This window comes from Pseudomonas abyssi (genome assembly GCF_002307495.1).
Classification (GTDB): Bacteria; Pseudomonadota; Gammaproteobacteria; order Pseudomonadales; family Pseudomonadaceae; genus Halopseudomonas; species Halopseudomonas abyssi.
This window is the reverse complement of record NZ_NTMR01000010.1, coordinates 56167-285990: the sequence shown is the minus strand read 5'-3', so window position 1 is coordinate 285990 and position 229824 is coordinate 56167. Positions and strand designations below refer to the sequence as shown.

200 protein-coding genes, 2 tRNA genes and 1 pseudogene (2 of these 203 cut by a window edge) are annotated in these 229824 nt (G+C 62.9%); 117 read left to right on the top strand and 86 right to left on the bottom strand.

Translation table 11 applies throughout. From position 1 onward, the window contains the following. The 10 genes from CNQ84_RS09090 to CNQ84_RS09045 all read left to right on the top strand — a co-directional run. On the top strand, positions 1-1008 hold the 3' portion of the coding sequence (locus CNQ84_RS09090) for a fatty acid desaturase family protein (RefSeq protein WP_096004565.1). It extends 18 nt beyond the left edge of the window; 1008 of the gene's 1026 nt are visible here — the last part of the coding sequence; its start codon lies beyond the left edge, outside the window; its stop codon occupies positions 1006-1008. Between the two features lie 2 nt (positions 1009-1010). After that, positions 1011-1796 carry an SDR family NAD(P)-dependent oxidoreductase gene (locus CNQ84_RS09085; RefSeq protein WP_096004564.1) on the top strand — a complete coding sequence of 262 codons (786 nt, stop codon included), beginning with the start codon at positions 1011-1013 and terminating at the stop codon, positions 1794-1796. Continuing rightward, entirely contained in the window at positions 1796-2551 is a 756-nt protein-coding gene (locus CNQ84_RS09080) for an SDR family NAD(P)-dependent oxidoreductase (protein WP_096004563.1), read from the top strand. The genes CNQ84_RS09085 and CNQ84_RS09080 overlap by 1 nt, the downstream gene beginning before the upstream one ends. Positions 2552-2582: 31 nt before the next feature. Next, complete coding sequence (locus tag CNQ84_RS09075; protein WP_096004562.1) at positions 2583-3353, top strand: creatininase; 771 nt, start codon at positions 2583-2585, stop codon at positions 3351-3353. A gap of 1 nt (position 3354) precedes the next feature. Next, positions 3355-4002, top strand: coding sequence for a cysteine hydrolase family protein (locus tag CNQ84_RS09070; protein ID WP_096004561.1), 648 nt, complete (start codon positions 3355-3357; stop codon positions 4000-4002). Continuing rightward, complete coding sequence (locus CNQ84_RS09065) at positions 3999-4781, top strand: N-acyl homoserine lactonase family protein (RefSeq protein WP_096004560.1); 783 nt, start codon at positions 3999-4001, stop codon at positions 4779-4781. Before CNQ84_RS09070 ends, CNQ84_RS09065 begins: the two co-directional genes overlap by 4 nt. After that, on the top strand, positions 4778-5536 hold the full coding sequence (locus tag CNQ84_RS09060) for a hypothetical protein (RefSeq protein ID WP_096004559.1): 759 nt from the start codon (positions 4778-4780) through the stop codon (positions 5534-5536). The genes CNQ84_RS09065 and CNQ84_RS09060 overlap by 4 nt, the downstream gene beginning before the upstream one ends. Beyond that, on the top strand, positions 5533-6375 hold the full coding sequence (locus tag CNQ84_RS09055) for an ABC transporter permease (RefSeq protein WP_096004558.1): 843 nt from the start codon (positions 5533-5535) through the stop codon (positions 6373-6375). Before CNQ84_RS09060 ends, CNQ84_RS09055 begins: the two co-directional genes overlap by 4 nt. A gap of 4 nt (positions 6376-6379) precedes the next feature. Continuing rightward, a complete protein-coding gene (locus CNQ84_RS09050) occupies positions 6380-7222 on the top strand; it encodes an ABC transporter ATP-binding protein (protein WP_096004557.1) in 843 nt (280 codons plus the stop codon). 107 nt (positions 7223-7329) lie between these two features. Beyond that, positions 7330-7653, top strand: a complete 324-nt coding sequence (locus CNQ84_RS09045; RefSeq protein WP_096004556.1) for a hypothetical protein — start codon at positions 7330-7332, stop codon at positions 7651-7653. 28 nt (positions 7654-7681) lie between these two features. On the opposite strand, the gene CNQ84_RS09040 is transcribed toward CNQ84_RS09045, so the two are convergent. Genes CNQ84_RS09040 through lptM form a run of 6 tightly spaced genes read right to left on the bottom strand, consistent with a single transcriptional unit; the run spans position 7682 to position 12224 of the window. Then, positions 7682-8392 carry an HAD family hydrolase gene (locus CNQ84_RS09040; protein WP_096004555.1) on the bottom strand — a complete coding sequence of 237 codons (711 nt, stop codon included), beginning with the start codon at positions 8390-8392 and terminating at the stop codon, positions 7682-7684. Then, the gene (xerC, locus tag CNQ84_RS09035) at positions 8389-9312 is read right to left on the bottom strand and encodes a tyrosine recombinase XerC (RefSeq protein WP_096004554.1); all 924 of its coding nucleotides are present in this window, start codon (positions 9310-9312) and stop codon (positions 8389-8391) included. The genes CNQ84_RS09040 and xerC overlap by 4 nt, the downstream gene beginning before the upstream one ends. Beyond that, a complete protein-coding gene (locus CNQ84_RS09030) occupies positions 9296-9997 on the bottom strand; it encodes a DUF484 family protein (RefSeq protein ID WP_096004553.1) in 702 nt (233 codons plus the stop codon). Before CNQ84_RS09030 ends, xerC begins: the two co-directional genes overlap by 17 nt. Then, complete coding sequence (dapF, locus tag CNQ84_RS09025; RefSeq protein WP_096004552.1) at positions 9994-10824, bottom strand: diaminopimelate epimerase; 831 nt, start codon at positions 10822-10824, stop codon at positions 9994-9996. The genes CNQ84_RS09030 and dapF overlap by 4 nt, the downstream gene beginning before the upstream one ends. A 1-nt stretch (position 10825) precedes the next feature. Then, positions 10826-12079 carry a diaminopimelate decarboxylase gene (lysA, locus tag CNQ84_RS09020; protein WP_096004551.1) on the bottom strand — a complete coding sequence of 418 codons (1254 nt, stop codon included), beginning with the start codon at positions 12077-12079 and terminating at the stop codon, positions 10826-10828. 7 nt (positions 12080-12086) lie between these two features. Beyond that, positions 12087-12224 (bottom strand): LPS translocon maturation chaperone LptM, encoded by a 138-nt coding sequence (gene lptM / locus CNQ84_RS09015; RefSeq protein ID WP_096004550.1) that lies wholly within the window; start codon positions 12222-12224, stop codon positions 12087-12089. A gap of 131 nt (positions 12225-12355) precedes the next feature. Here lptM and cyaY point away from each other — a divergent pair, with 131 nt between their 5' ends. Continuing rightward, complete coding sequence (gene cyaY / locus CNQ84_RS09010) at positions 12356-12691, top strand: iron donor protein CyaY (RefSeq protein WP_165771259.1); 336 nt, start codon at positions 12356-12358, stop codon at positions 12689-12691. Further along, entirely contained in the window at positions 12688-12870 is a 183-nt protein-coding gene (locus CNQ84_RS09005) for a DUF1289 domain-containing protein (RefSeq protein WP_096004548.1), read from the top strand. The genes cyaY and CNQ84_RS09005 overlap by 4 nt, the downstream gene beginning before the upstream one ends. Before the next feature lie 2 nt (positions 12871-12872). On the opposite strand, the gene CNQ84_RS09000 is transcribed toward CNQ84_RS09005, so the two are convergent. Together CNQ84_RS09000 and CNQ84_RS08995 are read right to left on the bottom strand one after the other, a co-directional pair. After that, complete coding sequence (locus CNQ84_RS09000) at positions 12873-15713, bottom strand: class I adenylate cyclase (RefSeq protein ID WP_096004547.1); 2841 nt, start codon at positions 15711-15713, stop codon at positions 12873-12875. An 8-nt stretch (positions 15714-15721) separates the two neighbouring features. Continuing rightward, positions 15722-15964, bottom strand: coding sequence for a TIGR02647 family protein (locus tag CNQ84_RS08995; protein ID WP_096004546.1), 243 nt, complete (start codon positions 15962-15964; stop codon positions 15722-15724). Between the two features lie 150 nt (positions 15965-16114). On the opposite strand from CNQ84_RS08995, the gene CNQ84_RS08990 reads away from it, so the two are divergent. Together CNQ84_RS08990 and CNQ84_RS08985 are read left to right on the top strand one after the other, a co-directional pair. Then, the gene (locus CNQ84_RS08990) at positions 16115-16774 is read left to right on the top strand and encodes a glutathione S-transferase family protein (protein ID WP_096004545.1); all 660 of its coding nucleotides are present in this window, start codon (positions 16115-16117) and stop codon (positions 16772-16774) included. A gap of 723 nt (positions 16775-17497) precedes the next feature. Continuing rightward, the gene (locus tag CNQ84_RS08985; protein WP_096004544.1) at positions 17498-18505 is read left to right on the top strand and encodes an adenosine deaminase; all 1008 of its coding nucleotides are present in this window, start codon (positions 17498-17500) and stop codon (positions 18503-18505) included. A gap of 39 nt (positions 18506-18544) precedes the next feature. Here the strand turns inward: CNQ84_RS08985 and CNQ84_RS08980 are convergent, their stop codons facing one another. From CNQ84_RS08980 to CNQ84_RS08970, 3 genes are all read right to left on the bottom strand, one after another. Continuing rightward, on the bottom strand, positions 18545-20452 hold the full coding sequence (locus CNQ84_RS08980) for a beta-ketoacyl synthase (protein ID WP_096004543.1): 1908 nt from the start codon (positions 20450-20452) through the stop codon (positions 18545-18547). A 170-nt stretch (positions 20453-20622) separates the two neighbouring features. Further along, complete coding sequence (locus CNQ84_RS08975; protein ID WP_096004542.1) at positions 20623-21378, bottom strand: substrate-binding periplasmic protein; 756 nt, start codon at positions 21376-21378, stop codon at positions 20623-20625. Between the two features lie 74 nt (positions 21379-21452). Next, the gene (locus tag CNQ84_RS08970; protein ID WP_096004541.1) at positions 21453-21827 is read right to left on the bottom strand and encodes a cupin domain-containing protein; all 375 of its coding nucleotides are present in this window, start codon (positions 21825-21827) and stop codon (positions 21453-21455) included. Between the two features lie 195 nt (positions 21828-22022). On the opposite strand from CNQ84_RS08970, the gene CNQ84_RS08965 reads away from it, so the two are divergent. Together CNQ84_RS08965 and CNQ84_RS08960 are read left to right on the top strand one after the other, a co-directional pair. Then, the gene (locus CNQ84_RS08965; protein WP_096004540.1) at positions 22023-23522 is read left to right on the top strand and encodes an aldehyde dehydrogenase; all 1500 of its coding nucleotides are present in this window, start codon (positions 22023-22025) and stop codon (positions 23520-23522) included. Positions 23523-23721: 199 nt separating this feature from the next. Then, positions 23722-24870, top strand: a complete 1149-nt coding sequence (locus tag CNQ84_RS08960) for an MFS transporter (RefSeq protein WP_096004539.1) — start codon at positions 23722-23724, stop codon at positions 24868-24870. An 8-nt stretch (positions 24871-24878) separates the two neighbouring features. On the opposite strand, the gene CNQ84_RS08955 is transcribed toward CNQ84_RS08960, so the two are convergent. Beyond that, on the bottom strand, positions 24879-26954 hold the full coding sequence (locus tag CNQ84_RS08955; RefSeq protein WP_165771258.1) for a TonB-dependent receptor family protein: 2076 nt from the start codon (positions 26952-26954) through the stop codon (positions 24879-24881). Positions 26955-27380: 426 nt separating this feature from the next. Between CNQ84_RS08955 and CNQ84_RS08950 the strand changes: the two genes are divergently transcribed. The 3 genes from CNQ84_RS08950 to gabT all read left to right on the top strand — a co-directional run bounded on the left by CNQ84_RS08950 (position 27381) and on the right by gabT (position 30800). Then, complete coding sequence (locus tag CNQ84_RS08950; protein WP_083725503.1) at positions 27381-27848, top strand: MarR family winged helix-turn-helix transcriptional regulator; 468 nt, start codon at positions 27381-27383, stop codon at positions 27846-27848. A gap of 160 nt (positions 27849-28008) precedes the next feature. Beyond that, positions 28009-29469 (top strand): NADP-dependent succinate-semialdehyde dehydrogenase, encoded by a 1461-nt coding sequence (gabD, locus tag CNQ84_RS08945; protein WP_096004537.1) that lies wholly within the window; start codon positions 28009-28011, stop codon positions 29467-29469. A 56-nt stretch (positions 29470-29525) separates the two neighbouring features. Next, positions 29526-30800 (top strand): 4-aminobutyrate--2-oxoglutarate transaminase, encoded by a 1275-nt coding sequence (gabT, locus tag CNQ84_RS08940; RefSeq protein ID WP_096004536.1) that lies wholly within the window; start codon positions 29526-29528, stop codon positions 30798-30800. Between the two features lie 20 nt (positions 30801-30820). On the opposite strand, the gene CNQ84_RS08935 is transcribed toward gabT, so the two are convergent. Both CNQ84_RS08935 and CNQ84_RS08930 read right to left on the bottom strand, forming a co-directional pair. Beyond that, positions 30821-32233 carry a phospholipase D-like domain-containing protein gene (locus CNQ84_RS08935; RefSeq protein ID WP_096004535.1) on the bottom strand — a complete coding sequence of 471 codons (1413 nt, stop codon included), beginning with the start codon at positions 32231-32233 and terminating at the stop codon, positions 30821-30823. 108 nt (positions 32234-32341) lie between these two features. Next, positions 32342-32701, bottom strand: a complete 360-nt coding sequence (locus tag CNQ84_RS08930; RefSeq protein WP_096004534.1) for a DUF805 domain-containing protein — start codon at positions 32699-32701, stop codon at positions 32342-32344. Between the two features lie 205 nt (positions 32702-32906). On the opposite strand from CNQ84_RS08930, the gene CNQ84_RS08925 reads away from it, so the two are divergent. Genes CNQ84_RS08925 through CNQ84_RS08915 form a run of 3 tightly spaced genes read left to right on the top strand, consistent with a single transcriptional unit; the run spans position 32907 to position 36050 of the window. Further along, the gene (locus CNQ84_RS08925; protein WP_133065885.1) at positions 32907-35474 is read left to right on the top strand and encodes an intermembrane phospholipid transport YdbH family protein; all 2568 of its coding nucleotides are present in this window, start codon (positions 32907-32909) and stop codon (positions 35472-35474) included. A 12-nt stretch (positions 35475-35486) separates the two neighbouring features. Beyond that, positions 35487-35678: a YnbE family lipoprotein gene (locus tag CNQ84_RS08920; RefSeq protein WP_065335720.1), complete on the top strand. Its 192-nt coding sequence runs from the start codon at positions 35487-35489 to the stop codon at positions 35676-35678. Positions 35679-35699: 21 nt separating this feature from the next. Further along, positions 35700-36050, top strand: a complete 351-nt coding sequence (locus tag CNQ84_RS08915; RefSeq protein ID WP_096004532.1) for a YdbL family probable chaperone protein — start codon at positions 35700-35702, stop codon at positions 36048-36050. Here CNQ84_RS08915 and CNQ84_RS08910 read toward each other — a convergent pair. From CNQ84_RS08910 to CNQ84_RS08895, 4 genes are all read right to left on the bottom strand, one after another. Beyond that, positions 36025-36669, bottom strand: coding sequence for a DUF3047 domain-containing protein (locus CNQ84_RS08910; RefSeq protein ID WP_096004531.1), 645 nt, complete (start codon positions 36667-36669; stop codon positions 36025-36027). The genes CNQ84_RS08915 and CNQ84_RS08910 overlap by 26 nt on opposite strands. 53 nt (positions 36670-36722) lie before the next feature. Beyond that, positions 36723-37703 carry a lipase secretion chaperone gene (locus tag CNQ84_RS08905; protein WP_096004530.1) on the bottom strand — a complete coding sequence of 327 codons (981 nt, stop codon included), beginning with the start codon at positions 37701-37703 and terminating at the stop codon, positions 36723-36725. Positions 37704-37765: 62 nt separating this feature from the next. Further along, positions 37766-38716, bottom strand: coding sequence for a triacylglycerol lipase (locus CNQ84_RS08900; protein WP_096004529.1), 951 nt, complete (start codon positions 38714-38716; stop codon positions 37766-37768). 240 nt (positions 38717-38956) lie between these two features. Then, complete coding sequence (locus tag CNQ84_RS08895) at positions 38957-40045, bottom strand: transporter substrate-binding domain-containing protein (protein WP_096004528.1); 1089 nt, start codon at positions 40043-40045, stop codon at positions 38957-38959. Between the two features lie 174 nt (positions 40046-40219). On the opposite strand from CNQ84_RS08895, the gene CNQ84_RS08890 reads away from it, so the two are divergent. Continuing rightward, positions 40220-40687 (top strand): NfeD family protein, encoded by a 468-nt coding sequence (locus tag CNQ84_RS08890; protein ID WP_096004527.1) that lies wholly within the window; start codon positions 40220-40222, stop codon positions 40685-40687. A gap of 32 nt (positions 40688-40719) precedes the next feature. Next, positions 40720-41640, top strand: coding sequence for an SPFH domain-containing protein (locus CNQ84_RS08885; RefSeq protein WP_096004526.1), 921 nt, complete (start codon positions 40720-40722; stop codon positions 41638-41640). A gap of 104 nt (positions 41641-41744) precedes the next feature. On the opposite strand, the gene CNQ84_RS20655 is transcribed toward CNQ84_RS08885, so the two are convergent. The 5 genes and pseudogenes from CNQ84_RS20655 to CNQ84_RS21085 all read right to left on the bottom strand — a co-directional run. After that, positions 41745-42548, bottom strand: coding sequence for a hypothetical protein (locus tag CNQ84_RS20655; protein WP_217350076.1), 804 nt, complete (start codon positions 42546-42548; stop codon positions 41745-41747). Between the two features lie 51 nt (positions 42549-42599). Beyond that, positions 42600-45719 (bottom strand): efflux RND transporter permease subunit, encoded by a 3120-nt coding sequence (locus CNQ84_RS08870; protein WP_096004525.1) that lies wholly within the window; start codon positions 45717-45719, stop codon positions 42600-42602. Then, positions 45716-46960, bottom strand: a complete 1245-nt coding sequence (locus CNQ84_RS08865; RefSeq protein WP_096004524.1) for an efflux RND transporter periplasmic adaptor subunit — start codon at positions 46958-46960, stop codon at positions 45716-45718. The genes CNQ84_RS08870 and CNQ84_RS08865 overlap by 4 nt, the downstream gene beginning before the upstream one ends. Before the next feature lie 114 nt (positions 46961-47074). Beyond that, positions 47075-47455 (bottom strand): CZB domain-containing protein, encoded by a 381-nt coding sequence (locus tag CNQ84_RS21090; protein WP_425439956.1) that lies wholly within the window; start codon positions 47453-47455, stop codon positions 47075-47077. Positions 47456-47494: 39 nt separating this feature from the next. Further along, a pseudogene (locus CNQ84_RS21085) lies at positions 47495-47923 on the bottom strand (methyl-accepting chemotaxis protein); the annotation flags it as partial. Positions 47924-48453: 530 nt separating this feature from the next. Between CNQ84_RS21085 and CNQ84_RS08855 the strand changes: the two are divergent. Further along, positions 48454-50160 (top strand): long-chain-fatty-acid--CoA ligase, encoded by a 1707-nt coding sequence (locus CNQ84_RS08855; protein WP_096004522.1) that lies wholly within the window; start codon positions 48454-48456, stop codon positions 50158-50160. Positions 50161-50186: 26 nt separating this feature from the next. Here the strand turns inward: CNQ84_RS08855 and CNQ84_RS08850 are convergent, their stop codons facing one another. Continuing rightward, on the bottom strand, positions 50187-51809 hold the full coding sequence (locus tag CNQ84_RS08850) for a methyl-accepting chemotaxis protein (protein WP_096004521.1): 1623 nt from the start codon (positions 51807-51809) through the stop codon (positions 50187-50189). A gap of 207 nt (positions 51810-52016) precedes the next feature. Between CNQ84_RS08850 and CNQ84_RS08845 the strand changes: the two genes are divergently transcribed. Both CNQ84_RS08845 and CNQ84_RS08840 read left to right on the top strand, forming a co-directional pair. Continuing rightward, positions 52017-52988, top strand: a complete 972-nt coding sequence (locus CNQ84_RS08845) for a calcium/sodium antiporter (RefSeq protein WP_096004520.1) — start codon at positions 52017-52019, stop codon at positions 52986-52988. A 97-nt stretch (positions 52989-53085) separates the two neighbouring features. Next, the gene (locus tag CNQ84_RS08840) at positions 53086-53799 is read left to right on the top strand and encodes a VC0807 family protein (protein ID WP_096004519.1); all 714 of its coding nucleotides are present in this window, start codon (positions 53086-53088) and stop codon (positions 53797-53799) included. A gap of 224 nt (positions 53800-54023) precedes the next feature. On the opposite strand, the gene CNQ84_RS08835 is transcribed toward CNQ84_RS08840, so the two are convergent. From CNQ84_RS08835 to CNQ84_RS08785, 11 genes are all read right to left on the bottom strand, one after another. After that, complete coding sequence (locus CNQ84_RS08835) at positions 54024-55157, bottom strand: aminotransferase class V-fold PLP-dependent enzyme (RefSeq protein ID WP_096004518.1); 1134 nt, start codon at positions 55155-55157, stop codon at positions 54024-54026. Between the two features lie 344 nt (positions 55158-55501). After that, positions 55502-56005, bottom strand: coding sequence for a DUF4334 domain-containing protein (locus CNQ84_RS08830; protein WP_096004517.1), 504 nt, complete (start codon positions 56003-56005; stop codon positions 55502-55504). 40 nt (positions 56006-56045) lie between these two features. Beyond that, positions 56046-56636 carry a TetR/AcrR family transcriptional regulator gene (locus tag CNQ84_RS08825; protein WP_165771257.1) on the bottom strand — a complete coding sequence of 197 codons (591 nt, stop codon included), beginning with the start codon at positions 56634-56636 and terminating at the stop codon, positions 56046-56048. A gap of 229 nt (positions 56637-56865) precedes the next feature. After that, complete coding sequence (locus CNQ84_RS08820; RefSeq protein ID WP_096004515.1) at positions 56866-57732, bottom strand: ABC transporter permease subunit; 867 nt, start codon at positions 57730-57732, stop codon at positions 56866-56868. Then, a complete protein-coding gene (locus CNQ84_RS08815) occupies positions 57729-58628 on the bottom strand; it encodes an ABC transporter permease subunit (RefSeq protein WP_096004514.1) in 900 nt (299 codons plus the stop codon). Before CNQ84_RS08815 ends, CNQ84_RS08820 begins: the two co-directional genes overlap by 4 nt. Further along, positions 58625-59761 (bottom strand): ABC transporter ATP-binding protein, encoded by a 1137-nt coding sequence (locus CNQ84_RS08810; protein WP_096004513.1) that lies wholly within the window; start codon positions 59759-59761, stop codon positions 58625-58627. The genes CNQ84_RS08815 and CNQ84_RS08810 overlap by 4 nt, the downstream gene beginning before the upstream one ends. Positions 59762-59892: 131 nt before the next feature. Further along, positions 59893-60984, bottom strand: coding sequence for a polyamine ABC transporter substrate-binding protein (locus CNQ84_RS08805; RefSeq protein WP_217350079.1), 1092 nt, complete (start codon positions 60982-60984; stop codon positions 59893-59895). A gap of 114 nt (positions 60985-61098) precedes the next feature. Beyond that, a complete protein-coding gene (locus CNQ84_RS08800) occupies positions 61099-62193 on the bottom strand; it encodes an extracellular solute-binding protein (RefSeq protein ID WP_096004579.1) in 1095 nt (364 codons plus the stop codon). A 112-nt stretch (positions 62194-62305) separates the two neighbouring features. Beyond that, positions 62306-63670, bottom strand: a complete 1365-nt coding sequence (locus CNQ84_RS08795; protein ID WP_096004511.1) for an aspartate aminotransferase family protein — start codon at positions 63668-63670, stop codon at positions 62306-62308. A gap of 60 nt (positions 63671-63730) precedes the next feature. Next, positions 63731-65077 (bottom strand): glutamine synthetase family protein, encoded by a 1347-nt coding sequence (locus CNQ84_RS08790; RefSeq protein WP_096004578.1) that lies wholly within the window; start codon positions 65075-65077, stop codon positions 63731-63733. 7 nt (positions 65078-65084) lie between these two features. Next, positions 65085-65840, bottom strand: a complete 756-nt coding sequence (locus CNQ84_RS08785) for a gamma-glutamyl-gamma-aminobutyrate hydrolase family protein (RefSeq protein WP_217350078.1) — start codon at positions 65838-65840, stop codon at positions 65085-65087. 285 nt (positions 65841-66125) lie between these two features. Between CNQ84_RS08785 and CNQ84_RS08780 the strand changes: the two genes are divergently transcribed. The 7 genes from CNQ84_RS08780 (at position 66126) to CNQ84_RS08750 (ending at position 73887) form a co-directional block, all read left to right on the top strand. Beyond that, positions 66126-67547, top strand: coding sequence for a glutamine synthetase family protein (locus CNQ84_RS08780; RefSeq protein WP_096004509.1), 1422 nt, complete (start codon positions 66126-66128; stop codon positions 67545-67547). Positions 67548-67614: 67 nt separating this feature from the next. Then, the gene (locus CNQ84_RS08775) at positions 67615-68877 is read left to right on the top strand and encodes an NAD(P)/FAD-dependent oxidoreductase (RefSeq protein WP_096004508.1); all 1263 of its coding nucleotides are present in this window, start codon (positions 67615-67617) and stop codon (positions 68875-68877) included. A gap of 10 nt (positions 68878-68887) precedes the next feature. Next, complete coding sequence (locus CNQ84_RS08770; protein ID WP_118131307.1) at positions 68888-69514, top strand: TetR/AcrR family transcriptional regulator; 627 nt, start codon at positions 68888-68890, stop codon at positions 69512-69514. Between the two features lies 1 nt (position 69515). After that, entirely contained in the window at positions 69516-70295 is a 780-nt protein-coding gene (locus tag CNQ84_RS08765) for a M90 family metallopeptidase (RefSeq protein ID WP_217350074.1), read from the top strand. 118 nt (positions 70296-70413) lie between these two features. Further along, a complete protein-coding gene (aguB, locus tag CNQ84_RS08760; protein WP_096004506.1) occupies positions 70414-71292 on the top strand; it encodes an N-carbamoylputrescine amidase in 879 nt (292 codons plus the stop codon). A 4-nt stretch (positions 71293-71296) separates the two neighbouring features. Further along, positions 71297-72394 (top strand): agmatine deiminase, encoded by a 1098-nt coding sequence (gene aguA, locus CNQ84_RS08755; RefSeq protein ID WP_096004505.1) that lies wholly within the window; start codon positions 71297-71299, stop codon positions 72392-72394. Positions 72395-72537: 143 nt separating this feature from the next. Further along, a complete protein-coding gene (locus CNQ84_RS08750; RefSeq protein WP_096004504.1) occupies positions 72538-73887 on the top strand; it encodes a hypothetical protein in 1350 nt (449 codons plus the stop codon). 96 nt (positions 73888-73983) lie between these two features. Here the strand turns inward: CNQ84_RS08750 and argH are convergent, their stop codons facing one another. Continuing rightward, the gene (argH, locus tag CNQ84_RS08745) at positions 73984-75378 is read right to left on the bottom strand and encodes an argininosuccinate lyase (RefSeq protein WP_096004503.1); all 1395 of its coding nucleotides are present in this window, start codon (positions 75376-75378) and stop codon (positions 73984-73986) included. Positions 75379-75465: 87 nt separating this feature from the next. Between argH and CNQ84_RS08740 the strand changes: the two genes are divergently transcribed. The 6 genes from CNQ84_RS08740 (at position 75466) to CNQ84_RS08715 (ending at position 81459) form a co-directional block, all read left to right on the top strand. Further along, positions 75466-76569 (top strand): sensor histidine kinase, encoded by a 1104-nt coding sequence (locus tag CNQ84_RS08740; protein ID WP_096004502.1) that lies wholly within the window; start codon positions 75466-75468, stop codon positions 76567-76569. After that, entirely contained in the window at positions 76550-77305 is a 756-nt protein-coding gene (locus CNQ84_RS08735) for a LytR/AlgR family response regulator transcription factor (protein WP_096004501.1), read from the top strand. Before CNQ84_RS08740 ends, CNQ84_RS08735 begins: the two co-directional genes overlap by 20 nt. Positions 77306-77383: 78 nt before the next feature. Further along, a complete protein-coding gene (hemC, locus tag CNQ84_RS08730; protein WP_096004500.1) occupies positions 77384-78319 on the top strand; it encodes a hydroxymethylbilane synthase in 936 nt (311 codons plus the stop codon). Continuing rightward, positions 78316-79068: a uroporphyrinogen-III synthase gene (locus CNQ84_RS08725; RefSeq protein ID WP_096004499.1), complete on the top strand. Its 753-nt coding sequence runs from the start codon at positions 78316-78318 to the stop codon at positions 79066-79068. The genes hemC and CNQ84_RS08725 overlap by 4 nt, the downstream gene beginning before the upstream one ends. A gap of 14 nt (positions 79069-79082) precedes the next feature. Continuing rightward, positions 79083-80237, top strand: a complete 1155-nt coding sequence (locus CNQ84_RS08720; RefSeq protein ID WP_165771256.1) for a uroporphyrinogen-III C-methyltransferase — start codon at positions 79083-79085, stop codon at positions 80235-80237. Continuing rightward, positions 80230-81459, top strand: coding sequence for a heme biosynthesis HemY N-terminal domain-containing protein (locus tag CNQ84_RS08715; RefSeq protein WP_096004497.1), 1230 nt, complete (start codon positions 80230-80232; stop codon positions 81457-81459). The genes CNQ84_RS08720 and CNQ84_RS08715 overlap by 8 nt, the downstream gene beginning before the upstream one ends. 9 nt (positions 81460-81468) lie before the next feature. On the opposite strand, the gene CNQ84_RS08710 is transcribed toward CNQ84_RS08715, so the two are convergent. From CNQ84_RS08710 to trxA, 5 genes are all read right to left on the bottom strand, one after another. After that, a complete protein-coding gene (locus CNQ84_RS08710; RefSeq protein WP_096004496.1) occupies positions 81469-82170 on the bottom strand; it encodes a substrate-binding periplasmic protein in 702 nt (233 codons plus the stop codon). Between the two features lie 99 nt (positions 82171-82269). Next, on the bottom strand, positions 82270-83241 hold the full coding sequence (locus CNQ84_RS08705; protein WP_096004495.1) for a 2Fe-2S iron-sulfur cluster-binding protein: 972 nt from the start codon (positions 83239-83241) through the stop codon (positions 82270-82272). Beyond that, positions 83242-84708, bottom strand: a complete 1467-nt coding sequence (ubiD, locus tag CNQ84_RS08700; protein WP_096004494.1) for a 4-hydroxy-3-polyprenylbenzoate decarboxylase — start codon at positions 84706-84708, stop codon at positions 83242-83244. A 173-nt stretch (positions 84709-84881) separates the two neighbouring features. Next, positions 84882-86147, bottom strand: coding sequence for a transcription termination factor Rho (gene rho, locus CNQ84_RS08695; protein WP_083728235.1), 1266 nt, complete (start codon positions 86145-86147; stop codon positions 84882-84884). A gap of 212 nt (positions 86148-86359) precedes the next feature. Further along, entirely contained in the window at positions 86360-86686 is a 327-nt protein-coding gene (gene trxA, locus CNQ84_RS08690) for a thioredoxin TrxA (RefSeq protein ID WP_083728234.1), read from the bottom strand. A gap of 250 nt (positions 86687-86936) precedes the next feature. On the opposite strand from trxA, the gene ppx reads away from it, so the two are divergent. Next, on the top strand, positions 86937-88442 hold the full coding sequence (gene ppx / locus CNQ84_RS08685; protein WP_096004493.1) for an exopolyphosphatase: 1506 nt from the start codon (positions 86937-86939) through the stop codon (positions 88440-88442). Here ppx and ppk1 read toward each other — a convergent pair. From ppk1 to CNQ84_RS08670, 3 genes are read right to left on the bottom strand one after another with little or no spacing between them, the layout of a single operon-like run. Next, positions 88421-90634 carry a polyphosphate kinase 1 gene (gene ppk1, locus CNQ84_RS08680; protein ID WP_096004492.1) on the bottom strand — a complete coding sequence of 738 codons (2214 nt, stop codon included), beginning with the start codon at positions 90632-90634 and terminating at the stop codon, positions 88421-88423. The genes ppx and ppk1 overlap by 22 nt on opposite strands. A gap of 16 nt (positions 90635-90650) precedes the next feature. Continuing rightward, positions 90651-91664, bottom strand: coding sequence for a porphobilinogen synthase (hemB, locus tag CNQ84_RS08675; protein ID WP_096004491.1), 1014 nt, complete (start codon positions 91662-91664; stop codon positions 90651-90653). Positions 91665-91712: 48 nt separating this feature from the next. Then, positions 91713-92945: a GGDEF domain-containing protein gene (locus tag CNQ84_RS08670; protein WP_165771255.1), complete on the bottom strand. Its 1233-nt coding sequence runs from the start codon at positions 92943-92945 to the stop codon at positions 91713-91715. Between CNQ84_RS08670 and CNQ84_RS08665 the strand changes: the two genes are divergently transcribed. Beyond that, entirely contained in the window at positions 92944-93765 is an 822-nt protein-coding gene (locus CNQ84_RS08665; RefSeq protein ID WP_165771254.1) for a DUF6436 domain-containing protein, read from the top strand. The genes CNQ84_RS08670 and CNQ84_RS08665 overlap by 2 nt on opposite strands. Beyond that, positions 93731-95239 (top strand): methyl-accepting chemotaxis protein, encoded by a 1509-nt coding sequence (locus CNQ84_RS08660; protein WP_096004488.1) that lies wholly within the window; start codon positions 93731-93733, stop codon positions 95237-95239. Before CNQ84_RS08665 ends, CNQ84_RS08660 begins: the two co-directional genes overlap by 35 nt. A 4-nt stretch (positions 95240-95243) precedes the next feature. Here CNQ84_RS08660 and CNQ84_RS08655 read toward each other — a convergent pair whose 3' ends face one another. Next, a complete protein-coding gene (locus tag CNQ84_RS08655; RefSeq protein WP_096004487.1) occupies positions 95244-95690 on the bottom strand; it encodes a YaiI/YqxD family protein in 447 nt (148 codons plus the stop codon). A 13-nt stretch (positions 95691-95703) separates the two neighbouring features. Continuing rightward, positions 95704-97617, bottom strand: a complete 1914-nt coding sequence (locus CNQ84_RS08650) for an ATP-binding cassette domain-containing protein (RefSeq protein WP_096004486.1) — start codon at positions 97615-97617, stop codon at positions 95704-95706. A gap of 41 nt (positions 97618-97658) precedes the next feature. Between CNQ84_RS08650 and CNQ84_RS08645 the strand changes: the two genes are divergently transcribed. Beyond that, positions 97659-98117 carry a TIGR02444 family protein gene (locus CNQ84_RS08645; RefSeq protein WP_096004485.1) on the top strand — a complete coding sequence of 153 codons (459 nt, stop codon included), beginning with the start codon at positions 97659-97661 and terminating at the stop codon, positions 98115-98117. On the opposite strand, the gene CNQ84_RS08640 is transcribed toward CNQ84_RS08645, so the two are convergent. The 6 genes from CNQ84_RS08640 to CNQ84_RS08615 all read right to left on the bottom strand — a co-directional run bounded on the left by CNQ84_RS08640 (position 98104) and on the right by CNQ84_RS08615 (position 101083). Continuing rightward, positions 98104-98613 (bottom strand): hypothetical protein, encoded by a 510-nt coding sequence (locus tag CNQ84_RS08640; protein ID WP_096004484.1) that lies wholly within the window; start codon positions 98611-98613, stop codon positions 98104-98106. The two genes, CNQ84_RS08645 and CNQ84_RS08640, sit on opposite strands and share 14 nt — an antisense overlap. Before the next feature lie 25 nt (positions 98614-98638). Further along, positions 98639-99112, bottom strand: coding sequence for a sigma D regulator (rsd, locus tag CNQ84_RS08635; RefSeq protein ID WP_096004483.1), 474 nt, complete (start codon positions 99110-99112; stop codon positions 98639-98641). A gap of 109 nt (positions 99113-99221) precedes the next feature. Beyond that, positions 99222-99731, bottom strand: coding sequence for a disulfide bond formation protein B (locus CNQ84_RS08630; RefSeq protein WP_096004482.1), 510 nt, complete (start codon positions 99729-99731; stop codon positions 99222-99224). A 131-nt stretch (positions 99732-99862) separates the two neighbouring features. Continuing rightward, a complete protein-coding gene (gene secB / locus CNQ84_RS08625) occupies positions 99863-100351 on the bottom strand; it encodes a protein-export chaperone SecB (protein ID WP_096004481.1) in 489 nt (162 codons plus the stop codon). A gap of 50 nt (positions 100352-100401) precedes the next feature. Continuing rightward, entirely contained in the window at positions 100402-100659 is a 258-nt protein-coding gene (grxC, locus tag CNQ84_RS08620; protein ID WP_096004480.1) for a glutaredoxin 3, read from the bottom strand. A 1-nt stretch (position 100660) separates the two neighbouring features. Further along, the gene (locus CNQ84_RS08615) at positions 100661-101083 is read right to left on the bottom strand and encodes a rhodanese-like domain-containing protein (protein ID WP_096004479.1); all 423 of its coding nucleotides are present in this window, start codon (positions 101081-101083) and stop codon (positions 100661-100663) included. 472 nt (positions 101084-101555) lie between these two features. On the opposite strand from CNQ84_RS08615, the gene gpmI reads away from it, so the two are divergent. Genes gpmI through CNQ84_RS08595 form a run of 4 tightly spaced genes read left to right on the top strand, consistent with a single transcriptional unit; the run spans position 101556 to position 106574 of the window. Then, the gene (gene gpmI, locus CNQ84_RS08610) at positions 101556-103094 is read left to right on the top strand and encodes a 2,3-bisphosphoglycerate-independent phosphoglycerate mutase (protein WP_096004478.1); all 1539 of its coding nucleotides are present in this window, start codon (positions 101556-101558) and stop codon (positions 103092-103094) included. Between the two features lie 6 nt (positions 103095-103100). After that, positions 103101-104285: a murein hydrolase activator EnvC family protein gene (locus CNQ84_RS08605; RefSeq protein WP_245841300.1), complete on the top strand. Its 1185-nt coding sequence runs from the start codon at positions 103101-103103 to the stop codon at positions 104283-104285. Positions 104286-104334: 49 nt separating this feature from the next. Continuing rightward, a complete protein-coding gene (locus tag CNQ84_RS08600; protein WP_096004477.1) occupies positions 104335-105621 on the top strand; it encodes a S41 family peptidase in 1287 nt (428 codons plus the stop codon). Further along, positions 105618-106574, top strand: a complete 957-nt coding sequence (locus tag CNQ84_RS08595; protein WP_245841298.1) for a divergent polysaccharide deacetylase family protein — start codon at positions 105618-105620, stop codon at positions 106572-106574. The genes CNQ84_RS08600 and CNQ84_RS08595 overlap by 4 nt, the downstream gene beginning before the upstream one ends. A gap of 448 nt (positions 106575-107022) precedes the next feature. Here CNQ84_RS08595 and hisF read toward each other — a convergent pair whose 3' ends face one another. The 4 genes from hisF to hisB form a co-directional block, all read right to left on the bottom strand. Continuing rightward, complete coding sequence (gene hisF / locus CNQ84_RS08590; protein WP_096004476.1) at positions 107023-107796, bottom strand: imidazole glycerol phosphate synthase subunit HisF; 774 nt, start codon at positions 107794-107796, stop codon at positions 107023-107025. A gap of 81 nt (positions 107797-107877) precedes the next feature. Then, on the bottom strand, positions 107878-108627 hold the full coding sequence (gene hisA, locus CNQ84_RS08585) for a 1-(5-phosphoribosyl)-5-[(5-phosphoribosylamino)methylideneamino]imidazole-4-carboxamide isomerase (RefSeq protein ID WP_096004475.1): 750 nt from the start codon (positions 108625-108627) through the stop codon (positions 107878-107880). 95 nt (positions 108628-108722) lie between these two features. Continuing rightward, on the bottom strand, positions 108723-109367 hold the full coding sequence (gene hisH / locus CNQ84_RS08580; RefSeq protein ID WP_096004474.1) for an imidazole glycerol phosphate synthase subunit HisH: 645 nt from the start codon (positions 109365-109367) through the stop codon (positions 108723-108725). Between the two features lie 3 nt (positions 109368-109370). Further along, positions 109371-109964 carry an imidazoleglycerol-phosphate dehydratase HisB gene (gene hisB, locus CNQ84_RS08575; RefSeq protein ID WP_088276175.1) on the bottom strand — a complete coding sequence of 198 codons (594 nt, stop codon included), beginning with the start codon at positions 109962-109964 and terminating at the stop codon, positions 109371-109373. 138 nt (positions 109965-110102) lie between these two features. On the opposite strand from hisB, the gene CNQ84_RS08570 reads away from it, so the two are divergent. From CNQ84_RS08570 to CNQ84_RS08510, 13 genes are all read left to right on the top strand, one after another. Next, positions 110103-111206 (top strand): NAD(P)/FAD-dependent oxidoreductase, encoded by a 1104-nt coding sequence (locus CNQ84_RS08570; RefSeq protein ID WP_096004473.1) that lies wholly within the window; start codon positions 110103-110105, stop codon positions 111204-111206. Positions 111207-111296: 90 nt separating this feature from the next. Further along, positions 111297-113468, top strand: coding sequence for an AsmA family protein (locus CNQ84_RS08565; protein ID WP_165771253.1), 2172 nt, complete (start codon positions 111297-111299; stop codon positions 113466-113468). Beyond that, positions 113465-114529, top strand: coding sequence for an A/G-specific adenine glycosylase (gene mutY, locus CNQ84_RS08560; protein WP_096004471.1), 1065 nt, complete (start codon positions 113465-113467; stop codon positions 114527-114529). The genes CNQ84_RS08565 and mutY overlap by 4 nt, the downstream gene beginning before the upstream one ends. A 4-nt stretch (positions 114530-114533) precedes the next feature. After that, positions 114534-114806 carry an oxidative damage protection protein gene (locus CNQ84_RS08555; protein WP_083728207.1) on the top strand — a complete coding sequence of 91 codons (273 nt, stop codon included), beginning with the start codon at positions 114534-114536 and terminating at the stop codon, positions 114804-114806. An 87-nt stretch (positions 114807-114893) separates the two neighbouring features. After that, a tRNA-Phe gene (locus tag CNQ84_RS08550) sits at positions 114894-114969 on the top strand. A gap of 216 nt (positions 114970-115185) precedes the next feature. Continuing rightward, complete coding sequence (locus tag CNQ84_RS08545; protein ID WP_133065883.1) at positions 115186-115914, top strand: hypothetical protein; 729 nt, start codon at positions 115186-115188, stop codon at positions 115912-115914. A 17-nt stretch (positions 115915-115931) separates the two neighbouring features. Then, a complete protein-coding gene (locus CNQ84_RS08540; protein ID WP_245841296.1) occupies positions 115932-116987 on the top strand; it encodes a linear amide C-N hydrolase in 1056 nt (351 codons plus the stop codon). Between the two features lie 256 nt (positions 116988-117243). Further along, complete coding sequence (locus CNQ84_RS08535; RefSeq protein ID WP_096004468.1) at positions 117244-118011, top strand: ABC transporter ATP-binding protein; 768 nt, start codon at positions 117244-117246, stop codon at positions 118009-118011. Positions 118012-118022: 11 nt separating this feature from the next. Continuing rightward, positions 118023-118772 carry an ABC transporter substrate-binding protein gene (locus CNQ84_RS08530; RefSeq protein ID WP_096004467.1) on the top strand — a complete coding sequence of 250 codons (750 nt, stop codon included), beginning with the start codon at positions 118023-118025 and terminating at the stop codon, positions 118770-118772. A gap of 42 nt (positions 118773-118814) precedes the next feature. Then, positions 118815-119507 carry an ABC transporter permease gene (locus CNQ84_RS08525; RefSeq protein ID WP_096004466.1) on the top strand — a complete coding sequence of 231 codons (693 nt, stop codon included), beginning with the start codon at positions 118815-118817 and terminating at the stop codon, positions 119505-119507. Further along, positions 119504-120208: an ABC transporter permease gene (locus CNQ84_RS08520; RefSeq protein WP_096004465.1), complete on the top strand. Its 705-nt coding sequence runs from the start codon at positions 119504-119506 to the stop codon at positions 120206-120208. The genes CNQ84_RS08525 and CNQ84_RS08520 overlap by 4 nt, the downstream gene beginning before the upstream one ends. A 9-nt stretch (positions 120209-120217) precedes the next feature. Beyond that, on the top strand, positions 120218-121429 hold the full coding sequence (locus CNQ84_RS08515; protein ID WP_096004464.1) for a methyltransferase: 1212 nt from the start codon (positions 120218-120220) through the stop codon (positions 121427-121429). A gap of 415 nt (positions 121430-121844) precedes the next feature. Then, a tRNA-Thr gene (locus tag CNQ84_RS08510) sits at positions 121845-121920 on the top strand. 271 nt (positions 121921-122191) lie between these two features. On the opposite strand, the gene CNQ84_RS08505 is transcribed toward CNQ84_RS08510, so the two are convergent. The 12 genes from CNQ84_RS08505 to CNQ84_RS08450 all read right to left on the bottom strand — a co-directional run bounded on the left by CNQ84_RS08505 (position 122192) and on the right by CNQ84_RS08450 (position 141388). Then, positions 122192-122917 carry a M48 family metallopeptidase gene (locus tag CNQ84_RS08505; RefSeq protein ID WP_096004463.1) on the bottom strand — a complete coding sequence of 242 codons (726 nt, stop codon included), beginning with the start codon at positions 122915-122917 and terminating at the stop codon, positions 122192-122194. Beyond that, positions 122917-126006, bottom strand: a complete 3090-nt coding sequence (locus CNQ84_RS08500) for a type I restriction endonuclease subunit R (protein WP_096004462.1) — start codon at positions 126004-126006, stop codon at positions 122917-122919. Before CNQ84_RS08500 ends, CNQ84_RS08505 begins: the two co-directional genes overlap by 1 nt. Beyond that, positions 126003-126911: a nucleotidyl transferase AbiEii/AbiGii toxin family protein gene (locus tag CNQ84_RS08495; protein ID WP_245841295.1), complete on the bottom strand. Its 909-nt coding sequence runs from the start codon at positions 126909-126911 to the stop codon at positions 126003-126005. The genes CNQ84_RS08500 and CNQ84_RS08495 overlap by 4 nt, the downstream gene beginning before the upstream one ends. A gap of 45 nt (positions 126912-126956) precedes the next feature. Continuing rightward, complete coding sequence (locus CNQ84_RS08490; protein ID WP_096004460.1) at positions 126957-127787, bottom strand: type IV toxin-antitoxin system AbiEi family antitoxin domain-containing protein; 831 nt, start codon at positions 127785-127787, stop codon at positions 126957-126959. 377 nt (positions 127788-128164) lie between these two features. Continuing rightward, positions 128165-129454: a restriction endonuclease subunit S gene (locus tag CNQ84_RS08485; RefSeq protein WP_096004459.1), complete on the bottom strand. Its 1290-nt coding sequence runs from the start codon at positions 129452-129454 to the stop codon at positions 128165-128167. Beyond that, the gene (locus tag CNQ84_RS08480) at positions 129447-131198 is read right to left on the bottom strand and encodes a type I restriction-modification system subunit M (protein ID WP_096004458.1); all 1752 of its coding nucleotides are present in this window, start codon (positions 131196-131198) and stop codon (positions 129447-129449) included. The genes CNQ84_RS08485 and CNQ84_RS08480 overlap by 8 nt, the downstream gene beginning before the upstream one ends. A gap of 178 nt (positions 131199-131376) precedes the next feature. Next, a complete protein-coding gene (locus CNQ84_RS08475) occupies positions 131377-133077 on the bottom strand; it encodes an ABC transporter ATP-binding protein/permease (protein ID WP_096004457.1) in 1701 nt (566 codons plus the stop codon). Beyond that, on the bottom strand, positions 133074-135863 hold the full coding sequence (locus CNQ84_RS08470) for a M16 family metallopeptidase (protein WP_096004456.1): 2790 nt from the start codon (positions 135861-135863) through the stop codon (positions 133074-133076). The genes CNQ84_RS08475 and CNQ84_RS08470 overlap by 4 nt, the downstream gene beginning before the upstream one ends. A gap of 18 nt (positions 135864-135881) precedes the next feature. After that, complete coding sequence (locus tag CNQ84_RS08465) at positions 135882-138743, bottom strand: TonB-dependent receptor (RefSeq protein ID WP_096004455.1); 2862 nt, start codon at positions 138741-138743, stop codon at positions 135882-135884. 102 nt (positions 138744-138845) lie between these two features. After that, on the bottom strand, positions 138846-139787 hold the full coding sequence (locus CNQ84_RS08460) for a FecR family protein (RefSeq protein ID WP_133065882.1): 942 nt from the start codon (positions 139785-139787) through the stop codon (positions 138846-138848). Between the two features lie 90 nt (positions 139788-139877). Beyond that, on the bottom strand, positions 139878-140369 hold the full coding sequence (locus CNQ84_RS08455) for a sigma-70 family RNA polymerase sigma factor (protein WP_096004453.1): 492 nt from the start codon (positions 140367-140369) through the stop codon (positions 139878-139880). A gap of 83 nt (positions 140370-140452) precedes the next feature. Further along, positions 140453-141388: an alpha/beta hydrolase gene (locus CNQ84_RS08450; RefSeq protein ID WP_096004452.1), complete on the bottom strand. Its 936-nt coding sequence runs from the start codon at positions 141386-141388 to the stop codon at positions 140453-140455. 206 nt (positions 141389-141594) lie between these two features. Between CNQ84_RS08450 and ppnN the strand changes: the two genes are divergently transcribed. Beyond that, on the top strand, positions 141595-142968 hold the full coding sequence (gene ppnN / locus CNQ84_RS08445; RefSeq protein ID WP_096004451.1) for a nucleotide 5'-monophosphate nucleosidase PpnN: 1374 nt from the start codon (positions 141595-141597) through the stop codon (positions 142966-142968). Between the two features lie 300 nt (positions 142969-143268). On the opposite strand, the gene rutF is transcribed toward ppnN, so the two are convergent. From rutF to rutA, 6 genes are read right to left on the bottom strand one after another with little or no spacing between them, the layout of a single operon-like run. Then, positions 143269-143781: an NADH-dependent FMN reductase RutF gene (gene rutF / locus CNQ84_RS08440; RefSeq protein ID WP_096004450.1), complete on the bottom strand. Its 513-nt coding sequence runs from the start codon at positions 143779-143781 to the stop codon at positions 143269-143271. 11 nt (positions 143782-143792) lie between these two features. Further along, positions 143793-144386 carry a malonic semialdehyde reductase gene (locus CNQ84_RS08435; RefSeq protein WP_096004449.1) on the bottom strand — a complete coding sequence of 198 codons (594 nt, stop codon included), beginning with the start codon at positions 144384-144386 and terminating at the stop codon, positions 143793-143795. A 12-nt stretch (positions 144387-144398) separates the two neighbouring features. Further along, on the bottom strand, positions 144399-145202 hold the full coding sequence (gene rutD / locus CNQ84_RS08430; protein WP_096004448.1) for a pyrimidine utilization protein D: 804 nt from the start codon (positions 145200-145202) through the stop codon (positions 144399-144401). Between the two features lie 13 nt (positions 145203-145215). Then, complete coding sequence (gene rutC / locus CNQ84_RS08425) at positions 145216-145599, bottom strand: pyrimidine utilization protein C (protein ID WP_096004447.1); 384 nt, start codon at positions 145597-145599, stop codon at positions 145216-145218. Further along, on the bottom strand, positions 145596-146348 hold the full coding sequence (rutB, locus tag CNQ84_RS08420) for a pyrimidine utilization protein B (RefSeq protein ID WP_096004446.1): 753 nt from the start codon (positions 146346-146348) through the stop codon (positions 145596-145598). The genes rutC and rutB overlap by 4 nt, the downstream gene beginning before the upstream one ends. After that, the gene (gene rutA, locus CNQ84_RS08415; protein WP_096004445.1) at positions 146348-147436 is read right to left on the bottom strand and encodes a pyrimidine utilization protein A; all 1089 of its coding nucleotides are present in this window, start codon (positions 147434-147436) and stop codon (positions 146348-146350) included. Before rutA ends, rutB begins: the two co-directional genes overlap by 1 nt. A 237-nt stretch (positions 147437-147673) precedes the next feature. Between rutA and rutR the strand changes: the two genes are divergently transcribed. The 8 genes from rutR to CNQ84_RS08375 all read left to right on the top strand — a co-directional run bounded on the left by rutR (position 147674) and on the right by CNQ84_RS08375 (position 155638). After that, entirely contained in the window at positions 147674-148402 is a 729-nt protein-coding gene (rutR, locus tag CNQ84_RS08410) for an HTH-type transcriptional regulator RutR (protein ID WP_096004444.1), read from the top strand. A gap of 242 nt (positions 148403-148644) precedes the next feature. Then, positions 148645-149652: an isopenicillin N synthase family dioxygenase gene (locus CNQ84_RS08405; protein WP_096004443.1), complete on the top strand. Its 1008-nt coding sequence runs from the start codon at positions 148645-148647 to the stop codon at positions 149650-149652. 1 nt (position 149653) lies between these two features. Next, positions 149654-150040: a VOC family protein gene (locus CNQ84_RS08400; protein WP_096004442.1), complete on the top strand. Its 387-nt coding sequence runs from the start codon at positions 149654-149656 to the stop codon at positions 150038-150040. A 33-nt stretch (positions 150041-150073) separates the two neighbouring features. Continuing rightward, the gene (locus CNQ84_RS08395) at positions 150074-151165 is read left to right on the top strand and encodes a BMP family ABC transporter substrate-binding protein (protein WP_096004441.1); all 1092 of its coding nucleotides are present in this window, start codon (positions 150074-150076) and stop codon (positions 151163-151165) included. Further along, positions 151162-152679 carry an ABC transporter ATP-binding protein gene (locus CNQ84_RS08390; protein ID WP_096004440.1) on the top strand — a complete coding sequence of 506 codons (1518 nt, stop codon included), beginning with the start codon at positions 151162-151164 and terminating at the stop codon, positions 152677-152679. Before CNQ84_RS08395 ends, CNQ84_RS08390 begins: the two co-directional genes overlap by 4 nt. Further along, positions 152672-153766, top strand: a complete 1095-nt coding sequence (locus CNQ84_RS08385; protein ID WP_096004439.1) for an ABC transporter permease — start codon at positions 152672-152674, stop codon at positions 153764-153766. The genes CNQ84_RS08390 and CNQ84_RS08385 overlap by 8 nt, the downstream gene beginning before the upstream one ends. Further along, the gene (locus CNQ84_RS08380) at positions 153766-154695 is read left to right on the top strand and encodes an ABC transporter permease (RefSeq protein WP_096004438.1); all 930 of its coding nucleotides are present in this window, start codon (positions 153766-153768) and stop codon (positions 154693-154695) included. The genes CNQ84_RS08385 and CNQ84_RS08380 overlap by 1 nt, the downstream gene beginning before the upstream one ends. A 166-nt stretch (positions 154696-154861) precedes the next feature. Then, the gene (locus CNQ84_RS08375; RefSeq protein WP_096004437.1) at positions 154862-155638 is read left to right on the top strand and encodes an SDR family NAD(P)-dependent oxidoreductase; all 777 of its coding nucleotides are present in this window, start codon (positions 154862-154864) and stop codon (positions 155636-155638) included. On the opposite strand, the gene CNQ84_RS08370 is transcribed toward CNQ84_RS08375, so the two are convergent. Together CNQ84_RS08370 and CNQ84_RS08365 are read right to left on the bottom strand one after the other, a co-directional pair. Then, a complete protein-coding gene (locus CNQ84_RS08370) occupies positions 155617-156561 on the bottom strand; it encodes an alpha/beta hydrolase fold domain-containing protein (protein WP_096004436.1) in 945 nt (314 codons plus the stop codon). The two genes, CNQ84_RS08375 and CNQ84_RS08370, sit on opposite strands and share 22 nt — an antisense overlap. After that, a complete protein-coding gene (locus tag CNQ84_RS08365; protein WP_096004435.1) occupies positions 156545-158029 on the bottom strand; it encodes a flavin-containing monooxygenase in 1485 nt (494 codons plus the stop codon). Before CNQ84_RS08365 ends, CNQ84_RS08370 begins: the two co-directional genes overlap by 17 nt. A 93-nt stretch (positions 158030-158122) precedes the next feature. On the opposite strand from CNQ84_RS08365, the gene CNQ84_RS08360 reads away from it, so the two are divergent. From CNQ84_RS08360 to CNQ84_RS08350, 3 genes are all read left to right on the top strand, one after another. Further along, on the top strand, positions 158123-159157 hold the full coding sequence (locus tag CNQ84_RS08360; protein ID WP_096004434.1) for an AraC family transcriptional regulator: 1035 nt from the start codon (positions 158123-158125) through the stop codon (positions 159155-159157). A gap of 130 nt (positions 159158-159287) precedes the next feature. Continuing rightward, on the top strand, positions 159288-160466 hold the full coding sequence (locus tag CNQ84_RS08355) for an acyl-CoA dehydrogenase family protein (protein WP_096004574.1): 1179 nt from the start codon (positions 159288-159290) through the stop codon (positions 160464-160466). A gap of 12 nt (positions 160467-160478) precedes the next feature. Then, positions 160479-161621: an acyl-CoA dehydrogenase family protein gene (locus tag CNQ84_RS08350; RefSeq protein WP_096004433.1), complete on the top strand. Its 1143-nt coding sequence runs from the start codon at positions 160479-160481 to the stop codon at positions 161619-161621. Between the two features lie 372 nt (positions 161622-161993). Here the strand turns inward: CNQ84_RS08350 and CNQ84_RS08345 are convergent, their stop codons facing one another. Continuing rightward, entirely contained in the window at positions 161994-162770 is a 777-nt protein-coding gene (locus CNQ84_RS08345) for an outer membrane protein OmpK (RefSeq protein WP_096004432.1), read from the bottom strand. Between the two features lie 208 nt (positions 162771-162978). Between CNQ84_RS08345 and CNQ84_RS08340 the strand changes: the two genes are divergently transcribed. The 7 genes from CNQ84_RS08340 to cydC all read left to right on the top strand — a co-directional run bounded on the left by CNQ84_RS08340 (position 162979) and on the right by cydC (position 170391). Then, complete coding sequence (locus tag CNQ84_RS08340; RefSeq protein WP_096004431.1) at positions 162979-163338, top strand: CidA/LrgA family protein; 360 nt, start codon at positions 162979-162981, stop codon at positions 163336-163338. Further along, positions 163335-164063 carry an LrgB family protein gene (locus tag CNQ84_RS08335; protein ID WP_096004430.1) on the top strand — a complete coding sequence of 243 codons (729 nt, stop codon included), beginning with the start codon at positions 163335-163337 and terminating at the stop codon, positions 164061-164063. Before CNQ84_RS08340 ends, CNQ84_RS08335 begins: the two co-directional genes overlap by 4 nt. Positions 164064-164237: 174 nt before the next feature. Then, positions 164238-165794, top strand: coding sequence for a cytochrome ubiquinol oxidase subunit I (locus CNQ84_RS08330; RefSeq protein WP_165771252.1), 1557 nt, complete (start codon positions 164238-164240; stop codon positions 165792-165794). Next, positions 165794-166933 (top strand): cytochrome d ubiquinol oxidase subunit II, encoded by a 1140-nt coding sequence (gene cydB / locus CNQ84_RS08325; RefSeq protein ID WP_165771262.1) that lies wholly within the window; start codon positions 165794-165796, stop codon positions 166931-166933. The genes CNQ84_RS08330 and cydB overlap by 1 nt, the downstream gene beginning before the upstream one ends. 15 nt (positions 166934-166948) lie before the next feature. Continuing rightward, entirely contained in the window at positions 166949-167062 is a 114-nt protein-coding gene (gene cydX / locus CNQ84_RS08320) for a cytochrome bd-I oxidase subunit CydX (RefSeq protein ID WP_096004427.1), read from the top strand. After that, complete coding sequence (cydD, locus tag CNQ84_RS08315; protein WP_217350077.1) at positions 167049-168764, top strand: thiol reductant ABC exporter subunit CydD; 1716 nt, start codon at positions 167049-167051, stop codon at positions 168762-168764. Before cydX ends, cydD begins: the two co-directional genes overlap by 14 nt. Next, the gene (gene cydC, locus CNQ84_RS08310) at positions 168757-170391 is read left to right on the top strand and encodes a thiol reductant ABC exporter subunit CydC (RefSeq protein ID WP_096004425.1); all 1635 of its coding nucleotides are present in this window, start codon (positions 168757-168759) and stop codon (positions 170389-170391) included. Before cydD ends, cydC begins: the two co-directional genes overlap by 8 nt. Here cydC and CNQ84_RS08305 read toward each other — a convergent pair whose 3' ends face one another. Together CNQ84_RS08305 and CNQ84_RS08300 are read right to left on the bottom strand one after the other, a co-directional pair. Further along, positions 170392-173676 carry a carboxyl transferase domain-containing protein gene (locus CNQ84_RS08305; RefSeq protein WP_096004424.1) on the bottom strand — a complete coding sequence of 1095 codons (3285 nt, stop codon included), beginning with the start codon at positions 173674-173676 and terminating at the stop codon, positions 170392-170394. Between the two features lie 3 nt (positions 173677-173679). Further along, positions 173680-175380, bottom strand: coding sequence for an AMP-binding protein (locus tag CNQ84_RS08300; protein ID WP_096004423.1), 1701 nt, complete (start codon positions 175378-175380; stop codon positions 173680-173682). A gap of 154 nt (positions 175381-175534) precedes the next feature. On the opposite strand from CNQ84_RS08300, the gene CNQ84_RS08295 reads away from it, so the two are divergent. Beyond that, a complete protein-coding gene (locus CNQ84_RS08295) occupies positions 175535-176482 on the top strand; it encodes a LysR family transcriptional regulator (protein ID WP_096004422.1) in 948 nt (315 codons plus the stop codon). Here the strand turns inward: CNQ84_RS08295 and CNQ84_RS08290 are convergent. Next, the gene (locus CNQ84_RS08290) at positions 176440-178836 is read right to left on the bottom strand and encodes a penicillin-binding protein 1A (protein ID WP_096004421.1); all 2397 of its coding nucleotides are present in this window, start codon (positions 178834-178836) and stop codon (positions 176440-176442) included. The two genes, CNQ84_RS08295 and CNQ84_RS08290, sit on opposite strands and share 43 nt — an antisense overlap. A gap of 184 nt (positions 178837-179020) precedes the next feature. Here CNQ84_RS08290 and CNQ84_RS08285 point away from each other — a divergent pair, with 184 nt between their 5' ends. The 13 genes from CNQ84_RS08285 to CNQ84_RS08225 all read left to right on the top strand — a co-directional run bounded on the left by CNQ84_RS08285 (position 179021) and on the right by CNQ84_RS08225 (position 196839). Beyond that, positions 179021-180085 (top strand): pilus assembly protein PilM, encoded by a 1065-nt coding sequence (locus CNQ84_RS08285; RefSeq protein WP_096004420.1) that lies wholly within the window; start codon positions 179021-179023, stop codon positions 180083-180085. Continuing rightward, entirely contained in the window at positions 180085-180663 is a 579-nt protein-coding gene (locus tag CNQ84_RS08280; RefSeq protein ID WP_096004419.1) for a PilN domain-containing protein, read from the top strand. Before CNQ84_RS08285 ends, CNQ84_RS08280 begins: the two co-directional genes overlap by 1 nt. Beyond that, entirely contained in the window at positions 180660-181289 is a 630-nt protein-coding gene (locus CNQ84_RS08275) for a type IV pilus inner membrane component PilO (RefSeq protein ID WP_096004418.1), read from the top strand. Before CNQ84_RS08280 ends, CNQ84_RS08275 begins: the two co-directional genes overlap by 4 nt. Further along, positions 181286-181816, top strand: a complete 531-nt coding sequence (pilP, locus tag CNQ84_RS08270; RefSeq protein WP_096004417.1) for a type 4a pilus biogenesis lipoprotein PilP — start codon at positions 181286-181288, stop codon at positions 181814-181816. Before CNQ84_RS08275 ends, pilP begins: the two co-directional genes overlap by 4 nt. 56 nt (positions 181817-181872) lie before the next feature. Next, positions 181873-184011, top strand: coding sequence for a type IV pilus secretin PilQ (locus tag CNQ84_RS08265; RefSeq protein ID WP_096004573.1), 2139 nt, complete (start codon positions 181873-181875; stop codon positions 184009-184011). A 5-nt stretch (positions 184012-184016) separates the two neighbouring features. Beyond that, positions 184017-184526: a shikimate kinase AroK gene (gene aroK / locus CNQ84_RS08260; RefSeq protein WP_096004416.1), complete on the top strand. Its 510-nt coding sequence runs from the start codon at positions 184017-184019 to the stop codon at positions 184524-184526. Positions 184527-184596: 70 nt separating this feature from the next. Next, entirely contained in the window at positions 184597-185676 is a 1080-nt protein-coding gene (gene aroB, locus CNQ84_RS08255; protein WP_096004415.1) for a 3-dehydroquinate synthase, read from the top strand. Continuing rightward, a complete protein-coding gene (locus tag CNQ84_RS08250; RefSeq protein WP_096004414.1) occupies positions 185673-187229 on the top strand; it encodes an SPOR domain-containing protein in 1557 nt (518 codons plus the stop codon). Before aroB ends, CNQ84_RS08250 begins: the two co-directional genes overlap by 4 nt. A gap of 259 nt (positions 187230-187488) precedes the next feature. Then, positions 187489-191940: a glutamate synthase large subunit gene (gltB, locus tag CNQ84_RS08245; RefSeq protein WP_096004413.1), complete on the top strand. Its 4452-nt coding sequence runs from the start codon at positions 187489-187491 to the stop codon at positions 191938-191940. A 93-nt stretch (positions 191941-192033) separates the two neighbouring features. Further along, positions 192034-193452 (top strand): FAD-dependent oxidoreductase, encoded by a 1419-nt coding sequence (locus tag CNQ84_RS08240; RefSeq protein WP_096004412.1) that lies wholly within the window; start codon positions 192034-192036, stop codon positions 193450-193452. Positions 193453-193577: 125 nt separating this feature from the next. Next, positions 193578-194660 carry a uroporphyrinogen decarboxylase gene (hemE, locus tag CNQ84_RS08235; protein ID WP_096004411.1) on the top strand — a complete coding sequence of 361 codons (1083 nt, stop codon included), beginning with the start codon at positions 193578-193580 and terminating at the stop codon, positions 194658-194660. 56 nt (positions 194661-194716) lie between these two features. Continuing rightward, entirely contained in the window at positions 194717-195487 is a 771-nt protein-coding gene (locus CNQ84_RS08230) for a ParA family protein (RefSeq protein WP_096004410.1), read from the top strand. Positions 195488-195564: 77 nt separating this feature from the next. Continuing rightward, positions 195565-196839 (top strand): bifunctional O-acetylhomoserine aminocarboxypropyltransferase/cysteine synthase, encoded by a 1275-nt coding sequence (locus CNQ84_RS08225; protein WP_096004409.1) that lies wholly within the window; start codon positions 195565-195567, stop codon positions 196837-196839. Between the two features lie 207 nt (positions 196840-197046). On the opposite strand, the gene CNQ84_RS08220 is transcribed toward CNQ84_RS08225, so the two are convergent. Continuing rightward, positions 197047-198834 (bottom strand): SLC13 family permease, encoded by a 1788-nt coding sequence (locus tag CNQ84_RS08220; protein ID WP_096004408.1) that lies wholly within the window; start codon positions 198832-198834, stop codon positions 197047-197049. A 130-nt stretch (positions 198835-198964) separates the two neighbouring features. Then, positions 198965-200389, bottom strand: a complete 1425-nt coding sequence (gene selO / locus CNQ84_RS08215; protein WP_096004407.1) for a protein adenylyltransferase SelO — start codon at positions 200387-200389, stop codon at positions 198965-198967. 197 nt (positions 200390-200586) lie between these two features. Here selO and CNQ84_RS08210 point away from each other — a divergent pair, with 197 nt between their 5' ends. From CNQ84_RS08210 to CNQ84_RS08200, 3 genes are all read left to right on the top strand, one after another. Continuing rightward, positions 200587-202377 carry an acyl-CoA dehydrogenase C-terminal domain-containing protein gene (locus CNQ84_RS08210; protein ID WP_096004406.1) on the top strand — a complete coding sequence of 597 codons (1791 nt, stop codon included), beginning with the start codon at positions 200587-200589 and terminating at the stop codon, positions 202375-202377. Between the two features lie 228 nt (positions 202378-202605). Further along, the gene (locus CNQ84_RS08205) at positions 202606-204384 is read left to right on the top strand and encodes an acyl-CoA dehydrogenase C-terminal domain-containing protein (RefSeq protein ID WP_096004405.1); all 1779 of its coding nucleotides are present in this window, start codon (positions 202606-202608) and stop codon (positions 204382-204384) included. A 150-nt stretch (positions 204385-204534) separates the two neighbouring features. Next, a complete protein-coding gene (locus tag CNQ84_RS08200) occupies positions 204535-205545 on the top strand; it encodes a class 1 fructose-bisphosphatase (RefSeq protein WP_096004404.1) in 1011 nt (336 codons plus the stop codon). A gap of 314 nt (positions 205546-205859) precedes the next feature. Here CNQ84_RS08200 and CNQ84_RS08195 read toward each other — a convergent pair whose 3' ends face one another. Both CNQ84_RS08195 and CNQ84_RS08190 read right to left on the bottom strand, forming a co-directional pair. Continuing rightward, complete coding sequence (locus tag CNQ84_RS08195) at positions 205860-206633, bottom strand: 2-keto-4-pentenoate hydratase (protein ID WP_065335729.1); 774 nt, start codon at positions 206631-206633, stop codon at positions 205860-205862. After that, a complete protein-coding gene (locus CNQ84_RS08190) occupies positions 206630-207538 on the bottom strand; it encodes a TauD/TfdA dioxygenase family protein (protein ID WP_096004403.1) in 909 nt (302 codons plus the stop codon). The genes CNQ84_RS08195 and CNQ84_RS08190 overlap by 4 nt, the downstream gene beginning before the upstream one ends. 125 nt (positions 207539-207663) lie before the next feature. Between CNQ84_RS08190 and CNQ84_RS08185 the strand changes: the two genes are divergently transcribed. Then, positions 207664-208734 (top strand): AraC family transcriptional regulator, encoded by a 1071-nt coding sequence (locus CNQ84_RS08185; RefSeq protein ID WP_096004402.1) that lies wholly within the window; start codon positions 207664-207666, stop codon positions 208732-208734. Positions 208735-208842: 108 nt separating this feature from the next. Continuing rightward, the gene (locus CNQ84_RS08180; protein WP_096004401.1) at positions 208843-209181 is read left to right on the top strand and encodes a YegP family protein; all 339 of its coding nucleotides are present in this window, start codon (positions 208843-208845) and stop codon (positions 209179-209181) included. Positions 209182-209231: 50 nt separating this feature from the next. On the opposite strand, the gene CNQ84_RS08175 is transcribed toward CNQ84_RS08180, so the two are convergent. Beyond that, a complete protein-coding gene (locus CNQ84_RS08175) occupies positions 209232-211451 on the bottom strand; it encodes a TonB-dependent siderophore receptor (RefSeq protein WP_096004400.1) in 2220 nt (739 codons plus the stop codon). A gap of 206 nt (positions 211452-211657) precedes the next feature. On the opposite strand from CNQ84_RS08175, the gene CNQ84_RS08170 reads away from it, so the two are divergent. The 10 genes from CNQ84_RS08170 to CNQ84_RS08125 all read left to right on the top strand — a co-directional run bounded on the left by CNQ84_RS08170 (position 211658) and on the right by CNQ84_RS08125 (position 220930). Further along, entirely contained in the window at positions 211658-212623 is a 966-nt protein-coding gene (locus tag CNQ84_RS08170; RefSeq protein WP_096004399.1) for a helix-turn-helix transcriptional regulator, read from the top strand. Between the two features lie 215 nt (positions 212624-212838). Continuing rightward, on the top strand, positions 212839-214833 hold the full coding sequence (locus CNQ84_RS08165) for a TonB-dependent receptor (RefSeq protein WP_096004398.1): 1995 nt from the start codon (positions 212839-212841) through the stop codon (positions 214831-214833). 24 nt (positions 214834-214857) lie between these two features. Continuing rightward, positions 214858-215568 carry a DUF4198 domain-containing protein gene (locus tag CNQ84_RS08160; protein WP_096004397.1) on the top strand — a complete coding sequence of 237 codons (711 nt, stop codon included), beginning with the start codon at positions 214858-214860 and terminating at the stop codon, positions 215566-215568. Next, a complete protein-coding gene (locus CNQ84_RS08155; protein ID WP_096004396.1) occupies positions 215555-216043 on the top strand; it encodes a hypothetical protein in 489 nt (162 codons plus the stop codon). Before CNQ84_RS08160 ends, CNQ84_RS08155 begins: the two co-directional genes overlap by 14 nt. Beyond that, positions 216043-216657, top strand: a complete 615-nt coding sequence (gene cbiM, locus CNQ84_RS08150; RefSeq protein ID WP_096004395.1) for a cobalt transporter CbiM — start codon at positions 216043-216045, stop codon at positions 216655-216657. The genes CNQ84_RS08155 and cbiM overlap by 1 nt, the downstream gene beginning before the upstream one ends. Beyond that, positions 216654-217313 carry an energy-coupling factor transporter transmembrane component T family protein gene (locus tag CNQ84_RS08145; RefSeq protein WP_096004394.1) on the top strand — a complete coding sequence of 220 codons (660 nt, stop codon included), beginning with the start codon at positions 216654-216656 and terminating at the stop codon, positions 217311-217313. Before cbiM ends, CNQ84_RS08145 begins: the two co-directional genes overlap by 4 nt. Then, a complete protein-coding gene (locus CNQ84_RS08140; protein WP_096004393.1) occupies positions 217310-217942 on the top strand; it encodes an energy-coupling factor ABC transporter ATP-binding protein in 633 nt (210 codons plus the stop codon). The genes CNQ84_RS08145 and CNQ84_RS08140 overlap by 4 nt, the downstream gene beginning before the upstream one ends. 7 nt (positions 217943-217949) lie before the next feature. Beyond that, positions 217950-218423 (top strand): nickel-responsive transcriptional regulator NikR, encoded by a 474-nt coding sequence (gene nikR / locus CNQ84_RS08135; protein WP_096004392.1) that lies wholly within the window; start codon positions 217950-217952, stop codon positions 218421-218423. Positions 218424-218478: 55 nt separating this feature from the next. After that, positions 218479-219954: an AMP nucleosidase gene (gene amn / locus CNQ84_RS08130; RefSeq protein WP_096004391.1), complete on the top strand. Its 1476-nt coding sequence runs from the start codon at positions 218479-218481 to the stop codon at positions 219952-219954. A gap of 70 nt (positions 219955-220024) precedes the next feature. Beyond that, positions 220025-220930, top strand: coding sequence for an SdiA-regulated domain-containing protein (locus CNQ84_RS08125; RefSeq protein WP_096004390.1), 906 nt, complete (start codon positions 220025-220027; stop codon positions 220928-220930). Here the strand turns inward: CNQ84_RS08125 and CNQ84_RS08120 are convergent. Next, positions 220927-222234 carry a serine hydrolase domain-containing protein gene (locus CNQ84_RS08120; protein ID WP_096004389.1) on the bottom strand — a complete coding sequence of 436 codons (1308 nt, stop codon included), beginning with the start codon at positions 222232-222234 and terminating at the stop codon, positions 220927-220929. The genes CNQ84_RS08125 and CNQ84_RS08120 overlap by 4 nt on opposite strands. A gap of 89 nt (positions 222235-222323) precedes the next feature. Here CNQ84_RS08120 and CNQ84_RS08115 point away from each other — a divergent pair, with 89 nt between their 5' ends. The 8 genes from CNQ84_RS08115 to CNQ84_RS08080 all read left to right on the top strand — a co-directional run. Then, complete coding sequence (locus CNQ84_RS08115; RefSeq protein ID WP_096004388.1) at positions 222324-223286, top strand: LysR family transcriptional regulator; 963 nt, start codon at positions 222324-222326, stop codon at positions 223284-223286. A 214-nt stretch (positions 223287-223500) separates the two neighbouring features. Continuing rightward, positions 223501-223962, top strand: a complete 462-nt coding sequence (locus CNQ84_RS08110; RefSeq protein ID WP_096004387.1) for a (2Fe-2S)-binding protein — start codon at positions 223501-223503, stop codon at positions 223960-223962. Then, positions 223959-226151, top strand: coding sequence for a xanthine dehydrogenase family protein molybdopterin-binding subunit (locus CNQ84_RS08105; RefSeq protein ID WP_096004386.1), 2193 nt, complete (start codon positions 223959-223961; stop codon positions 226149-226151). Before CNQ84_RS08110 ends, CNQ84_RS08105 begins: the two co-directional genes overlap by 4 nt. Before the next feature lie 3 nt (positions 226152-226154). Then, positions 226155-227381, top strand: a complete 1227-nt coding sequence (locus tag CNQ84_RS08100) for a cytochrome c (RefSeq protein ID WP_096004385.1) — start codon at positions 226155-226157, stop codon at positions 227379-227381. A gap of 19 nt (positions 227382-227400) precedes the next feature. Next, positions 227401-228549, top strand: coding sequence for an XdhC family protein (locus CNQ84_RS08095; protein ID WP_096004384.1), 1149 nt, complete (start codon positions 227401-227403; stop codon positions 228547-228549). Further along, positions 228550-228843: a putative quinol monooxygenase gene (locus CNQ84_RS08090; protein ID WP_096004383.1), complete on the top strand. Its 294-nt coding sequence runs from the start codon at positions 228550-228552 to the stop codon at positions 228841-228843. It begins immediately after the preceding gene. A gap of 8 nt (positions 228844-228851) precedes the next feature. Beyond that, positions 228852-229427 (top strand): nucleotidyltransferase family protein, encoded by a 576-nt coding sequence (locus CNQ84_RS08085; RefSeq protein WP_245841294.1) that lies wholly within the window; start codon positions 228852-228854, stop codon positions 229425-229427. A gap of 17 nt (positions 229428-229444) precedes the next feature. After that, positions 229445-229824, top strand: the 5' portion of a protein-coding gene (locus tag CNQ84_RS08080; protein WP_096004381.1) for a nucleoside 2-deoxyribosyltransferase. Its footprint extends 106 nt past the window's final position; 380 of the gene's 486 nt are visible here — the first part of the coding sequence; the start codon lies at positions 229445-229447; its stop codon lies beyond the right edge, outside the window.

Genomic DNA, 229824 nt, shown 5'->3' with positions numbered 1-229824 from the left:
CTTTATCGTTATGCCGATGGCCGGGTCTGGAACAGCCTGGCGATTGGTTACAGCGTCGGCGGCTATCTGGTTGGCCTTGGCCTGCTGCTGACGCCGTTCTGGCTGGCCAAGCTGGGCGGGCTGCTGTTGCTGGCGCACGCGATGATCATCGGCGCCTACCTGATTCACGAATTTGCCCATGGCACTATTTTCAGCAAGCCTGCGCACAACGCGCTGGCCGGCGAGGTGTTCAGCTGGATGACCGGCGGCTGCTACGCCGACTTTCAGGATCTGCGCCGCAAGCACATGCGTCATCACGTCGACCGTGCCGACGTCATCACCTTCGACAGCAAGGTGTTTATCAACAGCCTGCCGAGCTGGGTACGCAAACTGATTCTGGCCCTTGAGTGGGCGTATATCCCGGCGGTGGAGCTGATCATGCACTTCTATGTGGTGCTGCTGCCGTTTATCAGCAAGAGCGAGAAACACCGTGCCCGTCGCGGCAAGGTGCTGACCGTACTGCTGATTCGCGCGGCCCTGTTTGCCGTGCTCGGCTGGCTTTCGTTCAGCGCGCTGGTGCTCTACTGCGTTGCCTGGCTGATCATGGTCACCGTGCTGCGTTTTGCCGATGCCTATCAGCACACGTATGACGCCTTCGCCGTGCTGGAGGAAGACGGCAAGATCCCGGCCGACAAGCTGCGTGACCGCGCTTACGAGCAGCTCAACACCTTCAGCAATGTGGTGTCGCTGCGCTGGCCGTCGCTCAACCTGCTGCTGCTCAACTTTGCCTACCACAACGCCCACCACGAGAAGCCGGTGGCGCCCTGGTATCGCCTGCCCAAGTTGCACGAAGAGCTGTACGGCGACGCTTACCGCCAGGTGGTGCCGATGAGTGAACTGCTCAGCAGCTTCCACCGTCATCGCGTGCGCCGCGTGTTGAGCGATGACTACGGCGTGTTTGTCGATGGCCCCAAACGTGCCGAGAACTTCTACGGTGCGGTGGGCGTGTCCTTCCTGACGGCGGTGTGAGCATGCAGACACTGGATTATCAGGGCCGCACTGTGGTGATTACCGGCGCCGCCAGTGGCATCGGTCTGGGCCTGGCGCAGGCCTTTGCCGAACAGGGCGCGCGGCTGGAGCTGGTCGACCGCAATGCCCAGGCGCTGGCCGCGACGGTTGAGCAGCTTGCAGTGCTGACGCAGGTGCACGGCCGGGTGCTGGACCTGAACGATGACGCAGCGGTGGCCGACTACGCCAGTCAGCTGGGCCGGCGTCAGTCGCAGGTGGATGTGCTGATCAACAACGCCGGCATGGAACAGCCGACGCCGTTGCAGGATGCCGCCGCCGATGCCAATCGGCGCTGGCAGATGCAGCTCGATAACAACGTGGTGTCGATGCTGCGCCTCACTCGCGCGCTGCTGCCACTGCTCGGCAAGGGCAGCAGCGTGATCAATCAGTCGTCGATCTGGGGGCTGAGCGCGGTGGCCGGGTTTTCCGCCTATGTCGCCAGCAAGCACGCAGTGATCGGTTTGACCCGTTCATTGGCGTGGGAGCTGGGCGCGCAGGGTATTCGCGTCAACGCGGTTTGCCCCGGCTGGGTCGGCACCGACGCGGCCATGGCGTCCCTGCGCAACATGGCCCAGGGCAGCGGCCGCAGCGAGGCAGAGGAGCTGGAACACATCCTCGCCGCGCAGGCGATTCCCGAACTGCTTACCCCGGCCGATCTGGCCGGTACTTTTCTGTTTCTCGGCGCGCCGGCCTCGGCCGCCATTACCGGGCAGGCCATTGTGGTCAGTCGCGGGGAGGTCATGCATTGATGTTGAAGGTTGATTTGTCGGGCCAGCGCATTCTGGTCACCGGCGCCGCGACCGGCATCGGCCGCGCCTGTGCGCTGATGCTCGCAGGCCAGGGCGCGGAGGTCTGGATCAACCACCTGGGCCAGGCCGGTGCCAGCGCTGATCTGGTTGAGCAGATTCGCACGGCCGGTGGCCAGGCGGTGGCGATTGAGGCGGATGTCAGCGACCCGGACGCGGTCGAGGAAATGTTCGCCTGCATCACCGCCACCGGCCCGCTGCACGGCCTGGTCAACAACGCTGGGATTATTCAGGAGCAGTCCTTTCTGGACACCTCGGAAGAGGATTGGCGACGGATCATGGCGGTCGATCTGGATGGCGTCTATCGCTGCTGCCGCTGCGCGCTGGAAAGCATGAGCGGCGCGGGCCGTGGCGCCATCGTCAATATCGCCTCCGAGCTGGGTCAGCTGGGGCGCGAAAACTACGTGGCCTACTGCACCGCCAAGGCGGGTGTGATTGGTATGACCAAGGCGTTGGCGCGCGAGTTTGCGCCGCAGATTCGCATCAACGCGGTGGCCCCCGGCCCGGTGGAAACCGCCATGGTGTCGCTGGAGCACATGAGCGAGGAGTGGATTGCCAAGGAGCTGGCCATCCCGGCGGCGCGCCTTGGTCAGCCCGAAGAGATTGCGGCAGCGGTGTGCTTTTTGTTGTCGCCGGCGGCGAGCTTTTTCACCGGACAGACGCTGGGCGCCAATGGTGGTGCCTGGATGGGTAGCTGAGCGCTGCCCTGCCACTTCAAGAGGAATGCCCATGACAAGCGTACATATGGATCAGATCAGCTGGGTCGAATACCAGCAGCGTGTTGAACAGGGCGCCGTGGTGTTTCTGCCCTGCGGCGCGACCGAGCAGCACGGGCCGCATTTGCCGCTGGGCACCGATGCGTTGCTGTCGACCGCGCTGAGCGCCGATGTGGCGGCGCAGATTGGCGGCATCGTCGCCCCGGCGCTGGCCTACGGCTACAAGTCGCAGCCCAAGTGCGGCGGTGGCCAGCATTTTTGCGGTACCACCAGTCTCGATGGCGCGACCCTGATTGCGCTGGTGCAGGACGCGGTACGCGAGTTTGCCCGCCACGGCGTCAAGCGTCTGGTGCTGGTGCTGGGTCACTACGAGAACACCTGGTTTGTCACCGAGGGTATTCAGCTGGCGCTGCGTGAGCTCGGGCCAGGCTGCGAGCTGGAAGTCATGCGTCTGGAGCACTGGGACTTCTGCCGTGAAGAAACGCTGGAAGATATCTTCCCCGACGGCTTCCCAGGCTTTGCGCTGGAGCACGCGGCGGTGATCGAAACCTCGCTGATGCTGCATTACCTGCCGCATCTGGTCAGCCTCGACAAAATTCCCAACGACCCGCCGGCGGACTTTCCGCCCTATGACATGTATCCGACCCGCACCGAGTGGGTCCCGCCGTCCGGGGTGCTGTCTTCGGCGCTGGGCTCGACCGCCGAGAAGGGCGCGCGCATGGCGGACGACATCGCCACCGGCATCACCGCCGCCGTACGCCACGAATTCAAGCTGGAGGCCTGAGATGCTGCCGCTGCTGCCATCGCGTACTGCCCTGCTGCTGATCGACATGCAGCGCGACTTCTGCGCCCCCGGTGGTTATGCCGATCAGGCCGGGCTGGATATCCAGTGCCTGCGCGCGCCGATCCCGGCCCAGCAGCGCCTGCTGGCTGCGGCGCGGGCGGCGGGCCTGCTGGTGGTGCACACCCGTGAAGGGCACCGCACGGATTTGTCTGACCTGCCTGAGTGGAAGCGCATCCGCGCCGAGCGCAGTGGCGCGCCGATTGGTGCAGCAGGCCCGCTGGGGCGCTTGCTGGTGCGTGGTGAGTACGGCCATGACCTGATCGACGAACTGCAGCCGCAGATTGGTGAGCCGGTGATCGACAAGCCCGGCTACTGCGCCTTTGCCGCCACCGACCTAGAACTGATCCTGCGCACGCGCGGCATCGAGACACTGATCATCACTGGGGTGACCACCGAGGTGTGCGTCAGCTCTACCTTGCGCAGCGCCATCGATCGCGGCTTCAACTGCCTGACCGTGAGTGACGCCTGCGCCTCCGCGCACCCCGAGCTGCATGCGGCGGCGCTGGCGATGATCAACGTGGAAGGCGGCATCTTTGGCGAGGTGTGCGACAGCGCAGCGCTGCTCAGCGCCCTGCGGGAGGCGGCATGACCCAGGTACAGAAACTCTGGCCGCTGCTGACCGCGACGCACCATTACGACAAGTCGATCTCGACCCGTGGCCGTGGCCACGGCGTACAGATCGAGGCGCCGATTCTGGCCTTTCTGATCGAGACCAGACAGGGCCGGGTGCTGTTCGACGTCGGCTGCGACTACAACAAGCTGAGCGATCCAACGCTGCGCGCCCGCTGGTACGACCCGGTGGCGTTTCCCATGGGGCCGCCGCAGATGAGCGAAGAGCAGCGACTGGAAGCGCATCTGGCCAAGCTCGGGCTGACCTGCAACGACATCGACATGGTGTTTCTCAGCCACCTGCACTTTGATCACGCCGGCGGCCTGTGCGACGTCTGCGGCGCCGAAGTGCATGTGCACGAAGACGAACTGCACGCCGCCCGTGAACCGGCCGATGACGCCTACTTCGCCGATGACTTTGCCGGCAATGTGCGCTGGCGCCTGCAGCAGGATGAGTACGACCTGCTGCCGGGGCTGCGGGCGATCAACACGCCGGGTCATACCGCCGGGCACATGTCATTGATGATCGAGCTGCCAACCGGTGCGCCGGTGATTCTCACCGGTGATGCCGCCGATTTGACTGAAAACCTTGATGACGAAATTGCCCCCGGCCTGTGCTGGCGCGACCGCGAGGACATGGCGCTGGACAGCATTCGCAAGCTCAAGCGCATCGCCACTGAGACCGGTGCAGACCTCTGGCCGAACCACGACATGGCGTTCTGGCGCACCCTCAAACGCTTCCCGGAGTACCACGCATGAAAGCCGTTCCAGAGGCTTATCACGGTGTTTGGCAGCGCACCCTGCTGCGGATGTCGGACGGCACCGAAGACACAACCACCCGCGTGTTCTGGCTGCAGAGCGCGCATCTGCACGCGGACCTGCGCATCCCTGATCCTGCGCCAAAGCTGCCGCATGAGCGCGCAGCCCAGGCGGGCTTTGCCGGGCTGACCGAAGCCAGCCTTGGCCGCTGCCAGTGGCACCGCATCATCGATTTTCATCCCGACAGCGGCACCGATATCGGCAACATGCAGTTTGTCAGCAGTGAAGAGGTACACGAGACCGCGCTCGACGACAGCTACTTGGAAATCTGGCAGCGGCTGCCAGCGTCGCGTGGCCCGGTCGCCGAGTTATGGCTGCAGAGCGCTGGTGGCTCCGGCCGCCAGGCCTGTTTGCTGCGCGCTGGTGATTACTTCTTCTTTGCCGCTGACCGCCCGGAGCGCTTGGCGCCGGGCCGCTCCCTGCTCACTTATCTGCAGCACGAGAACGCGGGCAATGCCGAACATCTGCTCGGGTGTGAGCTGACCTTTGGCCGTATCAGCGGTGCCGAGCGGCCTTGGCAGACTCTGTTCAGCACCTTGCCGGCGGCCAGCGGCAGTCTGTTTTCCGTCCCTGCCGACGCGGCGCACTGGGACGCCTTGCCGGTCGCCTGGCTGGGTGTTCACGCCCCCGAACATGGCTGGCGTCCGGCGCCCTTACCTAGTTTGCAGCCCCTGACCGAGGAGACACTGGTATGAATGCACCAGCCCCCGTACCTGAAAGCCGCGCGGCTGAGGCCACGCGCAAGCCGCGCTCGCGCTGGTGGGCCGTGCGCGGCAACCTGTCGCCCCGCACCAGCGCTCTATTGACGGCCTTTGGCCTGTCAGCGCCCTTTTTCATCTGGTGGCTGTATAGCGCCCTTGGCCTCAACGATCCGCTGTTCATGCCGGGCCCCGGCGCGGTGCTGGAGCGCGTGGTCAGCTGGTGGCAGGAAGAGGGCCTGTGGGATGACATCTGGATTAGCGTCTACCGGGTGATGGCGGGCTTTGTGCTGTCGGCAATGATTGCCCTGCCGCTGGGGCTGTACCTGGGCACCTACAAGCCGGTGCAGGCGACGCTGGAGCCGCTGATCGACTTTATCCGTTACATGCCAGCGGTTGCCTTTATTCCGCTGGTCATGCTCTGGGTAGGGATTGGCGAGGGCTCGAAGATCCTGATCATCTTTATCGGCACCTTCTTTCAGATGGTGCTGATGGCGGCCGAAGACATTCGCCGGGTGCCGATGGCGCAGATCGAAGCGGCGCAGACCATGGGCGCCTCGCGCAGCGAGATTATCCGTCTGGTGGTGTTGCCCTCGGCGCGCCCGGCGCTGCTCGACACCTTGCGCATTACCTGCGGCTGGGCCTGGACCTATCTGGTAGTGGCCGAACTGGTGGCCTCCAACTCGGGGTTGGGCTACGCCATCCTGCGCGCCCAGCGCTACATGCACACCGACAAGATTTTCGCCGGCATCCTGCTGATCGGCCTCATCGGTCTGTTGACCGACCAGGCGTTCCGCTGGCTCGGTCGCCGCGCCTTCCACTGGCAGAAGAGGTAAGCTCATGGATCAGTCCTGCATCAGCATTCGCAACGTGGGCAAGCAGTTTGCTGCCCGCAACCAGACCATCGAGGCGCTGCGTGACGTCAACCTTGAGGTAGAGCCTAACGAGTTCATTACCTTTGTCGGCGCCTCCGGCTGTGGCAAGTCGACCCTGCTGCGCATTATGGCCGGGCTGGAAACCCACAGCAGCGGCGACATTCAGCTGCGCGGCGAGCCGATTGACGGCCCCGGCGTTGACCGCGCCATGGTGTTTCAGCACTACAGTCTCTACCCCTGGCTGACGGTGACCGAGAACATCAAGTTCTGCCGCCAGCTGAAGGTCATCTCTGACTCGGTACACAGCCAGTCTGACGTGGAAGCCGCCAGCGGCCGGGCCGATGCGCTGCTTAATCTGATGGGCTTGAAGAACTTTGCCGGCGCCTACCCCAGCCAGCTTTCCGGCGGCATGCAGCAGCGCGTCGCGATTGCCCGGGCGTTGATGCCACGGCCGGACTTTCTGCTGATGGATGAGCCGTTCGGCGCGTTGGACGCGCAGACCCGTGAGGTGATGCATGACCTGATCCTGCACGTGCACCGGCTGGAGAAGAGCACCATCTTGTTTGTCACCCACGACGTGGAAGAGGCGATCTACCTGGGTACCCGCATTGTGCTGATGGCGCCGCGCCCCGGCCGGATCGACAGTATCTACGAGGTGCCGCTGCCCAAGGTGCGGCATCAGGACATGAAGCTGGAGCCGGAATTTATCGCCTTGAAACGCGAGATTCTGACTCGCATCCGCGAAACCTCCGGGCTGCAGACCGACCTGGATCAACTGGCGCGTTTGAGTGAAGGGGCCGGGTTGTGATCCGGCTCTAGGGCAGGCGGTACAGGCGAAAAAAATTTTCTCCGGAGACTAGCCAAATCCCCTCGATGAACTATATATAGCCTGTTTTCCACTGTGAGGATTCAGGCATGAGTGATGATCTGGACGACGATCTGGATGGGATGGACGATTCCGAGGTCGACGATCAGGACGATGTGACAGACGGCAGCGACGATGTTGATGACGGCGATGATGGTGCCGATGTCAGCAGCAAGTCGCGCAAGAAGAAGGCCGCAGCCAGCGATGACTTCGAAGGTGCTTCGATGGAAGCCAAGGAGCGTGAGCGGGAAATGCTGGCCCGTCAGATCGAAGAGTTCATGGCGCGCGGTGGCAAGGTGCAGCAGATCGACGACAACGTGGTCTCCGATCCGCCGAAAAAGCCTGAAAACAAGTACGGCAGCCGCCCGATCTGATTGAATCGGGCCTTGCCGCCGTGCCCGTTCAGCGTTTGGCGTAACGCTGGTAGCGGTTCAGCCAGGGCGGAATCTCGCTCAGGCAGCGCACCTCGCCATGGGCCCGTTGCTGGCCCGTCCAGGCATTGCCCTGTGGGTTAAACCACAGGGTATGCATGCCCACATCCAGGGCCCCCTGGATGTCGTCCCCCGGATGATCTCCGATATGCAGGGCCTGCTGCGGCTCGACCCCGGCGTTGTCGAGCGCCGCCAGGAAGGGTGCCGGGTCCGGCTTGCTGATACCCACCTCATCCGCTGACACGATGATGCTGAAATAGCGATCCAGCCCCAGCCGGCGTACGTCGGCGTTGCCGTTGGAAATGCAGGCCAGCCGGTATTGCTGCGACAGCAGCTGCAGCACCAGCTCCATATGCGGGAAGTACTCCAGCCGATGTCGAGCATCAATGAACACCTCGAAACCGGCGCGTGCCAGCCGTTGGGCTTCGTCTGCCGGGTATCCCGCCTTGCGCAGACCCAGTTCCAGTACCGCGATGCGCAGTGGCGTCACCCGGTGGCGCAGGTCGGGGTCGCCATCCAGCACCTCGGCCAGCAGGGCCTTGCGTGCGTCCAGATCGCGCGCGGCGGCGTAGTCCGGCGCCTGTTTGGCGAGCCAGTCGGCCAGCACCCGCTCGGCGTTGGCCACCACCGATTCGGTTTCCCACAGGGTGTTGTCGAGGTCAAAGGTCACCAGCTGAATCATTTGTCTGCCTTGCGTTTGGCTCTGGGGTGGGCCTGATCATACACCTGGGCCAGGTGCTGGAAATCAAGGTGAGTGTAAATCTGCGTGGTACTTATGTCCGCGTGGCCCAGCAGCTCCTGGACCGCCCGCAGGTCGCCGGAAGACTCCAGCATGTGGCTGGCGAACGAATGCCGCAGCATGTGCGGATGCAGGTGCTGGCCGATGCGCTCCACGCCATGCCGACGCAGGCGCAGCTGAATGGCGCGCGGAGTCAGCGCGCTGCCGCGCTGACTGACGAACAGCGGCTGTGCTGCCTGGTCGCTGGCTGGGCGCACACTAAGCCAGTCCTGCAGGGCGCGGCGCGCCATGCGGCCGACGGGCAAGACGCGGGTCTTGTTGCCTTTGCCGGTCACCCTGACCTCGCCCTGCTGCAGGTCGAGGTCGGCGATGTCCAGGCCGGCCAGTTCGGACAGCCGCAGGCCGGAAGAGTAGAACAGCTCCAGCATGGCCTGGTCGCGGCGGCCGAGCCAGTCGTCCTCGCCCGGGCTGTCGAGCAGCTGGGCGGCCAGGTCGGCATCCAGCGTGCGCGGCAGGGGGCGTGCGGCCTTGGGGGCGCGCAGATCCAGCGCGGGGTTTTGCTGTGCACGCCCCTCGCGCTGCAAAAAGCGGTAGAAGCTGCGGATGGCGCTGAGCAGGCGTTGCAGGCTGCGGGGGGCCAGACCCTGCTGGTGTTGGCTGGCGATAAAGTGGCGCAGGTGCTGGGTGTCCAGCCGGTCCCAGCCCGGCAGCTCGCGCGCGGCGCGGTGCTGATCCAGACTTATCAGGTCGTGGCGGTAGGCCTCCAGCGTGCGCGGCGACAGCCTGCGCTCGATGCGCAGGTGGTCGAGGAACGCACTGATGTCAGGGTCGGCGATGCCGGCCGGCTCAGGCGTGGTTTTCATCGGCCAGGGGGCGTTGGCGCAACAGCACGCGGGCCAGCGCGTCGGCGACGTAGCCAAGGAACAGGGTGCCGGTGGCGCTGCGGTATTGCTGGGCGTCTTCGCTGCCCAGTGCGAGCACGCCGTGCAATCCCTGGTAGCGGATGGGCGCCAGCGCGGTGGATGCGACCTGCTCACCGTGCTCGCCGAACAGGAAGTTCAGCTCCGCCGGCCGCAGCGCGCCGGCCACTGGTTTGTCGCTGTCGAGCAGGTGACCGATGGCTTCCTTGGCGGCGGCGTGGGTAACGCAATGGGCGTTGCTGTAGCGGTCCGCTTCGGTAAACAGGATCAGGCTGACAAAGGGCACCTGAAAGTCGGTGCGCAGGCTGTCTTCCAGTGTCGCCACGACTTGATCCGGGCTCTGCGCCTCGAGCATGCCGAGAATCAGCCGGCGGCTCTTGTCGAACAGCCGGTCATTTTCCCGCGCGGTGTCCATCAGCTGGTTCAGGCGGTGGCGCACGTCGATGTTGCGTTCGCGCAGCAGTTTGACCTGCCGCTCGACCAGCGACACCGCGTGACCTGCTTCATGGGGCACGATCAGGTCGGCCAGCAGCTCGTCGTGCTCGACAAAGAAGGCCGGGTGGCGTTGCAGAAACTCTACGACGCGGGCGGCTTCCAGTTCGTCAGGATGGGGCGGTTGCTCTTTCATACGCGAATCTGTCCCTCGTAGACCCGGGTGGCCGGACCGGTCATCAGCACGGGCTGGCCTGGGCCGCCCCACTCGATCTGCAGACGGCCGCCGGGCAGGTCGATCTGTACGGGTGAGTCCAGCAGGCCGAGACGGATCCCGGCGACGGCAGCGGCGCAGGCGCCGGTACCGCAGGCCTGGGTTTCACCCACGCCGCGCTCGTACACGCGCAGCCGGGCGTGCTGGCGGTCGACCACCTGCATAAAGCCGGCGTTGACCTTGCGCGGGAAGCGCGGGTGCGCCTCGATCAGCGCGCCCAGGCGCTCCAGCGTGCCGTCCTGCACATCGGGCACCAGGGTGACGCAGTGCGGGTTGCCCATGGAGACGGCGGCTACCTGCAGGGTTTCTCCGGCCACTTCAAGTGTGTAGTCGATGGCTTCGGCGTCGGCCTGGAAGGGCACCTCGGCGGGCACAAAGCGCGGCGCGCCCATGTCCACCGTGACCTGGCGGTCACGGTTGATGCGCAGCACGATAGGGCCGCCGGCGGTTTCGACGTGAATTTCCTGCTTGGCGGTCAGGCGCTTGTCCTGCACAAAGCGCGCAAAGCAACGTGCGCCGTTGCCGCATTGCTCCACCTCACTGCCGTCGGCATTGAAGATGCGATAGCGAAAGTCGGCATCGGGCGTGGTCGGTGGCTCGACCAGCAATAGCTGATCGAAGCCAACGCCGGTGTGGCGGTCGGCCCACTGACGAATCTGCCGCGCTGACAGCTGGGCGTGCTGGGTCACCAGGTCGATGACCATAAAGTCGTTGCCCAGCCCGTGCATCTTGGTAAATCGCAGCAGCATCTCAGGCCTCGGGCAGCAAGGATTCGCCGGCCAGCAGCTCACTGACGGTTTCGCGGCGACGCACCAGGTGGGTCGTGTCGCCGTCGACCAGCACTTCAGCCGCCCGCGGACGGGTGTTGTAGTTCGAACTCATGACAAAACCATAGGCACCAGCGGAACGCACGGCCAGCAAGTCGCCTTCGGCGAGCGCCAGTTCGCGGTCCTTGCCGAGGAAATCACCGGTCTCACAGACCGGGCCCACCAGGTCCCAGGTGTCCACAGCCACGTCGCTGCGCGGCTTGACCGCGTCGATACCCATCCAGGCGCTGTACAGGGCCGGGCGGATCAGGTCGTTCATGGCGCCGTCGATGATGGCGAAGTTCTTGTGCTCGGTCGGCTTGAGCAGGTTGACGCGGGTCAGCAGCACGCCGGCGTTGGCGACAATGGAGCGGCCCGGTTCAAACACCAGCGTCAGGTTGCGACCGGCCAGCGCCTCACGCACCTTAGCCAGATAGGTACCGGGGCTTGGTGGCGTTTCGTCGCGGTAGGTCACACCCAGACCGCCGCCCAGATCCAGATGGCGAATGGTGATGCCGTCGGCGGCCAGGCTGTCGATCAGTTGCAGCAGGCGGTCAAGCGCGTCGATGAAGGGCGTGTCGTCGGTCAGCTGGGAGCCGATGTGGCAGTCCACACCGCAGATGTCGATATGGCTCAGCTCGGCGGCGCGGCGATAGACGGCCGGCGCTTGGGCGATATCGATACCGAATTTGTTTTCCTTCAGGCCGGTGGAGATGTACGGGTGGGTCTTGGCATCCACATCCGGATTTACGCGCAGGGAGATCGGCGCCTTGATGTCCAGCTCGGCGGCAACCTGCTGCAGGCGCTCCAGCTCGGCCGCAGACTCGACGTTGAAGCAGTGAATGCCGACTTCCAGCGCGCGGCGCATCTCGGCGGCGGTCTTGCCCAGGCCCGAGAAGACGATGCGCGAGGGCTCGCCACCGGCGGCCAGTACGCGCTCCAGCTCACCGCCGGAGACGATGTCGAAGCCGGCGCCACGGCGGGCCAGCAGGTTCAGCACGCCCAGGTTGGAGTTGGCCTTGACGGCAAAGCACACCAGGTGGGGCACACCGTCCAGCGCGCTGTCCCAGGCGTCATAGGCCTGCTCGATGGCGGCGCGGGAATAGACGAAACAGGGTGTATCGTATTGTTCGGCAATCGACGACAGGGCAACGCCTTCGGCGTGCAGCTCGCCGTTGCGGTATTCAAACGCGGTCATTGGGGCATCACTTCTGGGTCGATTGCTCGGCGTTCTCGGTCTGGGCAGGCGCGCTGGCCGTGTCCTCGGGGATATACAGGGGGCCTTTCTGCCCGCAGCCGGTCAGAACCAGCAACGTGAACAGGGCCGCAGCGAATGGCTTCATGTTGAAATCCTTACAGGTAGAATACCCGGCAGTATACCCAGCCACCCGGTCCGACGCATTAGCCAGCGACCCGGCGGCCAGAAAACGGCGCGCAGACGCCAGAGTCAGATGAGAGACAGACAATGCAGGACATGAGCGAAGCAAGCTTTCACCAGGCGGTAGACCGCGTACAGGACCTGATCGAGCACGCCCTGGATGATGGCGACCTGGATCTGGAGATGGAGCATATTGACGGCTCACTGGTGCTGATCCTGCCCGAGGGGCAGCGGCTGGCCGTTGGTCGTCAGCCGGCTTCGCGCGAGCTGTGGCTGGCAACGCCGGAACGTACCCTGCACTTCAACTTCGATGCAGAGCAGGGCTGGTTGCACGACAGTGGCGAGGGCACGCTGGGCGAGGTGCTGGCCGCTGTGCTGGAAGATATCAGCGGCGAGGAACTGGAGCTGGATATCGACGCGGACTCGCTGTGACTCCGCGCGGCAGCCAGCCTTCGCCCTGCGTACGCAAATGCTGCCTGGACGGCGAGGTGTGTCTGGGCTGTGGCCGGCTGTTGAGTGAAATCATCGAATGGGCTGGCGCCTGCGACCGACGCCAGCGCGATATCATCGAAGCCGCTGCCAGGCGGCAAGCGCTGCGTCGCCGCAGCTGATCTCAGCCCAGCGCCTGCATGGCGTCATTCAAGGCGCTTTCCAGCTGCTGGCGGTAACGCAGGTACTGCACGGTCTGCATGCGCCCGCCCGGGTCCACCGCCGAGAGGTCCAGGTCGGTGATATAGCAGGGATAGGGCTCGCGGTCGCGACGGCGGCTGAGGATATGTTGCGCCACCTCGGTGTACAGCCGGGGGCCATATTCCAGCTCGGAAAATTCGCGATGGTCGCAAAAGATGGTCACCCGCAGGCGCCGCCCGGCGCCGGGTTCGGCAATTGCCTGCACGGCGTAGATGTCGGCATCCAGGCCGCCGCGCGGCAGCGCGCGCTGCTCCAGCCGCAGCGGATGACCGTCCTGGGCGGGCAGGATGCTGTGCAGCTCGGGCTCGCCTTCGTCGATGCTGCGAGCCAGACTTTCACCCGCCTGGCGGCGTAGCTGAATGCTGCGCAGAAAGCGTAACAGCGGCAGCAGCAGGGTTTGTTCGTCGCGATAGCCCTGCTGGCTGGTCCAGAGCGCGCCGCGCTCATCCAGCAGACTGATCTCGGCCTGCCAGTTGGCGCGCAGGCGGTAGAACAGCTGGACGCGGCCCGGTTGGTCCTGTTGCAGAATCAGCGCCAGATCCTGCCCCTGCAGGGCATAGTCGTCGAGCACCAGGCGCTGATGGCGTGGACGCGAGCGCCCCAGGTAGCGCAGCAGCTGGTCGCGGTCTTCCAGTGCCTGCATGCCGATCTGCTCGTCCTGCCACTCAAGCACTCTGAACGCGCTCTGCAGCTGCAGCATGAAGCGCGCCGGCGGTGTTCCCAGCAGGTGCTGGGCCGCGCTGCCGAACAGCCGCTCGACCCGCTCGGCGATGGCGCTGGCGCGGTTGCGGCAGAAGCAGCGTACCGCCAGCTCGGGCAGGCGCTGGTGCTCACGACCGCCATTGAGATAGTCGCGCAGTGCCTGCATGCAGGCTTCTTCGCCTTCGTACTGGGTGACCAGCAGCTCGTTCCAGCTGTTCAGCGTGACCAGGTCGATACGCTGGATCAGATTGTCCCGCAGGCCGGAGTAGCCAAGGGCGTCGGTGTGGCTGCTGATCAGGTGCAGGTTTTTCTGGCTGCTGCCGGGCAGCGGGTCCAGGCCGACGTTGACCAGCAGCAGCACGCGACAGGGCTCGCTGGCGCGTGACAGGGCAATCTCGGTCAGTGCCGGCAGCGGCAGCGGGAACTGCTGCTGCAGACTCTGCACCAGGCTGCTCAGCTCGTACTCGCTGAGCGCGCTGTCGCCGGGGTGCAGGACAAAGCGCGTGGCGCTGTCGATCAGCCCGTTGCGGTGTCCCCAGGCGAGCAGCTCCAGCAGGTTGAGGCTGCGCTTGAGCGCCTGGTGATCGCTCAGTTCGATGGCACTGAGGCCGTCGCGGTACAGGCTCCAGCTGGGCGGGTTGTCGTCGGTGCCTGCACTCCAGGCCAGCGTCAGCAGTGCTTCGCTGAGGTCCGGGCTGATGCCCGGGTTGATAAACTCGATCTTGCCGGCCTTGCGCTCGAACGCGGCGTAGAGGCGCCGGCCCAGCAGCGACAGGTCGCGGGCGCTGACCGCGTTGATCACCCCTTGGCTGCGGCCAAACTGCGATAGCAGCCGATAGCTGTGGGTCAGCTCGTTGACCAGTTGGCGACGCTCGGTCGCCACTTCGCGAATGCGCCACTGGCGGCGGTCATCCATTTGCTGCAGCTGGCGCGTGCCCCAGTGCCATTCGCGCACCAGCCGTTCCATCATTTGCCGCTTCCAGTCCAGCACCCCGCTGCGCCGACTCAGACGGACGTTGGCCTTGATATACAGACAGCGGCGGATCAGTTCCAGGCGTTCGTTCTCCTGCCGACTGAGCAGGTAGCGCTCCAGTCGGCGGTAGAGCATGACGTAGGGGTCCAGCTCATCCTCGTCCGGCTTGCCGGCAAATACCGCCTGCTTGAAGTCCAGGCTCAGGCAGCGCACGCGCGGGTGCTCGCTGGAGTAGACCTCGGTCAGCAGCAGCTTGAGCACCGACTTGTAGGGCGACTCGATGCCCTTGAACAGCTGCCACAGGCCCGCGCCGACAAACTCGCCGGCGGGGATGGCCGCAACGTGGCCCAGATCAAGATAGTCATCAGCGCGGATAAAGCGCTTGCTGATCAATTGGTGAGTGTAATCGCGGTAGCGCGCCTCTTCGTAGACCGGCACCAGCCACCACAGGGGAAAGCGGCCGCCCAGGCGGATGGCGGTGCGGTAAAACTCGTCCAGCAGCAGGTAGTGCTGGGTGCTGCCGCAGTCCTCGATACCTAGCGGATTGTCGCGCTCGCCCTGGGCGAAGCTGGCCGGGTTGATCAGGTGAAAGTGAACTTCGCTGTTTTGACCGGCGGCCCACTCGCTGATCAGCTGGCACTTGCGATCCAGCTCTTCGATCTGCCGGCTATCCAGCTCGGGGGCATGGCAGACCCAGATATCCAGATCGCTCTGCTCGGACTGGCCGATGGTGCCGCCGCTGCCCATCAGATACAGGCCATGAATTTGGCCACTGAAACCGGCAGGGTGGCGGCGGTACTGAAAGCTGCGGGTCAGGCTCTGGGCGATCTGCAGGCGGCTGCTGTCCGGCTCAAAGCCGTGCAGGCCGCAGGGTGTCTCGCGTGAAACAAAGCCGGGCAGCAGTGGATAGTTGACGTCGAACAGCAGCGGCAGCAGTTGCAGCACGTTGTACTGACGGCTTGGCAGTGCCTGCAGCACCCTGCGCAGGCGTGTGGCGTTGACCGCCATAAAGCGTTTGCGCAGGGTGTTCAGGGTCTTGCGGTCAATGCCCTCGTCAATCCGTGGCTGAATTTCACCGTGCTGCTGCATGGCGCGCTTCAGGACCTCGGCGTGCGCAGGATAGTGAGCAGGGTCTGAGCATGCTCGGCGGCGTCCAGGCCCAGGCTGGTCAGATAGCCGCCGTCGGGTTGGGTCGTCAGCCCCTTGGCGAACAGGCGCTCGGACGCCGCGACGGTGGCGGGGTCGGCTTCGTGACTGTGGATTTTCAGGCCTTCCTGGGAGTTGCCCAGGTTGAACTGGCAGAGCAGGTTGATTTCGGCTATTTCATCGGGTGTCAGCATTGATGGTGCCTCTTGTCGGGTGTGCAGTTCAGTCTAGCCGGGCGTCATTGTCGGCGCATTCAGGGGCCTGATGACGCTGGAGAATTATCGCCTGAGCGGTTACAACTCAGCCTATGCCCTCCCGTCCGCCTAACAATGGAGAACAACAGGATGATCAGACTACACGGCTTCGCAGCAAGCAACTACTTCAACATGGCCAAGCTGGCGCTGCTGGAAAAGGGTGTCGAGTTTGAGGTCGTCAACGTGCACGGCAGTCAGGACCCCGACTTCCTGGCCAAGAGCCCGCGCGGCAAGGTACCGGTGCTGGAAACCGCACAGGGTTTTCTCAACGAAACCAACGTCATCCTCGAATATATCGAAGAGACCCAGGGCGGCAAGTCGCTGCTGCCGAGCGATCCGTATGAGCGTGGCGTGGTGCGTGCGCTGACCAAGGAAATCGAGCTGTATATCGAGCTGCCGGCGCGCTCCTGCTTTATGGAGGTGTTCTTTGGCGGCAAGGTAGACCAGGCGATCAAGGACAAGGCGCGGGTCGAGCTGCTGGCCGGCGTGGCAACCCTGGCGCGACATGGCCGCTTTGCGCCCTATGTGGCAGGCAATGAAATGACCATCGCCGATATTTTCCTGCTGTACAGCTTTGACCTGGCCTCCACGGTGGCGCAGAAGCTGTTCGACATTGACCTCAAGGCGGAACTGCCGCAGGCGGCTGCGTTGCTGGAGCTGCTGGCGCAAAACCCCAACGTGCAGAAAGTGGCCGCCGACCGCGATGCTGAAATGGCTGCGTTTATGGCGGCGATTCGGGCTCGTAAGTAAGTTGGGGCGCGCCAAGCGGCCAACATCGGTTCGCCTTTTTTGCCATTGAGATGATGTTGAGCGCGCCTTTCGCCTTTTACGGCGAGCCAAGGGGGGCTGCTTGCCCAGCCCCCCAAGGGCAGTAATAGCCAATTCCACACGCCCTCTGCGAGTGCTCAAGCATGCAGATACAAGGCGCGATGAGCAGCCAATAGTGGTTCTATTGGCAAGCAGCGCAACGCAGCAGATACATGCTTGAGCGCCCGCCCTTCGGGGCGTTCAGGCCGGGATGCACTCTGTGTTGTGATTTCTCGACAGGTCTAGACATGCCTTCGAAACCACGCCTTGATTGCATCCCGGCCTGAACGCCAGAGAGCATGTGGAGTTGACTATTACTGCCCCTGAATCCCCCGGGGCACCCGACTACGCGGCCCTTCGGGTTCGCTGCGTTGCTCGGTTGGACGGGGGTGGCCGGCGAGGTAGTCATAAAACTCGGCTCTTCGAGCCTCAGACATCCTATGACTCTTTTTCTCGTCAGCCCTGCGCTACTCGCCCGCGTAAACGGGACGAACCCAGTGTGCACACTCCACCTGCCGAGCATTCGGCAAGTTGCCACGCTGCCATCTTTTGTCGCCTTAATCGGGCGCCTGCGAAGCGCCTTATTTGAGGACAGCAAACCCGCGCTTGGCATATCCTTTGCTGCATGAACTGCACGTTCGTGCAGCAGGATTCCAGGAGTTGCCTATGTCCTTCCCCGATACCGATTTTCTCCGTGCGCTGCCCAAGGCCGAGCTGCATATGCACCTTGAGGGCAGCCTCGAGCCCGAGCTGATGTTTGCCCTGGCCGAGCGCAACGGCATCACCTTGCCCTACGCCGATGTTCAGGCGCTGCGCGGCGCCTACGAGTTCGGCAACCTGCAGGAATTTCTCGATCTCTATTATCAGGGCGCTGATGCGCTGCGCACCGAGCAGGATTTCTATGATCTGACCTGGGCCTACCTGCAGCGCTGCGCGGCGGATGGTGTGGTACACGTCGAGCCCTTCTTTGATCCGCAGACGCACACGGTACGCGGCATTCCTATCGCGCTGCAGCTGGCCGGCATCTCCCGTGCGTTGGCTGACGGGCAGGCCCAGCTGGGTATCAGCTCACGGTTGATTCTCAGTTTTCTGCGGCATCTAAGCGAAGAGGACGCCATTGCCACGCTGCAAGAGGCGCTGCCGCTGCGCGAGCACTTTGTGGCTGTTGGATTGGACAGCTCCGAGCAGGGCAATCCGCCGGACAAGTTCGAGCGGGTGTTTGCCATGGCGCGCGAGGCCGGTTTTGCGTGCGTTGCCCACGCCGGCGAAGAGGGCCCCGCCGAGTACATCGAGCAGGCGCTGGATCTGCTCAAGGTGATGCGTATTGATCACGGTGTGCGCTGCGTTGAAAGCCCGGCGCTGGTGCAGCGACTGATTGCCGAGCAGATGCCGCTGACGGTGTGCCCGCTGTCGAACACGCGCCTGAAGGTGTTTGCCGACATGGCCGAGCACAACATCCTTGAGCTGCTCGGACAGGGCGTGAAGGTTACCATCAACTCGGATGATCCGGCCTACTTTGGCGGTTACCTGCTGGCCAACTTCGAGGCCGTGCGCGATGCGCTGAGCATGACCCGCGAGCAGGCTGTCGCGCTGGCGCGCAATAGCATCACGGCGAGTCTGCTGAGTGAAGCCGAGCAGGCCACGTGGCTGGCGAAACTGGCCGAAGCGGCCTGAGGCGGGAGCGGGGCACGGCAGGCCGTGCCCCGCGGTCAATCAGTCCAGCATGTCCTTGAAGCGCTCATCGGTGCGGAAGGTCAGCGCCTTGTTGAAGCCGGGCACCTGAATCTGCGCATCGCTGATCTGGATCGCGGACTCGTCGATCATGTTCTGACCGAAGTTGTAGATGATATCCAGCTGGCCCTTGAGCGCGCGCTGGTTGTAGGCCTCGGCCGCAGCGCGGGTCTGTTCGCGGCGCTGCTGCCAGGCCTCGAATGCCTCGGCGCCGTAGCGTTTTTTCAGCATCCGTTCGACGATCGTCGGGGCGATCACCACGGCACTGGCGTTGTTGCCGCCAAAGCCCTTGGAGTTGATAAAGCCCACTTCCAGCGGCAGTGCGCTGCGGTCGACATCGCGCGTGCTGATCAGCAGGCGCTGCTGGTGCACGTCATCGGCGACCTGGTCGATGGTCTTGATGCCCGGGATGATCTGGTACTTGAAGCTGCCCAGGGTCGCCACCAATTGGTCGGCGCTGGCGCTGGCCAGTGAGTGACCGACGTAGGCCTTGACCGCCGCGATGGGCCAGCTCTGGATGCCGAAGGCTTCGGCCACGCGGTCGAGGATCTCCGATTCGGTGACCCGGTTGGCTGGTGTGCTGGAGCCGTGCGCGTGGACAAAACTGCGTTGCTGCACGGCCTGCGGGCCAACAATCTGCATGGCGCTGTGCACGGCCTTGGCCATGGTCAGGTAGTTGCCGGGGCCAGGCGCTGAAATCGACTTCTTGAAGCCGTCGGCGTTGATGAACACATCCGGCACCGCGCCGTGGATATCGGCGCCCAGTTCCATCGCCAGGGCGTCGTCCATCAGCACGAAGAACTGGCCGGACTCGGCCAGGGTAAAGCCGCAGTTGGCGCTGAACGGGCGGCTGGCGCGGCGGAAATCAACCTCGTCTTCGCTGCTGATCTGGCGCAGGCCGTCTTCGGTCGCCAGTGCGCCCATGGCGCCGTAACCCTCGATGCACTCCTGGGTAATCGGCGCTTCCCCGTTGCCGACCAGTACCACGCGGGCGCGGCCGCTGGTGATCATGTCGCTGCCTTTCTGCAGGTTGTAGAGGAAGCTGGCGCAGGCGCCGGTGATGGCGCCGGTGGTGCCGACGCTGCCGAGAATATACGCATTGATAAAGTCGGCCGGCATGCTGTTGAGGCCCAGTGCCAGCTGCTTGGCGCTGACCCGGCCGCCTTTCAGACGCGACTGCATGAGACCGCCGAAGCTGTTTTCATCCAGCTGGCTCATGGCGCTGCTGGCGAATACGGCGACTTCGTCGGGCTCCACGGCATTGGCGATGGTCTGCCAATCGATACCGACCGAGCGCAGGGCGTCGGTGGCGGCGACGATGGTCAGCTGCAGGCCGCGTGGGTGGAAACGCGAGGCGTAGAGTTCGCCCGGCTCCAGGCCGCTAGGCAGCTGCCCGGCGGATTTAACCGGCAGGGCGCGAAAGCTGTCGACCTTGAGATCGCAACCATCGTACACGGTGACCATCACGTCACTGTCGTTCAGCGGCTCGACTGCCCAGTCGCTCGGCAGTGGCTCGGGCAGCTGCTTGGCGAGGGTGATGAAGGAGAACGGCTTGCCTGCTTCGCCGGTCACGGTCAGGTTCTTCTGCCAGTGCGCCGCATCGACATCCAGATAGCGCTTTTCAATGCGTCGTACCAGGGTGCTGTCGAGCACCTGCTGGCCGAAGCGCTGCTCAACCTCGGCGGCGCTGAGCGGTTGCTCGTCGGCGTCCAGATACTGATCGCCCTCGACTCGCACCAGCTTCATCAGGACGGCCAGCCCGACGAGTGTCTGCTGGCGCTCGGCAGCAGGCAGAGACTCGATCACCATGCGGCGGAAACCATGGTGGAATGAGCTGCGGCCGGCGGCGTTGTAGCCGCCAAAGCCGACGATGACCGGTAAACGCGACATCAGGCTGAACTCCTCGCTGGGCCCGGGCCTGCGGGTTAGCAGGCAGGTTGGCGATCAGATGTTGCCAACGGGGCTGGGGTTTGTTGGTTGGGATGTCATTGCTGACGAGAAATGTAACCGCCTGGTCACGTTTAGACCAATGTGTTTTTTGTAATCAGGCCCCTGCGCGCCTAGGGCGAATAGGCTGTTGTTGCCAGAACGCGCTGCACTTCGCCGCGTTGCTCCAGGGCGCTGAAAGCCGCATCCAGGCGCTGCAGCAGTGCCTGGCCGTCAGGGAAGGCGCGGGAGACAAACAGGTAGACGGGGATCTGTACCAGCGGGTCACTGGTGATACTGTTGTCGGGCAGATTCTCCAGCAGGCCGCGCATGGGGTCGGCATAGTCGATCAGGTAGTGCGCGCGATCATGCAGCAGCATCTGCAGGCCGCTGGAGTGGCTTGCCGCGTGGGCAACGCGGGCGCCCGACGCCGGCGACATCAGCTGCTGGGCCAGCGCGCCGTAGGTGTAGCCACTGATCAGGATCACGCTCTTGCCGGCCAGCTCGGCGGGCTGGCGAACCTGAGGCTGCTGCGGTTTGCGATAGATGTTCAGCTCGACGGTGAAGATGGGGGCACTGCCGCGCAGGCTGGTGCGGGCCATCTCCGGATGCCCGGCGCCGCCCATCGACACCGCCGTCTCACCCCGCTCCAGGCGCTGATACAGCCGCGCAGCCGGATAGCCACGAACAACGTGGGGTTGCTCTGCCTCGGCGAACAGCGCAGCTACCAGCTCCAGTACCGGGCCGCTGGGCTCGTTGCGTTCATCGATCTGAAAGTACGGCGGAAAGTCCGCCAGGGCGAACTCCACCGGCGCGGCTTCCTGCGCGTACGCCGTATGCGTTGCTGCCAACATCAGCAGCAGGCCGGCAAGAGTCTGAAAATGTTGCACCGCAGTGCCCCGTCCTTGACTGTCTCGCCCCCACGCTAGGCGTTTACCGACGGCGGGTCAAACCTGAGCTGCCTTCAGCGTGCCTGATCGGCGCCCGGCTCGTAGATCACATAGACCTTGCGGGTGCGCTGACGTACCTCCCAACTGCCGCTGAAACCGGCGGGGATGACGAAACGGTCACCGGCGCGCAGCAGCCGGGTGTTGCCGTCGGCATCATGGAGCACGGACTCGCCCTCCAGAATTTCGCAGTACTCGTGTTCGCTGTAGCTGACGGTCCAGTGCCCTGGCTCTGCCTCCCAGATACCCGTACTGAATTGTCCGTCGGGGCTGCTGTAGTGATTCCGCACGTTTTGCGCGGGGTCGCCGCTGATGATCTTGGCGTCGTCGGGGCGGTAGTGCTCGGCCGGCGTGTCGGCGTTGGCGAAATCGATGATGCTGGCGATAGTCATGGAAGACTCCGAGGTTGGAGGGGCAATGATGCTTGGATTCTATGTCAAAAAAAACAAACGTAAAGCAACCTTTGCCGCCTTGTTGAGGCGCTCATCTGCCAGTTTGTCAAAAATATTGAAATATTGTCGTCGCCTGATTACTGTTGCCTGCATTGTCCCGCGCGCCCCAAGCGGCGCCCTCGTCAGGAGCAGAACATGAGCAAGGCAGTCAGTCGGCAGGATTGGGAGCAACGCGCGGCGGCGTTGCAGGTTCAGGGGCAGGCCTATATCGGCGGACAGTATCAGCCGGCGGCCAGCGGTGAGACGTTCGAGTGCGTCTCGCCCATCGACGGCCGCGTGCTGGCGCAGATCGCCAGTTGCGATCAGGCCGACGCCGACCAGGCGGTCGCCAGTGCACGCGCCACCTTTGACAGTGGCGTCTGGTCGCGCAGTGCGCCAGCCAAGCGCAAACGCATCCTGCAACGCTTTGCCGACCTGATCGATGCCCACTGCGAGGAGCTGGCACTGCTGGAGACGCTGGACATGGGCAAGCCGATTGGCGACTCGCTGGCGGTGGATATTCCCGGCGCGGCGCGCTCGATTCGCTGGTGCGCCGAGGCGATCGACAAGATTTACGATGAGGTCGCGCCTACGGCGCACGACGAGCTGGGTCTGGTGACCCGCGAGCCGGTGGGGGTGGTCGCCGCTATCGTGCCCTGGAACTTCCCGCTGCTGATGGCCAGCTGGAAACTGGGCCCGGCGCTGGCCAGCGGCAACTCGGTGATTCTCAAACCGTCGGAAAAGTCGCCGCTGACCGCGATCCGCATTGCTGCACTGGCGCTGGAAGCCGGCCTGCCAGCAGGTGTGCTGAACGTGTTGCCCGGCTACGGACACACTGTGGGCAAGGCGCTGGCTTTGCACATGGATGTCGATACGCTGGTGTTTACCGGCTCGACCCGCGTTGCCAAGCAGCTGATGATCTATGCCGGTGAATCGAATATGAAGCGCGTGTGGCTGGAGGCCGGCGGCAAGAGCCCGAACGTGGTCTTTGCCGACGCGCCGGACCTGGACGCCGCCGCTGAGGCGGCGGCCAGCGCCATCGCCTTCAACCAGGGTGAGGTCTGTACCGCCGGTTCGCGCCTGCTGGTCGAGGAGTCGATTCGCGAAGCGTTTGTTGGCAAGGTGGTCGAGGCGCTCAAGCGCAGCTGGGCACCGGGCCACCCGCTGGACCCGACTACCAGTGTGGGGGCGCTAGTCGATACCACCCAGATCGACACCGTGCTGCGCTACATCGAAGCGGGTCACGCCGACGGCGCCACCCTGAAGCTGGGTGGCAAGCGGGTGATGGAAGAGACCGGTGGCCTGTTTGTCGAGCCGACCGTATTCGACGGCGTGACCAACAGCATGCGTATTGCCCGCGAGGAAATCTTCGGGCCGGTGCTCTCGGTCATCGGCTTCAGCAGTTTTGACGAAGCCATGCAGATCGCCAACGACACCATCTACGGTCTGGCCGCCGCGGTCTGGACCAGTGATCTGTCCAAGGCCCACCGCGCCGCCCGTACCCTGCGCGCCGGCAGTGTCTGGGTCAACCAATATGACGGCGGCGATATGACCGCGCCCTTTGGTGGCTTCAAGCAGTCCGGTAACGGCCGCGACAAGTCGCTGCACGCCTTCGACAAGTACACCGAGCTGAAGGCGACGTGGATCAAGCTCTAAGCAGCTGCAAGCGGCAAGCTTCAAGCTGCAAGCAAAACCCGCGTAGCATCGAGCTGCGCGGTTTGCCTCGCAGTCTTGCATAGTAAAAAACGAAACAATCGTTGACGGCCCCGCCGCGCAACTCATCCTTTTGCAAGCTTGCAGCTTGCAGCTTGCAGCTTGCAGGGGGCGGCCATCCGCCTTGCAGCTTGAGACCCTTATGAACTGGAAAACCTACACCGTTGTCACCTCCGCGGTGGTGATCGTGGGGCTGGCGTTGGGGGTGACTCTGCCGCTGGTGTCGCTGCGCCTGCACGAATGGGGTTACAGCACTTTCGCCATTGGCGTCATGGCCGGCATGCCTGCGGTCGGTATCGTGCTGGGCTCGCGCATGAGCAGCCGTCTGGCTGGCCGGCTTGGCTCGGAGAACACCCTGCGGCTGGTGATGGCCTGCAGCGCGGTGTCGGTGGCGCTGCTGGCGGTCTGGCCAAGCTACCCGGTGTGGCTGCTGCTGCGGCTGGTGTTGGGCATTTCGCTGACCGTCACCTTTATTCTTGGCGAAAGCTGGATCAATCAGATTGTGCCGGATCGCCTGCGCGGGCGGCTGGTGGCGGTATACGGCAGCGGTTTTGCCCTCAGCCAACTGTGCGGGCCGCTGCTGCTGGGCTTTATCGGCACCGAGGCGGACAGCGGTTTCTGGCTGGCGACCGGGCTGCTGGTGTTCGGTAGCCTGATGCTGCTGACCGTCTCGGGCGCGCCGGTCGTAGACGCCGCCGCGGCAGACGGCCGGGGGCTGCGCACCTTCGTCCGGCAGTTGCCGGCGATTGCCTGGGCGATGGTGCTGTTTGCCGGGTTTGAGACCATGACCCTGACGCTGCTGCCGGTCTATCTGATTCGCGAAGGCTTTGCCCAGCAGCTGGCGCTGATCATGGTGAGCGCTGTGGTGGTCGGGGATGCCGTGCTGCAGGTGCCGGTGGGCGCGCTGGCGGACCGCATCTCGCGCACCGCGCTGTTCAAGTTCTGCGGGCTGGTGCTGTTGCTCAGCAGTCTGGCGCTGCCATTCGTGTTGCATACGGTTCTGATCTGGCCGGTACTGGTGCTGTTCGGCGCGAGCGCCGGCGCGCTTTATACCCTGTCGATCATTCTGGTTGGCCAACGTTATCGCGACGACGAGCTGGTGCGGGCCAATGCGCACATCGCCATGCTCTGGGGGCTTGGTTGCTTGCTCGGGCCGATGCTGACCGGTGCGGTCAGCGAATGGATGACCGGCCATGCGCTGCCGATCATGATGGCGATAGCTGCGCTGGTCTTTGTGCTGCTGGCGCGCAGGCCCGGTGCCTTTGACGCGGTCACGGTCGACCGCGCCTGACGGGCCCGCTACGGCCAGCGGTATTGCACCGCAACGCCGAGCAGCCAGTTTCGCTCCGGCGCGGGTTCGTAGTAGCGGGCACCGGCGCCGTTGACGATCAGCGAGCCGATGTATTCGCGGTCGGTCAGGTTGTCGATGCGGACGAACGGTTCCAGCTGCCAGTTGCCGAATTGCTGGCGATAGCTGGCGCGCCAGTTGAAGGCGGCGTAACCGGGGGCGTCTGCGCTGTTGGTGTCGTTGGCGTAGCGCTGGCTGAGGCTCTGCATTTCCAGTGCCGTGCTGAAACCGTCGGTTGGTTGCCAGGCCAGTTCCGCATACAGACTGTGACGCGGCACACCCGGCAGGCGATTGCCGGCCAGGTCCTCGCCGTTGCTGTTGCGGTAGCGGTCAAAACGCGCGTCCAGCCAGGTGTAGGCCAGATAGCCGGTCAGATTGCCCGCCAGCTGCTGCTGGATGCTCAGCTCGATGCCCTGACGCGTCGACTTGGCGGCGTTGGCATAGGTGGAGCGGTCGGTGTTCAGTTGCGGCTCAGCGGTAACGATTTCATCATCGACGCGGGTGTAAAACACGGCGACGTCGACCTGGGTCCGTGCCCGGCGCAGCTTGAAGCCCAGCTCTGCGTTGTTGGCCTTGCTGGGCTGCAGGTCGAAGTTCAGGCCGCTGCCGCTCGGGCGGTAGGCCAGTTCCTGTGCGGTTGGGGTTTCGAAGCCTTGGCCAATCGCGCCGTAGAGGCTGATCTCCGGCGTCCACTGATAACTCAGGCCCAGCGCCGGGCTGGTCTGGTCGTAGCGCACCGAGCCGCTGTCATCCTGGCCGTCGATGAAATAGCTGTCGTCAGAATCGAACTTGACCTTGCTGTAGCGCGCACCGGCGGTCAGGCTCCAGCGTGGGGCCAGCTGCCAGGTGCTGATCAGGTAAGCTTCGCGGCTTTCGACGCGGTTGAATTCGTCGCGCTGCAGGCTGCCCTTGCGGCCGAACTGGTTGGCGAAGCCCTTGCGGTCTTCACCCTGATAATCCCAGCTCAGGCCCGCAGCCAGCGTTACCGGCAGCTTGAACAGTTCGGTGTCGCGCTGCCAGCCGACTTCGCTGCCGCCAAAGCGACGGTCCAGCTCGATCACGCCGCCGCCGGAATACAGCGAGTTGCCAGTGAAGGCGAGAAACTGCTGCACGTCGCGTTCGCCACCGTAGACCATCACCGTGATCTCATCGTCGTTGGCCAGGCGGCGCCGGTAGTTCAGCCCCAGTTGTTGATGGCGGATGCTCTTGCGGGTGTCGAATCGCTCGGCCTGCGCGACCGGCTGCTGGCGGTCGGCGCGCAGCGCGTCGGCCGTTAGCCCGAGCGGGTCCTGGGTATCTGGCTGATCCAGCGCATTGAACAGAAGGGTCAGGCTGGACGTATCGTCGATGTCCCAGCCCAGCCGCAGGTTGGCCATATCTCGGCGGGTGTCGCTGTGATCGCGGTAGCCGTCGGTTTCCAGACGCGAGAGGTTGGCGGCGACGTTGAGGTTGCCGTGCTGGCCGCCGTACTTGAGGCGCGAGCGCCAGAGGCCGTCGCTGCCAATGGCGCTGCGGCTTTCCAGCGTCGGAAAGTAGCTTCCTTCGCTGCTGAAGCCCTGAATGATGCCGCCGGACGCGTTGCCGTAAAGGCTGCTGAGTGGCCCGCGCAGGACCTCGATGCGGTAGAGGTTGTCCAGATCGAACAGCCCCGGCTGACCCTGGCCGTCAGGCATGGTCAGGGGGATGCCGTCCTGCAGCAGGCGGACACCGCGTACGCCGAATTGGGCTCGGGCACCAAACCCGCGGGACGATATCTGCACGTCCTGTGCGTAGTTCTGGCGATTGAGCGCAAGCAGACCCGGGACCCGCTGCAGTGACTCGGACAGGTTGGCACCCAGGTGGGTTGCTGGCTGCTGGTCGAGAAACAGCGTGCTGCGGGCTAGCGGCAGACTCAGCTCATGGGCGTCGTCGCTGGCACCAAGCACCGTCTGGGTCGGGAGCTGGATGGGTGCGGCCGGCGTGGCCGTGGCGGCCAGCAGCGCCAGGGGCAGCAGGCACAGGTGCGGGCGTAGCGTCGGTCGGGTCATCAAAGCCTTTTCCTGTTGTAAGTATTGTAGAGGCATTGGCCATGCGGCGTTGTCGGTCGCGAGTGTGGAAGCGATTTCCCTCATGCTCGGTCGAAAATAGGCTTGGGCAGGCGAGTCAACGAAAGGGTAACAGGCCTCGCGGACCGGGCGGCAGGCATCCCTTGGTCGTAAAAGCCTCGTTCCAAGGGACCCCCGGCAGTGTGCCTGAAGTTGTCCTGGGCTGCAGGATCATTGCTGGCAGAAATGCCGGCTTATGAAATATTGTTTTGATGTGGAAGTAATTTTGCTGTAGGCTGGCGACCATTGTCTGGCTGTTCTATCTGGCCTTGCAGTGTGGTTTGAAGGTTGCCAGCTGTTTTTTCGGCGACTTCTAGTTATTGCTGTAATTTTCGCCCGGATGATCCTGGCGGTCGGGAGTACCCAAGCATGCATATGATGCACGATCTCTATCTGGCGCTGCGCCGTTTGCAGCGCGCCAGCGAAATTCACGCCAAGCGCGTGGGGCGCCATAGTGGGCTGACCCCTATCCAGCTGCTGATTCTACACAGCATCAAGGCTACAGGCGAAAGTACCTTGGGTGATCTGGCGCGGCAGGTCAGTGTATCCCAGGCAACCCTGAGCACCATCATTGATCGTCTGGAAAGTCGCGATTTGCTGCACCGGGTGCGCAGCACCAGCGACAAGCGCAAGGTGCATCTGGCCCTGACCGAGAAGGGGCTGGCCGCCATTCAGGCCGAGCCTGCGCTGCTGCCGGCCGCGTTTCTTGAGCGTTTTGGGCAGTTGGCTGACTGGGAGCAACTGATGCTGCTGGCCAGTCTGCAGCGGGTTGCCGGGCTGCTGGAAGCAGGCCAGCAGGTACGCCCTGAGCTCTTCGAAGGCGAATCCGCCGCCTGACCCTCCACGCCCGCCGTTCGTGCGGGCGTTTCCATTTCAAGTTTTTTCTCCTCCGGGTATTGCCTGGCGTCAGACGCGCGCTTAGCATGTTTGAAATATCAAACATGGCTGTTCTAAATGTGTTACGACAGCCGGAACACCCTACTAGAGGACTCTTCAGATGGAGCTGCACTGCCCTGACCTGTTTCGCCAGCAAGCCTTTGTCGCCGGTCACTGGTGCGAGGCCGACAAGGGCGCGCGCACCGATATCGCCAATCCGGCAAGCCATGAGCGCCTCGGGAGCGTCCCGAACATGGGTGCGGACGAAACCCGCCGTGCTATTGAGGCGGCACGTGTCGCCCAGCAGCAGTGGCGTCAGCGCACCGCCAAGGAGCGCGCCCAGGTGCTGCGCAAATGGTTTGAGCTGATGATGCAGCACCAGGAAGACCTGGCCCGCATCATGACCGCCGAGCAGGGCAAGCCGCTGATCGAGGCACGGGGCGAGATCGCTTACGCCGCTTCTTTCCTGGAGTGGTTTGGCGAAGAAGCCAAACGGGTCTACGGCGATGTCATTCCCGGCCATCAGGCGGACAAGCGCATTCTGGTGCAGAAAGAGCCGGTTGGTGTCACGGCCGCCATCACCCCGTGGAATTTCCCCGCTGCGATGATCACCCGCAAGGCCGGGCCGGCACTGGCTGCCGGTTGTGCCATGGTGCTCAAGCCGGCGCCGCAAACGCCGTTCTCGGCGCTGGCGCTGGCCCATCTGGCCGAGCAGGCCGGCTTGCCGGCGGGGTTGTTCAGCGTGGTCACCGCCGATGTTGATCGCTCCCGCGAAGTGGGCGACGAGTTGTGCAGCAACCCGGTGGTGCGCAAACTCTCCTTTACCGGCTCCACTGGTGTTGGCATCAAGCTGATGGAGCAGTGCGCTCCGACCCTCAAAAAGCTGTCGCTGGAACTGGGCGGTAACGCGCCCTTTATCGTGTTTGACGATGCCGACCTGGACGCCGCGGTCGAGGGCGCCATGATCTCCAAATACCGCAACGCCGGTCAGACCTGCGTCTGCGCCAACCGGATCTACGTGCAGGATTCTGTCTACGACGCCTTCGCTGCCAAGCTGGCCGCCGCGGTTGCCAAGCTCAAGGTGGGTGACGGCACCGAGGCCGGGGTAACCACCGGGCCGCTGATTGACGCCCGCGCGGTCGAGAAGGTGCAGCGCCACCTCAAGGACGCGATCAACAAGGGCGCCAAGGTTGTGGCTGGCGGCAAGCCGCACGAACTGGGCGGCTTCTTCTTCGAGCCGACCATTCTCACCGGCGTCGACAGCAGCATGGCGGTTGCCCGCGAAGAAACCTTCGGCCCGTTGGCGCCGCTGTTCCGCTTCAGCGATGAGGCCGATGTGGTGCATCAGGCCAACGATACCGAATTCGGTCTGGCGGCCTATTTCTACGCTCGCGATCTGAGCCGCGTGTTCCGCGTCGCTGAAGCACTGGAGTACGGCATGGTCGGTATCAATACCGGCCTGATTTCCAATGAGGTGGCGCCCTTTGGCGGCATGAAGTCCTCGGGCCTGGGCCGCGAAGGCTCCAAATACGGTATCGAAGAGTACGTCGAGATCAAGTACCTCTGTCTGGGCGGTATCTGAGTCGTAGCAACCCGATGGGGAGCAGTCGGCTCCCCTCCTATTTCCGCGAGGCGGTTATGAGCAAGACCAACGAGTCCCTGATGCAGCGGCGGCACAATGCTGTCGCCCGTGGTGTAAGCCAGATTCATCCGATTGCCGTGCAGCGCGCCGAGAACGCGACCGTCTGGGACGTGGAAGGGCGACAGTACATCGACTTTGCCGGCGGGATCGCGGTACTCAACACCGGCCACCGTCACCCCAAGGTGATGGACGCGGTGCGCCGTCAGCTGGAGCAGTTCACCCACACCTGTTTTCAGGTGCTGGCGTATGAGCCCTACATTGCCCTGTGCGAGCGGCTGAACGAGATGGTGCCCGGTGACTTTGCCAAGAAGACGCTGTTGGTGACCACAGGCTCCGAAGCGCTGGAAAATGCGGTCAAGATTGCCCGCGCGGCGACCGGCCGTGCCGGGGTGATCGCCTTCACCGGTGCCTATCACGGCCGCACCATGATGACCCTGTCGATGACCGGCAAGGTGGCGCCGTACTCTGCCGGCATGGGCTTGATGCCCGGTGGCGTCTACCGCGCGCAGTATCCCTGCCCGTTGCATGGCGTCAGCGATGACGATGCCATCGCCAGCATCGAACGTATCTTCAAGAACGATGCACAGCCGCAGGACATTGCGGCCATCGTCATCGAACCGGTGCAGGGCGAGGGCGGTTTTTATGTCGCCAGCCCGGCCTTCATGCAGCGCCTGCGCGCGCTATGCGATCAGCACGGGATTTTGCTGGTGGCCGATGAAGTGCAGACCGGAGCCGGTCGTACCGGCACTTTCTTCGCCATGGAGCAGATGGGGGTGGCGGCAGACCTGACCACCTTTGCCAAGTCGATTGCCGGCGGTTTTCCGGTCGCGGGCGTTTGTGGTCGTGCCGAGGCGGTCGATAGCATTGCGCCGGGCGGCCTGGGCGGTACCTATGCCGGTAGCCCGCTGGCCTGTGCCGCCGCGCTGGCGGTGATCGAGGTATTCGAGGAGGAGAACCTGCTGGCGCGCAGCCGTACCGTAGGTGAGATTCTCACGGGCCGCCTGCAGCAGCTGGCGACGGACGACAAGCGCATCGGTGATGTTCGCGGTCTGGGCGCAATGGTGGCCTGTGAGCTGTTCACCGCCGACGGCAAACCGGATGCGGAGCTGACCGCACGTATTGTCGGCGCGGCGCGGGACAAGGGCCTGATCCTGCTGTCCTGCGGCCAGTACGGCAACGTGATTCGTATCCTGGTGCCGTTGACCGCCACTGACGTTGAGCTTAACGCGGGCATGGACATTATCGCCCAGTGCTTCGCTGAGCAGCGCTAGGCACGCGCGGCGGCGGGCGCTCAGAAGGTCGAGAGCCCGCTGGCCTCCATGAACCGGTAGACCAGATAGCGCCAACGGCTGTGATCTGCAAAGTCTGCGTAGGGCAGGCTGTAGATGGCACCGTTGGCGTTCTGCCATTCACGCTCGAAGTCTTCTCGCTGGCTGCGGATCTGCGGATCGTCGCGCAGGCTGATCAGGCGTACGCTGGTTTCCAGGTTCAGGTCGTGCAGGTTGCGGCGGGTGAAGTTGGCCGAGCCGGCGATCAGCTCGGCGCTGCCGTCTCGGCGCTCCAGACGAATCCACTTGCGATGGCATTGTTCACCTTCGGTCGCGCACCAGCGCACCGGAATGCCTGCCTGGTGCAGATCCCAGGCCGCCTGACGGTTGGGAATGCCGTTCTTCTCCCGGCCAAAGGCGTCGCGGTTGGGGTCCAGTATCACGCGCAGCGTCGCGCCGCGCTGGTGGGCGGCAATCAGCGCTTCGATGACGGGCCGCGAAGACAGGTAGAACATCTCCAGATCCAGCCTGTCGCCGGCTTGCGCGGAGCCGATCAGTTGCAGCAGCCCCTGTTCGATGGCGCCCTCGGTTAACACCTGCAGCTGTGGCGGCGCGCTGCTGGACACCGCTGGTGCGGCAGGCCAGTCGGCGGCCAGGGGGTAGCCGGAGAGCAGCGCGATCGCGCGTTCTGTCTGCAGCAGGTCGAGCGCCGCTGCGCCGCTGAACTGCACCGCGCTGTTGTCGTGGCGGCTGCTGGCGTCATGCGGATTCATTGAGGTCACCAACCCGGTCCATTCACCGTCACGGCCAACGATCAGCGTCTTGCGGTGATTGGCGCGGAAGTTCAGCAGGTGCAGATAGCTGCGCAGCGTGACCTTGCCGTCGCCGACCGGGTTGGGCAGCCAGCCGCCCTCGGTGTTGTTGCCCAGGTAGCGGCAACACAGACTCCAGATGCCGGTCCAGGTCGGGTTGGACGCAGGCAACTGACTCAGATCGGTCATCACCACGGCTACCCCGGCGCCGCGCAGGGCCCGCAAATGGCGCGATTCGACGCCCCCATAAAGAGTGTTGAACGGATCGGTGATCAGCACTACGGGCATCTGCGGCTGGCGCTGCCGGGCGGCGATCAGTGCCGCTGTCAGTTGGTCTGACAGCGGGCGGTAGCTGTCCTCACCAGCGAAGTCGTTGAACAGGAACATGTCCACCACAACCAGCTCATTGGCACTGTCGATCAGTTCGAGGACGCGGTCCATGATCTGTTGCTGAATGTGCTCTTGGCCCTGGCTGTCGCGCCAGGTCTGGTCGAATAGCAGTTCGACATCGATGGCAGGGCGCAGCGGGGTGGCGGTGGATAGCTCTTCGGGCATCTGCTGACAGCCGAACAGGCTGACCAGGAGCAGGGACGTCAGCAGCTGGCGGAAACAGGATAGGGACATGAAGGCAGGTCTGTTGCGGAGTTAGATGCAGCGTGCCCCAAGCGGGGCCGCCAATGCAAACCGCAACGCACCGGCCCGGCGCAGGGCGCTCCGGGCCGGTGCAGAGATTCAGGCAGGTTGGGCGTCAGCCAGTTTAGGGTTAGGGCCAAAGCGGTTGTCGCCGGCGTCCCCTTCGATGCACAGGAAGATCAGCAGGATGATGCTACCGACAAAGGGCACCAGGCTGATCAGAATCCACCAGCCACTGCGGTTGGTGTCGTGCAGGCGACGGATGCACACGGCAATCGACGGCAGCAAAACGGCCAGAGAATACAGCGGCACCAGCAGCATGATGCCGAGGATGCCATCAATCACGCCGCAGATGATGGAGGCCAGGATGTTGAACAGAATAAACATCCAGTATTCCTTGCGACGGGCACGGCCCTGAAACTCGACATACTTCTTCAATACAGCGGTATACCATTCCATGCGGTTTCCTTTCTTTGGGAATGTGGAGCTAAAAGGGGATTGGTAACGCGCGGGGGTACGGTGAACCGCTCCCTGGTTGTGACAGTCAATCCCTGTAGCGGCCATGGCCGCCCGCGGTATTTAAGCCGCCATGCCGGAGTCGGGTCAACCGCCTGGCGCCGGCGGAGTGCTAACCTGTGAGCGGTTTGACACCTTTGGGGGGCGCATGCGCCGGCGTGGTTCGATACTGTTGCTGATTTTTCTGCTGCTGACGCTGGGGGTGTTGCTGGTGCGGCTGTGGGGGCTGCAGCAGTTGCACGCAGCGAGTGTTCAGCAACTGGATTGGCAGGGGCTGCGTTGGCGTGATGCTGCGCTGCAGGTCGATGAATTGCATTTGCAGATGCAGGACGGGCTGCGTTTGACGGTGCAGCAGGCGCGTCTGCAGCCAGGCTGGCGCGGCGGCCCGCGACTGCGGATGCTGCAGGCCAACAGCCTGCAGTTGCACCTGCCGGCCGCGCAAGGCACTAGCCAGAGCGGTGGACTGGACCCCCTGCTGCTGCTCGGTGACGAACAATTCTGGCGTCAGCTGGCCAACTGGGCGCCGGATAGCGCGCGCGTCGGGCAGATCAACGCCAGCCTTCCCTGCCGAGATCAGCGCTGTCAGCTGGCGGGTGCCTGGCAGCTGCAGCGCACGGAGCAGGCCGATGGGCTGGCGCTGTCGAGCGCATTGCGACTCGACCTGGACGGCCAGCAGCTTGATGTTCAGCCGCAGCTGCATCTGGATGCCGAGCGGGTGGAGCTGCAAGCTGACCTGCAGATCGATCAGGCGACCGCCGCCCGGTTGAGCAGTCAGTGGCGCGGCGGGCAGCACTGGCAAGGCAGCCTGCACATGCCGGACTGGCCGCAGACTCCCTGGCTGTTTGGCTACCTGGGGCGCTGGATGGCGCTGGGTGCGCTGCCGATCGAACAGATACCGGCTGCCGCCCAGCTGCAGCTGGATTGGCAGCTGGACGCGGCGCGCGTGCCGGAGTCGCTGCATGACTGGCTGGCGGGCGATGTGCAGCTGCAGGGACGGCTAGCGCTGCCGGAGCCTTGGGCAGTCGATCAGGTGGGTGAGGTGAGTGGCGAGCTGAGCGTGCAACTGCAGGGCGCAGCGGGCGACTGGCAGCTGACCCAGAGCAGCCTGCAGGCACGCTTGCAGGCGCTGGCGTTACCCGCTTTGCACGATGTGCCGGCGGCGCTGCGGCCACAGCAACTGGAGCTGCAACTGAGCCCGCTGGCAGGGCAACGCCTGCAGCCGGACGCCTTGCTGCAGGCTGATCTGCTGGTCGAGGCCGCGTTGCCAAAAGACGCCTCCGTGACGCTGGCTGGCCTGGTGTCCGCGCCGCTGAATCGTCAGTGGCAGCTCGCCAGCGACGCCCTGCAGCTGAGTCTGCAGGCGCCCCTGCTGGATCTGCCCGCGCTGCGCGCCCGGGGCGTCAGTGGTCGCTGGCTTGTGCGTCTGCAGGCTGACGCCGCAGCCCTGCAAGCGGCGCTGGTGGAGCCCGGGATGTTGCGCTGGCAGCAGTTGCAACTGGCGGATGCCGGGCTTGGGCTGCGTGATGCCAGCCTGGTGCAACCGGCGTTGCAGCTGACCTTGCCGCTGACGGGCGACGCAGCGCTCACTGCCTCGGGTCGCCTGGACGGCAGCCTGGCGGCCCTTGAGCATCCGCAGCTGAAGGCGCAGCGCTGGGAATTGAGTGGCGACTGGCGCTGGCAGCAGACGCAACTGAACTGGCGCGGCAAGGTGAACAACGCTGCCGGGCTGGCGTTGGCCCACGACGCCAGCTGGCCGGCGGGTGGCGACTGGCGCCTGAGCGGTGAGCTGGCGCCGCTGTTCATGCGCGCCGGCAACCCGCTGGCAGACACCCTGGCCGGCTGGCCGGAACTGCTGGGGTTTGCCAGCGGGCAGGTCAGCGGCAGTCTGCAGGCCAGTGGCGGGCGCCAGCTGCGGGTGCGCAGCGATCTGACCTTGAGCGGTATCAAGGGGATTTATGACCGCACGGCTTTCAGCGGGCTGGACAGTCCGCTGAAGCTGCAGCTGGAGGGCGAGCAACTGACACTGAGTGTGCCGTCATTGCAACTGGCCCAGGCCAACCCGGGCATTGAGCTGGGGCCCTTGCGCGGGCAGTTGACCTACCACGCCGCGCTGGCACAGCCGGCCAATGGTCGCCTTGAGGTCAACGAGTTGCGCACCGGGCTGCTGGGCGGTGAGGTGCGGGTGCGGCCGACAACCGTGGACCTGGCTGAGCCCGAGCAGCGCGCTGAACTGCAACTGCAGGGGCTGGAACTGGGTCGGCTGTTCGAAGTCTATCCGACAGAGGGGCTCAGCGGCGGCGGCACCCTGGATGGGCGGTTGCCCGTGCTGCTGCGCGACGGGCAGCTGCTGATCGACGAGGGCGCAGTTGCCGCGCGTGAACCGGGTGGCGTGCTGCGCTACCGCTCGGACAAATTGCAGCGCCTGGCCGCAGCCAACCCGAGCATGCGCGAGCTGGCCGGAGTGCTGGAGGACTTTCACTATACTGTCCTCAGCTCCCAGGTAGACTATGGCGAGAATGGCAATATGATCCTTGGATTGCGCCTGCAGGGCAGCAATCCCGACTTTCAGCAGGGGCGGCAGGTCAATCTGAATGTCACCCTGGAAGAGAACATTCCGGCCTTGCTGGCCAGCCTGCAATTGAGCGGCAAGGTCAGCGAGATCATTCAACAGCGGGTTCAGCAGCACCTGATCAAGCAGCGTGCTCAGCAACCCTGACAAGGAGCGCCCATGTACAGGCGAGGGCTGACAATCGTGTTTCTGGCCGGCCTGCTGTCGGCCTGCGCCGGACCGACGGTGCAACTGGCGGCGCCCAGCGAGCCGATCAATATCAACCTGAACGTCAAGATCGAGCACGAGATCTACGTCAAGGTCGATCGCGAGCTGGATGACATTTTCGACGAATCCAGTGGCCTGTTCTAAGCCCGTTGCGAAAGGATACCCATGATGCGTAAAACGACTTATCTGATCTGTGGCCTGCTGGTCCTGCTGCTGGGTAGCGGCGCGGCGCTGGCCATGAGCCTTAATGAAGCCATGTCCGCATTGCCTGCGGCCAAATCTGCTGGCCAGCTGGGCGAGCAGCCCAACGGTTATCTGGGGGTGGTGAGCAACGGTGGCAACGCCGCTGAGATCGCCCGGCAGATCAACGCTGCGCGCAAGGCCGAATATCAAAAGGTGGCGCGCGATAACGGCGTGGCGCTGAATGACGTCGAGCTGATTGCCGGCCAGAAGGCCATTGATCGCACGCCCGCCGGCCAGTACGTCCAGGTCAACGGCCAGTGGACGAAGAAGTAGCCGGCAACCATTCGATACTGCCGTACCAGCCGCTGACCGACTGACCACTGTTGTCGCAGTCGGTCATGATGGCCAGCCCATCTATCTGATCCAGCGTCTGCCCGTGCAGGCGCTGGAAATCCTCTCTGACATTACGTTCCAGCACCACTTTGCCCTGCGGCACCCCGCTACTGACCGCCAGCATCTGCGCGTTGGCGGTATAGGCGTTGGGCCAGTGGCTACCCACCGGCTGACTGGATGACCAGACGTAATTCACCGCCAGGGTGCGCCAGGGCAACAGCCCGCCGTCTTTCACGACATACAGACGCACCGGGTAGTCATCGCCCTCGCGGCTGCGTTCGTTGAGGCCGCTGAAGGGTTGGCTGATGGCCCAGCTCCAGCGCAGCACCGGCGTCTGGCGCAGGTCAATCTGCTGTTCGAGGTAGCGCGCGCTGGCCTGGCGGTCGCTGCAGTCGGCGCGGAGCAGGGGGCTGCCGTCCAAAGGGTCGAGCTGGTAGCGGGTCGCTGCGGCAAAGCTGCGCTCTGGCCACTGGAGGATATCGGCCGGGCTGTAGTGTTGGGCGTGGCACAGGCCGACACCGGGCAGGCAGGTCAGCATGAGCAGTAGTGGTCGACGCATGAGCAGGTCCGCTGGCAGGGGCACTCCAGTATGGTACCCCAGCGCGGTGCTGGTCAGTCGCTCAGGGCACTGACTCGCAGTTGCTCGGTGCGGTCGAAGCGCGCGTCGAGCAATGCCTGTACGGCGCGCTCGCGGTCGCTGTCGGCCAGACCGGACTGGCTGAGGATGGCATCACGTTCTCGGCGATAGTCGTCCAGCCGCTGCTGCCATTGCGCGCGCTGCACATCCAGCGCTTCCAGCCGGGCGGTGGCCTCGGGGCCGACCATGTCCATGCGCAGCTCACGCACCGCCGCCGGGTCGGCACCGGCTTCACGCAGCGCCTGGGTCTGCTGGCGCAGGTCCTGATGAATTTGCGGTACCAGCAGCGCCTGCATGGCTTCGGGCAGGCTTTCGCGCAAGGCCTCGATGTCCTGCGCCTTTTCCGCTTCGCTTAACGCCGGGTTGTGCAGGATGCTCAGGCGCTCCAGGGTGAAGCGGTTGTAGCTCTCCTCGGCGGCAAAGAAGGCCTGGTGTTCGGCCGGGTTGAAGAGGTCGGCGCGCAGGCGTTCAACCGCGTCCTGACGAGCCCACAAGCTGTCGATGTCGGCCGCGGCAGGAAAGTCCTGCTCAAGCGCGACCAGCGCCCGCTGATAGTCGAGGTAGCGCTGGAACAGGTCCAGTGCCTGGCTGCGCGCTGGATCATCCAGGCTGTCACGGATCAGTGCCTGTACCTGGGCGACGATCTGCTTATGTTGCTGTTCGCCAGCAGTGCTCAGGTAGTAGTCGAACAGGTGCCGCAACTGATCGCTGATCAAGAGATTGCCGTCGGCGTCGGTCTGCAGCCGGCCATCCACCTCGGTGCCGCGCAGTGAGGCGGCCTGGGGCACGGTGCTGGAGGTCGGCTGCGGGCTGTGCAGCAGGCTGGCCGGTGCTGCCTGCTCGTTGCTGGGCGCGGTGCCAGCAACCGTAGGGGCATCAGGGGCGTCGGGGCGGGTCAACTGCCAGCCTAGCAACAGGGCGGCGGCCAGCAGAGGAAGGTAGACAAGGGCTTTCATCGAATACTCACGCGAGATGAAAAGGAAAACAGCAGGGCCGCCAGCGTGGCGGCCCTGTCGGGTCACAGACCGGCGTTCTTCAGGCGGTTGGCCTGCTGCCGATACACGGTGACCGGGTCGGTTTCGAACAGGCTGGTCAGGCCCAGGGTCTGGTTGACCTCGTCCAGGTGGTTCATGCGGTAGTTGTCGCGGATCACCATACCCAGGTGCGAGCTGCAACGTCCGACCAGACCGTCGTTGGCTTCGCCGCCGAAGGTCAGCGAGGAGGCGCCCATCAGCAGGTCTGAGACGTCCAGAACATTGGTCAGCGGGCTGGTGCCGCTCCAGGAGTAGTAGCGCACACCGTTGACCTGGTAAGCCCCTTCGCCACAGGCGCTGGTCGGAATACCCTGCGGGAACTTGGCATTGAAGCGCGCTGCGCCTTCGCTGTTAAGTGATTCCAGCGAGCCCAGTGAGTTCTGCGGGGTGTTTGAGCTGCTGCCGGAGAGGAAGTTGATCAGCGCGCCCAAGCCGTTGACGATCCCCGCCAGCAGGGCTTCACCCGATGAGCCCTCGGGGATCTGTCGGAGGAAGTCGGCGGTGGCCGAGCCCTTGTGCGGCGCGCCGACGCTGGTGACCGAAGCAACCAGATCGGGGCGCAGCGCAGCAACGTAGCGCACGGTTGGGCCGCCGTGGCTGTGGCCGATCAGGTTGACCTTGCCCTTGCCGCTGATGGCGACGATCTCTTCCACCTGTTCGAGCAGTTGTTCACCGCGCGCTTCGGAGGTGTCGAGCTGGCTGACTTCGGTGATGTAGACGGTAGCGCCATCCTTGCGCAGGGCGCTGGGGATGCCGTACCAGTAGTCGACGCCGAGGATGCTGTCGAAGCCGAGCATGCCGTGGCTCAGGACGATGGGATACTTGGTCTTGGTGTACTGCGACGATGAGCTGAACCAGAACGCATTGGCCTGGGTGCTCACGCCCAGCGCGGCGATCAGGCCGCAGGCGACACTGAGTCGGGTTTTACGCGACATGACGAAACTCCTGTTTGTTGTGCTTGTTTTTGTATCGTCTTGAGGCACTTTTGTTAGTGCCTGGCCGCTGAGCATAGTCAGCGCCTGCGCCGGAAAGTAGTGACTGATCGACAGAACAGCGCCGCCAGCGTGACGGCGGAGAAATGACCGGCGAGTCATTGGCTCTGCAACGCCACTATTCAAGCGGATTATCCGATGAACGGAAATTCAGACTATGGCGCTCCGGCAAAGAAGCCCGGTTTACGGCGCCTCGCCCAGGTAGGCACGCTGGATCAGACGCCATTCAGGCGACTCGGTCAGGCGCAGGATGGCTTCGTTGACCTCGTCGCGCAGCGGGCTGCCGGTTGGCAGTGCCAGGGCATACAGCTGCTGATCGAAAACGCCGGGTAGCAGGTCCAGTCGGTCTTTGCCCAACTGCTGGTTGCGGTACTGCAGCAGCGGGCGGTCATAGACCACGGCATCGCTGTCACCGGCGCTGACCGCCTGCATGGCGCTGTGCAGATCGGGGTAGGTGTTGCTGAGGATGCGCTGCTCCTGCAGATACTGGGCGCTGGCGGTGCCGTCGATGGTGGCCACGGTATTGCCGGGCAGATCCTGCGGGCCGCTGATCTGATATTGCAGGTTGCTGACGGTCAGCGAACTGGTGATGGCGGCGGTAAAACTGGCAACCATGATCAGCCCGGCAAACATCCACACCAGTGCTAGCAGGCGGCCGGCGAGGGTGATGGGGGCCTTGTCGCCATAGCCGACGGTGGTCATGGTCACGGCGGCCCACCAGAAACCGGCGCCGATACCCTCGGCGTTGCTGCCGCCAAACTGCTCTGTATTACGGCGTCGCTCCAGCAGCCAGAGCAGAAAGCCAGCCCCCAGCAGCAGCAACGCAAGGGCGCCAATCACGCTGAGAAACCCCCAACTGAACAACGCCTTGAGGCTCTGCAGCAACCCTTGCCTGGGGGAGTGGGGCACACCGATGGATAGTCCGGTCTGGTAGAAGGGGTGGCTGAAGTCGAAGGCCGCTTCGCGCTCGGCGGTCATGGTCAGCGCGCCGACGACGACATCGACCTCGCCTTGCTCGACGGCATTCAGCAACTCGGAGAACGGCATCACCTGCCACTCGAAGGTCCAGCCCTGACGCTCGGCGATGGCGCGCCACAGATCGATGCTGATGCCTTCCCAGTCGCCATTGCCGTCGGCGATGACGAAGGGGGGCACCTCGGTGATGCCGACGCGCAGCGGCGTGCTGTCAGAGGTGCTGGTTTGGGCATGGACGAGCGGGGTGGCGCACAGCAGCAGGCAGACGATTAGGCGGGTGCAGGCGGCAAGGGACATGGCAAACTCCTTTTTGATCCTGTCTGCAGGGTAACAAACTGAGCATCCTGTGCCAGCGCGGGATCGACTTACGTACAGACCAGCGATTTGCCGCAGGCGCAGACCAGGCCCTTCTGGTAGGCTGCTGGCTCTGACCCTAACATCCAACCTACGGAGGCCCGACAGGGACAGTTGATGTTGACTGGATATCTCGAAAGTTATGCGTTCTGGCTATTGCTGGGGCTGGCGTTGCTGCTGTCGGAGTTTTTCTTCCCTGGTCTGATTGCGGTGTTTTTTGGTCTGGGTGCTTTGCTGGTCGGTGCCTTGACGCTGGTTGGGCTGGTTGAAGGACTGGCCTGGCAGGTGCTGCTGTTCTCGTTGTTCAGCGTGGGCACGCTCTGGTTGCTACGCCGTCGCTTTCAGCGCTGGCTGCGCGGGGGCGAGTCCGATCTGGCCCTGCGCGACCCTGACGATGCCGGATTGCTGGGCATGCGCGTCAGCGTGCTGACCGACTTTGTCGACGGTGTCGGCGATGTGCAGCTCAACGGCGCAAAGTGGGACGCCGAGTCGAGCGAGCCGCTCATGCAGGGTGACACCGCCTGGGTGGTGAGCCACTCCGGTATTGTCCTGCAGGTGAGTGCAACACGGCCCGCCGCCAACTGAATCCTTCCCATCTACTCTACGGAACTCTTTACATGGAAATTGCTACCATTCTGTCCCTTGGTTTTCTGGCGCTGGTCATCGTTGCTCTGGCCAAGACCGCACGTATCGTGCCGCAGCGTTCGGCTTTTATCGTTGAGCGACTGGGTAAGTACGCAAAAACCCTGGACGCGGGTTTTCACATTCTTATCCCCTTTGTTGATCGCGTTGCCTACAAGCACACCCTGAAAGAAGAGGCGATCGACGTACCCAGCCAGGCCTGTGTCACTCGCGACAACATTCAGGTGGTGGTCGATGGCGTGCTCTACCTGCAGGTGGTCGATCCCAAGCTGGCCAGCTATGGCATCAACGACTACCGCTATGCCTCCATGCAGCTGGCACAGACCACCCTGCGTTCGGTGGTCGGCAAGATCGATCTGGACAAGACCTTCGAAGAACGTGAAACCATCAACGTGCAGGTGGTTGAAGCGCTGGACGAGGCGGCCAAGCCCTGGGGTGTGAAGGTGCTGCGCTATGAAATCGCCGATATCGAGCTGCCGGCTACCATCCTCGATGCGCTGGAGAAGCAGATGCGCGCCGAGCGGGAGCGCCGCGCGGTCGTCGCCCAGTCCGAAGGCGAGCGTGAAGCCAAGATCAATGTCTCCGAAGGCCAGAAGCAGGAAACCATCAACCTGTCGGAAGCCGACAAGCAGCGCCAGATCAACGAAGCCGAAGGTAAGGCGCGCGAGATCGAACTGATCGCCACCGCAACCGCAGAAGGTCTGCGCCGCGTTGCCGAGGCCATCAACACCCAGGGTGGCCAGGAAGCGGTATCGCTGCGGGTGGCCGAGCAGTACGTGAAAGAGTTCGGCAAACTCGCACAGACCAACAACACCATGATCCTGCCGGCAGAACTGAGCAACATCGGCTCGGCCGTCGCCGCGATCACCAAGACGCTGGAAACGGCTCGGAAATAAGCGGCAAGCAGCAAGCAGCAAGCTACAAGCTACAAGCTACAAGCTACAAGTTTGAAGCCTGAAGCTGGAAGAGAAAACCGTGCGGCGTGAGTCGTGCGGTTTTTTTAACATCTAGCTGGCGTAGATGCTTGACTCTGCAAGACTGGCATCCCGCACACTGCTCCAGCCTCCAGCCTCCAGCCTCCAGCCTCCAGCCTCCAGCCTCCAGCCTCCAGCCTCCAGCCTCCAGCCTCCAGCCTCCAGCCTCCAGCCTCCAGCCTCCAGCCTCCAGCCTCCAGCCTCCAGCCTCCAGCCTCCAGCCTCCAGCCTCCAGCCTCCAGCCTCCAGCCTCCAGCCTCCAGCCTCCAGCCTCCAGCCTCCAGCCTCCAGCCTCCAGCCTCCAGCCTCCAGCCTCCAGCCTCCAGCCTCCAGCCTCCAGCCTCCAGCCTCCAGCCTCCAGCCTCCAGCCTCCAGCCTCCAGCCTCCAGCCTCCAGCCTCCAGCCTCCAGCCTCCAGCCTCCAGCCTCCAGCCTCCAGCCTCCAGCCTCCAGCCTCCAGCCTCCAGCCTCCAGCCTCCAGCCTCCAGCCTCCAGCCTCCAGCCTCCAGCCTCCAGCCTCCAGCCTCCAGCCTCCAGCCTCCAGCCTCCAGCCTCCAGCCTCCAGCCTCCAGCCTCCAGCCTCCAGCCTCCAGCCTCCAGCCTCCAGCCTCCAGCCTCCAGCCTCCAGCCTCCAGCCTCCAGCCTCCAGCCTCCAGCCTCCAGCCTCCAGCCTCCAGCCTCCAGCCTCCAGCCTCCAGCCTCCAGCCTCCAGCCTCCAGCCTCCAGCCTCCAGCCTCCAGCCTCCAGCCTCCAGCCTCCAGCCTCCAGCCTCCAGCCTCCAGCCTCCAGCCTCCAGCCTCCAGCCTCCAGCTCCAAAACAAAACCCGGCACCAGGGCCGGGTTGCTTGCAGCTTGCCGCTTGAGGCTTGCAGCTGACGGCCGTCAGGCCGTCCCGCCCGCTCTACGCTCCTTCCACCCCTCCAGCATCGACAGCAGCGCCGGCACCACCAGCAACACCAGCAGGGTCGAGAAGCCGAGACCGAAGGCAATCGAGGTGGCCATCGGGATCAGGAACTGCGCCTGCAGGGACGTTTCGAACAGCAGCGGCAGCAGGCCGCCGATGGTGGTCAGGGAGGTCAGCATGACCGCCCGCAGACGCTGCACCACCGCTTCGTTCAGGGCGTCGTTGACGGCCAGTCCACGCTGGCGTTGCTCCTGATAGAAGCTCACCAGGATGATCGAGTTGTTGACCACGATACCGGACAGACCAAACAGCCCGAACAGCGACAGAATGGTCAGGTTCAGCCCCATCACCCAGTGACCGAGCAGGGCGCCGACCAGCGCCAGCGGAATCACCGACATGACAATCAGTGGCGTACTCCAGGACGAGAACACCCAGACGAGTACCGCGTACATCAGCAGCAGCCCGATGATCAGCCCGTCGCGCATGTCGGCGAGGGTTTCCTGCTGGTCGACCGAGCGTCCTTCGAAGCTGTAGCGCACGTTGTAGCGGCTGGCCAGCGCGGGCAGCTCTTGTGCGGCGGCTTTGAGCACGACGCCTGCGGTGGTCTGGCCGCTGTCGATGTCGGCGGTGACGTCGGTAGCCAACTGGGCATCGGCATGACGCAGCGCCGAGAAGCCCTGATTACTGGTGAAGGTCACCACCTGACGCAGCGGCACGAAGCGGCCGTCATCCAGGCGAATGTTCAGATTACCCAGGCTGGCGAGGCTTTCACGCTCGGCACGGGGCAGCTGTACCCGTACTTCGATTTCATCGCGCTTGTCCTGGTAGATCTGCGCCAGGCGGCCATCGTAGGCCGCACGCAACTGGTTGCCGACGCTCTCGATGCTGAGCCCCAGCGCCTGGCCATAGGGCGTCAGGCTGTAGACCAGCTGCTCGCGCCCCCAGGTCATGTCGTCATCGGTGCTGACCACCCCTTCGATGCCGGCGAGAATGACCGACAGCGCGTCTGCGGCTTCCTTGAGCTGCTGCGGTTCGGACCCGGTCAGGCGAATATCGACGTCCTTGCCGGGCGGGCCGCTCTGCTGCTCGGTGATGTTGATGCGCTCTATGCCCGGCGGTGGCTGGATGCGCCGTTGCCACTCGCGGATAAACGCTTTGTTGCGCACGTCGCGGTGGTCCGGCGAGACCAGCTCCACCATCATCGAACCCAGGTTGTCGCCCTGACGGGCGACCCCGTTGTCTCCCAGCACTTCGCCTTCGCGGGTCAAGGCGGTGAGGATCAGCTCGCCCCCCAGCGCCTGCTCGGTGTCGCTCAGGCTCTGTTCCAGCTCCCGCATGAAACTGACCATGCTGGCGCGGGGGGTGCCGGCGACGAAGCTGACGTTGGCATACAGCACCTGCGGCTCGGGCGTGGGGAAGAAGCTGAAGCCGATGCGCCCGCTGCTGAGCAGGCCGACGGTGATCACCACACTGACCAGGGCGCAGGCCAGCGTGGTGCCGCGATTGGCCAGCGCCGCCTGGGACAGGCGGCGAAACTGGCCATCACGAAAGCGATTGAAACTGCGGTCGAAGCGCGCGCGGATGCTATCGAGGCGGTTGCCGACGGCCGCCAGGCGTCCGGTGCGGGGCTTGCCGGGTCGGAAGGCTTCACGCAGGTGATGCGGCAGCACGACGAAGCACTCCAGCAGCGAGGCAATCAGCACGCAGATCATCACCGTGGGGATGTCGCCCAGAATATTGCCGAAGATGCCGCCGACCATCAGCAGCGGCATAAAGGCGGCGATGGTGGTCAGTGAGGAGGCCACGACCGGCCAGAGCATACGTTTGGCCGCCCCCTCCGAGGCGCGCTCGGACGCCTCGCCATTGCGGTGGTGGGCGTCGGCGTCCTCGCCGACCACAATGGCGTCGTCGACGATCACCCCCAGCGCCATGATCAGGGCGAACAGCGAAATCATATTAATCGATCCGCCAATGACCCAGAACACTGCCATGGCGGCGAGGAAGGCGGTCGGAATACCCACCGCGACCCACAGCGCCACCCGTGCAGGCAGAAACAGATACAGCAGAATCAGCACCAGCACCAGACCGCTCAAACCGTTGTTCACCAGCAGGCGGATACGGTCGTCAATCAGCTGCCAGGCCTGGTCATAGGCATGAATCTGCAATTGCGGCGGCAGGGTGGGGCGGATGTCTTGCAGCCAGTCGTTGAGGATCTTGGCCGACTCCAGGGAGTCGCCGTCTTCGCTGCGCTCGAGCTGCAGCTCCACCGCAGGATAGCCGTCGTAACGCAGCAGCACCTGATTGCGGCGTGGCTCCTGGCGGATATCGGCAATATCGCCGAGGCGCAGGTGGCTATCGCCTTCAGGTTGCAGGGCAATGCTGCCGAAGGCCTGCGGGTCGCGACGTTGCTCGATGGCGCGCAGCTCACGGGCTGAGTCCTGCTCACCGGCCTGGCCGGCGGGCAGATCGCGCGATTCGGCGTTGATGCGAGTGGCCAACTGGTCTAGCGACATGCCCAGACGGCGAAGCTCGGCATTGGGTACTTCGATGCTGATCTGCTGCTCGGGCACGCCGTTGATGACGATGCGGTCCACACCGTGGTTGAGCAGGTCATCTTCCATGCGGTTGGCGATGCTGCGCAGTTCGTGCGGTTCGAACGGCCCGTACAGCAGCAGGTTGGCAATCGGGTCGTAGCGGGCAACCCGGACGACCTCGGGTTTCTCGGCGGCGGCGGGCAGGTTGCGGAACTCGTCGACCTGTTGTCGCGCGTCGTCCAGGGCGACAATCGGATCAGTGCCCTCGCGGAATTCCAGGGTGATGCTGGATACGCCCTGGGCGGAGGTCGACGTCATGGTCTTGAGGTTCTGCAGGCTGCGCAGTCGCTGCTCCAGCGGGATGGTGATGGCCTGCTCGACGTCCTCGGCAGCGGCCCCGTTCCAGATCACTTGTACGGTGACGAAGTCGAGTGCGAAGGTCGGAAAGAACTGGATGTTCATGCGTGACAGGCCGATCACACCGCCCATCAGCATGATCAGCATCAGCAGGTTGGCAGCAACCTTGTGACGAACAAAAAAGCCCAGCGGCCCGGTGCTGCTCATTCCTCCGACTCCGCCGCGGGGTCACCGGTATCGACCCGCAGCCCTGACATGGCATTGGGCAGGTGGGTGGTGACGATCTGCATGCCGCTTTGCAGCGCTTGCGAACGTACCAGCACTCGGCTGTTGCCCTGTTCATCCAGCGTCTCGCCGACACGCTCAACGGCAATCGCCTGCAGACGACTGTCGTTGACCGTGTAGATGGTGTTGTTGCCATACAGTGCGCTGTACGGCAACGCGACACTGTCATTGCGGCTTGGACGGGCGACGCTGACGGCCATCAGGTTGCCCAGGCGCAGGTCGGCACGCGGGTTGTTGACGCGGAATAGCGCCTCGATACCACTGGCGTCGGCCTGGCCGGCAATGCGGGTCAGCGTCAGCTGCAGCGGTGGCTGCACATCCAGGCTGCGGGCTTCGAGCTGCTGGCCTTCGCCGAGGGCGTTGATAAAGTCCTGGCTGTGTACCTGGGGCACCAGTGCGCGCAATTCCATGCCCTCTAGCGGGTAAAAGTCGAGCAGGGCAGCGTTGGCGTTGACTTGATCACCCACGGCAACCTGAACGCTGCCGATTACGCCGTCGAAAGGGGCGATGAAGCGGCTGCGCTCGGCGTCGCGCCGGGTGCTGTCGAGGGCTGCTTCGGCGCGCTCCACGCGCGCCTCCAGAGCGGCCAGCCGGGAAGGGTAGGCGGTCAGGCTGCGCTGGCGGTTGGCGACCGTGAGCGCGGCGCGATCAAGCACGTCCTGGGCGTTGTCCAGCTCGACGGCGGGCACCATCTGGCGCTCGACCAGTTGCTCCATGCGCTCCAGCGCCTTGCGTGCGTTGTCCTCGAGCCGTCGTTCCATGCGCAGCGCCTGGCGATCTGCGTCGTTGGCGAGTTTTTCGCTCTCCAGCTGGGCCTTGGCATCAGCCAGCTCGGCGCGAGCCTGGGCAATGCGTGGCTGAATGTCGGCCTCATCCAGGGCGACCAGCAGGTCTCCCTTGGCAACGCTGGCGCCATCGTTGGCCGGCAGCTCGGCGATGCGGCCTGACAGCGGTGCCACCACGGTAAAGCGGCGCGGTGATTCAAGCTGGCCGTACAGTGTCAGGCGCGGCTGGAAGGCATCAGGGCTGATGGTTTCGGTGGCAACCCGCCAGGCGCGCTCCTGGTTGCCGACGGGCTCGGGTTGGTCGCGGGTGACGCGCAGCAGGATGAAAATGATGATTCCGACGACAACGATCAACAGCGGTGTGAGACGTTTACGCATTCCTTCTCTCTTGTTCTTTCCTGCGGGCGTAAGGGTCTCTCTGTATAGCGTGTGACGGTGATGGTCGCAATAGCGCTGAGTGTCGCGGCAGTGTCCTTGCGTACACTGCGCAGATCAGTGACTGCTGCCGATCTCCCGCTCGAGGCGGTCGAGCTGCTGGGCGACCTGGACACTGGCCTGTTCCATGTCCAGGAGCAGCCGGTGCAGCCTGTCATTGTCACCCTTGAGAGCGGCGTCGCGCGCCTGCAGACCGCATTCATGTACCTGGCGATGCACGTTTTCCAGCTGACGATATGCCGGCAGGTGGCTGTACAGGTCAGCTCCCTGGCCACGGTAATACCATTGCCCCAGGCGGCATTCGTGGTGATCGGTGAGTGATTGGCTCAGGTTGCCGGCGGCGATGCGCTGGTATAGATCCATCTTCCAGACCACATGATCGAGCTTTACGGTCGACAGAAAGCTGCGCGTGGCAGAGCTGTTGATCACCTGCTTCATCCGGTCGGCATGGTCGATGACCTGATGGGTTACCTGATCAATCTGCTGGGCAGAGGCAGCGATTTCCAGGCTGCTCTGCATGGATTCCTCAGCCATGCCGGACAGGGTCTGGCTCTTTTCCATTACCTGGGTTACCAGAACCTCAATGTTTTCGCTGGCGTGCTGGGCCTTCTCGGCGAGACTGCGTACCTCATCGGCTACCACGGCAAAACCGCGACCCACTTCGCCGGCTCGTGCCGCCTCAATGGCCGCATTCAGGGCCAGTAGGCTGGTCTGTTTGGAGATGTCCTGGATGACGGCAATGAAGGCACGAATGCGGCCGGCGGTTTCGTCAAGGCTGCTGGCGGACTCGGCATTGCGCTCGGCATGGTTGCCGACCGTGTCGGAGCGTGCCTGCAGGCTGCTCACCGCCTGCTGGGTCTGGGCGAATATCTCGCTCAGCGCGGTCAGGGTCTGTTGCTCATCCATCAGACGGCTTGCTGCGCCGGCCACCGATTCGCGCACATCCTGGACCAGATGATCTCCCATTTCCCGGCAACCGAGCAGCTTCTGGGACAGGGTCTGCTCGCTCTCGGCAATGCCGATACGCGCATCGAACTGCCGTTGTCGGTCGTCCAGTTGTACCGTCAGGGTGCCGAGTTGCTCCTGCAGTTGCCGGTTCAGTTCTTGGGATTGTTGCAGCTCTGCGCGCAATTGACGGCTTTTGAACACGTTTTGCTCCTGGATGGGCAGGGAGGGGTATAGGGACGATACTGTTATCGGGCCGACTCGGACCTGTTATCGGCTCGGTAACATAAAACTGTAATGATGCGTTGATTCGACTGGCAGATTATTGATTTGCGGCAGGATTTGCCTTGTCGCTCAGCGTTGGCAGCGGCTATGGCCCGACATATCCGCAGTCGATCAAGCTTCACCGGAGCACGGCACAGCGACTAGGGTTGGGAAAACAAAAAGCGCCCCGCGCCAAAGCCGCCCGGGCAGACAATGGAGAGCATGCTGTGGACACCGAACTGCGCTGGTTGAAGTCGTATCCGTCGGACGTGAATTGGGAGCTTGCCTACACCCCGGAGGCCATTCCGGCGTTGCTGGACGCGGCCGTCACTGAGTTCCCCGATAATCCTGCAATCGACTTCCTTGGCCACAAGCTCACCTACAGCGAACTCGACGCGCTGGTCTCCCGCGCGGCCCGTGGTCTGCAGAAACTGGGGGTTGGCCCCGGCGTCCATGTAGGGCTGTATCTGCCCAACTGCCCGCATTACTTCATCGGTTTTCTCGGTGTGCTGCGCGCCGGCGGGACGGTGGTGAACTATTCACCGCTGGATGCTGAACGCACCCTCGAGCACAAGATCGAGGACAGTCAGACCGACATCATGCTGACGCTGGATCTGGAAGCCTTGTACCCGCGCATGGCGAGCCTGATGACGCGCACTCGGCTGCGTCAGCTGGTCGTGGGCAGTCTGGTCGAGTTCTGTGGTGAGGTCAGCGACGAGCAGTGCCATCTGCTTGGCAAACCGGCGATGGTGGCCTGGGGCGATCAGTGCTGCAGTTTTGCCGAGCTGCTGGACAATGCCGGCGATTATCGGGAGCACCTGCTGGCCGATCCGGCCAACACGCTGGCTGTGCTGCAATATACCGGCGGCACCACCGGCGTCCCCAAGGGGGCGATGCTGACCCACGGCAATATCACGGCCTCCTGTGCCCAGCTGCGCGAGGTGTTGCGTTCGGCGATCGTGCCCGGGCAGGAGCGGGTGCTGGCAGTGCTGCCGCCGTTCCATATCTATGCGTTGATGGTCAACATGATCTTCGGTCTGCGCGCCGCTGCCGAGCTATACCTGCATCCGCGCTTTGATGTGCCCACCGTGCTGCGTGAAATCAGCCAAAGCCGGATTACCACCTTCCCAGGCGTGCCGACCATGTTTATCGGTTTGCTGGCGCATCCGCAGACCGCCGAACACGACCTGACCTCGCTGAAGATGTGCAACTCCGGTGGCGCGCCGCTGCCGGTAGAGGTGCAGCAGCAGTACAGGGTGCGCTCCGGTTGCGCGCTGCGCGAAGGCTGGGGCATGACCGAGACCACCACCAGTGGCACCTTTACCCCGCGTGATGCCGCGCCGCGTCCAGGTTCGTGCGGTATACCGGTGCCCGGCACTCAGATCCGTATTTTGCCGCTGGACGGCGGCGAAACCGAGCTGCCGGCCGGCGAGCGGGGCGAGGTGTGCATTCAGGGGCCGAATATTACTGCCGGTTACTGGAAGCGCCCTGATGCGACCGCCGAGGCGATGACCAGTGAGGGCTTTTTGCGCACCGGGGATATCGGTTACATGGACGAGGACGGCTACGTTTATATCGTCGACCGTACCAAGGACATGATTCTGTGCAGCGGCTACAACGTCTATCCGCGCGTCATCGAAGAAGCCATTTACGAGTATCCGGGTGTCGAAGAAGTGTCCGTTATCGGTGTTGATGACGCCTATCGCGGGCAGGCGCCCAAGGCGTTTATCAAGCTGAAGGACGGGGCCGAGGCGTTTGACTTCGAGACCTTGCAGGCGTTTCTGGCATCACGGCTGGGCAAGCATGAACGCCTGTCGGCGATGGAGATTCGCCCCGAGCTGCCCAAGACGCCGGTCGGCAAGCTGTCGAAGAAGGAGCTCTACGAAGAAGAGCGCCAGCGTCAGGCGAGCGCCGCCAGCGCGGCGACCGCCTGAGTTCTGCCTAACGGCCTGGCCGCTGGTCAGGCCGACAGGCGCCCAGTCAGCGTTCCCAGCTCGCCAGACAGTTCGTGCAGGGTCTGACTGGCGCGGGAGGTGCTGTCGACTTCCTTCTGGTTGGCCGCGGCAATATCGGTAATCTCGGTGATATTGCGGCTGATGTCCTCGGCTACGCTGGTCTGCTCGTCAGCGGCAGTGGAAATCTGCCGGTTCATGTCGCGTACCGCCTCGATGGCCAGGGTGATCTGCTGCAGCCGCTCGCCCGCCTGATTGACCTGCTGCATGCTGTTTTCACTCTGCGCCTGACCGCTGGCGATGGCCTTGACCGCTTCGCCGGCCCCGGTCTGCACGTCATTGATGATCTGCTGGATCTCCGAGGTGGACTCGGCGGTACGCTGGGCCAGGGTACGTACCTCGTCGGCAACCACCGCAAAGCCACGCCCGGCTTCGCCGGCGCGGGCTGCTTCGATGGCAGCGTTGAGTGCCAGCAGGTTGGTCTGCTCGGCAATGCCCTGGATCACATCCAGTACCTTGCCAATCCGGCTGCTGTCGCCTTCCAGGCGCTGAATCACCTCCGTGGTGTGGTTGATCTGCTGCAGCATCGCCTGCATGGCGGCGATGGTCTGCTGCATCACCGCAGCGCTCTGCTGGGCGTTGCTGTCGACGTCGTCCGCGGCGTGCGCGGCTTCGGCTGCGTGTTGCGCGACCTGCACGGCGGAGGCTGACATTTCCTGCATCGCGGTGGCTACCTGATCGGTGCGCGAGAACTGATCGCGGCTGCCCTGGGCCATGCGGGTGGCGATGGTGTTGAGTTCACCGCTGGCGCGATCCAGCTCGCCGGTACTGCGCTTGAGCTGGCCAAAGGTATCTTCCAGAAAGTCGCGCAGCTGGTTGGCAGCACGCGCCAGGGTGCCCAGCTCGTCGGCGCGATGACTTTTGATCGGCTGGCCAAGACGGCCAAGACTCAACTGCTCGATCTGGCGGATCAGGTGGGTGATCGGGTTGACCAGGCGGCGGTTGACCAGCCACTGGCTAAGTACGCCAATCAGCACCGCAGCGACGCAAAGACTGACCAGCCCGACCCACAGCGCGCTGCTGGCCGCCTGATTGATTTGTACGCTCTGCTGCTGGGCCTGTTGATTAAGGCGCAGGGCCAGATCGCTCAGGTGTTCGCTGAAGTCACGATCAATGCCGCGGGCGGCCTGATCACCGGCGGTGGGCTCAAGGCCGGAGGTCTCGAAGGCACGCAGGCTGTCACGGTAAGCGCTACCCAGGGCCTGATGTTTTTGCATGAGCTGGCGCGCCTCGGCCTGCTGGGCGCTGTCGATATCCAGCGCGGAAATCTCCTGCAGGGTGGCCTGAACCGCTGCTTCGCTGGCCTCGAACTGGCTCCAGTACTTACTGCGGTCCGCGTTGTTGGCGCCGCGCAGCAGCACGTTCTTCCATTCCTGCACCTGGGTCTTGAATTCCAGATTGGCGCGGTTGATCAGGCTGGCGCTGGCCAGCGGGCGCTCGAGCAGGCTTTGATAGCTGTTGACGCTACCGGCCAGTGTCAGAGTAATCACAAGAGAGACCAGCAGCATCAGCAGCAGGCTGCCGAGCATGAGTGCGAGGGTTTGCTGACGCAGGGAACGGTTGATGGCCATATAGTCACCTGAATAGGGTGGGGATGGTCCTTCATCGCAGAGTGAGCATTGTTTGGCACCAATAGCGTGCCAGCAGGTCGAAACGCCTTAAGCGTTGCGGCCGCGTAGTGTATCGGCGCGCGGCGAGAATTCTGAATCTTTTTGTCACCGTCCGGCGCTTATCATTGATAATGGACGTTATTTTTCAAATGACACAGGAATCTGAAGATGTTGTTGGCTATTGCCGCCGTAATTGCCGGTCTGGCTCTGCTGGTCTGGAGCGCAGACCGCTTCGTGGATGGCGCCTCTGCCACCGCTACCCATGCCGGCATGCCGCCGCTGCTGATCGGTATGCTGATCATTGGTTTTGGTACCTCGGCACCGGAAATGGTGGTCTCGGCGCTGGCCGCCGGGCAGGGAAATCCCGGACTGGCGCTGGGTAACGCCTACGGCTCGAACATCACCAATATTGCGTTGATCATCGGCCTGGTGGCGGTCATCAGCCCGATTCAGGTGCACTCACAGGTTATCCGCAAGGAGCTGCCGATTCTGCTTGGTATCACCCTGCTGGCGGGTTATCAGCTGCTGGATGGCTCGCTGTCGCGCAACGATGCCTGGGTGCTGCTAGGGGCCTTCTTCCTGTTGATGGGCTGGTCTGTGGTGCAGGGCATGCGCGGCAAGGACGATGCCCTGTCCGGCGAATACGCAGAGGAAGTGGCGAGCCATGCCATGCCGCTGAACAAAGCGCTGTTCTGGCTGGTTCTGGGGCTGGTGCTGCTGATCGCCAGCTCGCGCCTGCTGGTCTGGGGGGCGGTCTACATTGCCGAGGGGCTGGGCGTCAGCGACCTGATCATCGGTTTGACCATTGTTGCGATCGGCACCTCCTTGCCGGAGCTGGCGTCCTCGCTCGCTGCCATTCGTCGTAACGAACATGACCTGGCGCTGGGTAACGTGATCGGTTCGGGGCTGTTCAACACCCTCGCCGTGGTCGGTATCGCTGCCGGTATCGCCCCGCTGGCGGTCGAGCCGGTGGTGCTCTATCGCGACTGGGTGGTGATGTTTGTGCTGACCCTGGTGCTGCTGGTCATGGGCATCGGCCGTATGGGCAAGCAGGGCACGGTGTCCCGCTTTAACGGGGTGCTGCTGCTGGCGACCTACGTCGGTTATACCGCTTATCTGGTCAGCACCATGCTGGCCTGACGAGCCGGGCCGGATCTCTGCTGGTGCTCCGCTGGGAGCGGGGCGCCAGCCTGTGTATGATGGCCCTTTCCCTCCGCCGGAGACTGTTTTCCCTGCCATGTCCGATGCCAATCCCGCCCCTGCGCAACACAAGCCGCGTCCGCTGATCGACCTGCTGGTCAGCATCATCATTCCCTCGATCATCCTGATGAAGCTCAGTGGTGAGGCTCAGCTCGGTGCCGCCAACGCGCTGATTCTGGCGCTGGCGCTGCCGATTGGTTGGGGCGTGTTCGAACTGGTGCAGTACCGCAAATTCAACTTTATCGCCGCGCTGGGTGTGGTCAGCGTGCTGCTGACCGGCGGCATTGGTCTGCTGCAGCTGGACAACAAGTGGCTGGCCATCAAGGAAGCCGCTGTGCCCGGCGTGCTCGGGCTGGCTGTGCTGATTTCGACCCGCACGCGCTACCCGCTGATTCGTACCATGCTGTACAACGAGAAGGTGATCAATGTCGCGCTGGTTCAGGAACGGCTGCAGGAGCGCGGGCTGGTGGATATATTCAACCTGCGCCTGCTGCGCGCCACCTACTTCCTGGCCGGCACCTTTTTCTTCTCGTCGGCGATGAATTACATCCTGGCCAAGTGGATTGTCACCAGCCCGGCCGGGACCGAGGCGTTCAACGAACAGCTCGGGCAGATGACGCTGGTCAGCTACCCGATGATCGCCATCCCCTCGATGGTGATGATGATGGGTATCCTGTTCTACCTCTGGCGCACCATCCACGGCCTCACCGGTCTGGCGATGGAAGAGATCATGGCGCAGCAAAAGGGCTAGCGGAGCTAGCCAGCTGTAAGCCGCAAGCTTCAAGCTGCAAGCCAAACCCGCGCGGTGTGCAATCGTGCGGGTTTTCTTTTGGCTTCATGCGGAGCATGCAGTGGTAGGTGGCGCCAGCAGAACCGCATGTTGCGCAGCAGCCAATCCCAGCGCACAAACAAAACCCGGCATCGAGGCCGGGTTTGCTTGCGGCTTGAAGCTTGTCGCTGCTTTTGCCGCTGCGTTTAGCGCGCCTGCAGCGCGCCAAACGCTTCGCGCAACGTGCCCACAGTGCGCTCTGGGTTGTGCAGCTTGTCGAGGCCGAACAGGCCGATGCGGAAGGTCTTGAAGCTGGCCGGCTCGTCGCACATCAGCGGCACGCCGGCCGCGGTCTGCAGGCCGAGCGGGGCGAAGGCCTTGCCACTCTGAATGCCGTCGTTGTCGGTGTAGCTGACAACGACGCCGGGGGCGCCGAAACCGTCAGCGGCGACACTCTTGTAGCCCAGCTCCTGCATCAGCTCGCGCACCGCAGTGCCGAGCGCCAGCTGCTCCTGCTTGACCTTGTCGAAGCCGTAGTCGCGGGTTTCCAGCATGGTGTCGCGGAAGGCCTTGAGGGCATCGGTCGGCATGGTGGCGTGATAGGCATGACCGCCATTCTCATAGGCCTGCATGATCTGCCGCCATTTCTTCAGATCGGCTGCAAAGCTTGTGCTGGTAGTGGTTTCCAGCACCGCCTCGGCGCGTTCGCTGAGCAGCACCAGTGCGCTGCAGGGCGAAGCGCTCCAGCCTTTCTGCGGGGCGCTGATCAGGACGTCGACACCGCAGGTCTGCATGTCGACCCAGACGGTGCCGGAGGCGATGCAGTCCAGCACGAACAGACCGCCGACGTCGTGTACCGCAGCGGCTACGGCGCGCAGGTAGTCATCGGGCAGGATGATGCCGGCGGCGGTTTCGACGTGCGGCGCGAAGACCACGTCGGGTTTGCTGGCGCGGATCTCGGCGACCACATCCTCGATAGCGGCCGGCGCAAATTGGGGCTGCTCGCGGTCACCCAGCTGGCGGGCCTTGAGTACGGTTTCGCTGGCGGGAATGCCACCCATCTCGAAGATCTGGCTCCAGCGGTAGCTGAACCAGCCGTTGCGGATGACCAGACACTTCTTGTCTTGTGCGAACTGGCGTGCGACGGCTTCCATGCCGAAGGTGCCGCCACCCGGCACCACGGCAACCGCGTTGGCGTTGTACACGTCTTTCAGGGTGCCGGAGATGTCACGCATGACCTGCTGGAATGTCTGCGACATGTGGTTCAGGGAGCGGTCGGTAAAGACCACGGAGTATTCGAGCAGACCTTCGGGGTCGATGGCAGGAACCAGTTTGGACACGGGGTTTCTCCAGACGGATGACAGGAAAACGCCGGCGATGCCGGCGTTGATTTACTGTCCATGCTACCCCGATTCGCCGCGCGGCGCAGTCCAGAAAAGCGGCGTTTTGTTATCAGGGGCGGATGCCATTTCCTTTGCCCGTCTGTTGCTGGCTGTAAAGCCGTCCATCAAGCAGCGACCAGCCCAAGGGTTCAGCGTATCCCTGCGCCGCCCCTTGCCGGCTTGGTGCGCAAAACCGTTTCTGCTCAGCTCACCTGGGCGATGAGCGACCCCGAGGGATGGCTTTGCAGGCGCAATCTCGGCGGCCTTACCCGGCAGGCGGGCGAACGAAACGGCACCAGGCCCTACTGATCGCGTGTCAGGTGAAAGAAAAAGTCCAGTGGCTTGCCCTTGATGTCACCCAGGCCGATAACCACGTCGTCGTTGACCTTGCGGAAGTAGTCGATGATCGGCTGCTGATCGTAGATCAGCGCGGCGGATACCGTGCCGTCAAATACCATCTCACGGATCTGTGCACGGCCCAGCTTGTCATAGTTTTGCAGCGTCCCATCCGGGCCAGGGTAGAGGATAGGCTCGACATCGTTGATGCTGGTGAAGCGTTTGCCGTGCCAGTTCAGCGGGTCTGGTTCGGCACCGCCATCAAATTTGCCGCCACGCCAGGTACCGAGCATGAATTCCAGACTGACCGGCTCCAGTTGCTTGAATAACGGCATCAGGGTGTCGGCCGAATAGGCGTCGCCGCTGGCGATCATCTGCAGCATGCGTTCTTCGGTTTCGCCGGCCACTGCTGCGGTGCCAAGCGCGGCGCTCAGGCCCAATGCGCTCAGGGATTTGGTGCTCTTGCTCATGACTGCTGCCTCTTGTTGTGGGCTTGGCAGCAAGGTGTCGTCAGCCGGTAAGCATCGACCAGCAGGTCTCGCAGGCCGCTTCCAGATCGTCGCTCTGCAGTACCAACAAGCCTTCGCGCTCGCACTTGACCAGGTTGGCAAAGGTGCCCCATACCATGGCTAGCAGCACTTCTGCGCGCAGATCGCTGCGGTAAACGCCTTGCTGCTGATACAGCCGGTACTGCGCGACCAGCGGAGCAAAGAACGTTTGCTCCAATTGGCGGCTTTGCTCGTCCAGGTACGGGCGGTGATCCTGCATCTCCAGAAACCGGTAGGTGTCCGGGTGTTCGCGGCTATAGCGGATCATGCGTTGCCAGACGACAGCAAATTGCTCATGTGCCGACAGGTTCGGCTCCAGCCCTTCGAAAAGCAGGTCCCGTTTGAGCTGACGCTGCTCACGAAACAGCTCGTTGACCAGAGCCTCCTTGCTGCTGAAATAGCGATAGATAGTGCCGGTGCCAACTTGAGCCTGTTCGGCCAAAGCGGGCATGGGAACGCCGTTTACCCCGCCGTTGGCAAAGACCTTCAAGGCCGCATTGAGAATGGCCTGGCGTTTGTCCTTGATGCGCGGACGGGGTGTTTTTGCGGTCATCGAATGAGTGTTCATTCGAGCATTCTAGCGACTATCGCCAGCGTTGTGCAGTACGTAATAGCGCCTTGTCGCTCGCTACCGGAACGCACTGATTTGAATGAATATTCATTCATAAGGGAAGAGTAAACCGATTGACGGTCAAAGCCAACTGTTTTCTTTCGGGAGGGGGCAAGGCAGTCGCGACGGGCAGGGACGAGGCGCTGTGGTTGCCCCGTCCTGCCCGTATGGGTCAGTTGCGACGGCTGTCGATAACTGCCTGCCAGGTGATGGTTTCTTCGTCATCCGGAGGCGTCGCCCGGCGCTTCTCCGCGCTGCGGGCGATGAACCAGCCGATCAGGGTGAAGATCGACACCGCCAGCAGAATCAGACTGGCGACCGCGTTGATTTCGGGCTTCACGCCAAGGCGTACGGCGGAGAAGACTTCCATCGGCAGGGTCGTCGAGCCGGGGCCGGAGACAAAGCTGGCCAGTACCAGGTCGTCCAGCGACAGGGTAAAGGACAGCAGCCAGCCGGCGGCGATCGACGGCGCGATCATCGGCACGGTGATCAGCAGGAAGGTTTTCCATGGCCGCGCGCCGAGATCCATCGCCGCCTCTTCGACCGATTGATCCAGCTCGCCCAGACGTCCGCTGACCACCACTGCGACGTAGGCGGTACAGAAGGTCACGTGGGCGATCCAGATGGTCACCATGCCGCGCTCAGCCGGCCAGCCGACCAGCTGCGCCATGGCCACAAACAGCAGCAGCAGCGACAGACCGGTGATCACTTCGGGCATGACCAGCGGTGCGGTGACCAGGCCGGAGAACAGCGTACGGCCACGGAAGCGCTTGATGCGGGTCATGACGAAGGCGGCCAGCGTGCCCAGTGCCACTGCGGCGGTCGCGGTGAAGAAGGCGATCTGCAGACTGCGTTTGACCGAGTTCATCAACTGGGTGTTGTCCAGCAGGCCAACGTACCAGTGCACCGACCAGCCGCCCCAGACAGTGACCAGGCGCGAGGCGTTGAACGAGTAGATCACCAGAATGATCATCGGCAGGTAAATGAACGCCAGGCCGAGCCAGAGCATGACGGTGGAGAAGGAGGGACGCTTGCTCATGACTTCTTCTCCATTTCCTTGGCCTGGTTGTAGTGGAACAGCACTAGCGGCACGATCAGGATCACCAGCATGACAATCGCCAGCGCCGAGGCGACCGGCCAGTCGCGGTTGTTGAAGAATTCTTGCCACAGCACCTTGCCGATCATGAGGGTTTCCGGGCCGCCCAGCAGCTCGGGAATCACGAACTCGCCGACCACCGGAATGAACACCAGCATCGAGCCGGCGATGATGCCGGTTTTCGACAGCGGCACGGTAATGCTCCAGAACGCCTTGATCTTGCCCGCGCCCAGATCCATGGCCGCCTCCAGCAGGCTGTGATCGTGCTTGACCAGGTTGGCGTACAGCGGCAATACCATGAACGGCAGGTAGGCGTAGACCACGCCGATATAGACCGCGGTGTTGGTGTTGAGGATCTGCAGCGGCTCGCTGATCAGGCCGATGCCCATGAGCACCGAGTTGAGCAGGCCGTTGTTGCTGAGAATGCCCATCCAGGCGTAGACGCGGATGAGGATCGCAGTCCAGGTCGGCATCATCACCAGCAGCAGGTAGACCAGCTGCTTTTCCTTGGGCGCACGGGCGATGGCGTAGGCCATCGGGTAGCCCAGAAACAGGCAGATCAGGGTCGAGAAGAAGGCGATCTTCAGCGAGCCCAGATAAGCGGACAGGTACAGGCCGTCCTGGCTAAGGAAAATGTAGTTGCCGAGATTCAGCGCGACGTTGAGCTTCTGCTCGACGTACTGAAAGATCGGCTGATAGGGCGGAATGGCGATCGCGGCTTCCGAGAAGCTGATCTTCAGCACGATGGCGAAGGGCAGCAGGAAGAACAGGAACAGCCACAGGTAGGGGACGCTGATAACCCAGAAGCGCCCGGGCGGTGTCAGGCGTGGCATTTTCATGAGTGCAGAATGACCCCGCTGTCGTCATCCCAACTGATATACACCTCGTCGTCCCAGGTGGGGCGGGGCAGCCGGCGTTCGGAGTTGGCAAAGAAGGCCTGCACCAGCTTGCCGCTGTCGAGCTTGATGTAATACACCGAGTGCCCGCCCAGATAGGCGATGTCGTGCACCACACCGTGTGAACTGTTGTGCTCGCCCTCGGGCTTCTCCGCGCTGACCCAGACCTTCTCCGGGCGCAGGGCGTAGATGATGTTCTTGTCCTGAGCGCGGGTGGTGATGCCGTGGCCGACGTAGATCGGCTTGTCCAGGCAGTCGCACTGGATAATGGCGTGGTCTTCCATGTCGGCGGTGATCTCGCCTTCAAAGATATTGACGCTGCCGATGAACTCGGCGACGTGACGGCTGACCGGGCTCTCGTAGATATCCATCGGCGTGCCGACCTGGGCAATCCAGCCCTGGTGCATGATGGCGATGCGCTGGGCCATGGTCATGGCCTCTTCCTGATCGTGGGTCACCATGATGCAGGTCACGCCGACCCGCTCGATAATCTCGACCAGTTCCAGCTGCATCTGGGTGCGCAGCTTCTTGTCCAGTGCCCCCATCGGCTCATCGAGCAGCAGCACCTTGGGACGTTTGGCCAGCGAGCGGGCCAGCGCCACACGTTGACGCTGGCCGCCGGACAGCTGGTCTGGCTTGCGGCGTGCGTATTCGGTCATGTGCACCAGTTTGAGCATTTCCTTAACGCGGGCATCGATCTCGGCCTTGGGCAGGCGGTCCTGCTTGAGGCCAAAGGCGATGTTCTGCTCGACCGTCATGTGCGGGAACAGCGCGTAGGACTGGAACATCATGTTGATCGGGCGTTCGTACGGCGGCAGGTCGGTGATGTCCTGACCGTCCAGCAGCACGCGGCCTTCGCTGGGGCGTTCGAAGCCGGCGAGGATACGCAGCAGCGTTGACTTGCCCGAGCCCGAGCCGCCAAGCAGGGCGAAGATTTCGCCACGATTGATGCTCAGGCTGACGTCATCGACTGCCAGCGCCTCATCGAAGCGCTTGCTGATGCGCTCAATCTTCACAAAGTCATTGGGCTCGGCCTTGGCCATCGCCTGTTTCATGGCTCCTGCTGCACCAACCATAGGTCTCTCCGAATATCATTCCACCGCTGCGGTCTGAGCCGCATGCTTGCATTGGGACAGGTGCCGGGCACCGGTCTGACGGGCTACTGCCGATTCAACAAGGGGCTGTCCGTGGACAGCCCCCTGGGGTATTACCGACCGGACTTGATACGGCTCCAGGTGCGGGTCATCAGGCGCTGCGCCGACATTGGGCGCGGCACGTTGACGTACAGGCGCTCGAGCACTTCGTCGGTCGGGTAGATGGCCGGATCGTTGCGGATTTCCGGATCAACCAGCTCGTCGGACGCCTTGTTCGGGTTGGCGTAGGCGACGTAGTCGGTGATCGGTGCAATCACATCCGGACGCAGGATGTAGTTGATGAAGGCGTGGGCGTTGTCGGCGTTCGGCGCATCTTTCGGAATGGCCATCATGTCGAACCAGAGGGCGGTGCCTTCTTTCGGAATGATGTAGCTGATGTTGACACCATTCTCGGCTTCCTCGGCGCGGTAGGCGGCTTGGAAAACGTCGCCGGAGTAACCGGCGGCAACGCAGATGTCGCCGTTAGCCAGGTCGGTGATGTAGCGCGAGGAATGGAAGTAGGTAATGTGCGGACGCACGGCCAGCAGCAGCTCTTCGGCCTTTTTCAAGTCGTCAGCGCTGGTGCTGTTCGGGTCCAGGCCCAGATAGCTGAGCGCGGAGGGCAGCATTTCGTCAGCGGAGTCGAGCATGCTGATGCCACAGCTGGCCAGCTTGCTGGCGTACTGCGGGTCAAAGATCAGTGCCCAGGAGTCCAGCGGGGCGTCGTCACCCAGGACTTCCTGTACCTTGTCGACATTGTAGCCGATGCCATTGGTGCCCCACAGATAGGGGATGGAGTGCTTGCTGCCCGGGTCGATGCTTTCCATCTGCTTCATCAGCTCGGGGTTCAGGTTGCTCATGTTCGGCAGCTTGCTGTGGTCCAGCTCCATATAGACGCCGGCCTGCACCTGCTTGGTCAGGAAGTTGTTGGTGGGCACCACGATATCGAAGCCGGAGTTGCCGGTCAGCAGTTTGGCGTCGACGACCTCGTTGGCGTCATACACGTCGTAGGTCACCTTGATGCCGGTTTCCTGCTCGAAGTTGGCGATGGTGTCTTCGGCGATGTAGTCCGACCAGTTGTAGATGTTCAGCTTGCCTTCGGCCTGCGCGATGGCGGCGCCGCCCAGCAGGGTCGCGGTGGTCAGGGCGAGCAGTGACCGATGCATGGATTGCTTCATGGTGTCTCCTAAAGGCAGGGGTGCCTGAGATAAGTAGTGCTGTTGATCTGGCCGGCGCAGGGAGACTGCAGCCGGCCGCTTGTTATTACCGTCTTTTCCACGTTACTGGCCGGATTTTACCCGCGTCCAGAGACGGGTCCGGGTACGCTCGATGTTGGCCGGCAGTTCCGCCAGAGTAAAGAGCTTGGCCAGGGTCTCGTCGCTGGGATAGACGCCCGGATCGGTCAGTACGCTCTCGTCGATCATCGACTTGGAAGCCTGGTTGCCATTGGCATAGGCGACGTAGTTCGAGATCTCGGCGATCACCTCGGGGCGCAGAATATAATCCATAAACGCATAGGCGTTATCGACATTTTTGGCGTCCTTGGGAATGGCCATCATGTCGAACCACATGGCCGCACCTTCCTTGGGAATCACGTACTTCACTTCGACCCCGTTTTCGGCTTCGTCGGCGCGCGCGGCGGCCTGCAGAATGTCGCCGGACCAGCCCACTGCGACGCAGATATCGCCGTTAGCCAGGTCGGTGATGAACTTGGAGGAATGGAAGTAGGTAATGTGCGGGCGCACGCTCATCAGCAGCTCCTGCGCCTTCGGATAGTCCTCAGCGCTGCTGCTGTTCGGGTCCAGGCCCAGGTAGAAGAGCGCGGAGGGGATGATCTCGGCCGGCGCATCAAGGAAGGCCACGCCACAGGAGGCCAGTTTCTCCATGTTCTCCGGTTTGAACACCAGGTCCCAGGAGTTGACCGGCGCGTCTTCACCCAGCACGGCCTTGACCTTTTCCGGGTTGTAGCCGATGCCGGTGGTACCCCAGAGGTAGGGGAAGGCGTACTGGTTGCCGGGGTCGTTGGTTTCCAGCGCGCGCAGCAGGGTCGGGTCCAGGTTCTCCCAGTTCGGCAGCTTGCTGCGGTCCAGCGGCATAAAGGCGCCAGCCTTGATCTGTTTGCCGAGGAACTGGTTGGACGGCACAACGATGTCGAATCCGGAGCTGCCCGAGAGCAGTTTGGCTTCCAGTACCTCGTTGCTGTCGAAAACGTCGTAGACCGGGCGAATGCCGGTGGCCTCCTGGAAGTTGTCCAGGGTGTCCTCGGCGATGTAGTCCGACCAGTTGTAGACGTTTACCACTTCCTCTGCCTGCGCCGCTGTACCGATGGATACAACGGTCGCAGTGGCCAGCAGTGTCTTGCCCAGATGCTTCATCATCGTTTCAACTCTCCATCCATTGTTTGGAAACGCGGTGTCCGGGCGGCGCGGGCCGCTCCGGTGGAGTCAAGCGCTCACTGGCCAGCATAGCCGCTGGGCGACCAGGACGTCAGACGCCCAGTTGCTCGGCAACCTGATCGAGCACTGTCCAGGCCTTTTCCACCAGCTCGTCAATCTCGCTGCGGCTGATGATCAGCGGCGGCGACATGATCATGGTGTCACCGACTGCACGCATTACCAGGCCGTTGGCAACACAGAGATCACGACACAGGGTGCCGACGGTGCCCTTGTCCGGAAAGCGCTCCCGGGTGGCCTTGTCCTTGACCAGCTCGATGGCGCCGAGCAGGCCTACACCGCGTACTTCACCAACCAGGCGGTGCTCTGCCAGGCCGGCGATTTTCTCCTGCAAATACGGTGCCGCTTCTTCACGAACGTACTCGACGATCTTTTCATCACGCATGATGCGCAGGTTTTCCAGGCCGACGGCAGCCGAGGCCGGGTGACCGGAGTAGGTGTAGCCGTGGTAGAACTCACCGCCATGTTCAACCATGGTCTCGACCACGCGATCACTGACAATCACGCCGCCCATCGGCAGGTAGCCGGAGGTCATGCCCTTGGCAATCGGCATCAGGTCAGGCTGCAGATCGTAGTGCTGGCTGGCGAACCACTGACCGGTGCGGCCGAAGCCGCAGATCACTTCGTCGATCACCAGCAGAATGTCGTACTTGGCGAGGATGCGTTTGATCTCCGGCCAGTAGGTGTCCGGGGGAATGATCACGCCGCCGGCGCCCTGGATCGGCTCGGCAATAAAGGCCGCGACCTGATCCTCGCCCAGTTCCTGGATCTTGGCTTCGAGCTGCTGCGCGGCCCAGATGCCGAACTCGTCCGGCGTCATGTCACCGCCTTCGCCATACCAGTACGGCTGCGGAATGTGCACGATGCCCGGAATCGGCAGGTCGCCCTGTTCGTGCATGACCGACATGCCGCCGAGGCTGGCGCCGGCCACGGTCGAGCCGTGGTAGCCGTTGATGCGGCCGATGATGGTCTTCTTGGTCGGTTTGCCCTTGAGGTCCCAGTAGCGGCGCACCATGCGCAGCACGGTGTCGTTCGACTCGGAGCCGGAACCGGTAAAGAACACGTGATTCATGTGCGCCGGCGCTACCTCGGCGATCGCCTTGGCCAGCTCGATCGCCGGCGGATTGGTGCACTGGAAGAAGCTGTTGTAATAGGGCAGCTTGAGCATCTGTTTATAAGCCGCTTCGGCCAGCTCGGTGCGCCCGTAACCTATGTTGACACACCACAGTCCGGCCATGCCGTCGAGCACCTTGTTGCCCTCGCTGTCCCACAGGTAGACCCCTTCGGCGCGCTCAATGATGCGTGTGCCGCGCTCGCCGAGATCCTTGTGGTCGGTGAAGGGGTGCAGGTAGTGGGCGGCGTCCATGGCTTGCAGGGCGGCGGTATTCAGTGTGCTCATGCGGTACTCCGGTATCCGTGAGGTCGCTGCCGGTAGCAGCGACGGTGGTCAGGTCAGGGATCAGACAGACAGCAGCAGGAACTCGCGCTCCCAGGAGCTGATCACCCGTTTATAGTTTTCATGTTCGGCGCGTTTGACGGCGACGTAGCCGCGGCAGAACTTGCTGCCCAGCACCGACTCGACATCGCGGCACTGCTCCATGCGTTCCAGAGCGGATTCGATGGTCAGCGGCAGGCGCAGGTTGCGGCGCTCGTAGGCGCGGCCCTTGACTGGCGCCGACGGCGAGATCTGGTTTTCCATGCCCAGGTAGCCGCACAGCAGGCTGGCGGCGATGGCGATGTAAGGGTTGGCGTCGGCGCCCGGCAGACGGTTTTCCACCCGGCGGTTCTGTGGGTTGGAGTCGGGCACGCGCAGGCCGGCGGTGCGGTTCTCTTCGCCCCATTCCACGTTGACCGGCGCCGAGGTGTCGGGCAGGAAGCGGCGGAAGGAGTTGACGTTGGGGGCGAACAGCGGCAGTACCTCGGGGATATAGCGCTGCAGGCCGCCGATGTGCTGCAGGAACAGCTCGCTCATGCTGCCGTCTTCATTGGAGAAGATGTTCTTGCCGGTCTTGGTGTCGACGATGCTCTGGTGCAGGTGCATGGCGCTGCCCGGCTCGTTGGTGATCGGCTTGGCCATAAAGGTAGCGGTCATGTCGTGCTTGAGCGCGGCCTCGCGCATGGTGCGCTTGAACACCTGAATCTGGTCGGCCAGGTGCAGCGGATCGCCGTGACGGAAGTTGATTTCCATCTGCGCGGTGCCTTCTTCGTGGATCAGGGTGTCCAGATCCAGGCCCTGGGCTTCACACCAGTCGTACATGTCTTCGAACAGCGGATCGAACTCGTTCGCGGCGTCGATGGAGAAGGACTGGCGGCCGGTCTCCTGGCGGCCGGAACGGCCGATCGGCGGCTGCAGCGGCAGATCCGGGTCCGCGTTGCGGCGAGTCAGATAGAACTCCATTTCCGGCGCGACAATCGGCTTCCAGCCTTTCTTCTGGTACAGCTTGAGCACGGTCTTGAGCACGTTGCGCGGCGACATCTCGATGGGGTTGCCCATCTTGTCGAAACAGTCGTGAATAATCTGCGCGGTCGGCTCCAGCGCCCACGGCACCATATACATGGCGGTCTCGTCGGGTTTGCAGATCATGTCGATGTCGGCCGGGTCCAGCAGGTCGTAATAGATGTCATCTTCGACATAGTCGCCGGTCACCGACTGCAGCAGGATGCTCTCGGGCAGGCGCATGCCCTTTTCCGAGATGAACTTCATGGTCGGTGCGATCTTGCCGCGGGCAATGCCGGTCAGGTCGCTGACCATGCATTCCACTTCGGTAATCTTGTTTTCTTTCAGCCAGCTTTCAATCTTGTTCATAACCGCCTCAGGGTTGCCGCGACGCATGGGCCCGGCAGGCGTTACCGAACGCCTGGAAAATGGACAGATACAGCGGATTGCTGCGAACCTGCCATTCGGGGTGCCACTGTACGCCGAGGGCGAATTGGGTTGCCTGGCTGACCGAGAAGGCCTCGATCAGTCCGTCGGGTGCTGTCGCTTCAGGCTGCAGACCGGATGCCAGTGTAGCCACTCCCTGGGTGTGCAGGGAATTGACCTGGGCCGAACTGCAGCCTGCGATCTGGTGAAGCAACCCCCCGGGCTCGAAGCGAACCTCATGGGCGGGGCCATATTGCACCTCGACCGGTTGTGTCTTGTCTTCGCGGTGTTCGATATATCCACCCACCTCGAACAGACGTTGATGCAGGGTGCCGCCGAAGGCGACATTCATTTCCTGGAAGCCGCGACAGATACCCAGGACCGGTACGCCCTGGTCGATGGCCTGGCGAATCAGCGGCAGGGTGGTGGCGTCGCGCTTGGGGTCGTGCTTGGTGCCCTCGGCGCTGGCCGGGCCCTGATAGTGATGGGGCTCCACGTTGGAGGGGGAGCCGGTAAACAGGATCCCGTCGAGCATGTCCAGTAACTGCGCGCTGTCGAGGCGCTCGCCGAGGGCCGGAATCAGCAGTGGCAGGCCGTCCGCACCGTCAACCACGCCGAGGATGTACTTCTCGCCGACGATGTTGAAGGGATGGAGGCCGAGCTGCTCGGAGCAGCAGACGATACCGATGACGGGCTTGCGAGCGATGGACATGGACTGTCTTCCAGATGATCCAGTATGAGTAGCGGGTGACCGCATTGTTGTTCGTTTTTTCGTACAATAGCAATAAAAAATATTCAACACAAAGACCGCAAATACTGAACGTTCGTCGGTGCGTATTGACGCATTAGTCGCCCGGAATGACCTTATTTGGTGCGCCTTGCACCGCCTTTGTGCGATGCCTGCTCTATTGACTCTAACGAGCCTTTCGGATTAACTCAGGGCTGGCACGTTTTGTGATTGATATATTTTACAAATAACAGGTGAAACCCCATGCAGCCCCAAGCCGGAGCGGATGCTTTAACAGCCGTAGCCACCGAGATCGGTGCGCAGGTCGGCATCCAGGAAGCGGAGGCCTTTCTGGTCGCGCATCCGGAAATCCACTTTATTGACCTTCTTATTGCTGACATGAACGGTATTGTGCGCGGCAAGCGCATTGATCGTTCGGCGTTGGCCAAGGCTTTCGAGAAGGGCATCGCATTGCCGGCGTCGGTCTTTGCGCTCAACATTCAAGGCACGACCGTCGAAGAGACCGGGCTGGGGCTGGAGATTGGCGATGCTGACCGCATCTGCCTGCCGATCCCGGGCACGCTGACGGTAGAGCCATGGCAGAAGCGGCCAACCGGACAGCTGCTGATGACCATGTACGAGCTGGACCGCAAGACCCCCTTCTTCGCCGACCCCCGCTATGTTCTGCAACGTATCGTAGAACGCTTCAAAGATCTCAAGCTGACCCCGGTATCTGCCTTCGAACTGGAGTTCTACCTGATCGACCAGGAGAACATCACCGGCCGGCCGCAACCGCCGCGCTCCCCCATGTCGGGCAAACGCCCGAACTCGGTTCAGGTCTACTCCATGGACGATCTGGACGAATACGCCGAATTCCTTGAGGACGTCATCGAAGCTGCCCACGAGCAGGGCATCCCCGCTGACGCCATCGTGGCCGAGTCTGCGCCGGGACAGTTTGAGGTCAACCTGCACCACGTCGATGACCCGGTGAAGGCCTGCGATTTCAACGTGCTGCTCAAGCGGGTGATCAAGAACGTCGCCTATGACCACGAGATGGACACCACGTTCATGGCCAAGCCTTATTACGATCAGGCGGGCAACGGCATGCACGTGCACATCAGTCTGACGGATGAGAACGGCCACAATATCTTCGCCCCCAACCCGGACGGCAGTCTGAGCGACACGCTGCGCTGGGCGGTCGGCGGTTTGCTGGAAACACTGCCGCAGTACATGGCCTTCCTGTGCCCCAACGTCAACTCCTACCGCCGCTTCAGCCCGAGCTTCTTCGTGCCCTGTGCGCCGACCTGGGGTATCGACAATCGTACGGTCGCCGTACGGGTGCCGGGCGGCGAGCCTGAGGCGATGCGCATCGAGCACCGCCTGGCGGGTGCCGACGCCAACCCTTACCTGTTGATGGCTGCCTTGCTGTCGGCCATTCACTACGGCATCAGCAACCAGATCGAGCCGCCGGAGATGACCGAAGGTAACGCCTACGATCAGCACGAAGCCTCTCTGCCGACCAACCTGCGTGACGCCCTGCGCGAGCTGGAAGCCTCCGAGGTGATGAAGGAGTACATCGGCGAGGAATACCTGGACGTCTTCGTACTCTGTAAGGAAAGCGAGATGGAAGAGTTTGAGAAGACCATCTCTGATCTGGAGTACATGTGGTATCTGCATACGGTCTGATCGCGGATATGAGCCCATCGCAATCCCGCCCTCCGGCGGGATTGTTCGTTATGCGAGAGCCTGGGTGATGAATGACTCCTGGTATCGGGCCAGCGTGCCCGCTGTTTCGCCCCGCGCCCAGCTGCAGGGTGGGCTGGAGGCGGATGTCTGTATTGTCGGTGCCGGCTTTACCGGGCTCTCGGCAGCACTGGAGTTGGCCGAGGCCGGGCGTAGCGTGATTGTGCTCGAGGCAGAAGATGTCGGCTGGGGCTGCTCCGGCCGCAACGGCGGGCAGATCAACCCCGGGCTGGCCTGTGAGCATGCCCGGGTCGTGCGGGAGCTGGGCGAGGCCGATGCGCGCAAGGTCTGGCAGCTCGGCGTGGATGGCGTTGACCTGTTGCGTGACCGGGTGGCGCGGCACGGCATCGACTGCGATCTGAAATGGGGCATCTTGCTGGTGGCCAACAAAGCGCGTCAGGTGCCCGACCTGCATGCCTGGCAGCAGGAGCTGGGTGAGCTGGGCTACGACCGGCTGGAGTTTCATGCTCGCGAGGCGCTGCAGGGTTTGTTGCGGGCGGATTATCACGCCGGCGTTATGGACTGGGGCGGTGGCGATCTGCACCCGCTCAAGTACACGCAAGGCCTGGCCCGTGCGGCTGAACAGGCGGGCGTGCGCATCTTTGAGCGTTCTGCCGTGTTGGGCTATGCACAAGAGGGGGGCGCGGTTGCGGTGCAGACGGCGACCGGTACGGTACGCGCTGGCCATCTGCTGCTGGCGGGCAACGCCTATCTTGGCACGTTGCTGCCGTGGCAGCGCAAGGGCTTTATGCCGATCGGCAGCTATATTGGCGCGACCCGGCCGCTGGGTGAGCTGGCGACCCAGTTGATTCCGTCGCGCGCCGCCGTTTGCGATATGAACACCCTGATCGATTATTACCGACTGACCCCAGACAATCGGCTGCTGTTCGGAGGCCGGGCCAGTGCCCGTGACGCCCGACCGGATGCGCTCAGACAGACCATGCGTCAGCGCATGGCGCAGGTGTTCCCGCAGTTGGCGGAAGAGGACTTTGAGTATCTGTGGGGCGGGCAGGTGGCAATGACGATGAGCAAGGCACCGGTGTTCGGTCGCCTTGGTCAGCGCGTGCTCTACACGCAGGGCTACTCCGGGCAAGGCGTGGCATTGGCTGGGCTGGCCGGCAGGCTGATGGCCGAAACGGTGCTGGGTGATGCGCGCAACTTTGACCTGCTGGCGCGCTGGAAGCACTGGCCGGTGCCGCCAGGAGCGCCACTGCAGACAGCTATCCGGGCGCTGGCGTTGCTGTGGTATCGTCTGCAGGACAGTCGCCAGTAGAGAGAGCTTTATGAGTCGGGTCGCCCCGAAACGCCGTGCCAGCAGTCAGGAGCGAATCGACCGTATCCTTGAGGCGACCATCAGCTTGCTGGATCAGGGCGAGCTGAGCGAGCTGTCGATCTATGCCATCGCCGAACAGGCGGACATTCCACCGTCCTCGGTCTACCACTTCTTTCCGCAGATCAGCGATGTGCTGGCGGCGTTGGCCGAACGGCTGTTCGTTGATCTGGACGCCGTGCTGCAGCAGCCACCGAGTTCTGCGCCCGACAACTGGGTCGCCCTGGTGGCCGAGATTGAGGCGCGCTTTCAGAATTATTACCGTCGTCACCCGGCAGCCTGCGAGTTGCTGCTGGGCGGTCACGGGCTGGCCGCGATACGACAGGCCGACCAGCAGCATGACCAGTTGCTGGCCCAGCGTTTTCAGCAATGCCTGGCAGAGCGCTTCGTGCTGCCGGCACTGCCGCAGGATGTCGATATTTTCGCACTGGCCATGCAGGCAGCGGACAAGCTGCTGGCGGTCGGATACCAGCAGTCTGGTGAGTTGTCTGACCCGATCTGTCGTGAAGCGACGCGGTTGATGACCGCCTATCTGGGCGTGTATCTGCCGCCGGTGCTAGCGCCGGCAGAAGGGGGCTGACATGGGGCTGTTCAGCTGGTGGCGCGACCGCCGTGAGACCCGGCAGCTGAATGAGCTGCAACAGCAGCTTGATCCAGAGCTGTGGCAGCAGGCGCTGGGTGACTGGCCCTTCTATCAGCGCAGTACGCCGGCCAGCCGCGCGCGGCTGCAAGAGCTGGCACTGCGCCTGTTGCTACGCAAGAACCTGCACGCCACCGAGGGTGTCGAGCTGGACGATGTGCTGCGTCTGCGGGTGGCCGGCATGGCGGTGGTGCCGGTGCTGGAGCTGGGGCTCGACTGGTACGCGGGCTGGCAGACACTGATCTTTTACGACGGCCCCTTTCGCGCGCGTCACCAGTGGCGTGACGAGGCCGGTGTGGTCCACCAGGGTGAGCGCGAACTGAGCGGCGAGGCCTGGTTGCGTGGGCCGGTGGTGCTGTCGCTGGATGACGTACGGCATTCCGGGCGGGCGGATGGCTTTAACGTGGTGATTCACGAACTGGCGCATACGCTGGATATGCGCTCGTCCACTGCCAATGGCGCGCCGCCCTTGCATCGGGGGATGAGTCGGGCGGACTGGGCGCGCGACATGCAGACGGCCTGGGATGATCTGGGCGAGCGTTTTGAGCGCAACGAGCCGCTGCCTCTGGACCCTTATGCGCTGGAGGCGCCGGCAGAATTCTTTGCCGTGCTGTCAGAAAGCTTCTTTGAGCGCCCGGCAGTGTTGAGCCGCGAGTGGCCGGCGGTATATCGACATTTGGCCGATTTTTATCGGCAGGACCCGGTGAAGCTACTGGGTTGATACGACGCGTAGCGCCTATTTGCCGATAATTATCTATTTACAGAATGCCTTGTAGCTTGCCAATGCTGCCGGGCTGGGCTATAAGTCGATTTTTATCCAACTCTCACCGGAGTGTGCCATGACTCGTACCGTGACCGTTGCCGCCACCCAGATGGGTTGTACCTGGGATAGCCAGGCCAATATTGCGCAAGCTGACAAGCTGGTGCGCGAGGCCGCCGCCCAGGGCGCGCAGATCATCCTGATTCAGGAGCTGTTCGAAACGCCGTACTTCTGCCAGAAGCCGAACCCGGAGTATCTGCAGTTGGCCACGCGGGTTGAAGACAACCCGGCGATCAAGCACTTTCAGGCGCTGGCCAAAGAGCTGGCGGTGGTGCTGCCGATCAGCTTCTTCGAGCTGGCCGGTCGCGCGCGCTTCAACAGCATCGCGATCATTGATGCCGACGGCAGCAACCTCGGCATCTACCGCAAGAGTCATATTCCGGATGGCCCCGGTTATCACGAGAAGTATTACTTCAACCCGGGCGACACCGGCTTCAAGGTCTGGCAGACCCGCTATGCCAAGATTGGCGTGGGTATCTGCTGGGATCAGTGGTTCCCCGAGTGCGCACGCAGCATGGCCCTGATGGGCGCGGAGCTGCTGTTCTATCCGACTGCCATCGGCAGTGAGCCGCACGACCACAGCATCAACTCCCGTGACCACTGGCAGCGGGTGCAGCAGGGCCACGCCGGCGCCAACCTGATGCCGCTGATCGCCAGCAACCGCATCGGCCGCGAAGAGCAGGATGGCTACGACATCACCTTCTACGGCTCGTCGTTTATTGCCAACCAGTTTGGCGAGAAGGTGCAGGAGCTGAACGAGACGGACACCGGCGTGCTGGTGCAGTCCTTCGACCTCGACGAGCTGGAGCGTATCCGCAGCGCCTGGGGCGTGTTCCGCGACCGTCGCCCGAACCTGTACGGTCCGCTCAAGACCCTGGATGGCGAGCTGGAGTCCTGAGGCCATGTACAACCTGCACAGCACACCGCAGCATGACGGCTACTTCATGCCCGCCGAGTGGGCGCCGCACAGTCAGACCTGGATGATCTGGCCGGAGCGCCCGGATAACTGGCGGCAACAGGCGGAGCCGGCGCAGGCGGCGTTTGCTGCGGTGGCGCAGGCGATTGCCGGGTTTGAGCCGGTGACCGTTGGCGTCTCGGCGGCGCAATACGCCAATGCCTGCGCGCAGCTGGATCATCCGGCGATTCGGGTGGTGGAGCTGAGCAGCAATGATGCCTGGGTGCGTGATACCGGGCCGACCTTTGTGATCAATGGCCAGGGCGGCCTGCGTGGTGTGGACTGGACCTTCAACGCCTGGGGCGGCGAGCTGGGCGGCCTGTATGCGGACTGGGCGCTGGATGATCAGGTGGCCAGCAAGATCCTGTCGATGGAACGCTGTCCGCGTTATCGCACCGAGGGTTTTGTGCTGGAGGGCGGTTCGATTCACGTGGATGGCGAAGGCACCCTGATCACCACCGAGGAGTGCCTGCTCAACCCCAACCGCAATCCGCACCTGCAACGCATAGAGATAGAGCAGCAATTGGCGGCGCAGCTGGGTATCAGCAAGGTGATCTGGTTACCCGAGGGCCTCTACAACGATGAGACTGATGGCCACGTCGACAACTTCTGCTGCTTTGTGCGCCCCGGCGAAGTGCTGCTGGCCTGGACCGATGATCCGCAGAACCCCAACTATGAGCGCTGTCAGGCCGCCGCGGCGGTGCTGGCCGACGCGCGCGATGCGCAGGGGCGGGCGCTGCTGGTACACCACATACCCATTCCCGGGCCGTTGCATGCCACCGCCGAGGAGTGCGCGGACGTGCAGGTGGTCGAGGGCAGCCAGAGCCGCGATCCAGCCATTCGCCTGGCCGGCTCCTACGTCAACTTTCTGATCGTCAACGGCGGGGTGGTGGCGCCCAGCTTTGCCGATCCTCATGACGAGGAGGCGCTGGCGATTCTGCAGGGGCTGTTCCCCGAACGCCGAGTGGTTGCGGTGCCGGGCCGGGAAATCCTGCTTGGGGGCGGCAACATCCACTGTATCACCCAGCAACAGCCGGCGGTCTGAAAGACAAAACGGACATGGCGCACATACCACGTTTCGGTACTGGAGCCAGGCGTGGGGGAAGAGGCATAATCGCGGGGCAAGAATGCGGCGCCGGGCTCAAGTTCGGTGGTTTCAGGAGGTTTTTCCGTCCAGAAGGAATTTATATGCAGTTCTCCTCACTTTTTCCCTCTTCCCTGTCTCGCACCGCTCTGGCGGTGGGCATGGTCGTCACACTGGCCGGTTGTGCGGCCACCCAGGGCGGCGCCGTGGATACCAACGGCGCTACACGCCTGCAGGGCGAGCTCACCAGCAGCAGCCCGGTCAACCTGAACGACGGGTCGCAGTATCAGGTATTCAACCTCAAGCTCAAGGCAGGTGAGCTGGTGCGCGTAGAGCAGGGCGGCGCCCTGGAAGGCGCGGTGCTGACCCTGCTGGATTCACGCAACCAACTGGTCAGCGGCCCGCGTCACGGTTCCCTGCACCTGTCCCCGCAGGCCGATGGCACTTACCGCCTGGGTGTCAGCGGCAGCACGGCATCGTCCTACGGCCCGTTCGACCTGACGCTGGAGCGCGTCACGCCGCGCAATAGCGGTGCGCTGGAGCTGAACGACTCGGTCTTTGGCCTGCTGAGCCGTGGCAACGATGCCAACACCTACACCCTGACGGTCGCAGAAGCCGGTCTGTACGAGATTGCCCTGGGCTCCGAGGAGCTGGACACCGTGCTCAAGCTGAACGGTGGCGGTCTGTCGCTGGAAGATGACGACGGCGGTGATGGCACCAACTCACGCATGACCGTCATGCTCGATCCGGGTACCTACCAGGTGACAGCGACCGCGCTGGACTCCCCGGCTGAAGGTGGCTACGACCTGAGCCTGAGCAGCCGCGCGCTGCCTGAGGGCGTTGAGCTGGTCAACGGCGGTGAGATTGCCCTGGGCACCACCATCAGCGGCCTGGCTGACAGCAACGACAAGGTCTACACCCTGGCTGTGCCGGAGCGTTCGCTGCTGCGCATTGTCATGAGTTCGGATGAGGTCGACAGCTTCCTCAAGCTGCAAGGTCCTGGCGTTGACACCAGCGACGACGATGGTGCCGGTCGTAATCTGGATGCGGCCATCACTACGCTTGCCAACCCGGGCAGCTACCGTATCAGCGCATCGACTGTCGATGGCAGCGCCGGTATCTTCACCCTGAGCACTGCCGTGCAGCCTGTCAGCAGCAACAGCGCGCAGGTGCGTCCGGGCGAAGGGGTTTCCGGTACGTTGTCGGGCAACAGTGTCGACAAGACGCTGGTGATCGCTGAAGCCGGCCACTACACGGTTGACCTCTACGCCACCGAGTTTGATGCGCTGCTGCGTATGAGCGGTAACGGTGTTGAGCTGGAAGATGATGATGGCGCCGGTGGCACCAACTCGCGCATCAGCACTTACCTGGAGCCCGGCCGCTACACTCTGAGCGCGCGCAGCTACGACAACAGTGGTCGTGGCAGCTTTGTGATCAGCGTCGAGCGCGAGTAAGCAAGCAGGACAGCACCGATCCTGCGCGAGTGCAATGGATCAGTGCTTGTTGAAAGGCCGGCAGCCCGCCAGGGCTGCCGGCCTTTCTTTTGCGCGTCAGGCGCCGAGCAGAGCGCGGCCGCGCTGAACCGCTGCCAGCACCTGCGCCGGTGCGGTGCCACCGATGTGGTCACGGGCGTTCACCGAGCCTTCCAGTGTCAGCACCTCAAACACGTCCTGCTCGATCTGGTCGCTGAAGCGGCGCAGCTCCTCCAGCGACATCTCCGCCAGATCCTTGCCTGAATCCACTCCGTACTTCACCGCGTGCCCGACGATCTCGTGGCAGTCGCGGAACGGGATGCCCTTGCGTACCAGATAGTCCGCCAGGTCGGTGGCCGTGGAGAAGCCGCGCAGGGCTGCTTCGCGCATGGCCTCGACCTTGGGCTCGATGGCCGGGATCATGTCGGCAAAGGCGCGCAGGCTGTCACGCAGGGTATCGACAGCGTCGAACAGCGGCTCCTTGTCTTCCTGGTTGTCCTTGTTATAGGCCAGCGGCTGGCTCTTCATCAGGGTCAGCAGGCCCATCAGGTGGCCATATACGCGGCCGGACTTGCCGCGCACCAGCTCGGGTACGTCCGGGTTCTTCTTCTGCGGCATGATTGAGGAGCCGGTGCAGAAGCGGTCGGGCAGGGCGATGAAGTTGAACTGCGCACTGGTCCACAGCACCAGCTCTTCGGAGAAGCGCGACAAGTGCATCATCGCCAGTGCGGCGGCGGCGCAGAATTCGATGGCGAAGTCGCGGTCGGACACGCCGTCCAGCGAGTTGCCGGAGATGGCTTCAAAACCCAGCAGCTCGCAGGTAATGCTACGGTCGATCGGGTAGGTGGTGCCCGCCAGCGCGGCGGAGCCCAGCGGCATGCGGTTGACCCGCTTGCGGCAGTCGATCAGGCGTTCGCGGTCGCGCTGCAGCATTTCAAACCAGGCCAGCAGATGGTGGCCGAAGGTCACCGGCTGGGCGGTCTGCAGGTGCGTGAAGCCTGGCATGATCACCGCGTTGTGGCGCTCGGCCTGGTCCAGCAGACCGGTCTGCAGGCGAATCAGCTCGCCGAGGATGACGTCGATTTCCTCGCGCAGCCAGAGGCGGATATCGGTCGCGACCTGATCGTTGCGCGAGCGGCCGGTGTGCAGCTTTTTGCCGGTGATGCCGATACGCTCGGTCAGCTTGGCCTCGATGTTCATGTGCACGTCCTCGAGGTCGACGCGCCAGTCGAACTGGCCTGCTTCAATATCGCCACGAATGGCGTTCAGCCCTTCGATAATGGCGTCGCGCTCGGCCTCGGTCAGTACGCCTACTTTGGCCAGCATGGTGGCGTGGGCGATGGAGCCCTGGATGTCGTGCTTGTACAGGCGCCGGTCAAAATCCACCGAGGCGGTGAAACGGGCAACGAAGGCGTCGACCGGTTCGCTGAACCGGCCACCCCAGGATTGGTTGGTTGTCTTGTCTTGGCTCATGTCTCGGATGGGTCCGCTGCGTGAAGAGGCGCATAGCATAGCATTTCACGCTTGCGCGATGGCGGTCGGCTGGCAGACACTGGCGCGATGAAGAACGGATTCTGGACCCTGCTCAAACGCCCCTATGAGGGAGAGGATTTCTTCCTCCCTGATCTTTGTTCGTCCGTTGCCGTTTTTACCCTGGTGGTGCTGGCCCAGCTGGTGGTGCTGGTATGGGTATTGGCACAACCTGCCGACGGCGGTTTTGACTGGCTGCAGTTGGCTATGGCCTCGCTCTTTGTGCAGTGGATTGTGCTGCTCTCGGCCGCAGCCTTGTGCCGCCTGCGCGACTGGATGCGCCGACGCCCGCTGGGGCTGGCAGTCGCCGCCTGTCACGCCGTGGTGGTGGGGCTGACACTGTTCTTTACGGTGCTGGGTGACTGGGTGGTATACCGCGGCATGACCGGTGCCCTGCAATGGGAAGCCGGGCAGTTGCTGCGCCATGGTCTGATCGCGCTGATCATGACCAGCCTGTTGCTACGTTACTTTTATCTGCAGCAGCAGTGGCAGCACCAGCAGCAGGCCGAGCTGCGCTCGCGCCTGCAGGCGCTGCAGTCGCGTATTCGTCCGCACTTTCTGTTCAACAGCCTGAACAGCATCGCCAGCCTGATCGAGGTTGCTCCGGCCAAGGCCGAACAGGCGGTGCTGGATCTGTCCGATCTGTTTCGCGCCAACCTGTCCAGTAGCGAAGCGCTGTCCTGCTGGGGCGAGGAGCGTCGTCTGTGTGAAGGCTACCTGCGTATTGAGCAATACCGGCTGGGTGAGCGGCTGCGCGTGCAATGGGATGTTGCCGAGCTGCCGGATACCTTGCCGATACCCTTGCTGACCCTGCAGCCGTTGCTGGAGAACGCCATCCTGCATGGCTTGCAGCCACGTATTGATGGCGGTGACGTGCTGATTCGTGGTCGTCTTGAGAGCGGGGTAGTTGAACTTCTGGTGAGCAATACCTGTCCTCAGCAGAACGACACGCATCAGGGTGAGCGCATGGCCATGGCCAATATCCGGGCGCGGCTGCAGGCACTGTTTGGCGAGCGGGCGCAGCTGATCGGCTGGCGCCAGGGGGAGTGCTTCTTCAGCAGGCTGGTCTATCCTGTTACACAAGATTCAACAACGGCAGAGAAGTCATTATCGAATGAAAGTACTGATCGCTGATGATGAGCCGCTGGCCCGCGAGCGGCTGGCGCGACTGGTTGGTTCGCTGCCGGGGTACCGAGCGTTGCCCGAGATGGCCAGCAATGGGCATGAAGCCCTGCAACTGGTTGAGGCGCATCATCCGGATATCCTGCTGCTGGACATTCGCATGCCCGGGCTGGACGGCCTGCAAACCGCCGCCAAGCTCTGCGAAAACGCCGAGTCGCCGGCGGTGGTGTTCTGTACCGCGCACGGTGAGTACGCGCTTGATGCCTTTGCCGTGAGCGCGGTGGGCTATTTGCTCAAGCCGGTGCGTAGCGAGGCGCTGGCTGATGCGCTGGCCAAGGCCCAGCGGCCCAATCGCCTGCAGCTGGCCAATCTTGGCAAGGCCACCGCCCAGCCGGAGGGCGCTCAGGCGCGCAGCCACATCAGCGCGCGTACCCGCAAGGGGATCGAATTGATCCCTATTGAAGATGTGCTGTATTTCATTGCCGATCATAAGTATGTGACCCTGCGTCACCTGGGCGGAGAGGTGCTGCTGGACGAACCGTTGAAGGCGCTGGAGGAAGAGTTCGGCGATCAGTTTGTCCGTATTCACCGCAACGCGCTGGTGGCACGCAGCCGCATTGAATGTTTGCAGCGTACAGCCATGGGGCATTTCGAGTTGTGCCTGAAAGGGCTGGAGGGCGAAACCCTGACGGTCAGCCGCCGTCATGTACCGGGCGTGCGCCGTCTGATGGAGCGTTTGTGTCTCTAACCGTGCTGCGACAGTCACCCGCGTGGATGCCCGTTTGACCATGGCGTATGATGCGACCTGGTTTGAAGCGAGAGTTCCATGAGTCGACATCTACGAATTGCCACCCGTAAGAGCGCCCTGGCCCTGTGGCAGGCCGAATACGTCAAGGCGCGTCTCGAACAGCTTGACCCCAGCGTCGCTGTTTCCCTGGTACCCATGGTCAGCCGCGGCGACCAGCTGTTGGATTCGCCGCTGGCCAAGATCGGCGGCAAGGGGCTGTTCGTCAAGGAGCTGGAAACCGCCATGCTCAACGACGAGGCCGATCTGGCCGTGCACTCGATGAAGGACGTGCCCATGCAGTTCCCCGAGGGGCTGGGGCTGTACGCCATCTGCGAGCGCGAAGACCCGCGCGATGCCTTTGTCTCCAATCACTATGCCGATCTGGATGCGCTGCCGGCGGGCAGCGTCGTGGGCACCTCCAGCCTGCGTCGTCAGGCGCAGATCATGGCACGCCGTCCGGATCTGCAGATTCGCTTCCTGCGCGGTAACGTCAATACCCGTCTGGCCAAGCTCGACGCCGGTGAGTACGACGCTATCGTGCTGGCGACCGCCGGGCTGCTGCGTCTGGGCTTTGATGCGCGCATTCGCTACCCGATGCCGCCGGAAGTCAGTCTGCCGGCAGGCGGTCAGGGCGCGGTAGGCATCGAGTGCCGTAGCTCGGATACCGAATTGCAGGCGCTGCTGGTGCAACTCAACGATGAGGACAGTGCGCTGCGCGTGCGTGCCGAGCGCGCCCTCAACACGCGCCTCAATGGCGGTTGTCAGGTGCCGATTGCCTGTTATGCCGAGCGCGAGAATGGCGAGCTCTGGTTGCGCGGGCTGGTCGGTGATCCGGATGGCCAGCGCATGTTGCGTGCCGAAGCTCGAGGCCCCGAGGCGGAGCCCGAGGCGCTGGGTATCGCCGTGGCCGAGGATTTGCTGGCCCAGGGTGCCCAGGCGATCCTGGATGCGGTTTACGAGGCGCCGCCACGGTGAGCGGCTGCCTGCTGCTGACCCGCCAGCCGGCGGAGAATCAGCGATTGGCTGCCAGTCTGGCCGAGCATGGCATTGCCACCTGCAGCTTGCCGCTGCTGGCGCTGGAGCCTTGCCCGGAAGGGCCTCGGGAGCGCCAGCGTATGCTGGATCTGGATCTTTACCAGGCCGTGGTCGTGGTCAGCCCGGTGGCAGCACGTCTTGGTTTGGAGCGGCTGGATCATTACTGGCCACAGCCGCCGCAGGGCGTTGCCTGGCTCGCGGTGGGGGGCGGCACGGCCCAGGTATTGCGTGATTACGGGCTGCCTGCCGAATGTCCGGCGCAAGGGCAGGACAGTGAGGCTCTACTGGCTATGCCGTTATGGCCGCCCTTGTTGGCCCGACCCGATCTGAAGGTGCTGATCTGGCGTGGCGAGGATGGACGCGAGCACCTGGCCGACCAGTTGCGTGCCGCGGGCGCGCAGGTGGATTACCTGCCCCTCTACGCTCGCCGCATGCCGGCCGGTCTGGAGACCGAACTGGCCGAGCTGGCGCCGCAGATCGATCGGGTGCTGGTGCTCAGCGTGCAGGCCCTGCGTCATTGGCGCGAGGCGGCGGGCGGGCAATGGCAGGCGCAGCGGCATTGGCGCTGCTTTGTGGCAAGTGAACGGATTGCGGCGCAGGCCCGGGAGTGGGGCTGCACGGATGTAGTAACCTGTCGAGGTGCAGATGACGCGGCCGTCGTGGAGGCCGTGCTCTCGTCGTCGGGATGACAAAGGGGAAGCGCGTGGAACCGAGCGAAGCGAACAACAAGACCGAACAACAGCCTGCAGCCGCTGCGGCGACCAAGCCCGCAGAGCCGGTGGCGGCAGCCAGCGGCAAGCAGGGCGGTGACGCCAAACGCCCGAAACCGGGCAAGCCGGCCGCAGGCGGTGGTGGTCGGGGTGTCAGCTGGCTGGCCCTGCTGCTGGCGCTGGTCGCGCTGGCTGCCTCGGGCTGGCAGCTGTGGCAGGCGCAGGCTCTGCAGCAAGGACAGCGCGACGCCCTTGAGCGGCAGCAGCGCCAGCTTGACGGTGCCAACACGCGCCTGGATCAGCGCCTCGAAGGCGTGCCCCAGGCGGATGACTGGCGCGCGGCGCAGCGCCTGATCGCCGACATGCAGCGCAGCCAGCAGGCGCTGGGCGAGCGCCTTGACGTGCTGCAGGGCGATGGCCGGGAAGAGTGGAAGCTGGCCGAAGCGCAGTATCTGCTGCGCCTCGCCGCGCTGCGGCTGCAGGCGGTGCAGGATGTCGCCGCCGCTCGCGAGTTGCTGGACACCGTCGACGGTATTCTGAAATCCATGCCTGATAGCGGACTGTTCGGCGTACGTGAACAGCTGGCCGGTTATCAGGCCGAATTGGAAGGCTTGCCTGAGCTGGATCGCGCTGGCGTGTTCCTGCGTCTGGGCGCCCTGCGTGATCAGGTCGATCGTCTGATGGCGCTGCCGGTGCCGGAGTTTGATCCGACCGGAGTCAGCGCCGAGGAAGAGTACGCCGACCGTCTGCAGCGTCGCGACCGCTGGGACCGCGTGCTGATGAGGCTGGAACGCTATGTGCGGGTGGACTTCCAGCGTGGCAAGGTGATCACCCCGCTGCTGGATGAAGCGGAGATGCAGCGCGTGCGTCGCACCTTGCAGCTGACGCTGGAGCAAGCCCAGTGGGCCGCCCTGCGTGGCGAGGAGACGGTGTACCAGGCCAGCCTGGAGCGGGCCGAGCAGATCCTGACCCAGTATTTCGAACTGGAGAATCCCAAGGTGCAGGCCATGCAGAGTCAACTGCAAGGATTGCACGGCCGTGCTGTAAGCCTGTCGCCACCTGATCTGGCGCCGCTGCAGCAGAGCCTGGCCAACTACCTGCAGAGTCGCCGCAGCAGTGCGCCGGCCGAGGAGGCGGCGGATGAGTAAGAGTTATGTAGCCATCCTGCTGGTGGTGCTGGTCGCCGCGCTGCTGGGGATGGCGATTGCCCAGGATCCCGGTTATCTGCTGATTGCCTGGCGGCATTTCTCCATCGAGACCAGCATTTGGGTCGGAGTGGGCTTCCTGCTCGCCTTCTGGCTGCTGCTGATGCTGACGCGCACGCTACTGCGGATGCTGACCGCGTCCGGTCGGCGCATCAACCCCTGGTCCCGTCGTAACCTGCAAAACCGCGCCAACCTGCTGGCAACCCGCGGCCTGCTGGAGTTTGCCGAAGGTCACTGGCAGCAATCACTGCGCTTGCTCAAGCGCTCGGCGCCACACGCCGAGCTGCCGTTGATCAACTACCTGGCGGCAGCGCGCGCGGCCAACGAGCTGGAAGACTATCCCGAGTGTGACGCCCTGCTGCGCGAAGCCTATGAAACCACCCCCAAGGCGGATGTGGCCATTGCCGTCACTCAGGCCCAGCTGCAGATTGCCCGGGGCCAGCTGGAGCAGGCGCTGGCGACGCTGACCCGGCTGCGCAAGGAGCACCCCAAGCACCTTTACGCCCTGAAGCTGCTGAGCCAGGTGTATGTGCGTCTGGAAGACTGGCACAGCCTGCTGGATTTGTTGCCGGAGCTGCGCCGGCAGAAAGTGCTGCGCGAGGATGATCAGCAGGCGCTGGAGCGTCAGGTGCATGTTGCCCTGCTGGCCCAGGCTGGGCAGCGCACGGCGTCGCTGGACAGTGATCCGGCCAGCCTGGTGATCGCGGCCTGGGAGCGCATGCCCAAGCGCCTGCGCGAGGAGCCGGAGTTGCTCGAAGCCTATGCCTTGCAACTGCGTACCCGTGGGCGGGACGAACTGGCTGAGGAGGTGCTGCGCAACGCCTTGCAGCAGCAGTTCAACGAACGCCTGGTCAATCTCTACGGTTTGCTCAAGGGCAAGGATGTGGCACGCCAGCTGGCAACCGCCGAGCAGTGGCTCACCCAGCATCCGCATAACGCCAGCCTGTTGCTGGCCGCCGGGCGTCTGGCGCAACGCAATCGCTTGTGGGGCAAGGCGCGCGACTATCTGGAAGCAAGCTTCTCCAGTCGTCGGGATATCCAGACCTGTGCCGAGCTGGTGCGTCTGCAGGAGCGCATGGGAGATTCGGGCGCTGCCGAGCGCACCCTGCGCGACGGCTTCGAGATGATTGAGGACCAGTTGCCGACCCTGCCGCTGCCAGAATGAGCGGCGCGCTTAGCGCTTGAATTCGCGCAGCGCCTGGTTGAGCTGACGCCGGGCCTGCTCGGCGTCAGGACCCTCCACGAAGCAGACGTGCAGGGTCAGTTCGCCGAGCAGTCTGGGGGCAAACGCCAGCTGTTCGGCGCTGTCGCCCAGCTCCTCTGAGGCCTCCAGCCAGTACTGCATGACCGCCTGATCAATCACCACCAGGTCTACCCGACCATGCAGCAGCTTCAGCAGGTTGAGCTGGTCGCTGGTTGCCTGTTCAACCTGCAAGACGCCATGGGCGACCGCCTGGTCAAAGGCCGGTGTGTTGCGATAGCCGCTGACGACCCCAATACGATACGGTGCCAGGTCCGTCAGCTGTTGCCAGTCCAGCGGTTCGCTGCTGCGGTGAGCCAGGCCCAGGCGGCTGGTGCCCAGGCTGTCCGAGTAGGCGCAGGGCAGGTCCGGGGCGCGGTATTCGGGGAAGTAGCCAAGGGTTTCAGCTTTAGTGTTGGCGGCCTTGACGGCCCGATTCCACGGCAGGAAGCGGATCTTGAGTGGGATGTCCTGCTGCGCCAGCGCGCCGCGCAACAGGCTGGGCAGTTGCCCTTGCTCCGGGAGGGCGGCACCGGTGTAGGGCGGCCACTCAAGGCTGTTCAGCTCAAAGGCGCTGACCGGGATGGCGCTCAGCCAGAGTGCAAAAATCCAGCTTGAGTAGGGCAGTGCCCGCATCTTGCGTATCCCCAATGATGGCGAATTTGCCTGCCCAGTCCGATCGCTGTGGGCGGGCTGGGCAGGTTTTCGTCAGTATAGGGAGGCTGGCGGGCGCTGTCAGCGCGGCGCGTAGGCGAAGGCGTCAGCCTGCATCTGCTGCGCAGGCATGCCGGCGGCGACCAGGGCATCAAGGGTCGCGTAGACCATGCCGGGTGAACCGCTGACGACAAACCGGTAGTCGGCCAGGTCGGTCAGGTCCTCGCAGACGGCCTGGTGCAGCAAGCCCTGGCGTCCGCTCCAGTCAGCCTGGTCGCTGACCACGCGGTGCAGGTAGAGGTTGGGGGCTTGCTCCCAGCGCTGCCAGTGCGGTGCGTTGTACAGGTCGTCGCTATGGCGCACGCCCCAGTACAGGTGAATCGGCTGGGTGACCCCCTGCTGCAGGCAGTCCTCGATGATGCTCTGCATCTGCGCCAGGCCGGTGCCGGCGGCAATGAGTACCAGCGGCTGGGTAGGCGGGGCAGTCAGACAGGCGTCGCCGAACGGCACCTGCACGCGTGCGATGCGGTGGTGCTGCAGGTAGTCGATGACGGCCTGGGTTAGCGGGTCGCGGGTAAGAATGTGCAGCTCAATCATGCGCTCCTCACCCGGGGCCGAGGCGATGGAGAAGGCCGCCGGTTCAGCGCCTTCGCGCTCCAGTAGCAGATACTGGCCGGAGTAATAGCGCAACGGCTTGCCTGCCGGGGTGCGCAAGCGCACACGCCAGACGTCGCCGCCGATCGGACTGCACTCGGCAACCTGACACGCCAGGGTGCGCACCGGGAGTTGCCCGGGCGCCAACACGCCTTCCCAATGCACGGTGCAGTCCTCGAGTGGCGTGGCCACGCAGGTGTAAATCTCGTCGCCGGCCTGGGCCTCTCGGTCTCCAGGCAGGCTAACGCGGCCTTTCAGTAGTACCGCCGTGCAGACATGGCAGTTGCCGTTACGGCAGCTATTGGGTGCATCAAAACCCTGGCGGCGTGCGGCGGCGAGAATGGTCTCGCCCTGGTCAATCTCCAGGCTCAGGTCGCCTGGCTCCAGCGCTACTCTCATCTAGTCGATACCCAGTTCAGCCCAGATCGCGTCGACTCGCTGGCGCACGGCGGCGTCCTGCTCGATGGCGACGCCCCATTCCCGGGTGGTTTCGCCCGGCCACTTGTTGGTGGCGTCCAGCCCCATCTTGCTGCCCAGCCCGGAGATCGGCGAGGCAAAGTCGAGATAGTCGATCGGGGTGTTGTCGATCATCACGGTGTCACGCTTGGGGTCCATACGCGTGGTAATGGCCCAGATAATGTCGTGCCAGTCGCGGATGTTGATGTCGTCGTCCACCACGATCACGTACTTGGTGTACATGAACTGGCGCAAAAAACTCCAGACCCCGAGCATGACGCGCTTGGCATGCCCCGGGTACTGTTTTTTCATCGACACCACCGCCAGGCGGTAGGAGCAGCCTTCCGGGGGCAGATAGAAGTCGGTGATTTCGGGAAACTGCTTCTGCAGCAGCGGCACGAAAACTTCGTTCAGCGCCACGCCCAGTACGGCAGGCTCATCCGGCGGGCGGCCGGTGTAGGTGCTGTGGTAGATCGGTTTTTCGCGTTGGGTGATGCGCTCAATGGTAAAGACCGGGAAGCGGTCGACTTCGTTGTAGTAGCCGGTGTGATCGCCGAACGGGCCTTCCGCGGCCGTCTCGCCGGGATGGATCACCCCCTCCAGCACGATCTCGGCGCTGGCGGGCACCTGCAGGTCAGAGCCACGGCACTTGACCAGCTCGGTGCGCTGGCCGCGCAGCAGGCCGGCGAACGCGTACTCGGACAGGCTGTCTGGTACCGGGGTCACCGCGCCAAGAATGGTCGCCGGGTCCGCGCCGAGCACCACGGCAACCGGGAAGGGCTCGCCCGGATGCTGCTCCTGCCATTCGCGGAAGTCGAGTGCGCCACCACGGTGGCTGAGCCAGCGCATGATGACCTTATTGCGCCCGATCACCTGCTGGCGATAGATACCCAGGTTCTGCCGCTCCTTGTGCGGCCCCTTGGTAACCACCAGGCCCCAGGTGATCAGCGGGCCGGCGTCGCCGGGCCAGCAGGTCTGTATCGGAATGCGACCAAGATCGACGTCGTCACCCTCGAATACCTGCGCCTGGCAGGGGGCATCGCGCAGCACCTTGGGGGCCATGTTGATGACTTTCTTGAAGATCGGCAGCTTGGACCAAGCGTCCTTCAGACCCTTTGGCGGGTCCGGTTCCTTGAGAAAGGCCAGCAGCTTGCCGATCTCGCGCAGCTCGCTGATGCTCTCGGCACCCATCCCCATCGCTACACGCTCGGGCGTGCCGAACAGGTTGCCGAGAACGGGCATGTCAGAGCCGGTGGGGTTTTCAAATAACAGCGCCGGACCACCCTTGCGCAGGGTACGGTCGCAGATCTCGGTCATCTCCAGCACGGGGGAGACTGGCTTCTGGATGCGCTTGAGTTCATCGCGCTGTTCCAGACCCTTGATGAAATCGCGTAGATCGGAGTATTGCATTTGAGCTTCAAGCCTCAAGCTTCAAGCTGCAAGCAGTGCGTGGTATGCCGCAGCCTGGGGTGTCTGGTCAGAAGCACACTGAATTGACAGTCAGGCCGCCTTGGCGGCCTGACCTGCTGAAAGCGACCAGCTACAGCGGACTGCTTGCAGCTTGTCGCTTCCAGCTTGCCGCTTTAATTTTTGCTGCGCTTCATCGACTGGAAGAATTCGTCGTTGGTCTTGGTGTCTTTCAGGCGATCCAGCAGGAATTCGATCGCGGCGATCTCGTCCATTGAGTGCAGGATCTTGCGCAGAATCCACATGCGTTGCAGCTCGTCTTCGCTGGTCAGCAGTTCTTCGCGGCGGGTACCGGAGCGGTTGATGTTGATCGCCGGGAAGGTGCGTTTCTCGGCAATCTTGCGATCCAGGTGGATCTCCATGTTGCCGGTGCCCTTGAACTCTTCGTAGATCACCTCGTCCATCTTCGAGCCGGTGTCGACCAGCGCGGTGGCGATGATGGTCAGGCTGCCGCCTTCTTCGATGTTGCGCGCGGCGCCGAAGAAGCGCTTGGGCTTTTCCAGGGCGTGGGCATCGACACCACCGGTCAGCACCTTGCCGGAGCTCGGGATCACGGTGTTGTAGGCACGGGCCAGACGGGTGATGGAGTCGAGCAGGATGATCACGTCTTTCTTGTGCTCAACCAGGCGCTTGGCCTTCTCGATCACCATTTCAGCGACCTGTACGTGGCGCGCCGGCGGCTCGTCAAAGGTCGAGGCTACGACTTCGCCGCGCACAGTGCGCTGCATTTCGGTTACCTCTTCCGGGCGCTCGTCGATCAGCAGGACGATCAGGTGGCACTCGGGGTTGTTGCGGGCGATGTTCGAGGCGATGTTCTGCAGCATCAGCGTCTTACCGGCCTTGGGCGGCGCCACCAGCAGGCCGCGCTGGCCTTTGCCGATGGGGGCACACAGGTCGATGATGCGCGCCATCAGGTCTTCGGTGGCGCCGTTGCCGGCTTCCATCACCAGACGCTGATCGGGGAACAGCGGCGTCAGGTTCTCGAACAGGATTTTGTTCTTGGTGTTTTCCGGCTTGTCGAAGTTGATCGAGTCAACTTTCAGCAGAGCAAAGTAGCGCTCGCCGTCTTTGGGCGGGCGAATCTTGCCGGAAATGGTGTCACCGGTACGCAGGTTGAAGCGACGAATCTGGCTGGGCGACACGTAGATGTCATCCGGGCCGGCCAGGTAGGAGGAGTCGGCCGAGCGCAGGAAGCCGAACCCGTCCTGAAGGATCTCCAGTACGCCGTCACCGAGGATGTCTTCGCCGCCTTTGGCATGTTTTTTCAGGATGCCGAAGATCACATCCTGCTTACGCGATCGGCCCATGTTTTCCAGGCCCATCTGGTTGGCGATTTCCAACAGTTCGGTAATAGGTTTTTGTTTGAGGTCAGTCAGGTTCATAGGGGTCGGTGAGTGATGTCAGAGTGTCGGCAGGAAAGATGTGTTTCGGCCACCATGGAGCATGGGGCGATCAGCTTGGCTGCGGGTTTGGGAAGCCGCTGCGCAGGGTGCGTCAGGGCGTTGGTCAGCAAATCTAGCACCGCAGGCGGGTAACGTCCAGCGTTGCGGCTGTAAAAACAGCCGCCCCGGCACGGAGGCCGGGGCGCGATACATCAGATGTTACTGTCAAGGAAGGCTGCCAGCTGCGACTTGGACAGCGCGCCGACCTTGGTCGCTTCGACGTTGCCGCCCTTGAACAGCATCAGGGTCGGGATGCCGCGCACGCCATACTTGGGCGGGGTGTCGGCGTTTTCGTCGATATTCAGTTTGCAGATTTTCAGCTTGCCGCTGTAGTCCTTGGCGATCTCGTCCAGAACCGGGGCAATCATTTTGCAGGGGCCACACCATTCGGCCCAGTAATCAACCAGTACAGGGGTGTCAGACTTGAGCACTTCGTCGTCGAAGCTGCCGTCAGTGACGTGCACAATCAGATCGCTCATGTGTTTCTCCAGAGGGATAAAAAGGCGGAATGGCAGCATCATAGCACCACCCGGCGCGCCAGCGAAAGGCGGTGCGCGGGGCGGTCGCGCTGCTCGCCAGCCGCTCGCGGCGGCGGGTCTGCCGCCGGTTTGAGCAGCGGTGCAGATGCGTCATGTGGCCGCGCACGGGGCAGTCTGTCTCGCCGTGCGGGTAAATGTCATTCGCGCGGTGCTAGAATCGGGAGCATTTGAAAATCCACGGGAAGAGCGCATGGCAGAGGCAGAAGCGAACGATTTTTCACTGGTGGCCGCGATTGACCTGGGCTCCAACAGCTTCCACATGGTGCTGGCGCGCGTTGAGCAGGGCGAGATTCGCATTCTCGAGCGGTTGGGCGAGAAGGTGCAGCTGGCCGCCGGGCTGGATGATGACAACATGCTCAGCGAAGAGGCCATGCAGCGCGGGCTCGATTGTCTGCGGCGCTTCGCTCAACTGATCAATGGCCTGCCGCCGGGCGCGGTGAGGGTCGTAGCCACCAGCGCATTGCGTGAAGCGCGCAACCGCGGGCAGTTCATTCGTCAGGTGCAGCAGGTGCTGGGCCACCGTGTTGAAGTGATTTCCGGGCGCGAGGAAGCGCGGCTGATCTACCTCGGCGTGTCGCATACCCTGGCGGACGATGAAGGCAAGCGCCTGGTGGTGGATATCGGCGGTGGCAGCACCGAGTTTATCGTGGGCGAGCGCTTCGAGTCGCTGCTGCGCGAGAGTCTGAATGTCGGCTGTGTGGCCTTCAGTAAGCAGTTTTTCCCCGACGGGCGCATTACCGCCGCGCGCTACAGCCAGGCCTATACGGCGGCGCGACTGGAATTGATGAACATCGAACAGGCCATTCAGCGCCTGGGCTGGAGCGAGGCGGTGGGCGCCTCGGGTACCATCCGCTCGGTCGGGCAATGCATTCAGGCCGGTGGGCGTGGCCAGGGTGAGGTCAACCGCGAAGGGCTGCAGTGGCTAAAACGCAAGGTGCTCAAGGCCTCGCATGTCGACAAGCTGGACATTCAGGGGCTCAAGCCGGATCGCCAGCCGATCCTGCCGGCGGGCCTGGCAATTCTCGAAGCGTTGTTCGATGCCCTGGGCGTTGAAGCCATGCCGCACTCCGAGGGCGCGCTGCGTGAAGGCGTGCTGTATGACCTGCTGGGACGATACTCCCATGAGGACGTGCGTGAGCGCACCCTGAGCGCGCTGATGGAGCGCTACCACGTTGATCTGGACCAGGCGGCGCGGGTCGAGAACAAGGCGCTACGGCTGTTGCACAAGGTTGAGCCGGCCTGGCAGCTGACGCAGAGCAAACTGGCAGCGATGCTGGTGTGGGCCGCGCGGGTGCACGAGATTGGTCTGGACATTGCGCACAACCAGTTCCACAAGCACGGCGCCTACCTGATCGAGCACTCGGATCTGCCGGGCTTCTCCCGACCGGACCAGCAGACGCTGGCGCTACTGGTACGCGGACACCGTCGCAATCTGCCGAGCAGTGATCGTCTGAGCGAGTTCGGTGATGAGGCTGTGACGCTGTTGCGCCTGTGCATGGTGCTGCGCCTGGCCATCCTCTACCACCACATCCGTGGCTTTCAGGACATGCCGGAAATGACCGTGGAGGCGGCGGAGGATGCGTTGGCGGTGACCTTCCCGGCTGGCTGGCTCGAAGACAACCCGCTGACGCAGGCTGACTTCGAGCGCGAGGCCCAATACTGGGCCAAGGCCGGTTACAGGTTGACGGTACGCTGAGGCGAGGCCAGCTTCTCCAGCAGCGTCGCCTGGGCGCTGCGGGGGATCTGGTTGCCGCTCGGTGAGCTGAGCAGGTAGGTGCCGTCGGGCTGCAGAATCCAGCTGCGGGTGTTGTCGGTGAGAAACACCTGCAGCTCCTGCTTGGCGCGGGTAATCAGCTTTTTGCCTTCCAGCGGGAAGCAGGTCTCGACGCGCTTGTCGAGGTTGCGCTCCATCATGTCGGCGCTGGACATCCACACCTGTTCCTGACCGTCGTTCAGGAAGTAATAGACCCGGCTGTGTTCCAGGAAACGGCCGATGATCGAACGCACGGTAATGTTGTGCGACACGCCCGGGATACCGGGGCGCAGGCAACACATGCCGCGCACGATCAGGTCGATCTTCACGCCGCACTGTGAGGCTTTGTACAGGGCCTTGATGATCTTGGCGTCGGTCAGGGAATTGGCCTTGGCGATAATGTGCGCCGGCTTGCCCGCCTGGGCATTCATGGTTTCGCGGTTGATCAGCTCCAGCAGGCGTTTTTTCAGGGTAAAGGGTGCCTGCAGCAGCTTTTTCATGCGCTGGGTCTTGCCCATGCCGATCAGCTGGTTGAACAGCTTGTGCACGTCCTCGGTGAGTGCCACGTCTGAGGTCAGGATGCTGTAATCGGTGTACAGGCGGGCGTTGCCGGCGTGGTAGTTGCCGGTGCCCAGGTGTACGTAGCGTTTCAGGTTCTTCTCTTCGCGGCGCAGAATCAGCATCATCTTGGCGTGGGTCTTGAAGCCCACCACGCCGTAGATCACCACGGCGCCGGCCTGCTGCAGACGGCTGGCCAGCTGCAGGTTGGACTCCTCGTCAAAGCGCGCGCGCAGCTCGATCACCACCGTGACTTCCTTGCCGTTGCGAGCGGCATCGACCAGCGCGTTGACGATCTCGGAGTTGGCGCCGGTGCGGTACAGGGTCTGCTTGATCGCCAGCACGTTAGGGTCCTGCGCCGCCTGACGCAGCAGGTCGACCACCGGGCTAAAGGACTCGTACGGGTGCTGCAGCAGGATGTCCTGCTTGCTGATCGCCTGGAACAGGTTGTCGGCGCTGGACAGCACCCGCGGCAGCCCCGGGCTGAAGGGCGGGAATTGCAGCTGCGGGTGATTTTCCAGGCCGGTAATGGAGAACAGGCGCGTCAGGTTGACCGGGCCGTTGACCTCGTACAGCTCCGCCTCGGTCAGGCCGAACTGCTTCAGCAAGAAGTCGGTCAGCGGTTTCGGGCAGTTGTCGGCCACCTCCAGACGCACCGCGTCACCGTAGCGGCGTGACAGCAGCTCACCGCGCAGGGCGCGGGCCAGGTCATCGACCTCGTCCGGATCGACAAACAGGTCGGCGTTGCGGGTCAGGCGGAACTGGTAACAGCCAAGGACCTTCATGCCGGGGAACAGCTCGTCGGCATGGGCGTGAATCATCGATGACAGGAACACAAAGTTGTCGCCACCGTCGCACAGCTCGTCGGGCAGGCGAATCAGGCGCGGCAGCGAGCGCGGCGCCGGAATGATCGCCATGCCGGAGTCGCGGCCGAAGGAGTCGATGCCCTCGAGCTGAACGATAAAGTTCAGGCTCTTGTTCACCAGCAGCGGGAAGGGGTGCGTCGGGTCCAGCCCGATCGGGCTGATGATCGGCGCGACCTGCTGGCGGAAGAAGCGGCGAATCCACAGGGTTTGCTTGTGCGTCCACTGGTAGCGGCGCAGAAAGCGAATGCCCTTTTCGTTCAGCTGGGGCAGCAGGATATCGTTGAGAATGCTGTACTGGCGGCTGACCTGATAGTGCGCGGTCTCGCTGATCTTGCTCAGTACCTGTTGAGGCTGCAGTCCGTCCGGGCCGGTTTGCTCGCGCGCGAAGGTAATCTGTTTTTTCAGGCCGGCAACGCGGATTTCAAAAAACTCATCCAGGTTGCTGGAAAAGATCAGCAGGAACTTCAGGCGCTCAAGCAGCGGGTAGGACTCATCCAGCGCCTGCTCCAGCACGCGGATGTTGAACTGCAGCTGCGACAGCTCGCGGTGAATGTAGAGCTCGGGCGCACCCAGATCTGGAACCGGTGCCGGTTCGGCCACCTTTTCACTGACCTGGGCTGGTCGGGTTACCAGATCGGTACGCGGGCTGGCCTCGGGGGCTGGCGCCGCGCTGTCCTTGGTGGTGTCTCGGGTGCTGTTGAGCTCTGCCATGATCTCCTCGTTACGACTACTGTCGGCTCCGCAATTGGCGTGCTGCCGTCTTGGCAAAATAGGTCAGGATGCCGTCGGCTCCTGCGCGTTTGAAGGCGGTCAGTGATTCCAGAATCACCGCTTCACTGAGCCAGCCGTTGTTGATGGCGGCGCAGTGCATGGCGTACTCGCCACTGACCTGGTAAACAAAGGTGGGCACCTTGAAGGTGTCTTTCACCCGGTGCAGCACATCCAGATAGGGCATGCCCGGTTTGACCATGACCATGTCGGCTCCCTCTGACAGGTCGGCAGCGATTTCGTGTAGGGCCTCGTCGCTGTTGGCCGGGTCCATCTGGTAGGTGGCCTTGTTGCCCTTGCCGAGGTTGCCGGCCGAGCCGACCGCATCGCGGAACGGGCCGTAGTAGGCGCTGGCGTACTTGGCAGAGTAGGCAAGAATGCGGGTGTGAATGTGGCCGGCGGCTTCCAGCGCGTCGCGCATGGCACCCACCCGACCGTCCATCATGTCGGAGGGGGCGACAATGTCTGCGCCGGCGGCGGCGTGCGACAGGGTCTGTTTGACCAGCGCCTCGACGGTGATTTCATTCATCACGTAGCCGTCGTCATCAATGATGCCGTCCTGCCCGTGGGTGGTGAAGGGGTCCAGCGCGACGTCGGTAATCACCCCCAGCTGCGGATAGCGCGCTTTCAGGGCGCGTACGGCGCGTTGCGCCAGTCCGTCCGGGTTCCAGGCCTCGGCAGCGTCCAGCGACTTCTTCTCCAGCGGCGTCACCGGAAACAGGGCGATGGCCGGAATACCCAGCTCGACCAGCTCAGCGGCTTCATCCAGCAGCAGGTCGATCGACAGCCGTTCAATGCCGGGCATGGAGGTAATCGCTTCGCGCTGTTGCTCGCCCTCAAGGACAAAGACGGGGTAGGTCAGATCGTCCGCGGTCAGGGTGTTTTCACGCATCATGCGGCGGGAGAAATCATCCTTGCGCATGCGACGGGGACGGCTGGCAGGGAAGGGGCGCGGAACAGGGGAATAGCTCACAGGGACTCCAGGGGGGGTGCGGGTCGCAGTGCACCTGTCTGACTGACGTTATACGTCAAGATTGTGACTGAATTGTGACAAGAGGCGCAGGGCGACCTGCTCCTGATCAGTCTGGCCGGGGGGCGGGGCCAGCTCAACGCGGTTGCGGCCTAGCGTCTTGGCACGGTAGAGCGCGGCATCGGCAGCGCCGAGCAGCGTGTTGAAATCATAACCGTGATGTTGCGAGCAGGCTACACCGAGACTGGCGGTGAGACTGATTGTCTCACCTGCGAGGCGCCAGGGAGCCTGGCTGATGCCGTGCCGGATGCGCTCGGCGACAGGTCTGGCCTGCTCGCTGTCGAGCCCCGGCAACAGCAGGGTGAACTCTTCGCCGCCAAAGCGGCCCAGCAGGTCGCGTGTGCGCAGGTGCTGGCTGATACGGTTGACCAGGTGGCAGAGCACGGCATCACCGGTTTGATGGCCAAAGTCGTCGTTGATGCGCTTGAAGTGGTCGGCGTCGACCATGATCAGGGTGACCGGCTCGCCGCCGTGCTGCATGCGCGCCAGCAGGGCGCCCGCCTGCTGGTGCAGGCTGCGACGGTTCAGGGTGTCGGTCAGCCCGTCGCGCTCGGACAGGCGGTGCAGCGCTGCCAGATTGCGGTAGTGGGTCATCAGGATAAAGCCGGTGGCCATACCGATCTGTGCGGCCATGGCGCCGAGCAGGGTGATCAATTGCAGCGGGCCGCCGAGCAAACTGGCGGCGCCGTTCCAGCCGAGTAGCGAAGCGACCGGTCGGGCCAGCAGCATCAGGCCGTAGAGCAGGGCGATAGCGCCGCTGAACCAGCAGGCCGAGCGCAATGGCGGTTCGGTGGGGCGCAGCAGCTCGCTGGCACACAACAGGCATAGGCCGCCAAGAATCACTGAGCTGATCGCGTAGCGCACGGCGTTGCTGTCAAACTGGTAGCGGAATAGGCCCAGCAGTATAACGATCAGCAGGGTGGCCAGCAGCGGCACCAGTTGTGGCTGACTCCGCTCAAAGAAGGCGCGGATGCCCAGCCAGACCAGCCCCAGCCCCAGCGTCATCAGGCCGTTGGCCAGCAGGATCGACAGCGTGTGATGCAGGTCGTCCTGGTTGACGTTGAGCATCAGGCCAAACATCAGCGCCAGATTGCCCAGCGCCCAGTGGCGCAAGCCGCGCTCGGCGCCCGCGTGCCAGGCGGCCAGCCCCAGCAGCAGTGTCATCATCAGAGTGACCAGACTGAGCGATAGCGTCAGGGTCTTGAGGTCAAGATCGGCAAGCATGCGCAGCAATATCCCTGGCCGTCGCGGCAGCCGTTTGTGCGGGTTCGTCCATGGCATTGGTGCTGCCAGGGAGGCAGTCTGCCAGCATGGGGACGGTAAACCAGTGCTGAGACAGAGCCAACCGCTCTGGCTTCAGGTTGTGGAGGGGTTTGCACAAATAGATTATCTACGACTGTGGCACAATGGTCGGCTATCTCTTTGTGTGGCAAGCGGTGGCGCAATGAATCTCTGGGTACGCAGGTTGCTGGTCTCTCTAGCGCTGCTGGTGTGGGTGGCCGGGCTAGGCTGGGCCTACTGGTGGTTTGAGGGGCGTTACATCAAGTCCTTCGAGCGACCGGTTTTTTTTCAGGCCGAGCAGGTTGCGCCGCCCTTCGCGCCAGGGCAGGTCCAGGTGGTGCATGTGTGGCAGTCCAACTGCCCGTGCAGCGCCGGCCACGAGGCCTATGTTGAGGAAATGACCAGACGCTTCGCGGAGCAGGGCGTGCGTTTCGCCCGCTCCGGACAGTATCCGACGAGTGGTATGCCGGCCGGCTTGAGTAACCTGCCTTACTGGCCGATACCTCAAGCATGGTCCGGTTGGCCGGGCGCGCCGTCTATTGCCATCTGGGCAGCGGACGGAAGTCTGGCCTATGTTGGACCTTACAGCGATGGAGCGCACTGCAGTGCCGACAGCAGTTTTGTGGAGCCGGTTGTTCAGGCTTTGCTGGCGGGGCGCAAGGTGAACATCACCCGGCAGGACGCCGTTGCCTGTCTATGTGATCTGCCTGTCGTGGAGAGCTCTGCTGATGTCGAAACCGGTTCCCGAAAGTCTGACCCTTGAAGCGCACTACCTGCATGCCGATCGCGCCATGCTCGGCGTACTCTGGCTTTGTCTGCTGGGTGCGCTGGGGCTTGCCGCCTGGCACGGCACCTGGTTGCAGGCAATGCTGGTTGGTGGCGGAACGGTGCTGCTGGCCCATATCCTTTACGCGCTGATCCGCGGCAGTTTGCTGTTCCGCTGTTTTGTCGCTGCCGCGTTTATGGTCATGGCGGCGCTGCACATCAACCAGGTGCAGGGCACGCTGGAGATGCACTTTTCGATCTTCGTGCTGCTGGCGTTCCTGATCATCTACCGCGACTGGCGACCGATCGTCGTAGCCACCATCGTCATTGCCGTTCATCACCTGGCGTTTTATGTGTTGCAGATGCAGGAAGCCGGGGTTTGGCTGGCTCAGGGCGTGACCTTCGGGCTGGTAATGGTGCACGCCGGATACGTCATCATCGAAGCGGGCGTGCTGGTGTATCTGGCACGCATGTCCTTCAATGAGGCGCGCGAAGGCGAAGTCATGGGGCAGACCGTCGCCCGGATGATTGGTGACGGCAGCGGCGTGGATCTCACCTGTCGGGCCAATATGCGCTCGCCCATGCTTGATTCTTTCAATGCCCTGCTCGATACCCTGGAAAATATGGTCTCCGGTTTGAGCGCCAGCATGCAGCAACTTGGCCAGCTCGGCAGTTCGGTCAGCAAGGGCGCCAGTGATCTGCGTCAGGGCTCGGAGCAGCAGCAGGACAAGACGCGGTATATGGTGCAGGCCATGCTGGAGCTGAGCCAGGCGACTGCCGACGTCGCGCGCAATGCGGCCGATGCGGCGCGGGCCTCCAGTGAGGCTGACAAGCGTGCCCAGGACGGCCATGCGGCGATGCAGGAAATTGCCCGCGAGGTGGCGTCACTGGAGAATAACATCGCGCAAACCGGCGAGGCGGTCGATGGTGCGGCGCAGCTCGCCATCGATATCGACCAGGTGGTTGATGTGATCAAGGGTGTCGCCGAGCAAACCAACCTGCTGGCGCTCAATGCCGCCATCGAGGCCGCGCGCGCCGGTGATCAGGGCCGCGGGTTTGCCGTGGTGGCCGACGAGGTGCGCAACCTGTCGCAGCGCACGGCGCAGTCGACCAGCGAGATCCAGGACTTCATCTCCCGTCTGCAGCAGGCCTCGGAGTCGGCCCGCAGTGCGATGGAGCAGAGTCGCACCTCGGTGCATCGTTGTCTGCAGGTAACGCAAAGCAGTACCGAGATTCTTGCCGGCATTGTCAGCGAGATCGCCAGTATCGTCGGGCGCAACGCGCAGATCGCTACTGCGACGGAGGAGCAGTCGGCGGTCGGCGAAGATGTCGCTACCCATTTGCACGAGGTCGAAGCCGTTGCGCTGGCCAACACCGCCGAAGCGGTCGAGCTGGATCGCCTGTCCGCCGAGCTAGAGAAGGTGCGTGTGGTGCTGATGCGCGATGCGGCTCAGTTCCGGACCGGCCGCTGAGGTCTCAGAGTCTCGCGATCAGGCGGTCCAGGGCATTGGCGAAGGCCTGCTTGTCCTTGTCACTGTAGGGGGCCGGGCCGCTGCGGCCGGCCAGTCCGGCACCGCGCAGCTCGTCCATCAGGTTGCGCACTGCCAGGCGCTCGCCGATGCTGCCCTTGTCGTAGATCTGGCCCCGGGGGTTGATGGCGGTGACGCCGCGGTCGACCAGGCCGGCAGCCAGTGGGATGTCGGCTGTGACCACCAGGTCGCCGGGTCGTGAGTGCTCGATGATGTAATGGTCGGCAGCGTCGGCGCCGACGGCTACTGTTACCTGGCGTATGCCGGGGCCCGGCGGCAGTTGCTGGGCGCTGTTGGCCACCAGTACCAGTTCGATCTGCTTGCGTCGGGCGGCCTTGACGGTAACGTCACGTACTGGCCTGGGGCAGGCGTCGGCGTCGATCCAGAGGGTCATGCGGGCTCCTCGCTCAGCTGTTGCCGAGTTCCTGTTGCAGGGCTTCCAGCTCATCCTGCGCCTGTAGCCAGTCTTCTTCCAGCTGGGCGATACGCTGGCGGTAGTCGGTCTGCTGGCTCAGCAGGGTTTTCAGGCGGTCCTTGCTGTCGGCCTCGTAGAGGCTGCTGTCGGCCAGCGCGTTTTCCACCTCCGCATTCAGTTCGCTGACGCGGTTCAATTCCTGTTCCAGCTTGTCCGCGGCCTTTTTCAAGGGTGCCAGGCGTTGGCGCTGTTCGGCGGCGGCACGGCGCTGGGCCTTGGCGTCGACCTTGGGGGCGCTGCTGGCGGGCTCGGGTGCGTTGGCGGCCGCCTGTTGCTGACGGAACTGCGCCAGCCAGCGAGTGTAGCTGTCCAGGTCTTCGTTGTAGGTCTGGACGCGGCCGTCGGCGACCAGCCACAGCTCGTCGGTGGTGTCGCGAATCAGTGCGCGATCGTGCGAGACCAGCAGCATGGCACCCTCAAATGCCTGCAGGGCAACTGTGAGCGCGTGGCGCATTTCCATGTCGAGATGGTTGGTCGGCTCATCGAGCAGCAGCAGGTTGGGCCGCTGCCAGGCAATCAGCGCCAGTGCCAGCCGGGCTTTCTCGCCACCCGAGAAGTTCAATACCGGCTCCTCGATGCGATCGCCCTTGAAGTCGAAGCCGCCGAGGAAGTTGCGCAGTACCTGGTCACGCTCCTCCGGTGCCAGGCGCGCCAGATGCAGCAGCGGGCTGGCTTTCGGGTCCAGGCTGTCGAGCTGGTGCTGGGCGAAGTAGCCAATAGCGAGATGTTCTCCCGTTTTCAGCTCGCCGCCGATCAGCGGCAGGCTGCCGGCCAGTGACTTGATCAGCGTCGACTTGCCGGCGCCGTTCGGCCCCAGCAGGCCGATGCGCGCGCCGGGAGCCAATTGCAGTTTGACCTGCTCAAGAATGGCCTTGCCGTCGTAGCCAAGGGTGCCCTGATGCAGGTCCAGCAGCGGCATTGACTGGTTGGCGGCCTCGCGAAAGCTGAAGGAAAAGGGCGAGTCGACATGCGCCGGGCCGAGCTCTTCCATGCGCTCCAGCGCTTTCAGTCGGCTCTGCGCCTGCTTGGCCTTGCTCGCCTTGGCGCGAAAGCGGGCGATGTAACTCTGCATGTGTTCGCGCTGGGCCTGTTGCTTCTCGAACGCCGATTGCTGCTGGGCCAGACGTTCGGCGCGGGTGCGCTCGAACTGGCTGAAACCGCCGCGGTACAGATGCAGGCTGCGGTTCTCGAAATGCACGATATGCTCGACGACCGCGTCGAGGAAGTCGCGGTCGTGGGAAATCAGCAGCAGGGTGCCGGGATAGCTGCGCAACCAGTCTTCCAGCCAGAGGATGGCGTCCAGATCGAGGTGGTTGGTCGGCTCGTCGAGCAGCAGCAGATCGGAGGGGCACATCAGCGCTTGCGCCAGGTTCAGGCGCATGCGCCAGCCGCCGGAGAAGTCGCCGACCCGGCGCTCGCATTGCTCGGTGCTGAAGCCCAGGCCAGCCAGCAGGGTGCGGGCCCGGGCGTCGGCGCTAAAGCCGCCGTGGCTGTCCAGCTCGGCGTACAGCGCGCCAAGCGCTTCGGCCTGCTCCTGTTGCTCGGCGGTGGCCAGGCGTTGCTGGATGTCGCGCAGCCGCTGGTCGCCGTCGAGGACATAGTCCACGGCGTTGCGCTCCAGCGCGCTGACTTCCTGCTGCATGTGGGCGATGCGCCAGTCAGCGGGGATGCTGCAGCTGCCGGCGTCCGGTTCGATCTGCCCGCGCAGCAGCGCGAACAGGCTGGATTTTCCGGCGCCATTGGTGCCCAGCAAGCCGACCTTCTGGCCGGCATGCAGGGTAAGATTGGCGTGTTCAAGCAGTCGCAGGGGACCGCGCTGCAGAGTAAGAGAGTCGATGCTGATCATGGGGCGGGAGTATATCAGCGCCGCCGGTTGGGAGAAGAGCAATGAGTAAGGGAGCGTTGGCGCGTTGGAGCGAGCAGGTGTACGCACGTGAGGGCGTCGCGCCGACGCTGCTGGCGCTGCAGGACGAGAGTGGCGAGGATGTATTGCTGCTGTTACTGGCAGCCTGGCTGCAGCAACAGGGGCGGACCTTGCCCACGGATGTCTGGCAGCAGGTGCATGGGCAGCAGGCTTGCTGGCGTGAGGAGCTGATGCTGCCGCTGCGTCAGGCCCGTCGCGCGCTTGCGCAGCAGATCGCCTTGCAGGCGCAATATCAGCGGCTCAAGGCGATAGAGATCGAGGTCGAGTTGCAGCGCTTGCAAGTGCTGGAAGACAGCCTGGGGCGGGGCGATTGCGCTGATCAGGCGGTGCAGGCAGCGTTGGGCGCTGCCTGCTCAGGGCCGGTGAACGGTCGGCGTGCGCAGCTGCTGGTGCAGCTGGGCGGGCTGCTCAGCCTTCGCTAGCTGCCGGAGCTGGCTTGCTGGTAGCAGGCTTGCGGCGGGCCGGGGCGCGGCGGCTGCGGGGCTTGGCGGCCGGTTTGGGCGCGTCGCGCTTCTCCAGTGCCTGGCCAACCTGGGCGTCGATGCGCTCGAGCCCTTTGGCCAGGCGCAGGGTCTGGCGCACGTCGGCTTCGAGTTGCTTGATGTAGCTTTCGGCGCTATCGCGCGCGGTCTTCAGCTCGTCTAGCGCCGCCTGCAGGTCAGCCAGTTTGCGGCGGGTCTTGCTGGCGGGCTTGTCCGGGTCTTCGGCGGTGCGGTTGGCGAGTTTCTCTTCGGCCTGGCGCAGCTTGAGTTCCAGTTTTTCCTGCTGACGCAGCAGCTTCTCGTGGGCCTTGCGCGCATCCTTCTCAGCCGTGCTGCAGGCTTCTGCCAGATGCTCATTGAGCGTGCGGGTCAAGGTCTGCAGCAGGTGCAGCGGAGAGGAAACCTTGTCGTTGGAGCTGGGAGTGTCGGTGGTCACGCGTGATCTTCCTGTGCCTGGCCTCTCAGACGGCGCTGAGCAGGTCCTTGTGAGCGTTGTGGAGTACTTCGATCAGACAGTCTTCAAGCTCAAATCGTTCATGCAGCATGCCGCCAAGTTGCTGCAGCTGCGTCTGCATGGCCGCTTCGTCGTCGGCGCGAGTGCTTTGCCCGTACTGATCATTGAAACCAACGGCCAGCAGGGTAATGGTTTCGATGCGCGGGTAGACCCGATGCGCCAGCTCGATGCCGCGCTGGTCGTCAAAGTCCTGCGCTTCGCGTAGTAATTGTTCGTAGATTTCGAAATGTCCGGCCGACACGTAGTCGACCAGGATGTCGCAGAAGGCAGTCAGTTCGCTGTCCGTTTGCGTGCTCGGCTCGGGACGCTCGCGCAGCTGGCGGTAATTGAGGATCAGCTGTTGGCGCTCCGCCAGCCAGCGGTCGATCAGCTGGTGGACGCCGCCCCAGCGCTCCTGGGCATTTGTGCAACTGTCCAGCATCTTCCACCTCTTCTTCCGGTGTCGGTCGGGCCGACTTGGGTGTATGTGTTCCGGGTCGCAACAGAATAGGCCAGTGGGCGTGACGGCATCAAGACTTCTGTGCAGTTGCTCAGTCGACCTTGCGCACCAGCTGCATCAGGCCGAACAGCGTAAAGCAGATAAAGGCGATCAGGGTGCCCTCGGCGATACTCAGGCCGAGGAAGGTCCAGGTCACTTCGGCACACTGAGCGGTGCCGCTGAGCACCTGACTGAGCACGTCCCACAACGGCAGGGTTTCAAGCATGTAGTCGAGCGGCAGGATGCAGGATGGCACCTGATCCGGCGGCAGGTGCTGCAGCCAGACCTGACGCGCGGCGGTGCCGGCACCGAGCAGGCTGGCCACGGTGATCAGTGCGCCATAGATGCGCGCGCCCGTGCGTTTGCCGTTGCGCGGTTCGGGATTGTGCAGCACGGCAGCCAGGCAGATAACACCAATGACCATCACTGCGATGCGTTGCAAAATGCACAATGGGCAGGGTTCCAGCCCGACGCCATGCTCCAGATAGAGTGCGGCGGTCATCAGCAGCACGCAGACAATAAGGGCTAGCAGATACAGGGGGCGAGAAGCCGGGAGGGTCATGCGTGATTCCGTCTGTTGGTGGCTGTGCGGTTGCCTACCTTAGAGCATGCGCTACAGGGCGCACAAGACGAATTATGTGGCGGGGTGTCGCAGTGACTGCCGGGCAGGCTGGCTGCCCGGCAGCAGGCCGATCAGGCGGTGCCGGCGGCTTCGCTGGCGCGGCGCTGTTCGGATTGGGCGAACAGGGCGTCGAAGTTGACCGGCGACAGCATCAGGGGAGGGAAGCTGCCACGCAGGACCAGGTTGTCGATCGCTTCGCGTGCGTAGGGGAACAGGATGTTCGGGCAGAAGGCACCCAGGGTGTGGCGCAGAGACGCGTCGTCCAGGCCGTTGATGGCGAAGATGCCGGCTTGCTGCACTTCAGCAATGAAGCAGGTTTCGTTCTCGCCGGTGGTGACTGTCGCGTTGACCGACAGCACGACTTCGTAGATGCCGGGCTGCAGTTCGCTGTTGCGCGTGTTCAGGTCCAGATTGACGTGGGGGCTCCACTGGGTCTGGAAAATGGCCGGCGCCTTGGGCGACTCAAAGGAAAGGTCTTTGACGTAAATGCGCTGTACGCTGAATTGTGGCTGGTTAGCCTGAGCGCCGTTGGCAGCTTGATTGTTCTGTTCTTCGGCCATCGTGAAAATCCTTGGTGTGATGGTAATTGATGCGTGTTGGAAAGAGCTACTTACCCTGCCAGCAGCGCATCCAGTTGTCCAGCGCGTGCGCAGGCATAGAGTTCGTCGCAGCCGCCAACGTGGGTGTCGCCAATCCAGATCTGCGGCACCGAAGTGCGCCCACCGGCAAGTCGGGTCATTTCTGCGCGGACGGCGGGCTGGCCGTCGACGCAGATTTCTTGGAAGTCGACGCCCTTGCTGGCCAGCAATTGCTTGGCGCGCATGCAGAAGGGGCAATAGTCGCTGCTGTAGATGACAACGTCAGCCATGTTATTTGACCAATGGCAGATTGTCGGAGCGCCAGCTGGCGATGCCGCCGGACAGGCGCACTACGTTGTCGTGGCCAGCGGCCTTGAGTTGCTTGGCGCAGCTGCCGGCGTGCTGGCCAGCGGCGCAGACCAGCAGCAGCGGCTTGCCCTTGTGCTTGTCCAGTTCGCCCATGCGGCTGGTCAGCGACTCATAGGGGATGTTCAGCGAGTCGACAATGTGGCCGGCACTGAAGTCTTTCTTGGGGCGCAGGTCGATGACTACCGCGTTCTCGCGGTTGATCAGGGTAGTCGCTTCGCCGGTGCTCACGGCCTTGCCGCTCTTGCAGCCTTCGGTGAACAGCAGCAGGGCCAGTACGACAAGAAAGGCGCTGGTCAGCAGGTAGTGATTGCCGATGAATTCGATCAGATGTTGAAGAAACTGCATTGACGGGCTTCCGGGCGGTAAAAAGAGGGCGAGTATACACTAAGGGAAGCACTGATTAATTCCGCATTCCCTCTGGCTTTCAGGTCGGTCCCCAACCAAGGCGCAGGTTCGAGGGCATGGCGCAGAGTACGGCGCAGCATGAGTGCCCCTCCGGGCGAGCGTTCAAGCATGCATCTGCGGCGTTGCGCTGCTTGCCAATAGAACCACTATTGGCCGCACAGCGCGCCTTGCATCTACACGCTTGAGCACTCGCAGAGGGCGCGCGGAAGTAGTCAGTGCTTCCCAAGGGCGCATTGATTAATTCCGCATTCCCTCTGGCGTTTAGGCCTGGTTGCAATCAATGCGGGGTTCAGGGCTGCCCAGGACCGAGCCGAGCATGACAGCCGGGGGGTGGGCAAGTAAACTGTCTGGCAGATTTGCGGCGGCGATGCCCGCGGTTCCCCTTGAACACTCCCAACGAGAGCTTTGTGCAATGACAGCAGCCCCTAAACCCGTAGTACTGATGATTCTGGATGGCTTCGGTCACAGCGACTCCCCCGACTCCAACGCCATCATGGCTGCCAATACGCCGGTTTGGGACAAGCTCTGGGCAACTGCACCGCACACGCTGGTTTCCGGCTCGGGTATGGACGTGGGGCTGCCGGACGGGCAGATGGGCAACTCCGAAGTCGGGCACATGAATCTGGGTGCCGGTCGGGTGGTCTATCAGGACTTTACCCGCGTCACCAAGTCGATTCAGGACGGTGAGTTTTTTGCCAACGAGGTTATCTGTGGCGCGGTCGACAAGGCGGTGGCCGCCGGTCGGGCTGTTCACATCATGGGCCTGCTGTCCGACGGTGGGGTCCACAGCCATCAGGACCACCTGGTCGCTATGGTCGAGCTGGCCGCCAAGCGCGGCGCCGAGCAGATCTACGTACACGGTTTTCTGGATGGTCGCGATACGCCACCACGCAGCGCAGCGCCGTCGCTGCAACTGATGGAAGACGCCTACGCGCGCCTGGGCAAGGGGCGTACCGCCAGCCTGATTGGTCGCTACTTTGCCATGGATCGCGACAACCGCTGGGATCGGGTTGAGGCCGCCTATAACCTGATTACCGAAGGGCAGGGCGAGTTTGCCGCCGAGAACGCCGCCGATGCCCTGGCTGCGGCTTACGAGCGTGGCGAGAGTGACGAGTTTGTCAAAGCGACCACTATCGGCTCGCCAGTCAAGGTGGAGGATGGCGACGCGGTGGTGTTCATGAACTTCCGTGCCGACCGTGCCCGCGAGCTAAGCCGCGCCTTCGTTGAGCCGGCTTTCAGTGGTTTTCCCCGTCAGCGCGAACTCAAGCTGGCCGGCTACGTCATGCTGACCCAGTACGCTGCTGACATTCCGGCGCCCTGTGCCTTCTCGGCCGGCACGCTGGTCAACGTGCTGGGCGAGTATCTGGCGGCGCAGGGCAAAACCCAGCTGCGCATTGCCGAGACGGAAAAGTACGCTCATGTCACCTTCTTCTTCTCCGGCGGCCGCGAGGAGCCCTTCGAGGGCGAAGAGCGTATTTTGATTCCTTCCCCGCAAGTCGCGACCTACGACCTGCAGCCCGAGATGAGCGCGCCCGAGGTCACCGACCGCATTGTCGAGGCCATCGAGCAGCAGCGCTACGACGCCATTATCGTCAACTATGCCAACGGCGACATGGTTGGCCACACCGGCGTGTTCGAGGCCGCTGTGGCGGCGGTGGAGTGCCTGGACAAGTGCATCGCCCGGATCGCCGCAGCGCTGGAGAAAGTCGGCGGCGAGGCGCTGATCACCGCCGACCATGGCAACGTTGAGCAGATGTCTGATCACACTACCGGTCAGGCCCACACCGCGCACACCTGCGAGCCGGTGCCCTTTGTCTACGTCGGGCCGCGCCAGGTCGAGATGCGCGAGGGTGGCATCCTCTCCGACGTGGCGCCCACTTTGCTGACCCTGATGGGGCTGCCGCAACCGGCCGAGATGACCGGGCGCAGCATCATCACGCGGGTGCAGTAAGCCGACATGCGCACGCAAGGACGCGCACGGACCCGAAGCTGGCTGCTCGCCGCGCTGCTGGCGCTGGGTGGCGCCACGGCGCTGCCGCTGTCGGCCGATCAGTCTGAGGACGCGCGCGCGGCGAGAGCCGAGTTGGAAAAGGCGCAGGCTGACATCGAGCGGCTGAAGGCGGTGCTGGATGAGCTGCGTCAGGAGGCCACCGGCCTGGAGGCCGAACTCAAGGAAAGTGAAACCGACATCGGTCGCCTGCAACGCGAAAGCGGCGAACTGGAGCAGCAGATCCGTGACGGCGAAAGCCGCTTGCAGGAGCTGAACGATCAGGCGGCGCAGCTGCAGGCCTCGCTCGACGCCCAGCAAGAGCAGATTGCCCGCCAGGTGCGCGCCGCCTACATGGCCGGGCAGCAGGGCTATATGAAACTGCTGCTCAATCAGGATGACCCGGGCCGCATGGCCCGCATGCTGCGTTACTACGAGTACGTTGGCCGTGCGCGGGTCGAGGAAATCGGTCGGTTCAACGACACCATCGCCCAGGTGCAGCAGGCGTCCGCCGCCGCGGCAGCGCAGCAGAACGAACTCCAGCAACAGCGCGAAGGTCTGGCTAATCGGGCCGAAGCGCTGCGCGTTGAGCAGCGTCGGCGCACCCAGGTGCTGGCCTCGCTGCAGGGCCAGCAGCGCTCGCAAAGCGAACAGTTACGCAGTCGCGAAGCGGAACGTGCGGAACTCAACAGGGTTATCAAGCGTCTTGAAGAGGCAGTGGTGAGTATTCCCACGCCGGCCGGCAATCAGCCCTTCGCTCAGGCGCGTGGCAAGTTGCCGCTGCCGTTGCGAGGGCGTATTCAGGCACGGTTTGGCAGTCAGCGTGGCAGTGATGCGCGACTGAAGTGGGACGGCTTGCTGATCAGTGCAGCAGCGGGGAGCCAGGTCAGCGCCATTCACGGCGGCCGGGTGGTGTTCGCCGACTGGTTGCGCGGTTCTGGCCTGCTGATGATTCTGGATCACGGTGACGGCTATCTCAGCCTGTATGGCCACAACCAGAGCTTGCTGAAGGAAGTAGGCACCTGGGTGCAGCCGGGCGAGGCGATTGCAACGGTCGGCACCAGTGGCGGACAGGCTGACCCGTCGCTGTACTTTGCCATTCGTCATCGCGGTCAGGCGCTGGACCCGGCACGCTGGTGTATGCTGTCTGGATGACAGCGCGCTGGTGGGGTGGCCGCTCGATTTCCCTGGATTGGAGAGTTACATGATTGCAGCGCGTAGTCTGTTGGTGGCCGGTCTGAGTCTGGCGTTTGTCATGCCCCTGCAGGCACAGGAGCAAGCTGCCGAGGCAGCCGCAGCCCCCCTGCCGCTAAACGAGTTGCGCACCTTTGCCGAAGTGTTCGAGCGCATTCGCGCTGCGTACGTTGAGCCTGTCGACGACGCCACCCTGCTGGACAACGCCGTGCGCGGCATGCTCGAAGGGCTGGACCCGCACTCGGCCTATCTCACGCCCGAAGACTACACCGGCCTGCAGGACACGACTGAAGGTCAGTTTGGCGGTCTGGGGATCGAAGTTGGCCAGGAGGACGGTTTTCTCAAGGTAGTCTCACCCATCGACGACACCCCAGCGGCGGAAGCCGGGATCGAGGCGGGCGACCTGATCGTCAAGATCGACGACCAGCCGGTCAAGGGTATGAGCCTGATGGACGCGGTGGACCGCATGCGCGGCGAGCCCGGCTCGGAGATCCGCCTGACGCTGGTGCGCGGCAGTGGTCGTCCCTTTGAGGTCACCCTCACCCGGGCCATCATCAAGGTCAAGAGCGTCAAGACCGAAGAGCTGGAGCCCGGTTACTCGCTGCTGCGCATTACCCAGTTCCAGAACAATACCGGTGACGAAGTACGCACCAGCCTCAACCGTCTCAATGCCAACGGTGATCTGAAGGGGCTGGTACTGGACCTGCGCAACAACCCGGGTGGGGTGCTGCAGTCAGCGGTTGAGGTCGTCGACAGCTTTGTCGATCAGGGGCTGATCGTTTACACCAAGGGGCGCTTGAGCAACGCCGAGCTGCGTTACAGCGCCACCAGCAGCAACCCCTCCGGCAATGTGCCGCTGGTGGTGTTGATCAACGGTGGCTCTGCCTCGGCTTCGGAGATTGTCGCCGGTGCCCTGCAGGATCATGGCCGCGGCGTGATCATGGGAACTGACAGTTTTGGCAAGGGCTCGGTGCAGACCGTGTTGCCGCTGAACAATGATCGTGCGCTTAAGCTGACCACTGCGCTGTACTACACGCCCAAGGGGCGCTCGATTCAGGCTCAGGGCATCGTCCCCGATATCCGTGTCGAGCGCGCTCATGTCACCCTGGATGATGTCGATGATAGCGGCGGCTACCGCGAAGCAGACTTGGCCGGCCACCTGAACAACGCCAGTGGTCAGGAGCGCCCGACCGGCAGCATGCCGCAGCGTGAGCGCGATGCCCGCGACGCCGATTACCAGCTCAACCAGGCGCTGAATCTGCTCAAGGGCCTTAACATCGTCCGCAACGTAGAGTGAGGCTCGGTGTCTGTGCCGGGCTGCTCCGCGGCCTGGCAGGCTTGCTGCTGGCGGCGCTGGCAGCTTGCTCGGACGATAGCGCCGAGCAGCCCCCTGCGCCGACCGCTGCTGATAAGCCGGTGCAGCAGGTTGCGCCTTTGCCGCTGCCACCCGAGCCGCTGGTCATCCCGCCGGAGAATATTCCGCCAGGTGTTCCTGACGCGCCTGCCGAGGCGCCGCCTGAGCTGCCGGGTACGGTGCCGGCCGACGCCGTCGAGCCGCCCGTTGCACAGCCGCTGCCCGCCGCCCCGGCACTACCTCGCCTGGCGATTGTCATTGATGACGTTGGTCAGAGTCTGACCACTGGGCGGCGTGTGCTGGCACTGCCGGGGCCGGTTGCGCTGGCGATATTGCCGCTGCTGCCTCACTCCCAGACGCTGGCCAGCGAAGCCGCTGCTGCCGGCAAGCCGGTGATGCTGCATCTGCCGATGGAAAATATGGCCGGCCTGTCGATTGGCCCGGGCGGGCTCACCACGACGATGCCCGAAGCCGAGTTTCGCTCTCGCCTGCGGCAGGCGCTGAACGCCTTCAGCCCGATCCAGGGCGTCAACAATCATATGGGCAGTCGCCTGACTGCCGATCGCCAGCGCATGGACTGGTTGATGCAGGTGTTGGCCGAGCGGCAGCTATTTTTTGTCGACAGCCGCACCACCGCGCAAACCCAGGCCGCCTTCGCTGCTGAGGCCGCGCAGGTGCCCCACGTCTCCCGCGACATCTTTCTGGATAACGTACGCAGCGAAGCCGAGATCGATCACGAGTTTCGCCTGGTACTGGCGCGGGCGCGCAAGCAGGGCTCGGCCGTGCTGATCGGTCATCCCTATCCGGAAACCCTGGCTTATTTGGAGCGCCGCTTGCCGCAGCTGGAGGCGGAAGGGGTGCAGTTGGTGAGTGTGCAGGTGTTGTTGGAGCGGTAGTTGGTGGGCGTCGAGGCGTGAGCGGGCTAGGGCTTGATCGTGCGCTATGTTCCTAGTGTGCACGGACTCCAGTCCCGTTTACGCGGGCGAGTAGCGCAGGGCTGACGGGAAAAAGAGCCATAGGATGTCTGAGGAGCGAAGCGACGAGTTTTTGGGTGGCCGGCGAGGTCTCCCCGTCAGCCCGAGCAACGCAGCGAACCCGAAGGGCCGCGTAGCCGGGTGCCCCGGGGGATCGCTAAGGGGGGCTGGGCAAGCAGCCCCCCTTGGCTCGCCGTAAAAGGCGAAAAGCGAGCTAAAAGCGGCGTAGAGAGCCAGCCAGCGGTGCGGTGATGGAGCTTGCGCGGCCACGGCGTGCCGTGGCCCTACAGCGAGGTGGCGTCGGAGGAAATAGGCGTGTAGCGTCCGTGTGGTCGGTTTCCCAGGCAGAGCGTGGAAGCCGTCAGTGATATCAGAGACGCATCTCGATGCCGCGCTCGGCCATATAGGCCTTGGCGTCGGCAATGCTGTATTCACCGAAGTGGAAGATGCTGGCAGCCAGTACCGCGTCTGCCCGGCCTTGCAGTACGCCGTCGGCCAGGTGTTGCAGATTGCCGACGCCGCCCGAGGCGATCACCGGGATGTGCAGGGCATCGCTGATGGCGCGGGTGACGCCCAGATCGTAGCCGCTTTTGACACCGTCCTGATCCATGCTGGTCAGCAGAATCTCGCCAGCGCCCAGCTGTTCCATCTTCTTCGACCACTCGACCGCGTCCAGACCGGTCGGCTTGCGCCCGCCGTGGGTGAAGATCTCCCAGCGGCCGGGCTCATTCGGGCCGGAGACGCGCTTGGCGTCGATCGCCACAACGATGCACTGTGAGCCGAAGCGGTCAGCCGCTTCGCCGACGAATTCCGGGTTGAACACCGCGGCGGTGTTGATCGACACCTTGTCGGCGCCGGCGTTGAGCAGGTTGCGAATGTCCTGCACGGTGCGCACGCCGCCACCGACGGTCAGCGGGATGAACACCTGGCTGGCCATGCGTTCGACCGTGTGCAGCGTGGTGTCGCGTTCCTGATGGCTGGCGGTGATATCGAGGAAGGTAATCTCGTCCGCGCCCTGCTCGTTGTAACGACGAGCGATTTCCACCGGATCACCGGCGTCGCGAATGTTCTCGAACTTGACGCCCTTGACCACGCGACCGTTATCGACGTCGAGGCAGGGGATGATGCGTTTGGCCAGGGGCATGGGCTTTCTCCGAAAGCAGCTGCAAGCGACAAGCTTCAAGCTGCAAGCAAAATCAGTAAACCGGCGCGGACAGCTTGCCGCTTAAGGCTTGCGGCTTGCGGCTGCGTTGTCACACAGCGCCTGCGCTTCCGCTACGTCCAGCGTGCCTTCATAGATTGCACGGCCGGTGATGGCGCCGATGATGCCGGGGGCGCGGGCGTCCAGCAGGGTCTGAATGTCGCCGATGTGGTGGATGCCGCCGGAGGCGATCACTGGAATCGAAGTGGCGTTGGCCAGCGCGGCGGTGGCTTCGACGTTGCAGCCCTGCATCATGCCGTCTTTGGCAATGTCGGTGTAGACGATGGCGCTGACGCCGTCGGCTTCAAAGCGCTTGGCCAGATCAACCACCTGAATGCTGCTGACTTCGGCCCAGCCGTCGGTGGCAACGAAGCCGTCTTTGGCGTCCAGACCAACGATCACCTTGCCCGGGAAGGCGCGGCAGGCTTCGCCGACAAACTCCGGCTCTTTGACCGCCTTGGTGCCGATGATGACGTAGCTGACGCCCGCCTTCACGTATTCCTCGATAGTTTCCAGCGAGCGAATACCGCCGCCGATCTGGATCGGCAGGTTCGGGTAGCGGCGCGCAATCGCGGTGACCGCATCACCGTTGACCGGCTTGCCTTCAAAGGCGCCATTGAGGTCAACCAGATGCAGGCGACGGCAGCCGGCCTCAACCCATTTGGCCGCCATGGCGACCGGGTCGTCGGAGAATACGGTGGCGTCTTCCATCAGGCCCTGACGCAGGCGCACGCAGGCGCCGTCTTTCAGGTCGATAGCGGGAATGATCAGCATGTCTTTTTCCTTTGGAAAAAGAGCTTCAAGCTTCAAGCTTCAAGCTTCAAGCGGTCTGGCTTGTGGCTTGCAGCTTGTGGCTTGTCGCTCGATGTTTACCAGCGCCCATCCCAGGCGAGAAAGTTGCTCAACAGCTGCAGGCCGTTGGTGTGGCTTTTCTCGGGGTGGAATTGGGTGGCGAATACGTTGTCCTGCGCCAGTGCGGCGGCGAAGTCGACGCCATAGTGGCAGCGGCCGGCCAGCTGGCCGCTCTTGTCCGGCGCAGCGTAGTAGCTGTGTACGAAGTAGAAGCGGGCATCCTGCTCGATGCGGTGCCAGAGCGGGTGGTCGATGGCCTGTTTGACCTGATTCCAGCCCATGTGCGGCACCTTCAGGCGGGTGCCGTCGGCTTCTTCCAGCTCATTGCCAAAGAAACGCACCTTGCCCGGGAACAGGCCAAGGCAGTCAACGCCGCCATTCTCTTCACTGTGCTCCAGCAGCATTTGCATGCCGACACAGATGCCCAGCAGCGGCTTTTCCCTGGCGGCCTGACGGACGACGCCATCCAGGTCAAGCTGGCGCAGCTCGCTGACGCAGTCGCGAATGGCGCCGACGCCCGGCAGCAGCACGCGGTCCGCGGCGAGGATGATCTGCGGATCACTGGTCACGTCGACCTGGCGGGCGCCGGCGTGCTCCAGGGCCTTGGCAACCGAGTGCAGGTTGCCCATGCCATAGTCGATGACGGCTACATGGCTGCTCATGGCTTACAGGCAACCCTTGGTTGAAGGGGTGATGCCGGCCATGCGCGGGTCTTCTTCTATCGCCATGCGCAGCGCGCGGCCGAAGGCCTTGAACACGGTTTCGATCTGGTGGTGCGTATTCACACCACGCAGGTTGTCGATGTGCAGGGTGACCTGGGCGTGGTTGACGAAGCCCTGGAAGAATTCCATGAACAGATCCACGTCAAAGCCGCCGACGCTGGCGCGGGTAAAGGGCACGTGCATCTGCAGGCCGGGGCGGCCGGAGAAGTCGATCACCACGCGCGACAGCGCCTCGTCCAGCGGCACATAGGCGTGGCCGTAGCGGCGGATGCCTTTCTTGTCGCCGATGGCCTTGGCAAACGCCTGGCCGAGGGTGATGCCGACGTCTTCGACGGTGTGGTGGTCGTCGATGTGCAGGTCGCCGCGGGCCTTGATGGTCATGTCGATCAGGCCGTGACGGGCAATCTGGTCGAGCATGTGCTCAAGGAAGGGAACCCCGATGTCGAAATCGGCCTGGCCAGTGCCATCGAGATTGATGGCGACCTGGATCTGGGTTTCCAGCGTGTCGCGCGCGACGCTGGCCTTACGCTCAGCCATGGGTGTCTCCGCTGATGGATGCATTCAAAGGCGTGCATTATACGTGCCTGCCCATGCCGAGGGCTACCGGTGGCGGATTTGGCCTGCCAATCGGTGCAATAGGGCGGCACAATGGACCGTCTTGCAGTGAGGAGTGCAGTGGTGGACGTCGATCTGGTGGTCATCGGAGCCGGTGTGGTCGGGCTGGCAATTGCCCAGCGTATGGCGCGTGGCGGTCGCAGCGTGCTGGTGCTGGAGCAGGAGGAGGCGCCCGGCCTGCATTGTTCCAGCCGCAACAGCGAGGTCATTCATGCCGGCATCTACTATGCGCCGGGCTCGCTGAAGGCGCAGCTCTGTCGGCAGGGGCGCGACCAGCTGTACGCCTGGTGTAATGAGTACGCTGTGCCCTATCGTCGATTGGGCAAGCTGCTGGTGGCCGTCACTGATGATGAAATACCGGCGCTGCGGCGCCTGCAGGATAATGCCGCGGCCAACGGGGTGGCGCTCAGCTGGTTAAGTGCTGCCGAGGTGGCCGCGCACGAGCCGCAGGTGCGCGCGGTGGCTGGGCTGTTGTCACCGGCCACCGGGATTGTCGACAGCCACGCACTGCTGCAGTCGTTTCAGGCCGCGCTGCAGGCCGCGAGCGGTGAGCTGCTTTGCCATACGCAGGTCGAGCGACTGAGCGCTGTCCCCGGCGGGCTGAGGCTGGAGGGGCATAGTGGCGGTGATGCCTTCACGCTGCGTGCGCGGCAGGTCATCAATGCCGCCGGGCTGTTCGCGCAGCAGGTGCAGGCGGCAGCAGGCGCGCAGCAGGTTCCGCCGCTGCACCTGTGTCAGGGGCGCTACTTCAGCTACAGCGGGCGCTCGCCCTTCTCGCATCTGGTGTATCCCATGCCTGAGGTCAACGCAGCCGGGCTGGGCGTGCATGCGACCTTGGATATGGGCGGCCAGCTGCGCTTCGGGCCGGATGTGCGCTACCTCGATCAGCTGGATTATCAGGTCGACGACGGGCTGCGTGACGCCTTCGCCGCTGCCGTCCGCCGCTATTGGCCGCAGGTCGACGCGCAGCGTCTGCAGCCGGCCTATGCGGGTGTGCGTCCCAAGCTGTCTGGTCCGGGGGAACCGCCCCGGGATTTCGTCATCCAAGACCAGAGCGTACACGGGGTGCCCGGCTTGATTGCCCTGCTGGGCATCGAGTCGCCGGGCCTGACTGCCAGCCTGGCGCTGGCCGAGCTGGTCGCAGCGCGACTGGATGCGGTGTAGGCTCATTTGCAGGCGACCTCTGCGTCGCGCTGTGCCATGATCTTTGCCCCGGGCCGGACGGCCGCCGGCCGGGCTGACCAAGGAGTGATTATGAAATCCGTCGCCAAGGTGCTGGGCTTGGTAGTAGGTGCGGTAGCCCTGCTGTTGATTGCCGCGCTGTTCTTCCTGACCCGCCTGTTTGATCCCAACGACTACAAGGACGATATCCGCGCCGCTGCCCGCGAGCAGGGCAACGTTGAGCTGACGCTGGATGGCGACATCGGTTGGTCACTGTTTCCCTGGTTGGGCATGGAGCTGAAAGACGTGGGTGTCGCGCCGGTCGACAACCCGGCGCAGCCGCTGGCCAAGGTCGGCACCCTGGGCCTTGGCGTCAAGGTGCTGCCGCTGCTGCGTCAGCAGGTACGCATGAGCGATGTGATTCTGGACGATGTCCAGCTGCAACTGGTGCGCAATGATCAGGGCGTGGGTAACTGGGAGACCGTGGGCCCGCAGGACAGCGCCGGCGCAGCAGAAGGCGATGCCGGTAGCGGCGCCGAGCAACCGGAGGACACCGCCGGCTCGGCCTTCGATATCACCATCGAGAGCGTGCAGGTCACCAACGCCAGCGTGCATTACGAGGACCGCCAGAGCGGTCAGATCCTGTCGCTGGACGAAGCCAACCTGACCACCGGCGCGCTGATCCCGGGCGAGCCCTTTGATGTTTCATTCCTGGGCCTGCTGACGTTGGACCAGCCGGCCATGCGGGTGCGTATGGACCTGAACACCGTGGCGACCCTGCAGCCCGACGAACAGCGCTACCTGCTCAGCGGCGTCGACCTGAAGGTCGATGCCAGCGGCGAGCCCTTCTCTGGTCGTGCAGTCAATCTGCAACTCCAGGGCGATGGCCTGGTCGACTTGGCCGAACAGGTCGCCGAGCTGACCCAGCTGCGTCTGTCGCTGGCTGATATGCGTGCCACCGGTCAACTCAAGCTCAGCCAGCTGGACACAGAGCCGCAACTGGCGGGCCGCCTCGACGTGGCCGCCTTTGATGCCCGCGACCTGCTGCGTGATATTGGTCAGACATTGCCGGACATGGCCGATCCGGGAGCGCTGTCCAGCGTTGCGTTGTCGGCCAACCTCGAGGGCGGTGCGAGCAGCCTGATGCTGAATGATCTGCAGTTGGCCCTGGACGGCTTTGCCCTGCAGGGCTCGCTCGGGCTGGCGGATTTCGAGCGCCAGGCGCTGCGCTTTGATCTGGCAGGCGACACCCTGAACCTCGATAACTACCTGCCGCTCAGCGCAGAGGGTGAGGGCAGCAGTGGCAGCGCCGGTTCCGGCGGCAGCCGTTCGCAGTCCGCGCCCGAGCCCTGGAGTGACGATGCCATTTTGCCGCTGGAAGCCCTTGCGCGGCTGGATGTCGACGGCAAGCTGGCGCTGCAGCAGGTCACGTTGACCGGGCAGGACATCAAGCCCTTCAATCTGGCAGTCAAGGCGCGTGATGGCGTAGTCCGTCTGACGCAACTGGACGGGGGTATCTTCGGTGGCACCTTCGCTGCCAGTGGCAGCATCGACACCCGCAAGACGCCGGTCAGCAGCGCCCTCAAGGCTCAGTTGCAGAAGATTGACTCAGCCGCGGCGCAGCAGGCTTACGACATACCGCAGCAGGTGCGCGGTCTGCTGGACATGAATCTGGATGTCACCGCTGGCGGCAATAGCCTGCGCCGCTGGATGGGCAGCCTGAACGGTGGCGCCTCCTTTAAAGTGGAAGATGGCGCGTTGCTTGGGGTCAACCTGGAACAGCAGGTCTGCCGGGCTATCGCGCTAGCCAATCGCAAATCGTTGAGTAGCGAGCACGGCAGCGACAATACGCCGTTCGAGCAGCTCGACGGCAGCTTTACCATTCGCAATGGCGTGGTCAGCAATTCGAATCTGGTGGTTGACCTGCCGGGGCTGGCTGGCAAGGGGCGGGGCGAAATCAATCTGCCTGAGCAGCGCCTGGATTACCGTGTCGGCCTGCTGCTCAAGGGTGACCGCAGCGAGATGCCGGATGAGGCCTGCCAGATCAATGAGCGTTACGCCGATATCGAATGGCCGATTCGCTGCCAGGGTTATCTGCACAATGCCGGCAGCAGCTGTGGTGTCGATACCGAAGAGGTCGGCAAGATTGCTGCCAGGCTGGTGGGTAATGAAGTACAGCGCAAACTGGAAGAGCGCATTGACGATTCGCTTGGCGACAAGGCACCGGAGCTGCGTGACGCCATCAAGGGGCTGTTTTCACGGTGACACCCGAGGTTTTCGCCCAGCGCGTGCTGGATTGGTATGACGAGCATGGGCGACACGATCTGCCCTGGCAGCAGGACATGACACCCTACCGCGTCTGGGTGTCGGAGATCATGCTGCAGCAGACGCAGGTGGCGACGGTCATCCCCTACTATCTGCGCTTTATGGAGCAATTGCCGAGCGTTGAGGCGCTGGCAGCGGCCGGTGAGGATCAGGTGCTGCACCTGTGGACCGGGCTTGGCTACTACAGCCGGGCGCGCAATCTGCACAAGGCCGCCCAGCAGGTGGTCAGTCAGCACGGCGGCGTGTTTCCGCGCAGTGTCGAAGGGCTCTGCGAGTTGCCGGGGATCGGTCGCTCGACGGCCGGTGCCGTTGCCTCGTTGAGCATGGGGATTCGTGCGCCGATTCTCGATGGCAACGTCAAGCGGGTACTGGCGCGCTTTGCTGCGGTCGAAGGCTGGCCGGGCGAGAAGCCGGTGCACGACCGGCTGTGGCAGTTGGCCGAACGACTCACCCCGCAGCACCGGGTGGCCCATTACACGCAGGCGATGATGGATCTGGGCGCGACCCTGTGCACGCGCAGCAAGCCCTCCTGCCTGCTGTGCCCCCTGGGTGACCACTGTGCGGCCAGGGTGCTCGGCGAGCCAACCCGTTTCCCTTTTTCCAAACCACGCAAGACGCTGCCGGTGCGCAGCTGCGTCATGCCCTTGCTGATCAACGGCGATGGCAGCGTATGGTTGCAGCGCCGCCCCTCCAGCGGGCTCTGGGGCGGGCTCTGGTGTCCGCCCCAGTTGGATGACGACACTCAGTTGGCGGCGTTGCTGGAGCAGTTGCAACTGACTGTCCACCAACGTCAGGACATGACGCCACTGCGGCACACCTTCAGCCACTTCCACCTGGATATTCAGCCGCTGTTGCTGACCGTCTCCGGCCCTGCTGGCGTGGCTGAAAGCGGACAGGTCTGGTATAACCTGCGGCAACCTGAACCACTGGGTCTGGCGGCGCCGGTCAAGAAGCTGCTGGGCCGGATCGAGCCGCTGCTGCAGGCGGCCCTGGAGGAGTAAGCCAATGACGCGCATGGTGATGTGTCGCAAGTACAAGCAGGAACTGCCAGGTCTGGATCGCCCGCCGTATCCGGGTCCCAAAGGGCAGGAAGTTTTCAACGAAGTCTCGCGCAAGGCTTGGGATGAGTGGCAGAAGCACCAGACCATGCTGATCAACGAGCGTCGGCTGAACATGATGGATCCCGAGGATCGGCGTTTCATTCAGCAGGAAATGGACAAGTTTCTCGCCGGTGAGGAATACGCTCAGGCCGACGGCTACGTCCCGCCCAGCGAGTGATGTGTCGGTAAGCGGCTGAAAAAGTGGAAAATATTATGCCGATGGCTTGACAGGTCGAGGCGCAATCTATTTAATGGCGCCCACGTTGCCCGGGTAGCTCAGTTGGTAGAGCAGGGGATTGAAAATCCCCGTGTCGGCGGTTCGATTCCGTCCCCGGGCACCATCTTTTAAAAAGCTCGCTTATGGCGAGCTTTTTTTTGCCTGCGATTTGCCTCCTGGCACCTTTCTGAGGGCGCATGTGCCGCCTGAGGTTTGTCTGACAATCCTGGCTAGCCTTTTTTTACCATTCGGTAGTAAAGGACTCGTCATGTGCCCGCAGCGTATTTCCCCTGGCAAGGCCTGCTTAGGTGCCGCTGCCGCCTTGGTCGCCGCAGACGCGATGGCTGCCCAGCACGCGGCAGCGGACAGCTGGCAGTGGACCGTCAGCCCCTATGTCTGGGCGGCAGCCCTGGACGGCGATACCCGCCTGGCCGGCTACAGCAGCCCGGTTGATGTTCCCTTTTCGGAGACCTGGGAGCATCTGGATCTGGCCGCCATGGGGACCGTTGAGCTGAGCAACGGCCTCTGGGGCGGCTATCTGGATCTGCAATATATCGATACCACCCAGGATCAGCAGGTCTCGGGCGGCAAAGCAGAGCTGACGGTCAGCATGCGCACCGCGTCGCTGGGCGCTTTTTATCGGGTTGTCACCCAGCCCTTGGGCGGCGATACGCTGCACGGCCAGCCGCGCCTGTTTACCGTGGCGCCAACTGCCGGTGTGCGCTGGCGGTCCCTGCGCGCTGACGCCAAGGCCCCCGGGGTCAACCAAGACCGCTCGGCGACCTGGTGGGACCCCTTTGTTGGCGCGCGCCTGAGTTACGGCCTTGACCCGCGCTGGAACCTGTCAACCGAAGCGGATATTGGTGGCTTCGGTGTGGGTTCGGACTTTGCTTTCAACGGCCAGGTTCAGGTTGGCTACCGCAGCCAGCTCTGGAGCCATCCCGTACTCTGGCGTGCCGGTTATCGGGTACTTGCCGAGGATTTCTCAACGGATGACTTTACCGGCAACCGGTTTGTCTGGGATGTACGTGAGTACGGCCCGGTATTCGGCATGTCAATGGTGTTCTAGGGCAGATGGAGGTAGCGATGCGCAAGGTTTTACAGGCGTTTTTAGGGGGCGTGCTGGTCGCGTCAGGGTTGGGCGTGCAGCAGGCCGATGCCTGCACGCGACTGGTGTATCTGGGGGCGGGAGAACAGGTTGTTACCGCGCGCTCGATGGATTGGCGTAACGACATTGATACCCACCTGTGGGTTTTTCCGCGCGGCATGCAACGCAATGGCGAGGCGGGGCCCAACTCGATCGAGTGGACGTCCCAATACGGCAGCGTGATCGCCAGCGGCTATGACATCTCGACCACCGACGGCATGAATGAGGCGGGCCTGGTCGCCAATGTGCTGTGGTTGGTGGAGTCCGACTATCCCGCGTATTCGGCGGACCGCCCCGGACTGGCCATTTCAGCCTGGGCGCAGTATGTGCTGGATAATTTTGCCTCGGTTGATGAAGCGGTAACCGCCCTGCGTGAAGAGCCCTTCTTGCTGGTTACCGACAAGGTGCCGGGTGAAGACCGGATGGCGACCCTGCATCTGTCGCTGTCCGATGCCAGTGGCGACAGTGCCATTGTCGAGTACATTGACGGCGAACAGGTGATTCATCACTCGCGCGAGTATCAGGTAATGACCAATTCGCCGATATTTGATCAGCAGCTGGCGCTGGATACCTATTGGCGTCAGATCGGTGGCACGGTGATGTTGCCGGGCACCAATCGCGCGGCGGACCGCTTTGCCAGAGCCTCCTTCTATGTCAACGCGATACCCAAGAGCGAGGATGCCAACCGCGCCGTCGCCAGTGTGTTCAGCGTCATCCGCAATGTCTCGGTGCCCTACGGCATCACCACCCCGAGCGAGCCGAATATCTCTTCCACGCGTTGGCGTACCGTCGCTGATCACCAGCGTCTGCTGTACTTTTTTGAGTCGGCGCTGACCCCCAACACCTTCTGGGTTGATCTCAAGCGAGTTGACTTTTCTTCTGAGACAGGTAGTGTGCGCCGCCTTGATCTTGGCAAGGACCAGGACCACACCTATTCGGGCGACGCGACGGCAGACTTTGTCGAAGCTGCACCGTTTCGGTTCATGGGGTTGTGACCGTCGCTGCTGACGGTTTGCCCTGATGGCTCTGTTTCGGGCGTTCCGGGTGCGGGATCAATGAAGATGGCAAGCCTTTTGCCTAGAAAAGGCTCAATGTGACCGAAGATAGGCGCTTGGTCATGGTTAGCAGCTGTGCTAGGTTTGCCATCAGCATGACAACCGGATGACTACAAACGGACTTGTCTAACGGTGGCGCATCACAAGTGCGGCACCTCATACCTGATGGCCAACACAGCCTGGTGGATACTGATACGTGACTTCACCCGCTCTTGAAGTGCGCAACCTGCACAAACGTTATGGCGACCTTGAGGTACTCAAGGGTGTCGATTTGATCGCCCGCGACGGCGATGTTATTTCCATTCTGGGATCGTCGGGGTCCGGCAAAAGCACGCTGCTGCGTTGCATCAACCTGCTGGAGAACCCCCATGACGGCCAGATTCTGGTGGCCGGCGAAGAGCTCAAGCTCAAGCGCGCCCGGCAGGGCGAACTGGTCGCCGCCGACAATCGGCAGATCAACCGGCTGCGCGCTCGCGTCGGCTTCGTGTTCCAGAGTTTCAACCTCTGGCCGCACATGAGCATCCTCGACAACATCATCGAAGCGCCGCGCCGCGTGCTGGGCCAGTCCAAGGCCGAAGCGGTCGAGGCGGCCGAAGCCTTTCTGGCCAAGGTCGGTATCGCCGACAAGCGCCATGCCTTTCCTGCCCAGTTGTCCGGCGGTCAGCAACAGCGCGCCGCCATCGCGCGCACGCTGGCGATGCAGCCGCGAGTAATACTGTTTGATGAGCCAACCTCGGCACTGGACCCGGAAATGGTGCAGGAGGTGCTCAGCGTGATTCGTACACTGGCTGACGAGGGCCGTACTATGCTGTTGGTTACCCACGAATTGGGGTTTGCCCGGCAGGTGTCCAGTCAGGTGGTGTTTCTGCATCAGGGGCAGGTCGAAGAAATCGGCACCCCGGATCAGGTGTTCGATAACCCAGGTTCCGAACGCTGCCGACAGTTCATGTCTAGCCACAAGTAAGGAGTCGTACCATGAATCAGTACAAGAAGATGTTGCTGGCGGCTGCCACCGCGTTGTTCGTGAGTGCACCTGCCGTTGCCGAGACCCTGCGCATTGGTACCGAGGGCGCTTATCCTCCCTTCAACCAGATCGATGCCAGCGGTGAAGTGGTTGGCTTTGACCTGGATATCGCCAAGGCCCTGTGTGCCGAGATGCAGGTGGAGTGCACCGTCGTGACCTCCGACTGGGACGGTATTATCCCGGCCCTGAACAACAACAAGTTCGACTTCCTGGTCGCCTCCATGTCGATCACCGACGAGCGCAAGCAGGCCGTTGACTTCACCGAGCCCTACTACACCAACAAGCTGCAGTTTGTGGCGCCCAAAGACGCTGACTTCCAGACTGACGAAGCCAGCCTCGACGGCAAGACCATCGGTGCCCAGCGCGCGACCATCGCCGGTCAGTGGCTGGAAGACAACCTGGGCGATGTCGTTGACATTCGTCTGTACGACACCCAGGAGAACGCCTACCTGGACATGAGCGCGGGCCGCATTGACGGCGTGCTGGCTGACAACTTTGTCCAGTACGAGTGGCTGCAGAGCGATGCTGGCGCAGACTTCGAGTTCAAGGGCGAGCCGGTGTTCGACAACGACCAGATCGGTATTGCCGTGCGCAAGGGCGACCCGCTGCGCGAGCGTCTGAATGCGGCGCTGCAGACCATTGTCGAGAACGGTACCTACGAGACCATCAACGCCAAGTACTTCCCCTTCAGCATCTACTGATGACCAGTCGGGCCCTGCGGGGCCCGACCTGGATGTAAACTCATGCCTGATCTTCACGGTTTTGGTCCAGCCCTGCTTGAAGGGACCTGGATGACCATTCGTTTGTCCCTGGCCTCGCTGGCCCTGGGGCTGCTGTTCGGCCTGCTTGGCGCCTCTGCCAAGGTGTCGGACAAGCGCGTGCCGCGCCTGCTGGGCGGCTTTTATACCTCGGTGGTGCGTGGTGTACCCGAAACGGTCTGGGTACTGATGATGTACTTCGGCACCGTGTCGGCCATGAATGCCATCGGTGCCTGGTTCGGTAATCCGCAGCTGTCGCTCAGCCCCTTTGTGGCTGGTACTTTCGCGTTGGCACTGTGCTTTGGTGCTTATGCCACGGAGGTGTTTCGGGGTGCGTTGCTGGCCATCCCCAAGGGGCAGAAAGAAGCGGGGCAGGCGCTGGGCATGTCCAACCTGCGCATCTTCTGGCGCATTACCTTGCCGCAGTTGTGGCGCGTCGCATTGCCGGGGCTGGGTAACCTGTATCTGATCATGCTCAAGGATACTGCGCTGGTGTCGCTGATCACCCTGGAAGAGATCATGCGCAAGGCGCAAACCGCCGCCAACGCCACCAAGGAACCCTTCACTTTTTATCTGCTGGCCGCGTTGATCTACCTGTTCCTCACGGTCTTTATCATGGGCGCGTTGCACTGGTTCGAGCGTCGCGCCAACCGTGGTTTTGTGAGGACTGAGCTATGACCTGGGCTGAACGCTGGGCGACTATCGAGCGCTTTCTGCCGCAGCTGTGGGACGGCACCCTGGTCACCCTGCAACTGGTCGGGCTGGCGGTACTGATTGGCCTGTTTTTCGCTATCCCATTGGGGCTGGCGCGGGCATCGCGGCATTGGTATGTGCGCGCGTTGCCTTACAGCTATATCTTTTTCTTCCGTGGTACGCCGCTGCTGCTGCAGCTGTTCCTCGTGTACTACGGCATTTCCCAGTTCGAGGTGGTGCGCAAGAGCTTCCTCTGGCCCTATCTGCGCGAGCCCTACAGGTGTGCACTGATCACCATGACCATGCATACCTCGGCCTACATCGCCGAGATTCTGCGCGGCGCCATCCAGGCGGTACCGCCGGGCGAGGTGGAAGCGGCTCGGGCGTTGGGTATGTCGCGGCGCCAGGCGCTGCAATACATCATCCTGCCGCGTGCCATCCGCATCGGCCTGCCGGCCTACGGCAACGAGGTGATCCTCATGCTCAAGGCCAGTGCCGTGGTGTACACCATCACCATGATGGACATCATGGGGGTGATTCGCACCATCAACTCGCGTACTTACCAGTACGAGCTGTTCTTCTTTGTCGCCGGTGTCATGTATCTGATCATCACCCTGGTGTTCACCCAGCTGTTCCGGCTGGTCGAGCGCTGGCTCAAGGTCGACGCCAGCCGGCAGCAACGCTGACCGCCACGCGTGGAGCTGCTCACCCGGTTCAATCAGCTGACTGATTGGCTGCAGCGCCATCAGGCGCTGTGGCGTGAGCGTCCGTTTACCCACCTGCAGCTGTCCTGGGAGCAGGACTGGCCCGTGCTGGCCAGCTGGTTGCGTCAGCGCAGTCTGGCCGACGCCGAGGCGGCGCAGCTGCAGCCGGCCTTGCTGGCCGATGCCCCTGAGCCCTTTGGCGCGCTGGCCGCCCAGGCGCGCGAGCTGTGCCGTGTGCCGCGCTGGCACGGCGAGCTGGCGGAGCCGATACCCGAGCCGCTGCAGCGGCATATTCCGGGGCGCAAGTGGCAGCAGATTACCCGTTTCAGTGCCGTCACTTCTGCGCGTATGCCGGCACCGCCGCAGCGTTGGGTCGACTGGTGCGCGGGCAAGGGCCATCTTGGCCGGCTGCTGGCCTGGCACAGCCAATGTCCGGTGTGTTGCCTGGAGTGGGACGCCGCCCTGTGTGATGCCGGGCAGCAGCTCAGCCAGCAACTGCAACTGCCGGTGCAGCATCTGACGGCGGATGTCATGCAGCTGCCTGTAGCGCAGCTGCAACCGCAGGACGCTGCGGTGGCCCTGCACGCCTGCGGTGATCTGCACCGGCAACTGATCGAACAGGTAGTGGCTGCCGGTTGTGCACAGCTGGCGCTGTCGCCTTGTTGTTACAACCGAATCAGCGCGCCGCAGCACCAACCTTTATCAAATGCCGGCAGACAAGCGGGACTGCAGCTCAGCCGCGACGAGCTGGGTCTACCGCTACAGCAGACAGTGACTGCGGGTGCCCGTGAGCGGCGTCAGCGCGACCGCTCCATGGCCTGGCGGCTGGCCTGCGACCTCTGGCAGCGCGAAACCCGCGGGATCGATGCCTACCTGCCCACTCCCTCGAAACCGCCAGGCCCCGCGCCGGATACCCTGCAGCAGTTATGCCAAGCCGTTGCCCAGCATCACCAGTTGGCGCTACCGGCGCCACCCTGCTGGGACGCACTGGAGCAGCGCGGCTGGCAGCGGCTGGCCGAAGTACGCAACCTGGAACTGGTGGCCGGGCTGTTCCGTCGCCCCCTGGAGCTTTGGCTGGTGATCGAGCGCGCCCTTTATCTACAGGAAGCCGGCTACAGCGTCAGCCTGGGCGAGTTCTGCGACACGGAACTGACTCCGCGCAACCTGCTGTTGCTGGCGACAGCAAGCCCTGATCAAGTCTGAACGCCGGGTGGAACGAGCGCTCAAGGCTCTACAGGGCGTGTGCAATGGGTCCATGCAGTCTATACACAACAACTGACAGTTACTCACCAGCCTGTCTACCGCTTGCGCACAGGGTTATCCACAGCTTGTGCTGGCCTGTGGTTATCCACGCCTTCTGTGCATAACTGTGTTGATGACATTGGAGTAACCCTGCCAAAGCCAGAATTGGCGCGGGCTGGCGCGCACAGGCTAAATGTTGATCAGTTGTGCTCTGTGTGTAAAAACAACGGCTTGCAAGCACTTTGTGAAGCGTCGGTAGAAAAGTCATGCACAAGTGAGATTTGTCTGGCAGGGGATAAAATCCACAGCGAAAAAGCGCGCATAGCGGCCGCCGATCTCTTTACACAGGAATCTGGCGATATATAATGCACCCCGCGCCGGTATAGCTCAGCTGGTAGAGCAACTGACTTGTAATCAGTAGGTCCCGAGTTCGACTCTTGGTGCCGGCACCACAACATAGAAGGCCTGCGAGAAATCGCAGGCCTTTTTTGTGCCTGCATGATAGCTCGGGTTATCACATCGTTTAGATGTGCGCAGTGCTGGCAGGCAAGCCTGGGGAAAGTGCGTCCCGCGCATTAAACATTACCGCTCCCGCCGACGTCGCTTGCGGCGTTCTGCGGATTTTATGTCGGGTTTTCAGAGGAGGCTGCCAGCCCATGCTGGAAGGCAACGCCTACCATAGGGGCAAAGCCGGGTAGCTAGCCACGCTGCCGCTGTGCGTAATCAGGGCGATTCGAACACCAGCTTCGCGGCGTTCTCCCGCAACCACTCACGGCACTGCTGATAGTCCGGCATCACCCGCTCCACCTCGCGCCAGAAGGCCTGCGAGTGGTCGTGGCGGATCAGATGGCACAGCTCGTGGACGACGACGTAGTCGACCATACGAGTCGGCGCCATCATGATCTGCCAATTGAACTCAACGGCGCCCTTGGCAGTGCAACTGCCCCAGCGGGACTTGAAGGAACGCACACCCACGCCAGCCGGATGTGCGCCCACCATCGGCGCGTAGCGCGTCACCTTCTCCAGCAGCTTCTGCTCGGCTTGCCGTTTGTACCAGCGCACGAGGGCATTGCGGATGACATGCGGCTGCTGCGCGCCGCCGGGCACGGTGACCACCAAGCGGCCATTGACCAGCTTCACCGGCGCAAAGTTGCCCGCCTCGACCTTCAGGCGGTAGTTGCGGCCCAGATAGCTGAACGCCTCACCGGAGACATAGCGCTTGGCCCTTACCGGGGTCGCCTCCTGCTGGAGGGCGATTTTTTCCTTGATCCAGCGGCGCTTGGTTACCAGCAACTGGTCAATCTTTTCCGCTGGCGTATTCAGCGGCACGACGACCGATACCGCGCCGTCTTCCACGCGGATATCCGCTGTCTTGCTGCGGCGGGTGCGAATAACTTCGGCAATAAAGCCGTGACCATCGCGGTACTCGGGTTCGCGTGCGGTTGCCATCAGGTGAACTTGCTCTTGGCCAATTCCATAAAGCGATCCTGCACGACGCCTACCAGCGCCTTGTCGGCAAATGAGCAATCCAGAATGGCCCGCTTGATTGCCTTCTTCATCCGTTTGATCTCTTCGTCTTTCTTGAAGAAATCCACAATCTGAGTGGCTTCGTCGAACATCTCGACCAGCGCACGGGTCGTCGCCTTGATCTCTTCGTGCACAGCCTCATCCAGCACATCCCCATCGCCCAGCTGCATCACCTCAGCCATGAGGATGTTGTAGAACGCCAGCTCGGTTTCGGTGAGGCCGAGGTCTTTGGCTGCCTGCTTGCGGTCGCTCTCAAGGGTACTGACCATGCTCAGCAACAGCTCCAGCTGCTGCTCCCACTTGCCGTTGGTCTTCTCGATGATGTCGCGCAGGCGCAAGCTGAGCGACTTGTAATATTCCGGGTCTTCTTCCAGGTTGACCGTGATGTGGTGCTTGATCGCGCTTTCGATCTCCGAGGCGCGGGATTCCGGTGACTTGATCTGCTGGAGCGATTCGCGGAAGTTGGCCGCCATCAGGTCCACCGGCGGGATCTTCGGGTCTACCCCGGTGCTGAGGATGTGCTCATTCACCAATTGCCTGACTTTTTCTCCGGCGTCATTGATATTCAAGCCCGGGTCACGGTAGCGGGTGCGGGCGGCGTTCTGTACCTTGCCCCATACCTTCAGGTCGGCAATAAACGGCCGGGCAGCAGCATCAGGCAGCACCACGTCCATCTGCCGGGCAAAACGCTTGAAGGCCAGCTCGAACTGCTGGCGAAGGTCTTCGTTCTTGAGCTGCAGCACGTAGTCATCAATGTCGCTGCTCTTTGCCCCCGCAAGCACCTGTGCCACTCGCGTGTGCGCAGCCTTCAGCTTCGGGATCTCATCTTTGAGGGTATGGTAGGTGCCCTCCACGTCATCACTGCTGAACTGCTCCAGTGCCTCGGTGAGGTAATCCGACAGCCCGTAGTAATCCACCACAAAACCGGCGTCCTTGCCTTTGTAGGCGCGGTTCACTCGGGCGATGGCCTGCATCAGGGTGTGATCCTTCAGGCTGCGATCGATGTACATCACCTGGGCAATGGGCGCATCAAAGCCGGTCAGCAGCATGTCTTTGACGATCAAGAAGGCCAGCGGGTATTCGCTCAGGGGCTTTTTGAAGGCATCAATGGCCTGTTTGTGCCGGGCCTTGTCGGTGTAGTGGGCGAGGTAGGCTTCATCATTGTGCTTGCCGCTGATGATCACCTCGGACGGTGGCGCGCCCAGCTCATCCAGGGTTTTCTTGTACAGCGTGGCGGCATGGCGGCTGCCCACCACAATCATCGCCTTGAAGCCGTCGGGCTGAATCTTTTCCCGGTAGTGCTTGAGCAGGTCGATACACACCCAGCGAATCCGCGCCGGGGCTTCGCGCACGGCGCGCTCTACGCCGTATTTCTTTTTGATCTCACGCTTTTCGTCGTCGCTGTAATCCTTGAAGTACTCGTCGAACAGCGCGTCCAGCGACTCACCCGCCACCTCGGTTCTGACCTGGCGGCCTTCGTAGATGATGCGCACCGTGGCGCCGTCTTCCACCGCCTCGTTGATCTTGTACTGATCGATATAGCCGCCAAAGGCCTGATCCATTTTCTGGTTCTTTAGCAGCGGGGTGCCGGTAAAGCCGATCTTGGGTGCGTTGGGCAGCGCCGCGTTAATGGTCGCGGCCAGCCCGCCAAACTGAGTGCGGTGTGCTTCATCCGCCAGCACGATGATCTTGTCGCTGGTGTTCAGGTCAGCAAAGTCGCCGGCCTCGGCGGCATCCTGAAACTTCTGCACCATGGCCGTCACAATGTCGGACGCATCGCGGGTCAGCAGCTCCTTGAGCCTGGCGACCGAGGTGGCGTTGTGGATGGTTTCGTTCTGTGCGTCGCGGAAGGTCGCCGAGAGCTGACTGTCCAGCTGGGTGCGGTCGGTGACGAACACCAGCTTGTACTTTTGCAGCTGCGGGTCGCGGCGCATCTTCACCGCCAGCATCACCATGGTCAGCGACTTGCCCGAGCCCTGGGTGTGCCACACCACGCCGGATTTCTCCTTGCGGTCCTTGCCGTGTTTCAGCCGCGCGATCACCTTGTTGACCGCGCGGTACTGCTGATAGCGGGCGACCTTCTTGATCAACCGCCCTTCCACCGGCTCGAACAGAATGAAATTGCGGATCAGGTCAAGGAAGGTATCGCGGCTGAACATGCCCATCAGCAAACGCTGCTGGGCGGTTACCGCCTCGGTGCTTGCGGATGCGCTCGCCGCCACCTGCTGCGCAGCAACCAGATAAGCGGCGGAGGGTACGTCGGTCACGCTCTGCGCTGCTGCAGGCTGCGCCAGCGCCTGAATATCCGCATCGGTGTAGGGGTAGGCGTCTTTCCAGTCGCCGTAGTGCTGGGCCATGGAGCTGATGGTGCCGACCCGCGCCTGATCGCGGCAAGTCGAAACCATCAACTGGTTGTACCAGAACAGCTTCTGCGCGCCTTCATCGTCTTCCGGGCGGCGCAGGTTGGCGTAGCGGCGCAGCTGGTTGATGCCCTCACCGGTGGCATCGGCCACATAGGGCGATTTGCCCTCGATCACCGCCAGCGGCAGGCCGTTCACAAAGCAGACGATATCGGGAATGATGGTCTGGTTCGGCCCTTCGACCTTGAACTGGCTGGTGCAGAGAAAGTCGTTATTGGCCGGGTTGTCGAAATCCACCACGGTAACGGTCTGGCCCTTGCGGCCTGCGCCCAGATCCTGCTCCACGGCAATAGCGTGGTCGCCGGTGCCGCAGAGCATTTCCCAGATGGCCTTGTTGTACTCAACCAGTCCGGCAAAATTGGGATGGGTAAAGCCGCGCAGCACCTTGCGCAGGTTCTCTTCGCTGATCCACGGGTTCAGGCGCCGCAGCGCCGCCTCCAGCTGTTTGGTCAGCACCACATCGCGGTAGTACGCGCGCTCCTGGCCAACCGCTTCAGGGGCTAGCGCTGCCCCCGGCATATAGCGCCAGCCCAGTTGTTGCAGCTGCATCAAAGCCGGGGCTTCAACCTTGTCGTATTCGTCCTGAGTCACTCCAACTCCTCGTCCCTACCGAGTCTGTGTAATACGTCCTCTAGCGTTTTATACGCCTGCTGATGACTTGGCGCGCGCATCTGCTCAAGGTTTTTCATCTTCCAACGTACTGCGGGCAGCGCCTCAATGCCATCCAGCCCCAATAAGGCCCAATCCGGCGCTTTGTTTTTAAAGGACAACAAGAACTGCTTTTCAGCATCGCTGATAGAGCAATGGAGCAAGCGGATCAGCTGCTCTCTGGCCGCTTCCAATGTCTCTTGCGGCACATCATCGCGTGCCATGCCGGCAAACTCACCTCGATACACATCGCCAATGTTTTTGCGGTGGGGGTTCAGCAGCTCGGCTATCGGCCGAGGATGACTGATGATGTACACCAAGGTCGCCTTGCGTATCGCCTCGGTCAGCCCTTCGTTCTGCAATAGCAGGTGGATGTCATATAAATCACGAGGGTGCTGCCTGTCCAAGGCAGCGCAAATCTTGCCGGCATACAGGTCAGCCAGGCTGACAACCTGCATCTCGGCATAGCCGAATTCGTCTTCAACCCGTTCCGAGACCGCTCTGCGCTCAGGTTCATATACCGAGCCCCGTAACACCGGAGACAGCTCTACCTTGATGCGCACCGCGCCGCGCTGTACCACCAGCCGTAACGCATCCGGCTTGGCTTCATAGGCTTGGGTGACGGTTACCCCATGCAACCGGCGCTCTACATCCTGGGCAATACGCGTCAAGGCCTGCTGAATGTTATCCAGCGACGTTTGTCGTTCTTCGATGGGCAGATAGACCAGGTCGATATCCACAGACAACCGCGGAAAGTCCCGGACAAACAAATTAATGGCGGTGCCGCCTTTCAAGGCGAAGCAGCGTTCCTTGTCCACCAGCGGCAACACCTGCAACAGCAGCTGCACCTGCTGGCGATAGCGCTCTGTATTATCCATTCAGCACAGTGCTCATCAGGTTTTGCCGTCGGGGTAGTCTTGATACAGGCTGGCCGGCACCGTTATCAGATACCGCTTATCCAGGCGCCCACCTTGCTCAATCACCCGCTTGCCCTTGCCCAAGTCCACCTCCTGGTCGCTCAGCGTTTTCCACCAGCTGTGGGAGTGCCGATCAGCAAGCCAGCAAAACAGGCGCTTGGCCTTGATGCTCTTACAGTGCGCCAACATCTGGCTTACCTTGCGCGGTGACAGGCTGGTCAAGCCTTGCATGATTTCATCGGCATGCTCAAAGCTGATCTGCCCCGGCACCTCATGCAGCAGCTCGATATAGGCTGTTTCGGCACGCGCCAGTACCTGTGCATTGGCGCTGGGGCTCCAGGGGCGATGGATCACGCCAATCTGCTGCTCAACCACCTCCGGCTGCCAGAGGCGCTGTGTCTTGTGCCAGCGAAAGCGCACGCCTTCGACATGCTCGGCCAGCGCCTGCAGCCAGCTGGGTTCCGGCAAGGTACTGTACACCTCAATCACCCGCTGGGCGCCCAGCGTGAGGTACTGGCTGTAGCCGTATTCCTCCAGGGCGGTCAGGCCTCCGGCATAGGCCGGGATATCCATCGACAAGGAGAAGGACGCCACCACATTCTCCCAGTTCAATGCCGCATGCTGCTGGCAAAAGACGCCCCGGGCCAATTTTCTGAGACGGCCGCTTTTGACGTGGTTATCAAGCCTGTCCTTGCTCAGGCCGTGCGCCAGCAACCACGCCCGACTCGCCACCATGCCCATCGGCAGCAGCGTGCTCAGCGTATCAGCGCCAGCGGCGGCGGTTCTAGGGCGGGAGACATCAGACATAGCAGGCTGAATACACCATAAAGTGAGAGAGGCGGTTTAAGTTGTTAAGACTTTACGGCGATACATGCCGTATTGATAGGGATTTTTAAACCAGCGTAGCGTACTGGTTTAACTTATCAAGCCGTTACGGCGGAAAACGCCGTATTCGCTGTCATTTTTAAACCTTTCGCAGCTCTCCTGGTGGTGGCATTCTGCTGTCAGCCATCCGGCTTTCTGAGCACCTCTGTGACGCTCAAGGCCGGACAGCCGTTTGGCCTTATCGCTTTTCGCCAAAGTGGATCAAGCGCGCTACGGCATCCAGCAGTGGCGAGTTATCCCGCTTGCCTCCCTGGAATTCGATGGCGGCCGGATCTTTGGGTTTAAATGAACGCATGCGGTTAACTCACCTTTACGCGGACCTTTCCGGTGAGGAGGTCTTGCATAAGGGCTTTCTTCAGGCTCTGGACTGCTGACAACTTATCTGCCTTCTGTGCCAGTGTTTTAGATATTTTGGAGTGTGCCAAAGCAATCTTGCGCTGCTCAACAATCGGAGGCAAAGGAAGTAGCAACCCCCTAAGAGTCTTTGAACTTATGGAATCCATAACGCCGCCTTGTGACTCAGCCTTGAACTGGTCTTGCACCCAGTCGGCGTAATTAATTTGCCAGCAAACCAGCTCAGGGACATACAGCTCAGGGTCGAAAGTCATTGTCCAAACATGCTTAGAAGACAATGCTCTTCCAATGCTTCCAGGAACAACGCAGCATCTGCCAACGGTCCCCATAATGGTGACCATCACATCGTTTGCTTTAACCTCATACCGCCTAAGCTCGTTGAACTTTTCTTCTGATACGAATCGCCGGAATTTATCCTCAAACTTCTCTACATGTACGTTATCGATACCCAAATATGGGATTCCGTCTTGAACCAGCTCGCTCTTCAATAATGAGCTTCCAAACGGCCCACTTCTCATGGGGTAGTCGACATCTGCCAAAAGTGACTCCAAGGCGGCTACACTCCACCCCTCCGGAATCCGCCCCAGCGGCGAATCCTTGAACGCGGTATGCGGAGCGCCATCCGGCCCAATTCCTTTGGTCAGCAGCTCCTGCATCATGCCGGTTTTCAGGTCTTTCAGCTTCTCGATCTGCGCGCGTGTTTTTTCGATCACGTCATCGACGGAGGACAGGATAGCTGCGATTTTTTTTTGTTCGGGGAGAGGGGGAACAGGAACCTTAAGAGTCACCATATCCCGCTGGAAAATATGCGGAACAGAACTTCCCGAAACTTTCTCCTTAATAACCTTCTGGAAATTATCACCTTGAAGATAAAAATAGATAAACTTTGAGAAAAATGCCTCCCCAGGACGGATCAGCATCATTGTTCCATTAATAGTTGCCGGCCCTGGCAGATTCTCCACATAGCCGAGCCGACCTATAGTGCCATCTTTTGAAATAACCACATCACACTCTTTTAGCTGAATCTCTGGAGATTCAGCGTACCGAAACTCATCAATGTGATCACAATCATCCCAATCTATCTTGGCCCCTTTGATATGAGTACCCGCAACAAGATAAGCACCCGTATCTGTGTACTCCGAGCTACTCAGCCCCCTCCATCCAATTCTAGCCTTAATATGGGCGTATTCACCGAGAGACACATCTTCCCATGCTGAAGGAACTGAATTACTCATACCCCAGCTCCTTCAAATACCTCTTCATTACACTTTCCGCTTCAGCCACCTGCGCATCCAGCTCGCTGAGCGACACGCGATACTTGTCCCACCAGCGTTCCAGCTGGGTAATAACCTGCGCATCAACGTCGCCGGCGACCTCACGGATGGCGGCCTTGCTGTCGATCTCGGGTTTGAAGTCGTAATACTCAAACGCGGCTGGATCGCCGCTGTCGCCGGAATCGCGGGGAACAAAGACCCTGGATACGTCAAAGTCTTGCAGAATCTCTTCGCGGATATACTCGCTCTCCACTTCCCGCACCGGGATGCCGCCGTGGAGGATGGCGCGCACGTCGAAGATTTCCGGCGGGGGGCTGGTGTCGGCGTAGCGGCGGATGTTGAGGTTGAAGTCGTTCTCTGCAATCTCGGCCAAGGTCACGACTTTGGAGTAGCGCTTGAGTTCGGTATAGCGCTCGAAGGTGTGGACGATCTTGTCGATGTCCTGCTGGCGCAGTTTGTTCTGGTTCTTGCCTTCTTCGAATTCCAGCTCGCCGTTGATAAACAGCACCTTGCCACGACGCTCGGTGGGCTTGCGCTTGTTGATGATCAGCAGGCAGGCGGGGATGCCGGTGCCGTAGAACAGGCCGGATGGCAGGCCGATCACGGCTTCCAGCAGGTCATCCTGCAGTATGCCCTGGCGGATGGCCTTTTCACTGGCACCGCGGAACAGCACACCGTGGGGCATGACCACGCCCATCATGCCGTCCGCATTGAGGCTGGCGATCATGTGCTGAACAAAGGCCAGGTCGCCGGCGTCCTTGGGCGGGGTACCATAGGGGAAGCGGCCATAGGGGTCGTTGTCGGCTTCGTCCTTGCCCCATTTCGCCAGGCTGAAGGGCGGGTTGGCGATTACCCGGTCAAAGGTCATCAACTCGCCGTGCTCGGTGTGTTGCGGCTCGCGCAGGGTGTCGCCCTTGCGGATGTCGGCGCTGTAGACCCCATGCAGGAACATGTTCATCTTGCAGATGGCCCAGGTATTGAGGTTCATCTCCTGGCCGTAGAGCGACAGGTTGGCTGCGTTCTCGCCGTGGGTGGCCAGGTAGTTGCGGGTTTGCACCAGCATGCCGCCGGAGCCGGCGGTCGGATCATAGATGCGCATGCCGGCGTGGGGCTGCAGCAGGGAGACCAGCAGCTGCACCACTTCCGAGGGGGTATAAAACTCGCCGCCCTTTTTGCCGGCGCTGTCGGCAAACATCTTGATCAGGTATTCGTAGGCGGTGCCGAGCAGGTCTGGCCGTTCGAAGTCCTGATTACGCAGGCGGTGCTTGCTGAAGTGGCTGAGCAAGTCACGCAGTTTTTTGTCGCTGAGCTTGTTCTTGATGTTGAAGTCGATGGACACCAGCACGCCTTCCAGCGCGGTGTTGTATTCCTCGATGGCTTCGGTGGCCTTGTTCAGCTCGGCGCCGATATCGTGCTTTAGGTCTTTCAGCGCATCCCAGCGGGCCTGGGGCGGAATGTAGAAGGTCTTGTCGTATTCATCCTCGTCATCGGCCAGCGCTTCGGCCTGCTGCAGGGACTTGCCCTTGCCGACGTAATAGCGCACCACCACTTCCCGGGCTTCCTCAAAGGCATCAGACAGGCGCTTGAGGAACATCATGCCGAAGATGTAATCCTTGTACTCGGAGGCATCCATGTTGCCGCGCAGAATGTCGGCGGCTTCCCAGAGGTAGGATTCGAGTTGCGGAAGAGTAATGCTGTGACTCATTCAATGAATTCCATCTATTGAAGCAGGCAGGGGCAGGAGCGCCCGGGCGCGTGGCAAGGGTATCGAGTCTATCGGCGTAGCGGGAGCCCAGCAACGGCCCTTGCTGCGCATTGGTGGCCGGGCCTGCCAACCCAACGCCTCACCCGCCCGACGCTGTGGGCAGGTGAGGCGCTGGGCTTCAGGCGGGGGCGGGGCAGGGCGCTGGTGTTGCGCTGCTGGTTGTGGTGTCGGGGCGGAGCGGCAGGCTGCGGTCGAACAGTGCCTGTACGCCGGGTTGATGGCTGACGCCGATCACGGTGCAGTGTGGCAGTTGCTGGCGCAGCGTGGTCAGCAGGCGGTGGGCGGCCTGGTCGTCGAGCTGGTTGGTGGCTTCGTCCAGGTAGAGGGTGTCCGGGCGATACAGCAGCGCGCGCGCCAGGCCCAGGCGCTGTTGTTCACCGCCGGACAGCTCGCGCATCCATTCGCTCTGGCGGCCGAGCTGGTCGGCCAGGCGGGCGAGGCCGACCTGTTGCAGCGCGCTGCGCAGCTGCTCATCCGGCGGGGTGTCGCTGGAGGGGTAGGCCAGCAGCTCGCGCAGCGGCAGGCTGGCCAGATAGGGCTTTTGCGGCAGCAGCAGGCTGCGCCCGCCCGGCAGTTGCCAGCTGCCCCGGCAGTAGGGCCACAGGCCCTGCAGGGTACGCAGCAGAGTGGACTTGCCGAGGCCGCTGGGGCCAGCCAGCCGTACCCACTCGCCGCTGGCCACCTGGGCCTGCAGGCCGCTCAGCAAGGGCTCGCCGTTGGGCAGCAGTACATCCAGCTGGTCAAGCCGCAGACAGTTGCCGCAGGGCGCCTCGCGCACCTGCGTGCGGGTGCGGGCAATGGCCTGCTCAAACTGGCCGAGACGCTCGACCGTGGCGCTCCATTCGGCCAGCGTCTGGTAGGCGCTGATAAACCAGCTCAGTGAGCCCTGCACTGCCGAGAAGGCGGTGCGCACCTGCATCAGTCCGCCGAGGGTAATGGCCTTGGTCAGGAATAAGGGCAGTGCGGCAAATACCGGCACGATATTGCTGACCCGGTCGTAGCCGACCACAAAGAACCCCAGATTGCGTTCACGGGCCATCAGTTGCCACCAGTTGTCGGCAATGGCGCGAAAGCGCGTGCTCAGTTGCTGGCGCTCGGCCTGTTCGCCGCGGTACAGGGCAATCTGCTCGGCGTGGTCGCGCTTGCGCAGCAGGTCGGCACGGAAGTCTGCCTCCCGGCTTTGCTGGTTGTAGTTCAGGCGGTGCAGCGGGCGGCCCAGCCAGTGCGTGACCAGGGTGCCGATCACGGTGTAGAGCACGGCTATCCACACCAGATAACCTTCTACCTGCAGGCTGTAGCCGAACAGGGTGAACTCGTGGCTGCCGGACAGCGCCCAGAGGATGCCCACAAAGGCGGTTACCTGGGCGAAGTTGGTTATGAAGGACACCAGCAGGTCGACGCTGTGGCTGACCAGCAGATTGACGTCTTCGGCGATCCGCTGATCGGGGTTGTCCGGCTCGCCTTCGAGGCCCAGACGATAAAACGCCTGGCCGCCCAGCCATTCGCCGATCAGCCGCTCGCTCATGCTTTGTCGCCAGCGCAATAGCAAGGCTTTGCGCAACCAGGCCTTGTACACCACGATCAGCACAAAGATGCCGATGTACAGCGAATACTGCCCCATCAAGCCGTACAGGGCCGTGGTGTCAAACTCGCCCAGGGTGTCGTAGAAGGTCTTGCTCCAGGCGTTGATCAGCACGTTGATCTGCACGATACCCAGGCCCAGGCCGATAGTGCTGGCCAGCAACACCCAGGCCTGCCAGTTGCGTTTGTCCAGCCAGAACGGGGCGATCAGGCGCCAAAAGAGGCGCAGCAGCCTCATGCGTCGGGCTCTTTGTGTGGCATGACGTCCAGGCGCACGCGGTTATCAGCCGGCAGCAGATGGCCGGCCAGCTCACGCAAGGCGTCCACCTGAAGTGCGTCGGGCAGATCCTGCTGGCTGGACAGGTAGCGCGGGTCTCCCCAGCGCTGGTCGCTGAGCATCAGGCGGCGCAGCTGGGTGGCGCCGTCGCGCAGGCGCGCTTGTTCGTCGCGACGCAGCTTGGCGCGCAGTTGCGCAATGCGCTGGGCATCGATGTGGGCGGGCAGCTCTGCCAATACGGCTTCGGCCTCTTGCCATAGCTCGTCGATGCGCTGCGGGTCGCAGGTGAACAGCAGGCGGCTTTCCAGCCGGTTGGTAGCCGGGTTCAATTCGCTGTCGAAGGTCAGCTGGTAGAGGCCGCGGGCCTCTGCGCGCAGGCGCGCTTTCAGGGCGTCGCTGGCGAGCTGGCGCAGGCTGGCAACGCGCACCGCGTCTGCCGGCGACCAGGGGTGCTCGGCGTAGCCATACACTTTCAGGCTGGCACGCGGCTCAATACTGTTGGCCAGCCGGGTTTGGCGCGCGCCGGGCTGCTGCAGCAAGGGCGTGGTTGGCGCTGCGGGGGTACGGACGATGCCGGCCAGTTCAGCGCTGACCCATTCGCGCAGTTGCGCCTCCTCCACATCGGCGACCAGATAGTAGGTGACCGGTGCGGCGGCCTGCCGTTGCCAGCGCTCAAGCAGCGCGGTGCGGGTCAGTGCGTTCAGCTCGTCAACGCTAGGCAAGCTGCTGGGCTGGGGGCCGTAGCGTAGCTGAGCCAGGCGCTGTTCCTGTTGCTGGCGGGTGGTCGGTTCGGGTTGCTGAAGGCGTTTGCCCAGGTCTTCGCGCAGCTGTTCTAGCGCTTCGTCTGCCAGCGTGCCACGGGTGATCCGGCTGCGGTACAGGGCAAAGGCTTCGCCCAGGCGCGCGGGTTCGACCCTGAGGCTGTAGTGGGTAACGGTCTGCTGCTGGTCCTGGCTGAGGTAGAGTTTTTCCCGTTGTTGCCAGGCGTCCCACTGGGCCTCGTCAAAGCCCTGTGGCGGGGTTTGCCAGACCAGCTGGCTGGCGCTTTGCTCCAGCCAGTGCGGGGAGTCTGGCTGGCGGTAGCCGCTGCCAGATTCAATCTGCAGGTGCGCCTCGTCATCATCGTTTGCCTGGTAAAGCCAGACCAGCCGGTCGCCGTTGCTGAGTGTCCAGTACTGCACCTGCTCGGCGGGGTATTGCTGTACAGCGGCGATTGTTCCGGTGTGCTCGCTGGCCGGCAGCGCCGGTATGACGATCTCGACGGTGCGCTGCTCAGGCGCGGGGGCGTCGAGGGCGGCAATGTCGATAGCGTTGAGCAGCTGCTGATAGTCAGCCTCGGTCAGCAGGGTCAGTGGCTGGCTGCGCGGGGCGCTCATCTGCAGTACCAGGTCGTCACTGTCGGTCCAGCGGATAAAGCGCTGGTTGATCTCTTCCAGGGTGATGGCGTCGATCAGCGGCAGGCTGTTGGTGGCGATGGTGCTGCGGGTCTGGATGGTGCGGTCTGCCTGACTCGGATCGTTCAGCAGTTGTACCCAGTCGGTGAAGTTGCGTTCGTCGCCACGCTCCAGCATGCGCTCGGCCACCTCGCGCAAGCTGGCCTTTTCGGCCTCCAGGTCGGCGGCGTAGAAACCAAAGCGGCGCAGGCGCTGTACCTCTGTCAGCAGTGCGCCCAGCGCGTCGCGGTGGACTGATTGCTCCAGCGAGGCCGACAGCGCGGTGACCTCCGACTGCTCGCCGATCAGCGCGCGCTGGGCGCTGAAGGCGCGCACGCCGTCTGGCAGTGGCTGGCGTTGCAATTGCCTCAGCAGCAGGCGACCGGCGACACGGTCGAGCAGACGCTCGCGCTGGCCCCGCAGCGAATCCTCGCGGTTGGCAGCGTAGTGTCCGCGAAACAGCAGGTTGAGCTGATGGCTGCCGCTTTCGCTATCGTGCAGGTGGAAGGCTTTCAGTCCCGGCAGATACGGCAACTCGAGATTGCGCTTGGGTACCGGTCGTGCTCTGGCGGTACCCAGGGTGCGGGCGAGCTGTTGCTGCAACTGCGCCGGATCAAAGTCGCCAACGATGTTCAGCTGCATGTTGTTGGGGGCGTACCAGCGCTGATGAAAATCCCATAGTTGCGTGACGGGTGTCTGCCGGATAGCGGCTTCCGAGCCAATGGTCGGGTGCCCGGCGTAGCCTGAGCCGATGCGTTGGCTGTCACGGCGCTGGGCATTCATGCGCTGGGCCACGCCCAGCCCGCCGCGCCACTCCTCGATGACGATAGGGCGCTCCTGCTCCAGGTCGTCTGCGGCAAAGTCCTGCTGCAACACCAGCTGCGCCAATACCTGCAGGGCAAGCTCGCTGTTCCGGTTGCCGGCGGGCGGGCTGAACAGGTACTGGGTGCGCTCGGCGTTGGTCATGGCGTTGAAATGGCGGCCCTGTTGCCAACCCGCCGCCAGCAGGCGCTGGCGCACCGTCTGTCCGGTGGCGTCGCGATTGTAGAACAGCAGATGTTCAAGCAGGTGCGCGACGCCCACCTGGTCGGCGGTTTCATCCACCGCGCCGGCGTTGACGCGCAGGCGGATATCGAGTCGGCCCGGCTGCTCGCTGGTTGGCAGCAGGCGGTAGCGCAGGCCGTTGGTTAGTTGTCCTTCAATAACCCGGGTGTCGGGTTGTCTGGTCAGCTGTGCAGTGCTGTCGGGCAGCTGGCTGCAAGCGCTGGCAAGCAGCGCCAGCGCGGCCAGTAGCCCCGTGCGGAGAATTTTCATCAGGCGTTTTTCTTTGGGTTAGAAGCTGTAACCGACTTCCAGCCAATACTGCCGGCCGGTCTCATAACTCAGCACACCTTTGTCGCTGAGCACATCGTTGACCTTGTCGGCCACGTTGGTCACGTCCACGGCGACGTACAGGGCCTGGTCCTGCCCGGTGGGGATCTCCCATTTGACGCGGGTGTCCCAGGTGGGCGCGGCGCGGACGCGGCCGTTCTGGTAGTAGTCGTAGCTGGTGCCGTCGATATCGATGGTGCTTGGGGTGGTCTGGTAAATCTGCTCGTAGGAGCCGCGGTAGCGGAAGAAATTGCTCCAGGTCAGGTTCCACCGCGGGATGCTGGTGACGGTGTTCAGACGGGCGGTCCAGGGGCGGTTGAAGTTGTCGGTGGGCAGTTCGCTGTAGGGCATCAGGCTGCCGTCGTAGTAAACGTCTTCATCGGCCAGCAGGGCGTCGTCGAAGGTGTTTTCGTAGCTGGCGTTGTTGCTCTGGGTTTCATTCCAGCTCAGGGCCAGCTGCCAGGTCGTCTGGGTGCCGGCAAAGTGCAGGTTCTGCAGTGGCGTGACGCTTAGCGTCACGGTCTGGCTGCGGCTTTCGCCAGCATTGGTGTAGGTGTAGTAGTTGGCAATGCTGCTACTGCCGTCGCCGTCTTCCAGGCCCAGGTAACGGGCGCGTGAGCGCACCACCTGATCGCGGCCTTCGCGGTGGACGTATTTCAGGTCAAAGGCGAGGTTGCCGATCTGCTGGGCCAGGCCAATGGTCCATTCGTCGTCGTAGGGGATATCCAGGCTGCGGAAGCTGGACTCGTCCACGCCGTAGTTCACCAGGTCGCTGAAGTCAGTGATGGTGTCATCGCGTGAGATGCCGCGGGTGGCGCGCCAGCGCAGGGATTCACGGCCATCGGCCAGGCGATACTTGAACAGATTACGGCCGTAATAGCGGTTAAGGCCGCCACTCAGCACGCTGGTGCGGTCGCCGAACAGGTCGTAGCTAACGGCAAAGCGCGGCGCGAGGGTGGTCTTATCCATGTAGTCGTCGCCGTCAAAGCGCAGACCGGGGCGCAGGGTCAGGTTGCCGACCCGAATGTCGTCTTCGATAAACAGCGCGTAGTCGGTCTGCTCCAGCTCGATCTCGCCGGCGCGGTAGTAATTGAGAAAGCGGAAGTACTGGCGCTTAGCCGCACCTAACGCGTCGATACTGATCGAGCAGTACTCGCTGTCCAGCTCGCCGCTGGCGGTGACGCAGGAGGTGCTGCCAGTGGCGTCGCTAGAGTGGGGGGTGGTGGCGGACCAGCTGTCCTCCATCACCTCGTAGCGTGCCTTTTGGTAACCCAGTTGCAGGCCGGCGTTGATGCGATGACCCGCGCCCAGAAAGTCGAACTCCTGCAGCTCGGCCTTGAAGCTGTATTCACCGCCAGTCTGGCTTTGCTCCAGATCACCCATGCCACCTTCGATGCTGGTGGCGGTGCTGGACAGCACGCCATTGCGGTAGGGGTTGCCCCAGTTCTTCTCCTCAGACCAGCGCCACTGCTTGTTCACATTGCTGTCGGCATCACGGGAGGTTTGCACCATCTTGTAGGACAGCTTGTTGGTGTAGGTCACGTTATCGCCCAGCCACACCGCCTGCAGCGAGGCAGCCTGGCCGCCCTGGTCGATGGTAAAGCCGGAGTTCTTCTGGTTGGCCTTGTAGTACTGACCGCCGGCGGGCGCGTGGATCAGGCTGAAGGTCAGATCGAGCTGCTCGCTCGGCATCCAGAAGCCCTTGAGCATGTAGTTGTTGATCTCACGGGTCTGCTCGCGCTTGAGTGAGTCGCCGGCGCTCTGGAAGCCATTGTCGTAGGAATAGACCGGGATTTCCGAGCGCTTGCGCACGATATTGCCGATCAGGCCAAAGGTGTCGGTCAGCATGCCTTCCAGCATCAGCCGCTGGGTGGTCTTTTCAAACTCCGGCTGGTAGGTCTGATCGCTGGAGAGCTCGAACTCCTCGTCGCTGATCTCGTCGTTGTTGAGGTGATACTCGGTCCATTCCGAGCGGGTCATGCTGACCGAGGCCTTGCCGTGAAAACCCTCGCGCGGGTTGCGGGTGATGGCATCGACCACACCGCCGTTGAAGCGGCCGTACTCGGCGGAGATGTTGCTGTCGTAAACCCGCACCTCTTCCAGCAGGTCGGCATCCAGGGCGACGCCGAAGGCATTGCTGGGGATGTCGTAAATACCGTTGTAATTATTGCGGCTGGCGCTGCTGGCGGCCGGGTCGAGGTCATTGTTGATACTGATGCCGTCGACCATAAAGTTGTTCTGGTAGAACTTGGCGCCGTTGATGCTGATGTCCGCCGGGTTCAGCTCGCCCGGGGTGTGGGAGCTTTGCTGGGTGGTGTCGAATTGCACGTTGGGGTGCATTTCCAGCAGGGTGGTCAGGTCGCCGTTGGCGCCGGGGAAGGTCTCGATGGCGGTGCGGTCAATGCGCTCGCTGCCCTGATACAGGCTGTCGGTGCGACCCAGTACGTGGATGGTCTCCAGGTTCAGATTAGCGCTGTCCGGTCGCGCCTCAAAGCTGAGTACGTTCTGCTCCAGACGCCAGTCGATGCCTTTGCCGCGCAATAGCTGTTGCAGTGCATCAACGCCGCTCAATTGGCCGCTGACTGAATTGCTCTGCACGCCAGCCAGTAGTGCCGGGTCCAGGTTGACCTGCATGCCGCTCTGGCGGGCAAACTCGATCAGCGCCTCGCTGAGCGGTTGGGCATCGATAGCAAAGTGATGCACCTGAGACAGGCCGGGGCTGTCCTGGGCGGTGGCTGCCAGTGGTATGGCGGTCAGCAGGCCACCGAGTGCCAGTGCCAGTAGCGACAGGCGCGGCCGGTCAGATCCATTGAGAGTGGGCATGTACTGCGAAGCTCCTGTGAATGCGAATCCGTATCAATTGAATTGCTCGGAAGCAAAGACGCAGTGAGCTCAAAGAATTTTCAAATTTTTTTTCGAAAAGTGTCAGCCACGCTCGATCAGCAGCAGCGGGCCGAGCTGGCGCAGGGTGCCGCCATGCAGGCCAATGATGGCGCGCAGAGCCTCTTCAGGCGCGCTCAGGTCGTATACGCCGGTAACGAGCTGCTCGCCCAGTTGGCTATCGCGCAGCAGCAGGCGCTGGTCGCAGTAGGGGCGCAGGCTGTCTATCACATCAGCCAGCCGCTCCTGCCGCAGGATCAGCTTGTCGTCGCGCCAGGCGGCAACCTGGGTGGCGGGCTGATGGTGGGGTCGCAAGGTGTCGGCTGACAGGACCGCACCCTGACCGGGGGCAAGGCTGGCGCTGGCGCCGGCTGCGGTACTCACCTGCACCGAGCCTTCGGCGACGTTGACGCGTTGATGCAGCTGGTCGACGTTGAAAGCAGTGCCGGTCACGGTGATGGTCAGATCGTCGGTGGAGACCTGAAAGGGGTGGGCGCTGTCCTTGACCACCTCGAAATAGGCTTGCCCCTGTATCAGCTGCACAGTGCGGCGGCCCTCGCTGAAATCCAGACGCACGGCGGATTGCGCGTCCAGGGTCAACTGGCTGCCGTCGGGCAACTGCAGCTGCTTGCGCTCGGCCTTGGCGGTGTAAAGGTCGGCATGCCAGGCCGGATACAGGGTTTGTACCAACAGCACCAGCAGGCAGCAGGCAGCAATGGCGCTGGCAGCCTGCAGCGTCCGGCGCAGAGTGCGGCGCGGGCGCAGCGGGGTAACGGTGGCCGGTCGCCCGACTGTTGCCTGCGGCGTCAGCGCGCCACTGACCTGCCAGGCGCGCTGAGCCTGACGAAAGGCGGCCGGGTGGGCGGCATCGCTGGCCAGCCAGACGGCCAGCTGTTCGCGCAGGGCCTCATCCTCGGGGTGCTGCTGGATCTGCAGCAGCCAGTCGAGGGCAGTATCCAGCGGGTCGCGCGGGTCTGTGGTCAGCAAGGCGGGTGGCTCCAAAAACGGGGGCACAGGGTCGCATAGGAGTCTGCGGATAACCAACAGACGTTATCGGGCCGGGTTTTTTTCAGCATTTCAGCGCTCCAGTGCCTTGGCGCAGCAGCGCAACCCCGCGTGCACCAGCTGGTGCACGGTGCCGACCGAAAGCCCCATGCTGTCTGCTACCTGTTGCAGCGTATAGCCCTGCAGGCGATACAGTTCAAAGGCCCGGCGGGTGCGCGTGGGCAGTCGCGCCAGGGCCGCATTCACGGCGCGCAGTTCATGGCTGCTGACGGCATGCGCCTCGGGGCCCGGGGCCTGATCGGCAACGCTGTCGAGCCAGGTGTCATCGTCACTGCTGTGCTCGCCACGGTCGCGGCGCAAGTGATCCATCGCCAGGTTGCGCACGATACGGCGCAGGTAGGCCGCCGGTTCGTTGATCGCGCCCTGTACGGCAATAAAGCGCAGCCAAGCCTCTTGCACCACGTCTTCGGCGCTGGCGCGGCTGCCGAGCATCGGCGTGGCGTAGTCAACCAGGGCGCCGCGCTGCGCGAGGTAGAGAGTCAGGCGATGTTGCGAGTCGGACACGGTGTGCGAACGGCGGAGAGGAAAGAGCCGGCAAAGTAGCACAAACAAGAATCATTATCAATAAAGCGGTATGGTCGCTGTCCTCAGCCCGGATGCCACCCCGCCGGCGTCTGCCCGCTGGCAATCGCCAGGGCCTCCGGTAGCGAGGCGGGAAGCATGGGGCCGTGGCCAAGCTCGGGGAATTGCTTCCAGTGCACACTGAGGCCGGGCTGGTCGGCCAGGTTTTGCACGGTGGTCATAAAGGCGTTGCTGCCTTGTTGCGTGAGGCGGGCGACCTCGGCGGCGTCCATTTGCTCGGTGATGCGTACCTCGTTGCTGCCCCGTGCCAACCAGATATCGGCCTCTGCGTTGCTGTTTGTCAGGTACTGTTGCAGCACGCCGTCATGCCAGTACACCGCCGGGCTGACCGGGATGTAGCGGGTGAAACTGCTGCTTGGCTGGGTCATGGCGTAGAGTGCGAACAGGCCGCCAAAGGAGTGGCCCCAGAGGCTTTGTTGTCTGCTGTCGAGGCTGACGCGGCGAGCCACTTCGGGCTTGATGCGCTGCTCCAGCAAACGGAGAAAGGCCTCGGCGCCGCCGCCCAGCCGCTCGGGGCGCAGCGGGTCGGCAATCAGGCCTTCGCCCGGCCCGGCCGGGGTGTAGTCGCGCTGGCGGGCGACTACGTCGAATAGCAGGTCGGTGTCGTAGCCGACCATCACCAGCACCGGTCTGTGCTCGGCGGGCAGCGCGCTGAGCCAGTCTTCACGCAGGTGGTGCAGAGCGGCGTTGCCATCCAGCAGGGTCAGCGACGGGTAGCCGCCGGCTGGCGCCGGGCTGCGTGGTATGCCCAGCCAGATGCGGTAATGACGCTCGCCGTCTGCCGAGTCCAGGCGAAAATCCTCAAAGCGGTACAGGCTCGAGTCGCGATCGGCCAGGGTATTGCCCATGGTGCGGGTCAGATCCGGGCGAGCCTGGGCGAGGCCGGGCAGGGCGCTGGTGGCGAGCAGAGCTTGGATGAACTGGCGGCGGGACAGGGGCATGCGGCTGAGTACTCTGTGTCTGTTGCGGCAGGTGGCCACGTTAGCAGGTTTTGCCGTCTGGGTGCCTGTGTGAGGCGTTGAGCCGCCTGGTGATTGCCAAGCCTGTGCGCTCGGCGCAAGAATGGAGTCAGCCGTTGCGACCGGACTGGTCGTATCTATCCCAACGCCGACGTTTGTCTGGTCGGCGTTTGCCAAGGAAGCCTCGCATGACAAGACCCAACGTAATCAATGCATCGGTCAGCCCCAAAGGCAGCCTGGAAACCCTCTCCCAACGTGAAGTGCAGCAACTCGGCAAGGTCGGCTCCGGTGGCCTGCACCAGCTGTTCCGCCAGTGTGCGCTGGCGATTCTCAACACCGGCGCGCGGGTTGATAACGCCAAGACCATCCTTGAGGCTTACGCCGATTTTGAAGTGCAGATTCACCAGCAGGATCGTGGTGTGCGGCTGGAGCTGATCAACGCGCCGGCTGATGCCTTTGTCGATGGCGAGATGATCGCCAGTACCCGCGAGATGCTGTTCAGCGCGCTGCGCGACATCGTTTATACCGAAAGCGAACTGGGCGGCCCGCGGATAGATCTGGAAAGCTCCGCCGGCATCACCGACTACGTCTTCCATCTGCTGCGTAACGCGCGCACCCTGCGCCCCGGGCTGGAACCGAAGATGGTGGTGTGCTGGGGCGGGCACTCGATCAGCATCGAGGAGTACAAGTACACCAAGAAGGTCGGGCACGAACTGGGCCTGCGCAATCTCGACATCTGCACCGGTTGCGGGCCTGGTGTGATGAAGGGCCCGATGAAGGGGGCAACCATTGCCCACGCCAAGCAGCGCATCGTCGAGGGGCGCTATCTGGGTATCACCGAGCCCGGCATCATCGCCGCCGAAGCGCCCAACCCGATTGTCAACGAACTGGTCATCATGCCCGACATCGAGAAGCGCCTGGAGGCCTTTGTGCGGGTTGGTCACGGCATCATCATCTTCCCGGGCGGTGCCGGTACGGCGGAGGAGTTTCTCTACCTGCTGGGTATTTTGATGCACCCGACCAACCGCGACCTGCCGTTCCCGGTCATCCTCACCGGCCCGCGCAGCGCCGAGGCCTATCTGCAGCAACTGCATGCCTTTGTCGGTGCGACCCTGGGCGCCGCGGCGCAGCAGCACTACCGCATCATCATCGATGACCCGACCGAGGTCGCGCGCGGCATGGCCGCCGGGCTCAAGGAAGTGGAGCGGTTCCGGCGCGAGCGCAACGACGCCTTCCACTTCAACTGGCTGCTGCACATCGAGGAGAGTTTTCAGCGCCCGTTTGATCCGACCCACGCCAACATGGAGGCGCTGCAGCTCACCCTGGATATGCCGCCGCACGAACTGGCGGCGAACCTGCGCCGGGCCTTTTCCGGCATCGTCGCGGGCAACGTCAAGGACAAGGGTATTCGCCTGATCGAGCAGCACGGGCCGTACCGCATTCACGGCGACCCGCGCATCATGCAGCCGCTGGATGCGCTGCTGCAGGCCTTTGTCGATCAGCACCGGATGAAGCTGCCGGGCGGGGCCGACTACGAGCCGTGCTACCGCGTGGTCAGCTAGGGAAGCACTGATCAATTCCACACGCACTCTGCGAGTGCTCAAGCGTGTAGATGCAAGGCGCGATGTGCAGCCAATAGTGGTTTTATTGGCAAGCAGCGTAACGCAGTCAGATGCATGCTTGAGCGCTCGCCCTGCGGGGCGCTCAGTCCGGGCCGCACTCTGCGTTGTGATTTCTCGACAGGTCCAGACATGCCTTCGAAACCACGCCTTGATTGCAGCCCGGACTGAACGCCAGAGAGCATGCGGAATTAATCAGTGCTTCCCTAGGCTACGGGCCTCGCCACCTTGAGGCACCCGGTGTCAGACCGGCTGACAATAGCGGCGCTGGAAGTACACCAGGCCGTCGCCGCTGTCGCGCTGGCGGATCGCCAGAATCTCGCAGATCAGAACGTCGTGGCTGCCGGCCGAGACCCGGTTGCTGATGCGGCAATCGAAGTTGATCAGCGCGTCGTCCAGCATCGGTGCACCGCTGACATCGGTGCTCCAGTCGGCACTGGCGAAGCGGTCCTCCATCGCCGTTTTGCCGCCGAACAGGTTGGACAGCGCCTGCTGCTCGCAGGTCAGCGTGTTCACGCACAGATGGTCGTTGGTCTGAAAGATGTCGTAGACCGATGCGCTGCGGTTGAGGCAGACCAGCAGGCTTGGCGGCTCGTCCGACACACTGCACACGGCGGTGGCGGTGAAGCCGGCGCGGCCGGCAGGGCCATCGGTGGTGACCACGTTGACGGCTGACGCCAGCACCGACATCGCGTTGCGGAAAGCGTCTTTGGTGACCGGGGCGGGCATGGGTTCCACTATCTTGGCTGCGAGCATGATGGGCTCCTTCAGGTGAGAATGCAGGCCTTGGAATAGGCCAGACGCGGCAAACGGTCGAACACCTTGCTGCTGTCGCCGTAGCCGAGGTTGATCAACAGATTGGACTTCCAGTGGCTGTCGCTGAAAAACGCGGCGTCCAGCGCCTTGGCGTCAAAGCCGGACATCGGCCCGGTATCCAGTCCCAGGCTGCGGGCGGCCATGATGAAGTAGGCGGCCTGCATCGAGCTGTTACGGAAGGCAGTTTCGTAAATCATCTCCGGGCTGCCGGTGAACCAGCTGCGTGCATCCGCATGCGGGAACAGCTCGGGCAGCGCGTCGTAGAAGCGCGAGTCGTAGGCAACGATTACGGTTACCGGCGCGCTCATGGTCTTTTCCAGATTGCCTGATGACAGGCACGGCTTGAGCAGCTCCTTGCCTTGACGGGTGCGCACAAATACAAAGCGTGCCGGGCTGCAGTTGGCCGACGTCGGGCCCATCTTGGTCAGGTTGTAGATGGCTTCCAGCAGACTGTCTGGCACCGGCTGATCCAGCCAGCCATTGTGGCTGCGGGCCTCGGTGAACAGCTGTGCCAAGGCGCTTTGATCCAGTGGTTCTTCGTACATGATTGCCCTCACTCAGGCGGCGTATTCGGTGTCGTGAATGACGCTGGCAAGAAAGCGCCTGAGCGTCGTATTGATGGTGTCCGGGCAGGTCACGCTGGAGGCGTGGCCGCCGTAGTCGAAGCATTCCAAGCGGGCGTTCGGCAGTTGCTCGGCGAGCTCTCGCGAGCACTGCCAAGGCACCAGCATGTCGTCTCGGTTGGCGATCAGCAGCGTTGGCTGGCGAATGCCGGCGAGTGCCTGAAGATCCGGCGCAAAGGCTTGCAGGGCGCTGATGCGGCGCAGCAGGTTGTCGGTCGGCGGAAAGCCCGCCACGTGCTTGCGATCATCGATTTGCAGCTGCTCGATGTTGGCGGCAATCCAGTCCGGCGGGTAGAGAAACAGCGCCTGCGCCTCGACGTAGGCCGCCGGGCCGTTGCCGGCCAGCAATTGCTTGCGTACCGAGAAGCAGCGCGCGGTGTGCGGGCTGACCCGCGACCAGGCGTTCATCAGCGTCAGGCTGCGCAGCCCCGGTGCCTGCTGGATGGCCAGCGCCAAACCGACCAGGCCGCCGAGGGCGTGGCCGATCAGCTGGTAGTCGCCGATGCCGTGGCTGGCGAGCAGTGTGCGCAGCTCGCTGGCCATGGCGTCGATGCTGTAGTCGGCGGGCAACGTGGCCGGGCTCTTGCCGGTGCCGAGCTGGTCGTACAGCACCACGCGATAGTCGCTGGTCAGGGCATCCAGCTGTGGCATCCAGAAATGCGCCGCGCCGCCGAGCCCCGAGCTGAACACCAGCGTCGGGGCGTCGGCATCACGCCGGCCGTGGATTTCGATATGCATCACGGCCGCGGCCTCAGCCGACGTGGGCGATGCTGGCGATTTCGATCAGCGCGTCCGGTTTTACCAGGCCGCACTGGATGCAGTAACGCGCCGGCTTTTCGCCCGGGAAGTACTCGGCGTAGACGGTGTTGATGGCGGCGTAATCGCTCCAGTCGCGCAGCATGATCATGTTGAAGGTGACGTCATCCATGCTGCCGCCGGCTTCCTCGACCACACCCTTGATGGTTTCCAGCACGTGGCGAGTTTGCGCTGCCGCATCGCCGACGTGGACTACGTTGTTGTCTTTGTCGAAGGGCAGGGTGCCGGAGACATACACAATGCCATCGGCCATTGAGCCCGGAACGTAGGGGGCCAGCGGTTTGCCGGTGCCGGCGGGGAGTACGGTTGTCTTGCTCATGCGGATGCTCCTTGGGTAGCGGGCTTGGTCAGTGCGGTGCAGAAGTCGTCGACGGTGCTGACCCAGCCAAAGAAGGTTTCGATGTTGTACAGCGAGGCCTGCTGGACGAATTCCGGGCCGGCCTGATGGGTGGCGTCGGCCAGTACTACGCCGAAGTACTCGAGAAAGAAGCCGTCGCGCAGGGTGGATTCCACGCAGACGTTGGTGGCGATGCCGGTAAACACCAGATTGCGGATGCCGCGGGCGCGCAGCAGGCTGTCGAAAGCGGTGTTGAAGAAGCCGCTGTAGCGCGGTTTCGGCACCACAAGGTCGCCCGGTTGCGGTTGCAGGGCGTCGACCAGATCGTAGTCCCAGGTGCCCTTGGCCAGCAGCTTTCCCTGCAGCTCCGGGTTCTTGCGCATGGTCTTCAGCGCGTTGGATTTGTGCCAGTTCGGCGAGCCGGGGCCGCCGGCTTCGGCGTAGTCGCTGTCCCAACCGTTCTGGAAGAAGATCACCTGCACGCCGGCGGCGCGGGCCGCTTCGATGGCGCGGGCGATCTGCTCGATCACCGGCCCGGTGCTGGAGACATCAAAGCCGGCCAGATCCAGATAGCCGCCCTTGGTCGAGTAGGCGTTCTGCATGTCGACTACGATCAGTGCGGTCTCGCCGCTGTTGATCGCCAGCGACTCGGGGCGCGCGGGCAGAATTACATCGGTCGGGTTGTTGCGCACCGGTGCATGACCGACAACAGGTTGGGTCAGGCTGTTCATCACGCGGTCTCCAGTATTTCGTTAACGTGTTGACGGCCCTTCATCAGTGGCTGGATCCGGGTACCGAAGTCTTCGATGCCCTTGACGAAGTCGTCGAAGGTCAGCATCACGCCGCTGTTGCCGGGCACGGTGGCGACTTCGTCGAGCATGCGCGCAATGCTCTCGTAGGAGCCCACCAGGGTGCCCATGTTGATGTTCACGGCGGAGGTCGGGTCGGCCATCTGGCGGATGTTGGTGTCGCCCTTGGACTTGGTGTCGGCGGCGCCCTGTTCGCCGAGCCAGGCGATGGCTTCGTGGTCGGCGCCGTCCTTGTAATGCTCCCAGCGGGCGCGGGCGGCTTCGTCGGTTTCATCGGCGATGATCATGAACAGCGCGCAGGAGGTGACGTCGCGGCCGCTTTCTGCGGTGGCCTTGACCAGTCGTTCGACGGTCGGGGCGAAGGCGGTCGGCGTGTTGACGCCCTTGCCGAAGCAGAAGTTGTAGTCGGCGTACTTGGCGGTGAAGGCCATGCCGGCTTCGCTCTGCCCGGCGCAGATGACTTTCATGTCGGCCTGGGGTTTGGGGCTGACGCGGCAGTCGTCCATCTGGAAGTGCTCGCCCTTGAAGTCGCTGCGGCCGGTGGTCCACAGATCGCGCAGTACGGTGGCGTATTCGCCGAGGTAGTCGTAGCGGTTGGCGAAGAATTCATCGCCCGGCCACAGGCCCATCTGGCTGTATTCCGGCTTCTGCCAGCCGGTGACCAGGTTGACGCCGAAACGGCCGTTGGAGATCGAGTCGATGGTCGAGGCCATGCGCGCCACGATGGCCGGCGGCAGGGTCAGGGTGGCGGCGGTGGCGAACAGCTGGATGCGCTCGGTCACGGCAGCCAGGCCGGCCATCAGGGTGAAGGACTCGAGGTTGTGTTCCCAGAACTCGGTCTCGCCGCCAAAGCCGCGCAGCTTGATCATCGACAGCGCGAATTCGAAGCCGTAGTGCTCGGCGCGCTGCACTATGGTCTTGTTCAGATCGAAGGTCGGCATGTACTGCGGTGCGTTCTTGGAAATCAGCCAGCCGTTGTTACCGATCGGGATGAAGATACCTACATTCATTGGATTGCACTCCATAGGCCATTTGTTCGGAAGGTCGGCATTACCCTGCCGGCCGCTGAACAGGCACAAAGCACAATCCAGGCCATGTTTTTTTTATTGATTTAAATCAGGTAGTTGTGCGGATTTAATGGTTTAGGTTAGACCGTTTAGTCCGAATTAGAGCACTTGGTTTGTGCATGCGGTTCAGTTTCTGGGCCCATTTTGGGGCTTGAGTTGGACTGTGTTACCAAGGGTAGAATGCGATCACCAAGGACTAAGGCTGCCCCTCCAGTGAGCAAACAGATACAGCGCCCCGCAGTACCAGCCAAGAAGCCCAAGGCGCGGACTCGGGTGCCCAGTGAGGCCACGCTGAATCGGCGCAAGCGGCTGATGGAAACCAAGCGCAGCGCAATCATGGAGGCGGCGCTGGATGTGTTCTCGCGCTATGGGCTGCACGGCACCAGTCTGGATCAGGTGGCCAGCCAGGCCGACGTGTCCAAGACCAACCTGCTGTATTACTTTGCTTCCAAGGAAGATCTGTACATCAATGTGCTGCGTCAGTTGATGGATGTCTGGCTCAGCCCGCTCAAGGCGTTCACTGTCGAACAGGATCCGTCCGAGGCGATTGGTGACTACCTGCGCGTAAAGCTGGAGTTGTCGCGAGATCATCCGGCCGAGTCGCGGCTGTTCTGTCTGGAGGTCATTCAGGGGGCGCCGCTGTTGTTGGGCGAGCTGCAGGGCTCGTTGCGTGATATCGTCGAATCCAAGGTCAGCGTCATCAATGCCTGGATCGAGGCCGGTAAGTTGGCACCGATCGAGCCGCACCATCTGATCTTTTCGCTCTGGGCGATGACCCAGCATTACGCGGACTTTCGTACCCAGGTTGAGGCCGTCTCTGGTCGTACCCTGGAAGACCCGGCCTTCTTTGCCGAGACGCTGACCAATCTCAAGGCATTGGTGCTGCAGGGCGTCTGTCCGCGTTCTTGATGTAGATCAATATCGCCGCCCCTTTTTTGGGCTAAACGCACAAACCGAGTGCTCTAGATCAGACCGTTTGTTCCAAAATAAGCGGTCTTTTTTCATTATCTATTTGTTTTTTAAGCAAAAACAGTTTTTGGCATAGTTGCTGCAAACGTCTCCGCTGATTGGAAAATGGCGCGTCGAACACTCCTCGCGTCGCTTCTTCTGCCCAGCGCTCTCGCTGAGCTCCATTTGGAGGAAACGGTTGTATGACGCTTCAATACGTTCCCATCATCGACCTTGGCCCCTATTTCGGCGGGACTGCCGAGGGCAAGGCTGAGGTGGCCAAAGCGGTCAACCAGGCCTGTCGCGACATCGGCTTTCTGGTCATTACCGAGCATCAGATTCCCAAGGAATTGATCGAGCGGGTCTATGCCCTGACCTCGCAGTTCTTTGATCTGCCGATGGCCGAAAAGCGCAAGGCGGATCGTCCGCGCCCGGACATGGTCCGCGGTTACAGCGCGGTTGCCGAAGAAAGCCTGTCCTACTCGATGGAAGAGGCGGCGCCGGGCGATCTCAAGGAATCCTTCTCGATCGGCCCGACCGATGTACCGGCCGAGCCCTACTACTCCGAAGCCATGGCCGGCCCGCACTTTGCGCCGAATGTCTGGCCCGCTGACCTGCCCGGATTTCAGCAGGCCTATGCCGAGTATTTCGATGCCATGGGCGATCTGGCCCGCACGCTGATGCGTATCTTTGCACTGGCGCTGGAGCTGCCGGAAACCTTCTTCGACGACAAGATCGACAAGCACATCAGCATGTTCCGCAGCCTGCGTTATCCGCACCTGAAAGAGGGTCTCGAGGAAGGCCAGCTGCGCGCCGGTGCGCACACCGATTACGGCAGCCTGACCATCGTCAAACCCGACGGCGCGCAGGGTGGTCTGCAGGTCTGCAACCGCGACGGTGAGTGGGTCGATGTGCCTTATGTGGAAGACGGCTTCGTGGTCAACATCGGTGACCTGATGATGCAGTGGACCAACGACCAGTGGATCTCCACGCTGCACCGCGTGGTCAATCCGCCGGAAGACGCTGCCGGTGATCAGCAGCGCCAGTCGCTGGTGTTCTTCCATCAGCCCAACTACGACGTCATGGTCGAGTGCCTGCCGAGCTGTCTTGCCGATGGCGAGAAGCCGCTCTACGCGCCGGTTTCCTCGGGCGATCACCTCAAGTCCAAGTTCGTCCGTCAGACGACCTTTGGCGGCAGCAAGGTGGCCTGAGATGAGCAAACTCTCCTACGTCAACGTATTCGCCCGCGACATCGAAGCGCTCAGCGGGTTCTACCAGCGGGTGTTCGACTTTCCGGAAGTGGAGGCGATTCGCTCGCCGATCTTTGTCGGTCTGGATGCGGGCACCTGCTGCATCGGCTTCAACGCGCCGGATGCCTACGAGCTGCTGCATCTGGCCGAGCACTCCGACACCCGCGGTTGCACGTTTCTGCTCAACATTGACGTCGACAGCCCCGAGGAGGTCGACCGCATGGTGCCGATCGCCGTCGAGGCGGGCGCCACCCTGATCAAGCCGCCGTATACCACCTATTACAACTGGTATCAGGCGGTGCTGATGGATCCGGAAGGCAACGTATTCCGTATCAACCACATGATGTAGTCACACCACCTGATCGCAAGAAGGACTTTGGCAATGAAAAAACTGATTGCGGGCGCCGTATGCGCCCTGGCCGCCTGCGGCCTGCCGACCCTGGCTGCTGCCGAGGAAGGCGGTTTTACCCTGACCGGCCCGGCGAAGATCGCCATGCTCTACATCAGCCCGCGCAACGACGGCGGCTGGACCCAGGCGTTCGATGAGGCGCGTCAGCGTCTGGAAGGCGATATCGGCCAGAAGATTCAGTACGTGGAAAGCGTGCCGGAGACCGCCTCGGCGATCAAACCGACCGTTGAGCGACTGATTCAACGTGGCGCCAACATCATCATCGGCACCGCCTTCGGTTACTCCGACACCTTCAAGGAGCTGGCCGACAAGTACCCGGAAGTGGCCTTCCTGAATGGCTCCGGCACCACCAACTCGCACAATTTGGAATCCTTCTACGGTCGTACCTACGAGAGCCAGTACCTGTGCGGCATGGCCGCGGGTGCCGCTTCTGAAACCGGCAAGCTGGGCTTTGTAGCGGCCAACCCCTTCGGTCAGGTGAACTGGACCGTCAACGCCTTCGCCATGGGCGCCCAGCAGATGAATCCGGATGCCACCGTCACCGTGATCTACACCGGCGCCTGGAACGACCCGGTCAAGGAGCGCGCGGCAGCCACCGCACTGATCGACCAGGGCGCCGATGTCATCGGCCAGCACGTGGATAGCCCGACCCCGCAGATCGTTGCCCAGGAGCGCGGCGTCTATGGCACCGGTCACCACCGTGACATGAGCGAGTTCGCCCCCGAAGCCACTGTCTGTTCCTCGGTCTGGGTCTGGGATCGCTTCCTGGCACCGGAGCTGAAGAAAATCATGGCCGGCAACTGGGTCCCGGCGGAGAACGGTGCGCTGCTGTCGATGGAGCAGGGCGGTACCGACGTCTCCTGCTGCGGCAAGGGTATCGACGAGGAAGAGAAAGCCAAGATCATGGCTGCCCGCGAGGCGCTGCTGAACGGCGAGAAACTGATCTACGCCGGCCCGATCTCCGACCGTGACGGCAACGTCAAGGCGGCTGAGGGTGAAGCGCTGTCCGACGGTGAACTCTGGTCCATGGACTGGTTCGTCAAGGGAGTGATTACCCAGCAATGAGCAACCCGAACGCGATCCGGCTGGACAGCGTCAGCAAGTCGTTTGACGGCTTCAAGGCGCTGTCCGAAGCCTCCTTCACCGCACGCTGGGGCGAGGTACATGCTCTGCTGGGCGAGAACGGAGCGGGCAAGTCGTCCCTGATGAACATCGCCGCAGGGCTGTATGCGCCGGAAACCGGATCGCTGTTCATCGACGACAACCCGGTTCGTCTGAAGGGGCCGCTCGATGCTGCCGCACAGGGCATCGGCATGGTTCACCAGCACTTCAAACTGGTGAAACCCTTCACCGTGGCAGAGAACATTCTGCTCGGTCTTCGTCACCTGCAGGCCGGCACGTACCGGCAGCGGCTGGCGCAGACCGCCGAGCAGATCACCGCCATGGCCGCCAGCCTGGGGTTCAGCATCGAACCCCACGCGCGGGTGGATCAACTGTCGGTGGCCGAGCAGCAACGGGTCGAGATTCTCAAGGTGCTGCTGGCCGGTGCCCGCATTCTGATTCTCGATGAACCCACCGCGGTACTGACCGATGCGGAAGCAGAAAACCTGCTGACCACGGTCCAGCATTTCGCGCATCAGGAAGGTGCTGCCGTCATCCTGGTGACCCACAAAATGAATGATGTCATGCGCTACGCCGATCAGGTGACGGTGATGCGCACAGGCTCAACGGTTGCCAGCCTCAAGCCGCAGACCGTGTCGGTCGGTGAGCTGGTCAAACTGACCGTTGGCGATGCGCCGACTCCACCGCAGATTCCGTCCAGCCGAGACGCGGGCGAGGTCAGGCTGGCGGTGCGTGATCTGCGCTCCAGCGGCGATGCGCCGGCGCTGCGCGGCGTCAATCTGGAGCTGCATGCCGGTGAGATTTACGGCATCGCCGGGGTTGGTGGCAATGGCCAGAGTGAACTGGCCGGCGCGCTGATGGGCCTGCCCGAGCCGGTGTCCGGCGAGATGAAACTGGTCGGCGAAGGTGATCTCAACAGCCTCAGTGCGGCCCGTCGCCGCGAGCTGGGCATCGCCTGCATCCCGGCCGACCGCTACAGCTCGGCGCTCGCCGCACCGCTGTCGATCAGCGACAACTTTGCCATGGGCGATGTACACAGCGGCCGCTACGGGCCGTTCTGGTTCCTGCGCCGCAAGCGGATCGAAGCCGACACCGCCGCCGCGGTCGCCGAGTTTGATGTGCAGGGTGTGCGCTCGCTGCAACAGAAGGCGGCGCTGCTGTCTGGCGGCAACGCGCAGAAGCTGGTGATTGCCCGCGAGTTTGCCCGCACCCCGCAACTGGTCATCGTCCACAGCCCCAGCCGCGGGCTGGATGTGCGCGCCACCCTGGCGGTGCACGAGCGGCTGCGCAGCGCCCGTGATGCCGGCGCTGCGGTGTTGCTGATCAGTGAAGACCTGGACGAAGTGATGGCGCTGGCAGACCGCATTGGCGTGATGTCGGCAGGACGTATCATCGGCGAGTTTGCCCAGCCGGCGGACCGCCAGGCAATCGGGCAGGCCATGGTGAATCATGTTTGATACAACGAATTTTCAACCGCTGCTGGCGCGCCGGTACACCCTTGAAGTTCGCCAGCAGATGGCCTGGTACTGGCAGGCGCTGGTCATCGCGCTGGCATTGGTAATCGGCATGCTGATCTCGGCGGCGATTCTGGTCAGCGCCGGGGTACCCGCCGGTGAGCTGCTCAATGAGTTTGTCATCCTCACCCTGTTCGACAGCCAGAGTCTGCGCGCGGTGTTGTTTCAGGCCGCGCCGCTGATCATGGTCGGTCTGGCCGGCTGTCTGGCCTTCCGCGCGCGCTTCTGGAACCTCGGGCTGGAAGGCCAGATGATCTGGGGCGCGATTGGCGCGACTGCCGTTTCGCTGTTCGAGATCGGGCCGCCGTCGCTGCGCCTGCCCCTGATGATGGTCTGCGCCATGGTCTGCGGCCTGCTCTGGGCGCTGGCGCCGGTGCTGCTCAAGCTGCACCTGAAGGTCAACGAGATCATCTCCACGCTGATGCTCAACTACATCGCGATCAACTTCCTGCTGCATCTGGTCTACGGCAGCTGGAAGGACCCGCGTGACTCTTTCCCCTATTCGCCGCAGTACAAGGTATTCGAGCGTCTGCCCGAGCTGTTCGATGGCGTCAGTCTGGCGGTGGTGCTGGCGCTGGTGGTCGCGCTGTTCGTGCTCTGGTTCACCGGCATCTCACGCGCTGGCCTGTACCTGCGCTTTGTCGACAGCAGCCCGGGCGTGGCCCGCGCAGTCGGTGTGCCGGTCAAGCGGGTAATCCTCGGTACCGTTCTGCTGTCGGGCGCGCTGGCAGGTCTGGCCGGGCTGATGATTACCGCCGGGCAGGAAGGGCGGCTGACCCATTCCTTCTACGCTGGCTATGGCTTTTCCGGGATTCTGATCGCCTTTCTGGCGCGCAATCAGCCGATTGCCGCGACCGTGGTAGCGGTGCTGGTGGCGACCCTGTTTGTCGCCGGGCGCAGTCTGCAGGTGTTCTATCAGATTCCGTTCTCGATGGTGCAGTTGATCCAGGCGATTCTGGTGATCTGCGTGGCGTCTTCGGAGTTCTTTATCCGCCACCGTATTCGCCGCATTCAGGGAGGGCAGGTCTGATGGACATGATTGCAAGCTGGATCGGCAACATTCCCGACTTTGCCGTGCCCTTTGCGCTGGCGGCGCTCGGGTTGATCGTGATCGAACGCTCCGGGGTGCTGGCACTGGGTGCCGAGGGCTTGATGCTGGTGGGTGCGCTGGCAGGAATCGGCGCGTCACTGATGACCGGCGGCGCAACCGTCTGGGCATTGATTCTGGCGATGTGCGCGGCCGGGGTTGTCTCGCTGCTGTTTGCCCTGATGGTTCTGGTGATGCGCATCAATCAGGTGATCGCCGGTCTGGCGCTGGTGTTCTTCTGTCAGGGCCTGACCGGCTTGCTTGGCACCCTGCTGGACTGGACCAACAAGCCGGTGGCCGGGCTGCACGCGGTATCGCTCTGGCCGTTCTCGGAGCTGCCGGTAGTGGGCAAGCTGTTTGTGCAGAACCCGCTGGTATTCGTTACGCCGCTGATTTTCGTCGTGGTGGTGCTGGTGCTCAATCGCAGCGTGCTCGGCCTGCGCCTGCGCGCGGTCGGTGAGAACCCGCAGGCCGCCGATGCCGCCGGTATTCCGGTGCTGGGCTATCGCTGCGCGGCCATCGTCGCCGGCTCCATGCTGATCGGTCTGGCCGGTGCCTATATCTCGGTACTGAGCACCAAGATGTGGATCGCCGACATGGTTGGCGGGCGCGGCTGGATTACCGTGGCGCTGGTGATTTTCGCCCGTTGGTCGCCGTGGAAGGCGCTGGCCGGTGCCGTGCTGTTTGGCTGTATCGAGGCGCTGATTCCGCAGATGGCCGCCTCCGGTATTCGCCTGCCGCAGTACTTCGTATTTATGACTCCCTACGCCGTCACCCTCGGGGTGATGATCTGGGTAGCCCTGGCCAGCCGCGACAGCAGCAGCCAGCCCGGGGCGTTGGGGGAGCCTTTTATTCGAGAAGAACGCCGCTAGCCGCGTTGAAAGCTGGCTGCGTGGCCAGCGCGGCGTTAAGGGTCGGTTCAACATGCTCATTTACTGTTCGTAAACTGCGCTGTTTCGCCGACTCTTGCCTTGCGCTGACTGCCTCGCCGACGCTTTCCACTGCGGCTAGTGATCTCATTAAGAACAGGATATCTCCATGCAAGGTGCAGTATTGATTACCGGCGCGACCTCCGGCTTTGGCGCCGCCAGCGCGCGTTGTCTGGCGCGACAGGGCTGGCCGCTGATTCTCTGTGGTCGCCGTCTGGAGCGGCTGCAGGCGCTGGCCGATGAATTGAGTGAGCTGACCAGCGTTCTGCCGCTGCAGCTGGACGTACGCGATGCCATCGCCGTGCAGCGCGCCATCGATGAGCTGCCGGCGCCGTTCTCCGGGATTCAGGTGCTGGTCAACAACGCCGGGCTGGCGCTGGCGCCGGGCCCGGCGCAGGCGGTTGAGTTGAGCGACCTGCACACCATGATCGACACCAACATCACCGGACTGGTCAACGTCACCCACGCGGTGCTGCCTAAACTGATCGCCTGGGGTAGCGGTGCAACCATCATTAACATCGGCTCCACCGCCGCCGGCAACCCGTATCCGGGCAGCCACGTTTACGGTGCCAGCAAGGCGTTCGTACAGCAGTTTTCCTACAACCTGCGCTGCGACCTGCAGGGCACCGGCGTGCGGGTGACTGATCTGGCTCCGGGTATTGCCGAGACCGAGTTCAGTCTGGTGCGCAATGCCGGGGACTCGGGTGCCGCGGACAAGGTCTATCAGGGCACAGTACCGCTCACTGCCGACGATGTGGCCGCACAGGTGGGCTACATCGCCGCGCTGCCTGCGCACATGAACATCAATCGACTGGAAGTGGTGCCGGTGCGTCAGGCCTGGGGGCCTTACGCGATTCACCGGGATCAGCTTACCGAGTCGGCCTGAGCGCTGTTCACAAAGTCCACCACCCGCTGCAGCGCGGCATCAGCGCTGTGCAGCAGCCCGGCGTGGGCCTGAAATACATGCCACAGGTCCTCGTAGCGCTCCAGCCGTACGGCGACGTCGGCTGCGCGCGCGGCTTCGGCCAGCCGCAGGCTGTCGTTCAGCAGCACCTCGTCTTCACCGACCTGCAGCAGCAATGGCGGCAAGCCCTCGAGCTGGCCGAACAGCGGCGACACCATCGGATCGGCGCGGTCCTGCCCGGCCGGGCAGTAGGCGTCGCGGGCACTGTCGAGCCAGGACGGATGCAGCAGTGGGTCGCCGGCCGCAGGCGCGTGCAGCTGCTCGGCAGTCATATCGGTGACCGGTGAAAAGCAGACCAGCGAGGCGGGCAGCGGCAGCTTGAGCGCGGCCAGCTTTTGCGCCGTCACCAGTACCAGGTTGCCGCCTGCCGAATCGCCGATCAGGGTGATCTGCGCGGGCGTATAGCCTCGCTGCAGCAGCGCCTGATAGGCGGCGACCGCATCGTCACAGGCCGCTGGTGCCGGATACGCCGGGGCCAGTCGGTAATCGAGTGCGCAGACATCAAACTGGCCACGGCTGGCCAGCGCCGAGCAGATGCCCCGATGGGTCTGCGGGGAGCCGATGACGAAGGCGCCGCCATGCAGGTACAGCAGCACGCGACCGTTGCCGCCAGCGGCCGGGCGGTGCCACATGCAGGGCCGTCCGGCGATCTGCTCGGCGCTGCGAGTCACGCCTTTGGCCAGCGGCATGCCGAGGGTCAGCAGGCGCAGCACCAGTGCCTGCACGGCAAAGGGCACGGGCGGGCGGATCAGACCGCGAAACAGCAGTTTCAGCATGCCGCGCAGAAGGGCGCGCAACCCGGGCTGCCCTGGATTGCGATACAGCTCATCAACGTACCTGGACATAATCGCTCCACGTCGGTTTGCGGGTCATGTATCGATAGGTGAAGGTAAAGCCGGGCCAGTTGACGGTCTGCTTGCCGTCGGCGGTCAGGTACCAGCTCTGGCAGCCCCGGGCCCAGACCGTGCCGCGGGCGTCGTCCTGCAGCTGCCGGTTGTAGCGCGCCTGCACTTCGGGCTGCAGATCAAGGTAACGCAGACCACGGTCGCGCACGGCCTTCACACAGGCAACGACGTAGCGGAACTGGCTTTCCAGCATGTAGATGATCGAGTTGTGGCCGAGGTTGGTGTTTGGCCCGTAGAGCACATACAGATTGGGAAAGCCGGCGACCGAGATGCCCTTGTAGGCTTCTGCGCCGTCGCGCCAGGCGTCGTTCAGGTCTTTGCCGTCCAGCCCGCTGATGCGGATCGGCGCGAGGAACTCGGTGGCGGCAAAGCCGGTGCCGTAGGTCAGCACGTCGGCCGGGTGCAGGGTGCCGTCGTTGGTGACGACGCCTTCCGGGACAATTTTCTCGATGCCGTCACTGACGATGTTGACGTGCTTTTGATCCAGCGCCGGGTAGTAGTTGTTGCTGATCAGGATGCGCTTGCAGCCCATCGGGTAGTCCGGGGTCAGTGCGGCGCGCTTGGCGGGATCGCTGACCTGACGGTCTAGATCACGCTTGGCGGCCCGTTCACTGCTTTTGACCAGTGCCGGGAAATGCACGAAAGCCAGCGCGCGGACTTCGTGGGTCAGATACTGCCAGAGCCGGTCCAGCCGGTCCAGCCGGTGCAGCAGCGGCAGGCGGCTCAGCCAGCGGCGGCGTGAGTCGCTGTATTCGCAATCATCCTTGGGCAGCACCCAGGCGGCGTTGCGCTGGTACAGGTCAAGCTGAGCCACCTCGGGCACGATCTGCGGCACGAACTGGATCGCCGAGGCGCCGGTACCGATGACTGCGACTCGTTTGCCCTTCAGATCAACGTCGTGCTGCCACTCGGCCGAGTGGAAGGCCGGGCCGGCAAAGCTGCCGAGCCCTTCGATGTTCGGCATCAGCGGGCGGTTGAGCTGGCCGGTGGCGGCGATCAGGTTGCGCGCGACCAGGGTTTCTCCGCCGGCGGTAGTGACCTGCCAGCAGCCGGATTCGGCGTCAAAGTGGGCGTCGCTGACCGCGCAATTGAGGCGAATGCGCTGGCGCAGGTGGTATTTGTCGGCGCAGTGGCGGATGTAGGCGTGAATTTCGTCCTGGCGGGCGTACTTGTGCGGCCAGCTGGTACGCGGCTCGAACGAGTAGGAATACAGGTGCGAAGGTACGTCGCAACCCGAACCCGGATAGTGGTTGTCGCGCCAGGTACCGCCGATGTCGGCGGCCTTCTCCAGCAGCAGAAAATGGCTGATGCCGGCGCGGTCCAGTTGGATGGCCATGCCGAGGCCGCCAAACCCGCTGCCGATGATAATGGCGTCGAGTGGTGCGGCAGGTGAGCTTTTTGTAGTCATTGTGTGCTTCCTCCTGTTGTCAGCATATTAGGTGTTGCCTGTCGGCGCGGGTATGGCATAGTCGGTCAAAAAATTGTGAGTTTCGGACACACCATGACCGCTACTGCTCCTCCCTGGCCGCGCCTGCGCAACATCGGTAGCGTGCAACTGATGACCCAACTGGGTACCGAGCTGGGCCTGACCGTACCGCAGTGCCTGCAGGGCACCGGGCTGGATGTGATGGCGCTGGCCGATGGTCAGGCCCAGGTCGAGGCGGCGCAGGAGCTGCAGGTGGTCGGCAATCTGCTCGCCGGTTTGCCTGAGCAGCCGCTGCTGGGACTGCTGGCCGGACGCCGCTACCAGCTCAGCCGTTACGGCATCTGGGGATATGCGTTGCTGTCCAGCGCCTCACTCGGCGAGGCGCTGGACATGGGCCTGCGCTACCTCGATCTGACCTTTGCCTTCTGTCGCATTCATGCCCGCAAGGATGCGTCTGGCCATTGGCTGGGGGTGGATGACAGCTGGGTAGATCCGGCAGTACGCCGTTTTCTGTTGCTGCGCGACAGCTCCGCGATCGCGCGCATTCATCGTGAACTGACCGGGCTGCGGCAGCCTTTCAAGTCGGTTCAGCTGGCATTGCCTGCGCCGCCCGCAGAGCAGTTGGCCGCTTACACCGAAGCCTATGGCTGTACGCCCCGGTTCGATGCCCCGGAGCACCTGCTGGAACTGGACCCGGAGCTGCTGGCCCGGGCGTTGCCCGGCGACAACCCCGCCATGCGTGAGGCCTGCGAGCAGCAATGCCATCAGTTATTGCAACGCTATCGGGCGCGTGACGGGCTGGCGGGGCGGGTGCGTGAGTTGTTGCTGGAGGGTGGTGCGGCGCTGCCGGACATGCCGACTGTTGCTGCCAGGCTGCATCTGACCGAGCGCACGCTGCGCCGTCGTCTGGGTGACGAGCAGACCAGCTTCCGTCAGTTGCAGGAGGAAACCCGCGAGGCTCTGGCCGAGGAGTTGTTGCGGATGCCGGGGCTGTCACTGGAGGCGGTGGCGGTGCGTCTTGGCTACGGTGAAGTCTCCAACTTTGTCCATGCGTTTCGACGCTGGAAGGGCATGACACCGCGGCAGTACTGCCGTAGTGAGCGTGGTTGAGCATCATCCCCAATGATGGGTGACTATTCGGTCAGTCAAGAGCCGCTTCCGTGTGGCGTCGGCCGGAGTATCTTGTGGTCTGACCGATTCAGCGTTTCCTGCAGATAAATCACAACAAAGGAGAATGCCCGTGGCTGATCTGGACGTATTCCGCCAGCAAACCCGCGCCTGGCTGGAAGAAAACTGCCCGCAGAGCATGCGCACGCCGCAACGCTCGGACAATGACGCCTGCTGGGGCGGACGCAACTTCACCTTCGCCAGCGAAGACCAGAAACGTTGGCTCGAGCGCATGGCCGCACGTGGCTGGACCGCGCCCGACTGGCCAACCGAGTATGGCGGCGGTGGCCTCAGCCAGCAGGAGCACAAGGTGCTGCGCGAAGAGATGGCGCGCATCAATGCCCGCCCGCCGCTGTCCAGTTTTGGTGTCTGGATGATCGGCCCGGCGATTCTCAAGTTCGGCTCCGAAGAACTCAAGCGTCAGCATCTGCCGCCGATTGTCCGCGGTGAAATCCGTTGGTGTCAGGGTTACAGCGAGCCGGGTGCCGGCTCCGACCTCGCCGGCCTGCAGACCCGTGCCGAAGACCACGGCGACCACTTTATCGTCAATGGCCAGAAGATCTGGACCTCCTACGCCGACAAGGCTGACTGGATGTTCTGTCTGGTGCGTACCAACCCGGATGCCAAGAAGCAGCTGGGCATCAGTCTGGTGCTGTTCGACATGACCACCCCCGGCGTGAGCACTCGCCCGATCAAGCTGATTTCCGGCAGCTCGCCGTTCTGCGAGACCTTTCTCGACAATGTGCGGGTGGAAAAAAGCCAGGTCGTGGGCGAGATCAACGCCGGCTGGACCATCGCCAAGTACCTGCTGACCCACGAGCGGGAAATGATTGGCGGTATGGGCCGCACCGCCGCAGGCCAGAAGACCCTGCCGCAGATCGCGGTGGATGCTGTCGGCCTGGAAGACGGCAAGCTGGCTGACGGCATGCTGCGCGGTGAACTGGCGACATGGGATCTGGATGCCGCTGCCTTTGCGCTGACCGCAGAGCGGGTACTGGATGAAGCCAAGGCGGGTCAGGGCGTTGGCGCGGCCTCGGCCATGCTCAAGTACTACGGCACCGAGCTGAACAAGCGCCGGCAGGAACTGATGGTCGCCCTGCATGGCAGCGACGGTCTGCTCTGGGAAGGGGAGGCGTCTCGCGAGGGGGCCGTTGCCCGCACCTGGCTGCGCTCCAAGGGCAACTCGATCGAGGGCGGTACCAGCGAGGTGCAGCTCAACGTCATCGCCCGCAACATTCTCGGCCTTCAGTGAGGGGACAGCATCATGGCAGCTTTGGTACTTAACGAAGAACAACAGATGCTCAAGGACGCGGCCAAGCGTTTTCTGAGCGAGAGCGCCCCGGTCAGTCAGCTGCGTGCGCTGCGCGACAACCGCGATGAAACCGGCTTTTCCCGCGAGCTGTGGCAGAGCATGGTCGAGATGGGCTTTGTCGGTACCCTGATCCCCGAAGCCCTCGGTGGTGCCCAGTTCGGCTACGTCGGCATGGGCCAGGTCAGCGAACAGGCCGGCCGCAACCTCAGCGCTTCCCCCTTGATCTCGACCGCCATTGGCGGTGTGGCCGCGCTGCTGCTGGCGGGCTCCAGCGAACAGCAGCAGGCGCTGCTGCCGCAGGTCGCCGAGGGCAGCCTGCTGCTGGCGCTGGCGATTGATGAAGCGCCGCGTCACGCGCCGAACCGGGTAGCAACCCGACTGCAGGTAGCTGATGGCGGGTATCTGCTCAACGGCCGCAAGACCTTTGTGGTCGACGGCCATGTTGCCGACAAGCTGATCGTCTCTGCGCGCAGCGAGGGCGCTGAAGGTGATCAGGCGGGCATCAGCCTGTTGCTGGTGGATCGCAACGCGCCGGGCGTGAGTGTCGAGCGCACCATCATGGCTGACAGCCGCAATGCGGCGATCGTCAGCTTTGACAACGTGAAGGTCGCCTCTGGTGATCTGCTGGGTGAGGCAGGCAACGCCTGGGCGGCGCTGGCGCTGACCCTGGATGTGGTCAACGCGCAGCTGGCCGGTGAGCTGCTGGGCCTGTCGCTGGAAGTGTTCGAGCGCACCGTTGCCTATCTGCAGGAGCGCAAGCAGTTCGGGGTAGCACTGAGCACCTTCCAGGCGCTGCAACATCGTTGCGCGCATCTGTTCAGCGAGCTGGAACTGGTCAAGTCGGCGGTGTTGAAGGCGCAGATGGCGTTGGATGCCGGTGATGCCGAGGCGGCGCAATGGGTCAGCCTGGCCAAGGCCAAGGCCTGCGAAGTAGCCGAGCTGGCGACCAACGAAGCGGTGCAGATGCACGGCGGCATGGGCATGACCGACGAGTTTGATATCGGCCTGTTCATGAAGCGTGCGCGCAGTGTGCAGGCGTTGTTTGGCGACTACCGCTATCACGCCAACCGCTTTGCGGCGTTGCGCGGTTATTGACCGGGAGGGCCGAGTTCCGGCTCGGCCGACTGTGTTTTGCCGCGAGCTGTAATCAACTCAGCCTTTCGCCCTCACGGCGAGCCAAGGGGGGCTGCATGCCCAGCCCCCCTTAGCGATCCCCCGGGGCACCCGACTACGCGGCCCTTCGGGTTCGCTGCGTTGCTCGATTTATCGGGGAGCCACAAAACTCGTCGCTTCGCTCCTCAGACACCCTGTGGCTCTTTTCCCCGATAAATCTGCGCTACTCGCCCGCGTAAACGGGACGAACCCAAGGTGCACACTGGACTTCCGAGCGTCTAGCAAACCACCTCGACGTTGCTGGTGGTGAGCAAAAAAAACCGCAGCCTGTGCTGCGGTTTTTTTGTGTCCTGATCAGAAGTGGTACTTGGCGATCAGGTTGGTTGCGCTCTGGTGGGTATCCAGCCCGAAGGTGCCGTTCGGGATGCCGTACTTGTGCTTCCAGTAGTCGTACTCGATACCGGTGTACAGCTGCTTCTCGGACCAGCCCAGGGCCTTGCCCAGGTCGTATTTGATCTGCGGGTTGATGTGCAGGTTGGCGTGGTAGTTGTCGTCGTCGTTATCGACTACCCAGTCGATAAAGCCGTCGATCAGCACGTCGGAGTTGCCGACCGGGACGGTGTAGGCCCACACCGGTGTGATCTGCCATACGCCGCGGCCGCCAGATGCCTCGTCGGCGTGGCGATAGTAGGTGTTCAGCTGGAAGTAGTCGAAGCCGGGGATATTCAGGTCAACGGCCGGGCCGAGCAGGTAATTTTTGACGTCGTTACGGCCGAACTCGTAGGTGCCGGCCAACAGCACGTCGGTGATCGGGCCGAAGGCAAAGCTCTGGCCGGTGATCTTGCCCAGTGACAGGCGCGGGGAGATTTCACCGTAGTAGCTGCTGTTCTGATCTTCGCTGTTGGTACCACCGTTGTAGTGGATGCTGTCGAAGAAGATGAACAGGTCACCCTTGGTCCAGCCGCTGGCGTGCTCGAAGGTCACGGTTTGCTGGGTGTCAGGGTCAACCTGGAAATCGGTGCCGTACAGATAGGTAATGCTGTTGTTCTGCCACAGCAGGGGATAGGCGTGTGCAAGGCTGCTGGCCAGCATCAGGGTGCTACCCAGTGCAGCGCGGGTCAGGCGGTTCATGGATGTTTCTCCATTTATAGGGGGGTGTAGAGGGGTGTAACGCCGGCGCGAATGGTATAGCAAAACCTTGGCTGGCGCAGCTGACGCCCGTCGGAGAACGGCGGTGTTTCCAGATGGGAAACGCTATTTCACCATAGTAGGGCTAGGCACCCTCGGAGCGAATGTTTACCCTTGCCGGTTTGCTGTCGTGGCGAGAGGCCCTAGATCAATGTTGCTACGTGGACTGACCTGGCTGGTGTTCTTCCAGTTGCTGGGTACCGGTTTGAATGTACTGGTGCTGCCGTTCCTGCCGGGGCCGATCATCGGCATGCTGCTGATGGTCGTGTATCTGTGCCTGCGCGGTGGCGTCAGTGAGTCGATCAGTCTGGCCTCCAGTGGTTTGCTGACCTACCTGCCGCTGATTCTGGTGCCGCCAGCGGTTGGCATCATGGTGTACGGCAGCGAGATTCTTGCTGATGCCACGGCCATCCTGGTCACCCTGGCCTTGTCGCTGGCGCTGAGCATGCCGTTCTGTGGCTGGCTGATGCAGAAGCTGATCGAGCGCCAGGAACGGAGGAAGGCACCATGAGCGGGACGCTGTTGCAAGCCTGGCAGGCTGTCGTCGATCACCCGCTGTTCTGGGTCGGCATGACTCTGGCCGCCTATCAGTTGGGCGTGGCGCTCTACCAGCGTACCAAGCTGGCGGTATTTCACCCGGTGCTGGTATCCACCGCCGTGCTGGTGCTGGTCATTCTCGCCGTCGGACAGGACTACGCGCATTATCGCGAAGCCGTGCAACCGCTGCAGGTGCTGTTGGGGCCGGCCACGGTGGCACTGGCGGTGCCGCTGTACATGAACTTCCGGCGCATTCGCAGCTATTTCTGGCCGGTGCTGGTCTGCCTGCTGGTCGGCGGCACGCTGGCGACCGTGCTGGCGGTGCTGCTGGCCTGGCTGCTGGGCGCCGAGCCGATGATCATGATGACCTTGGCACCTAAATCGGTGACCTCGCCGATTGCCATGCTGGTGGCCGAGCAAATCGGCGGCGTTGCGGCGCTGGCGGCGGTATTTGTGATGTTCACCGGCGTGCTGGGGGCCATCTTCGGTCCGATGCTGCTACGCCTGTGCGGCGTGGACCATCCGGCCGCCTGGGGTATGGCCATGGGCCTGACCGCGCATGCGGTGGGTACCTCGCGGGCGCTGGAAGAGGGGGAGGAGGCGGGTGCTTTTTCTGCCCTGGCCATGAGTCTGATGGGCACCGCTACGGCGTTGTTGCTGCCGCTCGCGGTATCGCTCTGGATGGTATTTCAGGGCTGAATTTTCTTCGCTCGGGAGTATTTTCCATATCTGTGCGTCATATTTGACGTGCGTCAATTCGCCCAGTCCCCGCTTGCCGGGGGCTGAGCCATACTAATTCGGCAAACATTGTTCCGTAGTGTTTGTCGGCGGTGACCGAATTGACCTGATGATTCCTCCGAGCGGAGTACGCAGATGGATATCGTAGAGCTCTCACGAATGCAGTTCGCCTTGACGGCGATGATTCACTTCTTGTTTGTACCCCTGACGCTGGGCCTGGCTTTCCTGCTGGCGATCATGGAGTCGGTCTATGTGATGACCGGCAAGACCATCTACCGTGACATGACCCAGTTCTGGGGCAAGCTGTTCGGTATCAACTTCGCCCTGGGCGTGACTACCGGCCTGGCGATGGAGTTCCAGTTTGGTACCAACTGGTCCTACTACTCGCACTACGTCGGCGACATCTTCGGCGCGCCGCTGGCGATCGAAGCCCTGATGGCCTTCTTCCTCGAGTCAACGCTGTTCGGCCTGTTCTTCTTCGGCTGGGACCGCATGAGCAAAGTCAAGCACCTGGCGGTGACCTGGCTGATGGCGCTGGCGACCAACTTGTCGGCGTTGTGGATTCTGGTTGCCAATGGCTGGATGCAGCACCCGGTGGGCTCGGAATTCAACATCGAGACCATGCGCATGGAGCTGACCAACTTCGCCGAGGTGCTGCTCAACCCGGTGGCTCAGGTCAAGTTTGTCCACACCGTGTCGGCGGGCTACGTCACCGGCTCCATCTTCGTGCTGGCGATTTCCAGCTACTATCTGCTCAAGGGCCGCGATCTGGCCTTTGCCCGCCGCAGCTTCGCCATCGCCTCTGCGTTTGGTCTGGCTAGCGCGCTGTCGGTCATCGTGCTGGGCGACGAGTCCGGTTACGAGTTGGGCGAGGTGCAAAAGGTCAAGCTGGCGGCGGTAGAGGCCGAGTGGGAAACCCAGCCACCACCGGCAGCCTTTACCCTGATCGGTTTTCCCAACGAGCAGGCTCAGCACACCGACTATGCGATCAAGGTGCCGGCGGTACTCGGGTTGATCGCAACCCGTTCGCTGGATGAGGAAGTCCAGGGGCTGCAACAGATCAAGGAAGAGAACCTTGGGCGCATCATCCGCGGCCAGGAGGCCTATGACCTGATGCAGCGCATCCGCGCCGGGGACAAGTCGTCCGCGACCGTGGAACAGTTCAACGCGGTGCGCGATGACTTGGGCTTCGGTCTGTTGCTCAGTGGCTACACCGATGACGTACTGAATGCGACGCCTGAAGAAATAGCCAATGCGGTAGAAGCCACTGTGCCCAAGGTCTGGCCGCTGTTCTGGAGCTTCCGCGTCATGGTTGCCTGCGGTCTTCTGATGTTGCTGCTGTTTGCCTGCGCCTTCTGGCACAGCGCTCGTCGTACGGTCGACAAGCCAAAATGGTTGCTCAAGTTCGCCATCTTCAGTCTGCCCTTGCCATGGATCGCCAGTGAAATGGGCTGGTTTGTGGCCGAGTATGGGCGGCAGCCCTGGGCCATCGGTGAAATTCTGCCGACCCATCTGGCAGTCTCGCAGCTGAGCCCGGGCGATGTGCTGTTTACCCTGATCTCCATCGCCGTGCTCTATAGCATCTTCGTGATCATCGAGATCTGGCTGATGACCAAGTATGCGCGCAAGGGGCCGTCGAGCCTGCACACCGGTCGCTATGACCTGGAAACTGCCGAAGCACAGGAGGCCTGATCATGGATTACGAAGCATTACGGTTCATCTGGTGGGTGCTGATCGGGGTTCTGCTGATTGGCTTTGTGGTCACCGACGGCTTTGACATGGGCGTTGCCGCGCTGCTGAAAGTGATCGGCAAGAACAACTATGAGCGGCGCGTGATGATCAACTCGATCGCGCCCCACTGGGACGGCAACCAGGTCTGGCTGGTGACCGCCGGCGGCGCGCTGTTCGCAGCCTGGCCGACGGTCTACGCGGCATCATTCAGCGGGTTCTACCTGGCCATGATGCTCACGTTGTTTGCCTTGTTCCTGCGTCCGCTGGCCTTCGAGTATCGCTCCAAGATCGACAGCGAAGTCTGGCGCAGTCGCTGGGACTGGGCGCTGACTGCCGGTTCGGCGATCCCGGCGCTGATCTTCGGGGTGGCCTTTGGCAACCTGCTGCAGGGCGTGCCCTTCCAGTTCGACGAGCTGCTGCGGTTTCAGTACACCGGCAGTTTCTGGGCGCTGCTCAACCCCTTTGCGCTGCTGGCTGGCGTGCTGAGCCTGCTGATGATCGTCAATCACGGTGCCACCTACCTGCAGCTCAAGACCGAGGGGCAGATCAAGGCCCGCGCCGAGGCGATCTCCTCACTGCTGGCGCTGGTCTGCGCGGTGGTATTCGTCATGGCCGGGGTCTGGCTGTGGCTGGGCATTGATGGCTATCAGGTGGTCAGCGTCATTGATACCAACGGTGATAATCGCACCATCGACAAGGTGGTCGAAATCAGCTCTGCAGCCTGGTTCGGCAACTACGCCAAACTGCCGCTGCTATGGGCTGTGCCCGCGCTGGGGGTCATCTGCTTTGTCTTCTGTGCCCTGTTCAGCAAGGCGCGTAAGCACGCGCTGGCGTTTGTCAGCTCGGCGCTGGCCATGGCCATGGTGCTGATCACGGCGGGTCTGAGCATGTTCCCCTTTGTCATGCCGTCTTCCAGCATGCCAAACCACAGCCTGACCATGTGGGATGCGACCGCCAGTGAAACCACGCTGTTCATCATGTTCTGTGTGGCTTGTCTGTTCGTCCCGATCATCCTTGGTTACACCGCCTGGGGCTACTTCGTGATGCGCGGCCGCCTGAACGAGCAGCATATCCGCGACAACACTCACAGCATGTATTAACGGAAGGAGAAGACTATGTGGTATTTCACCTGGATTCTCGGCGTACTGCTGGCCTCTGCGTTTGGCATCGTCAATGCCATGTGGCTGGAACTCAACGGCTATGTAGGAGAAGAAGATCAAGTCGACTGAGATTGATCCGCGTACCGCCAGCGGCTGGCTGACCCGGCTGCTGGCGCCGCAGGCTTCCCTGCTCAATCTGGCCCTGCTGTTCGCGCTGGCGGCGGCGGGGCTTTTTGTCTGGCAGTGCTGGTTGCTGGCGCAGCTGTTTTCCGGCTGGCTGGTGGCCTGGCAGCAGGGCGGGCTGGTTGAGACGCAGACGCAGCTGCTGAGCAGTCTGCTGCCCTGGCTGGCGCTCTGTCTGATCCTGCGTCCGCTGCTGCAGTACGGCCGTGAGCAGGCCAGCCAATTGGCCAGCCTGCGCGCCCGCGGCGAGTTGCGCCGCACCTTGCTGCAGCGTCTGGCGGCGCTGGGGCCTGCGCGGGCGCAACTGGGCGCTGACGCGGAACTCGGCAGCCGTTTGCTGGAGCAGGTCGAGGCGCTGGATGGCTATATCAGCCGCTACCGGGTGCAGCGTCAACTGGTGTTGCTGGTCCCCGTGTTGCTGATCATCTGCACCGCTGTGTTCAGTCCGCTGGCAGCGGTGCTGTTGCTGCTGACTGCGCCGCTGGTGCCCGTGTTCATGATCTTGCTGGGCAAGGCCGCGGCCTCCGCCAGTCAGCGCCAGTTCGTTGCGCTGGCGCGGATGAGCGGGCGCTTCAGTGACCTGCTGCGCGGCAGCTGGACGCTGCGCCATCTGGGCGCGTTGCCCGCCGCCGAAGCGGAAGTGGAAACCGCCGCCGAACACTACCGCGCCGGCACCATGCGGGTGCTGCGTATGGCCTTTCTCTCCGGTGCTGTCCTGGAGTTGTTTTCCTCGCTGGCGATCGCGCTGGTGGCGCTCTACCTGGGGCTGGGGCTGCTCGGTATTTTGCCCTGGGCCAAGGGCGAGATTCCGGTTCCCTATCTGGGCGCGTTGTTCATTCTGCTGCTGGCACCGGAGTTCTATGCGCCGCTGCGTCAACTCGGCGCGGATTACCACGCCAAGGCCGAAGCCGAAGGGGCGATGACCGAGCTGCTGCCGCTGCTCAATCAACAGGTGTGGGCGCATCCGGGGCGTGAGCCGGTGGGGCTCAGCGCCGCGCCCAGTATCGAGTGCAATCAGTTGGCAATCGAAGGTCGCCTGGCGCCGCTTGATCTGCGCGTGCAGGCGGCCGAGCGGGTGGTGCTGCAGGGCGCCAGCGGCAGCGGCAAGTCCAGTCTGCTCGAAGCGCTGCTGGGCTTTGTACCCTGGCAGGGTGAGCTGCTGATCAATGGTCGCTCGCTGCTGGATCTGTCGCGACCGGACTGGCTGCGGCACGTTGGTTATCTGGCCCAGCAGGTACCGATCCTGCACGGCAGCATCGCCGATAATCTGCGCCTTGCCGCGCCCACGGCCACTGACGCCGAGCTGATCGCGGTGCTGGAGCAGGTCGCGCTCTGGCCGCTGATTCGCCAACTGCCCAAGGGTCTGGAGACCGAGCTGGGGGAGCGCGGGCTGGGGCTGTCGGGCGGGCAGCTGAGCCGGCTGGCGCTGGCGCGGCTGCTGCTGCGCGATACCCCGGTCTGGCTGCTGGATGAGCCGACGGCCCATCTGGATGCGGACACCGCCGAGTTGATCCATGCGCTACTGGAGCGCCTGAGCCAGGGGCGCACACTGCTGCTGGTCAGCCACGATCTGCAGGGACTGGACTGGGCTGATCGGGTGGTGACGCTCGGCCAGTCTGAGCAACGCCTGGAGGCTGCCGATGTCTGAGCAACCCATTCGTCTGCGGACCCTGTTGCGCAGCCGCCTCGGGCAGTGGAGTCTGGCGCTGTTTCTCGGCGCGGTGACGCTGTGGTCGGCAATCGGCCTGCTGGCCACCTCCGGCTGGTTTATCAGCGCGGCGGCGCTGGCCGGGCTGGCGACGGTCGCGGCCTACGGTTTCGACTACTTCCGCCCGGCAGCCATCATCCGCTTCTTCGCCATCGTTCGTACTGCCGGCCGCTACGCCGAACGGCTGGCTTCGCACAACGCCGCACTGGCCCTGCTCAAGGATCTGCGTACGCGCCTGTTTGCCCGCGTTGCCGGGCAGCGCCGGCTCACTCCGGCGGCGCGCTCGGCGATTGCCATGCACCGGCTGGTAGCCGATATCGATCTGCTCGACTTCTTCCCGCTGCGCTTTGTCGCGCCCTGGTTCTGGGCCTCCATGCTCACACTGCTGGTGCTTGGCTGGCTGGCGCTGCTCGACAGCTCGCTGGCGGTTGCCGCGCTGCCGGGGTTGCTGCTGGCCTGGCTGGTGGTGCCGATGCTCGGTGGCCGCCTGGCTGCCCGCCTGGCCCGCCGTGATGCCGAACTGGCCGAACAGCGCCGCGAGTTTCTGCTCGACCGTCTGCAGCTGCTGACCTCCCTGCTGCTGTGGCAGCGCTGGGACGATCAGCAGGCCGCGTTTCTGCAGCAGGATGATGCCTGGCTGCAACAGCGCCTGCGACAGCAGAAACTGGTCAGTTTGACGGCGCTGGGGCAGCAACTGGGCCTGGCGCTGGCGTTGCTTGCGGTGCTCTGGCAGGGGCATGCGCTGTTGCAGCAGGGGGCGTTGTCGGTGCCCTGGCTGCTGGCCGCCTTGCTGTCGGTAATGGGGCTGGCCGAAGCCCTGCTGCCGCTGGCAGCGAGCTTTATTTCGCTGGGCTTCAGCCAGGCGGCGCGGGATCGGTTGAATCAGCTGACCGCCGCCGAGACCGACCTTGCGGGCACCGCAACCGCGCTGCCTGAGCAGCCACTTAGCCTGGTGCTGTCTGGCCTGAGCGCCAGAATGCCCGGCGCGCTGAACGGCCCGGAAAACGTGTCCATCGGCCTGCAACAGGGCGACGTGCTGCTGATCGAGGGGCCGTCCGGCGGCGGCAAGAGCACCCTGCTGCAGGTGCTGGCGGGCGAGCCGCTGGCGTTCACTGGTGAACGGCTGATTAACGGGCAAGACTACGAGCACTGGAGTCTGCGCGAGCTGATCGGTTATTTGCCGCAGCAGCTGGATATCTTCGACATGACGCTGGCGCAGAATCTGCGCTTGGCTGATCCCGAGGCCAGTGACGAGGCCCTCTGGCAGGTGCTGGATGATGTCGCGCTGGCTGACTGGGTGCGCGGGCGCAAGCATGGCCTGAACACCACGCTGGGCGAGTTCGGTGCCAAGGTCTCCGGTGGGCAGGCGCGGCGTATTGCCCTGGCCCGTCTGCTGCTGACCAAGCGACCTTTGCTGCTGCTGGATGAACCCTTTGCCGGGCTGGATTTTGATACCCGCGAGCGGGTGCTGGCGTCCTTGCTGCGTCGGCGCGAGCAGGGCATTACCGTAATAGTCAGCCACCAGCAGGTGGCGGTCCCGGAGGCCCGCCACCTGCGTGTTGGCTGATTACCAGGTATCAACGAACGGACGGGTGCCCTTCTTCAGCGCTTCGTCCGGGGCCGAGTGCAGGCCACGCATCAGCCAGTCGCGGGTTTCCAGCGGGTCGATCACGGCGTCGATCTCGAGGAAGCTGGCCATACTGATGCCCTTGCCGCGCTGGTACAGCTCGGCGACCAGTTTCTCGAAGGTCGCCTGACGCTCGCCTTCGTCCTCAATGGCGGCCAGTTCCTTCGAGTAGCCCAGACGCACCGCGCCTTCCAGGCCCATCGCCCCGAACTCGCTGCTTGGCCAGCCGATGGTGAACATCGGTGCATGGAAGCTGCCCGCCGCCATTGCCTGCGCGCCCAGGCCGTAGCCCTTGCGCAGCACCACGGTGAAGAACGGGATGCTCAGGCTGGCGGCGGTGACAAACATGCGCGAGACATGGCGCACGGTGCCCTGCTGCTCGGCGTCCGGGCCGACCATAAAGCCGGGGGTGTCGCACAGCGAAACCATGGGCAGACCGTGGGCCTGACACAGCTGCATAAAGCGCGCGGCCTTGTCACCGGAGACAGCATCAATGGCACCGCCCAGATGCATCGGGTTGTTGGCGATCAGGCCGAAGGCGCGGCCCTCGATACGAATCAGCGCGGTGATCAGCCCCGGCGCAAACTCGCGGCGCAGCTCCAGCACAGAATCGCGGTCGGCCAGTGTCTCGATCACTTTGCGGATGTCATACACGCGCAGGCGGTTTTCCGGGATCAGGTGGCGCAGCTCGCGCTGGTCCGCCGCTTCCCAGTCCGTCAGATCGCCCTGGAAGTAGGACAGGTACTGCTTGGCCACCGCGGTGGCCTCGGCTTCGTTCTGCACCCGCACGTCGATCACCCCGTTCGGGCCGTGCATGCTGGTCGGGCCAACCTGCTCCGGGGTAAAGCGGCCGAGGCCGCCGCCTTCGATCATCGCCGGCCCGGCCATGCCGATGGTGGCGTTCTCGGTGGCGATGATCACGTCGCAGCAGCCGAGCAGCGCGGCGTTACCGGCGAAGCAGCGCCCGGAGACGATACCGACGGTGGGCACCATGCCGGATAGGCGCGCCATGCGCATGAAGGTGGTGCAGTCCAGCCCGGCCACGCCGACCTTGTCGATATCGCCCGGGCGGCCGCCACCGCCTTCGGTGAAGAACACCAGCGGCAGCTTCCACTGCTCGGCCAGCTCGAGCATGCGGTCGGTCTTCTTGTGGTTGGTGACGCCCTGGGTGCCGGCGAACACCGTGTAGTCGTAGGACAGCGCCATGCAGCGGGCGGCGTGTTCGCCGAACTTGTCGGCATTGACGGTACCGATGCCGTTGATCAGACCGTCCGCCGGGCTCATTTTCAGCAGCTCTTCGTGGCTGCGGCGCGAGCGCTGGGCGGCAAGGGCAAAGCCGCCGTACTCGATAAAGCTGCCGTCGTCGAGCAGGTCGGCGAGGTTCTCGCGGGCGGTGCGCTGGCCGGTCTTGCGGCGCTTGGCGACGGCCTCCGGGCGGCGCTCGTCGGTCAGCTCGGCGCGGCGCTCCAGCACTTCCTGCAGGTCGGCGCGGATATGGTCGATGGCGACGGACTCTTCATCCTGCTGGGCGTTGCCCGCCACTTCGGCAGGCTCCAGATAGAGCAGGGCGCTGCCTTCGAACAGGCTGTCACCGGCGTTGGCGGCCAGCGCGCGGACGATGCCGCTCTGGGTCGCCTTGACCACGAACTCCATCTTCATGGCTTCCATGATCGCGACCTGCTGGCCGACGGCGACGCTGTCGCCAACCTGTACATCCAGACTGACCAGCACGCCCTGTACCGGCGCATTCAGCGGCTCGGTGCCGGCCGGAGCGTCGGTCTGCGCGCTGCTGGTGGCGGCGCTACTTGCGCTGCCTTGGAAGAAACGGTGCGGGTGGGCGCTGGGGTGGGCGGCGGTCAGGCTGGCGGCTTCGGCTTCGATAAAGGCGGTGGAGACGTCGTTGCTCTGCACCTGCGGGTGCTGCAGCAGGTTCTGCAGCAGATGCAGGTTGCTGGCGGCGCCCTCCAGACGGAATTCGCACAGCGCACGGTAGGCGCGGCGCAGGGTGTTCGGGTAATCACCGTTTGCGTGCACGATCAGCTTGGCCAGTAGCGAGTCGTAGCGTGGGCTGGTGGTGTAGCCGGCGTAGCCGTAGCCATCGACGCGGATGCCCGGGCCACTGGGCGGCTGATAGGCGCTGAGCGTGCCGCCAGCCGGGCGGGTGCTGCCGTCGGCGGCCATGCTTTCCAGATTGATGCGCAGTTGCACGGCAAAGCCGCGGGCGGCGGGGATGTCGGCCTGGGTCAGACCCAGTTCCGCAAGGGTCTTGCCGGCGGCGAGCTGAATCTGCGTTGCCGCCAGATCCAGACCGGTCACCGCTTCGGTTACCGTGTGTTCGACCTGAATGCGCGGGTTGGCTTCCATAAAGACAAAATCCCCGCGCTCCTCGTCGAGCAGAAACTCGACGGTACACAGGCCGCGGTAGCCAACCGCGCGGGTCAGGGTGCAGGCGGCGGCGTGCAGTTGCTCGCGCACAGCTGGATCAAGGCTCGGCGCCGGGGCGACTTCCAGTAGCTTTTGATTACGGCGCTGCAGCGTGCAGTCGCGCTCCCAGACATGGGCAACTTCAGCGCCGTCGCCGATGATCTGCACCTCGATATGCCGAGCACGGCGGATCAGTCGTTCGACATACAGATCGCCACGGCCAAAGGCGGCGGTGGCCTCGGAGCTGCAGCGGGCGAAGGCGTCGTCCAGCTCGGCAAGATCGTGCACCGCGCGCATGCCGCGCCCGCCGCCGCCAGCCAAGGCTTTCAGCATCACCGCTGCGCCGTCGCCGAGCGACTGCATAAAGTCGCGGGCCTGCTCCAGCGTGGTCGGCTCGTTGGTGCCCTGGGTCAGGGGCACACCCTGCTGCTGCGCCAGTCGACGCGCGCTGGCCTTGTCGCCAAAGGTGTCGAGCACCTCAGGCGCGGGGCCGATAAAGGTGATGCCGGCCTGCTCACAGGCGCGGGCGAAGTCGGCGTTTTCGCTGAGAAAACCGTAGCCGGGGTGGATCGCATCGCAATTTTGCTCCTTGGCGATGCGAATCAGCTGGGCGGCGTCCAGATAGGCGGCAACACCCTGGCCCTGCAGGGCGATGGCCTGATCGGCGCTGCGTACGTGCAGCGACTGGGCGTCATCTTCGGCGTACACGGCAACGCTGGTGGCGTCACAGTCGGCGATGGCGCGGGCCAGACGAATGGCGATTTCGCCACGGTTGGCGATGAGAATGCGGTTGAATGCCATGGGTTAGTTGATCCAGTCCTGTAGTTCCTGTTTCTTGACCTTGCCGGTCGCGGTCATCGGCAGTGTATCGACCAGCCGAATCTCCGGTACCTTGTAGATCGCCATCGCCTGCTTGCACCAGTCGCGCAGCGACTCGGCGCTGGCGTGGCTGCCGGGCTTGGTTATGATGAAGGCAAGGGGCGTCTGGCCGCGCTGCGGGTCGTGCTTGCCGATCACCGCTGAGGCGAGAATGTCCGGGTGCTGGCCGAGCATGGCTTCCAGTTCGCTGGGGAACACGCTCATGCCGTTGACCTTGAGCATTTCCTTGCGCCGGCCGAGGTAGCGGATAAAACCCTGCTCGGTGATCACGCCGCTGTCGCCGGTATGCAGCCAGCCGCCGTCGCGCAGTGCTTCGGCGCTGGCGTCGGGTTTGTTCCAGTAGCCCTTGAGCAGCGACGGACTGCGCAGACACAGCTCACCTTCGCTGCCCAGTGGCAGCAGTGCGCCGGTATCGAAGTCGCAGACCTTGAACTCGGTGCCGGGTACCGGCAGGCCGACAAAGGTGGGCTCGGATTTCAGATCGAAGTCATCGTCCTGCAGGCCGGCGGTAAAGGTGTCGCAGGTGTGGGTTTCGGTCATGCCGAAGCTGGTTTCGAACAGGGTGCAGCCGGTCAGCTCGCGCCAGCGGCGGCGGTATTCCGGGGTCAGCTTCTTGATAAAGGAGACGCAGCTGGTGGTTTCAAGCGAGCTGAAGTCGAACTCGCCGACCTGCGGATGATCGAGTACCTCTGAAGCGCTGTCGACCAGCAGCCCGGTCTGGGTAACCCGATAGTGCTGAACGGCGCTCATAAAGGTCAGCGCGTCCCAGCGGGCCAGCAACACCAGTGTGGTGCCGGCAAACACCGGGAACAGCAGGCCGGAGTTTTCGCCGGCGATCCAGAACTCGGGCATGAAGTTCAGGCCGATGCGTTCCTCGGCAAAGCCCATGGCAACCGGAACAAAGCTGGCGCATGTGTAGAGCATGTCGCCGTGGGTGTGAATGCAGCCCTTTGGGAGGCCGGTGGTGCCGCCGGTGTAGTTGAGGGCGGCGGTGTCATCCAGATTCAGTCTGGGCAGATGTTGCGGCGCCGGCGTGGTGGCTGCCAGAGCGGGCATCAGGTCGATGCTGTCGGTGATCGGCAGCTTGGGCGCCTGCAGCAGATCCGGCACCGGGATCGGCGGCTGGGCCGGGCAGAGTTCGGACAGACTGGTGGTGAATACCAGCTCCAGCGCGGTCTGCTCGCGAACGTCACGCACCACCGGCAGCAGCTGGTCAAAGCAGATAATGGCACGGGCGCCGCAGTCGTTCAGCTGATAGCTCAGTTCCATACCCTTGGCCATCGGGCTGACCGGCGCGTGGATGGCGCCCATCTTGAGGATGCCGTAAAAGGCGATATGCAGCTGCGGGCAGTTGGGCATGAACACCGCAACCCGGTCGCCGGGTTTGATGCCCTGGGCCTGCAGCAGGGCGGCGCAGCGATTGCTCAGTTCGTCCAGCTCGGCGTAGGTCAGCTGATGGCCATAGAAATGGACGGCAACGCGGTCCGGCGCGGTCTTGGCCCAGTGGGCGAGGTACTCGGTCAGCGGCCGTTCACCCTGCGGGTAGACAGGGGTGGTCGGTTTGCCTGCTGGCCAGACCTTGGCCTGAATCGCCTTGAGGGTGTCGAGATAGTCCTGCTCGTGCATGTCCGTGCCTCTTGCTGTTGTTATCGCTCAAGCTTAGGAGCTGTCGAGGCGGATAAGAAGCGATCAATATTCATTCAGAACCATGATTGCTATTCATGGTTTGGCTGCAGGCGCGTAATCTCGGGCCTATAGCCCATGGCGCAGGTGTTTGTTGATGAGTGAAAAGAATGATTCCCCATCATTGGCCCGGATTGATCTCAATCTGTTTCGGGTATTTGAGGTGGTTTACCGCGAGCGCAACCTGACCCGTGCGGCGGCGGTGCTGCATGTCAGCCAGTCCGCGGTCAGCCACTCGCTGGCACGGCTGCGTGAGCACTTTTCCGATCCGCTGTTCGTGCGAGAGGGCAGGGGCGTGACCCCGACCGCCGCGGCAATGCGGCTGGCGCCCGGGATTATCGACAGTCTGAGTCGGCTGCAGCAGAGCCTCGGCTATCTGCAGCAGTTTGATCCGCAGGAGGATGCACGCACCTTCACCATCAGCCTGCCGGAGCAACTGGAGCCGGTGCTGATTCCGCCGCTGCTGACCCGGTTGCGTGAATTGGCGCCGCGCAGCCGGGTGCGCACGGTGGGTGTCCGGTGGTCCGAGCTGAAGCTGGAGCTGGCGGCCGGGCGAATCGATCTGGCGGTGCAGATTGCGCGGCCTGCCGATGCCAGTCTGCGGCAGATGCAACTGGTCAGGGAGCCACTCTGCGTGGTCGCCGGCCCACTGTTTGACGCGGAGCTGACAGCGGACAGCTATATGGCCGCCGAGCATATCGCGGTAGCGTCCTGGCGGCGGGGGCTGTCCTATGAGGATCTGGCGCTGGGGCATTTGGGCCTGATGCGCAATGTGGTGCAGCAGTGCCAGAGTTATCAGGCGGCGAGTCTGGTGGTAGCGCAGACGCCATTGCTGCTGACCATGTCGCGGCGTCACGCGGAGCTGATCAATAGACCGCTGGGTAATCAGCTGCTGGACATGCCATTGCCGCTACCGGAGATTGGACTGACGCTTTACTGGCACAAGGGCATGGAGCATGACCCGGTCAACCGCTGGTTGCGGCGCCAGGTCCATGCGTTGGCTCAGAACAGTTCGAGTGGTGTAACCGCGCCACCGCTGTCGTAGCCGCCCATCTCCAACTCGCTGTAGGGCGGCGGCGCGTCTTCCTGCTTGAAAATCTCCATGAAGGCGCCGTCGGTGCCGGGGGGGGCGCTGCGCCCGGTGGTTGGGTCGATGCGGGCGGTGACCAGACCCCTGGGCATGCGTGGCTCGCGGTCCGGCACGCCTTCGAGCGCGGCGCCCATGAAGTTCATCCAGATAGGCAGTGCGGCGGTACCGCCGAACTCGCGTCGACCCAGGGTGCTGGGCTGATCAAAGCCGACCCAGACGGTGGCCACCAGGTCTGGGTTGAAGCCGGAGAACCAGGCGTCTTTCTGGTCGTTGGTGGTACCGGTCTTGCCTGCGAGATCGTTGCGGTTGAGTGCACGGGCGCGCACTGCTGTGCCGCGACGTACCACGTCGCGCAGCATGCTGTTGAGCTGATAGATGGTGCGCTCGTCGACTACGCGCTCGGCCTCTGCTGGTCGCTCACTGATGCCGCTGCCCTGGCGTTCCACGTAGGCATTCAGGCGGGCTTGCTGCTGCTCCGTCAGCTCCGGTGTCACTGGCGGCTTGCTGTAGTCGATCAACTGGCCGTAGCGGTTCTCGATGCGGTCGATCAGATAGGGCTTGACTGCATAGCCGCCGTTAGCAAAGGTCGCATAGCCCTGGGCTATCTGCAGAGGGGTCAGCTCTGAGGTGCCGAGGGAGGCGGACAGGTTGCGCGGCAGCTCCTTGCGTTCGAAGCCGAAGCGTTCGATGTAGCTCAGCGCGTTGTCGACGCCAAGGTCTTGCATCAGCCTGATCGATACCAGATTGCGCGAACGGTACAGCGCCTCGCGCAGGCGAATGGGGCCGAGGAAGTCTCCGCCGGAGTTCTTCGGACGCCAGATGGAGTCGAGATAGTCGTCCACAAAGATCAGCGGTGCATCGTTGACCAGGCTGGCCGGCGTGTAGCCCTTGTCCAGCGCCGCGCAATACAGGAAGGGCTTGAAGCTGGAGCCGGGCTGACGGCGCGCCTGGGTGGCGCGATTGTAGTTGCTCTGCAGGAACGAGAAGCCGCCGATCAGCGCCTTGATGGCGCCATCCTGCGGACCCAATACGACGAGCGCACTTTGCGCCTCGGGCACCTGCGCCAGGCGCCAAGTATCATCTTCGATACGGCTGACACGGATAATGTCGCCCGGCTGGAGCACATCCATCGGCTTGCCGGGGCGTGGCCCCATGCCGTTGGCGCTCAGATAGGGGCGGGCCCATTTCATATCGTCCCACTTGATGACGCCCTGCTGATCGCGGCGCAGCCGGATCTCCACGTGGTCGCCGTTGACCGCTGCGACGAGAGCAGGCTCCAGGCCGCCCAGGCTTTTATAGCCCTTTAGCAGCTCAAGGCCCTGTTCCAGGGTGATATCCGGGTTGCGTGCTTCCGGCCCCCGGTAGCCGTGGCGACGGTCGTACTCCTGCAAGCCATCGCGCAGAGCCCGGTTGGCCATGTCCTGAAGACCGCTGTCCACGGTGGTGTAGACGTTGAAGCCCTGTGTGTAGGCTTGGTCGCCAAAGCGCTCGACCATTTCCAGACGCGCCATTTCGGCAATGTAGGGCGCCTCCATCTCCGGGTTCGCGCCGTGGTTGCGCGCGGTGATGGGCGTGTTGACGGCCTCGCGGTAGCTGGCCTCGTCGATGTATCCCAGGGTCAGCATGCGATCCAGAATCCAGTCGCGACGGACCTTGGTGCGCTCAGGGTTGGCGATCGGGTTGTAGCGTGACGGCGCCTTGGGCAGGCCGGCGATCATGGCCAGGTCGGCCAGTGGCAGCTCGTTGATCGATTTGCCGTAGTAGACCTGCGCGGCCGCCTCGATACCGTAGGCGCGGTTGCCCAGGTAGATCTTGTTGACGTACAGCTCGAAAATTTCGTGCTTGTCGAGGTTGCGCTCGATCTGCAGGGCCAGCAGTATTTCATTCAGCTTGCGCGAGAAAACCCGGTCGCTGCTGAGGAAGTAGTTCTTCGCCACCTGCATGGTGATGGTGCTACCGCCGGTCTGAATGTGACCCGTCTGCAGCAGCTCGCTGGCTGCACGCAACAGCCCCATCGGGTCGACCCCGTGGTGGTTGAGGAAGTTGTCGTCCTCGGCTGCCAGCAGGGCATGCACGAAGTCGCCCGGGACCTGGTCGTAGCTGATCGGGAAACGTCGCATTTCACCGAACTCTGCTATCAGTCGATTATCTGTGCTATATATCCGCAATGGGGTTTGCAGTTCAACATCACGCAGGGTTTCAACATCAGGCAGGGCGGGGCTAAGATAGAGCGCGACACCGCTCAGAACCATGATGGGTGCACATGCCAGCGCGAAGGCAGACCAGAAGAGAAATCTCAGTAAGCGCATAAGGGATGGGGAATTCCCTGAATAATTAGAAAGTTAGCTGGATTGCTAATTGAGAACGGCGTAGCAGTCTGCATTATAAGCGTATTTTTTTTGATTTAGCCATTTGCGCTTGTACAAGGACTGTTATTTAATGTAGGAAAACACAAACCGTCCGTAAGTGTCGGATGCTGATAGGAAATTGGCTGTGCTAGGGCTCCTAAAGAAAAAAGCGAACACGTTGCTGGGCATCGATGTCAGCTCCACCACGGTGAAGCTGCTTGAGCTTAGTCGCGCCGGAGGCCGCTACAAGGTTGAAGCCTATGCGGTCGAACCCTTGCCACCCGGAGCGGTGGTTGAGAAAAACATCGTCGAGCTTGAAGGTGTGGGCCAGGCACTTGAAAAAGTGCTCGCGCGCTCCAGATCGTCACTCAAGCAGGCTGCTGTCGCCGTCGCTGGATCTGCAGTGATCACCAAGACCATCGAAATGGATGCCGGTCTTGATCCTGACGAGATGGAGGAGCAGATCAAGCTCGAAGCCGACCAATACATTCCCTACCCCCTCGATGAAGTAGCCATCGACTTCGAGGTGCAGGGTCCATCCCCCCGCAATCCAGAGCGAGAAGAAGTGCTGTTGGCGGCCTGTCGACGCGAGAATGTCGACATTCGCGAAGCGGCGCTGGCGCTGGCGGGCCTGACGGCAAAAATCGTCGAGGTCGAGGCCTACTCGATGGAGCGGGCGTGCGAGTTGGTGGTCGGTCAGCTGGATGCGGATGATGCCGGACTGACCATCGCGGTCATCGATATCGGCGCCACCATGATGACGCTGAGTGTCCTGAGTGGCGGACGCACGATTTACACGCGCGAACAGCTGTTCGGTGGCAAGCAACTGACCGACGAGATTCAGCGCCGCTACGGCCTGTCCCAGGAAGAAGCAGGGCTTGCCAAGAAGCAGGGCGGCCTGCCTGACGACTACGAGTCTGAGGTGTTGGCTCCGTTTAAGGACGCCGTCGTGCAGCAGGTGTCCCGGTCGCTGCAGTTCTTCTTTGCAGGCGGTCAGTACAACGACGTCGACTACATTCTGCTGGCTGGCGGCACTGCTTCGATTCCCGGGCTGGACCAACTGGTGCAGCAGAAGATCGGAACCACCACCCTGGTTGCCAACCCCTTTGCAAATATGACCCTGTCGAACAAGGTTGACGCGGTTGCCCTGAGCAATGATGCGCCGGCATTGATGATCGCCTGTGGTCTGGCAATGAGGAGTTTTGACTGATGGCTCGCATTAACCTGTTGCCTTGGCGCGAGCAGCTAAGGGAAGAACGAAAAAAGGAATTCCTGACGATTCTGGCACTGGTTGTCCTGTTTGCAGGGGCGCTGGTCTTTTTGGGTGACCGCTACATCAACGGACGAATTGACCACCAAAATGAGCGAAATGCTTTCCTGAAGAAGGAAATCACTCTGCTGGATGCTCGAATCAAGGAGATCGAGGAGCTGCAGGCGCGCCGAGCTCAACTGCTTGATCGTATGAAAATTATCGAGGACCTGCAGGGTAAGCGTCCGATTATTGTGCGAGTGTTTGATGAGCTTGCGCGTACGTTGCCCGACGGAGTGTATTTCTCCGAATTGGCGATGAAGGGGGCGGAATTGTCGGTCAAGGGTGGCGCTGAATCGAATAGCCGAGTGTCGAATCTGATGCGTCAGATGGACGGCTCTGAGTGGCTGACAGCACCCAATCTGACGGCGGTGAAAGCGGTGACGTCTGGCGCGCTGGACCAGGCCAATGTGTTCGAGCTTACCGTCAAACAGACCGCGCCGCGTGCTGGTGCCGCTGAGGGAGAACAGCAGCCATGAGTTTCGCTCAACAAATGGAAAGTTTGAAAAAGGTCCAGGCGGACGACCTGGATTTCAACAACATTGGTTCTTGGCCTGCGGCGCTAAAGGTCATTGTGTGTGCAGTTGTTTTTGTTGTACTTGCTGTTCTGGGGTATCAGTTCCATCTCAAGGATCTCAAGGTCAGCCTTGAGCGGGCTGAGCAGCAGGAAATTGAATTGCGTAAGGAGTTTCAAGACAAATCCTTTCGTGCGGCAAACCTGGAAGCTTATCGAGAGCAGCTGCAAGAGATTGAGGAGCGTTTCAGCGGGCTGCTGAAACAACTGCCAAAGGATAGCGAGGTTCCGGGTCTGCTGGAGGATATTACCCAGATGGGCCTCAACAGTGGGCTAGAGTTCGAGTCCATCACTCTGCAACCCGAGGTGGCACAGCAGTTTTATGTTGAGCTGCCTATTCAGATCAATGTCCGGGGTAGTTACCACGATCTTGCTACGTTCGTAAGCAGTGTCGCAGGCCTGCCTAGAATCGTAACGTTGGGTGATTTCGAAATTGCGCCGGTTAGTGAAAGCAATCCTGATCTGCTGGGCATGGAGATTATTGCTAAAACCTATCGTTACAATGACGCGGCAGAGGAGGGGCAGCAATGAGCGTAATCAGCCCCAGGCTTTTAGGTGTTCTTGCGGCCTCTCTATTGATCGTCGGCTGCAGTAGCGGCGAGTTCGCTGACTTGCAACGATTTATGGATGAAACCAGAGCGCGACCATCGGGCACCATCGAGCCGTTGCCTCGCTTCGAGCCTTATGAAGCATTTACTTACAGCGCTTCGTCCCTGCGTAGCCCTTTCCAGCCGCCGATCAAGATCGATCTGAGCCAACGGCAAAAGGGGTCTCAGGATATCAAGCCGGACGAGAACCGGGTCAAACAGTTCCTTGAAGGCTTCAATATCGAAAGCTTTGAGATGGTTGGTACCCTGAGCAACGCGAGTGGCATGCAAGCTCTGATTCAGGGTGCTGGCAGCGTCCATCGTGTTCATGTGGGTGACTATTTGGGACGCAACCATGGACGGATTACCGGTATTGAAGAGAATCGCGTCGATGTAGTGGAAATCGTGCCGGATGGTGAAGGCGGGTGGTTGGAGCGTCCGCGTACCCTCAGCCTCGCTGAGCGCGGGTAGGACAACCAGGGAGAGATAACATGAACTGCAAACAGTCACGCGTGGAACGCAAAAAAATGCTTCTTACCAGAAAACTTCCGCTTGCGGCGCTGATGGCGCTGATGAGCCCGCTAGCCCTTGCTGCCGACCTGCAAAACATGGATGTGGCTTCGCTGCCTGGTGACCGCGTTGAGCTGAAGTTGAGCTTTGACGAGCCGGTCAGTGCCGCTCCCAAAGGCTACACCATAGATCAGCCTGCCCGTATCGCCTTGGATCTACCAGGTGTGCAGAACAAACTGGGCGAAAGGTCTCGTGAGCTTGGGCTTGGTAACGCACGCAGCGTTACCGTTGTCGAGGCTGGTGATCGGACGCGGCTGATCATTAATCTGACGACGCTGGCACCTTACAGCACTCGTGTTCAGGGTAATGACCTATACGTCACTGTTGGGGCAGAGGCTAGTGCTCAGGCCGCTGCCGCTCCGGCGCCAGCAGCGGTTGCCAGTGACAATAACTGGCGGGCTGGTGATGAACCCGCTGTATCTGGCGCTGTAGCAGCTGGCGGGCGGGCGATCAGCAGTCTCGATTTTCAGCGTGGGTCAGACGGAGCAGGTAATGTCATCATCGATTTGAGCGACCCCGGCATCAAGGTAGATGTTGAGGAGCGAGGAGGGCGTGTTCGCCTTAACTTCCCCAATACGCGCCTGCCTGATGAGCTGCGAGTTCAGCTCGACGTCAAGGATTTCGCAACACCGGTCAACTTCGTCAACGCAACCGGTAGTGGCAACAATGCGACCATCGTCATTGAGCCTACTGGCAGCTACGAGCACCTGGTTTATCAGGCTGACAGCCGCCTGACCGTCAGCTTCAAGCCGCTGACGCGGGCTGAAGTGGAACAGCGTCGTGCCGATGCCTTTACCTACTCCGGCGAGAAGCTTTCGCTCAACTTCCAGGATATCGAAGTGCGCTCGGTGCTGCAGTTGATCGCCGACTTCACGGATCTCAACCTGGTTGCCAGCGATACCGTTCAAGGCAGCATTACTCTGCGTTTGCAAAACGTGCCGTGGGATCAGGCGCTGGATCTGGTACTGAAGACCAAGGGCCTGGACAAGCGTCAGATTGGCAACGTGTTGCTGGTCGCTCCGGCAGAGGAAATTGCTGCCCGCGAGCGTCAGGAGCTGGAATCACAGAAGCAGATTGCCGAACTGGCTCCGCTGCGTCGGGAGCTGATTCAGGTTAACTACGCCAAGGCAAGCGATATTGCTCAGCTGTTCGCATCGGTAACCTCTGCTGATGCCGATAGTCAGCGTGGTTCGCTTACTGTCGATGAGCGCACCAACAGCATCATCGCTCTGGAAACCCAGGATAAGCTCGATGAGCTGCGTCGAATCGTTACCCAGCTGGACATTCCGGTGCGTCAGGTGATGATTGAAGCGCGCATTGTTGAAGCCAACGTGGGTTTTGATAAGGCTTTGGGGGTGCGTTGGGGCGGGAACCTGAACCTGGGTGGCAACTTTTCTGCCTTCGGGAAAGATGGGGAGACGAGTATCGGCGAGGCTCCAGATTTCTTGCCTGACGGAACTAGCACTGGCGGGTTCTATGGTATTGCAGAGCGTCCGGTGAACTCCCCCTTTATAGACATGGGTGTGGAAGGCGCAACCTCGGGTATTGGTATCGGCTTTATCACCGACAACACCATTCTGGATCTGCAGCTGTCAGCCATGGAAAGCACTGGAAACGGTGAGATTATTTCCCAGCCAAAGGTCGTTACCTCTGACAAGGAAACCGCGAAGATTCTGAAGGGCTCCGAGATTCCCTATCAGGAAGCCAGCTCCAGTGGGGCAACCACCACCGCATTCGCAGAGGCTGTGCTGTCTTTGGAAGTGACCCCCCAGATCACCCCGGATAACCAGGTGATCATGGAAGTTATCGTTACCAAGGATGAGCCGGATTTCACCAACGAGGTAAATGGTGTGCCGACGATTCGCAAGAATGAGGTCAACGCGAACATCCTGGTGGCAGATGGTGAGACAATCGTAATTGGTGGGGTATTCTCAAGTGAGTCGCAGAGTGCTCAAGAGAAAGTACCGTTCCTTGGTGACCTGCCGATTCTTGGCAAGGCTTTCCGTCGCGATATTAATTCGGAAACCAAGAACGAGCTGCTGATCTTCCTGACACCGCGCATCATCAATAACGGAGCTATTACGCTTGCCAGGTAAGTCTGTTGCGTAACGTTTTTCTAATTGGCCCGATGGGAGCTGGAAAGAGCACCATCGGGCGTTTGCTTGCCAAAGAGCTGAAATTTCCTTTCAAGGATTCTGATCGCGAGATTGAGGTCCGTACGGGGGCTGATATCCCCTGGATTTTTGATGTCGAGGGGGAAGAGGGCTTTCGGCAGCGAGAGGAGGCGATGATCGCTGAACTGGTTCAGGAGCGCGGTATCGTGCTTGCGACCGGCGGTGGTGTCGTGATGCGCCCGGCGAATCGGGCCGCTCTGGCGGCAAACGGTCTGGTTGTTTATCTGTGTACCAGTGTGGAGCAGCAGCTGCAGCGTACCGCAAAGGATCGCCAGCGGCCTCTCCTGCAAACCGCTGACCCTGAAGCGGTGCTTCGTGATCTGATGGCACAACGTGACCCGCTATATCGTGAAATCGCCGACCTTATTATCGAGACCGATCAGCGCGGCCCCAAGGTCGTGGTGAATACCATTCTCGGCAAGCTTCAGGAAGACTGAGTCCGGGCCGTATATCCGGGTCTCAGGTGACTGTTGTATGCTGTGCCCGCGTAAAACGGGGAGTGTCCTGATGCAGTGTCTTAAAGTCGATCTGGCTGATCGCAGTTATCCTATCTATATCGGTGCCGGCATTCTGTCTGACGAGGCCTTGCTGCAGCGTCACATCGCCGGACGCCAAGTCTGTGTTGTTACTGACGATACCGTTGCTCCCCTGTATCTTGAGTCGCTGCTGCAAAAGCTGTCGGGCTATCGCGTGACCAGTGTGGTGTTGCCAACCGGCGAGGCCTACAAGAACTGGTCGACGCTGCAGCAGGTGTTTGATGTATTGCTTGCTGAGCGCCATGACCGCCGTACCACGCTGATCGCACTGGGTGGTGGTGTCATCGGGGATATGACCGGCTTTGCTGCCGCGTGCTACCAGCGCGGTGTCGATTTCATTCAGGTGCCGACGACGCTGCTTTCTCAGGTCGACTCTTCTGTTGGCGGCAAGACCGGTATCAATCATCCGGCAGGCAAGAACATGCTGGGTGCGTTTTATCAGCCCAAGGCGGTGCTGATCGACACCGATAGCCTGCGCACATTGCCCGAGCGCGAGGTCAGCGCCGGGCTGGCTGAAATCATCAAGTACGGGTTGATCCGGGACGCAGACTTTCTTGCCTGGCTTGAGCGGAACATGGCGGCTCTGCGCGCGCTGGACGCCAGTCTCGTCACCTACGCGATAGAGCGCTCCTGTTCCATCAAGGCTGAAGTAGTGGCGGCGGATGAGCGGGAGGGGGGCGTGCGTGCGATCCTCAACCTTGGGCACACCTTTGGCCACGCGATAGAAGCGCATCAAGGTTATGGCAGCTGGCTGCATGGCGAAGCGGTTGGCGCTGGTATGGCGATGGCTCTGGACCTGTCTTGCCGGCTTGGCTGGATTACGGATGCAGAGCGAAATCGTGGCGTTGCGCTGATCAGTGCGGCAGGGCTGCCGACGGTGCCGCCGAGCGGTATGGTTGCCGCTGATTTCGAACGTCTCATGTCGGTTGACAAGAAGGTGCTGGATGGTCAGCTGCGCCTTGTGCTGTTGCGTGGCATGGGTGAGGCCGTTGTCACGGCTGAATTTACGGCTGATGCGTTGCGTCAGTGTCTCGTGGGGTTTGAACAATGAGCAAGGGCTTTGATGAGGTCTTCACGGCAGTGAGTGGCGCCGATGATCTGCTGGATCATTACCAGTTCACGCATGATCCCTTTGCTCCGCGCACGCCTGGTTTCCGCTTTTTTACCCCGAAGCGCAAAAGCGTGCTGGCCGAGCTGCACCACCTGGCTCGCTACGGTGACCAGGTCTTGGCGGTTACGGGTCCTCAGGGTAGCGGCAAGACCCTGCTGCGCCAGGCATTGGTAGCCAGCAGCAACAAGGACAGCATTCAGTGTGTCGTGTTGTCCGCGCGCGAGATGCCTGCCGAAAGCGCTCTGCTTGCGGGGCTATGTCAGGCGGTCAGTGCCGAGCAGCGCGACGTCGCCAGCTTGCTGTGCAAGGCGCAGCAGAGTGAAACGGTCGGTATTCAGTTGTATCTGGTGATCGACGACGCGGAGTGCTTGGAGTCGTCTGCCGTCAGCATGCTGAGCGAGATTGCTGAGGCCGGGCCGGCGGCACCACGCGTGTTTCTGTTCGCCGACACTGAGGCAGAAGCTGCGCTCTCGGTCATTCGCAAGTCGGATGACGCGCCTGCGGTGCACATGATCGGACTGCAGCCACTGGATGTTGCCGAAACTCGAGAATATATGGCTCAGCGCCTTGAGGGGGCTGGGCAGGGAATTGAGCTGCTGGATGACGCGCAAGTCGAGTGGGTGCATCAACGCAGCGGCGGCTGGCCTGGTGCGATCAACCACGCTGCGCGTCAGACATTGCTCGCTGCCATGCAGGAGGCGCCCGTCGCCGTGCGTCGGGCCGGCGGTAGCCCCTTTTCGGTCAAGGCGCTGGCCGCGCTGGTGCTGATCGCTGCGGGAATTGGCGTCGCCTGGTATATGGGCGATCAGCCGCAGGAGCCGGAGCGAACGGTCCTGCAGCTGCCTGCGCCTGTGGTCGAGGCGCAGAGTCAGGCGCCGGTATCGGCTCCGCTGCCTGGGGAGTCAGTCAGTGCCGCGAGCGATACCCGGAGTGTGGACGCGGTAGACGAACCGACAGTGGATACTGTGCCGACGCTGGTTGATGCGCAGGCCTCCTCGGTGCCTGAGTCAGCACCGGCGCAGATTGAAACGCCGGCGCTGGACACAGAGCCCGACTCCGCGCCAGCCTTGACGGCTCCGGCTCCGGCTCCGGCTCCGGCTCCGGCTCCGGCTCCGGCTCCGGCTCCCGAGCCCGCAGTGGAAACGGTTGAGACCGAGCGACGCGAGGTCGCTCAACCGGCTGCGCCGCGGCAGGCTTCGGGGTATCACGATGCCAGCTGGTATCGGAAACGGCCGGGCTCGGAGTACGTTGTACAGCTGCTCGGTTCGCGCTCGGAGGCTGCTGCCAGAGCCTTCATCGCACGCCATGCCGGCGTCTCTGATCTGGGCTACTTTGAGACAACGCATCAAGGTGAACCTTGGTTTGTTGTAACCCAGGGGGCCTATGTTTCACGTCAGGCGGCGCAGGCCGGTGTTGCCAAGCTGCCGGCCGCACTGCGTGATAGCAAGCCCTGGCCTCGCGGGATGGCTGATATCCAGAGCGCTCTGCGCTGAGTTGCCGGGCCCGCCGGGAGGCGGGCTTGCTGACCCAAAAAGGCGCGGCCGATGCCTGTCGGTGGCGCTATAGTCGGACTGTAAAGTTTCCGATTTACGACATTTGAATACGCTCAAGCGGCATTGTTGCGCCAAAAAAAATTGTGAGCGTGCTTGGCGCTGTGTACAATTACTCCCCTTTTGCCCGGCGCAGAGCCAGATTTATCCGTGATCTGGTTTTTTAAGTGCTTGAATTTATTAGCTTTTTGAGAGAGTGCCTATGAAAGCAGGTCTATACCAGCCTGATCAGTTCAAGGATAACTGTGGCTTTGGTTTGATTGCCCACATGGAAGGCCAGCCCAGTCATCACCTGCTGCAGACGGCCATCGAAGCCCTCACCTGCATGACGCACCGTGGTGGTATTAATGCCGACGGCAAGACTGGCGACGGTTGCGGCCTGCTCATTCAAAAGCCGGATCGCTTCCTGCGCGACGTCGCTCGCGAAACGCTGTCTGTCGAGCTGCCAGAGCAGTACGCCGTCGGTATGGTATTCATGGGCACCGATGAGCCGGCTGCCGCCGCGGCCAAGCAGGCCTTTGCCGATGCGCTGGCTGATCAGGGGCTGACCGGCCTTGGCTGGCGTCCGGTGCCGGTGGATCCGAGCAAACTCGGCCCGCTGGCCCGCAGCAGCCTGCCGCGTATCGAGCAGGTGTTTGTCTCTGGCGAAGGTCTGGACGAGCAGCAGTTTGGCGTGAAGCTCTTTTATGTGCGCCGCAAGGCTGAAATCGCCATGCAGGCAGACAGCAGCTTTTATGTCTGCAGCCTGTCGCACAAGGTCATCTCCTACAAAGGCCTGATGATGCCGGCGGATCTGGACAAGTTCTATCCGGATCTGGGGGACGAGCGCATGGAAACCGCGATCAGCGTGTTCCACCAGCGTTTCTCCACCAATACCCTTCCCAAGTGGCCGCTCGCCCAGCCGTTCCGCCTGGTTGCCCACAATGGTGAGATCAACACCATTACCGCCAACCGCAACTGGGCCCACGCGCGTCGCAACAAGTTCACCAACGACCTGATGCCCGATCTGGACAGCCTGGCACCGCTGGTCAACACCACCGGCTCCGACTCCTCCAGCATGGACAACATGCTGGAACTGCTGCTGTGTGGTGGCATGGACCTGTTCCGTGCGATTCGCATGGTTGTGCCGCCGGCCTGGCAGAATGTCGAGACCATGGACGCGGACCTGCGCGCCTTCTATGAATACAACTCCATGCACATGGAGGCCTGGGACGGCCCGGCCGGTATCGTACTGACCGAAGGTCGCTACGCGGTCTGTCTGCTCGACCGTAACGGCCTGCGTCCGGCGCGTTACGTCATCACCAAGAACGGCTATATCACCCTGGCCTCCGAGATCGGCGTCTGGGATTACCAGCCCGAGGACGTCGTCAGCAAGGGCCGTGTTGGTCCGGGTCAGATCCTGGCGGTCGACACCCAGACCGGCGAAGTGCTGCACACCGATGATGTGGCCAACCGTCTGAAGTCCCGTCACCCTTACCGCAAGTGGCTGAAAGAGAACGCCCTGCGCATTCAGGCGACCCTGGACGATCGCGATCACGGCTCTGACTTCCTGTCGGCCGAGGCGCTCAAGCAGTACATGAAGATGTTCCAGGTCACCTTCGAAGAGCGTGACCAGGTACTGCGTCCGCTGGCCGAGAACGGTCAGGAAGCCGTTGGTTCGATGGGCGATGACACGCCCATGGCAGTGCTCTCCGGTCGTGTCCGTTCGGTGTATGACTACTTCCGTCAGCAGTTCGCTCAGGTGACCAACCCGGCCATCGACCCGCTGCGTGAAGCCATTGTCATGTCGCTGGAAACCTGCCTGGGTGCCGAACGTAACGTCTTCGAAGAGACGGCGGACCACGCCAATCGCGCGATCCTCAGCTCGCCAGTCATTTCGCCGGCCAAGTGGCGCACCATCATGAATCTGGACGAGCGTCCCGGTTTTGCGCGCCACGTGATTGACCTGAACGTCGCTGAAGGCACCCGGCTGGGCGACGCCGTGAAGGACATCACCGCGCAAGCTGAAGCAGCCGTACGCGAAGGCAAGACCATCATCGTACTCAGCGACCGTGCCATCGAGCAGGGCAAGCTGCCGGTTCATGCGGCGCTGGCGGTTGGTGCGGTGCACCACCACCTGACCGCGGTTGGTCTGCGTTCGGAGTGCAACATCCTGGTCGAAACCGCTACCACCCGCGACCCGCATCACTACGCGGTGTTGATCGGCTTTGGTGCGACCGCGGTTTACCCGTATCTGGCCTACGAGGTGCTGGGTGACCTGATCCGTACCGGTGAGGTGATCGGCGACCTGTTCGAGACCTTCAAGTACTACCGCAAGGGCATTTCCAAGGGCCTGCTGAAGATCCTGTCGAAGATGGGTATCTCCACCATTGCGTCCTACCGTGGTGCGCAGCTGTTTGAGGCGGTCGGTCTGGCAGATGAAGTGGTCGATCTCTGCTTTACCGGCGTGGTCAGCCGTATCCAGGGTGCCCGCTTTGAGGACCTGCAGGCCGAACAGGCGCTGCTGGCCAAGGAAGCCTGGAACCCGCGCAAGTCGATCCAGCAAGGCGGTCTGCTCAAGTTCGTGTTTGGCGGCGAGTATCACGCCTACAACCCGGATGTGGTTCGCGCGCTGCAGGACGCCGTGCAGGGCGACAGCTACGACAAGTATCAGGAATACGCCGCGCTGGTGAACAGCCGCCCGGTGGCCGCGCTGCGCGACCTTCTGAAGGTGCGCGACGACCAGCAGGCCATCTCGCTGGATGACGTTGAGCCGCTGGAGTCGATCTTCAAGCGCTTCGACTCGGCGGGTATCTCGCTCGGTGCGTTGTCACCCGAGGCGCATGAGGCCATTGCCGAGGCGATGAACCGCCTGGGCGCGCGCTCCAACTCCGGTGAGGGCGGCGAAGATCCGGCCCGCTACGGCACCGTGCGTACCTCCAAGATCAAGCAGATCGCCTCCGGTCGCTTTGGCGTAACACCCGAGTACCTGGTCAACGCTGATGTGCTGCAGATCAAGGTCGCCCAGGGTGCCAAGCCGGGTGAAGGTGGTCAGCTGCCTGGCGGTAAGGTGAACGAGCTGATTGCCCGTCTGCGCTACGCGGTCCCGGGGGTCACCCTGATTTCGCCGCCACCGCACCACGACATCTACTCGATTGAGGATCTGTCGCAGCTGATCTTTGACCTCAAGCAGGTCAACCCGCAGGCGCTGGTCTCGGTCAAGCTGGTATCCGAGCCGGGCGTTGGCACTATCGCTGCCGGCGTGGCCAAGGCCTACGCTGACCTGATCACCATTTCCGGCTACGACGGTGGTACCGGCGCATCGCCGCTGACCTCCATCCGTTATGCCGGTTCGCCCTGGGAACTGGGTCTGTCTGAAGCCCATCAGACCCTGCGCGGCAATGATCTGCGCGGCAAGGTGCGCGTGCAGACCGACGGTGGTCTGAAGACCGGTCTGGACGTGATCAAGGCGGCCATCCTTGGTGCCGAGAGCTTCGGCTTTGGTACCGCGCCGATGATTGCCCTGGGTTGCAAATACCTGCGTATCTGCCACCTGAACAACTGTGCGACCGGTGTTGCAACGCAGAACGAGCATCTGCGTGACAACCACTACATTGGCACCGTCGAGATGGTGATGAACTTCTTCACCTACGTCGCGATGGAAACCCGTGAGTGGCTGGCCAAGCTGGGTGTGCGCACCCTGCAAGATCTGATCGGCCGTACCGACCTGCTGGACATCCTGCCGGGTGCAACCGGCAAGCAGCAGAACCTGGATCTGCGCCCGCTGCTGGGCAGCGATCTGGTGCCGGCTGACAAGCCGCAGTTCTGCGAGTCGCCGCGTAACGAGCCGTTCGACAAGGGCCTGACTGCCGAGAAGATGGTGGAGATGGCGCGTGCCGCCATCGACGGGCGCACCGGTGGTGAGTACCAGCTGTCGCTGACCAACTGTGACCGTTCCATTGGTGCCCGCGTATCGGGCGAGATTGCCAAGGTGCACGGTAACCAGGGCATGGTCAGTGCGCCGATCACCTTCCGCATGACCGGTACCGCCGGCCAGAGCTTCGGTGTCTGGAACGCCGGTGGCCTGCACATGTACCTGGAAGGCGACGCCAACGACTACGTCGGCAAGGGCATGACTGGCGGCAAGCTGACCATCGTGCCGCCCAAGGGCAGCCCGTTCCGTTCCGAGCAGACCTCGATCATCGGCAACACCTGTCTGTACGGTGCCACTGGTGGCAAGCTGTTCGCCGCCGGTATCGCTGGTGAGCGCTTTGCGGTCCGTAACTCGGGCGCCCATGCCATCATCGAAGGCGCGGGTGATCACTGCTGTGAGTACATGACTGGCGGGATGGTCTGCGTACTGGGTAGCACTGGCCACAACTTCGGTGCGGGTATGACCGGTGGCTTTGCCTATGTGCTGGACATGGATAACACCTTCTTCGACAAGCTCAATCACGAGCTGGTCGAGCTGCACCGTATCAGCAACGAGTCGATGGAAATGTACCGCAGCCACCTGACTCAGGTGCTGACCGAGTACGTGACCGAGACCGGTAGTGCCTGGGGTGCAGAGGTGCTGGACAACCTGGACGACTACATCCGTCGCTTCTGGCTGGTCAAGCCCAAGGCCGCGAGCCTGCGCGCGCTGCTGACCAGTACCCGAGCGAACCCACAATAAGCCGCCCAAGGCGGGCCGCTGCGGCGGCCTGCCGGCCCTGATGAGTCTGGCAGTGGCGTGACGTGATCGCCGCTGCAGTGTAGAGGTTTAGATATGGCAGACCGTTTGAATAACGACTTCCAGTTTATCGATGTAGGTCGTAAAGATCCGAAGAAGCGCCCGCTGCGCGCGCGCAAGACCCAGTTCGTTGAGATCAACGAGCAGTTCAAGCCGGATGCGGCCTCCGAACAGGCGCATCGCTGCCTCGGTTGCGGCAACCCCTATTGCGAATGGAAGTGCCCCGTGCACAACTTCATTCCCAACTGGCTGAAGCTGGTCTCCGAAGGCAACATCCTGGAAGCGGCCGAACTGTCGCACCAGACCAACACCCTGCCGGAAGTGTGTGGCCGCGTGTGCCCGCAGGACCGTCTATGTGAAGGCGCATGCACCCTGAACGACGGCTTTGGCGCAGTCACCATCGGTTCGGTCGAGAAGTACATCACCGACACCGCCTTTGCCATGGGCTGGCGTCCAGACATGTCCGGCGTAGTACCGACCGGCAAGCGCGTTGCCATTATCGGAGCAGGCCCGGCCGGCCTGGGCTGCGCCGATGTACTGGCGCGTGCCGGTGTTTCGCCTGTGGTGTTCGACCGCAATCCGGAAATTGGTGGCCTGCTGACCTTCGGTATTCCCGAGTTCAAACTGGAAAAGACAGTAATGTCCCGTCGCCGAGAGGTGTTTGAAGGCATGGGCATCGAGTTCCGCCTGAACACCGAGATCGGCAAGGACGTGATGATCGACGACCTGCTGTCCGAGTACGACGCGGTCTTTATGGGCATGGGTACCTACACCTACATGAAGGGCGGCTTCCCCGGTGAGGATCTGCCGGGTGTTTACGACGCGCTGGACTTCCTGATTGCCAACGTCAATCGCAACCTGGGCTTCGAGAAGTCGGCCGACGACTTCATTGACATGAAGGGCAAGACCGTTGTGGTGCTGGGCGGCGGTGACACCGCGATGGACTGTAACCGTACCTCCATCCGTCAGGGCGCCAATGCCGTGACCTGCGCCTACCGCCGCGACGAGGCGAACATGCCGGGCTCGCGCAAGGAAGTGAAAAACGCCAAGGACGAGGGTGTGAAGTTCCTGTTCAACCGCCAGCCGATCGCCATTGTCGGTGAAGACAAGGTTGAGGGCGTCAAGGTCGTTGAAACCCGTCTGGGCGAACCCGACGCACGCGGGCGTCGTAGTCCCGAGCCGATCCCCGGTTCCGAGCAGGTATTGGCCGCCGATGCGGTGATCATCGCCTTCGGTTTCCGTCCCAGCCCGGCAGACTGGTTTGCCGACAAGCAGATCGACACCGACAGCCAGGGTCGCGTGGTGGCGCCGGAGCAGGCCCAGTACAAGTTCCAGACCAGCAACCCCAAGGTGTTTGCCGGTGGCGACATGGTGCGTGGCTCCGACCTGGTGGTCACTGCCATCTGGGAAGGTCGCCAGGCGGCCGAAGGTATCCTCGATTACCTCGAGGTGTGACAACGGGTCACGGCCTGTCTGTTACCAACAAGGGCGCCTGCGGGCGCCCTTGTTGCGTTGTGGCCTGATGTTTGTGTGCAATTGCCGCTACAATGGCCGCTGACCTTTTTTGACTGGATGGCCCCATGACTGAACTCAAGAACGACCGTTTCCTGCGCGCACTGGCACGTCAGCCGGTGGATGTCACCCCGGTGTGGATGATGCGTCAGGCCGGCCGCTACCTGCCTGAATATCGGGCATCGCGGGCCCGCGCCGGCGATTTCATGGGCCTTTGCATGAATCCGGAGATGGCCTGTGAAGTCACCCTGCAGCCACTGGATCGCTACCCGCTGGATGCTGCCATTCTGTTCTCCGACATTCTGACCATTCCCGATGCCATGGGCCAAGGGCTGTATTTTGAAACCGGTGAAGGCCCGCGTTTTCGCAAGGTGATCGATAGCCTGGCGGACATCGAGGCGCTGCCGGTGCCCGATCCCGACCAGGATCTGGGCTACGTGATGGACGCGGTACGTACCATTCGCCGCGAGCTGAACGGCCGGGTGCCACTGATCGGCTTCTCCGGCAGTCCCTGGACGCTGGCGACCTATATGGTCGAAGGCGGCTCTTCCAAGGATTTCCGCAAGACCAAGGCGATGCTCTATGACCAGCCCGAAGCCATGCACCTGCTGCTCGACAAGCTGGCGCAGTCGGTCACCAGCTATCTGAACGGTCAGATCAAGGCCGGTGCCCAGGCCGTGCAGATTTTTGATACCTGGGGCGGTAACCTGTCTGCCGATGCCTACCAAAAGTTCTCGCTGGCCTACATGCGCAAGATCGTCTCCGGTCTGATCCGTGAGCACGATGGCCGCAAAGTGCCGGTTATCCTGTTCACCAAGAACGGTGGCCTGTGGCTGGAAAGTATTGCCGATGCCGGTGCTGATGCGCTCGGGCTGGACTGGACCATGGATATCGGCGTTGCCCGTTCACGGGTTGGTGCAAAGGTTGCATTGCAAGGCAACATGGACCCGACGGTTCTGTACGCAAAACCGGAAGCCATTCGTGCCGAGGTAGCGCGTATTCTGGCGAGCTACGGCAAGGGCAGCGGCCACGTATTCAACTTGGGCCACGGCATCACGCCCGAGGTAGACCCGGCCCACGCCGGAGCCTTTATCGAGGCGGTGCATGAGCTGTCAGCGGTTTATCACGATCCGAATGCTATCGTGGTCTGATGCCGTCTGCGCTGGCAAAGGGCAGGGCTGTTGATTTCTGAACAAGGAGAGGGCGTATGCGTAGGGTAGTGTTCAACCAGAAGGGCGGTGTCGGCAAGTCGAGCATCGCCTGCAATCTGGCTGCGGTCAGTGCGGCAGCGGGCTATAAAACGCTGGTGATTGATCTGGACCCGCAGGCGAACTCCAGCCATTACCTGCTCGGTGAGCGGATGAAGGATGTGGATACTACTATCGCTGATTTCTTCTCGCAGACCCTGTCCAGCGGATTGTTCAGCAAAAAGGCCGAGAACTTCGTTACCGAAACGCCGTTCGAGAACCTCTGGCTGATGCCGGCCAGCCCCGAGCTGGCCGAGCTGCAGCACAAGCTGGAGTCACGCTACAAAATCCAGAAGCTGCGCAAGCTGCTCAAGGACTTGAAGGATAACTACGAGCGGATCTATATCGACACCGCGCCCGCCTTCAACTTCTACACCATGTCGGCGCTGATTGCCGCTGACCGTGTGCTGATTCCCTTCGACTGCGACAGCTTCTCGCGGCAGGCGCTGTACGGTTTGCTGACCGAGCTGGAAGATGTGCGTGAAGAGCACAACGAGGATCTCATGGTCGAGGGCATCGTGGTCAACCAGTTCCAGCCGCGCGCAGCCTTGCCGCAGAAGATGCTGGACGAACTGGTTGCCGAGGGGTTGCCGGTATTGCCGGTACATCTGAACAGCTCGGTGCGCATGCGTGAGTCGCATGAAGCGGCTACACCGCTGATCTTCCTTGATGGTCGGCACAAGCTGACCCAGCAGTTCATGGCCCTGCACGACCATATCGAGAGTCAATAGGTCGCGCCTGGTTAGATTGACCGACCGGGTTTCCTTCTGCATGCTCGGCGCTGGACATCAACAACAAGGACAGCGCCATGAAGCTTGAAACGCTTGCCATCCATGCCGGCTACACCCCCGACCCCAACACGCACGCCGTTGCCGTGCCGATCTACCAGACCACCTCCTACGCCTTTGATGACACCCAGCACGGTGCCGATCTGTTTGATCTGAAGGTGCCGGGCAACATCTACACGCGCATCATGAACCCCACCAACGACGTGCTGGAGCAACGGGTTGCCGCGCTCGAGGGCGGCGTCGGTGCGCTGGCGGTGGCCTCGGGCATGGCGGCTATCACCTACGCGATTCAGACCCTGGCCGAAGCGGGCGATAACATCGTTTCCGTGGCCAAGCTCTATGGCGGTACCTACAACCTGCTGGCCCACACCTTGCCGCGTCAGGGTATCGAAACCCGCTTTGCCGCCCATGACGACATTGCCGCGCTGGAAAGCCTGATCGATGCGCGCACCAAGGCGGTGTTCTGTGAGTCCATCGGCAACCCGGCCGGTAACGTAATCGACATTCAGGCGCTGGCCGATGCTGCGCATCGTCATGGCGTGCCCTTGATTGTCGATAACACCGTCGCCACTCCGGCGCTGTGCCGACCCTTTGAGCATGGTGCCGATATTGTGGTGCACTCGCTGACCAAGTACATGGGTGGCCACGGCACCACTCTGGGCGGCATCGTGGTGGATGGCGGCTGCTTCCCCTGGGCGGAGAACGCCGAGCGCTTCCCGCTGCTCAATACCGCAGATCCGTCCTACCACGGTGTGGTCTATACCGAGGCCTTTGGCCCGGCGGCTTTTATTGGTCGTTGCCGCGTCGTACCGCTGCGTAACATGGGCGCGGCGCTGTCGCCGTTCAACGCGTTCATGATTCTGCAGGGGCTGGAAACGCTGGCGCTGCGCATGGAGCGCCACTGCGACAACGCGATGGCGGTGGCCGCGTTCCTGAAGAATCACCCGCAGGTCGCCTGGGTACAGTACGCCGGGCTGGAAGATCACCCCGAGCACGCCCTCGCCAAACGCTATATGGGCGGCAAGCCGGCGTCGGTACTGTCGTTCGGGATCAAAGGCGGCCAGGAAGCCGGTGCGCGCTTTATCGACGCGCTCAACCTGGTGGTGCGACTGGTCAACATCGGCGACGCCAAGTCACTGGCCTGTCACCCGGCCTCGACCACTCACCGACAGCTGAACGACGAGGAACTGGCCAAGGCCGGCGTGCCACGTGACATGGTGCGCCTGTCGATCGGTATCGAGCATATCGACGACATCCTCGCCGACCTGTCGCAGGCGCTCGACGCTTCGCTTTAGTCAGCTCCCGCTTTGCGGGAGCTGAGCCGCAAGCGGCAAGCCATAAGCTGCAAGCAAAACCCGCGCGGTGTTGAATCGCGCGGGTTTTCTTTTGGACAGTTTATGGCAGGCGCGCTTGGCGGTCTTGTCGTCGAACTCATCCTGACTACGCTTCCAGCTTCCAGCTTCCAGCTTCCAGCTTCCAGCTCGCGCGCGCCAGCGCGCGTTTCAGGGAAACAGCGGCCAGATCAATGGAATGATCAGTGAGCCGGCCGCCCACATGATCAGGTTCAGCGGCACGCCGATGCGCATGAAATCCGAAAAGCGGTAGCCGCCGGCGCTGTAGACGAAGGTGTTGGTCTGGTAGCCGATCGGGGTGGCGAAGCTGGCACTGGCGGCGAACATCACGGCGACCACGAACGGGCGCGGGTCGGCGCCGAGCTGCTGGGCTACGCCGATGGCGATGGGTGTGACCAGCACCGCGACCGCGTTGTTGCTGACCACCTCGGTGAGGACGGAGGTCAGCAGGTAGATGAACGACAGCATGAACAGCGGGCCCAGCAGCGGCGACAGCGTCATCACGTGGCTGACCACGGTATCCACCAGGCCGACCTTGTTCATCGCGATACTGATCGCCAGCATGCCGAAGATCAGCGTCAGGATGCGCCAGTCGATGGCCTTGTAGGCGTCTTCGGTATCCAGGCAGCCGGTGGCGACGACCAGCGCTGCAGCGATCATCGCCAGCCCCTCGATCGGCATGACCTTGAACGCCGCCAGCACCATGACCGCCAGCACGGCGGCGATGGCAATCGGCGCCTTGTCGCGGCGGTAGGCGCGCTCCTGTACCGAGTTGAGGCTGATCAGCTCGCCGTTGTCGGCGAACTTCTTGATCTGCGAGGCTGTGCCCTCGACCAGCATCACATCGCCGAACTGCAGTTCAAAGTCATCCAGGTTGTCCTGGATGTTCTCGTTGTGGCGATGGATTGCCAGTACGTGAATGCCGTAGCGCGCGGTCAGGTTGAGGTCGCGCATGGGCCGGTGACTGTAGCGCGAATTGCGCCCGACGATGGCTTCGGCCAGCATCACGTCGCGGGTCGAGATGGTTTCGAAACTGTCGGCGCGGTTGATGGCCAGCAGGCCGTTGTGCCGCAACTCGACAAAGTCGCGCATGCTGGTGTGCAGTACCAGCCGATCCCCGGCCAGCAGCCGGGTGTCGTTCAGCGGCGTTGACAGCTCGTCGTCGCCGCGGAAGATTTTCAGTACGCGAATGCCGCTATTGCCGTTCAGGTTGGCCTGGCTGATGGTCTGGTTGATGACCGGCGAATCGTGCGGCACCAGCAGTTCGGTCATGAAGGTGCGCGCCTGATCCGGACGCAGCTGGCGCGACAGGCTTTCGCGCTCCGGCAGCAGGCGGTGACCGATCAGCAGCACAAAGGCCATGCCGATGCCGGCCAGCACCAGGCCGGGCAGGGTGATCTCGAACATGCCGAACGGCTCCATGCCCATCTGTCGGGCCACGCCATCGACCAGGATGTTGGTCGAGGTGCCGATCATCGTCATGGTGCCGCCAAAGATGGTGGCGTAGGACAGCGGGATCAGCATCTTCGAGGGTTTGCTGCCGATGCTGGTGGCCAGGGCGATGGCGACCGGCGTAAGAATGGCGACGACCGGGGTATTGTTGATAAAGGTCGACAGCAGCAAGGCGGTGATCATCAGGCTGAACAGGGTGCGCCATTGGCTGCCGCCGCCCATGCGTGCCAGCCAGTTGCCCAGGGTTTCGACGCAGCCGGTGCGCTCCAGCGCGGCTGACAGGATGAACATGCAGGCAATGGTGATCGGCGCGCTGTTGGACAGCACGCCCAGTACGTCGGACGGTGTCAGCAACTGGCTGACCAGCAGCACGGCAACGGCGATGCCGACCACCACGTCGGGACTGAATTTTTCCCGCGCGAAGGCGTAGAACACCCAGCACAGCAGCAGTGCCACGCCAATCAGTGGCAGTGAATCCCAGCTCATCGGTTACCGAACTCTCTTGAAGTGTCGGGCCCGCAGTCGGACCCACGCTGGGCGTCACATTAAGAGTCGGCGCTATATTTGTCCAAGCACAAAAACTGATTTTTATATTCTTAAACGGAATAAAGCGCCTTTACGACGAGCAACTGATTTCCAGGTGCCGCCCCCAGTCCGGCGGCGCAGCGGCGTAGGCCTCGGCGCCGGCCTGCGGGCTGAATGGCTGGCGCAGGATCTGGTGCAGTCTGCGCACCTCGTTGAAGTCGCCTTGCTCGGCGGCGGCGATGGCGTTCTGCGCCAGATAGTTGCGCAATACGTACAGCGGGTTGACCGCCTGGCGGCTGGCAACGGAGGCATCACAGCGCTGCTGGTGCGTGCGCTGCCAGGCATCGAAGGCGTCACGGTCGATAAACTGGTCCCGCACCAGTGGGTGGTCTTCGGCCAGTTGGCGCAGGGTCAGGTTGTAGTCGACGCCACCGGCCTGCATCAGCTGCAGCAGGGCGTCAATCTGCTCGGCGTCATCCTCGCGCTCGCAGCCCCAGCCCAGGCGCTGACGCATCAACGCCAGATAATGCTGCTCGAACAGCGGCATGAAGTTGGCCAGTTCGGCTTTGAGCTCGTCCACGCCGACAAAGGGCGTCAGGGCCTGGGCCAGGCAGGCCAGGTTCCACTGCGCAATCACGGGCTGGCGGTGAAAGGCGTAGCGCCCCTCGTGGTCGGAATGGTTGCAGACGTGTCGAGCGTCAAAGGCATCAAGGAAGGCGTAGGGGCCAAAGTCGAAGGTGATGCCCAGTATCGACATGTTGTCGGTGTTCATGACTCCGTGGCAGAAGCCGTACGCCTGCCAGCGGGCGATCATCTCGGCGGTACGCTGCAACACCTGACTGAGCATGGCCAGCGCGGGATTTTCTGCGTTGTGGCAGTCGGGGTAGCAGGTGTCCAGGGTGAACTCCAGCAACTGGCGCAGCGCATTATGCTGGCGGGTGTAGTAGAAATACTCGAAGTGACCAAAGCGGATATGCGAGGGCGCCAGGCGCATCAGCATGGCGGCACGTTCTTCGTGTTCGCGATACACCGGGTTGTCGCCGATGGTCACGCAGAGGGCGCGACTGCTGGGGATGCCCAGCGCGTGCAGCGCTTCGCTGGCAAGGAATTCGCGGATCGACGAGCGCAATACGGCGCGACCGTCGCCCATGCGCGAGTAAGGCGTACTGCCGGCGCCCTTGAGGTGCAGGTCCCAGTGCTCGCCAGCGCGGTTGACCACCTCACCCAGCAGCAGGCCCCGGCCGTCGCCCAGCTGCGGGTTGTAGGCGCCGAACTGATGCCCGGAGTACACCATGGCGCGAGGCTCGGCGTCGCTCCACACCTTGTGGCCGGCAAACAGGTCCACCAGCAGCGGGTCTGCGGCCTGGTCCCGGTCCAGATCGAGCAGGGCCAAAGCGTCCTCACTGCACACGACCAGGCGCGGGTTGCTCAGTGGCTCGGGCAGCACGCGGCTGGAGAAGGTGTCTCCCAGACGGGCAAAGCGATTGTCGAACTGCAGGTCGGCCAGGGTGGGCACAATTGGCTCCTTGTTTGGGTCTGACTCACCATGCTACAGCAGCGCTGCGTCGCTGGCAGCGCTGCGTTATAGCGCTGTATCAGGAGAGGTAATGCACGGTCCAATTTCTTGACCGCAGAGGCGTCGGTCCTTAGTGTTCAAACACCTGTATGAAATCATGCTGCCGGTGGTGACTGGCCGCCCTTTGGAGAGTCAACATGCCTGAATATAACGCCCCCTTGCGCGATATGCGCTTTGTCATGGACGAGCTGCTGGACATGACTGGCAGCTACGCTGCGTACGGTCTGGAAGACGCCACCCCGGATCTGGTCAGCGCGATCCTGGAAGAGGGTGCCAAGTTCACCAATCAGGTGCTGTCTCCGCTGAACCGCACCGGTGACGAAGAAGGCTGTCACATCGACAATGGCGTCGTCACCACACCCAAGGGCTTCAAGGAAGCCTACCAGGCCTACTGCGAGAACGGCTGGGGCTCCATGACTGCCTCGCCGGAGTATGGCGGACAGGGCCTGCCGTCATCCTTGGGCCTGATCATCGCCGAGATGGTTGCCTCCGCAAACTACTCCTTCAGCATGTACCCGGGTCTGTCCCACGGTTGTGCTGCGGCGATTGCTGCGCACGGTACCACCGAGCAGAAAGACCTGTACCTGAACAAGCTGACCCCCGGCACCTGGACCGGCACCATGTGCCTGACCGAGCCGCATTGTGGTACCGACCTGGGCCTGGTCAAGACCCGCGCCGTACCGCAGGCCGACGGTACCTACAAGGTGACCGGCACCAAGATCTTCATCTCGTGCGGTGAGCACGACATGTCTGAAAACATCGTTCACCTGGTGCTGGCCAAGCTGCCCGACGCGCCGGCTGGTACCAAGGGTATTTCCCTGTTCATCGTGCCGAAGTTCCTGCCGGATGCGAACGGTGAAGTGGGCGAGCGCAACAGCCTGGTCTGTGGCTCCATCGAGCACAAGATGGGGATCAAGGCCTCCGCCACCTGCGTCATGAACTTTGATGATGCCACCGGTTTCCTGATCGGCGAGGTCAACAAGGGCCTGAACTGCATGTTCACCATGATGAACCACGCGCGCCTGGGTACCGGCATGCAGGGCTTGTGTCACGGTGAAGCGTCCTACCAGAGTGCACTGGCCTACGCCAAGGACCGCCTGCAGATGCGTTCGCTGAAAGGCCCGGCGGAGCCCGAGAAGGCGGCTGACCCGATCATCGTTCATCCGGACGTGCGTCGTATGCTGCTGACCATGAAGGCCTTCAACGAGGGTAACCGTGCGCTGGCTTACTACACCGCCAGCCTGCTGGATCAGGCGCACTACGCGTCCGACGAAGAGGCTCGCGCTGACGCTGAAGCCCAGCTGGCCTTCCTGACGCCGATCTGTAAGGCCTTCATGACCGACACCGGTCTGGAAGCGACCCTGCTGGGGCAGCAGGTGTTTGGTGGTCACGGCTTTATCCGCGAGTGGGGTCAGGAGCAGCAGGTACGCGACTGTCGCATTGCGCCGATCTACGAAGGCACCAACGGCATTCAGGCGCTCGACCTGCTGGGTCGCAAGGTGCTGGGTAGCCAGGGCAAACTGCTGAAGGCCTTTACCAAGCAGGTTCACCTGCTGTGCAAGGAACTGGATGGCAACGCCAAGTTTGGCGACCACGCCAAGAAGCTGTCCCAGCTGAACGCCCAGTGGGGCGAGCTGACCACCTCTGTTGGCATGAAAGCCATGCAGAACCCGGAAGAAGTCGGCGCTGCCGCGGTTGATTACCTGGCCTTCTCCGGCTACGTCGTGCATGCCTACTTCTGGCTGAAGATGGCGCTGGTTGCGCAGACCAAGCTGGATGCCGGCAGTACTGAAGGTGACTTCTACAAAGGCAAGCTGGCGACTCAGGCGTTCTTCTATCAGCGTCTGCTGCCGCGCGCCCAGGCTCACGCCGAAGCACTGACTGCCGGTGCTTCCAGCCTGATGGACATCGCTGTCGAGCAGTTCTGATCAGTCTGCTGATGTGAACGAAAACCCCGGCTCGCCGGGGTTTTTTTATGCCTGCAGGGTGCCGCAAGGTGGCGCGCAAGGCGCTGACCGATCACAAACAATGTTGTTTATGGTGACCGATCAATAATAAAAAGTCATAAAGAGACGCTACAGGTTTTTTCGTTGTCGATATACAATCGTGCGCCTGTGCCGGCCTAGACCGGCCCACTGAACAACGAGGAGATCACCATGGCCGACTACAACGCCCCCCTTCGCGATATGCGCTTTGTGCTCAATGAAGTCTTTGAGGTATCCAAGCTCTGGGCCCAGCTGCCCGGCCTGGCCGAGGTGGTTGATGAGGAGACCGCGGTCGCCATTCTGGAAGAAGCCGGCAAGGTGACCGGTGGTGTGGTCGCTCCGCTGAACCGCAGCGGTGACGAAGAGGGTTGCTCTTGGGATAACGGCGTGGTGAAAACGCCAGCCGGCTTCCCCGAGGCCTATCGCACCTACGCCGAAGGCGGCTGGGTCGGTGTCGGCGGTGATCCCGAGTTTGGTGGCATGGGCATGCCTAAAGTGATCGGTGCCCAGGTTGAAGAAATGGTCAACTCCGCCAGCCTGTCCTTCGGCCTGTATCCGATGCTGACCTCCGGCGCCTGCCTGTCGATTCTCAACCACGCCAGCGAAGAACTGAAGCAACAGTATCTGCCGAACATGTATGCCGGCACCTGGGCTGGCTCCATGTGTCTGACCGAGCCGCACGCCGGCACCGACCTGGGCATCATCCGCACCAAGGCCGAGCCGCAGGCTGACGGCAGCTACAAGATCACCGGCACCAAGATCTTCATCACCGGTGGTGAGCACGACCTGACCGAGAACATCATTCACCTGGTGCTGGCCAAGCTGCCTGACGCCCCGGCTGGCCCCAAGGGTATTTCCCTGTTCCTGGTGCCCAAGGTGATGGTCAACGCGGACGGTTCGCTGGGCGAGAAGAACTCCCTGTCCTGCGGCTCGATCGAGCACAAGATGGGCATCAAGGCCTCCGCCACCTGCGTCATGAACTTTGACGGTGCCACCGGCTGGATTGTCGACGAGCCGAACAAGGGCCTTAACGCCATGTTCACCATGATGAACTACGAGCGTCTGGGTGTCGGCATCCAGGGGCTGTCGCTGGGCGAGCGCTCCTACCAGAGCGCCATCGAATACGCCCGTGACCGTATCCAGAGCCGCGCACCGACCGGTCCGGTCAACAAGGACAAGGCGGCGGACCCGATCATCGTCCACCCGGACGTACGCCGCATGCTGCTGACCATGAAAGCGCTGAACGAGGGAGGTCGTGCCTTCTCCAGCTATGTCGCCATGCAGCTGGATACCGCCAAGTACAGCGAAGACAAGGAAACCCGCGCCCGTGCCCAGGACCTGGTTGCGCTGCTGACGCCGGTTGCCAAGGCCTTCCTGACCGACATGGGGCTGGAGACCACTGTGCACGGCCAGCAGATCTTCGGTGGCCATGGCTTTATCCGTGAGTGGGGCCAGGAGCAGCTGATTCGCGACTGCCGTATTACCCAGATTTACGAAGGCACCAACGGCATTCAGTCGCTGGATCTGATGGGTCGCAAGATCGTGGGCAGCGGTGGTGCGTTCTACAAGCACTTCAGCGACGAAGTCAAAGCCTTCATCGCCAGCGCCGATGCCTCGCTGGCCGAGTTCACCGGTCCGCTGGAAGCGGCCATCGGCAACCTCGACGAGCTGACCGCCTGGGTTATCGAGCAAGCCAAGAGCAATCCGAATGAAATAGGCGCAGCCTCGGTCGAGTACCTGCAGGTCTTTGGTTACACCGCCTATGCCTACGTCTGGGCGCTGATGGCGCGTGCCGCCCTGGCCAAGCAGGCGGAAGACGAGTTTTACGTCAGCAAGCTGGGCACTGCGCGTTTCTACTTTGCCCGCCTGTTGCCGCGTATCCACTCGCTGACGGCATCGGTCAAGGCCGGTAGCGAATCGCTCTACCTGCTCGACGAAGCGCAGTTCTGAGTCTGAAACGGCCGTAAAAAAGCCCCGCTTCGGCGGGGCTTTTTCGTTGTCAGGTCGCATTGTTGGCATTGCCGGGACTATTCGGGAGGCGAAGCGCAGCCGGAGCGGGTAAACTGTGCGCGATTTTACTTTTCCCTCCGGAGCTTGCTCATGTCCCGTGTATCTCTCAGCCGTTACCTGATCGAACAGACGCGCAGCCACAACACCCCTGCCGATTTGCGCTTTCTTATCGAGGTGGTGGCGCGCGCCTGTAAGGAAATCAACCATGCCGTCTCCAAGGGCGCGCTTGGTGGCGTCCTTGGCAGCATGGGCACCGAGAACGTGCAGGGTGAAGTGCAGAAAAAGCTGGATGTAATTTCCAACGAGATCCTGCTGGAAGCCAACGAGTGGGGCGGCCACCTGGCCGGCATGGCCTCCGAAGAGATGGATCATGCCTACCAGATTCCTGGGCAGTACCCCAAGGGTGCCTATCTGCTGGTATTCGATCCGCTGGACGGCTCCAGCAACATCGATGTCAACGTCTCGGTGGGTACCATCTTCTCGGTGCTGCGCTGCCCCGACAAGTATGTCGAGCAGACCGGTAGCCTGGATGAGCAAGCCTTCCTGCAGCCGGGTACCGAGCAGGTGGCCGCCGGTTACGCCATTTACGGTCCGCAAACCATGCTGATTCTGACCCTGGGGGACGGCGTCATGGGCTTTACCCTGGACCGTGAAATGGGCAGCTTTGTGCTGACCCACGAGAACATGAAAGTGCCGACCAGCACCGCCGAGTTCGCCATCAACATGTCCAACCAGCGCCACTGGGAAGAGCCGGTCAAGCGCTACGTGTCCGAGCTGCTGGCTGGTGAAGAAGGGCCGCTGGAGAAGAACTACAACATGCGCTGGATCGCCTCCATGGTGGCCGATGTGCATCGCATCCTGACCCGTGGCGGGCTGTTCATGTATCCGCGTGACGCTCGTGAACCCGAAAAGCCGGGCAAGCTGCGTCTGATGTACGAGGCCAATCCGATGTCGATGCTGATCGAGCAGGCTGGCGGCGCCGCCACCAACGGCAGTCAGCGCATTCTCGATATCCAGCCCGAATCGCTGCACCAGCGTGTTGCCGTGTTCCTGGGCTCGAAGGAAGAGGTCGAGCGCGTCACCGGTTATCACCAGGGCTGAGTGGGGCAAAAGCCGCACTCCTGTCCGTGGTCTTTTGACCTGATGTAAGCATTTGCTTACGTGTTGTGCTGGCGTTGGCCTATGGGCAGACCCTGCGATGCTGCGTAGTATCAAACGCGCTAGGAGCATCGCAGGAAGCGACCAGAACAACAGGGAACAGGGACAGTGCCTTGGAGGCACCACGCATTAGGGATGATCAGGACCATTCTGCAAAACCTCGCCTCGGCGAGGTTTTTTCTTGCCTGCGATTTATGCGGGGAGACGGCGTTGCGTTTCCCCGGGGCATGCGCAATGAATCAGTGCTTGCCCACTGCTCAGCCGCTGAAGCGACAGCTCAGGCTGCCCAGCGCGCCCATCTCCACCTCAGCCAGATCGCCAGCAGCAACCGGCTGCATGCCGGCCAGCGCGCCGGTCATGATCACGTCCCCGCTGCGCAGTTGCTGTCCGGCAGTGACCATTTGATTGATCAGCCAGAGCGCCGCATCCAGCGGGTTACCCATGCTGCTGCCGGTGTTTCCGCTGGCTACCTGTTCGCCGTTGAGCTTCAGTGCTACCGGCAGGTCATCCAGCTGCACGCTGTCGGCCGCAACGCACCGGCCCAGTACGTGGGCGCCAAAGGACAGGTTGTCAGCGACCGCATCCGCCAGCGACTTCGGCCAGCCCTCATAGGCTGAGTCGCAAACCTCCAGCGCGGGCATCACGCCTTCGAGCGCTGCGATCAGGTCGGCGCGATCGGCCAGCGGGTCTTCGATATCGCGCGACAGGCGCATCGCAACCTCGATCTCCAGTCGCGGCGCGATAAAGTCTGCGTGCATCAGCGTCGTTCCGGTCTGATATTCGTTGGCTGTCAGCAGGACGCCGCGCAGCGGCTCTGCTACGCCGAGGGCCTGACGGGCGCGGGCATCGGTCAGCCCCAACTTGTAACCGGCCGGGCGCTCGCCCTGAAGCTGCCGGCTAATCAGCGCGTGTTGTACCGCGTAGGCGGACGCCAGGTCGGTCAGCGCGTACTCGCTGGCGACCGGGCCGCGTGGCGTGTGGCTGGCGCGTGCGACCAGCAGCGCCTGTGCGGCCTGTTCGATGTTGCTCATACAGTGTCTCCTCGACTCGGCTGTTCGCCGACAACAGTGGTACGGAACATCTCGCGGCGCTTGCCAAAATAATCGGAGATCGGTTGATGCCAAACGCAGCGGTTGTCCCAGATCGCCAGTGTACCTGGCGTCCAGCGCATGCGGCAGGTAAAGGCCGGGGCCGCCGCCACGCTGAACAGGTAGTCCAGCAGCGGACGTGACTCCTCCGGCTTCATGCCGGCGATGCCGAGGGTGTAGGCCGGGTTGGCGAATAGCACCTCGCGGCCGGTTTCCGGATGGCGAGTGATCATCGGATGGGTGCGCACATCGTCGTCGACGTTGTCGCCAAAGCGGATCTGCATGTTCTCGATGCCCGCGTTGTGGGCGGCTTTGGGGCCGTAACCGAACTCCGGGGTGTGGATGCCGTCGAGCTGGCGCAGCAGATCGCGCAGGGTGGGAGACAGCCACTCGCAGGCCAGGTACATATTGTTGAACAGGGTGTCGCCGCCGCTTTCAGGTACGTCATGACCGTACAGCAGGGTGAAGGCTGGCGGGCGCTCCTGAAATGACCAGTCGCTGTGCCAGGCACCGCCAAACACGAAAGGGCTGCCTTCGCCGGCTTCCTTGAGCACATGCACCACATGCGGATGATCGGCCATCGGCTGTACATAAGGTTCCTTGCCGAATGCGCCGAAGCGTAGGGTGACGGCTTCGAGCTGCTCGACGCTCAGGTTCTGGTCTCGAATAAAGAGCACGCCATGGTCCATCAGCGCCCGGCGCAGATCGGCCTGGCCTGCGTCGCTTAAGGTGTTGAGGTCGATGTCGTGGATATCGGCTCCCAGAGAGCCGGCCACCGGTACGCTGCGGAAGTACTCGCTGGGGCGGGCCTGGTTGTTTTTGGCGGTGGTAAAGAAGAACTCGGGCATGGCGGTTACCTGCAATCGTCTGTCTTGTTGTTGTTCGTGTTCTGCCAGGCAAGATTGCCTCTGTGTGCGGCAGCTATCCATGATAGTTTCTGCCATGACATGACAATAACTGCCACGAGGTCTGCATGAATTGGCGAGAGGTACGCGATGCCACCAACGTGCGCTACTTGCTGAGCACCGCGCGCACGCTGGGTTGCTCGGTGCAGGCCTGCCTGCAGGGCAGCGGGCTGGACGAGGCCATGCTGGGTGCCGGCGGCAGGGTCAGAGTCCAGCGCTGGCAAGAGCTTGCGGTCATCCGCAATCTGGTGGCGCAGCACCCGGAGCCGGGGCTGGGCATTCGGGTCGGCGGCTGCTATCAGCTGACCAGCCTGGGGATATTGGGCTACACCATGCTGGCCTGCCGCAATCTGCACGAAGCCTTGCTGGTCAGCACGCAGTTTCGGGAACTGACACTGTCGATTTGCCCGGTGCAGGTGCTGCCGTTCGACGGCGGCGTGCGCATGAGCCTGGACCACAGTGTGCTGCCGCCGGATGCACAGGACATGGTTGCCGAGCGCGGTCTGGCAGTCTGGAAGCGTATCTTCGGCGAGCTGCTGCAGCGTCCGTTTGTCCCGCTGCGCGTCGAGTTGGTGTTATCGCGGCCGGCCGCCATCGAGCTGTATGAAGATTACTTCGAGTGCCCCGTCGTCAGCGGCGCTGCCAGCAACGCGGTGTTGATTGGCGACGCGGATCTGGTCAGTGAGCTGCCGCTCGCCAATGCGCTCACCCGCAACGCCTGCGCGGCTCTGTGCCGTCAGTTGTGCGAGGGGTTGGAAGATGTGGTGTCGCCGCTGGCGCGTCAGGTGTTGCAGGTGCTGATCATTCACTCGGGCGAGCCACCGACGGCGGTAGCGGTGGCGGCGACCTTGGGCATATCGGAGCGCTCCTTGCACCGGCGGCTGGCGGCCGAGGGGCAGTCCTTTCGTCAACTGGTTGAGCGCGTCCGTGGGCGTCTGGCCGAGCGCCTGCTTGGCGACAGTGATCTGGGGCTGGATGCGATTGCCGCGCAGCTGGGCTATAGCGAGGCCGCCAGTTTCTCGCGTGCGTTCAAGCGCTGGACTGGCCTTGCCCCCTCACGCTGGCGCACCGCGCAACGTGAGGGGGCGTCGGGCTTCGGTGCGCCTGCGATCATAAATACGTTGTCTCCTGGCGACTGATTGGCTCGATGCTGAGACAGTCACATATCCACGTCTATACTGGTCTGGTCGCCTGCATGGGCGCAGGCGCCTCAGGTAGTCCACCGACGTTGGATAAGGAGTGTTTCTATGGCTGGTTGGTATGAACTGAGCAAGAGTACGGACGGGCAGTTTCGCTTTGTCCTCAAGGCCGGCAACGCCGAAACGATTTTGACCAGTGAGCTCTACACGGTGCGCGCCAGCGCCGAGAACGGCATCGCCTCGGTGCAGAAGAATTGCGCAGACGACACGCGATACGAGCGCAAGGAAGCGCGTGACGGCCGGCACTACTTCAACCTCAAGGCCGCCAACCATCAGGTGATCGGCAGCAGTCAGATGTATGCCTCGGCGGCCAGTTGCGAGAAGGGTATCGAATCGGTGAAGCACAATGGCAGCAGCACCGAGGTAAAGGACAAGACCGACTCCTGAGCCGGCTGCCGCTCCCGTCAGCGCATCATCGCTGACGGGAGCCGTGCGCCCTAGAACGAGGTGCTCAGGCTGGTGTAGAAGACCCGGCCCGGCTCGTTGTAGGTGTAGGCGCCGGCGACGTTGCTGTTGCCCTCGCGATACAGGCGCTTGTCGAACAGGTTGCTGATGCCGGCGCTCACGCTCAGGCTGTCGCTGAAGGCGTAGCGGCCACTGACGCCGACTAGCGCATAGGGCGAGATCTCGCGGCGCGCGTCGCCGGTCAGCACATTACCCTGGTAGTCGAGCTTGCCCGGGTTCTGCTTGCCGTACCAGGTGACGGTGGCCTGGGTCGATAGCGGCTGGCTGACCTGCCAGTCCAGCGTTGAGTTGATGGTGTACTCGGGGATGATCGACAGCGGCTCGCCGGTTTCGCGGTTCTCGGAGCGCAGCATCCAGGTGAAGTTGGTATTCCAGCTGAGCTGCTGACTGACCGGTACGTTCAGGGTGCCTTCCAGCCCCTCGACCAGGGCCTCCGGCACGTTGCTCCACTGGAATACGTCGGCATCGGCGTAGGCCGGATTGCTGCCGCCGGTGGCGGTGGTTACCGCGCTACGGCCGGATTCGATCTTGTCCTTGTAATCGTTGCGGAACCAGGTAACGCCGGCGAGCCATTCGCCCCGGCGGAACTCGATGCCGATCTCCTTGTTGATGCTGGTTTCCGCATCCAGACCCTCGTTGCCCATCAGGTAGCATGCACCGCCACCACCCCAGCAGCCATTGCCGCGGCTGTAGAGCAGGTAGTTGGGGTTGCTCTGATACAGGTTGGGCGCCTTGTAGGCGCGGGCGATGCCGGCCTTCAGGGTGAACTCGTCGTTGAGGGCCTGGGACAGGTTCAGCGAGGGGCTCCAGTTGCTGCCGGTCAGACTGTGATGGTCGAAACGCAGGCCGGGCGTCAGGGTAGTACCGGGGCGCAGCTCGATGTTGCTCTCGACGAACAGCGAGGCAATCTGCGCGTCGGTCTTGGTGTCGCGATCAGTGCCGGAGAGACCGGGCACCTCACCCGCTTCGGTGGTGGTCTGGGTGTTGGAGAAGGGGTCGTCCATGCGCTGGTCAACCCATTCGGCACCTAGTGTCAGCATCTGGTCGAGCCAGCCGTTGAGCGGCAGGTTGATCTCGCTGTGGGCGGTCAGGGTATCCAGCTCGATGGTGCCGAAATCGGTACTGGTGATGCTGCCCTCCGGTCCACCGGCCAGGCCCTCCTGCAGGCGGCGGTTGCGGGTGTTTTCGTACTGCAGATAGTTCAGCGTGCTGCCGATGTCCCAGTCGCCGTGGTGGGTGACGGCGTAGGTCTGGCGATAGATGATGTTGGTTTCGCGGCCAAGCCAGGGCGAGCGTCGAGCTTCCAATGCGGCTGAGTCGACGTTGTTCATGCTGTCGCCAGCATAAATGTTGCCCTGGCGGCTGTAGCCGGCTTCCAGGTCCAGCGTCTGGCGATCGGTCAGCGCCCAGCTGAGCAGGCCGTTGATGTCCTTGTTGCGCACGCCTTCACGGCCTGCGGTGGCCTGGTTGGGGACGGTGTGGCCGTCGTTGATGTCCGGGTCATCCATCTCCGACTTGGCGACGTTGCCGTACACGCGGTAAGAGAGGTTGTCGGTCAGCGGGCCGCTGAGGCCAAAGTTGGCGCGTTCGCTGCCGCCTTCTTCATCATGCTGGGCGATGCTCTTGTACAGTGTCAGGTTGCCGTGATGTTCGGCCTGCGGGCCCTTGGTGATGATGTTGACCACACCACCAGCGGCACCGTTGCCATAGCGCGCCGCTGCCGGGCCGCGCAGTACTTCAATGCGTTCAATCTGTTCGGCGGGTACCCAGTTGCTGTCGCCACGGGTATCGCGGTCACCGCGCCAGCCGTAGCGTACCGAGTTGCGCGAGGTAACCGGTTTGCCGTCGACCAGAATCAGGGTGTTCTCCGGGCCCATGCCGCGGATGTCGATCTGCCGGTTGTTGCCACGTGCGCCGGAGCCGCTGTTGCCCGTCAGGTTGACGCCAGGCTGTTTGCGCAGCAGCTCGGCGATGTCGTTGGCCGGCGGCTGGCGGGCGATGTCCTCGGCGTTGATGATGGAGACGCCGGGCGCCTGCTTCAGTTCTTCCTGGGCGGTGGCAATCACGTCCAGGGTGTCCAGTTCCAGCGCTTCGCCGGTCTGTGCTTGCGCTGCGGGCAGGCCCAGGGCCAGAACCACTGCAGCGGTGAGTTGGCTGTAACGGAAGCAGGAAAGGTGGCGTGCCTGAATCATCGGCAGATTCCTCTTTGGGTGCGCGGAGAAGGTTGGGGTCGGACGGCTGGATGCAGCGGCTGACCGGCTGACGACCATTAATGCGAACTATTTGCGTTTGCTGTATGCGGCGGGTAGTCTGCCACAGCGCGATGCTGGTGCGCTTTGCGCTGGCGTCAGCTTTCTTTGTCCGGCAGTCATCTTTGCGCGATGCCAGGAGGTAGCAGGTGGGTCAACGTCAGGACACGGTCGGCGCCAGCGAACTGGTGCGGCGTATTGGAGCACAGGTGCAGGTGTCGGCGCAGCAGGCAGGCAATCCGCTGTTTCGAGGGCGCCTGAGCTGGCAGCGGCTACGCTCCGGGCTGGCGCTGCACTGCTCGGATTGCGTCGAGCTGGAAGACTTTTCGACCAGCGTTGAGGTGGATCCCAAGCTTATTCTGGTGCTGTTTCTGCAGGGGCGTAGCGATGTCAGCTATGACGACCGCGCGCCGTGCTTTAATCACGACGCTCGCCGCCCCGAGGGCATGGCGGTCACCCTGACCGAGCGGGCCACCTTCAGTCGCCGTGCGCGTCGCGGCCAGCATATCCGCAAGTTGTCGATCAGCATGACGCCCGACTGGTTCGAAGGCGGCGGATTTGATGCCCAGCGCAGCCTGCAAGGGCTGCTGGGTGGGGCCAACAGTCATCTGCGTGTTCAGCGCTGGTTGCCTTCGCCGCGTGCGCTGGCGCTGGCTGAAGCCTGTATGCATCAGCAGACTGACAATCCGTTGCTGGCGCACTTGCAGCAGGAGAGCCGCGCGCTGGAGTTGGCTCATGAAGTGATCGCCGGGCTGACCGGCGAGGGCGTTGCCGTGCCGGGCAGCCTGCGTCCGCACGAGCAGCGGCTGATTGCCCGGGTTCAGGACCTGCTGATCAACGACACAGCCGATGGCTGGTCGCTGGAGCAGATCGCCCAAGAGGTTGGTACCAGCGCCAGTACCCTGCAGCGGCAGTTCAAGGCGGCGCAGGGCATGTCGCTGTTTGCCTGGCAGCGCCAGCGCAAGTTGCAGCAGGCGTTCGATGCGCTGGCCACCGGCAGGCTGTCCATCGAGGAGGCCGCCGCGCTGGCCGGCTATACCAGCGCGGCCAACTTTGCGACCGCCTTCCGCCGCGCCTTTGGTACTACGCCACAACAGGTCCGGCGTTTTCTCTAATTGGTAGCACGCTATTGGTGCAAAAAAATCGCCTTGTGCGTTTTTGTGGTGCGTGGCGCGTCTGCGTGCTGGGGGGCGGTGCGTCTGCAGGCCCCTGAAAATCGTCAATGTGGAACTTGGTGTGAACTTTGCTAATTTGTTCATACTTGCACTCGGCTTGCTCCTATCGGGGCGGTCGAGTGGTGCAGTTATCGATCCTCGCATAAGGATGCCTGATGATGTTCCCCCGTCTTACGCCGCTAGCGGCTGCCCTGTTGTTGCCGCTGCCCGCGTTGGCCACTACTGACCCCCTGTCGCTGGCCAGTATCACCGTCAAGGGCCAGGCCATGGTCGACATCACCGATCAGGCCTATTCGGTCACCCGTCTGCACGCTGACGAGATTCGTGAGGCGCACGTTGATCAGGTGCAAAGCCTGCTGCGCAAGGTGCCGGGTATGAATGTCAGCACGCTGGGGCTGCCGGGCGTGGCGGACAATATCTCGCTGCGCGGCTTTGGTGCCGGCGGGCACGGCGGAGACATCGGCTTTGTCGTCGATGGCATTCCGCTCAACGAGGCCATGTCCCACGCCGATGGTTACGGCGATTTGAACGTCGTCATCCCGCTGGAGCTGGAGCGTATCGATGTGCTGCGTGGCCCGGTATCGGCGCTGTATGGCAACTACAATCGGGCCGGCACGGTCACGCTGCAGAGCCGCCGGGGTGGCAACTACAGTGACCTGGACATCAGCGCGGCAGAATTCGGCAAGCTGGATCTGCAGGCCGCCGGCGGCTTTGAGGCCGAGCGCCAGCGCCTCAACCTGGCGGTGCAGGCGGTCCATGATGATGGTTTCCGCGATCAGTCGCAGGCCGATCGCCAGACCCTGGCTGGGCGCTGGGCGCTGGATCTCAGCCCTGATCTGGAAGTGGCGCTGTCGACCCGTCTGCATCATGCCGAGGCAGACAACCCGTCCTATCTGCCCTACGCCGACTATCAGCGTGACCCTTATGGGGTCTACAGCGAGGTGCAGAACGACGGCAGCGAAAAGGACTTCAGAACCCTGCGCCTGGATGCCAACTACCAGCTGGCTGACGATGTGCGCCTGCTGAGCTTTGTCTACCATACCCAGCAGGATTTCAGCCGCTGGTTTACCCGGCCGGTCAGCGGTGTCTGGACCCAGCGCGAGGAAACCTACGACCGCGATGTGCTGGGCGGCGGCTTCAACCTCAACGGTGATAGCCAACTGGCGGGCAGGTCGCTTACCTGGGTCACCGGCGTCGAAACCTATCGTGAACGCACTGACTACCTGAAGTATGAAAACACCCAATACCGCCAGCGGGTCGGGCTACCGGAGCTGGATCGCCGCTTCAGTCTGAACAACCTGGCGGCCTTTGGCGAGATGCAGTGGCAGCTGCACCCGCTGTTCATGCCCAGCCTGGGGCTGCGCTGGGACCGCTTCACCGGGGATTGCGACCTGGAAGGCGCGCAAACCTCCACGGCGGAGTGCGAGCGCATGTCCTCGGTCAGTCACACCAGCCCGAAACTGGGCATTCGCTCGCAGCCACTGGATTGGCTGGAGCTGCGCGGCAGCTGGGCCGAGGGCTTTGCCATCGCCCCGGAAACCGCCAAGTATTCGCTCGGCGCGAGCAGCGTCTCTCCCAACGTCTTCCGTCAGATCGAACTGGGCATGACGCTGAGCTGGCGTGACCTCGGGCTGGACCTGGCGACCTACCGTATCGACTCCAGCGATGAGATCGGCCGCAATCCGGCCGGCGACTACGAGAACTTTGGCGAGACCCGGCGTCAGGGCGTGGAAGTCTCGGGCTACTGGTACCTGACCGACAGCCTGGATGTGTCGCTGGCCTGGGGCACGGCGCAGTCAGAGATTCGCAAGCACCGTGATGCTGCCCTGGAAGGCAACCGGGTGACCGGCGTGCCCAGCCACACCACTACCGCGCAGGTAAACTGGCGCCCGCTGCCGGATTGGGAAGGCTCGCTGGTACTGCGCGATATCGGTGATTATGCAGTCAACGCCAGCAATCAACTGGTCGATGGCGGCTACCGGGTGACCGACTTCACGCTGTCCTGTTTGGTTCCGGGCACCCCGGGCTACCGCGCCTATCTGGCGGTGGAGAACCTGACGGACAAGGTCTATGCCTCCACCGTCTCTACCATCGGGTATGCTACCGGCGCGCCCCGCCGCGTCAGCCTGGGCATCCAGGCGAGTTTCTGACCCTAGCGCACAAGGAGTTTTACCATGTCTTATCCCCTACGCAGCCTGCTTGCGGCAACCGCTCTGATGTTGCTCAGCCCGTTGGTGAGTGCGCATACCGTGTGGCTTGAGTCGACCGACAGTGCGAACGGCTATGCTGTCCGCTTTGGCGGGCATGCCGGCGTGCTGGAAGACTTTCCGCCGGCCAAGCTGGAACAGGTCAGCGCCATCGATGCTGCCGGTGAGCCGGTGGCTGTCGCCCGCGAGGACCTGGCAGCCGGTGTGCGGTTGCAAACCGCCGAGCCGGCGTCGGTGCTGACGCTGTATTTCAACAACGGCATCTGGAGCCGACTGCCGGATGGCCGCAGCGAGAACCTGCCGATGGACCAGGTCGAGGGTGCCGAGTCGGCGGTCAACGCGGTCAAGTATCACAAATACATTGCGCGCTGGGACGCGCAGGCAACCCAGCCACAGGGGCAGCCCTTCGAGCTGCTGCCGCTGGATGCCGAGGCTCCGGCCGCCGGTCAGCCGGTGCGGCTCAAAGTGCTGATCGACGGCCAGCCGGCGCAGGGCATTGCCCTGGCGTTTGGTGAGGAAGGTGACGATGCCGTCAGTGACGCCGAGGGTGTCGCGGTGCTGATCGCCCGCAGTGGCGTCAATCGCATCTGGTCCGGTCAACGGCTGGCGGTGGCCGACAATCCGGCGTACACCCAGCTCAGCACGGAATACAGCCTGGTGTTCCATGCCCAGGACTGAGCTCACGCGTGCCGCGCTGCTGTTGCTGCTCTGGCTGGCGTCCGCAGCAGTGCAGGCGCATGGTCTGGATGTGATCGCCCAGCACAGTGAGGGGCAGGTGTCCGGTCTGGCGCTGTACTCCGACGGCACGCCGGCCGCTGCGATCTACGTGGCCCTGGTGGCGTCGGAAGACGCCAGCAGGGTGCTGGCGCAAAGCAAGACCGGCGAGGACGGCCGTTTCACCTTCGCCGCCCGCGAGGACGGTGGCATGCGGGTTATTGCCGAGGGCGAGGAGGGGCACCGCGCCCAGGCGCTGGTCAGTGAGGTGCCGAGCAGCAGCGGTAGTAATCAAAGCCTGTTGCTGCTGCGTGAGGATATCGCTCGCCTGGAGCAGCATCTGTGGTGGCGAGACGTGTTGGGCGGCATCGGCTATCTGGTCGGCGTGCTCGGCCTCTGGGCGCTGTGGCGCAGCCGTCAATCTGGTCGAGCGCACTGATGCATATCGCCGAAGGGGTGCTCAGTCTGCCGGTGCTGGCCAGCTGCGCGGCGTTGTCGGCGGGCGGTATCGCACTGGGTGTGCGCCGTCTGGATGAGGCGCGCATGCCGTTGGCGGCACTGCTGGGGGCGGCCTTTATGGTCGCCAGTACGCTGCACATGCCGGTGGGCGTGGGCAGTGTGCATCTGATCCTCAATGGTCTGGCCGGCTTGCTGCTGGGCTGGGCGGTGTTTCCGTTGTTCTTTGTCGCGCTGCTGCTGCAGGCCGCGCTGTTCTCCTTTGGTGGCTTTACCGTGCTGGGTGCCAACCTGCTGATCATGGCCGCGCCGGCGCTGCTGTGTCATGTGCTGCTGGCGCCCCTGCTACGCGGTGAGCCGAGCCGTCGCCGGTTGCTTCTGGTTGGTGCCGGTTGCGGGCTGATCGGCGTCGGTGGTGCTGCCGTGGTGGCCGCCCTGGTGCTGAATCTGAGTGGTGGCCGGCTGTTTGACCATCTGATCGGCATGCTGGTGCTGACTCATGCGCCGGTGTTTGTGGTCGATGCGTTGATCAGCGCGCTGGCCCTCAACCTGTTGTGGCGCATGTTGCCCGACATGACCCGCGAGCTGTGCCCATGACCGCGCCGCAACGGTTGTTGCTGGCGCTGGCCGGGGCACTGGGCGCCGCCCTGTTGCAGCAGACCTGGCAATTGCTGGCGCTGCTGCTGGTGGCCGGGGTTGCCGTGCTGGTGGCGGCGGTGCTGCGGCTGGCTTCAGTCCGCTGGCTGCTACGTCGGATTGCGCTGCTGAATCTCTTCGTGGTGCTGGTCTGGCTGACGTTGCCCTGGCATTGGACGGGTGGCGGCCTGGCGTGGAATCCGGCAGGTGTCGAGGCGGCGCTGCATATCAGCTTGCGCAGCAACATTGCCGGTCTGCTGTGCATTGCCCTGCTGGCGGGGATGAACGCCTTTGATGTGGCGGCAGCGGCAGCGCGCCTGGGCATGCCCGCACGGCTGGCGCAGTTGCTGCTGCTGACGGTGCGCTACCTCGGTGTCATGCAGCAGACGCGCCAGCAGGTGCAGCGGGCAATGCAGGCGCGGGGGTTCCGCCCCCGCTGCAACTGGCGCACGCTGGAAGTGCTGGCTCTGCAGGTCGCGCTGATTCTGGTGCATGCGTTACTGCGTGCCGAGCGGGTGGCGCAGGCGATGCAGGCCCGCGGCCTCGCGCAACGCGTGCGCGCGCCGGCCCGCAAGGCAGACCTGGTGGGTGTGGCTACAGGGCAGGAGTCGCTATGAGCGTGCTGATTCAGGCCAGCGGCCTGCGTCTGGCGCGCGGACCGCAGCGCCAGCTCGGGTTGCCCGATTTTGCCTTGCATGAAGGTGAGCGGCTGTGTCTGCTTGGGCCCAGCGGGCGCGGCAAGACCAGTCTGCTGCACGCGTTGCTGGGGTTTGTTCCGCTGCAGGCCGGCCGCCTGCAGGTATTTGGCTGCGAGCGCTCTGTCGAAGCCGACTTTGTCCCGCTGCGTGGCCCCTTGGGGTTGCTGTTTCAGGATCCGGTTGACCAGTTGTTTGGCCCGACGGTGGTTGATGACGTGGCCTTTGGGCCGCGCAATCAGGGACTGGATCGCCAGCGGGCCGGCCAGCTGGCGCTGCGTACCCTGGCTTCGCTGCAGCTGGAGCATCTGGCGGAGCGGCCGGTGCAGCAGCTCTCTGGCGGTGAACAGCGGCTGGTGGCGCTGGCCGGGGTGCTGGCAATGAACCCGCGCGTGCTGCTGCTGGATGAGCCGAGCAATGGTCTGGACCAGGCCAGTTGCGAGCGCTTGTTTACCTGTCTGCTTGAGACCGGCTTGCCGATGCTGATTGCCAGCCACGATCAGACACTGGTACAACGTCTGGGAACCCGGATTCTGACGTTGCCCGCATGAGGACCCCATGGAGCGCATTACCATTTCCCTGGAAAGCGAACTGGCCGAAGCTTTTGACGCGCTGATCGCCGAGCGCGGCTATCGCAGTCGCTCAGAAGCCATGCGTGACCTGTTGCGCGCCGAACTGGAAAGCGCCCGCCAGGCGCAGGAGCCGAGCGAATACTGCGTTGCCTCGCTCAGTTACGTCTACCATCACCATCAGCGCGAGCTGGCCGAACGCCTGGCCCGGCATCATCATGAGCACCATGACCTGAGTGTCTCCACGCTGCTCTCCTACATCGACCACGACCACTGCCTGGCCAGTTCGATCCTGCGCGGGCCAACCCGGCAGGTGCGCCAACTGGCCGAGCGCATCATGGCCGAGAGCGGCGTGCGGCACGGACAGTTAAATCAGGTGTCTCTGACAGAAGATGATCACGAGCATCAGCACGTCGGTCACGACCACAGCTCGCGACACAGGCACTTGCGCCCATTGAGCTAAGACGGGTTGCCGAGTGTCTTGTTGTCTGCCCTGAACACCCGAACAGAGGTTTTCCGTGAACCCAGCTTGCCCCGATGATTTTGTAAAGGTCGACTCTGCCGAGGCCGCTGTCGACCGCCTGGCTGCACTGCACCAGCAAGCCACCAGTGCGCTGCGCAGCGCGCTCAAGCAATACCTCAAGGATCGCACCAGTCCCGGAGCCGACCGCTGCGCCTTCCGCTATCCGGAGCTGCGCCTGACCTATCACTGTCAGGGTGAGGTGCCCAGCAGTGTGCGCGCCTATGCCAAGGTGCAGGTGCCCGGTACCTATGCGATCACCGTGACCCAGCCCGAGGCGTTTCGCAGCTATCTGCTGGATCAACTGACGCCGTTGATGTCCGACTTTACCGTCACTGTGGAAGTGGGGCCGAGCCAGGCCAACATTCCCTACCCCTACGTGGTGGAGCAGGGCGATGAGCTGGGCTCTTCTGGCGTGACGGCTGCCGAGCTGGCGCGGGTGTTCCCGAGCACCGACCTGTCCGCCGCCAACGACAGTACGGCCGACGGTCTCTACGACTGGGAAGGCCGGGACCCGCTGCCGCTGTCGCTGTTTGATGCGGCGCGTACCGACTTCTCCCTGCGCCGACTGGTGCACTACACCGGCAGCGACTGGCGGCACGTGCAGCCCTGGATTCTGCTGACCAACTACCACCGCTACGTTGACCAGTTCATTCGTCACGGTCTGGACATGCTGCTGAGCGACTCGCGCTTCCAGCGCATGGTGCTGCCGGGCAATGTGGTGGTGGAGCGCGGCATGTCCGAGGGCGAGATGCAGGCGATCATCGAGTCGGTGGTCTGGCACCGCTTTCAGATGCCGGCCTATCACCTGCAGGGTGCCACTCCAGGTGAAGGCATCACGCTGGTCAACATCGGTGTTGGCCCGTCCAATGCCAAGAACATCACCGACCATCTGGCCGTGCTGCGGCCGCATTGCTGGCTGATGATTGGCCACTGCGGTGGCCTGCGCCAGTCGCAGACCATTGGCGACTATGTGCTGGCGCACGCCTACATGCGCCGTGACGGCATCCTTGACCGGGTACTGCCGCCCAACATTCCGCTGCCGGCGCTGGCTGAAGTGCAGCAGGCGCTGCAACAGGCCGCGGCAGAGGTCACCGGCGAGCAGGGCGACGACCTCAAGCGCCGCCTGCGTACCGGTACCGTGCTGACCTACGATGACCGCAACTGGGAGCTGCGCTGGGCCCAGGAACGCCCGCTGATCAACCAGGCGCGCGCCATCGCGGTGGACATGGAAAGCGGCACCATCGCCGCCCAGGGCTATCGACTGCGCGTGCCCTATGGCACGCTGCTGTGCGTTTCGGACAAGCCGCTGCACAGTGAGATCAAGCTGCCGGGCGCGGCGGGTGTGTTCTACGAGCGCGCGGTGACCCAGCACCTGCATATCGGTATTCACGCGCTGGAGTTGATGCGCAGTCAGCTTGACTCGCTGCACTCGCGCAAGCTGCGCAGTTTCGACGAGCCGCCGTTCCGCTGATCCCCCCCGGACGTCACACGGCTGTCATGCGGGTGGCGCATCATCCCCGGTCTGAAGACCGGGAGTGGATATGCACACTAGATCTGAGCGCCTGGTAGCGTCCGCACCGCGCTGGCGCTTGCGCATGCGCGCACTGACGCTGCTGGCAGTATTACTGATGCTGGCGGTGTATATGATTGGCTGGCTGCGGCCCGCTACGCCTCTGCCGCCTTCGGCGCTGTCACTGCAGGACTTCCGTGTCACCCTGCCCGCCGTGGTGGTGGCCGGCATCGGTGATGATCTATCGGGGATCACCCACGACGGCGACCATGATCGTCTGCTGGCGATTACCAACTCCGGCCCTGAGCAGCTGCTCGTGCTCGACCGTCAGGGCAGTCTGCTGGCGCAACACGCGCTGATCGGCTTTAAGGACACCGAAGACCTGGCCTGGCTGGGCGATGGCCTGCTGGCGATTGTCGAGGAACGGGTTCATCGCATCAGCATTCTGCCGCTGCCGAGCGGTGATGTGCCCTTGCGCCGTGCCGATGCCCGCCAGCTGACGCTGGGTATCGGCGTGTCAGACGACAACAAGGGTTTCGAGGGCATCGCCTACGACCGTAGCCGCGATCTGCTGTATCTGGTCAAGGAGCGCGACCCGCAGCGGCTGTATCGGGTTGCCGGGCTGCGCAGCACACTGCAGGGCGACCTGCAGCTGGATGTGCAGGATTTGACGCAGTGGATTGATGAGGCCGGTGTTTCCAGTGACCTGTCGGCCATCACGGTTGAGCCGCGCAGCGGTCATCTGGTGCTGCTCAGTGATGAGTCGCAATTGCTGTTCGAACTCGGTCCGCAGGGGCAGCTGCTGAGTCAGCGCTCGCTCGGACGGGGCGTGGGCCTGCAAGACCCCATTCCCCAGCCCGAGGGCGTGATCCTGGATGATCGCGGCGAGCTGTTTGTGGCCAGCGAGCCAAACCTGTTCTACCGCCTGGAGCGTTAGCGCGCGTTCAGGTGTCGCGCCAAGGCGGCGTAGGCGGGCAGGGAGACAGGGTCGTTGGCGCCGTTGGCGGCGATCGGGTTGGAGGCAAAGCGGGCGATCACCATCTCGGCCGTGGGATCGACATAGATGGTTTGCCCGTGGATGCCGCGTGCGGCAAACATGCCTTGTTCGGCATCGGCCACCCACCACATGTTGCGGTAGCTCCAGCCGGGCAGCGCGGTGTAGCCGGCGCTGGCAAACTTGCCCGGATCGCCACCGCCGCGGATGTCGGCCACCACCGCCTCGGGCACGATCTGCTGGCCGTTGAAGCGCCCGTTGTTGCGCATCGCTTCGCCAAAGCGCGCCATGTCACGCAGGCTGGCATTCATGCCGCCGCCGGCAAACTGGGTGCCCAGCTGATCCACCACGATATAGGCATCCTGTTCCGCACCCAGCTTGCTCCAGATGCGCTGCGCCAGCAGCTCGGCAAAGGAGGTGCCGGTGGCCCGCTGTACCACCCAGGCCAGGACGTCCGAGTTGACCGTTCTGTAGGCGAAGGCGTCGCCGTGCTGCCCCTCGGGTTGGACCTTCTGCAGGAAGGCGTACAGCGAGGTTGCACCTTTGTAGTCGGCCGGGCGCGGGATCAGATTGCCGGCACGGGAGTACTCCCAGATCTCTGCACCGGGATCGGAGTAGGTTTCCGAGTAGCGAATGGCGGTGGTCATGTCCATTACCTGACGCACGCTGGCATCGCCAAAGCCGCTGTCTGCCAGCTCCGGTACATAGCTGGCGACGCTCGCCTGCGCATCCAGCACGCCTTCTTCCACCAGCATCGCGGCCAGGGTGCCGATGAACGATTTGGTGACTGAAAAGGCCATATGCGGGCGGTCGGCCTGTAATGCACCCATGTAGCGTTCGTACACCACCTTGCCGCGATGCAGCACGATGATGCCGTCGGTGTAGTTGGCGTCCAGTGACTGGGCCCAGGTCATGGAGGTGCCGTCGGTCAGTTGGAATTCAAGTGCGTCGATATCCGTGCGTGGCGCCTGCGGCAGCGGGCTGGCGGCCGTGCCCGCGCGGCCCACCGTCGCGGTCGGCAGTAGTTCACGAATGTGCGAGAAGGCCCAGCGGGTGTGCGGGAAACGCAGATAATTGTTGAAGGTCACCTGTTTGTCGGCGGCCGGCGGAAAGCCCTGCATCCAGCCCATGACCTGCGGGTCGCTGGCCTTGGCATCCAGTGGCGTTTGTGCGCTGGCGGGGCCGCTCATCAGGCTGCCGAGTAGCAGGGTAAGGCAGCCGAGCTGCCGGTGTGTCGCTGGTTTCATGCGGTGGATTCCTTTGCTCTTGTTGTTCTTTCAGTATCGGTTGGTGCTATATGGATAGTCCAATGCATCTATAGCTGGTTATTAATGCGATGAGTTCATCAATAGACCTGAGGCGTCTCGGTCATCTGGTACTGCTCAGCGAGGAGCTGCACTTCTCGCGTGCCGCCAAGCGTGCGCACCTGTCCCAGACGGCGTTCAGCCGCAGCATCCAGTCGCTGGAGAGTGACCTGCAATTGCGTTTGTTTGATCGGGGCACGCGCAGCGTGCAGCTGACGGCGGCGGGCCGGCAGCTGCTGACTCAGGCCCGCGACCTGCTGCGACGTGCTGACAATCTCAACGCGTCTGCCCAGTACCTGGCTAATGCCGAAGGCGGCGAGCTCAACCTTGGCGTGGGGCTGATGGCTGCACACAGCTTCATGCAGACGGTGCTGCCGAGGCTGCGTCGGGAGTGCCCCGGCCTGCGCCTGAATGTGGAGGTCGACCATTGGCAAAACCTGCTGCGCCACCTGGAGCAGGAGCGTATCGAGTTTCTGGTGGGCGGGACTGGCGAACGGCACGAAGACCTGCGCTTGCAGGATCCGCGCCTGCAGGTCACGGCATTGCCCTCCAGACAGACGGCCATCTACTGTCGGCGTGGGCATCCGTTGCTGGTGGCAGACTCACCGGTTCAGCCTCAACGCCTGCTGGGGTATCCCTGGTCGGCAGCGTTGCTGGACGATACCTCGGTGCTGCAGTTGTTTGCCTTGCTGGGCTTGCCGGCCGAGACTCGCCCTCCGGCGCTGATGAGCTGCAACAATCTGCACCTGCTGCGTGAAACGGTCTTGCACAGCGATTGCCTGCTGTACACCTGGGAGGGCTGGCTGGGCGAAGAGGTGCAGTCCGGTCGCCTGCTGGATCTGACGGAGCGGCTTGCCCCGGAACTGCCCGCGCGGAGCTATCAACTGCGCAGCCACCTCATTCAACTGACCAACCGTACGCTCTCGCCGCCAGCGCAGCGCGCACTGGCGATGATCCTGCAGGCCGGCGGTCAGTCGGACGGCGCTATTGCCTGATCGTGCAAGGCTGCCGTGGTATTGGGCTATCGGCTGGCGCGGCGCGCTGGTTATCCTTGTTCCCATCTGTCTGTAGATTGCGCAGTGGCGGGACGCGGCTTTAGCGTCGCTGATTGTCTCATTTCCTGGGGCTGGCCTTTATCTGTGTCACACCTGCCACAGCTGCTAGATTGATTAGAAAAAACCAAGAAACCCGTAGCCTGACGAGGTTCCAATGATTCAGTTATCCGTGAACGGTACCCAGCATCAGCTGGACGTGCCTGATGATATGCCGCTGCTCTGGGTGGTGCGTGACGTGCTGGGGTTGACCGGCACCAAGTTCGGTTGCGGCATCGCTCAGTGCGGTGCCTGTACCGTGCACCTGGACGGCGAGGCGGTACGTTCCTGCGTGCTGCCGGTCAGCGCGGCTGCTGGCCGGGCAGTTACCACCATCGAGGCTGTTGGTCAGTCTGCGCTCGGCGCCCAGGTGCAGCAGGCCTGGCTGGACCATGAGGTGGTGCAGTGCGGCTACTGCCAGTCGGGGCAGATCATGTCGGCTACCGCGCTGTTGCAGCGCCAGCCCGCGCCGAGCGACGCCGAAATTGACGCGGGCATGGCGGGCAACCTGTGCCGCTGCGCCACCTACACGCGCATCCGCGCGGCGATCAGGGACGTGGATGCCGGAGGTGCCGCATGAGCCCGTCAGACAATGGCGTATCACGCCGGCGGTTTCTGCAAGGCTCAGGTGCCGCATTGGGTGGGCTGGTGCTCAGCACCTGGCTGCCGGGCTTTATCCCGCACAGCGTAGCGGCCGAGGTGACCGCCGCCGGGCGCCTGGGGGATCAGGCGCCGCGGGGCTACGGCGCCTATGTACGGGTTGGGCATGACGGCCTGGTGACGGTTATTTCGCCCAAGATCGAAATGGGGCAGGGCGCGCATACTGGCATCGCGATGATGGTGGCCGAGGAGCTGGAGGTGCCGCTGTCGTCGGTCAGTGTCGAGGATGCGCCGCCGGACAGCGACCTGTATGCCGACTCGCTGATGCAGTTTCAGGCCACCGGTGGCTCCACCTCCACCCGGCATTCCTGGCAACCGCTGCGTGAGGCCGGGGCAACTGCGCGGCTACTGCTGATTCAGGCTGCGGCGGCGCGCTGGGGTGTGGATGCCGCGCAGTGCGAGGCGCGTGAAGGCGTGGTGCACGGGCCTGCTGGCCAGCAATTGCCCTACGGCGAGCTGGTGGATGCCGCCAGTGCATTGCCGCTGCCGGAGTCGGTTGTGCTCAAGACGCCGGAACAGTTCCGTCTGCTGGGCACGCCCGCGCCCCGTTTGGATACCCCGAACAAGGTCAACGGCAAGGCGCAGTTCACCATCGATCTGCAGGTGCCGGGCATGCTGGTGGCCTCCACGCTGACCTGCCCGGTGTACGGCGGCAAGCTCAAAGCGGTTGATGCCAGCGCAGCGCGGCAGGTGCCGGGCGTGCGTGACGTTGTCACCCTGGAAAACGCCGTGGCGGTCACCGCGACCAACTATTGGGCCTGCCAGCAAGGACTCCAGGCGCTGACCGTGGAGTGGGAGCTGGGCGAGCACGCGGGCATCGACTCCGAGCAGCTGGATGCGGCGCTGCACAGCGCCAGCAGCAAGGATGGTGTGGTCGCGCACAGCAGTGGCGACATCGACGCGGCGCTGAGTGGCGCGGCCAGCACTTTCGAGGCGGTGTACGAGCAACCTTTCCTGTCGCACTCACCGTTGGAGCCCATGACCTGCGTGGCGCAGGTGCGCGCCGATGCCTGCGAGCTGTGGGTGGGCACCCAGGTGCCAGCGTTCGCCCAGCAGACCGCTGCTGCGGTGAGTGGTCTGCCGCTGCAACGTGTGCAGGTGCACAACCAGTTGATCGGCGGCGCGTTCGGCCGGCGGCTGGACTTTGACTTCATTACCCAGGCGGTGGCGATTGCCAAGCAGGTTGATTATCCGATCAAGCTGATCTGGAGCCGCGAAGAAGACATGACTCACGATATGTATCGCCCGCACTATGTCGATCGCCTGACCGCGGCAATCGATGCCGAGGGCAAACTGCAGGGCTGGCAGCATCGCATCGCCGGTGCCTCGGTGCTGGCGCGCTACATCGGCAGCCTGCCGGAGAGCGGCGTGGACAGCGATGCGGTGGAAGTGGCGATCGACCCGATTTATGCGCTGGACAGCCTGCAGGTCAACTACATCCGCGAGGAGCCCAAGGCGATCCCGGTGTCCTGGTGGCGGGGCGTTGGGCCGCTGCGCAGCACGCTGGCGCTGGAGTGCTTTATCGACGAGCTGGCGCACAAGGCGGGCAAGGACCCGGTTGACTATCGACTGGCGCTGATGGGCCAGCATCCGCGTGCTCAGGCGGTGCTCAAACTGGCCGCCGAAAAAGCCGACTGGCAGACGCCGTTGCTTGCCGGGCAGGGCCGAGGCATCGCGGTGAGCGCGGTATTCGGCAGTTTCGTTGCGACCGTGGTCGAGCTGGAAGTGCAAGCGGACAAGGGCGTTCGCATCAAGCGCCTGGTCAGCGCCATCGACTGCGGCCTGGTGACCAACCCCACCTCGGTGCTGGCGCAGATTGAGGGCGGCACCCTGTTTGGCCTGTCAGCGTCGCTGTTCAACGAGATTACCCTTGAGCAGGGGCAGGTGCAGCAGAGCAACTTCCACAACTACCGGCAACTGCGCATCAATGAAGCGCCTGGCGTCGAGGTGCATATCGTGCCCAGCAGCGAGGACCCGGGCGGGGTCGGTGAGACCGGCACTGCGCTGATCGGCCCGGCATTGCTCAATGCACTGGCGGCTGCCAGTGGCGAGCGCTTGCGCCGTCTGCCGCTGAGCCGCGCTGGATACTTCCCGGTAAAAGGAGCCTGAGCCATGCATTCGAGCAAAACCCTGTTTGGCGGGCTGGCTCTGGCCGCCCTGAGTCTGCACGTACAGGCCGATGATCAGGCGCTGATCGAGCGCGGCAAGTATCTGGCGGCAGCCGCTGACTGTGTGGCCTGCCACACGGTACCCGGCGGCGAGCCCTTTGCCGGTGGTGTCGAGTTCAAGCTGCCGTTCGGCTCGCTGTATTCGCCCAACATTACGCCGGATCAGCAAACCGGAATCGGCGACTGGAGTGATGCCGAGTTCCTCAGTGCCCTGCACGAGGGTGTCGGCAAGGACGGCAAGCGCTACTACCCGGCGTTTCCCTATACCTCCTACACGCTGATGCCGGATGACGAGGTGCAGGCGATCAAGGCCTACCTGTTCAGCCTGGAGCCGGTCAGCAATACAGTGCCGGAGAACACCTTGAGTTTCCCCTACAACCAGCGCTGGGGCATGTTCTTCTGGAACCTGGTATTCCACAACAACGAGCGCTTTGAGCCTGATCCGTCTCAGTCCGAGGCGTGGAACCGTGGCGCCTACCTGGTAGAGGGCCCTGGCCATTGCGGTGAGTGCCATACGCCGCGCAATTTTGCCCAGGCGCTGAGCAGCAGCCAGCCGTTGGCCGGCAATCTGGTGCAGGGCTGGCAGGCCTACAACATCAGCAGCGACCCGGCTCACGGTATTGGTGCCTGGTCGCCCGCCGAGCTGGTCAGCTACCTTGGCAAGGGCTATGCCCCGGGCAAAGGTGTAGCGAGTGGGCCGATGGGTGATGTGGTCAGTCACAGCTTGCGTCACTTGAGTGACGACGATTTGTCGGCCATCGCGACCTACCTGCTCACCACCGAGCCGCAGAGCGAGGGCGTGAAGCGTCCTGACCCGGTCTCGGCCAGTGCTGAACCGGTGAGTGATGCCGGTTTGGGGGGCCAGTTGTTTGCCGGTGCCTGTGCGGGCTGTCACAGCTGGGACGGCAGCGGCACGCAGAGCCCGGTGGCGACCCTGTCCGGCCTGAAGACCGTGAACGACCCGGCCGGCACCAACCTGCTGAATATCCTGCTGCGCGGGCATACGGCGCCTGAGCTGCGGGTGGACCAGCAGATGCCCAACTTTGCCAAGGCCTATCAGGATGCCGAACTGGCTGCCGTCGGCAGTTTTGTGCTGCAGCATTTTGGCCAGACTGGCGCCAGCCTGAGTGCTGACGACGTCGCCGCGCGGCGCGGCAACACAGGCCATTGAGCCAGTTTGGAGAGCGGGTATGAGTGGGCTGGAGCAATTGCTGGAGGCGGTCGACTCGGCCCGGGCGCTGGGCGAGGAGGCCGTGCTGGCCACTGTGGTCAAGGTAGAGGGCTCCGCCTATCGCCGGCCTGGCGCGCGCATGCTGATCAACGCGCTTGGGCAGACCGCTGGCACGGTCAGTGGCGGCTGTCTGGAGAGCGAAGTGGCGCGCACCGCCTGGTGGCTGACCGAGCGTGGCCCGGCGCTGCGCAGCTACAGCACCGCCGAGGACGCCGAGGACGGCGATGCAGCAGTGCGCTTTGGTCTGGGCTGCAACGGTACCGTGCACCTGTTGTTCGAGCGCGTGCACTCGCCTGCATGTCAGTTGTTGCTGGAGGCCTGTCGCGACCTGTCCGTGCCCAAGCTGCTGGCCACCGTGGTCAACGGGGGGCAACCGGAGTGGCTTGGCCAGCGCCTGCTGCTGGAGCGCAACGGCGCCTTGCGCGGCAACCTGCCGGCGTCGGTGCGGGCGCTACTGCTGCCGGTGCTGGAGCAGGCGTGGCATGCCCGGCGGGCCAGTCTGCATGCCTTTGAACTGCCTGACGGCACGTCGCTGGACGTGCTGGTTGAGCCGCTGCGGCCCGCTCGGCGCCTGGTGATCTTTGGCGGCGGTCATGACGCGCAGCCGCTGGTGCGCATGGCGCGGCTGCAGGGCCTGCATGTAACCGTGGTCGATAGCCGTGCCCACTTTGCGCGAGCCTCTCGCTTTGCTGATGCCCATGTGGTCCTGCACCAGGACCTGGCGACGGCGGAGCACCTGATGCCACTGCTGGAAGACGCCGCCGTGGTCATCATGACCCATAGCCTGCAGCAGGATGCCTGCTGGTTGGCGCTCGCGCTACGTTCATCGGCCTGTTACATCGGTCAGCTGGGGCCGCGCGAGCGTACCGAGCGGCTGCTGGCCGGCGTTGAACGGCCGCTGCCGACGCAGTTGCACTATCCGGTTGGGCTTGATCTGGGCGGCGATACCCCGGAGGCCGTTGCCCTGTCGGTGCTGGCCGAGATCACCGCGGTGCTGCACCAGCGCCAGGGCGGTAAGCTGCAAGCGCGGCGTTCGGCCATTCATGACCCGGTCACCGTTGAACGGCATGCCCGGGTTGCTTCCCTTTCCTTGAACGAGAATAGCTAGATGTCTGACACCATCACCATTGTTGCCGTACTGCGCGCTGCTGACGGCGCCGCAGAGAAGGTCGCGGGTATTCTGCACCGCGCCGTTGCCCCCTCCCGTGCCGAAGCCGGTTGCCGGGGCTATGTGCTGCACCATGACCGCAGCGATCATCAGCGCTTTGTGTTTGTTGAACAGTGGGCCGACATGGCGGCCATTGAGGCACACCGCCAGGCGCCGCACTATCTGGCGATGGGCAAGGCGCTGGACGGTCTGATCGCCGAGCGCGAAGTCATGCTGCTGGATGCAGTGCCCTGACTACCCGCGTGGCGGCACTGATGCTGGCTGCCGGCAGTAGCCAGCGTTTTGGTAGCGACAAGCGCCGGGCGCCGTTGGCCAGCGGCCAGAGCCTGCTGCAGACCGCCGTAGAGCGAGCACTGAGTGCATTCGGTCAGCTCACGCTGGTGCTACGCGAGGGCGATGACCCGCTTGCCCTGGGCGTGCCTGAAGGCGTCGATGTCCTGTTCAACCCCCACAGCGCGCAAGGCATGGCCAGCTCGCTGGTGCTGGGCGTGCAGCACTTGCAGCAAGGCGGCGCCGCGAGTGTGGCCGTGCTGTTGGCGGACATGCCCTGCCTGCAGGACAGCACGCTGCAGGCGCTGATCGCGGCGAGCGACTCGAGCCTGATTGTGCAGCCGCACTGGCAGGGGCAAGCGGGGCACCCGGTGCTCTTTGGGCGGCGTTTCTGGCCGCAGCTGCTGGCGCTGCAGGGCGACGTCGGCGCCCGCGCGGTTGTGCGGGCCCATGCCGATTGCGTTAAGGTGCTGACGGTGGCTGATGCTGGCGTCTGTCTGGATGTCGACGAGCCCGCCGTGTTGGCCACCCTGACCCCTTCGATTTGATCTTGCAGGAGAAGCCTGTGCCTTCGGTGTACCTGGCCGGATTCGATGTATTTCACCCCGACGCGCTGGCGCGCGGCGCTTATCTTAAACAGCTGTGCGCCGAGCATGGCCTGCGCGGGCTTTATCCACTGGATGCGCAAGTGCCAGCCACGGAAACCCAGCCGGCGCAATGGATTTGCGATGCCAACCTGCAGGCGCTGCGCAGCGCCGATGCGGTCCTCGCCAATCTGGGCTGCTTTCGCGGCGCCGAGCCTGACTCGGGCACGGTGTTTGAGGTGGGTTTTGCCTGCGCGCTGGGTAAGCCGGTATGGGCCTATTTCCCCGAGCAGCAACCGCTGATCGAGCAGATCCCGCATGATAGCCAGGGGCGCTGCGCTGATGGCTTTCAGGTAGAGGA

What these genes read in the sequence shown, in the direction of transcription:
- CNQ84_RS09085 (WP_096004564.1), top strand. Translation starts at nt 1,011, where the DNA reads ATGCAGACACTGGATTATCAGGGCCGCACTGTGGTGATTACCGGCGCC.
- CNQ84_RS09080 (WP_096004563.1), top strand. Translation starts at nt 1,796, where the DNA reads ATGTTGAAGGTTGATTTGTCGGGCCAGCGCATTCTGGTCACCGGCGCC.
- CNQ84_RS09075 (WP_096004562.1), top strand. Translation starts at nt 2,583, where the DNA reads ATGACAAGCGTACATATGGATCAGATCAGCTGGGTCGAATACCAGCAG.
- CNQ84_RS09070 (WP_096004561.1), top strand. Translation starts at nt 3,355, where the DNA reads ATGCTGCCGCTGCTGCCATCGCGTACTGCCCTGCTGCTGATCGACATG.
- CNQ84_RS09065 (WP_096004560.1), top strand. Translation starts at nt 3,999, where the DNA reads ATGACCCAGGTACAGAAACTCTGGCCGCTGCTGACCGCGACGCACCAT.
- CNQ84_RS09060 (WP_096004559.1), top strand. Translation starts at nt 4,778, where the DNA reads ATGAAAGCCGTTCCAGAGGCTTATCACGGTGTTTGGCAGCGCACCCTG.
- CNQ84_RS09055 (WP_096004558.1), top strand. Translation starts at nt 5,533, where the DNA reads ATGAATGCACCAGCCCCCGTACCTGAAAGCCGCGCGGCTGAGGCCACG.
- CNQ84_RS09050 (WP_096004557.1), top strand. Translation starts at nt 6,380, where the DNA reads ATGGATCAGTCCTGCATCAGCATTCGCAACGTGGGCAAGCAGTTTGCT.
- CNQ84_RS09045 (WP_096004556.1), top strand. Translation starts at nt 7,330, where the DNA reads ATGAGTGATGATCTGGACGACGATCTGGATGGGATGGACGATTCCGAG.
- CNQ84_RS09040 (WP_096004555.1), bottom strand. Translation starts at nt 8,392, where the DNA reads ATGATTCAGCTGGTGACCTTTGACCTCGACAACACCCTGTGGGAAACC.
- xerC (WP_096004554.1), bottom strand. Translation starts at nt 9,312, where the DNA reads ATGAAAACCACGCCTGAGCCGGCCGGCATCGCCGACCCTGACATCAGT.
- CNQ84_RS09030 (WP_096004553.1), bottom strand. Translation starts at nt 9,997, where the DNA reads ATGAAAGAGCAACCGCCCCATCCTGACGAACTGGAAGCCGCCCGCGTC.
- dapF (WP_096004552.1), bottom strand. Translation starts at nt 10,824, where the DNA reads ATGCTGCTGCGATTTACCAAGATGCACGGGCTGGGCAACGACTTTATG.
- lysA (WP_096004551.1), bottom strand. Translation starts at nt 12,079, where the DNA reads ATGACCGCGTTTGAATACCGCAACGGCGAGCTGCACGCCGAAGGCGTT.
- lptM (WP_096004550.1), bottom strand. Translation starts at nt 12,224, where the DNA reads ATGAAGCCATTCGCTGCGGCCCTGTTCACGTTGCTGGTTCTGACCGGC.
- cyaY (WP_165771259.1), top strand. Translation starts at nt 12,356, where the DNA reads ATGAGCGAAGCAAGCTTTCACCAGGCGGTAGACCGCGTACAGGACCTG.
- CNQ84_RS09000 (WP_096004547.1), bottom strand. Translation starts at nt 15,713, where the DNA reads ATGCAGCAGCACGGTGAAATTCAGCCACGGATTGACGAGGGCATTGAC.
- CNQ84_RS08995 (WP_096004546.1), bottom strand. Translation starts at nt 15,964, where the DNA reads ATGCTGACACCCGATGAAATAGCCGAAATCAACCTGCTCTGCCAGTTC.
- CNQ84_RS08990 (WP_096004545.1), top strand. Translation starts at nt 16,115, where the DNA reads ATGATCAGACTACACGGCTTCGCAGCAAGCAACTACTTCAACATGGCC.
- CNQ84_RS08985 (WP_096004544.1), top strand. Translation starts at nt 17,498, where the DNA reads ATGTCCTTCCCCGATACCGATTTTCTCCGTGCGCTGCCCAAGGCCGAG.
- CNQ84_RS08980 (WP_096004543.1), bottom strand. Translation starts at nt 20,452, where the DNA reads ATGTCGCGTTTACCGGTCATCGTCGGCTTTGGCGGCTACAACGCCGCC.
- CNQ84_RS08970 (WP_096004541.1), bottom strand. Translation starts at nt 21,827, where the DNA reads ATGACTATCGCCAGCATCATCGATTTCGCCAACGCCGACACGCCGGCC.
- CNQ84_RS08965 (WP_096004540.1), top strand. Translation starts at nt 22,023, where the DNA reads ATGAGCAAGGCAGTCAGTCGGCAGGATTGGGAGCAACGCGCGGCGGCG.
- CNQ84_RS08960 (WP_096004539.1), top strand. Translation starts at nt 23,722, where the DNA reads ATGAACTGGAAAACCTACACCGTTGTCACCTCCGCGGTGGTGATCGTG.
- CNQ84_RS08955 (WP_165771258.1), bottom strand. Translation starts at nt 26,954, where the DNA reads ATGACCCGACCGACGCTACGCCCGCACCTGTGCCTGCTGCCCCTGGCG.
- CNQ84_RS08950 (WP_083725503.1), top strand. Translation starts at nt 27,381, where the DNA reads ATGCATATGATGCACGATCTCTATCTGGCGCTGCGCCGTTTGCAGCGC.
- gabD (WP_096004537.1), top strand. Translation starts at nt 28,009, where the DNA reads ATGGAGCTGCACTGCCCTGACCTGTTTCGCCAGCAAGCCTTTGTCGCC.
- gabT (WP_096004536.1), top strand. Translation starts at nt 29,526, where the DNA reads ATGAGCAAGACCAACGAGTCCCTGATGCAGCGGCGGCACAATGCTGTC.
- CNQ84_RS08935 (WP_096004535.1), bottom strand. Translation starts at nt 32,233, where the DNA reads ATGTCCCTATCCTGTTTCCGCCAGCTGCTGACGTCCCTGCTCCTGGTC.
- CNQ84_RS08930 (WP_096004534.1), bottom strand. Translation starts at nt 32,701, where the DNA reads ATGGAATGGTATACCGCTGTATTGAAGAAGTATGTCGAGTTTCAGGGC.
- CNQ84_RS08925 (WP_133065885.1), top strand. Translation starts at nt 32,907, where the DNA reads ATGCGCCGGCGTGGTTCGATACTGTTGCTGATTTTTCTGCTGCTGACG.
- CNQ84_RS08920 (WP_065335720.1), top strand. Translation starts at nt 35,487, where the DNA reads ATGTACAGGCGAGGGCTGACAATCGTGTTTCTGGCCGGCCTGCTGTCG.
- CNQ84_RS08915 (WP_096004532.1), top strand. Translation starts at nt 35,700, where the DNA reads ATGATGCGTAAAACGACTTATCTGATCTGTGGCCTGCTGGTCCTGCTG.
- CNQ84_RS08910 (WP_096004531.1), bottom strand. Translation starts at nt 36,669, where the DNA reads ATGCGTCGACCACTACTGCTCATGCTGACCTGCCTGCCCGGTGTCGGC.
- CNQ84_RS08905 (WP_096004530.1), bottom strand. Translation starts at nt 37,703, where the DNA reads ATGAAAGCCCTTGTCTACCTTCCTCTGCTGGCCGCCGCCCTGTTGCTA.
- CNQ84_RS08900 (WP_096004529.1), bottom strand. Translation starts at nt 38,716, where the DNA reads ATGTCGCGTAAAACCCGACTCAGTGTCGCCTGCGGCCTGATCGCCGCG.
- CNQ84_RS08895 (WP_096004528.1), bottom strand. Translation starts at nt 40,045, where the DNA reads ATGTCCCTTGCCGCCTGCACCCGCCTAATCGTCTGCCTGCTGCTGTGC.
- CNQ84_RS08890 (WP_096004527.1), top strand. Translation starts at nt 40,220, where the DNA reads ATGTTGACTGGATATCTCGAAAGTTATGCGTTCTGGCTATTGCTGGGG.
- CNQ84_RS08885 (WP_096004526.1), top strand. Translation starts at nt 40,720, where the DNA reads ATGGAAATTGCTACCATTCTGTCCCTTGGTTTTCTGGCGCTGGTCATC.
- CNQ84_RS08870 (WP_096004525.1), bottom strand. Translation starts at nt 45,719, where the DNA reads ATGAGCAGCACCGGGCCGCTGGGCTTTTTTGTTCGTCACAAGGTTGCT.
- CNQ84_RS08865 (WP_096004524.1), bottom strand. Translation starts at nt 46,960, where the DNA reads ATGCGTAAACGTCTCACACCGCTGTTGATCGTTGTCGTCGGAATCATC.
- CNQ84_RS21090 (WP_425439956.1), bottom strand. Translation starts at nt 47,455, where the DNA reads ATGAAGCAGGTGATCAACAGCTCTGCCACGCGCAGCTTTCTGTCGACC.
- CNQ84_RS08850 (WP_096004521.1), bottom strand. Translation starts at nt 51,809, where the DNA reads ATGGCCATCAACCGTTCCCTGCGTCAGCAAACCCTCGCACTCATGCTC.
- CNQ84_RS08845 (WP_096004520.1), top strand. Translation starts at nt 52,017, where the DNA reads ATGTTGTTGGCTATTGCCGCCGTAATTGCCGGTCTGGCTCTGCTGGTC.
- CNQ84_RS08840 (WP_096004519.1), top strand. Translation starts at nt 53,086, where the DNA reads ATGTCCGATGCCAATCCCGCCCCTGCGCAACACAAGCCGCGTCCGCTG.
- CNQ84_RS08830 (WP_096004517.1), bottom strand. Translation starts at nt 56,005, where the DNA reads ATGAGCAAGAGCACCAAATCCCTGAGCGCATTGGGCCTGAGCGCCGCG.
- CNQ84_RS08825 (WP_165771257.1), bottom strand. Translation starts at nt 56,636, where the DNA reads ATGACCGCAAAAACACCCCGTCCGCGCATCAAGGACAAACGCCAGGCC.
- CNQ84_RS08820 (WP_096004515.1), bottom strand. Translation starts at nt 57,732, where the DNA reads ATGAGCAAGCGTCCCTCCTTCTCCACCGTCATGCTCTGGCTCGGCCTG.
- CNQ84_RS08815 (WP_096004514.1), bottom strand. Translation starts at nt 58,628, where the DNA reads ATGAAAATGCCACGCCTGACACCGCCCGGGCGCTTCTGGGTTATCAGC.
- CNQ84_RS08810 (WP_096004513.1), bottom strand. Translation starts at nt 59,761, where the DNA reads ATGGTTGGTGCAGCAGGAGCCATGAAACAGGCGATGGCCAAGGCCGAG.
- CNQ84_RS08805 (WP_217350079.1), bottom strand. Translation starts at nt 60,984, where the DNA reads ATGCATCGGTCACTGCTCGCCCTGACCACCGCGACCCTGCTGGGCGGC.
- CNQ84_RS08800 (WP_096004579.1), bottom strand. Translation starts at nt 62,193, where the DNA reads ATGAAGCATCTGGGCAAGACACTGCTGGCCACTGCGACCGTTGTATCC.
- CNQ84_RS08795 (WP_096004511.1), bottom strand. Translation starts at nt 63,670, where the DNA reads ATGAGCACACTGAATACCGCCGCCCTGCAAGCCATGGACGCCGCCCAC.
- CNQ84_RS08790 (WP_096004578.1), bottom strand. Translation starts at nt 65,077, where the DNA reads ATGAACAAGATTGAAAGCTGGCTGAAAGAAAACAAGATTACCGAAGTG.
- CNQ84_RS08780 (WP_096004509.1), top strand. Translation starts at nt 66,126, where the DNA reads ATGCAGCCCCAAGCCGGAGCGGATGCTTTAACAGCCGTAGCCACCGAG.
- CNQ84_RS08775 (WP_096004508.1), top strand. Translation starts at nt 67,615, where the DNA reads ATGAATGACTCCTGGTATCGGGCCAGCGTGCCCGCTGTTTCGCCCCGC.
- CNQ84_RS08770 (WP_118131307.1), top strand. Translation starts at nt 68,888, where the DNA reads ATGAGTCGGGTCGCCCCGAAACGCCGTGCCAGCAGTCAGGAGCGAATC.
- CNQ84_RS08765 (WP_217350074.1), top strand. Translation starts at nt 69,516, where the DNA reads ATGGGGCTGTTCAGCTGGTGGCGCGACCGCCGTGAGACCCGGCAGCTG.
- aguB (WP_096004506.1), top strand. Translation starts at nt 70,414, where the DNA reads ATGACTCGTACCGTGACCGTTGCCGCCACCCAGATGGGTTGTACCTGG.
- aguA (WP_096004505.1), top strand. Translation starts at nt 71,297, where the DNA reads ATGTACAACCTGCACAGCACACCGCAGCATGACGGCTACTTCATGCCC.
- CNQ84_RS08750 (WP_096004504.1), top strand. Translation starts at nt 72,538, where the DNA reads ATGCAGTTCTCCTCACTTTTTCCCTCTTCCCTGTCTCGCACCGCTCTG.
- argH (WP_096004503.1), bottom strand. Translation starts at nt 75,378, where the DNA reads ATGAGCCAAGACAAGACAACCAACCAATCCTGGGGTGGCCGGTTCAGC.
- CNQ84_RS08740 (WP_096004502.1), top strand. Translation starts at nt 75,466, where the DNA reads ATGAAGAACGGATTCTGGACCCTGCTCAAACGCCCCTATGAGGGAGAG.
- CNQ84_RS08735 (WP_096004501.1), top strand. Translation starts at nt 76,550, where the DNA reads ATGAAAGTACTGATCGCTGATGATGAGCCGCTGGCCCGCGAGCGGCTG.
- hemC (WP_096004500.1), top strand. Translation starts at nt 77,384, where the DNA reads ATGAGTCGACATCTACGAATTGCCACCCGTAAGAGCGCCCTGGCCCTG.
- CNQ84_RS08715 (WP_096004497.1), top strand. Translation starts at nt 80,230, where the DNA reads ATGAGTAAGAGTTATGTAGCCATCCTGCTGGTGGTGCTGGTCGCCGCG.
- CNQ84_RS08710 (WP_096004496.1), bottom strand. Translation starts at nt 82,170, where the DNA reads ATGCGGGCACTGCCCTACTCAAGCTGGATTTTTGCACTCTGGCTGAGC.
- CNQ84_RS08705 (WP_096004495.1), bottom strand. Translation starts at nt 83,241, where the DNA reads ATGAGAGTAGCGCTGGAGCCAGGCGACCTGAGCCTGGAGATTGACCAG.
- ubiD (WP_096004494.1), bottom strand. Translation starts at nt 84,708, where the DNA reads ATGCAATACTCCGATCTACGCGATTTCATCAAGGGTCTGGAACAGCGC.
- rho (WP_083728235.1), bottom strand. Translation starts at nt 86,147, where the DNA reads ATGAACCTGACTGACCTCAAACAAAAACCTATTACCGAACTGTTGGAA.
- trxA (WP_083728234.1), bottom strand. Translation starts at nt 86,686, where the DNA reads ATGAGCGATCTGATTGTGCACGTCACTGACGGCAGCTTCGACGACGAA.
- ppx (WP_096004493.1), top strand. Translation starts at nt 86,937, where the DNA reads ATGGCAGAGGCAGAAGCGAACGATTTTTCACTGGTGGCCGCGATTGAC.
- ppk1 (WP_096004492.1), bottom strand. Translation starts at nt 90,634, where the DNA reads ATGGCAGAGCTCAACAGCACCCGAGACACCACCAAGGACAGCGCGGCG.
- CNQ84_RS08665 (WP_165771254.1), top strand. Translation starts at nt 92,944, where the DNA reads ATGCGCAGCAATATCCCTGGCCGTCGCGGCAGCCGTTTGTGCGGGTTC.
- CNQ84_RS08670 (WP_165771255.1), bottom strand. Translation starts at nt 92,945, where the DNA reads ATGCTTGCCGATCTTGACCTCAAGACCCTGACGCTATCGCTCAGTCTG.
- CNQ84_RS08660 (WP_096004488.1), top strand. Translation starts at nt 93,731, where the DNA reads ATGTCGAAACCGGTTCCCGAAAGTCTGACCCTTGAAGCGCACTACCTG.
- CNQ84_RS08655 (WP_096004487.1), bottom strand. Translation starts at nt 95,690, where the DNA reads ATGACCCTCTGGATCGACGCCGACGCCTGCCCCAGGCCAGTACGTGAC.
- CNQ84_RS08650 (WP_096004486.1), bottom strand. Translation starts at nt 97,617, where the DNA reads ATGATCAGCATCGACTCTCTTACTCTGCAGCGCGGTCCCCTGCGACTG.
- CNQ84_RS08645 (WP_096004485.1), top strand. Translation starts at nt 97,659, where the DNA reads ATGAGTAAGGGAGCGTTGGCGCGTTGGAGCGAGCAGGTGTACGCACGT.
- rsd (WP_096004483.1), bottom strand. Translation starts at nt 99,112, where the DNA reads ATGCTGGACAGTTGCACAAATGCCCAGGAGCGCTGGGGCGGCGTCCAC.
- CNQ84_RS08630 (WP_096004482.1), bottom strand. Translation starts at nt 99,731, where the DNA reads ATGACCCTCCCGGCTTCTCGCCCCCTGTATCTGCTAGCCCTTATTGTC.
- secB (WP_096004481.1), bottom strand. Translation starts at nt 100,351, where the DNA reads ATGGCCGAAGAACAGAACAATCAAGCTGCCAACGGCGCTCAGGCTAAC.
- grxC (WP_096004480.1), bottom strand. Translation starts at nt 100,659, where the DNA reads ATGGCTGACGTTGTCATCTACAGCAGCGACTATTGCCCCTTCTGCATG.
- CNQ84_RS08615 (WP_096004479.1), bottom strand. Translation starts at nt 101,083, where the DNA reads ATGCAGTTTCTTCAACATCTGATCGAATTCATCGGCAATCACTACCTG.
- gpmI (WP_096004478.1), top strand. Translation starts at nt 101,556, where the DNA reads ATGACAGCAGCCCCTAAACCCGTAGTACTGATGATTCTGGATGGCTTC.
- CNQ84_RS08605 (WP_245841300.1), top strand. Translation starts at nt 103,101, where the DNA reads ATGCGCACGCAAGGACGCGCACGGACCCGAAGCTGGCTGCTCGCCGCG.
- CNQ84_RS08600 (WP_096004477.1), top strand. Translation starts at nt 104,335, where the DNA reads ATGATTGCAGCGCGTAGTCTGTTGGTGGCCGGTCTGAGTCTGGCGTTT.
- hisF (WP_096004476.1), bottom strand. Translation starts at nt 107,796, where the DNA reads ATGCCCCTGGCCAAACGCATCATCCCCTGCCTCGACGTCGATAACGGT.
- hisA (WP_096004475.1), bottom strand. Translation starts at nt 108,627, where the DNA reads ATGCTGATCATTCCCGCTATCGACCTGAAAGACGGCGCCTGCGTGCGC.
- hisH (WP_096004474.1), bottom strand. Translation starts at nt 109,367, where the DNA reads ATGAGCAGCCATGTAGCCGTCATCGACTATGGCATGGGCAACCTGCAC.
- hisB (WP_088276175.1), bottom strand. Translation starts at nt 109,964, where the DNA reads ATGGCTGAGCGTAAGGCCAGCGTCGCGCGCGACACGCTGGAAACCCAG.
- CNQ84_RS08565 (WP_165771253.1), top strand. Translation starts at nt 111,297, where the DNA reads ATGAAATCCGTCGCCAAGGTGCTGGGCTTGGTAGTAGGTGCGGTAGCC.
- CNQ84_RS08555 (WP_083728207.1), top strand. Translation starts at nt 114,534, where the DNA reads ATGACGCGCATGGTGATGTGTCGCAAGTACAAGCAGGAACTGCCAGGT.
- CNQ84_RS08545 (WP_133065883.1), top strand. Translation starts at nt 115,186, where the DNA reads ATGGCTGCCCAGCACGCGGCAGCGGACAGCTGGCAGTGGACCGTCAGC.
- CNQ84_RS08540 (WP_245841296.1), top strand. Translation starts at nt 115,932, where the DNA reads ATGCGCAAGGTTTTACAGGCGTTTTTAGGGGGCGTGCTGGTCGCGTCA.
- CNQ84_RS08530 (WP_096004467.1), top strand. Translation starts at nt 118,023, where the DNA reads ATGAATCAGTACAAGAAGATGTTGCTGGCGGCTGCCACCGCGTTGTTC.
- CNQ84_RS08525 (WP_096004466.1), top strand. Translation starts at nt 118,815, where the DNA reads ATGCCTGATCTTCACGGTTTTGGTCCAGCCCTGCTTGAAGGGACCTGG.
- CNQ84_RS08520 (WP_096004465.1), top strand. Translation starts at nt 119,504, where the DNA reads ATGACCTGGGCTGAACGCTGGGCGACTATCGAGCGCTTTCTGCCGCAG.
- CNQ84_RS08505 (WP_096004463.1), bottom strand. Translation starts at nt 122,917, where the DNA reads ATGGCAACCGCACGCGAACCCGAGTACCGCGATGGTCACGGCTTTATT.
- CNQ84_RS08490 (WP_096004460.1), bottom strand. Translation starts at nt 127,787, where the DNA reads ATGTCTGATGTCTCCCGCCCTAGAACCGCCGCCGCTGGCGCTGATACG.
- CNQ84_RS08485 (WP_096004459.1), bottom strand. Translation starts at nt 129,454, where the DNA reads ATGAGTAATTCAGTTCCTTCAGCATGGGAAGATGTGTCTCTCGGTGAA.
- CNQ84_RS08480 (WP_096004458.1), bottom strand. Translation starts at nt 131,198, where the DNA reads ATGAGTCACAGCATTACTCTTCCGCAACTCGAATCCTACCTCTGGGAA.
- CNQ84_RS08475 (WP_096004457.1), bottom strand. Translation starts at nt 133,077, where the DNA reads ATGAGGCTGCTGCGCCTCTTTTGGCGCCTGATCGCCCCGTTCTGGCTG.
- CNQ84_RS08470 (WP_096004456.1), bottom strand. Translation starts at nt 135,863, where the DNA reads ATGAAAATTCTCCGCACGGGGCTACTGGCCGCGCTGGCGCTGCTTGCC.
- CNQ84_RS08465 (WP_096004455.1), bottom strand. Translation starts at nt 138,743, where the DNA reads ATGCCCACTCTCAATGGATCTGACCGGCCGCGCCTGTCGCTACTGGCA.
- CNQ84_RS08450 (WP_096004452.1), bottom strand. Translation starts at nt 141,388, where the DNA reads ATGCCCCTGTCCCGCCGCCAGTTCATCCAAGCTCTGCTCGCCACCAGC.
- ppnN (WP_096004451.1), top strand. Translation starts at nt 141,595, where the DNA reads ATGACAAGACCCAACGTAATCAATGCATCGGTCAGCCCCAAAGGCAGC.
- rutF (WP_096004450.1), bottom strand. Translation starts at nt 143,781, where the DNA reads ATGCTCGCAGCCAAGATAGTGGAACCCATGCCCGCCCCGGTCACCAAA.
- CNQ84_RS08435 (WP_096004449.1), bottom strand. Translation starts at nt 144,386, where the DNA reads ATGTACGAAGAACCACTGGATCAAAGCGCCTTGGCACAGCTGTTCACC.
- rutD (WP_096004448.1), bottom strand. Translation starts at nt 145,202, where the DNA reads ATGCATATCGAAATCCACGGCCGGCGTGATGCCGACGCCCCGACGCTG.
- rutC (WP_096004447.1), bottom strand. Translation starts at nt 145,599, where the DNA reads ATGAGCAAGACAACCGTACTCCCCGCCGGCACCGGCAAACCGCTGGCC.
- rutB (WP_096004446.1), bottom strand. Translation starts at nt 146,348, where the DNA reads ATGAACAGCCTGACCCAACCTGTTGTCGGTCATGCACCGGTGCGCAAC.
- rutA (WP_096004445.1), bottom strand. Translation starts at nt 147,436, where the DNA reads ATGAATGTAGGTATCTTCATCCCGATCGGTAACAACGGCTGGCTGATT.
- rutR (WP_096004444.1), top strand. Translation starts at nt 147,674, where the DNA reads ATGCGATCACCAAGGACTAAGGCTGCCCCTCCAGTGAGCAAACAGATA.
- CNQ84_RS08405 (WP_096004443.1), top strand. Translation starts at nt 148,645, where the DNA reads ATGACGCTTCAATACGTTCCCATCATCGACCTTGGCCCCTATTTCGGC.
- CNQ84_RS08400 (WP_096004442.1), top strand. Translation starts at nt 149,654, where the DNA reads ATGAGCAAACTCTCCTACGTCAACGTATTCGCCCGCGACATCGAAGCG.
- CNQ84_RS08395 (WP_096004441.1), top strand. Translation starts at nt 150,074, where the DNA reads ATGAAAAAACTGATTGCGGGCGCCGTATGCGCCCTGGCCGCCTGCGGC.
- CNQ84_RS08390 (WP_096004440.1), top strand. Translation starts at nt 151,162, where the DNA reads ATGAGCAACCCGAACGCGATCCGGCTGGACAGCGTCAGCAAGTCGTTT.
- CNQ84_RS08385 (WP_096004439.1), top strand. Translation starts at nt 152,672, where the DNA reads ATGTTTGATACAACGAATTTTCAACCGCTGCTGGCGCGCCGGTACACC.
- CNQ84_RS08380 (WP_096004438.1), top strand. Translation starts at nt 153,766, where the DNA reads ATGGACATGATTGCAAGCTGGATCGGCAACATTCCCGACTTTGCCGTG.
- CNQ84_RS08375 (WP_096004437.1), top strand. Translation starts at nt 154,862, where the DNA reads ATGCAAGGTGCAGTATTGATTACCGGCGCGACCTCCGGCTTTGGCGCC.
- CNQ84_RS08370 (WP_096004436.1), bottom strand. Translation starts at nt 156,561, where the DNA reads ATGTCCAGGTACGTTGATGAGCTGTATCGCAATCCAGGGCAGCCCGGG.
- CNQ84_RS08365 (WP_096004435.1), bottom strand. Translation starts at nt 158,029, where the DNA reads ATGACTACAAAAAGCTCACCTGCCGCACCACTCGACGCCATTATCATC.
- CNQ84_RS08360 (WP_096004434.1), top strand. Translation starts at nt 158,123, where the DNA reads ATGACCGCTACTGCTCCTCCCTGGCCGCGCCTGCGCAACATCGGTAGC.
- CNQ84_RS08350 (WP_096004433.1), top strand. Translation starts at nt 160,479, where the DNA reads ATGGCAGCTTTGGTACTTAACGAAGAACAACAGATGCTCAAGGACGCG.
- CNQ84_RS08345 (WP_096004432.1), bottom strand. Translation starts at nt 162,770, where the DNA reads ATGAACCGCCTGACCCGCGCTGCACTGGGTAGCACCCTGATGCTGGCC.
- CNQ84_RS08340 (WP_096004431.1), top strand. Translation starts at nt 162,979, where the DNA reads ATGTTGCTACGTGGACTGACCTGGCTGGTGTTCTTCCAGTTGCTGGGT.
- CNQ84_RS08335 (WP_096004430.1), top strand. Translation starts at nt 163,335, where the DNA reads ATGAGCGGGACGCTGTTGCAAGCCTGGCAGGCTGTCGTCGATCACCCG.
- CNQ84_RS08330 (WP_165771252.1), top strand. Translation starts at nt 164,238, where the DNA reads ATGGATATCGTAGAGCTCTCACGAATGCAGTTCGCCTTGACGGCGATG.
- cydX (WP_096004427.1), top strand. Translation starts at nt 166,949, where the DNA reads ATGTGGTATTTCACCTGGATTCTCGGCGTACTGCTGGCCTCTGCGTTT.
- cydC (WP_096004425.1), top strand. Translation starts at nt 168,757, where the DNA reads ATGTCTGAGCAACCCATTCGTCTGCGGACCCTGTTGCGCAGCCGCCTC.
- CNQ84_RS08305 (WP_096004424.1), bottom strand. Translation starts at nt 173,676, where the DNA reads ATGGCATTCAACCGCATTCTCATCGCCAACCGTGGCGAAATCGCCATT.
- CNQ84_RS08300 (WP_096004423.1), bottom strand. Translation starts at nt 175,380, where the DNA reads ATGCACGAGCAGGACTATCTCGACACCCTCAAGGCGATTCAGGCCAAG.
- CNQ84_RS08295 (WP_096004422.1), top strand. Translation starts at nt 175,535, where the DNA reads ATGAGTGAAAAGAATGATTCCCCATCATTGGCCCGGATTGATCTCAAT.
- CNQ84_RS08290 (WP_096004421.1), bottom strand. Translation starts at nt 178,836, where the DNA reads ATGCGCTTACTGAGATTTCTCTTCTGGTCTGCCTTCGCGCTGGCATGT.
- CNQ84_RS08280 (WP_096004419.1), top strand. Translation starts at nt 180,085, where the DNA reads ATGGCTCGCATTAACCTGTTGCCTTGGCGCGAGCAGCTAAGGGAAGAA.
- CNQ84_RS08275 (WP_096004418.1), top strand. Translation starts at nt 180,660, where the DNA reads ATGAGTTTCGCTCAACAAATGGAAAGTTTGAAAAAGGTCCAGGCGGAC.
- pilP (WP_096004417.1), top strand. Translation starts at nt 181,286, where the DNA reads ATGAGCGTAATCAGCCCCAGGCTTTTAGGTGTTCTTGCGGCCTCTCTA.
- CNQ84_RS08265 (WP_096004573.1), top strand. Translation starts at nt 181,873, where the DNA reads ATGCTTCTTACCAGAAAACTTCCGCTTGCGGCGCTGATGGCGCTGATG.
- aroB (WP_096004415.1), top strand. Translation starts at nt 184,597, where the DNA reads ATGCAGTGTCTTAAAGTCGATCTGGCTGATCGCAGTTATCCTATCTAT.
- CNQ84_RS08250 (WP_096004414.1), top strand. Translation starts at nt 185,673, where the DNA reads ATGAGCAAGGGCTTTGATGAGGTCTTCACGGCAGTGAGTGGCGCCGAT.
- gltB (WP_096004413.1), top strand. Translation starts at nt 187,489, where the DNA reads ATGAAAGCAGGTCTATACCAGCCTGATCAGTTCAAGGATAACTGTGGC.
- CNQ84_RS08240 (WP_096004412.1), top strand. Translation starts at nt 192,034, where the DNA reads ATGGCAGACCGTTTGAATAACGACTTCCAGTTTATCGATGTAGGTCGT.
- hemE (WP_096004411.1), top strand. Translation starts at nt 193,578, where the DNA reads ATGACTGAACTCAAGAACGACCGTTTCCTGCGCGCACTGGCACGTCAG.
- CNQ84_RS08230 (WP_096004410.1), top strand. Translation starts at nt 194,717, where the DNA reads ATGCGTAGGGTAGTGTTCAACCAGAAGGGCGGTGTCGGCAAGTCGAGC.
- CNQ84_RS08225 (WP_096004409.1), top strand. Translation starts at nt 195,565, where the DNA reads ATGAAGCTTGAAACGCTTGCCATCCATGCCGGCTACACCCCCGACCCC.
- CNQ84_RS08220 (WP_096004408.1), bottom strand. Translation starts at nt 198,834, where the DNA reads ATGAGCTGGGATTCACTGCCACTGATTGGCGTGGCACTGCTGCTGTGC.
- CNQ84_RS08210 (WP_096004406.1), top strand. Translation starts at nt 200,587, where the DNA reads ATGCCTGAATATAACGCCCCCTTGCGCGATATGCGCTTTGTCATGGAC.
- CNQ84_RS08205 (WP_096004405.1), top strand. Translation starts at nt 202,606, where the DNA reads ATGGCCGACTACAACGCCCCCCTTCGCGATATGCGCTTTGTGCTCAAT.
- CNQ84_RS08200 (WP_096004404.1), top strand. Translation starts at nt 204,535, where the DNA reads ATGTCCCGTGTATCTCTCAGCCGTTACCTGATCGAACAGACGCGCAGC.
- CNQ84_RS08195 (WP_065335729.1), bottom strand. Translation starts at nt 206,633, where the DNA reads ATGAGCAACATCGAACAGGCCGCACAGGCGCTGCTGGTCGCACGCGCC.
- CNQ84_RS08190 (WP_096004403.1), bottom strand. Translation starts at nt 207,538, where the DNA reads ATGCCCGAGTTCTTCTTTACCACCGCCAAAAACAACCAGGCCCGCCCC.
- CNQ84_RS08185 (WP_096004402.1), top strand. Translation starts at nt 207,664, where the DNA reads ATGAATTGGCGAGAGGTACGCGATGCCACCAACGTGCGCTACTTGCTG.
- CNQ84_RS08180 (WP_096004401.1), top strand. Translation starts at nt 208,843, where the DNA reads ATGGCTGGTTGGTATGAACTGAGCAAGAGTACGGACGGGCAGTTTCGC.
- CNQ84_RS08175 (WP_096004400.1), bottom strand. Translation starts at nt 211,451, where the DNA reads ATGATTCAGGCACGCCACCTTTCCTGCTTCCGTTACAGCCAACTCACC.
- CNQ84_RS08165 (WP_096004398.1), top strand. Translation starts at nt 212,839, where the DNA reads ATGATGTTCCCCCGTCTTACGCCGCTAGCGGCTGCCCTGTTGTTGCCG.
- CNQ84_RS08160 (WP_096004397.1), top strand. Translation starts at nt 214,858, where the DNA reads ATGTCTTATCCCCTACGCAGCCTGCTTGCGGCAACCGCTCTGATGTTG.
- CNQ84_RS08155 (WP_096004396.1), top strand. Translation starts at nt 215,555, where the DNA reads ATGCCCAGGACTGAGCTCACGCGTGCCGCGCTGCTGTTGCTGCTCTGG.
- cbiM (WP_096004395.1), top strand. Translation starts at nt 216,043, where the DNA reads ATGCATATCGCCGAAGGGGTGCTCAGTCTGCCGGTGCTGGCCAGCTGC.
- CNQ84_RS08145 (WP_096004394.1), top strand. Translation starts at nt 216,654, where the DNA reads ATGACCGCGCCGCAACGGTTGTTGCTGGCGCTGGCCGGGGCACTGGGC.
- CNQ84_RS08140 (WP_096004393.1), top strand. Translation starts at nt 217,310, where the DNA reads ATGAGCGTGCTGATTCAGGCCAGCGGCCTGCGTCTGGCGCGCGGACCG.
- nikR (WP_096004392.1), top strand. Translation starts at nt 217,950, where the DNA reads ATGGAGCGCATTACCATTTCCCTGGAAAGCGAACTGGCCGAAGCTTTT.
- CNQ84_RS08125 (WP_096004390.1), top strand. Translation starts at nt 220,025, where the DNA reads ATGCACACTAGATCTGAGCGCCTGGTAGCGTCCGCACCGCGCTGGCGC.
- CNQ84_RS08120 (WP_096004389.1), bottom strand. Translation starts at nt 222,234, where the DNA reads ATGAAACCAGCGACACACCGGCAGCTCGGCTGCCTTACCCTGCTACTC.
- CNQ84_RS08115 (WP_096004388.1), top strand. Translation starts at nt 222,324, where the DNA reads ATGAGTTCATCAATAGACCTGAGGCGTCTCGGTCATCTGGTACTGCTC.
- CNQ84_RS08110 (WP_096004387.1), top strand. Translation starts at nt 223,501, where the DNA reads ATGATTCAGTTATCCGTGAACGGTACCCAGCATCAGCTGGACGTGCCT.
- CNQ84_RS08105 (WP_096004386.1), top strand. Translation starts at nt 223,959, where the DNA reads ATGAGCCCGTCAGACAATGGCGTATCACGCCGGCGGTTTCTGCAAGGC.
- CNQ84_RS08100 (WP_096004385.1), top strand. Translation starts at nt 226,155, where the DNA reads ATGCATTCGAGCAAAACCCTGTTTGGCGGGCTGGCTCTGGCCGCCCTG.
- CNQ84_RS08095 (WP_096004384.1), top strand. Translation starts at nt 227,401, where the DNA reads ATGAGTGGGCTGGAGCAATTGCTGGAGGCGGTCGACTCGGCCCGGGCG.
- CNQ84_RS08090 (WP_096004383.1), top strand. Translation starts at nt 228,550, where the DNA reads ATGTCTGACACCATCACCATTGTTGCCGTACTGCGCGCTGCTGACGGC.